Below are 185,917 nucleotides of genomic sequence, written 5' to 3' on the forward strand. Positions count from 1 at the left end.
TATGACGGTGTGCAATACGGATTATCTCTTCGACCAGATCCTCTGCCATCCTGCTTCCCTCCGTTCCCCAGACCAGTTCCTTATCGAGCTTCAGGGTCTGGAACGGGATCTGGGACAGCCGAAGCAGGTTGCTCTCCCCTTTGCCGAAGTCATCTAACGCCAGCCGGATCCCCTGGCTGCTCAGCTGTTCCACCATGCAGCTGAAATTCTCTGCATTCCTGACCTTGCACATCTCGGTGATCTCCATGCAGACCTCACTTCTTGATACTTCATACTTTCTGAGTATCTGCATGATGTTAGGTACGGTCTCCGGAACCTCACAGACCTCCGGGGATAAGTTGATGTTGATCCTCTTAAGTCCGTAGGCTCTCAGCTCCGGGATCCTTCTGCAGGCTTCCCGGAACACCCATCTGTCGATCTCAGCGATCCATCCTTCTTCTTCCGCTTTTGCTGCAAGCTGATCCATGTTGTAGTAATTGCCGTTTTCATCCTTCAGACGGAACAGGGCTTCCGCTCCCCAGATCCTCTTTTTCTCCACGTTGTAAAATGGCTGGAAAAAGCACTCCTTTTCCCCATGGAATGCCTTTTCGCCGATACAGCCATCCTCCTTCAACAGTTCCATGCCGTTCTCCTTATTTCTCATGTTGGTATTTTTCTTTTGTACGAAAGCTCCGGGCAGATTCCCGAATGGTCACTTTACCGATGACAGCCGGAACTGTGCGAGAACCTTCCCGGTAATCTCCCGCCTGCGGAATGCTCCAAGCTCTCTGCTGTCTTCTGACCTCGGGCGGTTATCCCCCAGACAGAAGTAGCATCCTTCCGGTACGGTATAGGGCAAGGTGATCCAGTCATCCCTGTCCTGTTCCCCGAACAGGATTTCCGTTTCCGCTGCCCGTTCCCCATTTCTGGTCAGGTGTCCCAGGTCATCCAGATCGATCACATCTCCCGGCTTGCCTGCAATGCGCTTTACAATGTCCCGTTCCAGATCCTGCCTGTGGATGACCACCACATCTCCATAATCCGGCTCCCGAAAGAGCCGTCTCTGGTACAGAAACAGATCTCCATCCCGGTAAGCGGGGCGCATGGATCTGCCGTGTACCATGCCGATGCCAAACATCCAGTAGAGCAGTACAAGTACCACGCCCAGGTGTGCACCGATGATCAGAAGCTCCATCCTGCGCTGTTTTCGTTTCTGCAGTTTCCGTTTCTTAAACTCCAGTTCAAATTCCAGCTCGGTCATGCGGTACTCCTGCACTTTCCATAGAGTCTGTCTGCACCCCGTTTTCCGGGTCAAAGTCCAGTATCACATTGATGATCTGCCGGAAGTCCTGTAACTCCCTCCGCAGCTGCTTTGCCCGATTGTTTACCCCTTCCGCTTCCTCTTCTGCCTGCGCAAGGATTTCTGCTTTCTCTGCCTCCAGCCCCTCCTGGAACTCTTTCTTTATCTGCTCCAGCTCCGCTTCTTTCTGCGACTCCATTTTTAACAGGACAGCTTCCCGTTCCTTCATCTGCTGTTCCCGCAGATGGTAAGCGGAAAGCTCGGTTTCCCGTTCAATGGCATTTTCCGAAATCCTGCTCAGCTTTTCTGCCAGCTCCTCATATTTCTTCTGCATGGTATTCTGCTGTTCCATCATCCGCTGGTTTTCCGATTCCAGGGAGTCCACCTTCATCAGAAGCTCTGCCATCTGCGTGGTCAGTGCTTCCTTTTCTTTCACCAGTCTCTGGTTCTTCTGGAGCAGGACACGGTGTTCTTCCCTCTTCTCTGTCTCCATCGACCGGATGAGCGTCTGCAGCAGTTCGCAGGTAGCTTCCTTGTCATAACCACGGAATGCTGTTTTCATCGAATCCAGCTGATCCATCAGGGTCTTTTCATTCACGGTCTCCACTGCTTCTTCCCCTGCCTGTACTCTGGCAGTCTTTTTGGTTTCCTCACTCATTCTGGTTTCCTTTCCGGTTTATCCTTAAGTATCTATTTTCATTCCTTACAGACAGCGTTCTGTCCTTTTGATAATGTTTCCATTCCTTGCATCCAGGATGATATCGTAAGAAGTCAGGTCGGCATACGCTTTCAGAAGGTACACCGGAATTCCTTCTTCATAGGAAAGAGCAGGAAAAACCCATAAATGGATCTTTTCTACCCGGGGTAACTCTCTGCCGGCAATCTGCATTGCCGTTTCTCTGCTGATCCTGTTCAGATGTTCCTTTCCTTCCATACGCATCATCACGTCTTTCGTTTTGTACTGAATTTCGTTACAAAATGTTTGCCCCCCCCCCCGAAAAAATCGGGAAGGGGAACATTTTAAAGGAGAATTCTGTTACACAATTCTTTTACACACATTATTCATAACGGAGAGCTGTTACTGTGGACTACCACTGAGCGAACGATCTGCTCCATGCAAAGACAAGCTGCCGAATATTGGGGACAAAATTGTATGTGGGCAATATTTCCGGGCAATACCACATAATCTGCATTATGTGGTAGAAGCAGACAGGGATTGCCTTATGCAAAACGTATTAAAAATATGTTTTATACGCTGATTGTATTGTGAAAATAGACCCTTTACGGATTCTGTATCAGATTCTGCACAATTTTTTGCGAAAAAAGTCGAATTGTATCATTGACATACAAATTTATTTTTGGTATATATGAATTGCGGAGAAAAATTATGGTACTTTTGGACAGTATTTCCAGGTAAGGAAACATACCATTATGTATAGACACCGCTTTTGGATACCATTTCTACCACATAATGCAGATTATGTGGTATTTTTGTTTTTCTGCCCCGATTTTTCTCACATCTGCTCTGATTCTTCTCTTATTCCGCTCTGATTCAGACCTGATCGGTAAGCTTATGTTACTAATCCCAGCACCTGCATCCGTCTTCCATGGTTCTTAACAGTGGTCATGGTATAGATCCTGGTCGTGTTGACATTGCTGTGTCCCAGTATATCCGCCAGGTAAAAAAGATCCTTCCATTTTTCCCAGAACACCCTGGCAAAAAGGTGGCGGAGGTTATGGGGGAATACCTTATCCGGACAGATTCCGGCTGCGGCACCGATGGCTTTCATCTGCGACCAGATATTACTGCGGTCCAGTGGATTCCCGAAGCGGCTGACGAACACACTTCCCTTACAGATCCCTTTTTTTCTGCAGTATTTGAGCAGCTTCTCCCTCAGCTCTTTCACCAGATACACCTGTCTTTTCTTTCCCTTGCAGGAAACCTCTGTTTTCCCGCTTTTCACAGCGGCTACGGTGATATATTTCAATTCACTGATCCGGATCCCGGTCGCTCCGATGGTCTCCATGATGAGTGCGGTCTGCTCCCGTCCCATCCGGTAAGCCTTTTCGATCAGCTTTTTGTATTCTGCCCTGCTTATTTCCTTTTCTGTGGAACGGAACATCTGCTTCTGTACCTTTACCGTCTTCACCCGGCTCTGCGTTTCTCCCATAAAGTCCAGAAATCCATTCAGGGCTACCAGCATGCTGTTTGCACTGCTCGTTTTGTAATGCTCCTGCAGCCATGCCTTGTAGGCGATCACTTTTTCCTTGGTAATGCTCCGGTTTTCTCCCATCCACTGCAGGAAGGTACGGATATCCCGCAGATATTTGTCAATGGTGGCGATGCTTTTTTCCCGATCCGCCAGATATCCCCTGTACTGCTTCAGTGTCTCTTCTCCGATTTCTGTCATTTTCACCAGTCTCCTTCCGTCCGGTTCTACCCGGGTCTTCCTGTCCACATTATGGTATACCGGATGGCGGATTCCTATCATTTTTCCGGCAATAAAGAGTTCGCCTGCGGACTCTTTGCGTGCGAGCGGTGTTGCTCCGGGCTGACCCCTGCCTCTCTGCTGAGACGCTTCATCATGCTTCAGATATTGCTGCGGTCCAGCGGATTTCCTTTTCCGGAACAGAACACCGGTCCGGTTTTGATGGATTTCTGTTTACAGTATTTCATCAGGCGCTTCCGCAGTTCCCTTGTCAGGTAGATCTGTCTCCATTTTCCCTTGCAGGCTGCCTCTGCCTTTCCCTGGGTGACTGCCTCTACGGTGATATACACAAGCTCACTGATCCGGATTCCTGTTCCGGCAATGGTCTCCATGATCAGGGCCAGCTGCTCTTTCTTTTTCTGCCGGGCGGTTGACACCAGCTTTTCGTATTCCTGCTGCTTTAATTCCCGGGACTCCGGAGAGAACATCTGCTGTTGGGATCTTAAACCTTTGACGCTGCACTCCGTCCAGCCCAGATACTGGAAATACCGGTTCAGTGCCACCAGCATACTGTTGGTGCTGGTGACCTTGTAATTCTCCTTCAGATAGTTTTTGTACGCAATCACCCGTTCCTTGGTTACCTCCAGGTTCTCCCCCAGCCAGGCGTGAAACGTCCGGATGTCACGGAGATACTTTTCTATGGTTGCCTTTCCCTTTTCCAGTTCCACCAGATATGTCTTATAATGTTCCAGTTCTTCTATATAAAAAAGCCTCATCGTATGGCCCCTCCCTTTCTCATCTCACAGAATTTCCATATTCCACCTATTGTACGCTTTCTACTTTCTGGGAAAAATATGAGATTGCTGGAAAAACTGGTAATATTTGTAAGAGAAAGGCTGGAATGGGCGTAAAAAAAGACAGCCTCTGGACATGATGTCCAAAGGCTGCCGTAGTAAACTCATCCGCTTTCTTTATGAATCTAAACCAGGTAAAACCTTTCATTAAAGCAGCCTTAACAGCTGCACAAGTTCATGTGGCTCCTGATTTTTTGAAATGGTTTGTCTGGTATCAAACTTTACAAATTTATTATCACTCAACATCCGGGTTCTTCTCACATGAAAACTCGGAGAGAACTTGAACTAAATCTTCCTCCCCGAGTCTCGGATCATGACTTTCAAGATACTTGCGAATGTTTATTACTAAATATTTATCTGATTGCAACATTCGCTTTTTTCCTTTTCTCCATTAATTTTATGATATCATTTGTATCTGTTAATTCTTTTGCTGCTACAGGAACACGTACCGGGCGGTTATTGGCAGATCTTTCTATCGCATCGACAAACACCTCCACCTGTTTCTTACCAGATATAACAAAATTTTTCGTGATACTTGAAGTTGCCATATAAACACCTCCTTTGCTAGTATGGCTATTCTCCTGCCGATTACCAATGTAATTTTTTCTTTTCTACTTTTATTCTATTATAAAAATGTCTGATTTGCAATCATAAAATTCTAATGAAATCTCTCTTACAAGTAAATGCCTTGTATAAACAATGCAACCTCTGGACATGATGTCCAAAGGCCGTTGCAGCGTGCGTTATCTTAATGGAACAGGATCTCAAGAACCAGATTCTTTTTCGTGATTATCCTCATATAGCTTATCCATCTGCTCCATAAATGTTCCCCAGTCCGGGTTGGTTTTTTTATCAGCCTGAGATAAATAGTACTGGTATTTGTATAGAATTCTCAGCCGTTTATTATCGTATTTCCCGGTTTTACACAGATAATATATTAGTTCATACATTTGCACAATTCCAAGATTATCCAGTCCTGTATCCAACTTATCTGCTTCCTTTATTAATCGAACTGGCAAAGCATCATTTGCAGCAAAAAACAGAAACTGCTTTACCGCCATAAACGACAATGATTTTACTTCTCCCCTATCTTTCGCATTATCTCGGGTAGGATCATATTGCGAATGAATGGCAAGCTTCGATATGTAGCAATTCATCAAAGCAACTTCCGTATCACTGAGTTCTTTATCACGATATATTTTTAATTTCGCAGGATCCGCATTTAACTGTTCTTCCGCATATGTCTTGACGTTTTCTGCAACTAATTCATCATACACAGATTCATGAACAGCTACTCCAGAAAATTCACTTAGAAGTGGAATCAACCAACAGTCTTTAAAGTCTCCGAAAGCATATGGTTTCACCTTCAGATACTCACTGCGATCTGGCGGAATAAAAAAATTAGCATCCAGAAAAACGGTTTGATCTGGATTCTGTATTATGCTTTTGAACGCAGGATTGATTTCTCTTGTATCTACCTTCATTCATCATCCCCGCTTTCAAAAAGTTCTTTGAGATCATCGTCATATTCCACATGCATATCAAAACCAAAATCATCTGGTCTCTTGCCAAAAAGGGCCAAGTTTTCAATAAATTCATTCTCATCAATCACCCCATCTTCGTAGTTGCTTATGATTGTCTCAATTACTTTATTTGAAATGCCGATATTTTTTGTTTTCTTATTCAACAATTCGGATATTTCACCATCGGTACTTTTTAATATCCTCCTATATACTCCATTCTCAGAGCGACAATCAAGGTCATACAAATCCTTATACTGTTCCGCACCAATCAGTCTTTCTTCGTATAGCCTGTTAATAATCGCCTGATAGGGAAGCCACCAGTCACATTGTATTCTTGCGACAAATCTCAGTATCTTATTTTCCTGTATATTATACAGATTCGTTGCGCCAAATATATACGATACTAACGCAAATAAGGCTTCTGCCGGAAGCAACAACTCTGCCGCAAATCTGTCTGCCATCTTCTCCGTAATTGGTTCCTCATACTCAAGATCTGGTGTGTAAGCTTTTCCTGTTTTGGTTGTGTAATGATAGATTTCATGTGCTATGGCAAATATCTGTTCATCGTAATAGCTTGAAGTATTCAAGCCAATAAAGGTAATAATATCATCCCCATTTTTTATCCATGTAATATTGCCATACGTATGGGTTCCCTGAGAATCCGGGTACGGATATTCACACAAGAGCACATCATTCTTTTCAAGTAACAAACGAATATCACTACCTATGGGAACATTGGGATAAACACCAAATAAACGCCTTGCATCAGATGCCAGGCGCTTCACTTCAAATATCTGTTGATCATTTAATACCAAAGAATTATCTCTGCTCATTCAGCATCGCCTTTCTTAAAAGAAGCTGTTGCTTTGATGCCATCATCATTTCAAACATATGGTCAACACCTTCCCTTTCTTCTTCTGACATACTTGAACTCCGGAATGCAGTGTAAATCATTGGCTCATTCTCCACATATAAATCCGGAATGTTAAAGCCCAGTACCTCTGCCAACTTTTCTAATTGCGGAATTGATGGCATATACTCACGATTCTCCAGCCTGCCGATCATCTGCCGATTCATTCCTGTTACACTGCTTAACTGTTCCTGCGTTAAATCCTTTGCTTTTCTCAGTTCCTTTACCATTTCAATCATTTTTTCCTGAGACAAACGTTTCATCCTAATCTCTCCTTCTAAACACATAACAGGTTTTATGATACTATAAATACCAAAAAATATCAAGTAGATAGAAATATTATACTACTATTTTAGCTATTTTAATATATATAATACCATAATTATTAAAAAATTTTTTGATTCGTATCGCAAAACTTCTGGTTCGCCCCCAGCCAGGCGTGAAACGCCCGGATATCCCGCATATCCATTTCTATGGTTTCCTTTCCCTTCTCCAGTTCCATCAGATACGTCTTATAGTTTTCCAGTTCTTCTATATGAATTTGCAAGATAAAAGCAGGTATAGATATAAAAAAAGACAGCCTCTGGACATAATGTCCAAAAGCTGCCTGCTCATTTATTATCGTTCTTCCACGTATTTACGGTTCTCCTTGGTTGTGATTACCGTTTCAATCCTACCGTCTTTCATATCCTTCTTTAGAATGTCTAATGCAGTTATTCCTTCCCGTTCCGTATATGCCGGTATTTCCTGCCCTGCACAAAATTCACAAACTTTCTCTTTCTGACCAGAAAGGCTCTCTTCAGCATTATCCTGCTTTGTCCGTACATAAATAGCTGTTTTCATGGTACACCTCCTCTGTTATCCAGTATACTACATTGTTACAGTTTTTACATGTTCTTTTCTCAAAAAAGTAATTCACATCTGTAAACACTCATCCTTTTTCACACTTAGCGGTCTAACCAGCTGCCGTTCCATGCCGCTGGAAACGGCGGTCTTTTCTTTCAAACTGTTTAACTTTTCACGGATCGAGGAATGAACTGCTTTGGATCTATCCTGTGACTCCTGCTTTTGTTCAACCTGCTCACCGTTCTCATCCATATTCAGAAGTGCATTAAGAGCGGTCAGACGATCCAGCTTTTCTTTCAGTTCCTGTTCCTGTGCAAATGGCTTTGTTACCTCCTGCTTTGCACTTTCCATCTGGCGCTTTGTCGTGTCCAGACTTGTCCGGATTTCTTCTAACTGTTTTGGCATAAGTTCCAGGGCGTGATTCATTCGTATGATATTTCCCAGAGGATCCGGGCCAAGTTCCAGTTTATGGGAAGAAGCTCCTCTTAAATTCATAATAAATCGCTGGCCAAATCCATCAAAGGAAATGGCCATATCAAATCCCAGATATGTTCCAACAACCACCGGATCCTGAAAGCTTTTTATCTGTCTACACATATTTATGATTGCTGTTCCGGCTTCTTTCTTATCCGTGTAAACACTTCCTCCCACCTCAACCCGAAATATTTCTTTATCTGCTGGTAAATTCTGCTGCAGCCGTATCATATCCTGCTGCGTTCCCTGAACACGTTCCGTTAAAACTGCGATTCGCTGAGGATAGTGTTTTGTGATGTTATCTTCCAATCGGTAAATCTGACTGGCATGGTTGGCTTTCAACAATTTCAGCTTGGAAACCTGAATATCCAGATCCATCTTTTCCTTAATATATGGGTTTCCGGTGGCAAGTGCTTTTACCTCCGCATAGGACAAGGCCGATTCATCAATATCCTCACAGGAGCGGACGGGAGATTTACTAGTCATGATCTGGCCGATGAACTTCTGCTTGTTTTCAATGACCTGCCAGGAGTAACTGTCAAAGGTTCCTTCTGTCACATACCGGAAGATCTTCACCCTCGGATTCTGGTTTCCCTGACGCAAAATTCTTCCTTCCTGCTGTTCAATATCCGATGGTCTCCAGAATACATCCAGATGGTGCAGGGCTATCAGCTTATCCTGGACATTGGTTCCGGCTCCCATCTTCGGGGTAGATCCCAAAAGAAACCGTACGTCTCCATTTCTTACCTTACTGAACAGTTCTGCCTTTCTCAGTTCCGTATTCGCTTCATGAATAAAAGCTATTTCATTCTTTGGAACACCCTTTTCTTCCAGCTTCCTGCGAATATCATCATAAACATTAAAGCTTTTATCTCCCTTAGGTGTGGAAAGATCACAAAAAATCAGTTGGGTAGACTTTTCTGCTTTTGTCTGTTCCCAGATTTCAAATGCTTTTTCCACGCAGCTATTGGTCTTGGATATGGCTTCATCCGGGAGCATTTCATCAATCAGACGTTGATCCAGAGCCAGCTTTCTTCCGTCATTGGTGATCCGAAGCATATTATCCTGTTCCGGTGATACCAGGCGGTTTCTGACATCTTCTGCCCGCTCTGCCAGAGAAGCTACCATATCTTTCTGATAGTCACTGGGTTTTAATACGATATTTTCATAGTCTGCTTCCGGAACCGGAAGTTTTAACATATCCGGTGTCTGAATGTCGGCACTCTCTTTAAAGAGAGCAATCAACTCCGGCAGATTAAAAAACTTTGCAAAACGGGTCTTGGCACGGTAGCCGGTTCCTTCCGGTGCCAGTTCCACTGCTGTCTGTGTTTCCCCAAAAGTAGAAGCCCAGCTGTCAAACTGCCCCAGTCCCAGTTTTTGAAGGGTACTGTACTGGAGATACCGCATATTGGTGTAAAGCTCGGTCATGCTGTTGGATATGGGGGTTCCTGTAGCAAATGTAACACCTTTTCCTCCCGTCAGTTCATCCATATACTGGCACTTTGCAAACATATCCGAAGATTTCTGTGCTTCTGTCTGGGCAATTCCGGCTACATTCCGCATTTTTGTATACAGGAACAAATTTTTATATGCGTGGCTCTCATCGACAAACAGGCGGTCTACACCGAGTTCTTCAAAGGTAACCACATTGTCTTTTCTGGAACTGTCATTTAGTTTCTGTAGGCGAACCAACAGCATTTTTTTCGATTTTTCCATCTGCTTGATGGTATACGATCAAATAAAAGGTCTTTTCGGAGGCCGTCTGAATGGTATAAAACTCTTTTCCCTGGCCATTGTTTTCGTATTCGGTCACTTTAGCCGTTGCAGAACCCGGATCCGTAGGCACCGCACTGACCGGAAGCTGTGTTCCAGAGTCACCGTTTCCATCCTCCTTCTGCTCCGGATCTTTATAATACGGGTTGGCCACCTTATAGGTTTCCGACCGGTTTCCATCCTGATCTGCGGCCTGGATCGTAAATTCCGGGTAGCTGGCATCAAACTGCTGGAGACGGATATTTAAGGTTCCATTCCAGACATCATCAAATTCATAACCATTTACCATAATCTTCTGAATCGCGGAATCACCAGACTGGGCCTGAATGGAAATCACACCATCGCTGACCGCTGCATTTAAGGTTGGCTTTTCCATTCCCTTTGCGTATGCTGTCAACATTCCAGCCAGAGTACACCAGGCCCCTCCTGCTCCCGTAAATAATGCTAACATCATCGCCATAACTCTGATCATTCTAACGAAGTACCGGTTCTTCTTCATGCTGCGTCTCCCTCCCTTTTAAAATTTTACGGTTTTCCGCTTCCCTGACCTCGATCATGGCAATAATGTCCGGAAGCGGGATCCGGCTGCGCTCAATGGTTTTCATGGTTCTTGCCATCTGGGCTGCCTCTTTCTGTTCCTGAAGGGATTTCTCTTTTTCCTGGAGCGTCTTAATCTGTGCCCGGACCCTCTCTAAGTCCCTGTCAATTCGGTTTTCTTTCATGTGTTCACGTATTCCTTTAATAATAAATCCTTATTTGGGGTATAAAAAAGGATGCATCCGCTTTCATGGCTTTTGCATCCTCTCTCCTTGTATAAATACAAGCAACTATTTAGTTTTAATTACCTTTTTGAATTACGTAACTTAATTTGGATGGAATATGATTGGATTTGTCTAAGAGCTGCTCTTCACCGATCAGTTTGATCGTGTTCGCAATCAACTCGCCTTCTGTTCCCCTGTCTCTGCAATACACAGTCACTGCCGTTGAATCATCACCGATAAAGCTTGACAATATATCTCTATCTGTGACATCAAGCGAGTGTCCAAAAACATAAACATGGGATACGCCATCTGGATGAACTTTCGAGGTGTTAACACCTCCTGTCCATACCTCTCCACTGGTCTTGAATATCCTTTTCATTTCTTTTAAATATTTGTAAGCATCATTTCCCGTATGTTTTTGAATACGCTGTGAAAATTTTTTGAATATGGTAAAGTTTGTCCTCTCGTTTTTCTCATCCCCAGTCCAATATTCATCAATACCCAATACCATATCGTTTTCTTCTGCGGAGCGTGTCACATCAGTTTTCCCGTGAATATGATATACTTCTCCCTTCTTATACAACGTTTCATATGTATTCGTATAATTGAACGTGATTACATAATCCGGGGTAAGATCTACCATTTCCGGTATCTTTTTATCAATCGGTATTTTTTCAACAAATGCAATCAAATACAATTCAAAAGCTCTCGTTAAGCGCTCAAGATCCTCAAAAGCCTTTTCACGAAAATCTCTAATTGTAGGCTTATGATCTGAATTCCATTTTTTCTTTTCGCTATATTTATCAAATTTAAGCTTCCCCTTAAATAGTTTTAATTTTTCATCTCCTGTTGTATTAACGACCGCACCGATAACATTCTGCCAAACATCGGTTAATAATGACGTATTTTCATCTACCGTTTTGATAATAAAGCGGATTTCAGATTCAAAATCAATCCAGTTTTCACCTTTCATACAATGTTTTTTATATAATTCTAGCAGATAATCATACCAAACATTATCCTTAAGGCAATCATGAATCTCTGATAACTCAGCATTATCCAAAACAATCTTCAATGCCCCATAACCATCAAATTCCTTTTTTCTACTAGCAAATGCCTCTATAATACTTTTCTTAATTGTATCATCTGCATTCCACCCCTCAATCCACATTGTTCCATACCTTGCTGCAACCATTTTATCAGTACTGGTTGTATCATATGCCCATATGGTTGTCACTCTTTGACAAAACTCTAAAAAATCAGAATACCTTGTAGGTAATCCGTGAGCTAAATCAAATCCATTTCCCAAAATCAATATGGTTTTCCCTTTTTCTGACATAATCGCTTGTACTCCCTTCTATATTTCAGATCACGTTGTATTTCTAAAACTTATCTATTTCACCTCTTTCTCTTATTGTATAATTTTTTCTTTTCTCTGTCATTCTTTATTTAAAACTCGACAAATACTTAACGTAATCTTCCAAAACTATAAAAGTGTTTCTGCCAGTAGGGCGTATTGATATTGGCATAGCGGATCGGGTCCCCGCAATGGATCATAACCCCCTCACCGCAGTAAATTCCCACATGACTGACCGGTCCTGCGGAATTGTAAGTGCCTGTGAAGAAAATAATGTCTCCGGCTTTTGCCTGGGATGGAGATACTGGAGTACACTGGTTATAAATTCCCTGTGCTGTTGTACGGGGAAGATTATGTACACCGCTGGCCGTAAAGGTCCAGCACACAAAACCAGAGCAGTCAAAACTGGTAGATGGCGTAGAACCGCCCCACACATAAGGATATCCCAGATATTTTTCTGCTTCCCGGATCAGCGCTTCCACAGAAGCATCGTCGTAAGATTCCGGCGGAGTAACATTTCCTGCAGCACCGCCTCCTGACCCTGTTGCTCCTTCTCCGTAAAGGGTTCCTTCTCCCACTTCAAAATAGAAAATCGGGTTATAATATTCTCCCTGATACAGACATTCCAGGTGGAGCCGGCTTCCCAGACTGCTTCCGCTGTTGCCGGTAACACCAATCTGATCCCCTTTCTTCACGGTCTGGCCTGCAGATACGTCCAGCCTGTTCATATGGGCGTATTTTGTCAAATATCCATTGTGTTCAAGAGCCACATAATTTCCATAGTGGCTGTCATAAGCCGCAGCCTGAACAATGCCGTCATGTGCTGCGTATACTTCTGTGCCTACCGGAACGGCAATATCAATTCCTCTGTGGTACTCCTGATGCCCTGATGATGGATTCTTGCGATATCCATAGTAACTGGATACATAACCATACCAGTCCAGATTTAACGGAGAAGAAAACTCCTGTAAAAGTCCGCCTGTAGTCCGGTACATCTCATACAGTTCCAGTTGTTCTGTGTTCATCCGGTTTTCTACAAGCTGCACCAGTGGTTTTGTGGTAAGGGTAACTCTTAATATGACCACTTCATATTCTTCCTCATCGTCTCCTCCACCGCCCCGGGTTTCCACCTCTTCGGTCAACGTCAGCGTATACATCTGCTGAAATAGTTCCTGTATTTCCTGTTCTACACCGGCAGCCGTAAACTCTGTATGGACGGCTGATAAATAGTTAATCAGCGTAAAGGGATTGTGACCGATTTCATCCAGATTGTATGTATACTCGTCATAACCTGGATACGCATTTTCGATGTGGTCGATCCGGTCCTGCAGTTCGCTCTCCAACTGGGTAAAGTGCAGTTCTGCCTCATCAATTTCTTTCGGATTACTAAGATAGCTTGCTGCCAGGACCATGGACTGGGTATCTGCAAACAGCGCACCGCAGGAAGAAACTGCCACCATAATGACCATGACCAACAAACCTGCCATGCCCATGCCTGCCACAAGAGACATATGCTTTTGAAGCATTTCCTGGCTTTTCTTCACCAGATCCATTAATGTGCTTCCAGCTTTCCCCACCGCTTCTTGCGCTTCCTTAGAAGCCGCTGCATGTTTTCTGGCTTTCTGGTATTCCCGCTTGATCTTCCATTTCTGAAACTGCTTCTGCAAATGATGCTGATTCATTTCCGGATGCTCTTTTAAGAACTTTTCATACTGAAACTGAACCTCTTTCTGCTCCAGTTTCTTTTCCTGCTTTGCCAGTTTCTTCTGCTTCCGGGCTTTTCTTCCTCCATAGCGGCGTTTTACAAAAGAATAGGCTTCTTCCACTCTCTGCTCTGTTTTGTGTGCCCCCTCAACAGCAGCATTCTCCTGTTCCGCCTCTGAAACTTTGCGGTGCAGAAACAGAATTCCTTCCTGCCGGATCCGGCGGATCGCCGCCTGCGGAACTTTATGCTCTGGGGTATCCTGCAGCTTCTGTTTCTGTCTGTAAATCCTTCGTCTGGCCTGTTCACGCTTTTTTTCCCGTTTTTCTGCAACAGGATCTGTTGTCTCTTTACTATTTCCGCTGCTTTCCTGCTGTGGCTTTGCTTCTTCTTTCCTTTGTAAGTCTCCATCTCTAGCCTGATAAGCCGCCATTTTTTCTTTCCGCTTTCGTTTCTGGAATGCCAGAAATATGTGGCGCTTTTTCTTTTTATCCATCTTCATGTTTCCTTAAAAATAAATTTTATATTTGAAACCCTTCTTTTTTAATAAGTTTTATACTAACTTTTTAACTCTCAACAGAACCACATCTCAAACATAAAAAAGATGCCATTACCCTTTACAGTAATCACATCTTTTTTACTTCAATGGTCATAAAAACCAATGATTGCTAATCTCAATCATATAAAATTATGTACAGGTCCCATTTTATAAAATATACTATCAAGCATCATTCAACAGTTAGCTATGCCCAATCCGCCGGTCGTACGTCTTGCCTGTACTGATTAAAATTTCCATTTTTAGATACACTTTCAATATCTGCCTCTCTACAATCAATCCAATGTTCATGCGGACACATACCATTATGTGAATGGCTTTCATGATGCTGCACAAAATAAATTGGACGTCCACTTGAATCTCTTACATAAAAGTCAAAATCTTTCATTGTATTTACCTCCTTGCCAAATCAATATCTGCCATTTAATAGTTTTCCATATACAATATACCTCTTTTCTGCTTATTTATCAAGCTTCTATTCCATCAATTTGCACTTCATTTAATAATCCCCCTTCTGCGTTTCTTCCGGTTTGGTGGTCATAATTGCATAGGTCTTTGTGTCTTTCGGATACTGGTCTACAAACGGGATCACCACATTATCAAAAAGGATCAGACCACTTCCCTGTTCGGAATTGGTCACATGGGCCAGCTGCTTCTCGGAAAGTCCCAGTTTATCTGCAAGAATTGCCTGGTCTTTTGCGTTCTGGTTCAGCAAATACACAAAATCAGAGTTTCCAAGGATTCCTTCAATTTCTTCGGAACGCAGGAAGTCCCCTACATTCTGGGTCAGGCCTGTGGGGATTCCTCCCCATTTCCGGAAACGCTTCCAGATCTCCACAGAGTACACTGCTGTCTGTTTTTCTTTCAGGAGCAGATGAAATTCGTCACAGTAATACCTGGTTGCTACCTTCCGCTCCCGGTTTCTGGATACCCGGTTCCATACAGCATCCTGGACGATCAGCATTCCCAGTTCTTTCAGCTGTTTCCCAAGATCACGGATATCAAAGCACAATACCCGGTTATGACTGTCCACATTGGTGCGATTATTAAAATAGTTCTGGGAACCATTCACATACAGCACCAGACTGTTGGCGATCCGCACGGCCTTGGCTTTCGCTTCTCTTGCCAGTTCTTTTTCAATATTCTTGGGATCATACCGCAGCAATGCCTCATACAAATCCCCCAGAATTGGCCAAAAGATCTTCATAGGAAGTCAGCTGAATCTCTTTATTTCTCTTTCGCATGGTTCAGTACCTCCTGTGCAAGTTTCTGATAGCTTTCTGCCCCTTTTCCATTCTTCTCATAGGTAAAGATACTGACACCTTCTGAAGCTGCCTCTGAAATTGGTTCTAACCGGGGAATGGAATCATTAAATATCCGCAGTTCATTTCCATAAGCTGCTTCGATTGCTTTTTTATTTCGCTTAGAATTATTATATCGGCTCACATCCATCGTGTACAGAATGCCCTCTATTTCCATTTTAGGGTTAAATCGTGTCTTCGTTGCCTTATAGACCTTTAAAAGCTCTGTAAGGCCGTCAGAGGCATAATATTGGGGTTGTGTTGGTATCAGTACACTATCTGCCGCCGTCATTTCGTTAATCGTCAGCATTCCGAGAGATGGCATACCATCAATGATAATATAATCATAATCTGCTTTCAGCAAATCCAGATATTCTTTAAGGACCTGTTCCCGGTCCTCCACCGCAATCAGGGACAAATCCATTCCCGTCAGCAATTTATTGGATGGAATGACATCTACGCCTTCTTTGTGATGTAAAATTGCTTCCCGTGGATCAAACTCAATTCCCATGACAATATTTTCCATCATATTTTTTAAAGTTACTCTAAGATTTTTCGGAAATCCTAATCCCAAAGTTAAATGCCCCTGGGGATCACCATCCACCAATAAAACTCTCTGTCCCAGTCTTGCCAGTCCAACTCCCAGATTGATGCTTGTGGTGGTCTTTCCAACACCACCCTTCTGATTTGCAATTACGATTACTTTACACATGATCAAATTCTCCTGTTCTTCTACTATTTTTCTTTTACGTTGCTCTTTTTAATTTCAGCATAGGCCCGGTAATACTGCTTAGTTCCTTTGTTGCTATAAAGCTCCGATAACTCCATTACTTCAATTTTCGGATGGCGCATGATAATTTTCTGGAACCATGCGATGTCATTCTTTGTTCCCATTACCCTTATCTTTAACATTTATCCATTCCTCCGCAGGGTCTCAAAGTCCCCTATTTTCTGCTGTGTACTCCGAATAGCGGATCTGGATTGCCTGCCAGAAATATGGTGCGTAAGAACAACAAAACAACTCTTCCACGTTATACTGGCTACATTCCTGCAGCTGGTCTTCTGTGTCCTGATAATCGTCTACGCTGGGCGCACCATCGCAGTATAGATTAAAAGCCATTCGGATCACCTTAACACTGCCACTGGTCTGCCAGCCTGCCAGCAGACATTCTGTTTTCACACATCCGGTTTTAAAATCATAAATCTGATCAATATGTTCTCTCGTATCCCGGTTCACTCCAAGGCAATATACCAATGCCTTGTGATACACATCCTGATACCGTACCTCTTTTAATTTTTCGTAGTAGAATTTTTCATGTGCATTGTTCATAAAGTTCATCTCTCTGTTTTCTGCTCCTAACGCTGTACCTTTCATCATCAATAACCTCCTTCGTGTATTGAAAAAGGCATCCCTTATGGAATGCCCTATAAAAAATAGGGACACTCATTTCTAAGTATCCCTACCATTTACCAGTTAATCTGATAACACTGTTCACTTTTATTTATTCAAAATTATTGTGTCTCACGTGTCGAGATTCAACGCTACAACCACACGAATCCGGTCCATAAGCACTTTTTCTTTATGATTTTCGCCCACAGTATTAAAAGTAAAAAACCTCACAAAGTAAGTAAATTCAAGGATTTCTACATATTTTTTCTGTGTAGCGCAATTACAGTCTCTACCTGCGTCGTCCCAGGGAACATGTCGACACAGCATACTCTTGTGACCTCATAACCTTTTGCCTGCAGCACAACGAGATCTCTCGCAAGGCTCGTTGGTTTGCAGGAAATATAGATCATTTTTTCGCATCCATAATGGTCGATGATCTTTGGAAGCGCCTTCGGATGGATTCCGTCTCTCGGCGGGTCCAAAACGATGAGATCCGGGCGTTCCTCTAAGGTATCCAATACTTTTAAGACATCCCCCGCGATGAAGTCGCAGTTTGTCAGTCCATTCTGCGCCGCGTTCACCTTCGCCGCCTCAACAGCTTCCTCAATGATCTCCACGCCGGTCACATGTTCTGCCGCCGGAGCCAGGATCTGGGCAATGGTACCGGTTCCGCTGTAAAGATCGAAGACCTTTCTTCCGTCTGTCTCACCGATGTATTCGCGGGCCGTCTCATAGAGCACCTCCGCACCGAGAGAGTTGGTCTGGAAAAAGGAGAATGGAGTGATCTTAAATTTTAATCCGAGAAGCTCTTCCATAAAGAAGTCCTGTCCATAAAGGATCACCGTGCGGTCATTCTGTACCACATCCGCAAGGCTGTCGTTTTCTGTGTGGAGGATTCCGGCAAAAGAGCCTTCCAGATCCAGTCCCAGAAGTTTTTCTTTCCAGCCCTCAAGCAGCGCTTCCTCATTCTGTTCACTCTTCCAGGTTCCCTCCGTCTGGGTGGAGGTCACAAGATCCACAAGGATCTCCCCGGTCTTCACACCGCGGCGGACAAGAAGATGTCTCAGATAACCGACATGCGCCATTTTTTTATAGAAGACTGCTCCGTGCTCCGTAAAATAATCCAATGTCGCTCTTAAGATCTTACAGCAATCCGGATGCACCAGCACACACTGGTCCACGGTCACGATATCATAAAAGCTGCCGCGTTTATGCATTCCCAGAGTCATGGGACCGTCCTTAAACTCATCTCCGAAGGAAAATTCCATTTTGTTGCGGTACGCCTTTGTCAACGGACTACCTTTGATCCCCTCAAAATTGTAGCCGGCCGGAAGAACCGGATCTAAAAGAGCCCGGACCTGCTGCTCCTTGATCTTTAACTGTTCCTCATAAGGAACCGTCTGGTACGTACATCCGCCGCAGTCCGCACGATGAGGACATGCACCCTCTGTGTTTTCGTATGCTGCGGGAGTCACGACCTTAAGGAGTCTTCCCTCGCATCTTCCTTTGCGCTGCTTGGAGATCGCGATCTCGACGGTCTGCCCCGGGAGCGCGTTCTTTACAACTACCTTTTCCTCTCCGATATGGAGGATTCCTTTATTTGGAAAATCCATCTTTTCCACTGTACCGGTGTAGATCTCACCTTTTTTCATATAATTTTTGTACTCCTTTTTCTGCCGGGAATCGGATTTTTCCGTTTCTGATCGCACAGCGCGTAAACGATGCCTCGTTCCCTGATATGTTTTTATGCACAGAAAAAGGCTGTGCAAGCGATCCCTGCCACAGCCTCGTTCTCATTGTGTTTGTAAGCATTTCGGCTTAAGCTTCTTTCTCGTCATCCTTCTCGACAGCTTTTTTCGGAGTTTCCTCCTCTTCCTCGAAAAAGTCATCGTCGAAATCATCGTCGAAATCGTCTTCAAAATCTTCCAGATAATCCGGTGTAAAGAAGCGATATACTGCGTATGCGATTCCGGCTACAGCAGCAACAGCGCCGATGATAGCAAGCACCCAGAGGATACAATTCTTTTTCTTATCCTCTTCTTCTTTTTTATGAAGCAGTTCATTCAGCTTGGACGCGTTTATAAGCTCTTCCATTTTGCTGAGTGCGTCTTTACTCATCGTATCGAATTTGTTCATCCTCACACATCCTTTCTGTTTCACAGCCGCCCCGGACAAGAATGATCCGCACGGACAGATACTTTGTAATAGTATATCATGATTTTATGGTTTTTACTATCCCTAAATTTTCATAGTTTTAGACACCATTTTTTTATACCGCAGTATATGGAGTTCTACAAATAAACATGATAAAATAAAACTGCTGTCGCACCTCCAGCAGAAAGGAGGCGGTATTTATAGATTACATAAACACTTTCCTTGTCTCTGTCGCGGCAAGCATAGTTGGCTACTATGTTTGCAAATGGCTGGATAGGGACAACCGACAGTAACAGCCTAAACGGTTCGGCTCACCGCAAAGAGCAAGAAACCCCCAGAGGTGCCACTCCGGGGGTTTTCGCGTACTCATAGACATATAAGCACTTTCCTTAGCTGTTTTTAATTATATGCGATTGCCCCCAAAAAATCAATACTAAATTTCTTTTGGCTAATTTATTTACAGCTTCTTCAGCTTCGCAAAGGAAGCAAACATCTTCCTTGTCCCGATCGCCGCATGATCAAAATCGACTGTGACCTCGAAATCTTTTCCGCCGTCCGCGATGGATTTCACGGTTCCGTCACCAAAACGCATGTGATGGACGCGGTCACCTTCGGAGTAATCCAAAGACTTCGGTTTTTCTACGGTGAACGCCTTTCCGAAGGTCAGCGTGTTCTTCGGCGCCGCAGAAGTCCCGGAGGCATATGGATTCTTATAGGCATCGGATTTCTGTCCAAAAAGACTCACACCCGCCGGACGGTTCTGGAATCTTCCGGTGTGACCGTCAGCCGCTTTTCCGTCCGCGCCGGAAGCCTTCGCCCACGGAAGTCCCGCTTCCTCCGGAAGATTCCTGTATGCGTCCGCCATTTTCTTCCATCCGGTCTTTGAATCATCCCGATCCGGACGTTCCAGGCACACATCCGGGATCTCGTCAATAAACCGGCTCGTTCTTTCAGGCTGTACCTGCCCTTTTATCATACGGCTCTTCGCCGCAGTCAGAGTCAGGCGCTTCTCCGCCCTCGTGATCCCCACATAGCAGAGACGGCGCTCCTCCTCCAATGCCTCCGGTCCTTCCATCAGAGACATCATACTCGGGAAAAGACCATCTTCCATTCCTGCAAGATACACATACGGGAACTCCAGACCCTTTGCGGAATGAAGCGTCATGAGGATGATCCGGTCCTCGGATTCGTCCATACTGTCAATGTCCGCAACCAGGGCAACCTCCTCTAAAAATGCAGACAGACTCGGTTCCTCGGCGCTCTCCCAGTAGGAGACTGCCTTGTTGATCAATTCCTCAATATTTTCCATTCTGGACTCGGCTTCCACCTCGCCCTCTTCCTTCAGCTCGTCACGATATCCTGTCTTATCAAGGATCGCCTCGATCACATCCTTGATCGGAGTCTCTTCCTTTAACATCTTCCGGAACTCGCTGATCTGGTCTGTAAATACTCCGATCTTTAACGCCGCTTTTCCGATTCCCGGAACAGCCTGCGCCCTCTCCAGCGCCTCATAGAAACTCATATCGTTTTCCATCGCGAACATGTTCACCCGGGCGACACTCATAGCTCCGATTCCGCGCTTCGGAACATTGATGATCCTCTGCACAGCCAGGTCATCCCGCCCATTGGCGATCGTCTTTAAATAGCAGAGAACATCCTTGATCTCTTTTCTCTGGTAGAAGTTTACGCCGCCCACGAGACGATACGGGAGATTGTACGCAACACATTTCTCCTCGAATATACGGGACTGGGCATTCGTGCGGTAGAGGATCGCGTAATCCTTCCATGGTCCGCCTCTCTTCACGATATCCCGCACAATCCACTCCGCTTCCTCAAAGGAAGAGCTGAACTCCCGGAACACCGGACGCTCGCCCACCTCATTCTCGGTCCAAAGTGTCTTATCCTTTCTTCCGGTGTTGTTCCTGATCACCTCATTCGCCGAATCCAGGATCATCTTTGTGGAACGGTAATTCTGCTCCAGCTTGATCACCTTCGCCCCCGGGAACGTCTCCTCAAAGCTTAAGATATTTCTGATATTCGCTCCGCGGAACCGGTAGATCGACTGGTCATCGTCGCCCACCACGCAGATATTCCGGTATTTTGCCGCTAAGAGGCTCACAAGCTTAAACTGTACCGTATTCGTATCCTGATACTCATCCACCATAATATAGCGGAAACGGTCCTGATAATACTCCAAGACCTCCTGCTTTGACTGGAACAACTCCACGGTCTTTACGAGAAGGTCATCGAAATCCAGGGCATTGTTCTTTTTTAAGCGTTTCTGGTACTCCATATAGAGCTCCGCAATCCGTTTCAGTCTCGAATCCCCCTCAGCCTTCGCGCTGAGCATAAATTCTTCCGGACTGATCATCTCGTTCTTTGCGGAGGAGATCACGCCGAGGACACCCCGTTCTTTTAATACCTTCGTATTCACCTCAAGATCCTTGAAGATCTGTTTCATCAGGGTTTTTGTATCATCGGAATCATAGATGGAAAAATCCGTCGTGTAGCCGATATTCTCAATAAATCTCCTTAAGATCCGCACACAGAGGGAGTGGAAGGTGCTGACCCAGACACTATCCGCGCCGTATTCCACAAGGCTGTTGACGCGGTCCCGCATCTCTCCCGCCGCCTTGTTTGTAAAGGTGATCGCCAGAATATTCCAGGGTTTCACACCCTTTTCCTCTATTAAATAAGCAACCCGGTGTGTCAGCGCCCGTGTCTTTCCGGATCCTGCACCCGCCAGCACTAAGAGCGGACCTTCCGTAGTGAAGACAGCTTCCCGCTGCATCGGATTTAATGTATCGTAATTGTTCATTCTGTTCCCCTTTCACGTTTCCGGATACCGCCAGTTCTGCTCGTATTTCCCACATACTGAAACCACCGGTATTCCGGCAACAGATACTACCATTCTACCACAGGAACACTCGTTCGTGCAATCTTTATTATATGAAAAGTATGTGGCTGTTCCTGTATGCGGATAGGAATTTTCTGAACTGATAATTCCGTAACAGTACAGTGGCAGCAGTAGATTTTGCCGATTTGGAACGCGAAATGGTAATGATATAAAAACGCCCCGGATCAGAGAGAACTGTCATCTCAGGATCCGGGACGTTTCTTTTGCAGGCCGGCAGCCAGCATTTACTGCCAGTCTCATTTTATTTTTTTAGAATTCCAGATATGCACCTTTCATCGGGCTTGCCGCATGCTCACTGAACATGCGGAGCACACCGCTCTTGTAGCGGAGCTCTCTCGGCTTCCAGTTTTTCTTTCTCTCAGCAAGGACTGCGTCGATCTCCTCCGGAGTCTTTCGCTCGCCCTTGATACCGATGATGTTTAACTTTCTCTCCATTACATCGATCTCGATGAGATCGCCTTCCTCAACGAGAGCGATCGGGCCGCCGTCTGCCGCCTCCGGGCTGCAGTGTCCGATAACCGGACCTGTGGATGCACCGGAGAATCTTCCGTCTGTGATCAGGGCGATGGAACGGCCAAGCTCCTTGTCGCTGCTGATGGCCTCGGAGGTGTAGAACATCTCCGGCATACCGCTTCCCTTCGGTCCCTCGTAACGGATGAAGACTGCGTCACCTTTCTGAACTCTATGTTTCAGGACAGCATCCAGACACTCTTCCTCGCTATCAAACGGTCTCGCCTTGAGAACTGCCTTGAACATCTCCTTCGGGCATGCGGTGTGCTTGATGACCGCACCTTCCGGAGCAAGGTTTCCGCGCAGAACTGCGATGCTGCCGTCGGTTCCAATGGCCTTGTCAGCCGGACGGATGATGTCCTGTCTTGTGATGGAGATTCCGTAGCGCTCGTTGAACTTCTGAAGCCATTTTTCACAGCGCTCATAGAATCCGTTCTCTTTTAATTCCTTTAAGTTCTCGCCGAGAGTCTTTCCGGTCACGGTCATGACATCAAGGTGAAGGTGGTCTTTGATCTCCTCCATGATCGCCGGAACGCCGCCTGCATAGTAGAAGCACTCTGCCGGCCACTTTCCTGCCGGGCGGATATCAAGAAGATACTTCGCGCCGCGGTGGAGTCTGTCGAAGGTGTCACCTGTGATCTCGAATCCAAGCTCATGAGCGATCGCCGGAAGGTGGAGTAAGCAGTTTGTACTTCCGGAGATGGCCGCATGTACAAGGATCGCGTTTTCGAAGCTGTCCATCGTCACGATATCACTCGGACGCATGTTGTCCATCTTCGCAAGCTTAACTGCCTGTTTTCCGGCCTCTCTCGCGTAGTTTAAGAGATCCGGGCTTGTCGCAGGCATCAACGCACTTCCCGGGAGGGCAAGACCAAGAGCCTCGGCCATGATCTGCATGGTGGATGCAGTTCCGATAAAGGAACAGGCGCCGCAGCTCGGACATGCGTTATGTTTTGCCCAGTTTAAGCGGTTCTCGTCGATCTCACCGCGCTCATACTGGGCGCTGTACATGCCAAGCTGTTCCAGGGTCAACATCTCCGGACCCGCATTCATGGTTCCGCCCGGAACAACAACAGCCGGAATATTCACGCGGAATAAGCCCATGAGGTTTGCCGGCATTCCCTTATCACAGCTTGCGAGATATACCCCTGCATCGAAGGGAGTCGCATTTGCGTGGATCTCGATCATGTTCGCGATCATCTCACGGCTTGCAAGGCTGTAGTTGATTCCATCGGTTCCCTGGCTCTCGCCGTCACAGATATCGGTGCAAAAATATTTCGCGCCATGGCCGCCTGCCTCAGCGATTCCTTTTTTTACTTCATCTACAAGGATATGGAGATGTCCGCTTCCCGGATGGCTGTCACCTGCCGTGCTTTCGATGATGACCTGCGGCATCGCAAGTTCTTCCGGTTTCCAGCCTGTTCCGATCCTTAACGGATCAAGCTCCGGTGCAAGTTTTCTCATTTCCTGACTCTTCAGACATTTCATGATATTTCCTTCTTTCTTTGTGGGGTGTTACTCGTTATTGAGCGAATGATATCTTTTATTGGAACCGCTTTCCAATAATTTTGTTCTTTCTCTGTGTTTCGAATGCACCGCGGCTTTAAGCTGCGTATCTGCATCTTTCTACTACGCAAAGAATGAAATTACAAGTGCTACAAGGAATCCGGTCACGCCGACTAAGGTCTCCATGATGGTCCAGGTTTTCAGAGTCGTCTTCTCGTCGATTCCCACGAGGGATCTTACCAGCCAGAAACCGGAATCATTGAAGTGGGAGCATACGGTGGAGCCGCCCGCTACTGCCGCTACGGTACATGCCAGATATAACGGGGACAGCTCGCTGATTCCCGGAAGCGCCGCAACGATACCTGCCGCCATGGTCATGGCAACCGTCGCGGAACCGACACTGATACGGACAAGGACTGCGATGATAAATGCAAGGACAACGATCGGAAGATTCATGGATGCAACCGCGTTTCCGATCACATTTCCGAGACCGGAGTATTGAAGCACATAGCGGAGCACGCCGCCGCAGGCGGTAACGAGAAGGATGAGGCCGGTCGGCTCTAAGGACTTTGTCATAACCTTCTCAAGCTCTTTCATCGTGTAGCCATGCTTTAAGCCAAGACCAAACATGGCCGCCAGAGTCGCGAGTAACAGTGCTACGAACGGCTCACCTAAGAACTCGAAGACCGGAGCAACACCGGCTAATGCCGGAACGACGCCGCAGATGGAGTCCAGAATGATGAGCACCAACGGGATCAGGATGATCCCAACGATCAGCCAGAAGCTCGGAAGCTTGGACTCATCGATCTCTTCCTGATTTGCCACACTCTCCGGTACCGGAACATAAAACTTCTTACCACAGATGGATCCCCATACCGGACCGGCTACGATCATCGCGAAGATTCCGCAGAAGATTCCGACTAAGATGACCCAGCCAAGATCTACATTTAACATCGTTGCTACGAGAACCGGACCCGGTGTCGGCGGAATGAACGCATGTCCAACCGCAAGTCCCGCAAGAAGCGGGATCACATAGTGAAGAGAGGAACGCTTTGTCTTCTTTGCAAGGGAGAATGCTAACGGGATCAGAATGATCAGTCCTGCATCGAAGAATACCGGCATCGCGATCACGAGACCTGTGATTCCAAGCGCCCACGCGGCCTTCTCGTCACCGAATTTCTTTACCATCGTGACGGCGATCGTCTGTGCGCCGCCCGAGACCTCCAGGATCGCGCCGAACATGGATCCTAAGCCTACAAGCAGGGCAATTCCTTTTAACGTGTTTCCAATTCCATCATTGACTGCCGCGATAATATCCTTCGTCGGCATTCCCGCAAGAAGTCCAATGCTGATCGCTCCGATCAGGATCGCGATCATTGCCTGCACATTGAATTTGATGATCAGGACGAGCAGGATCACAAGACCGATCATTGCTGCCAGGACAAGGCGGGTCGGGTTGAGTACAACTCCTTCAGACATAGTGGATTTACCTCCCAGTGTATTTGTTTTGGTTGTTCCGCGCAAAGATCCGTATCATACCCCTGAACCGGACTGCTCTGCGCTTCATGGTTTCATTCCGGAAAAACAGTTCATGTTTTGGCTTTCCTGTTTTTCGTTTTTCATCAGACATGTCAAGCCGTTTAGCAAGCTTTTTGATATATTTGTCTGATGTCTTATGTCTATGAGCATAATCTAACATTTTTCTGTGGTATTTGCAATACTTGTCTGATGTATTTTGTCTTTTCTCTTTTTCGCACAAAAAAAGCAGGGGAAAATTGTGCATTATTTTTCCCTGCTCGCTGCATTCTTATTCCATTTGAATGGCTTCTGACATTTTACTCTCCTACTGCTCTTTCTCCTCTTTTGTCTCGCCCTGCGCCTTATAAGCCGTCCGGCGTCTCAATAGCTCCTGCCTGTTATACGTCAGATGCATCACCATTGCACACCGCGCCCCGGTGGAATCATGATTTGCGATGGCTTCCGTGATGGCCCGGTGGGTCGTGATCGTCTCTGTCCGCAGTGAGCGCCTCGTCAAGTTTACAAAGGTATTGATTCCCGAATTGATGATCGGGATCAAGGACTCCATGACCTGATTCTTGCTGCACCGGGCGATCCAGGTGTGGAACTCGATGTCCTTCGGCATATGATCCTTGTCCGCCAGATATAGTTCCTCCGTCTCCTTACACAGCCTCTTTAAGGTCGCGATATCCTCGTCCGTCGCGTAAACTGCCGCCTTAGCGGCAATCTCCGGCTCTAAGATCAGACGGACGTCAAAGAGATCCAGCGCCAGCTTAAACCTGTCATGGAGCTTTGCATTAAGCCTTAACGGATCGTCCTCCGCAGGCGTCAGACTGCTGACATACGTTCCCGCGCCTCTCCGCACCTGCAGAACTCCTTTCGTCACCAGACCTTTCACCGCCTCGCGGATCGTGCTTCGTCCCACCTCAAACATCTCCGCAAGTTCAAACTCGTTCGGAAGCCGGTCTCCCACCTCCAACGGTTTCTCTTTTATATACTCTAAGATCCGGTCCTCGATCTGGCTGCCCAGAAGTTTCCGGTCATCTTTTTTCTTCGTCTCCATAGTTTCCCCCATGTTCTGTTACAAGTTGTCTGATGTCTTCATTATACGGAAGATCGCATATGCTGGCAAGCTGATTTTTCCAAATGACCGCAAATACTAAAAAATCCCGCACACAGTCCGGATATTATCCGGAATCTGTATGCGGGATCAAAATCATCAGATGAAATGCGCTTTACAGCTCATCCTTCACATATCCGGCCACATTATAGGCATGGTCGGAGATACGTTCCAGATTGCTCAGGATATCTAAGAACACAACGCCGGCAGACGGGTTGCACTCGTTCTTGGAAAGACGCTCGATGTGCTTGTCGCGCATCTCCTCCTCGAGAGTATCCACACGGTCTTCCAGCTTGCTGACCTGACGGATATCCTCCATTCCGCCATCCTGGCGGGCAGCGACTGCATGGTCCACAGCTCCGATGGCCGCGCTCGAAATCTCTTTGAGATCCTCGAGCCCGGTCTCTGAGAAAGTGAGTCCATGTTCCTTCAGGTACTGTGCCGCCTCTGCGAGGTTTTCCGCATGGTCGCCCACACGTTCTAAATCGCTGATGCTGTAGAAGAGGTTGCTGACCTGAACTTTCTGTTTCTCATTTAAGGACAGGTTGTTGACCTTAATGAGATATTCGGTAAGCTTCTTATTTAAAATATCGATCTCTGTCTCGTTCTTAAAAACCTCATCCAGACATTCATATTTGTTTTCCAGAAGGACGTTTGTTGCAAGCTTTAAGTTTGCGAGAGCCATCTTACCCATATGAACGACTTCCATCACACCGACTTCAAGGGCAAAGGTCGGGGATTTGAAGATACGTTCATCGAGAACCGGAAGCTCGTCCTCCTTTGTCTCCTTCTGCTCCTCTTCCTGACCTGTCTCGCGGACGATCAGACCGGAAAACGCAACGAGCTGTTTCGCGAACGGGAATAAGAGCAGGGTGTTCGTCACGTTAAAGAATGTATGGAACACCGAGATCTGGAAAGAATTGATACTGCTCTGGGCAATATCCGGGCGCATCATGGAAATGATATACATACCGATTCCAAATACGACCGCACCGAAGCTGTTGAAGGTCAGATGGATCACGGACGCGCGCTTTGCGTTTCGGCTTGTGCCTGCACTGGATAAAAGGGCAGTCAGGCAGGATCCGATATTCTGTCCAAGAGTAATATAAATCGCGGCATTTGTGGATACCACTCCGCTCATCGCCAGAGTCTGTAAGATACCAACAGAGGCGGTGGAGCTCTGGATGATCGCAGTTACAAGGGCACCGACAAGAATACCGAGGATCGGGTTCCTTCCAAGTACCGCAAACGCCTTCGCAAAGATCGGGGCATCCGTGTACGGTGCTACAGAACCTGACATGAAGGTCAGGCCCACAAACAGGAGGCCGACACCGATACAGATCTCACCTGCCAGACTCTCCTTTTTCTTCTTGGAAAACATCAAAAAGGCGGCGCCGATGGCAACTACGAGCGGCGCGAAAAACGACGGCTGCAGGATCTTCATCGCATCCCCCAGAGAGTTTAAGGAAACCATCCATGCGGTGATCGTTGTACCGATGTTTGCGCCCATGATGACTCCGACCGCCTGGGTCAGATTCAAAATTCCGGCGTTTACGAAACCAACGACCATGACGGTTGTGGCTCCGCTGCTGTGCAGGATCGCGGTGATCAGAGCGCCGAGACCGACTGCCAGAAGTCTGTTGTCCGTCACCATTCTCAGGAACTTGTTCAGCTTACTTCCCGCTGACTTCTGCATGCCGTCACCCATGATGCTCATACCGTAAAGGAACATGCCCAGACCACCGAGGAAACTGAAGATACTTTCCAGATATCCGATATTCATAATGCCTTCTCCATTCTCTTTTGTCGCTGCCTGTTGTCTTAACACGGCGGCGTGGCAAAAGCGCAGTTTCGATCCGATTCTGCAAAATTTGCCTTCGTGTTCCATCATATCATAGAGCACACGCTTTTTTCAATTATAAATATAATATTTGTAAATTTTAGGTAAAGAATACAAAATGAATTTCGAATTTTTAGTGAATGTCCCGTTACTTCTTCAGAATCTTTATCGCTTTCTTTACATCCTTATGGAAGTCCTCCCATTTCTCCGGATAATCCACAAAATATTTCGGGCAGATCTTTCCCGTCACGTCGTAGTGGCGGATCACATCATCCGGCTTCAGATCAAATTCCACACAGAGGTACGCGCATAAGTTTACAAGCGTCTGATATGTACTGTCATAAAATTTTCCGGTCTCATCCGGGTGGCAGCACTCGATGGAGATCGTGTCGCTGTTGCGGTTGTTGGATGCGTAGGCCACCTCATTTAATGGAACGCACTGGACGACCTCACCTTCCAGACCGATCACAAAATGGCTGCTGACAGAGGTGGTCTTCGAACCCGTCTGGTCCTTTAATCCCTCAAAATAATTCCGGTTTTCCAGAGCGGTGCTGCAGGGATTTGCGACATAGTGTACCACAATGCCGTTTACTTTCTCAAGTGGGATCTGCGGCCGTGAGTACTCATTCGGGGTCAGTAAATTCACATTCACATACTCCGGAACCGCCACATCCGCCGGATTTACCTGTTTCCTCCCCGTAAGCTTCTTTGTCACGAGCACAGCCGTGACGATCACGGCGATCCCGATCACGGCGGCCAGTCCGCCTACGATCATGCGGCGGGTCCGCTCCTGCTTTCTTCGTCTTCTCCGGTTTTCCTCCCGCCGGATCCTTCGCTCTTCGATCTCATCTCTGTATGGCATTGTTCTTTCCTTTCTTCTATATATAGAATTGTGATGTCTATTCCGCAGGTCTATGCACTTACTGGGCTGACCGTAAGAAAACCTATGCCGGAAGTCAAAAATCCCATCGGCACAGCCGATTTGGAATGGATTTTTGCGCGTAACCGCGAGGACACTGAACAGTTACATTATAAAAGCGTAAAAATATTCTTCTCAAATTCAATCAGCCCGTCTTTTTTCATCCTGGAGAGCTCCGCAGACAATGCGCTCCTGTCCACCGCGAGATAATCCGCGAGCTGCTGGCGGTTAAAGGGGATTCCGAAGGTCTTTTTCTTCTGTTTTTCAGACTCAAAGGATAGGTACGCCATCACCTTTTCCCGGATGGACCTCTGTCCCATGTGGTCGATCTTCCGCGTCAGCATGAGATTTTTCTTTGCCATAATATAAAGAAGGTTGTGGATCAGGCGGTTGTGGTGGGAGCATGCCGGGGTGCAGACGTTTAGGATCTTTCCGATGTCCAGAAACAGGATCCGGCACTTCTCCGCCGCCTCCACATTTACCATCAGAGACTCGCCAGGCATACAGGCATAGGCCTCTCCGAAGAGCTCGCCGCTCCCAGCATGTCCAAGGACCTGCCTGTTTCCCCAGAAATCGTCCCGGGAGATATCGACACTTCCGGAGAGGATGAATCCCATGGAGCGGATCGCAGTTCCTGCAAGAAAGACCGCGTCGCCTTTTTCGTATTTCTTTTCGACTGCGGAGAGACATTTCAAGATGCTCTCCTTTTCTTCCGGGTGGATTCCGGCGAAAAGCGGGGAATCCGGAATTTCTTCTTTGTGGATCATAGTTTTCCTTTCTTTCACCTAACACGGGCGGCCATTTGCACTTTCCTGTTTCCTTCTTCCATCACGTGCGGTCTACCTTTTTTCAGTTCTGAATGTACCACATTGCGGATTTTTCGTTGGAAATACAACATACTTTTTGTCATCATTGTAGTATATTGACGATACAAAAGTCAATACATGACACTTACAAAATCTGCCACGATCCGCTTTTTCCGGATACATGGCAGCAAATACACCGCAATAGAAATTGCTGAGACAATATTTACACATTTTGAAAGGGGAACTTAAATTGAAAAGAACGATCGTAAAAATTGATGAAGAAAAATGCAACGGCTGCGGAGCATGCGCAGCAGCCTGTCAGGAAGGCGCAATCGCGATGATCGACGGAAAGGCGAAGCTGATCCGCGACGATTACTGTGACGGCCTTGGAAACTGTCTTCCGGCCTGTCCGGCGGACGCCATCAGCTTTGAGGAGCGCGAGGCTGCCGCTTATGACCATGAGGCGGTTCTGGCACACATGGCGGCAAGAAAAGCTGCTTCCCTCATGCCGACAGAGGCACCGTCCCCGAAGCCGGAATTTACAGGATGCCCGGGAAGCATGAGCCGCACGATCACACATGCCTCCGCGCCTGCATCTAACAACGCAGCGATTCCGGGACACACTGCACCTGTCTCCATGGAGAGCCGACTCTCCCAATGGCCGGTTCAGATCAAGCTCGTCCCGGTCCGCGCCCCGTACTTTGACGGTGCAAAGCTTCTCGTTTCCGCGGATTGTACTGCTTACGCATACGGAAACTTCCACAACGATTTCATTGACGGACATGTGACACTGATCGGATGTCCGAAGCTGGATTCCGTAGACTATTCCGAGAAGCTCACGGAGATCATCCGCAATAATGATATCCAGAGCGTGACAGTTGTTCGCATGGAGGTTCCGTGCTGCGGAGGAATCGAGGCGGCTGTGAAGAACGCGCTGATGGCAAGCGGGAAGTTTATTCCGTGGCAGGTATATACAATCGGTACCGATGGACGGATCTTGAAATAAGATCTCGTCCCTGCCAGTTCTTCTGGAAAATCCCATCGGCATAGCCGATCTGGAATAGATTTTTCCTTGTAACTACGAAGGTACTGCATCGACATTTTTATATTTAAGAAGGGAACCTATATGTCTCTCTCAACTACTACAAACACCTCCGGCCGCACCCCGGAGCAGGACGCTGTCATCTGCGCCCTCATCGGACTCGCCCGCGCCGCGGAGGCAAAGGAAATCCCGGCTGGAACTGCTCCGGTCCTTTTTGCAGCCCTGGCATCCGTGGCCCCGGGCGGCTCGCTCTCCTCTTCTGCCGCCAATGACCTTGTGGAACAGATCCACAAGCAGAAATCCATTGTCTCCCCAGACTGCGCCGCTTGCCCATCCCCCTGCGGAAGGACTGCGGACTTTCTTCCGAAGGACTTAAACTGCACCGACAACGGCCTCTTCGAGGACCGGAACCGGCTGCTCGCAGAACTCAGCCAGCACGCGAAAGAGGAATGGAAGCGCATTCTCGCGGAGCAGGAAGATCCGGAGATCACACGACTCTTTATGGACTGCGTGTTCATGGCGGGATATGCATATGAAAAGGAGCTGTTTGCGCCGTATTTTGAAAAATTGGCGGCACTGAATGACTGAATGCAGGAGTCAAAGTCCTGTGCCAGGTCTCCCACGGATCATCCCGGGAACAGGCTCCGGCAGGCAGGCTTCAAACCTGTCTATCTCAGTCGGAGACCTGACTCCCATTGAGACAGATTTGTGATTACTCACCACCTGTTATGAAGTGACTTTTGTCAAGAGTTAATTTTTAGAAATTCTTCTTAACTCCAGTCACATTTTTTCTGACAGCATTAGAAAAGAGTTCTATTTTAACAGTCCCCGGCAGTTGGCCACTCTAAAAAAGTGGGAATCTTCTCGAATGAGAAAAAAATTGATACAGGGAGCCTATGTTCGCCCTCTGTATCAATCTTTTGCATTGATTTTTTATGCATTTTTTATACAATCATAGAATCATCAGATAAACCACTCTGCCTCAGCCCGTCTCTGGTAATTCTGTTTTAGCATTTCCACATGAGATAAAAATGCCTCGTCATCAAAATACTTTGCGCCTGCCGGACATGCCTTGATGCAGGCATGGCACTTGATGCAGATTCCGGTGCAGGTATCCGGCGCGTCCTTCGGGATGGATCCCATCGGACAGACTGTCGCACAGATTCCGCACTTCGTGCATTTTTCCGGGTCTGTCTTCGGTTTCGCCTTTAAGAACACTGCAGGTTTTCCATCCGTTCCAAGCGGTGTATAGTAGGCAGTCACCGGATCATCGCCGCGGACCTCGATCTTTGCCGGGATCTCCGTCATATCAGCAACTTTCTTCGCGACCTTCTCACCAAATTCCGCGATCTTCGCGAGATCATCCGCATCCGGACGTCCTGTCGCAAGCTTATTGCTGAACACATGCTCTGTCGGGATTCCAGCAGCTGCGATCGTATGGAAGCCGTGAAGCTCCAGCTCGTTGCGAAGCTCGATCAGACCGTTGTCAAAGTTTCTGTTTCCGAATACCGATACTGGTACTGCAAATGCGCCATTTCCCTCAAAAGCGCTCTGCACATACGGTAGCATCTTATTCGGAATTCTTCCCGCGTAGACCGGTGTGCTGAAAAATACAAGATCCTCACTTTCAAAGCTCGTAACACCTTCCCGGTTCTCCGGAAGTGTAAAATCAAATGTCTCCATCGGCACAGAAAGAACTTCCGCCGCCTTTTTCGCCATCGTTGTGATTACTTTTTTCGTGTTTCCTGTGGGGCTGAAATATACCGCCCATACTTTTGTGATCTTCATAATACCTCACCTTTTCCCTTGATATATGATTCTTTATTAGCAGATAAAATCTGCTTTATGAATTTCTTCCCATCAGTATAGCATATTGCAATGCAAAAAGAAACCTCCTTCCCACAAAAACAGAAGCCCCTGGAATTTTACTTCCGGGGACTTTTCCATTTTCTGTTTCGTGAAATTTACAGTTCCGGTGCCTCATCGAGTACGAACTCTACGCTGGCATCTTTCTTGATTTCTACGGTGTCTTCAGCTTCCTCGATTTCGGTGGAATCTTCTGCTTCTGTGTCCTCAATGAGTTTATCAATTTTTAATATTTTTTAATACCCAACTACATTGCCATCCCCACTCCTACATGCTAATATAATCCCAAGCAAGGTTTCTAACGAATTCTATGATCTATTTTCTATTCTGGCCATTACGGCATCTGAAGACTCTTTGCTGAAATCACCCAAACAACTGGCAGGGAGTCGGGGATGTTTCGTATCAATTCCTCTCCTGCCCAATTTTCCAGGAAAGGAAGGTAACTGAATGGAAAATCAAGTGATCCATGCTCTCATCTCCACTGAAGAGTATAGGGAATCGCCCGATTTTATGAATGTCAATCTCAGCGATTTCGCCCTGTTTCTCGCGGTAATGAAGCACAAGGAGGCGCAGGAATGCGTACTCAGTATTATCCTGGATGAGCCAGATCTCAGGCTTACACAGGTAAGGGTTGAGGACGTTATTCTCAACAAAAACGGAAGACGCGGAATCCGGCTCGACGCCTGGGCATTGGCGGAAGATTCCAGGCAATTTGCTACAGAGATGCAGAATGATGCGTCTGAGGACGATCTCAGGAAGCGCTCCCGGTATTATCAGGGACTTCTTGATACACCGGCGCTAAAGGCAGGAAAACACACAAAATACCGCCACTTGCCATCAACGATCGTGATATTCATCACCCAAACTGATCTCTTCGGAATGGATCGCGCAATGTACACATTCACAGAGCGCTGTCACCAGATTCCGGGGATGGAACTGGGGGATGAGACAATGAAGATATTTTTGAATATGAGCAGTAAGAACGAACGGGATGAACTCGTGAGTCTTCTTCAATATATGAAAAACTCTACGCTCTCCAATCCCGAGATTATTATCCTTGATGACAGGATCCGCAGGCTGGACGCAATTGTTACTGAAGTAAAGCAGAGTGAAGAATGGGAGGATGCACATATGAGTATTTTATCTACTGGTATTGACATCGGACGTAAGGTAGGCCATGAAGAGGGCCTTGAAGAAGGGCGCAAAGAAGGGCGCCTTGAGGGAATCCATGCGATCATAAATGTTCTAAAAGAACACAATCTTACCGATTCCGAAATCATTCAGCAGCTATGTAAATCTTTTCGCTTAGATACAGGCACTGCAGAAAAAATGTTTCATGATTTCTCACATCATGATTAATCTCTGATATTTCAGTTTAATCTTATGTCAAATATGGACTGAATAAACGCCCGGCTCCATACACTGATTGCATAAAGCCGGGCGTTTGATATTGTCTTAATTTTATATGTTTTTGAAATATTCTCTACGGTTTACAACTTTTACAAGCTTCATATCCCTCATCAATCAGCTTCTCCCGCTCCCCCGTATACTTTTTTCGGTTCTCAGACTTGATATTCTTCACAGAATCGCAGTCCGTGCGGTGGAATTTCATGGTCTTCGTGTTGAGGATATAGGTTCCGCTCTCTTTTCCAGAGGTTCCTGCATCGTTTTTTCCGGTACCTCCAGATGCCCCTGATGAATTGTTTCCAGTAGACGATGTACCTGACGTTTTTCCGGTACCTGACGTACTTCCACTTTGACTGCCTCCTGTACTTCCGCTCTTCGCCAGTTCACTCTTTCCCGTCGCGTAGTCGATCGTGACTCCCGGCTGAACATTGTAGACGTAAACACAGAACAGGACTCCGTCGCCTTCGTCCTCCACCGATTCCGCTTCCATCAGAACGCCGGATGCTACGAGATTGTCTCCCTCAAAAACCGGTGTCACGCGGTACATCACATGGTTTCCGGTTTCTTTTACATAGTCGGCTGTCAGGTTCTCAAACGGCAGCATTCCCTGAACATTAAGGTATCTCGTACCCGTGATCAGATTCTTTTCGTTCGCGTTCTCCGCAGTCAGCTGGTATCCGATCAGATGGCATCGGTTATACAGATATTTTCCATCCACAAAATCATATTTCGCATTGATCCACCCTGTTGGCTTTACCTCTCCGATGGAACCCCGCTTTTCCGTCGGCATCGTATCGGTACTGACGGAGGCATAAGCCACACCGCAGCGGCCTAATGAATCCAAATCACTGTAGCTTTCAAAGGAGACATCCGTCAGGTCGTCCTCCGTAAAATACGGAACATTTCCATTGACCGCCACATAGGGGGAGTCCGTATACTCCGGAATATCGGAGAGACGGAATTCCCCGGTTGCCGACGGGTTTCCTGCCATCCCCGATGACGTTTTATTTCCCTGTCCGCCGCTATTCCCAGCTCCGGAGTTCTCTGCCGCCTCAGCAAGACTTCCAAGGATATTTCCCGCCGCATGGGCAACATCTGCCGCCACACTGGCATTAGCGGCCGCATCGCCCTCACAGGCCGTTACCGTCAAAGAGACCGCTGCGATCACGCAAAGCAGCCATTTTCTTAAATTCTTCATATTCTGTCATTCCCCTCTGTTGCCATATTTTCTATCGCAGTCCGCCGTTCCGCCAAATGCTCTGTACATGCTCCCCCCGTCCCAATCTCCAATATCCCGCTATATTTTCTGAAATATCGGAATTGGAACTGTCTCCAGCGCCATTCTGCCTATCATACATTCATATTTTAACAGGTATACCGCTCTCTGGTAATTTTCTCATGGGAAGATCCCGCAAATTCTTTCGTCTCCACGCACTTCCACACGCTGAGATCCACTGGAAAATACACCTCCGCGGGATAATCCCTGTTCCAACGGTAGAGATAGATCTCCTCGATCCGTTCCACACAGCCGGAGACATCCGCATTCTCCACAAAGCAGAACTCCCCGTCCCCCGCAGCATCGAGAAACGTCTCATCCACCCGTATTTTCTCCGCATCACTCTCCGCAAACTGTTTTCTGCTGTAGGCATTCATCCAAAGTTTTTTTCCATCCGTAAGTTCCAGAATATCTGCCCGCAGGACTCGATCCTGGCTCTGGCGGCGATGGTTGAACATCATTCCATTATGGTCATCCACGCATACGATCAGTATCATTTGATCCCCTCTTTCCGTTTCTTTTCCATATGGGTATTATACACTATGTTTCCGTTTATGTAAACATATGTTCGGCATCTCTTTCCTGAAAATCTTACCGTTCAGCTCTAGTTAGTTAAAAGTTAAATCTGCGGTAACTGTTCAGTAGGTCTGCGCACTTGCTGCGCTGACCGTAAGAAAACATAGGCTGGAGGGCAAAAATCCCATCAGCGAAGCTGATCTGGAATGGATTTTTGCGTGTAACTATGAAGGTACTGAATAGTTACAATCTGCGTTAAAAATCCCTGAAAGCCCTTCGCTGGTCTGGATAATGTTGTGGCTGTGCGGTAACTTTTTTTTCATTTTTCCCATGGAAAATCTTGACATCTGTCCCCTGCGGTGCGATAATAATGAGGTCAAAAAAATATCGTTATGGGCTTGTAGCGCAGTTGGGAGCGCACCACATTCGCATTGTGGGGGTCGTCGGTTCGAATCCGATCAGGTCCACTGAAAAAACACCATTTCCATTGAGAGATGGTGTTTTTTATATAGAAAGAGTCCCCCCCCCCCCGTAGTTTTCAACATCCTCGCATTCATCTGCGTTAATCTACATCTTCGCGCAAATGCACATCTTCGTCATGTAATTTTTTTGATTACCAGGAAGTTCCGGTATAACCTCCCATTAATTCCAAAAACCGCCGCCAGGTATTTTCCCCAGCAGCGGCATTCCATTCATTCTGTCTTGAACTTACGAGCCCGGATCACTGTCCAAAATAACTGTTCACACCGACAACAAGTCCATCCGCCAGTTTTCCTAACGTCGCATCATCATGAGCAGATTTCCCATCCCCCAGTTCGATATCAATACTCGGAACCGTAGAATACGACGTCTGGGTCAGATCCATCTCCATGGATCCCGACGAGAAGATCTTCACACCGTTCTGCTTCAATCCGCCAACCAGTGCGCTTCCAAGCTTATTGTGGGACTCCCAGTGGGACGCCACCGGCTCCATGGCACGATAGGCGGCATTATTCGGCACACTCATGTAAAACGCTCCCTTGTCCGTCTTCGTGGAATCCCAGTGCAGGGCGATATGGCAGTCAGCCTTATTGTTTGCCATGACAGTTCTCGCCACATTGTCGAGCTGCACATCACTTCCATCGCGGATCATCAGCACATCATATCCCGCCGCCAGAAGCTTATTCCGGAAGATCTGCGCCATACGGAGCGTCACGGTACTCTCCGCCGTTCCATCCGCGAACGTCATTCCGCCGGATACCGCCACCGCCTTTGTCGCGCCTGCGCCCGTCGTTCCGCCTGTCACCTTCGCCGTCTGATCCGGGTGACAGAATGTCTTTACCTTCGATCCGCCGGATGTACCATGTCCAGCATTTACGGCAACCACCTTGTTTTTGCGGTTTGCAGTCCCATTGTGATAGAATACCGCACATCCGCTGTTGATTGCGGACATCCCCGCGTATTTCCAGTTGGGATCCATTCCGACCTGATAAGCCTTATCCACATACGCCTTTAAGGAGTCGGGTACTGTCACGGTTCCATCGGCAGCAACTGTGGATGTTCCGCCCGTAGTTGCCGCCCCCGTTTTCGCAGTGCTGCTCTGCGGCTTGCTGGTCGTCAGATAGCGGCTTGCCACATAGACGGTCGTCTTCGCCCCGCCGATCTGCACCTCGCTCCACTCCCCATTGTTTTTCACTCTGGAAAGTACTGTCCCGCGGGGCAGTGTTCCGAGAACCGCCCCGGATACAGTGGACGGCTGATTCCTGTAATTTAATTTCGACGCGTTCACATAAACCGTATCCGCAAACGCCGTCATCGGTACCGCTGCGGCGAACAGGATGCCAAGTCCTGCGCAGAGACCTGCCGCATGTCTCTTAATACCCTTCTTTTTCTCCATATTCTTTCCTTCCCATGCATTCCGGATCTGATCCACCCGGAAAAATTTTAATATGTCCCGGCTTCCCAGTCTGAGGAATTCATTTCTTCCAAATTTACTTTCCTTATCAAGACAGCCCGGCATCTCTACCGGGCTGTCCGAAATCTTCCAATTTTCAATTAATCACCAAGTACATTCACGATCTTCGCCGGAGTACGATAGTTCCATGTGGAGATCTTGATACCGGATCTCGCGTTGGACGCATGGCACACCTGACCATTACCGATATAGAGCGCAACATGGTTGATTCCGCCGCTGCCGGAGTAGAATACAAGGTCACCCGGACGCATCTGGCTCGAGGTGATCGACTTTCCGCTTCCCGACTGCGCGCCGGAGTTGTGCGGCAGGGATACACCGAATTTCGCCATGACAGACATCGTAAATCCGGAGCAGTCCGTTCCGTTTGTCAGGCTCGTTCCGCCGTAGACATATCTGTTTCCGACGAACTGAACTGCGTAGTTTGCGATCTGGGCACGTTTGGAGGAAACACTTCCGGACTTCGATCCGGCAGCCCCGTCGTTTGCGCTGTTCTTCTTACCGGAATTATTCTTTGAACTGTTCTTAGAATCATTCTTCGAAGAGGTATCTGCAACCTCAACCACCGGCGTATACTTGATCGCCTCTTCCAGACCGTACTTAACGTCAACATAATCGCTGGACAGGTATGCGTCCTGATCATCGATCTCGATCTTTACCCAGCCATCCTGCTGATCCGCTACAAGGAATCGCTCGCTGTTGGAGATCTGTGTGTAGATCGAAGAATTCGTGTTCGGCTCTGTGCGGACATTGACGCCGTCCGTGTTGGAGATCGCCATCAGCTTTGCAACCTGAAGCGCTTTGTCCTTCGCCTGCTGTCCTGTCAGGATATACTCAGATTTTACATAACCGGTAATGTTTCCGGAACGGATCTTGTACCAGCCCGACATGGAGGTGTCCAGGATATCACAGCCTGCGTTGCTCGGCAGCTTCGCGATGATCTTGCCCTTCTTCTCATCCGGATTGTCGCGGACATTCAGGTAATTGGACACATTGGATACACCGAGATTATCATAAAGGCTTAAGACCGTCTGTCTCATATCCTGCTTGATCGCCTCATCCAGAGCGTATTTTACGGTGACATAATCCGCAGAAATATATCCGGAAGAAATCTGGATCCAGCCGTCCTGCTGCCCCCTGATGTCATATCTTTCGTTTTTAAATACCTGCTCCACAACATTCGCATCCGCCTTCGGCTCTGACCGGACATTTAACTTATCCGCATCGATCACGGCACGCTCAGCCACATTTTCCGCAGCCAGTTTTTTCGCCTCATCCCCGGTATAGACATACTGGGAGCTTACATAACCGGTCACACCGCCGGATGAGATCTTATACCAGCCATCTGTGGAGGTATCCAGAATCTCGCAGGCACCGCCCTTCGGCAGCTTTCCTATGACCTCACCGAAGCTCTCCGGGGTCTTTCTGACGTTCAGATAGCCTGAGACCTCCGCAATCCCAAGATTTGCATAGCTGTCCACAATACTCTGGACCGTCTTTTCATATTCCTTAGACGCAATCTCCTCGGCAGAAAGCGTGGTCTCCAGAACAATATTTCTCTCCCCGGTGCTCTCAGATGCAGCCTCTGTTGTCTCTAAGGAAGCCGCTGCGGTCTCAACCTTCATCCCTCTGGAAAAAGCGTCCCTGTGATTTCCGATCACAGTTCCTGCAACCGCAACCACCGCGACCACTGCAACAGCCGCTCCTCCTGCCGCGAGGATCTTCATATACGGCATCGCCGCCTTTTTCTTTTTGATCTCACGCAGTCTTAAGATATTTTCACGCTGACTTGCCTGATGCTCTTTTTTCGGGCGCACGGGTTGCTGTTTTTCCCTTCGGTTTCCGGAACGTCTTCCCGCAGAACGGGATCTCTGTCCCTCCGTCTCCGATTCAGAGCTGTCGGCTTCTGCGGCCTTTGCCTCCGGCTCTGTGATGTCGGCTTCTGCGGCTTCGACCTCCGGCTCTGTGCTGGCGGCTTCTGCGGCTTCGACCTCCGGCTCTGTGCTGGCGGACTCTACGGCTTCGACCTCCGGTTCTGTGCTGGCGGACTCTGCGGCTTCGACCTCCGGTTCTGTGCTGGCGGACTCTGCGGCTTCGACCTCCGGTTCTTTCTCGGATTTCTCCGCCGGGATCTCCGGGATCACCGGCTCCATCTGATCCGGAACGTCTTTCTTAGTTTCTTCTATCATTTCTCTGTCTGACATGTATGTTCTCCATCACCCCGTCCCATAGACGGTTATCGCATATTGTTACAATTTTTGCTCTACCCGTAATTGTAACAATCCCGGCAGAACCTGTCAAATTTTTTCCGCCGGGATTTATGATAAATTTCTGTCAAATTTCTTAAAAAATTACATCTGCTGCCGGAATCCGGCTGAGACCCGGATCTTTTCCCGAAGCTTACGCCTCTTCACTCTTCTTTCCAAGCGTCTGGAAGTGTTCCATGTTGCCGTAAAGCTCCTTGATCCGTGCAAACTCCTCCTTGTCCAGAAAACTCAGTTTTCCTCTTCCGAATGCCTTCGCCGACTCGATCATAAACCGGGCTGCCTCATCCAGATCTTCCATATGGGTAGCTCCCGTTGCACATCCGGCAACGGTCGTCTCTGTCGTGATCGCAACGCCTACCACCGGGGCTTTTGTCGCCGTCGCAGGCTGCAGGATGCTGTTTAAATGGAAGATTCCATTTCCATAAGGCGTGATATCCTGCTGTGTCAGAGCAAATACATAAGGAAGTTTTCCTGTTGTCATCTGCATCACATCGAGAAGATCCTCGCTGACTCTCAAAATATATCCCTGACATACCGTCGGTGAGATTGCGAATCCACGGTGGTTGATGATCCTGTTTCCCTTTGTGGTATCCACAACCAGAACTGCGTCCAGATCGTCCGTCACTTCCTCCTTATTCACCTGCCAGGTCTCCACCGGGGAGTTCATAAACGGCACCGGTTCATGGGGAGCTGTCGGAGCGTCCGGGCAGACATGGGTAGATATGAATACGTCGCCCTCAAGGAAATCACCCTTTGCCTGCATTCTGAGAAGCTTTGCGGCAACCGCTAACGCTGTCAATGCGCCGTCACCGTCGGAGACAAACCCGATCTGTTCCGGTCTTGCCCCCAGACCGCCGAGGCGTCCGAGAATGCCGATCGTTCCAGCGTTTCCGCCCTTTGATTTTCCGTTTTTTCCCGGAATCAGGATTCTCACCATATCTGTATGACCTTTTGGTCCTTCAAGCGGATACGTTTCCACCTGACACATGGGATCGATGGATCTAAAATACTCCACCACCTCGCTGCCGGACGCTGATGCGCTGTCTAACATGTCAAATAATTCGATCAATTCTTTGTACAACATAGGACATCTCCTTTTCCCGGTCTCTTATAAGACCGCTTGTTATTTTGAGGGATATTGTAACTGTTCAGTACCCTCACAGTTACGCGCAAAAATCCATTCCAAATCGGCTGTGCCGATAGGATTTTTGCCTTCTATTCTAAGTTTTCTTACGGTCAGCGCAGTAAATGCGCAGACCTACTGAACAGTTACGGAATATATTACTATTTGAAATATCCCTGCTCCTCATAATACCGTTTTGCCCCGTCATGAAGCGGAATCGGGATCTTAGAAGCCCGGAACTCCCTGTCATCCATCGCCCGCATAAACGGTTCTCCGGCTGTATACACCGGTCCGTTGACCTCCAATGCCCAGGCGATCTCATGAACAAGGTCTTCATCCATATCCGCAGACACGCAGACAAGGACTTTTTCGCAGAAGGTCCCGACCTCATCGTCCTGATTTTCATAAGTTCCTGCCGGAACTTTGATCTTACTGTACTCCGGATGGCCGTCTAAGATCTCATCCAGTTCTTCGTCCGTGTAGGATAAGAACCGGATCCCATCCTCCGCCGCCAGCTCCTGGTAAGCCGGGACAGGGGACTCCGTGAACGCATGGATCCCGTCAGCCCACTGGTCCCGGACCCCGTCGGCTCCACCCTGGATCCCATAATACCAGATCTCCGTGTTCTCCTTGTCGATTCCAAGGACATCGAACACTTCTCCGGATACCTTTGCCGTCTCAGAACCTTCATTTCCCACGGCAAGCGGATGCCCCTTCAGTTCCTGTACCTTCGAAAGTCCCAGTTTCTTCGGGGATATCCACGTGGAGACGATCGGATAACATGCCGCTACTGCACGAAGTTTTTCCTTTTTTTCTCCCTCACAGGCACCGGTTCCCGTATACGCCTCGTAAGCTGCCCCAGCCGGAACGATCACGAGATCATATGTCCCGTCAAACAGATGCTCTATATTCATATAGGCGCCTTTTGACGGCCAGGTCTCCACATAGACTCCGGGAACTGTGTTGCTGATGGTCGCCGCCACGGCTTTTCCAGCCCGGTCAGTCACGCTGTCCTCAGTGAAGGTCCCCATAATGAGTTTTCTCGTCTCCCCCATACCGGGATCCGGCTTTGAGCATGCAGTCAATACACCGGAAGCGGCAGCTATAAGAATCAGGCTCCGTGCGTGTCTCCGATTCATGCGATATATCCATCCACGCATACCGCTCCGTACGGGCGGATGCTCATACGGTATGCGCTTCCCTCTCCCATTGCCTTTTCAATATAAGCGATGTACTCGTCTGTCACGGAATTCGGCAGCATCGCCATAATAACGCCCGCAAATCCGCCGCCGTGAACACGGCATGCGCCGCAGCCTTTTTCCTTAATAAATAACTCTGTGAGTGCTAACGCGGAAGTGATCCCCTGCTCCTCAGATCCCGGAACATAACAGTTCTGGAGCCATTTCCAGGAAGAATTTCCAGATTCAGTGATCAGGCTTAAGAATTCGTCAAAACGGTTCTCCTTTAATGCCTGAACCTGTTTTTCAACACGCTTGTTCTCCTCAAAGAAGTGAAGGGCACGTAAGAACGCGCGGTCACCCGCCTCTTTTCTCACTTTCGCCGCATTTTCGATCACTTCCTGTTCCGTGATCTCCGCGCAGACTTCCTTTCCAAACACGGCTGCCACCCTCTTCATCTCATTCGGGATGGAGGAATACTCAGCGCTTAAGTCCGCATGACCTTTTCCGGTTTGGACAATGATCAGGCTGTGATCCTGAGCACCGAAGTCATAGTCGATTTTCTCAACAACCGGTTCTAAAGGATTCTTGAAGTCGATGGTGATCATGCCGCCCACCGCGCATGCCATCTGGTCGAGAAGACCTGAACCTTTATTCCAGTATTTGTTCTCCGCGTATTTGCCGACATGGGCATATGTAACGACGTCCACTTTTCCGTCATTGAAGAACTCGTTGATCATGGAACAGATCAGCATTTCGTAGGAAGCGGAGGAGCTGACTCCGGCGGCGCTGATCACGTTGCTTGTAATGTAAGCGTCGAAACCGCCGATCTGATATCCCATCTCCTGAAATCCGGCCAGCATTCCCTTTGTCAGGTCGATGGTTCCGGCCATCTTGTCGCTCGGCTTTAAATTTTTGATATTGATCGTGAATTTCTGGCTGTATGTCTCACTGATAATGTGAATCTCATCGGTTCCGTTTGCCGCCGCGCAGGCAACACAGTCAAGGTTGATGCTTCCAGCCAGAACTTTTCCATTATTGTGGTCTGTGTGGTTTCCGCTGATCTCGGTACGTCCTGCGGAAGTGAAAAGACTCACCTGATCCCCCCCGAATGACTTTTCAAATCCCTCAAGAACATGCTCATAGCGCTTTTCATTCTCAGCGGCACCGTCCCCATACATTTCTGTAAAAAATCCGGTCGCTTTCGCGCTCTGTAATGCTTTCTTTGCAGCTTCTCTATCCATAACCCCAGTTCTCCTTTTCGATCCGCTTTGGCGGATATTTTAATTTTCTTCACAGCCGGCACCTTGTCCGGAAGCTTTGCTGTGATTTCCGGGTTACTGTACCCACAGTTACTGTACACGGGTAGGAATTTTCTGAACTGAAAATTCCGTACAATACAGTGGTGGTAGTGGATTTTGCCGATTCGGAATGCGAAGCATCGGCAAAATCAGTTACTGTTTGCGCAAGGCGTGAACAGTAACTACGCGCAAAGCAGGGGCAGTAACTTTTCCGGAAATCAGGTTGAAAAGAAACCTCTTATTATTATATAATACCTCGTATATGTGTTGCAAGGAAAACTTATTTTTTGAAAGGATCTGTTTTATGCTTCAGACAGACTGGAATGGCAAACCGTACCACTCTCTCGACTATGAATTAAAAAAGATATTTGGGAAAAAAGTCTATAAGCTCGCTCTGGACGGCGGCATGACATGTCCAAACCGGGATGGCACACTGGGAAGAGGCGGCTGTATCTTTTGCAGTGCCGGCGGATCCGGGGATTTTGCAGAAAAGCAGGCCGGATCCCTTAGAGAGCAGGCTGACCTTGCGAAGGCCCGCGTCAGCCGGAAGATCTCAGGAGATGACGCTGCCTATATCGCGTATTTCCAGTCATACACAAACACTTATGCCCCACTCTCCTATCTGAAACAACTCTTTTCTGAGGCAATCTCTCTCCCGGAGATCTGCGCACTCTCCATCGGTACACGGCCTGACTGCCTCCCGGATGAAACCGTAGAGCTTCTTTCCCGGTTAAATAAAGAAAAACCAGTCTGGATAGAACTCGGTCTGCAGACGATCCATGAGGATACGGCAAAACTCATCCGCCGGGGATATGCGCTCCCCGTTTTTGAGGATGCCTACCGCAGGTTAAAGGCTGCCGGACTCACGGTGATCGTCCATGTGATCCTCGGACTTCCCGGAGAGTCGAGGGAACAGATGCTGGAAACTGTAAATTACCTTGGAAAGCTCCATGTGGATGGGATCAAGCTGCAGCTCCTTCATGTGTTAAAGGGAACGGATCTTGCCGATCTTTATGCATCTGGCAAGTTTCAAACACTGGAACTGCCGGAATATCTGGAACTGATCGGTGACTGTTTAAAAATCCTCCCACAGGAAACCGTGATCCACCGGATCAGCGGCGACGGGCCAAAGTCGATCCTGATCGCACCGGAATGGAGCGGGAATAAAAGACTGGTTTTGAATTCCATTGCAAAATATTTAAAGGAACATCATATTTTTCAAGGGATGGGCCTGTAACTGCTTTCTCATTTCGATAAAATGAATGTGCCTTGGTACATTCCCGCGCCTCGCGCGGTCGCTTGCGACAGTCTGCATCTTCGCGCGAGTGCGCATCTTTGGCACGTCAGTACCTTTTTATGTAACAGGGAATTTCCTGCTACATAAAAAGGCGTTAAATCCATCATCCGGATTTTTCTCCGGGTGGATCGAACGCCTTTCTCATTTCTTTTCCGTTATTTATACTGCCACGTAACTATTCAGTACCTTCATAGTTACGTGCAAAAATCCATTCCCGATCAGCTTCGCTGATGGGATTTTTGCCTTCCAGCCTATGTTTTCTTACGGTCAGCGCAGCAAGTGCGCAGACCTACTGAACAGTTACACTGCCACAATGATTCCGCCGTCCCCTGCATAAACGGTAGCAAGTCCGGCTGTCTCGGTCACAATGATCTTTTTGAACTTTGCGGCCTGTTCAAATTTTTCTTTTACATACTGGGCACGTTCCGGCGCATTGCAGTGAGCGATCGTAAGACACTTATCTTCCACTGTTCCTGCATCTTTCACAACGATCTCCACCATTCTCTGAAGTGCCTTCTGGATTCCGCGGGCCTGATCCAGTTTGATGATCACGCCGTGATCCGCACCCATAACAGGCTTAATGTTTAATTTTGTCGCGAAGAACGCCTGAAGTCCGGTGAGTCGTCCGTTCTTTCTCAATGTATCCAGAGTTTCCAGAACGAAATACGTCTTCTGTCTATCACGGTACTCGAGAGTTTTCTTTACGATCTCTTCAAACGGAATATCCTGCTCACAGAGTTCCTGAACATAAAGCGCAAGATTTACTTCTCCGGTAGAAGCAGACTCAGAATCGATCACCACGATATTCTTCTTTCCGGTTCCAAACTCTTCCTCATAAAGATTCTTTGCGAGAACTGCACTGTTATAGCATCCGCTCAGGTGGGAAGAGATCGTAATAACAAATACATTCTCCTCCTCGCAGCAGTAAGCTTCCTTAAATGTCTCCGGAGACGGGCATGCAGTCTTCGGACACTCCGGGCTTTCCTTTACGATCTTTAAGAATTCCTTCTGGTTAAAATTCTTATCGTCGACAAACTGGTGGTCTTCCACCATAAGCGTAAACGGGATCAGGGTAAAATGCGGGTCCTTCCTCTGCTCCTCGGTAAGATCCATGCAGCTATCCCCAATAATTCTATAATTCATACTGCTTCCTCCAGCTCTATTCCCTATCACAGTTCTCATTTATTTTTCCCTGTGATGTAGTATTCAATACCATATATTATAGAGTGGCTTCTACAGAAAGTCAATAGAATGATAGAAAAACCTCGCTTGATATATCCTGGAAACGTTACTGTACACGGGTAGGAATTTTCTGAACTGAAAATTCCGTACAATACAGTGGTGGTAGTGGATTTTGCCGATTCGGAATGCGAAGCATCGGCAAAATCAGTTACTGTTTGCGCAAGGCGTGAACAGTAACCTGCAAACAGAAAATCTCTGCCGGATATTCCCGGCAGAGATTTTCCCAATTCGATCTCCATACAAGATCTGATTACACCACAATATTTATATTATGCGGATAATCTTTCCAACAGCTGCTTAGCACCCTCACAGCCGCATCTCAAATTATCGTCAAAAGTCAACTTCAGTTCCGTAATATGTGCAGGTAAGCAGCTTCGCCATATTCGCAGGATCGATCTCTCTCGGGTTCGATCCGGTACATGCATCGCCAACCGCGAGTTCCGCGATACGGTCCACCTTCTCCTTAAATTCGTCCTCATTGATACCGAATTCTTTCAGTGTCTTCGGAATATTCAGCTTCTCATTGAATTCATTGATCTTCGCGCAGAGACTGTTGATCAGGGCCTGTCTGGATCTTCCCTCTAATCCCATTCTTCTTGCGATCTCCGCGTAACGGTCAGCTGCGACGGTATCCTTCGCGTTATACTGGATGACATACGGAAGATAGATCGCGTTCGCGCATCCGTGCGGAATATGTCCGGTGGAGAACGCAGCTCCCGTCTTGTGGGCCATAGAGTGAACGATTCCAAGAAGCGCATTGGAGAATGCCATTCCCGCGAGACACTGCGCGTAATGCATCTCCTCTCTCGCATGGGTATTTCCATTGTAAGATGCCGGAAGGTATTCCAGAACCATCTCGATCGCCTGAAGTGCCAGCGGATCCGTAAACGGTCCGTTTAATGTGGAGACGTACGCCTCGATCGCATGGGTCAGGGCATCCATACCGGTATAGGCAACCTGTTTCACCGGAAGTCCCATCACGAGATCCGGATCTACGATCGCAACGTCCGGAGTAATATTAAAGTCAGCCAGCGGATATTTCACTCCGGTCTGATAGTTTGTGATAACAGAGAATGCCGTTACCTCTGTAGCTGTACCGGATGTGGACGGAATCGCCGCGAATCTTGCTTTCTGTCTCAGTTCCGGGAAGCTGAACGGAGTGATCAGGTCTTCAAATGTAGTCTCCGGGTACTCATAGAACGCCCACATCGCCTTCGCCGCATCGATCGGGGAACCGCCGCCCATGGATACGATCCAGTCCGGCTCAAACTTGCGCATCGCTTCCGCGCCTCTCATAACGGTCTCCACCGACGGATCCGGTTCTACGCCCTCAAAGACTTCAACTTCCATTCCACCGTCTTTTAAGTAATGAACAGCCTTGTCAAGGAATCCCTGGCGTTTCATAGAACCGCCGCCTACTACGAGAAATGCCTTCTTTCCCTTCAGATTCTTCAGTTCTTCCAGACATCCTTTTCCATGATAAATGTCTCTCGGTAATGTAAATCTTGCCATACGCTCTCTTCTCCTTTCACAATTCTGTCATTACAGACAGGGATCTCAAGTTTCCGACCTGTGTTTCACAGGTTTTATCAGGAACCAATCACGCTTCGCTTTTCTAAGTTCTATAAACATTATACTATTGTTAAATAATTAACGCAAGTATTTTGTTATTAATTTTATAACATTTTTATATCGTCTCTCTTTACTTTTCATGAGCAGTGAATGCGAGATCAAAAATATCTTCCAGCAGAATTCTTTCCCCTTCCTCTAAAATCAAACAATGACTCTCCTCGTCCACTCTCTTTATATGACCGGAGATCGTCCGATATGCTCCTCCGTCCTTCTTTTCATCGGGTACAAAAAAGGTTACTGTGATTTCCGGACGGGATTCCTGTTTTTCCAATAGAAGCCGCAGATTCTCATTCAGCTTTTCCTTCTCGTACTCATCCAGCTCGATCCGCTTTTCCGTAATACGTTCCGTCTCTTTTAACACTGCGCCAAATCCGGTGAGCGCAGCAAATGGAGCAAACTGGGCTGCCCTGTCCCTCACCGGCATCCGGGTATGCTTTGATTCTCCCGGATATGGAAGATCGATCATATCCCGATATTTCTCCCATGTACTCATGCCCTGTGACCTCCGATCTGGTTGTTCCGCTTTACCGCGGTCGCGCCCTCTTCCAGATTCATTCCCTTTAAGACCGCGTTCTTTCCGAACTTTTTCTTGATCTCCAGAACCGCCTGCTGCATTCGTTTTTCCCGCGCCAATTCTTCCTCTTCCTTCTTTTTCTGCTCCACCTGTGTGCCGTAATGGGTAAAGAGATTCAACTGTTCGTACTCCTGCACTTTCTGTTCCGTTCCCTCACAGACCACATGGTTTGCGGAAATCGCGATCCGGCGCACAAGAAGCTTTGGATTCATGATCTCATCGTAGAGCTCCATAACCGCCTCCGTGATCCGTTTCGTGGAGGAAGTTTGCCCGCCAAGATTTCTGGAGCCGTGGGCGTGTTTCGGGATCCGTCTTCCATAACGGTCCGTGGATATCTCCCCGCTGTAGTTCTTTCTGAGTTTTGAATCCGTCAGGTTTTCGATATCGTATCCCACCGTCAAGACCACCTGGTCCGCTGTCAGCTTTTTGTCCACAAGATCCAGAGCCAAAAGGTCCGCCATCTCCCGCACGACGAGCCTTGCCTTCTGGACGGTATATGGACAGGCAAGAACCTGCCCGGATCCGACGCTGTGGTTTTCCGGCTGGTACGCCTTGACATCCGTGATCGTACACGGCTCATACCCCCAGGCATGGTCGATCAGAAGTTCCGCGTTGACACCGAACATCCGGTACAGAAGATCTTCGTTATAATAATCGTTTTCCTTTCCGAGGGAGCATCTGGCGATATCCCCCATCGTGTAGATTCCCCGTTCTTCCAGTTTTTTCGCGTATCCCCGGCCCACACGCCAGAAATCCGTCAGCGGACGGTGTCCCCACAGATATCTCCGGTAACTCATCTCATCCAGTTTTGCGATACGCACTCCGTCCGCGTCCGGTTCGATGTGCTTTGCCATAATATCCATCGCGATCTTTGCAAGGTACAGATTCGTTCCGATCCCCGCAGTCGCCGTAATTCCGGTTTCTTTCTGCACATTCCGGATCATCCGTGTCGTCAGCTCATGCGCCGACATATGGTATGTCTCAAGATAGGAAGTCAGGTCGATAAAGACCTCATCGATCGAATAGGAATGGATATCTTCCGGTGCCACATATTTTAAATAGATCTGGTAAATTTGTGAACTTTTCTCCATATAGTGGGCCATCTGCGGCGGCGCAGCGATAAAATCCAGCGCAAGATCCGGTCTTTTCGTCAGTTCAACCGCATCACAGGAACTTCCCGTGAATTTTCCACCGGGGGCCCGCCGCCTTCTCTCCCGGTTCACCTCTTCCACCTTCTGCTCCACCTCAAAGAGGCGCGCGCGTCCGGGAATCCCATACGCCTTTAAAGAAGGCGATACCGCAAGGCAGATCGTTTTCGATGTCCGGCTCCGGTCCGTGACGACAAGGTGCGTCGTCATCGGATCCAGTTTTCGATCCACCACCTCAACAGAGGCGTAAAATGACTTCAGATCGATCGCTGCGTAAATTCTGTTTGATCTATCCATCTTGCTCATTCTATCCGCCATAGCCCGTCTCCCTTCCGACATCAATTTCCATTTCCCCCACATACCTTCACAAAATATATGCACTCACTGGCAAGATCAAATTTAAAAAATCCCTATGCGGCCGCGCCGGATCCGCTTCAAACACCTGGATCCGCCCATTATCCGGTCCCCGGTCCTTAAACGCCGGAAACATAAATCCGCAGACCGGCATCCCCGGCTCATAATCTCCGCTCACCGGGCACACCGCACAGATCAGGAACCGGTAAACTTCCTCCGATTCCCAGAGGCTTTCCTTATCCTTTGCCTTTCTCGGAACATCATAATTCCCGTGAAAGAAATAGACCGCATAATCCCCCGACGCCGGATATTTTTCCCCAAACACTTCATAAAAAATATCAAGCAGTGCATCGTTTTTCAGCTCACACTCCCGCAGTGCGCAGAGCAGCTGCCACACACTCCCGGGCTTTTTCTCCTCCCCCGAAAAGACATATTCCTTCAACGCCACATTCGTCTCCGAAAACGGGATCGTCTTCGCGATATCAAGATTCTTCTGCTGATCTGGCAGGGAGAGCTGACGGAAATTCTTATTAAATGTCCCGTCTACAAACCCGTCCCTATCCAGATAAGCCCCTGCAATCCGGTCAAAGCAGTTTCTCTTCAATGTCATTCTTCTCGTAAGCTCCAGCATATCCTCACGGTTGATCTGATTCATATATTTTCTCCGTTTTCTCTGTTATTTAGTCTTAGCTTTTATTCAGTCTTATCCGTCATCTTCCAGCACTCCAAAAAACCTACAGAAGCTGTCACCAACATCCCTTACTAATACATGGCCACTAAATGTCTCTGCGGCTTTCCTAATATGGTTTATCTCGATTCCAGACTCAATCCTCCCTGTAATTCTCCCTGAAATCTTATGTCTCCATTATACAATCAGAACATATGTTCGTCAAGTTTTTCTATCTTTTCCTTCTTACAAGACTTACAGGACCTGCTGCCGACAGCCTCTTCCAACTTCATCGCAACAAAAAAGACCCCGCAGAGCATTCACACGCCCCGCAGGATCTCCCCAATTTCTCTTTTCCAAATTTAAATGGAATGCTGTCTCACATACTCCCAGGTATAAGTGCCGCTTTTTCCCTCATCCTCAAGGATAAACGGTGTGATCTCCTTATATCCCTCATCCTCCATCATATTTGCCGCCTCAAGACATGACTCAAGGTTATTTTCAAAATCTACGGAAATATATGGATTCTTGTCGGAATCTCCGTTGCCGTCCTGATCTAAATGTGCAATCGCGTACTGCATATTGGTAACTTCCTTTCTCATAAATATTTTTGATCAACCTGATTATAGCATAGCGCGGATAGGATATCAAGTAAATATCAGTAATTATTCCTGTTTTTACCTTGTCTGTTATTTCCTGTCCTTTCCCTGTTTTCTGTTTCTTCCTAATAAGATGCAGCCTCTGTCCATACGAGTCATTTTTTATCAAAAGATACCGTGAAAATCCTCAAAAACAAAGCCTTTCGTCTTCTTGACAATCCCCAGTGTTCACGCTATAATACAGAGAATGTAAAGCTAAAAATTATAAAGGGTCATTCTGCCCCGAAACAATAAGAAAGGTAAGACGTCATGGCTGATAAGAAACATATTTTAACTTATGCAGGACTGAAAAAATACGAGGATGAGCTTCAGGATCTGAAAGTAAACCGCCGTCGTGAGATTGCCCAGAAGATCAAAGAGGCAAGAGAACAGGGAGACTTATCCGAGAACGCCGAGTACGATGCTGCGAAAGACGAGCAGAGAGATATTGAGTTAAGAATCGAAGAGCTCGAGAAGCTGTTAAAGAACGCGGAGGTCGTTGTTGAGGACGAGGTAAACCTTGACAAGATCAACGTCGGATGTATCGTAAAGGTTTACGATGTCGATTTCGACGAGGAGATGGAATTCAAGCTCGTTGGTTCCACAGAGGCAAACAGCCTTGAGAATAAGATCTCCAACGAGTCCCCGGTCGGACACGCGCTGATCGGAAAACGCGTTGGTGACGTTGTTGACGTTGAGACACAGTCCGGAGTTATCCAGTATAAGGTACTCGATATTAAAAGAGTCGATTGATCGCCGCCGTGTACAGACGGGAAGCTTCCGGACTGAAAATTCTGTACACGACCGTATCGATCATACACAAAGACTACAGTGAAGGAGAAATAGAAAAGTGGCTGAACAGCAGAATCAGAACAAGAATGCAAATGCAAAAGAGCAGGATATCCACCAGCTCTTAAAGGTGCGCCGCGAGAAGCTTTCTGAGTTACAGACAGAGGGCAGAGACCCGTTCCAGATCACAAAATATGATCAGACAGCTCACAGCGCAGATATCAAGGATCATTACGCAGAATATGACGGAAAGGAAGTTTCCATCGCAGGACGTATTATGTCCAAGCGTGTCATGGGTAAAGCTTCCTTCTGCAACGTCCAGGATCTCAAGGGCAACATCCAGTGCTATGTATGCCGCGATGACCTCGGTGAGGATTCCTACAAAGACTTCAAGAGAATGGATATCGGCGATATCGTCGGCATCAAGGGCTTTGTATTCACAACAAAGATGGGCGAGATCTCTGTTCATGCCCATTCCGTAACACTTCTCTCCAAGAGCTTACAGATCCTTCCGGAGAAGTACCACGGACTTACAAACACAGATACCCGTTACCGTCAGAGATACGTTGACCTGATCATGAACGAGGACGTTAAGAAGACATTCGTTATGCGTTCCAAGATCATCAGCTGCATCCGCAGATACTTAGATGACCTCGGATTCCTTGAGGTCGAGACTCCGATGCTCGTCGCAAACGCAGGCGGTGCTGCCGCGAGACCGTTCGAGACACACTATAACGCTCTCGACGAGGATGTAAAGCTTCGTATCTCCCTTGAGCTCTACTTAAAGAGACTCATCGTCGGCGGTATGGAGCGCGTTTACGAGATCGGCCGTGTATTCCGTAATGAAGGTCTTGATACAAGACACAACCCGGAATTTACTCTTATGGAGTTATATCAGGCATACACGGATTACCAGGGAATGATGGATCTCACAGAGGATATGTTCCGTCATATCGCAAAGCAGATCTGCGGATCCACAACGATTCCGTACGCAGATGTCGAGATCAACCTTGGAAAGCCGTTCGAGCGCCTTACCATGATCGACGCGATCAAAAAATATACCGGTATTGATTTCAATGAGATCACTACGACTGAGAAAGCAAAGAAATTAGCAGATGAGAAGGGCGTTCACTACGAGGATCGTCATGTCCGCGGCGACATCATCAACCTCTTCTTCGAGGAATTCGTTGAGGAGCACCTGATCCAGCCGACCTTCATCACAGACCATCCGATCGAGATCTCCCCGCTTACCAAGAAGAAACCGGGTCACCCGGAGCAGGTTGAGCGTTTCGAGCTCTATATCTATGCCCGTGAGATGTGCAACGCATACTCCGAGTTAAACGACCCGATCGACCAGAGAGAGCGTTTCAAAGCACAGGAAGCAGCACTTGCTGCCGGTGATGACGAGGCAAATACCACTGACGAGGACTTCTTAAATGCCCTTGAGATCGGTATGCCGCCGACCGGTGGTATCGGATACGGTATCGACCGTCTTGTTATGTTATTTACAAACTCCCCGGCGATCCGTGACGTACTGCTCTTCCCGACAATGAAGTCCTTAGATTCCGACAAAAAATCTTCCAAGTCTTCCGTAGCCGCTCCGGCAGCAAAGACTGTTGAGAAGATCGATTTCTCCAACGTTAAGATCGAGCCGATCTTCAAAGAAATGGTTGATTTCGAAACATTCGCAAAATCCGATTTCCGCGCAGTTAAGATTTTAGCCTGTGAAGCGGTACCGAAGTCCAAGAAACTCCTGAAGTTCACATTGGACGACGGAGAGCGCAAGGACCGCGTGATCTTAAGCGGTATTCACGAGTATTACGAGCCGGAAGAGCTAGTTGGAAAGACAGCAATCGCGATTGTGAACCTTCCGCCGAGAAAGATGATGGGAATCGATTCCGAAGGTATGCTGATCTCAGCAGTCCATGAGAAAGATGGCCATGAGGGACTGAACCTCCTGATGGTCGATGACAGAATCCCGGCCGGTGCAAAGTTGTACTAATAACGAAACAATCTACTGTGCCCGGGTGGTTCCTTACGGAGCCGCCTGGGCACATTCTTTTTACATTAAAATACGCATCACATCGCCATTGATCTGATAACGGGAATGTGATGCGTACTTTTTTCATATGAATGTCTCCTGATCGCGGGTTACAGGACCCGCGATTTTACCATTCAGCCGTTCTACTTCGTGATCTGGAAGGACCGGTTGATCGGGGAGGCCAGATAGTTACCGCCAAGGACAACGACTGTCATGGTATAACGTCCCGGTTCTGTCGGCGGAGTTGTGGTGCTGGAGTATGCTCTCCATTTGCTTGTAAATCCGGAGGGATGAAGCGTTTTCTTTTTCATATCTGTATCCTCATGTTTCTCTTTAATTTTTTATTTTTCTTTACTTCTCTTTTTCATCACAAGACCTGCCGCCAGAAGGACCGCGCCTGCGGAGAGCAGGATCCCTACCGGCCACCACAGCTGTCCTGTCTGGGGAAGCTTCTTTTCGTTCTCCACGGTTGTCTCCGTAGATGTCTCTGTTTCACTCTCTGCCGTACTCTCCTCCACTCTGGTTTCCGACTGTGTCTCCGCATCTGTGATCGTCACCGTCTCGTCAGCCGCTGTTGTGATCGTCGGCTTCTTATTCGGAGTCGGATCCCAGTCGTCATCATCGCTGTCATCATAATAACGGGTCGGAGAGGTCGGATTCGATGGATCCGTCGGGTTTGTGGGTTCCGTTGGGTTTGTCGGGTTTTCCGGTTCTTCAATATCACACTTGATATCTGCTTCCGCCGCGGCACCGCCCGCTTCCACGAGAACCGGTGCCGGAATGTAGGTCTTGCCGCCAACGGTCAGCGGATCCCCCGTCACAAGGTAGAGAGCCTCTCCATCCGGAAGATTCCGAAAAAACACATGTTTTCCGCTTCCCGTTCCGGTCCGGTAAGGCTGGGTCCCCTGCGCCTTCACAAAATTTGTCAGAGTGATCGCAGCCTCTCTGGAGCCTCCTCCGGAAACATCCGCGCCGGAAGCCTGAAAATTCTCATTCAGTACATAGACACCCGCCTGTTTTTCTGCAACCCGATAGAGATATACCGTCATTCCGGCCTGTTCTGTTTTTACATTCAGGCTGCACCGCTGTGCCGCGTAGGACGGATTTTGAAATATCACCATCCATACCGCAAGCACGGCAAAAATAAAGCCCAGGATCTTATTCTTTTTCCGAATTCCTGTCATCTTGGATTCCTTCCTTCTACATCGATTTCTGTATCTGATCTACATGCTTCTTTTTCTCTTCCCTGCTGCTGCCGCTGTGCCCATAAACAGGAGTCCAAGACCCGTGAACATTCCCCGTCCCATTCCGCCTGTGGACGGAACCTTCTTATCGAGGACCGCACCTTCCACGGAGTCATGTTCTCCATCGTTGACCCAGGCTTCGTTAAACAGCTCGTCCCCCTGGATCGCGTCGTCTGTCACGACCGCTTCATAGGTCACTGTAATCGGATTTTCACCCGTCAGATCTTCATAATCGATGATTCCGGTATTAAAGAGGTTTACAAGATCAACCTCAACCCGGAATGCGTTGGAACCACTGGCTGTTACCGTGTAATACCCGGAAGGAACTTCTTTTCCATCCCTGCCCGCAGTCACACGGAGCGTACCGTCGATAAACTTCAGATACCGGTTCATCTCATCGTGGAAGACCATGGTCTCCACAACAGAATCCGGGATCGCATATTTTTCATCTGCTAAAAGGAACTGTCTGGCAATCTCATTGTCGTAGTTGTCCCTGATTACGCTTCCCGCTCTTCCGGCACCGGATGCGCTGTACACGCGGACTGTCTCCGCACCGGACGCACTGTGTACGCGGACTATTCCCGCGCCGGACGCACTATGTACGCGGACTTTGCGAATCTCCCTTGCGGAGTTTGCCGGTGAGGCGTTGGATGCCGTTACAACATAGCGTGCAAGCAGCTTTGGAAGACTGGAGTTCAGTGTAAACTCGATCTTCTTTCCCTGACTTACGGTTCCGATCTCATCCTCGCCGTCTGCCTTTTTATCGATCGGATAACTTGTCGTCTCGTAGATGTCCGCGCCATGAGCCGCCTTGATCTGGAATCCCGTCTCATATCCGCCGGAAGCTACCGATACGATATGACGGTTTTCCGGAAGGTCATCATCTACCTTCGCCACAGCCGCCAACGAAGAAAATGCCATGGCAGCCGTCATCGCAGCAGCGGCTGCGGTGACGGTCATGAAACTTTTCCATGATTTTTTCATGTCTCTACCTCGTTCTCATAACTAGCAACAATCCGAAAAGTCTGAATTACTGTTCTTCTTTCTTTTTCTTACCTGTCACGATCACAGCACCTGCTGCAACTCCCATCAGGGCGATTCCTGCTGCTGTGAAGGCTTTTGTTCCAACTCCACCGGTGGACGGAACATCTGGATCGATGACCGGGCCGTCAACGATATCCTCTTCGCTGTCGTTGACCCATGCACGGTTCTCCACCTTGTCTCCATTGATAACACTGTCTTTTACCGTTGCGTCATAAGATACGACGATCTGTGCCGCATTCTTCAGCTGATCATACGAGATCTGACCATCATTAAACGCTGCCACAAGTCCTACTGTTACCCGGAAAGTCTCACCTTCAAGATCTGTACGCACCATGTAATATTTCTCCGGCAGTTCCACAAGCTTTCCATTATTCATGATTTCGACTTTCAATGTAGCCTGATTAAGAGAAAGATTACTGCTCATCTTATCATGGAATATCAGCTGATAAGACTTCTTTTCTATAATATATGGTCTGTCATCATCTGGTCTGTCGTCATTTGGAGTACGTCTTTTTACCTGCGCTGACAGTGACTGCGGCAGATTGGATTCCAGTGTAAAAGAAATAACATCTCCTGGCCTTGCTGCCTCGATACGGTCCTGACCATCCGCTTTTTTGTCCACCGACGGTTTACTTTCCTTATCGCTGTCCCAGTAAATTCCATCTTTAAAATAAGTGAACGTTTTGATCAGATTGTTTTCATCAATTCCCGTAATGCTCAACGTTCTGGATCCACTTTCATTCGCTGCATCCACCAACTCCTCGATCTTTGCTTTGGATCCATCCGGATTTAATCCGGCATCAATGCCAAAATCTTCAATTCCTGTCACTCTCCAGCAGCCTTCGCTGTTCTCCGGCGCATGATATGTCGCATAAAATTCAATGGTTCCCGGCTCCACCGCCTCAACATAAAAACTGTTTACGCCCATCTCATTGGAGGTCAATACTGGTGAGATCGTTTTCCCGTTTTCTCTCAGATTCACAAGTCCCACAAGTGCATTCACAAATGTGTTTCCAGAGATATCCGCGCGAACGGCCCCTGTATTACTCAGATCCTGAATCACTACTTTGGCGCGCAGATCATCCGTACCGGTTACCTTATTATTCTTAAAACTCAGCACTCCGCCATCCGAGCCGCCGCCAAAATATCCATGAATAGCAAAGCTACAGTCACGGACCGTATTCCCACTGACCATATTTCCAGATTCCGGAACTACAAAATTATCTCCAAAGAATTCAACTGCCTGCTTAAAACCTGAAATTTTACAATTTTTCACATCAAATCCCGGACTGTCAAATAAAATACCATCCGCAAATTGTGAATCTGTTCCCTTAATCGTACAGTTTTCAACATGAAGAGAAAAGCCAGTTCCACCTACTGCGCCATTGTGATTGGAAACCGCTGCTGTAAACTTTCCCTCTTCAGCCGGTACATTTCCAGCATCAATTGTAAGTCCTTTTAAAGTAATATTACTGCCAAACGCGTTAATTCCGCCAGCATCTGAAAGGTTGTCTGCCACTGACGCATTCATCACCTGAATAACGCTGTTTTTCTCTCCCTCAACCGTGATGTTCTTAAAATCTGCCGGAATTGTAAATCGGTCATATGTACCAGACTTTATTTTGATGGTCCACCCATCTTTATTTCCGTTCCCCGAGATCTGATTTATGGCCTCCTGGATATCCCCGGCTCCATCCTTCGCGTCAGCAACCGCTGTCTTTGACTCCAGATCGAGAGTTGCCCCAAAAGCGGTTCCTGAAAATGCTGTCATCGCTGCTGCCGCTGTGCAGACTACTAAAACCTTGTTCATTTTCTTTTTCATTTTCGATTCCCTCCATGTCAATTTACGTCGAAAAAAGCTCCGTTTTCACTTTTTTGTGAACCGGCGCATTTTTTCCATCATTCTTCCGGTTCTGTTACCCGGTGTCCGCGGACAAGGAGCCTGTGGGTATTTACCCCATACGGAGTACAGGTATAAAGCGTCACAAGGTCTTTTCCGTTCTGGACATAAAGTTCTTCCGTCTCTTCCGGAAGTGTTACGAGGATCTGATCCACCTCATACGTGAATGTCTCGTTTAAGACATCCAGAGTGAACCGATCTCCCACTTCCAGTTTGTCCAGGTCAGTGAACAGTTTCGCCTTCACAAGACCGTTATGGGCGGCCAGCACACAATGGGTATTTTCACCGCCCACCGGCAGGCTTGTCCCATACCAGAAACCGGCGCCCGACTGAAGCGCCCGCTCTTCCGTTCCGTGGTAAATGGGAATGTGGACCCCGATCTTCGGAATGTCCACATATCCCATCATCCCTGTTTCCCATGGATCCAGAAGGTGGTCAAGCTCCTCCCGTTCCTCTGCGGGAACCAGAAACTGTTCCTCTTTCTTTGCAAGTCTTTCATTGTACTCTCTGGCCGCCTGGATCATTCCTTCGCAGTCGATCCCCTGAAACCGGTCATACGCCGCGATCGCCTTGTTGAACTGATACTGATAGTACCAGTCACAGATATGCGGGTACAGAAAGATTCCCAGTCCCAAAAGAAACATGACTGCTATGAGGATCCCGCGCCCGGTGAGCCATGAAGGTTTCCTGCCGGAATTACCGGATCCATGCTCCATTTGCATCTACCTGATATCCATCCGGTGTTGTGGTGTTCGCAAGTATTGCGCCAAGTGTTCCCTTGTCGGATGCTGTGTTGAAGTAATACCACTTGCCGTCGATCTCATGCCAGCCGGTGTACATGTGTCCTCTTGTGTTGTCCCGTTATCCTCCGTGAACTCGCCGCCCTCTAAGATCCAACGTCCGGACTTACCAGCTACGTTTGTGGCTTTGCCTCTTGTGGAGGTGCTATAGTCATAATCACTGCCACTGCCGCTTGATCTCCACTTGTAGGTGATCGTGAAGGTCGTTCCATCTTTTCCTACAATATATCCAACCGGGAATTTATCCCAAGTCTGATCGCTGTAACTGCTGCTCTTACCCTTGGATGCAGGAATATCCGCAAGCGTGAGTTTCGTTCCAACCTCAAAGGTCTTTGTAAGTTCTGTCTGACCGTTCTCAGTAAATGTTCCGTTATATGCAGCTGTCTTGTTAAGCTCAATATCCGGATCTGTAGCTGTTGACGCTGTTCCATCAAAGTTATATTTCTTTGCAGCCGGTGTCAGCGTACCAGATGGTTCACCTGACACATCCGCCAACGACACCCCCGGCACAGACCCAACGACCATACAGGCCGTCATGAGTGCTGCCATAACACGTTTTTTCATTCCGCGCTTCTTCATCTCTCTTTTCCTCCTTCTTTGAATCGTGGATCGTAACTGTATCTCTGTCGAACAGTTACTGTGAGTCAATATTTCAATTGCTGCACACAGGATTCTTCTGCCTCTGTATGCTCACAAAGCTCCTCCTTTCCCCCTTGCTCCTTAAAAATTTATAAAAATCACTCCCTAAACTGCATTCTATGTAGCAAAGCTGCCCGGTATTCCTGCGGTTGGAAGTGTTTTTATCAGTATTGTGATCCCCCTGCGTCCTCAGGAATTTTCTTCGCGATATTTCGCTAAAAATGGATCATATAACCGCTTTTCCGCGTCCAGCCGCGCCTGAACTGCCTCCTCATAGGTTGCGAAGCTGCCAAGATTGTAGGACTTTCCCTGAAAGCCAATGGATGCTCTCCATCGGTTGTTTTCTCTTCTGTATACTCCGCGATGACCGGAAGTATTATTGGAAAATGTCTTTCTGCACGCGATCCGCTCCACACAGGTTCCGTCCATAAAATGGATGGTTTTCTTCATATTTACCTTTCTCTGTGCTTCCTGAAGACAGCCGCAGCTTCTTGTGACCCCGGAGCGGAGATTCTCTTTTTGGCAGATGCATTGTTTTCCACAGTCACACTGGCAAAGCCAGTAGTCACTCATCCTGCCCGGACGATCCGCGCGATCACCTTCGGACGATCCACTTTGCTCCATCGTACCTTCCTTTTTTCTGTCAGCTCCGCTGCAGGTCCCAGAACCACAAGCCTGCCGTACCGCTGTCCGGTGAGATCAAGGCGTTTTTCCTGGAGTCGGATCCGTCTCCTGCAGCCACAGTTCTTCGTATGTCCGTTTTTCAGGTGTGAATCTTCTACGGTGCATGTATTCCCGCAGTCCCACTGACACCGCCAATAGGTTTTCGGTTTCCCTGAAATCTTCACTTTTTCAATTACCACGAGACTTCCGTATCGTTTTCCGATCATACATTTTTTCATTCAAAAAAGCCGTCCATGACATAATGTGTATTATGTCATGGACGGCTTGTCTTAGACGATCCTTCATCGTTCTTATATGAAATTTTCATACTTTTTACGCTTTCTAAAGTTAATTTAAAAAAGTATCCGATCTGCGAGTCTGCTTCCAGGACCGCATGTTTTTTTGAAAATCACTCGTCTAATCTGCCTGCAAAAGCTGCTCGCAAGATTTTTTCAAGATTCATGCATTCCACGAATACATTTCTCAATTCCAAAATTCCAGAAATTCCTGTATTTCCGACGAAATTCGACTTTTTCTCCAGGCGAGAAGGACCTCTGTTGTAAAATCAGCATCACTGACCTCACATGCTTTCAGCTTATCAGAAAATTCCAGCATCGAAGTCGGCAGGATCGCGATCCCCATTCCCCGTTCCGCCATCGTAATCGCGGTCCTCGCATCCTCACAGGCAAGATAGATATCGCAGACAAGTCCCGCCTCCTCAAACTTCGAGGCGATATATTTCTGAAACCGGTGGGACAGAATCAGGGGCTGTTCCGAGAGCTCCTGCAGATGGAGCGATGTGCGTCCTTTTAAAAGAGGAAACTCCGGAACTGCCATGGCGAGAAGACGTTCCTCGGCCAGAGTTTTCGTCTCACAGCCCCTTAACGTAATTGGCGTGCGCAGGGTCGTGAGGTCAAGGATCCGGTTCTCAAGCTGATCCCTCATCGTGAATGTGGATCCCTCGTGGATATCAAAATGGATATTGGGATGGCTTTTTGCAAAACGCATCAGGTAATGGGACATCATGGACACGGTGGACGGAGTCATTCCGATATGGATCGTCGCCGCCTGACTTGATTTTATGACCTCCCGCTTCGTTACCTCCGAGAGCATCAGGATCTTTCCCGCCTGTTCGTAGAGCGTTTTTCCCGCCTCCGTCAGTGTGATATGCTTCATACCGCGGATAAAAAGCGGCACCTGAAGTTCCTCCTCCAGCATTTTCATCTGGTAGCTTAACGGCGGCTGTGTCATATGAAGCTCCCTCGCCGCCCCACTGATGGTTCCGGCGTCAACGATGGCCCGGAAATATTCTAACTGTCTGATCTCCATAATCTCTCCTTCTGACCGGTGATCTGCAGACCTCCACTCCCGCAACAGTACGAATTGCGGGATCCTGATCCCGGATCATAACAATCATGGTCTGAATGTAAAAATTCTCTTGTATTATATAATTTTTATTGTATTTCTATACAAAAACAATAATTTACATATATTATAGGGGATGCTATACTTGAACCGCAAGAAAAAATTTAGAAAGGATCAAATCGTTACAGGAAATCTGTTACAGTACACGGGCACTCCATGCCCGCGCACTGTAACAGGATTTTGCCGATGCTTCGCATTCCGAATCGGCAAAATCCGCGGTCATAACGGTATCATACGGAATTTTCAGTTCAGAAAATTCCTACCCATGAAAAGTAACGGAAAGCTACCATACATATGAAACGTATTGATTTTGAAAACGGAACCATAACGGGCAATATCCTCGGAGCCGCGCTCCCCATGCTGATTGCCCAGATCTTAAACCTTCTATATAATATCGTGGACCGCATCTACATCGCGCGGATCCCGGAGATCGGAACAGCCGCTCTCGGCGCGGTCGGCTTATGCTTTCCGATCATTGTCATCATCACAGCCTTCAGCAATCTCTTTGGAACCGGCGGTGCACCGCTCTTCTCGATCTTCCGCGGGAAAAAGGACCCTGACACAGCAAGGCGCATTATGAACACTTCTTTTACAATGCTCTGTGTCTGCGCGGTGATCCTGATGGCGGTCGGCTTCCTCTTTGCCCGCCCGATCCTGATCCTCTTCGGCGCTTCCGCTGATGCTATCGTTTACGCTTATCCGTATATGATGCTCTATCTGATCGGAACCCTGCCGTCAATGATCGCGGTCGGCATGAACCCGTTTATCAACGCCCAGGGCTACTCCAGCATCGGCATGTTATCCGTCGCGATCGGTGCCGGAACAAACCTGGTGCTTGATCCGCTCTTTATTTTTGCCCTCGGACTCGGTGTCCGCGGCGCGGCCATCGCCACCGTGATCTCCCAGTGCCTGTCCGCCGCCTTCGTCCTGTTTTTCCTCACGAAAAAATCCGAGTTAAAGCTGCGGTTCCTTCATAAAAATGAGATCCCGGAATGTACCGGACATGCGAAAAATATCCTCAGCCTCGGCGCGGCCGGATTTATCATGCAGCTAACAAACAGCCTCGTGACGATCTGCTGCAACAATATCCTTTCCGTCACCAGCGGCGATATCTATATCTCTGTCATGACCATCATCTCCAGTGTGCGCCAGCTTGTCGAGACACCGATTCACGCCATGGTAGAGGGAACTTCCCCGATCCTGAGCTACAACTATGGTGCCCGCAGACCGGGACGCGTGCGGAAATCCATTCTGATCATGAGTCTCCTCGTTTTCGGTTACACGGCCGTCATGTGGAGCATGATCATCCTCATCCCGGAAACGCTGATCCGTATTTTCAGCTCGGACGCGGCGCTGATCCAGGATGCGGTTCCTGCGCTGAACATGTATTTTGCAGCTTTTATCTTTATGGACCTCCAGTACATCGGTCAGGCGGTATTTAAATCCCTGAATAAGAAGGTCTTTGCGATCTTCTTCTCCCTGCTCCGCAAGGTATTCATCGTTGTACCGCTGACCTACTTTCTCCCCTACGTCATGCATATGGGAACCGACGGCGTATTCCTCGCTGAGCCGGTCTCCAATGTCATCGGCGGAACCGCCTGCATTCTCACGATGCTGATCACGATCATGCCTGAGCTGAAACGGATCGAGGTTGAGAACCGCAGGGCGGAATAAAAGCTTAAAGCGTTTTTTGCAAAAAAATAGAAGTTCCTCGCGGAGCTTCTATTTTTTTCTGATCTTCGCCACAAAAAATCCCTCAAACAATTCATCCGGTCCCACGAGAAGCGTCCCCGGCATCGCGTTCGGAAGTAACGGAAGTTCCTTCGTCCACTCTTCCCCGATCGGCACAAGTTCCCCACCCGCGCTCTTTAACACGCGCTTTAAGAGACCTTCATTCTCCTCTTTTAAGATCGAACACGTTGAGTATATCATCTCATGGCCGGATTTTAAAAGCTTCAGCGCTTTTTTTAACAGTTCTTCCTGCGTTCTTGCGGATCTTTCCACAAGTTCCTTTGAGATTTTTGTCCGGCAGACACCGTCCCGCACTTCTACGGTTCCGCTTCCGCTGCAGGGCGCGTCTAAGAGGATCCGGTCGAAGGAAAAGAAATCATCAAGCTTTCTTGCGTCCTCCACCATCACGTAGGTTCCGGATGCCCCCTGCTTTTCCAGATTGTATTTTAACTTTTCCGACCGCGCCTTATTCTTCTCGCAGGCCGTGATCTGCGCCTGATTTCCCGTCATCGCCGCCATCTGGGTCGTCTTTCCGCCCGGAGCGGCAGCCATATCGAGGACGGACTCTCCCGCCTTTGGACCGAGAAACAGCGGCGGCAGCATGGAGGAAAGGCTCTGGAGATAGATTCCGCCTTCCTTATAGATCGGAAGTTCCTGGATCTCCGGCTCCCTTGCACCCTCGATGATCATCGCGTCCTCATACCATGATACATTTTTAAACGCGATCCCGGCACCGGTAAGTGCCTGCTCCACCGAGTTCCGGTCCGCCTTTAGGGGATTGACCCGGAGTGTCACCGGGCGTCTCGCCTGATATCCCGCGAGGATCTTCGCGAAAGCTTCCTCTCCATACTGTTTTTTCAACATCTCTTCCAGAAATCCCGGAATCATCTGTTCCATAACCTGCTCCTTATCGATCTTTTCTTATCTCTTATCACAATTCACAAAAATATGTAACGATTCAGTACCTTCACAGTTACGCGCAGACCTGCTGAGCAGTTACCTTTCTGCACTTTAACACTTAAAGTTAAAGACATTGAGTCCTGTCTCCTCATCTTTTACACGATCCACAACTCCGTCAATCACCGTAATCACCATCTCGCAGGTCGCTCCGATAATGCCATGACTTAAATGCCCGCCGTACACATTGCCCTTCGCGTCGGCTGCCGCCGCGTGGATGTGGCTGTAATACTTGCCGTCCATCGTGTTGATGGTTCCTGTGAAAGAAACGATTTCAAACATTCCCTCGAAATCATTTCCCATAAACTGACGCCTTTCCAGATCATAAATTCCTACGGTCATGGAAGAAAATGTACCTAATGCGCTGACGCTCGCAAGCTTCACATCCTCAAGCATCGCGATGCGCTTCATCTTCTCAAGAACGTCCTCACCCTGATCGATCCTTGCTACGATCGTATTTCCAAATCTACGGTATTCCATCATTACCTCCTTCTATGCGCACCTACACCTCCCTGCCTGCAGACCTTCGCCCTACTGCAGGATTGTGTTTTCCGGTGTGCAAAACAACATTCATTTTTTATGGTCTGTCTTTTATTATAAGACAAATTTTGTATACACGCAACACTCACAGAGCTTACAACTTCTATCTGAAACTCACCTCTGAAACTCTTATCGAATTCCGCAATCAGCTTCTACCCGGCGCACATGCTGCAAAAGAACCATATCCCCGGCATTACACTCTCTTATAATCCGGTGCCACCGCGCACCCGATTCCCATTCCACCCGGTCCGATATGACAGGATACGCCGAGGGACAGATTATCGTAGAGAAGCGGAACGCCCGGAAATGCCTCCCTGATCTCCTCGACCCATGCCGCATTCTCCTCGTCCGTTCCGCTGGAGGCCGCCAGAAGGTGAAGGGCGCCGTCATTTAACGCGTCCTGAAAGTTATCCCGGATCTCTGCCTGCATGGCCTCGATGGCCGCCTTCTTTGCTTTTACGATCCCGTGACATTTCTTAAAGGAGTCCAGCTTTCCTGTCTGCAGCTTCAGGATCGGCTTGATATTAAACACAGATCCCAACGCCGCTGCCGCTGGTGTCACTCTTCCGCCTTTCTTTAAGCACTCCAGCGTCTGGAGCGCGATATAGATCATCATCCGGTCTCCCGCCCTTTCAAGAAGATCACGGATCTGTTCTGCCTCATATCCCTTTTCGATCATATCCAACGTATCTAATACCATCTGGTGGAGCGGAGCCGCAACCTGTCCGTCATCTACAACGAGAACACGCCCCTCATACGCTTCATCCTTCGCCAACATCATCGCCGTCTCGTAGGAACCGCTGAGACCGCTGCTGATCGGCATATAAAGAATCTTTTCAAACTGCTCCAGCGCCTTATCCCAGATTTCCATCACCGCAGTCGGGGATGGCTGGGACGTCGTAATATCCGCCCCGGCCGCCAGCTTCTCAAAAAAAAGTTCGCGGGACAGTGTAACGCTCTCATAAAAACACTCCCCATCGATGTAAAACGGCATCGGCAGGACAAAAATCCCAAGTTTTTCCGCCTCTTCCTGGCTGATGCTGCTGTGACTGTCTGTTACGATTCCAATCTTCTTCATATAGGTATTTCCTCTTTCATTCTCTGATCCGACGCAGCCGGATTCCTGTAAAATCAAATCATTTTTGTCTAAAATATTTTGAACATCTAAATATCGTAACATTTTCATTCTTTCCAGTCAATAGGGTGGACGCAAAAAAATGACAGATTGTCACTATTGTAAATTGTAAACAAGTGAAAACACGCTTCGCGAGTTTCCCCTTGTTATCGCGACAATCGCCAAGGTCTCGCGCAAGCGCGGACTTTGGCTCGTTGTTCGCGTAAATAAAAGGCGCTGTGTCACATCCTATTTTCCATGACACAGCGCTCAAAATTTTTTCTGTTATTTCCCTTGCAGTTTTATGTAAACTGCATATTCATACAGCCGGGAATCTCTTCCTGCATATATGATACTTATTTGGTAACTGTTCAGTAGGTCTGCGCACTTGCTGCGCTGACCGTAAGAAAACATAGGCTGGAAGACAAAAATCCCATCCGCGAAGCTGATCTGGAATGGATTTTTGCACGTAACTATGAAGGTACTGAATAGTTACCTTATTTGTAATTTACGATCTTTCCGAAATCAGCCTTTAAGGATGCGCCGCCGACAAGTCCTCCGTCGATATCCGGCTGTGCGAAGAGCTCTGCAGCATTTCCGGCGTTTACAGATCCACCGTACTGGATGCGGATCGCTTCCTTTGTTGCCTCGTCGTAGATCTCACCGATGCACGCACGGATCGCTCCGCAGACTTCCTCAGCCTGCTCTGTGGTAGCTGTCTTTCCGGTTCCGATCGCCCAGATCGGCTCGTAAGCGATCACAGCAGTCTTTGCCTGATCTGCTGTCACGTTCTGGAACGCGATCTTCACCTGTTTGCGGATCCAATCCAGAGTGATTCCCTGTTCTCTCTGAGTAAGAGTCTCACCGCAGCAGATGATCGGGGTCAGTCCATGCTCGAATGCCTTTAAGACTTTCTTATTGACAGTCTCATCTGTCTCAGCAAAGTACTCTCTTCTCTCGGAATGTCCGATGATCACATATTTTACGCCGGCATCTGTCAGCATGTTCGGGGAGATCTCGCCTGTGTATGCGCCCTTCTCCTCGAAATACATATTCTCAGCACCAACCTCAATGTTTGTTCCCTCGCATGCCTTTACGACAGGAATGATGTCGATAGCCGGTACGCAGAATACAACGTCCGCTTCCTCCGTCTTAACAAGCGGCTTTAATGTCTCAACGAGTGCCACTGCCTCGGACGGAGTCATGTTCATTTTCCAGTTTCCAGCGATAATTTTCTTTCTTGCCATGATTATCTACCCCCATATATACCAATTTTATATCACAAAATCCGGGACGGGATCGCCGTCCCGGATCTGGAATCTCGGACACTATAATATTTACAGCCAGGAAAGTAAATGCGTACATTTGCTCCCCACCGTGCATCTTCTTGTTTTTATTTCATAAAAACAAGAAGCCGGGGGCGCGCCCCCTATGCCTGAAAAGACCTGAAAAGGCTTATGCAAGCGAGCTTGCAGCGCCTTTTCATGCCTTTTCAGGCGCACTGTGTACTGGTTTCATTCATTATTTGTCATCCGCCGCAGCAACGCCCGGAAGCTCTTTTCCTTCCAGGAACTCTAAGGATGCGCCGCCGCCTGTGGAGATATGGCTCATCTTGTCACCGAAGCCGAGCTGGTTGACTGCTGCCGCGGAATCGCCGCCGCCGATGATCGTTGTAGCGTCTGTCTCAGCAAGTGCTTTCGCAACCGCAATAGTACCTGCAGCGAGAGTCGGGTTCTCGAATACACCCATCGGTCCGTTCCATACAACCGTCTTTGCGCTCTTTACAGCTTCTGTGTAGAGCTTGCAGGTCTCCGGTCCGATATCAACGCCCTCTTTGTCTGCCGGGATCGCATCTACGGAAACGTACTCAACCTCAACCGGTGCGTCGATCGGGTTCGGGAACTCAGCAACAACGGTTGTATCAACCGGAAGGAGAAGCTTCTTTCCAAGCTTTTCTGCCTTCTCCATCATCTCCTTGCAGTAGTCGATCTTTGTATCATCAACTAAGGACTTACCGATCTCCTTGCCCTGTGCCTTTAAGAAGGTATAAGCCATACCGCCGCCGATGATGAGGGTATCACACTTCTCAAGCAGGTTGGAGATCACATTTAACTTATCAGCAACCTTTGCACCGCCGAGGATCGCTACGAACGGACGAACCGGATTCTCAACCGCGTTTCCAAGGAACGCGATCTCTTTCTCCATCAGGTAGCCGACTACGTTGGAGCCGCCCTTTGCGGAGATGAATTTTGTAACACCTGCTACGGAAGCGTGTGCTCTGTGGGAGGAACCGAACGCGTCGCATACATAATCGTCTGCGAGATCCGCGAGCTCTTTGCTGAACTTCTCGCCGTTCTTTGTCTCCTCAGCGCCGCGGAAACGTGTATTCTGAAGAAGGACTACGTCCCCTTCTTTCATAGCATCCACTGCCTTTGTTGCAGCTTCGCCGGTTACATTGTAATCAGAAACGAATACAACTTCCTTGCCAAGCTTTGCGGAAAGGCTCTTTGCAACCGGTGCAAGGGATTCTCCCTCGTTCGGTCCGTTTTTAACTTTTCCGAGGTGGGAGCAAAGAATTACCTTGCCGCCATCGTTGATCAGCTTCTGGATCGTCGGGAGAGCCGCGTTGATACGTGTCTCATCTGTGATCTCGCCGTTCTTAAGCGGTACATTGAAATCGCAGCGGACTAAAACTCTTTTACCTTTTACGTTGATATCATCAACTGTTTTCTTATTTAAAGACATGTCGGAATTCCTCCTTGATATTTTCTGACAGACATCTGCCTGTCTTCCGCCCCACGGCAGCCGCCGGAGTCTTTCGCGGGAGGCGGGCTTTCGCGCGAGTGCGCATCTTTGGCACGTCAGTGCCTTTTTATGCAACAGGGAATTCCTCGTAATTTCCTGTTACATAAAAAAGGGATCCGGTCCTCAACAGACCGGACCCCTCAGTGAGTCTAATTTGTCACAATTTCTGTGGACCGATTAAGCATTTAACAGTTTTCCGAAGTGCTTAATTGTACGAACCATCTGGCTTGTGTAGGAGTTCTCGTTGTCGTACCAGGATACAACCTGAACCTCAGATGTGTTCTCGTCGATCGGGAGAACCATTGTCTGTGTTGCATCGAAGAGAGAACCGTATCTCATACCAACGATATCGCTGGAAACGATCTCATCTGTGTTGTAGCCGAAGGACTCGTTGGAAGCTGCTTTCATTGCTGCGTTGATGGATTCCTTTGTCGGCTGGCCCTTAACAACAGCTGTTAAGATCGTTGTGGAACCTGTCGGTGTAGGAACACGCTGAGCAGAACCGATGAGCTTGCCGTTTAATTCCGGAATTACAAGGCCGATTGCCTTTGCAGCGCCTGTGCTGTTCGGAACAATGTTGATCGCTGCTGCACGGCTTCTTCTCTTATCGCCCTTTCTCTGCGGTCCGTCAAGTGTCATCTGGTCGCCTGTGTAAGCGTGGATCGTGCACATGATACCGGACTGGATCGGGTAAGAGTCGTTTAATGCCTTTGCCATCGGAGCGAGGCAGTTTGTTGTACAGGAAGCAGCGGAGATGATGTGGTCATCTTTGCTTAATGTCTCGTGGTTTACGTTGTAAACGATCGTCGGAAGATCGTTTCCTGCCGGAGCGGAAATGATAACGTGCTTAGCGCCTGCATCGATATGAGCCTGTGCTTTTGCTTTGGATGTGTAGAAGCCTGTGCACTCAAGAACAACGTCTACACCGATCTCGCCCCACGGAAGCTCAGCTGCGTTTGCTTTCGCGTAGATCTTGATCTCTTTGCCATCAACAGTGATAGAATCCTCACCGTAGGATACTGTATCCGCAAGAGCATATCTGCCCTGTGTGGAATCATATTTTAAAAGGTGTGCGAGCATCTCCGGAGAAGTTAAGTCGTTGATCGCAACGATCTCGAATCCTTCTGCGCCAAACATCTGTCTGAATGCAAGACGGCCAATACGGCCAAAACCATTAATCGCAACTTTAACTGCCATTTTTCTTTTCCTCCTAGAAAATGATGTGTGGTCGTTTCATAACCATTCAGCATGTCCGCACGTTTCACGGAACATAAAGGATACTCTGAAACGCCAAACAGTTATGATTGTTAAATATTAATCAACCTTGGTTTTATTGTACATAATTCTGCCAGAAATAGCAAGTCCTTTTTACAAACTTTTCCCAATATGAATCGAAGATTTTCTCCTTTTTTCGGCAAAAGCCGGGAATCCCTCTTTTTTTCGTCATCTTTCCTCTTGAAACTCCTTCTTTTTTTTTTTATACTAAGGCATAAATATCAATACCCTGTATTCCACTATGGAGGACACGTTTCATGATGCAGAAATTTCGAAAACTATCCCTGGAGAGCCAGTTGTTTTTCAGCTTTATGGCAGTGTCCGTCTGCCTGCTGCTCCTCTCCTTAAGTATAACCCTTTTTTCGACGATTACACGTCAGCGTCAGGAGATCGATAAAAACATCAGCGCCCTCGCCGCCTATGTCGCCTCCATGGACAATGTTGTCTCCATGCTGGAAAACGGTTATCCGGACGGATCCGCCAATGAAGCTCTGGATTCCCTGTCTGAAAATTTTCCCGATCTCAATGTCATAGCCATTTATAATACGACCGGGCTGCGGTTCTACCACACAAACCGGAAGGAGACGGGGGAAACCTTCGTCGGCGGCGAGGAGGAGGCAATATTAAAGGGAAGCCAGCCCTATATCACCATCGGCTACGGTACAAACGGTTCCCAGCGGCGGGCTTTCCATTCGATCCGGAACAGCGACGGAGCGATCATCGGATTCGTTATAGCGTCGGTCTTCAACACCTATATCTCAGAGCAGATCCACGAAGTCTTTCCTACCTATTTATTAGCAGCAATGATCATGCTGCTCGTCAGCATTCTTCTGGCTCACGGACTCGTCTCCCTTCTCCGGGATTCCCTGATGGGACATCATCCGACGGAGCTTCTCGACCTGTATCTGCGTCAGGATACCGTGCTGAATGCACTGGAGGAGGGGCTTGTCGCCACGGATTCCACCGGTTCCGTGGTCTACGCAAATCAGGCGGCAGAAAATCTCTTTCATGTCCTGCCTGAAAAACCGGAGGATCCGCCTTCTGTCTCCCCGGACGATGGGACTTCCGGACAGGAACGGACTGAACCTCTTATGGAAGGACGCACTTTCAGGGATTTCTTCCCGGAATCCCAGGCAGACCGGGTCCTCGCGTCCGGCACACCGTCCTACCACCGTGCCTGCACCTGTGAGAACCGAAGACTTCTGGTCAGTGAGATTCCGGCAGACACCCAGACGGAGCATCCGGTGATCCTCACGATCATCAATGACCAGACGGAGATGGAGACGGTCATGGACGAGCTCACCGGAGCAAAGGCGATGCTTGACACACTGCGCGCCTTCAACCACGAATTTTTAAATAAGCTCCACGTGATCCTGGGCTACCTCCAGACCGGTCAGACGGAGGAGGCCATCAACTTCATTATCAACAGCAACCTTGTCTCCAGCCAGTCGATCCGCCAGACTGCGGACTGTCTGCGCGTATCAAAGATCTGCGCCCTTGTGATCGGAAAAATGATGCATGCCGCGGAGCTCGGCATCCTGCTCACCGTCTCCCCGGACAGCCGCTGTCTGGAAAAGGATCTCCTTCTTCCGGTCGAAAACTATATCACGATCGTCGGAAATCTTCTCGAAAATGCCATCGAGGAGCTTTCCGCAGGCAGTCCTGAGATCCGGGAGATCACACTCGGGATCTACTGTGACCCGGGCTGCAATATCATCACCTGTGAGGACACCGGGCGCGGGATCCATCCGGATCTGATCGACAGGATCTATGAAAAGGGCGTCTCGTCCAAGGGCACAAACCGCGGGACCGGACTTTTCCTGATCAAACAGCTTGTAGACAGCGGGAACGGCGAGATCTCCATCGAGACAGAACCGGGAGAGGGCACCTGCTTTACCATCACATTTACGGAAAGGAAGCATACACCATGTATCATGTAATCATCATCGAGGACGATCCGATGGTCGCCTCCATCAATAAACAGTATGTCGAGGTCACTCCGGAATTCCGGGTGGACCGGATCTTTAAAAACGGGTCGGAGGCGCTCCCCTACCTGAAGACGAATCCCACTGACCTGATCATTCTCGATTACTATACTCCTGTCATGAACGGCGGTGAATTTCTCGATGCCCTCCACAATGCCGGCCTCACACCATCCGTCATTATGGTCACCTCCGCGAACGATACGGATATCGTCCGCTCCCTGTTAAATCGCGGGATCACCGACTATCTCGTGAAACCCTTCGAATATACGCGTTTTAAGACAGCTCTTGACCGTTTTACCGAGACAAAGAAGTATCTGGAGCACAGCCACGGGGGACTCGGCCAGCACGATATCGACCGTCTCTTTTCCGTGAATGACCAGAGGGCAGACGCAAAGCCGTCACTCGCAAAGGGATTGAACGAGACAACCCTTGCCATGATCCGGGAATATCTGCAGAACAACCGGAATGGCTTCTTTACCAGCGAGCAGATCGCCGAGCAGATCCACCTCTCCCGCATCACGATCCGCAGATACATGAACTATATGGTAGACACAGGCGAGATCATCAGCACGATCGATTACAAGACCGGCGGCCGCCCTTCGATCAAATATGGATTCGGGCAAAAATGATTTGCCCTCCGGCGGCAGTTACGATATTTACAAAACCTGTTACTTACTTACTTAAATTGACACCATGCACAAAATCTTTTATTCTTTTTATAAAGTTTTTACACATTTTCATCAATGTAAACGGGGTATAAACAGATGGAGCGCTTTTCTTTTCATCTGTGAGCTGTTTCCGGATTCCCGGGACAGGAAAAGAAGAGCGGAATGTGTAAGGCAAAAAAAGGATAGGAGGATATTTTATGGAAAATATCATCAGCTATTTCGGCACCTACACACCAGCTGCCGATGGCGCAATCGCAAATTTTAAATTTGAGTATTTATGTACTCTCGGCTTTGCAGCAATCGTAATCTTCCTCGGACGCGCAATCGTCGCACATTCCGCGGCATTAAGAAAATATGCGATTCCTGCTCCGGTTGTTTCCGGTATCATCTTTTCACTCTTGATTTCCGCGATCAAGATGACCGGCACAGTCAGTATCAGTTTTGACGCAAAGGTCATGAAAGACCTCTGTCAGAACCTCTTCTTCCTCTGCGTAGGCTTCGGCTTCAGCGCAAAGATGTTAAGACATGCAGGCGGAAAGCTCTGCGTCATGATCGCATTTGCTGCCTGCCTCCTGATCACCTGTCAGGATGTTCTCGGTGTTGCGATCGCTCACCTGATCAACTTAAATCCGCTCCTCGCTCTTCAGTGTTCTTCCTCAGCGATGTCCGGTGGTGTTGGTACCGCATCTGCCTTTGGTCCGATCTTCGAGGGCTGGGGTGCACAGGATGCTACAACGATCGGTGTTGCGGCAGGTACTCTTGGTAACGTTATGGGCTCCCTCATCGGTGGTCCGGTTGCGGCTTTCCTGATCGCAAAGCACGGTTTAAAGGCTGACCCGAACGATAAGCCGGAAGCAAAGGCAACCGGCAAGGCACCGGAGCTTGACAACACAAAGATGATCATGATGTTCGCAATGTGCTTACTTCTCGCAGCTCTCGGCATGCCGATTTACTGCTTACTCGACAATATCCCGATGATTGAGATGCCGAAATTCATCGGCTGCCTCTTCGCAGGTGCCATCGCAAGAAACGTCATGGAAGCTGCAAACATCAAGTTCTATGTTCCGGAGGTTGACGCCATCGAGCATATGTTCCTGGAGCTTTACCTTGCACTTGTTCTTATGACAACAGACTTCACAAAGCTTGCCCCGGTTGCAGGCCAGATGGGTATCATCCTCGTAGCACAGGCGATCCTCATGGCTCTGTTCGGTATCTTCGTTTCCTTCAACCTCTTTGGCCGTGACTACGGCGCAGCCGTTATGACAGCCGGCAACATCGGTTGGGGCTGCGGTTCCGGTCCGAACGCAGTAGCGAACGAAAAGGCTGTTATGGATCAGTACGGATGGCATAACATCGCATGGGTTCTTTACCCGTCCTTCGCTGTTATCATCGATGATATCTATAACCCGATCTTCCTTTCCATCTTTGGTGGCTTATTCAAAGGCTGATCGCAAGTCGTATCCCATATACAGTTTTTGATCTTGAAACATACCCCTCTTATATCCGCCCGGAGAGATTCCCACTCTTCCGGGCGGATTTTTTGCGCAAAGATACCGGCTGCGCGGGACGCTCAAAGATGTCAAGTCCTTTCCCGCTAATTTTCCGTATAGCTTTATATTCTCTCTGTATCCGTTTTTGTAAGTTTTTTACTGTATTTTTGTTACTTAAGTTACAATTATTGGTTAATACTTATTAAAATTGCATTTTATTTGAAAATATTTTATTCTTTTTTCATAAAGATTTTACCTTCCCAAACACCTCCGGCAGATTCCTCTGTGGGGAAATAAAACAGTTCCATTCACTGTTTTATTTTCGGGAGTCTATCGGAACACACCTACTAAAAAAGGATTGGAGGAACTCTTATGGAAAGTATCATCAGTTATTTCGGCACCTACAAACCGGCAGCCGACGGAGCAGTCGCCTCTTTCAAGTTTGAGTACCTGTGTACTCTCGGTTTCGCGGCCATCGTGATCTTCCTTGGCAGGGCCATCGTTGCCCGTTCTGAGGCGCTCAGAAAATACGCGATCCCGGCGCCTGTTATTTCCGGTCTGATCTTCTCGATCATCGTATCCTGCATCAAGGGTGCCGGAATCGTCGGAATCTCCTTCGACGCGACGATCATGAAGGATCTCTGCCAGAACTTATTCTTCCTCTGCGTAGGCTTCGGCTTCAGCGCGAAGATGTTAAAGCACGCAGGCGGAAAGCTCTGTATCCTCATCGCATTTGCAGCATGTCTTCTGATCACCTGTCAGGACCTCTTAGGATACGCACTGAGCCAGCTCATCGGAATGCACCCGCTCTTAGCGCTCCAGTGTTCTTCCGCGGCGATGTCCGGCGGTGTCGGCACCGCGTCTGCGTTCGGCCCGATCTTTGAGGAATGGGGCGCGCCGGATGCCACCGTTGTTGGTGTCGCGGCAGGTACCATGGGAAATATCATGGGTTCCCTGATCGGCGGTCCGGTTGCAGCCTTCCTGATCGCAAAGCATGGCTTAAAGTCTGATCCGAACGACAAACCGGAAGCACACGCAACCGGCAAGGTTCCGGAGCTTAACAACACGAAAATGATCATGATGTTCGCGATGTGTCTTCTTCTCGCAGCGCTCGGAATGCCGATCTACTGTCTGCTTGACAACATCCCGATGATCGAGATGCCGAAATTCATCGGCTGCCTCTTCGCAGGTGCCATCGCGAGAAACGTCATGGAAGCAACCGGAATCAAGTTCTATGTGCCGGAGGTTGACGCTATTGAGCATATGTTCTTAGAGCTCTACCTTGCCCTCGTACTTATGACCACCGATTTCACGAAGCTTGCTCCTCTTGCAGGACAGATGGGCATTATCCTCGTAGCACAGGGCATTTTCATGGCACTCTTTGGAATCTTTGTATCCTTCAACCTCTTTGGACGCGATTACGGTGCAGCTGTCATGACAGCCGGAAACATCGGCTGGGGCTGCGGTTCCGGTTCCAACGCCGTCGCAAACGAGAAAGCGATCATGGACCAGTACGGCTGGCACACTATCGCCTGGGTTTTATATCCATCCTTTGCCGTTATCATCGACGATATCTACAACCCGATCTTCCTCTCCATCTTCGGAAGTCTGTTCCGGAGTTGACAGAGCCTTACAATATTTATTGGTTTCTCATTTGTATAACCCTCTTTTCCGGTCGGAGATCCCCCCTCTCCGACCGGTTTTTGTTTGTTTTTCTAAAATACATTGTATCTGCCACAGATTTTATGTTATACTCTAAAGATGTAAAGTTACAAAAGCTGTCCGGAGCTTTTTCCGGTTTTACAGCCTGAACACACAAGGAATAGGATATCTTCATGCATAAATTTTCACACATAATTTCTTTGTTCCTCCTCTGCACCGGTCTCGCGCTTGGCGGATGCGGAAAGGCTTCCGCGCCCCCGCAGGGCCAGACAGGGGCAGCATCAGATTCATTAAAAATCCTGACGATCGGAACTGCCGACAGCGGCGGGACCATGTACCCGGTCGGAAAAGCGATCTCCGGGGTCGTTGAGGATTCTGACTCCACCCTCAAACTGAATGTCAGCGCTTCCACGGGCTCCGCCGGGAATGTCCGTTCCCTCGAACAGGGAAGCATCGATCTCGGACTCGTCAGCGGTGATGTGGCCTTTGCCGCGGTAAACGGAAGCGGGGAATTCAAAGATGCCCCGTTTAAAGGACTCAAGGTCATCGCAGCCCTCTATCCAAGCATCTCGAACTGGATGGCCCGGGATGATTCCGGTATTTTTTACGTGCATGATCTGAAGGGGAATAAACTTGGGGTCGGTCCTCATGATTCCACCACGGAGCTCGCCGCAAAGGTTTCCCTGAGTGTTCTCGGTGTCACAGAACAGAATTCTACCCTTGTCAACTGCGGCCTCGGCTCGGGCGCTGAGGAGGTTAAAAACAGGACCCTCGACGCAATTCACGGGTTTACCGGTGTGCCAATTTCCGGACTCGCAAAGCTGGCGGACGCGGTTCCGTGCCATCTTTTAAAATACACGGATTCTGAGCTCCGCTCCATCATCCGCTCCAATCCATTCTATTATATGGAGGAGATCCCCGCCGGTACCTACAACGGTCAGGACGAGAATGTTGCGACCTTTGGGATCAAATGTCTCCTCTGCGTCAGCGAGAACATGAGCGACGATCTCGTCTATGAGATCACCTCGATCCTCTACGAGAACCGTGACCGCTTAAAGGATCTCCATCCCGCCCTCTCCTATGCCTCACAGACGGGATTCATGTACGAGGATCTTCCGATCGAGCTTCATCCGGGAGCTGAACGGTATTATGCGGAACAGGGACTGCTGCAGGAGCATAGCAGATAACTCTTTTCAGTATAAAAGTATAAACAGTCGAAAGCGCACCATCCGGGATATCGTCCCCGGATGATGCGCTTTTTGTTTAAAATCATCTTTGCCCCTTGTCATATAGTTTTTAATACTATATAATAGATGGATGAAAGGAGTTTCACCATGAGAACGAATGAAGAACGACTGAATGAGCTGCTTGCCCACCTGGACAGCCTCGACCACATTCATGTGGATGAGATCCCGCAGATCGACCTCTATATGGATCAGGTGACGACCTTTATGGAGAAGCACCTCGGTGAGTTAAAGCGCTACCCGGAAGACAAGGTTCTGACAAAGACTATGATCAACAACTATGCGAAAAACAACCTGCTTCCATCCCCGGTACGGAAAAAATATACCCAGGAACATATCCTGCTTCTGGTATTTATCTATTATTTTAAAAATCTGCTGAGCTTCACGGATATCGAGACAGTTCTTTCCTATATTACAGAGAACCATTTCGGCACATCGGAATCCTCCCTGGCGGAGATCTACACAAAGGTCTTCTCCATGGAACATGATCAGATGGACCGGCTGAAGGAAGATGTGAAGGAGAAATTCGAGAAAGCGAAGGAGACCTTCCCCACTGCCGCGGAGGGATCGGAGGATCCTGAGAATGCAGAATCGCTGCAGCTCTTCGCATTTATCTGCGAGCTGGCTTTCGACGTGTTCTTAAAGAAGCAGATGATCGAGCGTCTGGCCGACGAACTGCGGGATGCGAATCCGCCGAAGAAAAAGAAATAATTCAAAAAGACCTTCCTTCAGAAGCAATCCCCATTTTGCTTCTGTCAGAAGGCCTTTTTTTACATATTAAAAATACTTTCTCTTATTTCTCCGCGCCGTTCTCATCATCGAGTTTCTCGAATCCAAGGCGCTTGAATACCATATCGTATCCGTCACTTCCGTAATTTAAAGACCGGTTTACACGGCTGATCGTTGCGGTGGAAGCACCTGTGCTCTCCGCGATATCGAGATATGTCCGTTTCTCTCTCAGCATCTTCGCGACTTCATAGCGCTGGGACAGGGACAGGAGTTCATTTACCGTGCAGACATCCTCGAAGAATGCGTAGCACTCTTCCGGCGTCTTCAATGTCAGAATCGCCTCAAAAAGGTGATCAACTGCATCTGTCTTGATTTTCTTATTCATGTTTACTATTACCCCTTCTGCTTCATATTTGCAGCAAACTCAGAGCAATATTTTTGCTGCATCTTTATGGATCATTTCATTCAACGCACTAATCACAGTTTAGCACGTTAGATTCAAAAAGTCCAGTATTTCTGTGCAAAAAAGCAAAAAGAGTTATGGCTGCCATATCCCGTTGGAATATAAGCAGCCATTTTCTATGCCAACATAAATTTCTCCACAACCAGCCCAACACCGTCATCATTGTTGGACGCCGTGATATAATCCGCCGCACTCCGCACCGGCAGGACCGCATTTTCCATGGCAACACCGAGGCCCGCATACTTGATCATCGTGAGGTCATTGTAACCGTCCCCGCAGGCGATCATCTGCTCTTTCGTGAGTCCCAGGACTTCCAGCAGGCGCTCCAGACTCTGAGCCTTATCGATTCCCTTCGGCAGGACCTCAAGAAAGAACGGATCTGAGCGGTAAATGCTGAAATTTTTTCCCATGGCCGCCTTCACCTTCGGCTCCACCATCGCAAGGTAATCGCCGTCCTCCATCATAAGAAATTTCGGGACCTCAAAGTTTACATATTCCTTCATGTCCTCCGGTTTCCAGAGCTCCATCCCGTTGATCCGGCTCTCCAGCCTTCCGTACGGGGACTCCGGATTTGAGGAAATGATCCTGCTGCCCTCGTATGTGGCGATGTCCACCTGATGTTCCTCTGCAAGCCCGATGATCTTCTTATTGGCAGAAACCGGCAGAGATCTCGCAAACACGGTCTCCCCGGTCTTGCAGTTGATGATCCGTCCGCCGTTGAAGGAGAGAATATACCCGCTGTACTCGTCCAGGCGCAGCTCTTTCGCAAGCGGCATCACGCCCTGGGTCGGGCGTCCCGACGCGAGAACCACCTTTTTTCCGCGCTCCTGCGCCTTCATAAGTGCCGCCTTCGTCCGCGGTGTGACCACCTTGTCCCGGTTTGTCAGCGTACCGTCCAGGTCCAGTACGATGATCTCGTATGGACCTGCCATATTTTTTTCTGTCTGCATTTATGACTCCTCTATGCGCAGGATGCGCTCGATTTTATTTTGTAAGATCCGTCTGTCTGATCTTCTCCCGCACTTTTAACAGGAAGGACGGGGACACCGACAGTTCATCGATTCCCATCTTCAAAAAATCTTCCGTGAGATCCGTCTCCGCGCCAAGTTCACCGCAGATTCCAACCATACAGCCGTACTTATGGCCACTCTCCGCCACAAAGCGGATCAGCCGCAGCACCGCCGGATGTTTCGGATCGTAGAATTCATCCAATTTCTCGTTTTGTCTGTCGATGGCTAACGTGTACTGGACAAGGTCATTGGTTCCGATACTGAAGAAATCCACCTCTTTTGCCAGATCCTCGCTGATGATCGCCGCCGCCGGGGTCTCGATCATGATGCCGATGGCCACATTGCCGAATGGAACGCCCTGTTCCTTTAGTTCATCACGGACAGAGGCCGCGATCTCCTTCGCCTTCTGGACTTCCCAAAGGGATGCGATCATTGGGAACATGATGGAAATCTTTCCGAATGCGCTGGCGCGATAGATCGCCCGAAGCTGGGTTCGGAAGATTTCTGGTCTTGTGAGGCAGATCCGGATCGCGCGGTAGCCCATCGCCGGGTTTTCTTCCTTCTTCAATTTAAAGTAGTCCGCCTGCTTGTCGGCGCCGATGTCCAGAGTGCGGATAATGACCTCTTTTCCCGCCATCATCTCCGCCACCTGACGGTATGCTGCAAACTGCTCTTCCTCCGTCGGGTATGTCTTCTTCTCAAGATATAAAAACTCACTCCGGAACAGGCCGATGCCCGCCGCGTTGCTCTTTAAGACCTCCGCAACATCGGAAACATCCCCGATATTGGCGTAGAGCTTCACCTTCGTTCCGTCCAGGGTGACATCCTCTTTGTCCTTTAATTCCTGCAGCAGACGCTCTTTTTCTTCCTCCGCCTGCTTCTTCTTCTCCATGGCAGCCAGCATCTCCTCGTCCGGATCCACATAGAGCATTCCCGTCTCGCCGTCGATGACCGCCATCTTTCCGTCCCAAGCTTCCTTGACATCCACGGACACAAGAGCCGGGATGTTCATGCTGCGGGCCAGGATCGCCGTGTGGGAGTTCGGGGAACCCTGCTCGGTGATAAATCCAAGCAGCATGTTCTTTTCCAACTGTACTGTCTCACTGGGGGCCAGGTCCTCCGCCATCAGGATCACTGGCTGGGTTAGGAAGCCCGACTCCACCGCGTCACCGGAGAGTATCTTTACAAGGCGGTTCGTGATATCCTTCACATCCGCCGCCCGTGCGCGGAAATATTCATCCGACATATCCGCGAAGAGACGATAAAAGTTGTCACCGGTCACCGCCGCCGCGTACTCCGCATTCGTCTTCTGGTTTCTTATAATGTTCAGCACAGAATCACGGTAGTCCGCGTCCTCCAGCATCATCATATGGACCTCAAACACCGCCGCCCCCGTCTCTCCTACCTGTTCGCAGGCTTTCTCATGGAGTGTCTTTAATTCGTCCTCCGCGCACGCCACAGCCATCTCGTACCGTTTTACCTCCGCCTCGGTATCCTCCACCGTCCGGCGCTTTACCTGGCTTTCCGTCTTTCTGTGGTAGAGGATCGGCCCGATCGCTACCTTATTTAAGATTGATTTTCCTTTTATGATCTCCATACTCATATATCCGCCTTACAGTTTTGCCTGAAAAAAGTCCTGTACCGCCTCTGCCGCCTCTTTTTCGTCCGGACCGACGGTCTCCACGGTGATCGTCTGACCGTGACGGATCCCGAGGGCCATCACCGCCATGAGCCTTTCGGCATCTGCCTGTTTTGTCTCTGTCTTTATCGTGATCTTCGACTGGAATTCCTTTGCAAGCTTCGCAAGCTCTCCCGCCGGTCTCGCGTGAATTCCGATCTCGTCTGTAATTGTATACTGAAATGTCTCCATAATCAACCCACTTCCTATTTTTCTTTATTATGCAGCTCTAAAAAAGGTTCCCCGCTCCGGATCTTTCCGCGCTTTAAAATATGAACTTCCAGGCAGTCCGGAAGATCTGTGAAAAGAACCGGGGATGCCAAAGATGGAACTTTATCTTTAATTTCCTGAATATCTGCCTTCAAAAGCTTATCCCCGGTCCGTACATGATCCCCATCGTGCACAAAAGCCTCAAAGCTATCTCCTGATAACGATACTGTATCGATTCCAACATGGATCAACATCTCATGTCCACCATCAGTCTGGAATCCGATTGCATGCTTTGTCGGGAATACAAATGTTACTGTCCCATCCGCCGGTGCGTACACATATTCATCATCCGGAATTACCGCCGCACCGTCTCCCATCATTTTTCCGGCAAATGCTTCATCCGGGACTTCCGAAAGCGGGATTACGGTTCCTGTCATGGGACTTTTTATAAGTTCATGACTATCACCTTCATCACTTTCATCCCCGTACTTTTCCAGATACTCTTCCAGATCCGATTTGATGACCGACACCTGCGGACCATAGATGATCTGAACACCTTTTCCTTTTCTAATGACACCTGACGCCCCGGTCGCTTTTAATACGGACTCGTCTACTTTTTTCTCATCCTTTACGGTGCACCGAAGTCTCGTCGCACAGCAGTCCACATCCGTGATATTGTCCGGCCCGCCAAGCCCCTTAAGGATCTCCCCGGAACGTGTTCCCGTCTTCCCCGCAGATTTTTCCCTGCCGGCCTGTCCGGGACCAGTTCCTTTTCTCTCTTCCTTCCTCTGCTCCACATCGCTTCTCGTATAGAGCTTCGCCGCAGCCCCCACTTCCCGCCCCGGCGTCTTATAGTCAAGTTTCCGGATCAGAACCAGGAACACCGCACAGTACATGAGAAAATAGAAGACTCCGACCACAACGATCCAGAGCCACCCGGTCTTTTTGTTTCCTTGAAGGATTCCAAACAGAAACAGATCGATGAGCCCACCGGAGAATGTCATTCCGACTCCAACGTCGAGCATGTGCATCAGCATGTACGCCAGTCCTGCGAACACGCAGTGGATCCCGTAGAGAAGCGGCGCGGTAAAGAGGAATGTAAACTCCAGCGGCTCTGTGATCCCCGTGAGCATGGAGGTCAGTGCTGCAGAGAGGAGAAGTCCCGAGACCTCCTTTTTCTTTTCCGGCAGCGCCGCCTGGTACATGGCGAGGGCCGCTCCCGGAAGTCCGAAGATCATAAGCGGGAACTTCCCTGCCATAAACCTTGTTGCCTCCACAGAAAATCTCGTATTTCCGGGATCCGCAAGCTCCGCGAAGAAGATGTTCTGAGCACCTTCCACGATTTTTCCGCCGATCTCCATGGTGCCGCCCACTGCGGTCTGCCAGAACGGGATATAAAACACATGGTGCAGGCCGAAGGGGATCAGGGCACGCTCCATAAAGCCGTAAAACCATGTTCCAGGATACCCGGAGCGGAGCACGAAGCCGCCGACTCCTGAGATCGCCGCCTGGACCGGCGGCCAGATAAAGTACATGAGAATGCCCACGAGGACATAGAACAGAGCGCTCACGATGGGGACGAATCTTGTCCCGCCGAAGAAGGACAGCACCTGTGGGAGCTCGATCCTGTAATACCGGTTGTGGAGCCATGCGGTCCCAAGTCCCACCAGGATTCCGCCGAACACCCCCATCTGCAGGGACTGGATCCCCGCCACCATGGCACCGGCCCCCTCTTTTAAGGCATCCGTCCCACCGTTTACCGCGATCATCGCACCGATGGCCGCATGCATGACGAGAAAGGAGATGACCGCCGCCAGCGATGCCACTTCCTTCTCCTTTTTTGCCATGCCGATGGCGATGCCCATGGCAAACAGGATCGGAAGGTTCGCGAACACGATATCCCCCGCCTGACTCATCACCGTGAACAATGCGTTCCAGAAGGTTCCCGGTCCCATGATCCGCGTGAGCCCGTACGTTTCAAGCATCGTGGTATTCGAGAAGGAACCGCCGATGCCAAGCAATAGTCCCGCCACGGGCAGCAGTGCGATCGGCAGCATAAACGACCTCCCGATCCTCTGCAGGACGCCAAAGACCTGATCTTTCATGAATCTCACCCTTTCGTTTCTTTATTAAGAAAAAAGTTCCGGAAAGTGGTACCGGAACTTTCTTACCTGGGTTATTATGGGGAGATTTCTGAAATTCTATCCATGTTTCCCGCCTTTAGTCAGTCGTTGGACCTTCACTCTCCTCCGGCTGTTCTAAATTTTCTGTTCGTTCTGAGCTCTCTGGAATTCCGGGGTCCTTCATATTATAGACTCTCGTCCACTCTTTCGTTCCTTCCACCTTCACCGTCTCACTCTGGTTCATCCGCAGGAATTTCACAATCTCGTAGCAGTTGATCCAGATCTCGTTATTTCCTTCTTTCTGTGACTCATCAAAAATGAGCTGGATCCCGAAGTGAAGGTGCGGTGTCGTGATATTGTTTGTATTCTCCGTGGTGCTGTACCCGGTCCTGCCGAGATATCCGATCACATCGCCCGCCGTCACGATACTGCCCTCTTTTAAATTCGACTGATACGGGTAGTTCTGGCGCAGATGGGCGTAATAGTAATACCTCTTTTTATCAAAACTCCGTATTCCGATCCGCCAGCCGCCGTACTGGTTCCAGCCCAGAGCCTCCACATACCCGGATTCCACCGCGATCACCGGCGTCCCCACCTGTCCCATCATGTCATGGCCCAGGTGCTTCCTCTTAAATCCGTAGGACCGGGACGCGCCGAAATCGTCAAAATCGCTGTAGGGAAAGTTTTTCGCGATCGGTGAGAACACCTTCAGACCATATTTTCTGAGCCAGACCTTATTATTGCCGCTCTCCTGCTCAAAATACCCCACCATGCCATCCAGGACCGCCCCATATGCCTCCCGGTAATAAGCATAATACTTCATGTCCTTTGTGATTTCCTCCATTGCCGCCCCGGACTTCAGTTTCTCCACCACCGCGTCCAGATCCGCCTGCCGGAACCGCTCAAAATCTCCGCCATATTTCGCCCCGAGATATGCCAGCAGCTCCACCCAATTAAAATGCACCTCTTCCTGCACCGTCCCCATGTCCAGCCGGAACGCCTTCTCCATCACGTCCGCCGGAACATTAAATTCCACCCAGTGGATATATTTTTTCTTTTGGCTGTCCCCCGCTTCCCCGGCTTTTTCAGGCTCCCCAGCCCGACTGCCTTCACCGCTCTTCTCCATCACCGCATATGTATTCTCCGCCGCCGCTTTTCTGCTCTGAACGCACAGGGAAACCGTCAAAATAAAAAGGATCACCAGCTGTGCCCCGATCACTGCTGCCGATCCCGAATGCTCTTTTTTCCTCATGGCACACTCTCCTTCCCACATACATCCCAGTGTATGCGGACAGGCAGAGAATTATGCCATGAAACCTATATCTCCCCACGGCGGATCTTCAAAACTTCCTCCACCGCAAGCTTCACATACTCCCCCATAGAAATATCCCTGCAGCCTACAACAAAGTGCTGGCAGCGGTTTACGGGGATCAGAACTTTTTGGGCCAGGCTCTGGCCAATGGCGACGGCCATTTTTGGCGTGATCTCACCCATGAGGGAATCAGCGATGACGATTCCCATGGGACCGACAATGATGTCGGCGGTGCGGCTTGTGACTACCGCCGGGTTTTCCCCTGTGGCGCCGGCATCCGCCCCAGCCTTCAGCATTGCTGCTGTGGCAATGCTGTTCGTTCCGATCGCCAGGATCTCATCTTCCGGGCAAAGCTTCTTTAACTGTTCCACCAGGCCTTTGCCCATCTTTCCGCCCTGACCGTCTATTACCATGATCGTCATGTGTTTCTTGTTCTCCTTTGTCTGAATGATAGCATTGACTCACCGCGCTCAATCCGGAGCGCCTTCTAATTCCTTCAGCTTCTCATATAAAAACGTATTCACAGGAAGAGAAAATCCCTCTTTCTTTGCGATCTTAAGCATCGTTCCCGCGAACAGGTCCACCTCTGTCGGGCGTCCTGCCAGAACATCCTGGCACATGGAGGTATGTCCCTCCGGGTTTAAGGTCGCAAGAAGCTCCAGCCAGTAATCGATGTCCGCCTCCGTAAGATCAATGTCCTGGGTGTCCGCCACACGGAGAACCTCCCGCATGGCCTCGATCATCATGGTACGCGCCTCTCCCTCTTTCTGGATCAGGCTGTATGGCGCACCGTAGACCGCTGTCACCTGATTCACACCGGTGTTTAACATGAGCTTGTTCCACTGTTCCCGAAGAATATCATCCGGAACCTTGTAGGCCAGCCCCGTCCGGTCAAAAAGCTCCGTCACCGCCTTCAGCTTCTCATCATGGCTCCTGTCCTTATTTCCGATGGTGATATAACCCATATTTTTGTAGGTGACCTCATTTCCGTCCTTTCCTGCGTCCATGCCCTGCACGCAGGCGTAGAGCACATGATCCGCGCCGTAGGCTTTCTCGATCATCTCCTCGCTGGAAATTCCATTGAGTACCGACAAGAACAGGGTATGCTCCCCGACAAACGGCTTCACGGTCTCAAGCGCGCTCTCCATTCCCATGAACTTCACCGCAAAGATAATGAGATCCGCCGTCACCGCCTCCGCCGGAGACCGGTAGGAAAATCCACAGGCTTCCCCGTTGCAGACCATATCCGCGCTCCGGTAGCGGTTTACGCGCCCCTCATCCGCGATAAAAAAGACATTCTCATTTCCCATCCGTTTTTTCAGATAATTTCCGTACATGACGCCGAGAGCGCCCTGTCCGACAATTCCGATCTTTTTGATCTCCATAACTTAAAACTTCCTTCCTCCGCCGCCATGGCTGCTTCCTCCATAGCTGTGGGTGGATGATCTTCCGCCGCCGGAAAAGCTTCCTCCGCCTGACCCCGGTCTGTTATTCTTTTGTGTCTGGATCACCTGCTGGGTGATATAGGATGTCAGCAATGCATCTGCCAGGACATTCCCCATGGTGAACCGGCTGTCTCTCCGGTAAGAGAGTTTAAAGTTTGCGGCCATCCGCTTATCTTCCCCGTGAAGACCGTAGCTTCGAAGTACCGATGCCACCGCAGTCCCCCCGCAGACCGCCGCCACGCCGAGGGCGATCAGGATCTCATACCATTCGATATGGTGATAACGGCTGATCTTTCCCGTCTCCGTGTCATAGTTGTACTGATCTCTTGAAATCCCGTTGGAATAGCACTTTTCCGTATCCGTCAGAAACGCCGCCGCTGCCCCGTAGTAATCGGCATCTGCCGCGTAATTATAAACATCGTCCAGAACATCATTGATGCGGCTGTCCGTCATGTAACGGATCATCTGTCCGTTTGTAGATATGTAGAGTTCCCTGTTATCCATATCGATGAGAAACAGGATTCCCGAGTGGTCGGAACCGGTTCCGAAACCGCCTTCCATGTAAAATCCGTCCGCGAACACCTGGGCGGAGTCGGAATTTTCCTCGGTGGTGACGATGACTGCTTCCATCTTCATCGTATCTGAAAGGACCTGTGCCTGCTCAGAAAGCTGTTTTTCTTCCTCATCGGTAAACAGATCCGCCATGTCGTAGACATCCGCATAGCTCTCCGTTCCCTCTGCCATCTGATAGGCATCTTCTCCAGCTGCCGCAAAGGCGGTTCCTGCCAGAAGCACTCCAAGAGCACTCGCTGCAAAGACAGTTCTCGCCGCTGTCTTTACAGCATGAAAAACGTTTTCCACCGCACTTAACTTTCTTCCGTTCTCCAGGCTGTTCCCTGCTGTTTTTCCATTTATCTGCTTTGTTTTCATTACAGGAACCACCCCCCGATCATCAGAATCGCCGCAACCGGCACAAAGATCTCCAGGAACAGTTTCACAAGTTTTCCCTTCGCTACCGGAAGCTTTCCGCAGATCTTCCCTGTCTGTCCGTTCATGGCAAAGTAGTAGAGTTCGTCTTTTCCCGCCTTGTCCCGGTAGGTCAGGATCCACACCGGGAGCAGGGCGTAGTGCCATCTCGCGTCCCGGATATCTGTATCGCTCTGATCCACCTGCACCGAGGAATACTGTCCCATGATGTCAGCCTTCAGCTGCTCCACCGTATACTGTTTTACCTCGCTCTCCACCTCCGGGGTCAGGGACTCTTTCTCCATGTCCCGCTTCTCCGCCTGAAAGCCGGAGAGGTATCCCATATCAAAGGGCTGAAGTTTTTCCATGTCGAAGGGCAGGACTCCTTCCACGAGAGCGCTGTTGTTCTTCTTAAGCGCATTTCTCGTGACATTCTTTACATCAAGCTGTCCCGCACGTTCCATCCGATATTTTTTATGCTCCGTGTAGCGGATATTTCCCGTCACCCAGGTCCGGTTCTTCTCGCCTTCCGCCTGGATCCTTCCGTCGACCCTGCAGCTGTACATCAGGTACGGGAAGTACACACCAGAAAACTTCTCGATCTGGTCCTTCGAGAAGAAGTCGTCCGGGATATATTTTTTCTTCTTGATCCAGTCAAGGAATATCCCCGTTGCTTTCTTCTTGTCCATGGCAAAGGGGATCACATAGTCCGGCAGGAATTCGCCGGAAAGCTTTCCTGAAAGCACTACCGGGTTGTGACAGTAGTAACAGAATGTTGCCGCCGTCGTTGCGTCCGTCACGACCTCCGCGCCGCAGCTCGGGCAGATATAGACCAGGGCATCCTCGTTCTGATTCGTGCTGCCCGCGTTATTATTCTGTGCTGTATCTGCCGCACTGCTTTCCTCCTGCGTGCCGCTGGTCTCCGTAGATTTTAACGCCGCGGCTTCCATCTCTTCCTTCGTAAATTCCGACATGCAGAACTCACAGCAGAACTTCTGCTTCTTCGGATCAAAGACCACCGAGCCGCCGCAGTTGGGGCATTTATAACTTACAAGTGCCATTTTCTTTCCCCCTGTATCTGGCTTAAGCTTCCCATCTGCCCTAAAAGGCAGCCAGGAAGCTTACATTTTTTACTGTCTCGGTTTTCCGCAGTTCGCACAGAAGTTTCCTTTATTTTCCTGTCCGCAGGAGCAGGTCCAAACGGCATCCGGGCGTTTCTTTCCGCAGTTGGAGCAGAAATTGCCTGTATTCTCCTGTCCGCAGCTGCAGGTCCAGGATCCGCTCTCCTCCGGTTTCTTCTTTCCACAGTTGGAGCAAAAGTTTCCGGTATTTCCTTCCTGTCCGCAGGAACAGGTCCATCCGGATAACGGTGCCATCTTCGCCGGACCGCCGGATGCCTGCTGTGCCTGGTCTGCCATAGCAGGATTTCCCTGCTGTCCCTGTCCGGCTGCCATGTTAAACAACCCCTGGGTGTTGAATCCGCCGTTCTGGGCTGCCATATTCATTCCCGCAAATGCCATCATCGGTCCTGTGGAGGTATTCTTTGCCGCGCTCTGCATCGACTCAGCCTGTGCGCTGACTAAATGCGCCGCCGCCATTCCCGGGTTTCTGAATGTGGCATTTCTCTGAAGCTCCTTGATCATCGCCTCATCTTCCTCAGAGGCCTTCACGGAACTCACACCGATCTTGCTCACAGTAATTCCGTATACATCGTCCCAACTGTCGGAGAGGATCTCGCGGAGCGCGTTTGCAAGCTCCACCGTGTGTCCCGGAAGCGCACTGTAGCGGACTCCCATCCCGGAAATCTTCGCGAAGGCCGGCTGCAGAGCTGTCAGAAGCTCGCTGCGGAGCTGGGAATCGATCTTATCTCTCGTGTAATCTTCCTCGATATTTCCACAGATGTTCTTATAGAAGAGGATCGGATCCACCATTCTGTAGGAATATTCGCCGTGGCAGCGGATCGCGATGTCCACGTCGAGGCCGATATTCTGGTCTACAACACGGAACGGGACTGCGTTCGCTGTGCCGTACTTGTTTCCGACGATCTCCTTCGTGTTGAAGAAGTAGACTCTCTGGTCCCTCGCCGTGTCGCCGCCCATGGTGAAACGCTTTCCAAACTGCTTAAAGCTGTCCCCGATGCTCTTTCCAAGGTTTCCGTAGAAAATACTCGGCTCTGCGGAGGTATCATAAACGAACTCACCGGCCTCCGCACATACCTCGACGATAGCGCCCTGGTCAACGATCATCATGCACTGTCCCTCGTTGACTGCGATGATGGAGCCGTTAGAGATCAGGTTGTCGCTGCCCTTTGTGTTATAGCTTCTCTTTGATTTCCGGTTCTCACCTTTCTTTACAAGAACGTCCGCCTCCATGGACGGGCAGTAAAAATACTCGCGCCACTGGTCTTCCAGCACACTCTTTAACGCGCCGGCACCAACTTTTAAAATACCCATATCCCGTTTCCTCCTTTTATCACTCACCGGTCGGATTCCTGGACAGCGGTTTTCGCCGCCTATACCCGCCGGTCCGGATTTTTCTGAAAATTATCCGATCCTATGATCTTTCAAGAACCTGATCTCCGCTGCATACCCCGGAAGCTCATTCGGCGTCTCCAGGCAGAACGGCAGATTCCTCAGCGCCGGATGGTTGATCACCCGCACAATTGCCTCCGCGCCAATTTCACCTTCCCCGATCCGGGCGTGGCGGTCCTTCCCGGCTCCCCGGACATTCATGCTGTCATTTAAATGGACCGCTTTCAGGCGTTCAAGCCCCACAACACGGTCAAATTCCGCCAGCACTCCGTCGAGATCATTCACGATGTCATATCCGGCATCCCATACATGACAGGTATCCATACATACACCCATCTTATCAGAAAGTTCAACTCTGTCAAGAATTTCCCGAAGTTCCTCAAAACTTCTTCCGACCTCGCTGCCCTTTCCCGCCATGGTCTCCAGGAGCACCGTGGTGTGAAGCTCCGGCTTCAGGATCTCATTCAACATCTCCGCGATATAGGTGATTCCAACCTCCACACCCTGCTTCACATGGCTTCCCGGATGGAAATTGTAGAGGTTTCCGGGAACCGCCTCCATGCGCTCCAGGTCATCCGCCATGGTCTGCTTCGCGAAATCCCGGATTTTTTCATCCGCTGAGCAGCCGTTCAGTGTGTATGGCGCATGGGCCACCAGAGTCCCCAGCCCCAGCTCCTCTTTTAGTTTCAGGAACGCTGCGATGTCCTCATGGTCTAACGGCTTCGCGCTTCCGCCCCTGGGATTTCTTGTAAAAAACTGAAACGTCGTCGCGCCGATCTTTTCCGCGTCCTTTCCCATGGCAAGGAATCCCTTCGCCGAGGAAAGATGGCATCCAATATAAAACATTGTCTATGACCTCCGTCCTGTTCCTGTGGGCTTTCCAAAGGAACCTGTTTTTTTCGATCTCTCCGGCTTTAAGAAAAATACCGCTCCCCAGGTAAAAAGCACAGAGAGCACCGCCTGGATCACCAGACTGCAGAATACCCAGTGGTTTGTGATAAAATTTCCGCCGTTGTCACCGAGGAGATGTGTGATCGTAAAGTTTCCGCCGCCACCTGCCACCTGATTCTCCAAAAGCTCCGCGAACATGATTGCCGGATTCAGGAGAAGAAGGTATACCGACGCTCCGGAGCTCGCCTTCGGGATCGTCTCCCCGGAATTGAGCGCCATCGTGCTGATCTCTGTCTCGGAGATATTGAGGAGGAACACATTCAGCATGTATGTTCCAACGACAACAACTAACATGATCCCGTAAGTGATCACATTGGAGAATGTGGACCGCTTCATGAGGGAGGACGCGAAGATTCCGAGGCTTCCACAGTACAGCGCCCCCACCACATAGCTCACAAGAAGGATCATGAGATCCCCTGAGCTGATACTTCCATAGATAAAGGTCAGCATCAGGATCGGCAGACTCGATACCACTAAGATCATAAGCTGGGAGAATGCGGACATGAGCTTCCCGACAACGATCTCCACAGGACGGATCTTCGTGGTAAACATGAGTTCCAATGTGTGCCGCTCCCGCTCCCCGCTGATGCTGGCGGAGGTCAGAGCAGGCATGATAAACATCAGAAGCATAAATTCCAGCGCTGCCACAAAGGCGTAGAGCTGGAGAAAATTTTCATAGCGCACCGAGCCGCTGACCTTCACCTGGGCGATGCTCTGGTACATGTTTAAGAGTGCCACCACAGCCAGGATCCCGTTGAAGATCATGATGATGAGCGGAATCCGGAAGCTTCTCGAACGTACCAGCATTTCCCTCTTATAGACCGGATTATTCTTCACTCGTCATCACCACCTTTTCCATATCATGATCCGTGATCTGCATGAAGATGCTCTCAAGGTCACCAGGCTCTCTCCAGAATCCGCAGATTCCAATATTGTGGGCCACAAGTTTTGCAAGCAGCATCGCCTCAGCGTCTTTTCCGCCGTGGAATCCCACGACGATATCGTTTCCCTCCACCGTGATGGTCTGGACCTCCGGCTCCGTTCGGAGAAACTTCACCGCTTCCCAGACATTCTCCACAACCTGGATCCGGATCGGGTTAGAGTCATTCACCTTCTTTAAGATCTCCCCCATGTTTCCCGATAGGACGACCTTTCCGGCATCGATGATCCCGATATCCGTACACATCTGGGCCAGCTCTGAGAGGATGTGGGAGCTGACCACGATGGTTTTTCCCTCAGCGCAGAGTTCCTTTAAAAGCTCCTTAAACTCGATCCTGGCTCTCGGATCCATGCCGGACGTGGGCTCGTCTAAAACAAGGAGCTTCGGATCGTGGATCATGGCCCGCGCCAGGCAGAGTCTCTGTTTCATTCCCCTGGACAGGCTGTCCACAAAGAATTCCTCTTTTCCCGCGAGTTTTACCTGTTCCAGAAGCTTTGTGCACCGCTCTCTCGCCACAAGGCCGGAGAGTCCGTAGCAGGAGGCGAAAAAGTCCATGTATTCCCAGACTTTTAAGTTGTCGTAAAGTCCGAATTCATCCGGCACATAGCCGAACTCATTTTTCACCTGCCCGCTGTAGAGGAACGCGTCCTTTCCGCCGATCATGACGGTTCCCTCATCTGCTTTCAGGAGTCCCGTGATAATGCGGATCGCCGTGGTCTTTCCGGCTCCGTTCGGTCCGACAAAGCCATAGAGCGCCCCCTCCTCCACTTCCATATCAAGCCCGGAGAGAGCCTCAAAATTTCCGAATTTTTTTTTCAGTCCCTGTATCTTCAACATCAGCTTTCCCTCCCCGTCACCATCAGGAGTGGAAGTGTCTGGCTCACTCCGATTTCCGCATTGCTTCCGGCTGTGTAGCGGACCGTGATCTTTCCGTCGGCAGCGATATAATCTGCCAGCTCTTCCCTTGAGAAATCCTGTTTCCGGATATCCACCGGGTCATAGCTTCCTGTCTTTTCGTTGTAAAAACTCGTCTCCCCGGAGAATGGGCGGATATAGGAATACTGGTTGCCCTGGAAAAAGTCGTCGGACACCGGAAGAAATGAGAATTTCTCGATCACAATGTCCGTTCCCGGGTCATATTCCACCACCACCGGGTCTGTCCCGTAGAGGATCATGGAATTTCCATAATTTGCCCCTATACCGGAGGTCACGGATGGTTCCCGGATCTGACCGCAGCGGTAGACCTCGCCATCTGTTCCCATGGCGCAGTCGATCTTCTGGGTGTAGAAGGTCCTTCCGTCCCAGTTTTTTCCGAAGAGATCGTCGTTTCCCTCATAACCTTCCGGGAGGAACGCGCCGAAGCGCACCTCGCCATTGTAGGACGAGTAGTAACGATCCGTAAAGTATCCGCTGAGGTTGGATTTCTGGACATTTTTAATGTACTCCTCATCGGAGTCTTCCTGACGGTCCGGCGTTCCGGTCAGGGTGTCCGAAAGCATCCATGTCATGCCCAACGGCCATACCTTTAACGGCTCCCGGTTGAATTCCAGATACTGTCCCGGTTCCATGTTTCCAATGATCAGCACCTGGCCATAGAGATAGACTGCCGCGTTCTCAAGCGTCACAGGGAGCTTGTTCTCCACATGCCCCGTGATTGTCCCGTCCGACACAGCAAAGTCCGCCTCCACATTTCCAGCCCCCAGGTCTTTCTGCCGCTCCAGAAGGAAAAATCTGGAATCGAAGGCCTTGGACTTCCGACTCCAAAGCACGGTCTGGTCTGCCTCTTTCCGGATCCCGATGGATGCCTGGCGCTTTTTCGGGTAGTCTTCCAGCTGGTTCATGTCGTAGCGGGCGCTCCTCGTAAGGGGTGTGACCCTGTAATCCGTCGGAAGATCCACGGTAAATCCGCTGCTGTCCGGAGTCCGGACGTTTAAGAAGGTCATCTCCTCCGCGCTGTCCCCGGATGCGTCCAGGATCGTCGCTGTCGTGCAGAATTCACTGGTGAATCTCGTCTTAAAACCCATTCCCCAGATCACGACACAGGAGGCTGCGGAAAAAACAAGCACTGCAGTCCCGTAGTACCGGTTGATCCCACGCTTCTTTAAAAGAATATACAGCCCGGGTCCCACGATCACCAGATATCCCACAACGATGATCCCGTAGACCGCAAGATTGGGGATCCGTTCCCCGTTTCCCCCGCTGACAAGATTGTAGGCGTTCCAGTAATCAGCATCGCCGCCCTGGGAATAATAATAGATCGTATTCAGTTCATCCTCGTTAAAGATCTCACTGAGAAAATACGACGCGAAGGACGGGTTCTTTTTCGCAAAGCCGGAGAGATCCGACAGGCTTACCCCGTAGACACCGATGGTCCCCTTTCCGTACTTCATGGTCTTAAGAAGCGGCGTTCCATCCGTCACCATCCGCTCCTCCGCCCCGGAGATCACAGGTTCCGTGTAGGTCACGCGGACTTCCGAGTCCTCAGGACTGTTTTTCGTGTATTCCGTTCCCATGCCGACCAAGAGAACCTCCGGATCCCTTAAGCTGACCTTCGGCTCTGCCTCTCCCAGGATATCCAGGGTCTTATCCCTGTCTCTTCCCGTTCCGATAAGCAGTGTTCCGCCATTTTCCACCCATGTGAGGACGGCTTCTTTCTGGACATCATTCAGTGTCCGGCAGTCATATCCGTTTATGAGGAGCACATTAAACATGGAAAATCCCCGGGAATCTTCCGGGAAGTCTTCCCCTGGGATCTCAACGACCCGTGTGGTGAGCATTCCATAATTCAGCCCAATCCCGTCAATCCATGAGAGACTTCCTGACTTGTTCTCCAGGACACCTGCAAACAGACGGTTTTCGTCCTTAGAAACGTCAAATTCCATGGAGGTCTCCCCCATGGTCTTCTTCTTCCCGTCTTTTAATGTCAGGTGGATCGTCCCGCTCTTCTGTCCTAAGGGGACATAGAACTCCATCGTCTTCGTCTCCGCCGGTCCCACCTCTACTTGGTACGAATACTCGTATTCCTCCGTGCCTTCATCGTTATCACTCTCCAAAGTAGAGACAGTAAGTGTGCCGGAAAACGGTGCCTCCGTCTGGCCGTAGATGCTGACCTTTATGGGCACAAAGCTTCCGGGCTTCGCATTTCTTCCGTAAACTGCCGTGATGTCCACCGCCACCGGCACAGAATTCTGCGAGCTGGACTCCATGTTTGTGCTGAAGCTGTCCTGGTCCTGGGCAAAGGCCGGGAATGCCCCCGCGGACAGGACCAGGGCCGCAAGACAGCCAAACAGCAACTGTTTCTTTTTATTTCTCATACATTCTTCCTATCATTGATCAACGGGTATCCCTGTTCAGTATTTTCGTTACAGTTCAGCCATGCGCTGATTTGAATGAGAAAGTGTGTTGCAAGCTTGCTTGCATAAGCACTTTTTCATCCAAATCAGCATATGGTGGAACCACCAAGCTTCTTGTTTTCATGAATATGAAAACAAGAAGATGTAATGGCTGAACTGTAACGTATTTTCAGCTGTTTTTCTGCCGTCAGAGCAGGAACTATGCGTTTTTGCTGAACAGCTGTTATCTCTCTTTACTGGATCATACCAAAATTTTCTTTATTCACATCAAAATCCACCTTCAGCTTCACCGTGAACACCGTTCCGTTCAGGTCGCTGGCCACGGAGATCGTTCCGCCGTGCATGTCCACGATATTCTTTGCGATGGCAAGACCAAGACCCGTTCCGCCTGTCTTTGAGGACCTCGACTGCTCTACCCGGTAGAACTTGTTGAAGATCAACGGCAGTTCCTCCGCCGGGATCACATAGCCATAGTTCGTGACAGACACCGTGACGATATCGTCCTTCGCGAATACCTGGATCAGGACCTTCTTTCCCTCGGCACCGTACTTGATGGCGTTGTTGATCAGATTATCAAAAAGTCTCGCCAGAAGGTTTCCGTCCGCCGTGATGATCTGGGACGGGACATTGCTCTTGAGCTCATAAGTCAGGTCCTTGTCCGCGAAGCTCGGATAAAATTCCTCCAAAAGCTGCCCTAAGAGCTTTACGATATCCACCTTTCCAACATTCATGGATATCTTTCCGTAATTCATCTTCGTGAATCCGAACAGGTCCTCAATGAGTTTTTCCAGACGCTTTGCCTTCACATAGGCGATATCGATATACTTTTTCTGCATATCCAGGCTGATGGCCGGTCCGGAAGACAGGAGTTCCAGATAACCGATAATGGAAGTCAACGGTGTCCTTAAGTCGTGGGCCACGTTCGTGATCAGCTCATTCTTCGTCCGCTCCGACTCTCGTTCCTTATCCATGAGCTTCCGGATATCCGCTTCCATCCGGTTCAGGTTCGATGCCATGGCGGAGAACTCGTTGTCCCCCACCACCTCGATCTGGGTGTTTAAGTCGCCCTCGGAGATATTCTGGATCGCCACCGCGATCTTCCCTATATACTTCATATTTTTCTTCTCGATCATGAGAAACGCCAGCGCAAAGATCCCGATTCCAACGATCACATAGAGGATCGTGGTGATCGTACCCATCTTAAAGATCTGCAGGATCAACAGATTCGCGTATCTGGTCTGGTCCAGGTACGCCAGAAGGAAGTTCATATTCATGATGAGGAACGCGTCCACCAGACATGCGATCAGGGCACTGTAACAGATGTTCACCGCGATCTGCCTGTAAAAGCTTCTGCTCCAATCATTTTTCAATTTTGTATCCTACCCCCCAGACCGTTGTGATGATCTTATCCTGTCTCGTGTCCTCTTTCATCTTTCCGCGGAGTCTCCGGATATGTACCATGACGGTGTTGTTTGCCTCGTATACTTTCTCGTTCCATACCTTCTCAAAGATCTCGTCGGTGCTGAACACCCGGCCGGGATTCGATGCTAAAAGATACAGGATATCGAACTCGATGGGCGTCAGCTTGATCTCCTCGCCATAGACAACGACCTTGTGGTTGTCTTTATTGATGGAGAGGCCGCGGATCGAGATCTCGTTCTTTGCCGCTTTTCCGGTGCTGCTGTTAGGGTTTAACTGGGTGTAGCGGCGGAGCTGGGATTTCACGCGGGCCGTGAGTTCCAGCGGGTTGAACGGCTTTACCACATAATCGTCCGCGCCGGTTCCCAGACCCAGGATCTTATCAAGATCCGTGGATTTTGCGCTCAGCATGATGATCGGAATATTGTTGGTCTCGCGGATCTTCCTGCACATCTCAAGACCGTCCATTCCCGGCATCATGATGTCTAAGAGCACCAGATGGATCTCCTCCTGATCCAGGATCTCCAGCCCCTCTTTCGCGTTATTTGCCTTAAATACTTTATATCCATCGCTGACCAGATAGATCTCTATAAGGTCCGCGATCTCTTTTTCATCATCCACTACCAGGATATTGATCTGCTCCATGATTTTTCCTCCTTTTAGACTTATTCCTAATATCCCTATCGTATCATATTTCGACCTTTTTTTCCTTACTTTTTTCTGAAAACTAATGAGTAAATGTTACAATTTTTTCCGTTCTCTGGAAGGTTTCCAAAAAACAGCGCACTTTGCTGAATGAACGCCATGTCTTGTGTATACACGCTCATTATCTGTGTATAAAAGAGGCAGCAGAACTACTCTAAAAAGAATATGTCCCACTGCCTCATTTTAGATTTTAATTCTGTTTTCTCCGTACAGTACTTTTATAACCCTAACTCCTCGAACACACCTTTCAGGATGATCTTCACAGAACCATCCTCCAGCACCTTGTGAAGTCCGCTGTATTTCAGAAGGTCGAAGTATCCCATGGATCCGCCCGCTGCGCAGAGCTTATAATAATCTGCCCAGGCTGCCTTCCGGTCTTCCTTCATCTTTGTGTAGAACTCAAAGGCGCCCATCTGTGCCATCGCGTAATCTACATAGTAGAACGGATACAGGAAGATATGCTGCTGTTTGATCCAGAATGCTCCACTCTCGAGGAACTCATTTCCTGCATAATTTCTCCAGGGCATGTAGATCTTCTCCAGACCGCTCCAGACTGCTCTCCGCTCCATTGTGGTCATTTCCGGATTTTCAAATACCTTATGCTGATATTCGTCTACGCAGAGCATATACGGGATCTTCATAAGAGCGTCTGCCAGATGCTCTTTGCGGTATTCCTCCGCCTTATCTCCAAAGAAATTCTCCATCCACGGATAAGTCCAGAGTTCCATGCTCATGGAATGGATCTCATTGATCTCACTGGTGGAATGACATAATTCCGGGGTCTTCTGGTATTTTGCCGCTGTAAATCCTGCAAACGCGTGACCGGCCTCATGGGTCAGAACATTGACATCTGCGTCGGTTCCGTTAAAGTTTGAAAAAATAAACGGTGCATGATACTGCGGAAGTGTCGTACAGTATCCGCCGGCGCGTTTTCCGTGCTTGGAGTCCAGATCGAAAAGCTCATGCTCCATCATGAAATCAAAGAACTCTCCGCTCTCCCTGGAAAGCTCACGGTACATCTTCCGGGCTTCGCCGACAAGATATTCCTTATCTCCGATCGGAACCGGATTTCCCGACGGAGAAGCGATGGATTCGTCATAATAATAGAGTGTATCGATCCCAAGAGCTTCCTTCTGACGCTCGTACAGCTTTGCTGCTGCCGGGACCACGACCTCGCGGACCTGTTTCCGGAATACCTCCAGCTCCTTTTCCGTATAATCAAAACGGCGGCGGCGCAGGTATCCCATCGGAATAAAGCTCTTAAATCCGAGCTTCTTTGCCATACCGGCACGGACCTTTACAAGACCGTCATAAACCTCCTCTAACGTCGGTGCAATTCCCTCATAGAGCTTTGCCCATGCCTCAAACGCCTCTTTTCTCTCCGCACGGTCTGTGCTCTGCATGATCTTTAAGAGTCCGTAGTTTCCGATCTGCTCTCCCTTAAATTCCACGGTAGCAGCTGCCTGCGTTTTCATAAAGCGGCTGACAAGCTCCGCCTCTTTCACCTGATCATCCACAATGGATTCGTCAGAAAGCTGTTTCTGGGCCTCCATGTTCTGGATCAGGATCGCGCCGAATTCTTTTTCCATCTCAGCCTTAAACGGAGATGCCACGATCACCTCGCCCATCTCTTTTTTCAGGATTTCATATTTCGGCATCTGGCTGTTGAAATATACCATCTCCGCCTCATAGAATTCATCTAAAAGATTGATCGTATTCCGGATATGGGCGACAGTCTTTGATGTCTCAAGCTCCGTGTCGGCTTCCACATAATCCATATAGGCATTCCGAAATTCCTCGTAGTTCTTTGCTTCCTTCAACACTGCGATATCCCCCGATACGCGCGCGAAGATTTTTTCCATGTCCGGACGGACATACTGAAGCTCTGCAAATTTTTTCATGATAAGTAACCCCTTTCCCCAAGTTTCTCATCCCGTTCCCTGCTGCCCGCAGGGGCGGGTGCCTAACTAAAGACTACCCCGTTCTTTTTTAAGAACTTCTTTACATTCTCATCCCACTCGTTCTCTAACGTCCTGTCCAAGGTAAACTGCTTCATGGACGTCCCCGTAACGCAGATCATCTCGTGGTTCTCATACTGGATATTGATGTAAAGCCCGCCGACCTGATCCGGATAGATTCCCGGAACTTTCCCGGCCACGAACCGGTCCCTGGCGGATGGGGGCATTTGAAATACAATGCGGAAGCTCTCCGGAAGCCGTTTTCCCTTGATTAAGGAGTAGCAGACCGGCTTTAAGGTCTTCCACGAAGAGTACTCTTCGATCCTGTTTTCTTCCAGTTCCTCTTCGGAAAAATAGCCCTGACGGACCTTTCCGTCGATCGTGAACTGGTTGTAGGTCACGATCTCCGCTTCCCGCACCAGAAATTTATCAAAGATCTCCCCGATGAAAAGCCCTGCCGTAAACGCTTTCTGCTCTTCGATCTTTAATGCAACCATTATTTACCTCCGCATGTTATTTCCCTGATTATGTCTGGAACTTTTCACCTGTTCCATATCTGTCCTGCTTAAAATAGTTACTGTTCACGCTTTGCGCAAACAGTAACTGATTTTGCCGATGCTTCGCATTCCGAATCGGCAAAATCCACTACCACCACTGTATTGTACGGAATTTTCAGTTCAGAAAATTCCTACCCGTGTACAGTAACTTAAAATATACTCTTATGTCATTACAGCTGTGCGGACCTGGTGAATATTTTTAAGCTGTTAACTGTCTGTACCTTTACATATTGTTTCAAATATCTCGAAAAAGTCCGCCGATGTCCTCTCTCCATCTGTTATCGAGAGATTCTTCCACAGGCTGTCATCCTTCGCGAGATGGATCTTCGCCGCGTACTCCGAGTAGGTCTCGTAAAACACCTCATTCCTCTTCTCCCGGACCATCTCTTCCTTCCGGACCTTTGTGGCAGCTTCATCGTAGTCGTTGACGCAGCGCAGGATATAATATTTTCCATCCGCCTCGATCACATCGCTGATCTCCCCTGTGGCCAGGGCGTAAGCAGCCTTTTCGTAAGCCTCCGGTCTCAAGCCTCTGGAGATTTTCTTCTCGATCTCCTGATCCTCGGAGACCTCCTTTGCAACGGTCATAAAGTCGGTTCCTTCCATCTGGACTTTCTTTAACGCCTCATCCGCCTTGTCCTTATCGGAGAGCACGATCTCATCCACGGTGATGACCTTCGCCTCGCTGTCGCTGACTTCCAGGTTGACGCTGCCCGTCAGCGTCTCCACCAGTTTTTCGGTCTTCCAGTAGTCTTCATATAAAGATTCTACCACATCTTTGTCGATTTCGGAACTCTCCCCGGCGTTTTTCAGTTCTTTCATGTACTGAGCCGCTGCCTGTTTTGCCAGTTCCCGCTCTTTTCCGGAGAGCGTGACTTTTTCCTCGTCCGCCATGCGGCTCATGGTCTTTAATTCCTTTAAGAAATCATGGATCTGGGACAGCAATGTCTCCTCGAAGGTAGTTCCAGACTCGTCCACCACCGTATCCCAGATCTTGTCTGTATATAATTCTTCATAACGGAGCCGCTCCGTGGTGAAGATCACCATGGTCTCGGCTTTCCCGTACTCTCTTTCACTTTTTCTGCCAGAAAGCAGCGTTTCCTTCACGCCGCATCCGCAGACGACTGCTGCCGCGAGGACGACCGCCGCAAGCGTCCGTCCCCATCGGTTCCATTTTCCCATATTTCTGTCTCCACTTCTACACAGCGCCAAGTTCTTTCAATTTCTGGTACACTAAATGCACCGGAAGTCCCATCACATTCGCGTAGGATCCCTTTAATCCCTCAATATATCTCGCAAAAAATCCCTGGACCGCATAAGATCCCGCCTTGTCCATGGGCTCCTCGGAATCCGCGTACTCACGGATCTCCGCCTCTGTCATCGTGGACACGTTCACGTCCGTCTCATCGTAGAAAGAAACAACGGTATCTTCCTCTCCCGCAGTTCCTTTTTTCACGATGCACACGCCCGTATAGACCTGATGGCTGCGTCCCGCGAGTCTTTTTATCATCTCATATGCCTCTTCATGGCTCTTCGGTTTTCCGAGGATCTTTCCATCTGCCGCAACGACCGTATCAGATCCTAAGACTACCGCGCCTTCCGGCATATCTTCCGCAACATCAACGGCTTTCTGCTCCGCAAGGCTCATAACTACCACCGAGGGCTCATCCGATGTGATCTTCTCCTCCACGTGGCTCACGATGATCTCCGGGACGATTCCGATCTGCAGAAGCAGTTCTTTCCGTCTTGGGGAACCGGATGCCAGGATGATTCTCTTCTTTTCCATCTTGTTTTTCTTTCCTTTATGTCTTTCCTGCACGGACAGTTTCATACTCAAACTATCGCATTTTTCTATTTTATAGAAGAAAGAGGCGGTCTGACATAAGATCCAGCCGCCTCATCCTGTCCTAATCACTGATTTTTCCAGTAATTAGAAGCTTAATTTTTCCTCAAAATAGCTCTTTAACTCTGCGATCGGGATACGAACCTGCTCCATGGTATCTCTGTCACGAACGGTTACAGCTCCGTCTGTCTCAGAATCAAAGTCATAGGTTACGCAGAATGGCGTACCGATCTCATCCTGTCTTCTATAACGTTTACCGATATTTCCTCTGTCATCGAACTCACAGTTATAGTACTTGGAAAGCTCTGCATATACCTTCTCTGCACCCTCGTTTAACTTCTTGGATAACGGAAGGATACCAACCTTCACCGGTGCAATCGCCGGATGGAAGTGCATAACGGTACGCACATCTCCGCCCTCTAATTCTTCTTCGTCGTATGCGGAGCAGAGGAATGCAAGTGTCACACGGTCTGCACCAAGAGACGGCTCGATTACATACGGAATGTATTTCTCATTTACTTCATCATCAAAGTAAGACATATCCTGACCGGATACATTCTGATGCTGCGTCAGGTCATAATCGGTTCTGTCTGCGATTCCCCAAAGCTCTCCCCAGCCGAACGGGAATAAGAACTCAAGGTCTGTGGTTGCCTTACTGTAGAAGCAAAGCTCTTCCGGAGAATGGTCGCGGGCGCGCATCTCGTCCGGCTTGATGCCGAGATCCTGCAGCCACTTGATACAGTACTGTTTCCAGTATGCGAACCAGTCAAGGTCTGTACCCGGTTTGCAGAAGAACTCTAACTCCATCTGCTCGAACTCTCTGGTACGGAATGTGAAGTTACCCGGTGTAATCTCGTTACGGAAGGACTTACCGATCTGTCCGATACCGAACGGAACTTTCTTTCTGGATGTTCTCTGTACGTTCTTGAAGTTTACGAAGATACCCTGTGCTGTCTCCGGTCTCAAGTAAACCGTGTTCTTTGCATCCTCGGTAACGCCCTGGAATGTCTTGAACATTAAGTTGAACTGACGGATATCAGTAAAGTCATGCTTTCCGCAGCTTGGACACGGGATCTGGTTATCATCGATGTACTTCTTCATCTGCTCCTGGCTCCAGCCGTCGATCGGAGTCTCCGGCTCAACGCCTTTCTCTGCCATGTAGTCCTCGATGAGCTTATCGGCACGGAAACGCTCTTTACATGCCTTACAGTCCATTAACGGATCGGAGAAACCGCCGATATGTCCGGATGCCACCCATGTCTGGGAGTTCATTAAGATCGCGCAGTCAACACCTACGTTGTACGGGTTCTCCTGAATGAATTTCTTCCACCATGCGCGCTTTACGTTATTCTTAAGCTCTACACCCAGATTTCCGTAATCCCATGTGTTTGCAAGACCTCCGTAAATCTCGGAACCCGGATATACAAAGCCTCTGGATTTCGCAAGTGCTACAATTTTTTCCATTGTCTTTTCCATTGTGACTCTCCTCTTGATCTCTTTCTGTCCGTGCTGGTCTGCGCGGCAGAGTAATTCTTCTATTGTAACTGTCCAGCCCTTCAAACAGTGTTTTCTTACGGCCGGCGCAGGAAAACGCGCAGACCGGCTGAACAGTTTTTCACTATTTGAATATAATATAGGACGTTTCACCTTCCGGTGTCTCGGCCATACTTCCGTTAAGGGTCACACCCTCAGACACATACCGGACCTGTCCGTCTGTCTGGATCTTTGCGCTGCCCTTCACACATACCACATAGAGCTTTTTCTGTTTTGTTATATCCACAGCGGAGACCTCGGTATTCTCGTCTCCCGCCTTGTAGAACGTGGATCCGACGATATAGCCCTTTTCCACCCCATCCGGAACGGAAACGACATCCAGGCTCTCAATCCGGATCCCACTCTCAGTATCCGGATATTCCTCCGCGAAACGAAGATATTCCTCCGCATCCGGAAATGTGATGAGAAGCTTTGCGGTTCCGTCCTTCACGGTGCATTCCGCGATCTCAGCCTTTTTTTCGCTGCTTCCGGACTGATTTCCACTCTCAAACACGCCCAGCATTTCTTCTGCGTAAGCTTTTAATTCATCAGCACTGTAGTAATCATTCTCGTAAGTCTCCACATCTGCGCTGGTAACGGTTCCTTCCTTTGTGACATAAAGGCTGGTCTCCGTCGGGGCAAATGCGGTCGTTCCGTTTCCTCCGCCGCAGCCGTTTAAGGCAAGCGAAAGAAGGAGAATGGCTGCTGCCGTCTGTCCTTTTTTCATGAATTCCTCCTTATCCCTAAAAATCCGCAACGCTCCAGTACCTTCATCGTTACGCACGGATATTCCGGTATCTCCGACTGTACGAATAAGCCGCACAGATGTCCGCTATTTTTAAGGATTACCCTATTTATATACAAGAACATCCAAAATGTCAAGTGAATGGAAGGTTTTATCTACGAATCGCCGCTTATTTTCCGCTACGCACTTCGTAAATTCTTCCAGAACTTTCTCTGTGACCGTAAAGGTATAGAGCTTTTCCACCGGCGACGCAAGGACATACTCCCAGGTATAGATCGTGGAATCTTCCAGTCTTCCCAGAGGCTTTTCCATATACTCACCGTTGATCTCCATGAGTTTCAGTTCAAAGACTGCCCGCACAAGGCGATTGGGGATCGCGCTTTTCAAGAGCGCCCTGAGGGACTGATAGAGAAGCTTTAAGGTCTCCACTGCCTCCAGATTTTCTCTCCCGTAGTAGTCCGCAAACTCCAGAAAATAGGAGCCGTAACACGCCGCCTCCATATCCTCCGTGATCTCCCGGAAGTAGTTCTGTACATCCACAGAGACGAGAGAGTAGGCATCCCGGCCCTCATAGAGGGCAAACGTGCCGAATACAAAAGGCGCGGATGCCGCCATCAGCGTGCTTCCCGGTCTTCTTGCGCCTCTGGCGAAAGCCGTGATCTTTCCCCGTTCACAGGTCAGGATCACAAGTCTTCTGTCGTATTCGCCCGCCGGGGCGGATTTGATGACCATCCCGGTCAGAATCACCTGTTCTCTCATATCTTAAATGTCTTTCGAATTATAACCGTAGTTCTTCATGTAGAGCTCGGAATCTCTCCATTCCTTGCGGACCTTGACCCAGAGCTTTAAGTTGACCTTCGTGTCCATAAGGTTTTCGATCTCGATCCTGGCGGAGGTACCGATGCGTTTTAACATCTGGCCGCCTTTTCCGATGACGATTCCCTTATGGGACTCACGTTCGCAGATGATCGTGGCATCAATGTCAAAGATACCATTGTCACGCTCTGTCATGCGCTCGATGGTGACTGCGATTCCGTGGGGGATCTCGTCAGACATCATGCGGAGTGCCTTCTCGCGGATCAACTCCGCGGCGATCTGGCGCATCGGCTGGTCTGTGACAGTGTCCTCATCGTAATACTGCGGTCCCTCCGGCAGATACTGGAAGATCGTGTGAATCAGGGTATCCGTGTTTGTCTTCTTCATCGCGGATACCGGGATCACCTCTTTAAAGTGGTACGCGTCCTTATAGGTCTCGATAGTCTTTAAGATGTCCTCTTTCTTCACCGTATCGATTTTGTTGATGACGAGGATCACCGGCGTCTTTACCGTCTGCAGCACCTTTAAGATATGCTGCTCGCCGGAACCGATGTAGGTCCCCGGCTCCACGAGCCACAGGATCACATCCACCTCGCGGAGTGTGTGCTCCGCAACATTCACCATGTACTCGCCGAGTTTGTTTTTTGCCTTGTGGATGCCCGGTGTATCGAGGAAGATAATCTGCCCGTGTTCATCTGTATACACAGTCTGGATCCTATTTCTCGTGGTCTGCGGTTTTTCCGATGTGATCGCGATCTTCTGTCCGATCAGGTGGTTCATCAGCGTGGACTTACCAACGTTCGGGCGTCCGATCAATGTCACAAAACCAGATTTATATCCCTTTTTCATGAAATCTCCTTAATTCTTTTATATGTATCTCTCCCATACCGAATTGCTCCCGCATCTACGCTTCGCTCCGGTCGGTGCTGGACATGTGCCACCGGCACATAGCACCTTCAAAAGCATTCGTAATCCGCTCATTTTTCTTCGAAAAATGGCTACTTACTCATGCTTTTGGCGGGCCAAAAGGTCAAAACTTCTCCTGCAGGCAAGCCTGCGTCGAAGTTCCGGCCTTTTTTCCCTTGGTATTATGCAAACAGCGGCTTGATCTCCTTAAATATCTCGCTGTCTGCCTTGATCTTATCCTCATTTCCGACCACGCATACCGCGCCAGTCTCAAGGATCGCCTTCGTGATCGGTGCAAGGGCGCGGATGTCTTCCACAGTCGCGTTTAAGATCTCCTCGCGCTCCTTCTTCAGCATCTCGTCCGTCACTCCGGAATACCATGCGGAGAGTCCGCGGCTTCCCTGTAAGGACGGAGTCAGCGGTGTGTCGATATCGCTGATGGTTCCGATGACATATTTTGTCATGGTGCGCTCATCCGCCTCGAAGTTCTCCAGATAAGCCGGAATGCCGAGATAGATATCATCGCTCTTCTTCACTTCCGGATCGCGATAAGAGACAAAATATCCCTCGCCGGAACGTCCAATGCCGCTCATACAGCCGTAAGCGCCGCCCTTCACGCGGATGTTGATCCAGAGGTAATCGTAGCTCAGCATCACCTTCAGGATCCGAAGCGCGCCTGTGTAGGAATATCCGCTTCCCGCGAAGGTTCCACAGTGTGCCACATAGTTGACCTTTGAGGAAGAAGTAAATCCCTCGTTTAAATTCTCCTTCGGTGCCGTAAACGGATAGATTTTTCCGCTGCCCGCCGGAAGCTTCTCAGAGAGCTTCTTCATAGCATTCCCGAGGTAAGAGAATCCCTCGTCGTCCGCCGTGTAGCTGACGGTCATGTTCTCCCTTGTAAAAAGAGCTTCCATCACACGCTTCAGACCTGCGATGATCTCGCTCTTCTTCTCGTCAAAGTTCTTCGCACAGTCCTCCAGGAACTTAAAGTATCCAATCCCGCCTGTCATATCGTTATAGTAGGAGGTGTCAGAGAAGTAGGATGTGGCTCTCGCGACTGCCGCCGTGTGGCCGGATCCCATGAGTTTCATCTGGGACTTTGATTTTCCCTCGCTTAAGATCTCGTTTAACCGCTTCTCATCATCGAGAACAGAGCGGTTAATGATCTCCTCTAAGATCTCGAAGCCGAAGTCAAGCTTCTCGTAGAGCACTCTCGCGCTGCAGACAAAGACACCTGTGAAGCTTCCTGCCTTTGTGAGATCCGGGTAAGATGTCACGGAGAAGGAAATTCCACCGCTGTTTAAAAAGATCTCGCTGCTTAAATCGCTGTAGCTGTAATTTTTCGTATCCACATATCCAAGGACAGATTTTAAGAGTCCGAGATACGGCAGATCCTCCATCGGAATCCGGTCCGTGTTGAAGAGGACCTTCAGATAACCGATCCCTGATGTGAACATGTTGTGGCGGACCACTGTGATGCCGTCCAGCTTCGTCTCCTCGAAGATCAGTTTCGCCGGTTCCCTTCCGATCCCCTCTCTCGTGAGCATCGGGATCTTCTCGAGATCTTCCTTCGGTGACGGGGTATCCTGGTATTCCTTTAATTCCTTCGTCTGGCGTACCAGAGTCTCGATCTCCTCTTTGGAGAGACTGTCCTTATATTCTTTTAACTTTTTCGCCGTCTGCTCCTCGATCCGTGCGGTGAGGTTCTTCTTCGGGCTCGCGATCACAACAGCCTCGTACGGGTTGTCGAGAAGGTATGTCCTGATCAGTCCCTCAAAATATCCGCTGTCCGCGCCTTTCTTCAACGCCGCGAAGGTGTCCTCATACTCTAAGTGCATCATCGGATCGCCGCCGTAGAGCCAGCTGTCCAGGCACTGGAGACCGTACATGAGTCCCTTCGGCGTGGAGCCATAATCCGCCTCGCGGTACTGGAATTCATAGTTGTTGATTCCGGCTTTCAGGCACTTTTTGTCGATGCCGCCGTCCGCGAGCTTCTTTAACTCCGCCTTTACAATCTTTACGAACTCGTCCTTCTGCTCTCTCTCCGCGTTCTTCGCGATCACGGAGAAATACGGCTGTAAGATCCCATACTCGTAGCCGCCCATGATGTCATCGCCGATCCCGGCATCCAGAAGCGCTTTCTTAAGCGGCGCGCCCGGGGCATCTAAGAGCACATACTCCAGGATCTGGAATGCCACATACTCCTTCGGGGAGAGTTCATTTCCCGCCTGGGTATTGATGGAAAGGTAGGTCGCGTGGTCAAGGCTCTCGGACTCGGATACGGAGTAGAAGATCTCCCTCTCGATGGGTTCCTTGAATTTCTTCTGGATCTGGATCTCAGAATCGATCTCTTTTCTGTCGTACTTTCCGAGGTACTCCTCATCCAGCCATCTTAATTTCTCCGTCATGTCCATATCGCCGTAGAGGTAGATATAGCTGTTGGACGGATGATAATATTTATGATAGAACGCGAGGTAATCCTCGTAGGTCAGCTTTACAATGTCTTCCGGATCTCCGCCGGACTCCACGCCGTAGCAGGTATCCGGGAACATTGCCGTATGGATATAGCTGTCCAGGACGCTCTCCGGGGAGGAGAACACGCCCTTCATCTCGTTGTATACAACGCCGTTGTAGGTGAGCTCGCCTTCCGGATCTTCCAGCTCGTAGTGCCAGCCTTCCTGCATGAAGATTTTCTTCTCTTTTCCGATATTCGGGTGGAAGACCGCGTCCATGTAAACGTCCATGAGGTTCTGGAAATCAGTGTCGTTACAGCTTGCGATCGGATAAACGGTCTTATCCGGGTAAGTCATGGCGTTTAAAAAGGTGTTTAAGGATCCCTTGACGAGCTCCACAAATGGATCCTTCACCGGGAATTTATCAGATCCGCAGAGCACGGTATGCTCGATGATATGCGGAACGCCGGTGCTGTCTGACGGCGGCGTCCGGAAACCGATGCAGAATACTTTATTATTGTCCTCGTTGCTCATGAGGAAAATATTTGCGCCTGTTTTTTTATGCTCTAAGATCATACCGTCGGAATTCAGTTCCGGGATATGTTTTACCTGCCGAAGCCGGTACGCGTCAAGGGCTTTGACTGATTCAATCTGGCTCTCCATATCTGAATGTCCTTTCTGTTGTGCTTTAGGCTATAGTTGTAACCGGATCGCTCCGCACTTCGTGCTTCCACGTCTGCGCTCCGCTCCGGTCGGTGCTGATCATGTGCCACCGGCACATAGCACCCTCAAAAACATTCGTAATCCGCTCATTTTTTCTGCGAAAAAATGGCTGCTTACTCATGTTTTTGGCGGGTCTCAAGGTCATGCCCTCTCCTGCAGGCAAGCTTGCGTCGGATTCCTGACCTTGATGCCCTTATTTACATATTTCCCACAAATTTATCTTTTAATATCGCAAAACACTCTCTGACACAAAAATGTGCAAAAAGCACCGGATCCGACTTCGCGGAAATTCCGCTGACATTCGGGATTCCGACGTGTCTTGCGATTCCTTTTGCCCGGAGTTCGTGGAAATTGCTGGTGAGGATGCCCACGCGGATCGTGATTTCCTCATCCGGCGGAAGAAGGTAACCGTATTCCGCCATGGCCGCGCGCAGCGTTGCCCGGCGGAGACGTTCTCTTTCCGTAATCAGAATCTTACTGTATACCATATTTTCGTAAGTGCTGCGGGACGATTCCTCTAAGAGGAGCTGGTAATCCGGCACCCCACGGCTCTTCATATATCGGTACATAGCGGATGCCTCTGTCACATCCTCATCATCGCCCTGTCCGCCGGAAAGAACGAACACCGTGTTCGGATGATAGGCCGCGTACTCCACCGCCTTATCCAGGCGCCGCTCCAGGGTGCGGCTGATCTTGTTTCCGCGCACCTGGGCGCCGAGGACGATCACGTAGTTCACACTCTCCTTCTGGAAGGAGATAGCGCTGAAACCCATCATGAGTTCCACCACGACAAAAATAAAGGCGATGGCTGAAAAAAACGTGATCACCGCCACTTCCAGCTGCACCGGAATCTTGTCGCGGAATCTCGGGTAAAACTTCATCACCGCGGCCGCGGCAAAAAATCCCAGCGCCAGTATGATCCAGATCGCCGAGAACGAAGTTCCCGCGCCGGAGTAGATCACGATCACGCCGTAATAAATGAGGCATAATATTCCAAGGATGCCAAAAACTACCGCCACAATTATGCCTCCTTTCCAGTCTTTCACATTATTATCTGCAATTCTGTCAACTCTGAAAATGTTTCCCTCCAGCCCCGCAGGATCCCAGCCAGCTCTGTGTGCTGTGAACATTTCTACTCAGGGAATCGCCACCCGGTAATCTCTTACTCTGCCTCTTTCTTTCGCAGAATATCGTACTGCTCCACTTCCCCGTCCAGGTCGATGTAGAGGACCTGTTTCGGATGCGGTGCGCTCTCCTGGCTCTCGCCTTCCTCGGTGTAGATGCCGCGGACGAGGGCGGAAATATTTCTTCCGTCCGGTTTCATGATCTCGATGGTCTCACCGACGGAGAACTTATTCTTCTGCTCGATCTTCGCGAATCCTCTCGCATCGCGCTCTTCCGCAGTTCCGAGATAGATATAGTTCTTTACATACGTGTTGCTGTCGTAGATCTGGGTCTCGGACGTCGGTTTTCCAAAGTAAAAACCTGTGGTAAACTCACGGTAAGTGCACTTTCCGATCTCTTCCTTGTACCACTCCATGTTCGCTTTATATTTCTCCGGATTCTCCAGATAGTCATCGATGGCTTTGCGGTAGGTCCTGGCAACTGTTGCCACATAGAGCGCCGTCTTCATGCGGCCTTCGATCTTAAAACTGTCGATTCCGGCGTCGATCATCTCCGGCACATGCTCGATCATGCAGAGATCCTTGGAGTTGAAAATATAGGTTCCTCGCTCATTCTCGTATACCGGCATATACTCGCCCGGTCTCGTCTCCTCCACAACGGAGTATTTCCAGCGGCACGGATGGGTACAGGCACCCTGGTTCGCGTCGCGGCCCGTAAAGAAGTTGCTGAGCAGGCATCTTCCGGAGTAGGAAATGCACATCGCGCCGTGGATGAAGCTCTCGATCTCCATGTCCTCCGGGATATGCTCCCGGATCTCCTTGATCTCCTTTAAAGATAACTCTCTGGCGGAAACCACACGCTTTGCGCCGAGCTCATGCCAGAAGAGATATGTTCCATAGTTTGTATTGTTCGCCTGGGTGCTGATATGGATCTCTATATCCGGGAGTACCCGCTTTGCGATGGTGAAAACACCCGGGTCTGAGATAATGAGAGCGTCCGGACGGATCGTCTTTAACTCCTCAAAATACTCCTCAACACCTGCAAGGTCGTCGTTGTGCGCGAGAATATTCGCTGTGATATACACCTTTACGCCGTGGTCATGGGCAAATTTGATGCCCTCCATGATCTCTTCGTTCGTAAAGTTTTTCGCCTTGGCGCGGAGGCCGAATGCCTCACCGCCGAGATATACAGCATCAGCGCCGTAGATAACGGCTGTCTTTAAGACATCAAGGCTTCCTGCCGGAATCAGAAGTTCTGTTTTTCTCATAATTCATCCTTTCCAAATGTTCAACCGGTCTGCACACCCGCTGCGCTGACCGCATGAAACAAGTCCGCCTCTATTTTGCCGGACCGCTTCCTTTTTTCACACTGAGCGCGACCCCGTCGCCCACCGGCAGGATCGAAGTCTCGAATTCATCCATATGTTTTAACGTATATAAATACTCCCGCATCCGCTCGTGGATCGTCCGGTCACGGCGCTCCACCGCGTAACGCGATTCCATGATCGTTCCGTCCTGGAGGACATTGTCAGACATTAAAAGTCCGCCATCCCGCAGAAGGCGCAGGATATCCGGCAGCCAGTTGATGTACTGGCCCTTTGCCGCGTCCATGAAGATAAAATCAAAGGAGCCGGAAAGACCCGCAAGGATTTCCCCGGCATCGCCCTCCAGCAGCGTGATTTTTTCTTCCATCCCAGCAAGGCGGAAGTTTTCCTTCGCCTCCGGGATCCTCTTTTCATATTTTTCAATGGTCGTGATCCGGCACTCTTTTGGCATCACCGATGCCATCAAAAGTGCCGAGTATCCGACCGCAGTTCCAACTTCAAGGATCCTGTTCGGAGCCACCAGCGTCACCATCGTCTTTAAGAGCGATGCTGTCTCCCTGCGGATGATCGGAACCCTGTTCTTCACAGCATTCTCAGCGATCGTCTCAATAAGCGGTCCGTCTCCCTGGGCCAGGGAATTTATATAAGTCGTAAGTCTGTTCTCCGTGATCATGATTTTGTGTCTTCCTTCGCGGTATCGTCCGGATTTTCCTTTAAAATATTGATCAGCTCCTTGGAATCCTTCGAGGTGTTTAACTCGTAGGTTCCCGCGTTCACTTCATATCCATAGCATTTTGCCTGGATCGTAAATGTGCGGGCATCGCGGATCAGACCGGCTTTCTTTAAGATCTTTCCGACCTCTTCCACCGACTCATCCCCGTCCAGTTTGATACTCTTTTCTGTTCCAGGCTCTGCTTCCATTGCCGGCGCGTAGAAGATCCCATGTCCGAAGGAGTAGGCGCTTCTCGCCCCCGTAACAATGAGTACCGCAGCGAGACCGTACAGGATGATCCTTCCGGATGTGCTGATGACAAACAGGCTGATTTTGTTGATTTCTCTCGTTATCTTGCTCATATCATTTCCCTTGCAGGTAGCTCCGCCGTGTATCTTCTTGTTTTCATGTGCATGAAAACAAGAAGTCGGGGGCGTTCCCCCCTATACTGAGCTGTGCCAAAAATTGCTTATGCAAGCAAGCTTGCAACACAATTTTCAGCCCAGCTCGGTGCACGGCTAACTGGGTTCATTTAAACTTCCATGATGATCGGAAGGATCATCGGGTTTCTCTTGATTCGTTTCCATAAGAAGTCGCTTAAGCTGTCACGGATGATGTTCTTGATCTTGCCCCAATCAGACACGTGACGCTCTAAGCAGTCTGCCACAGCCTGATCCACGATTGCCTGAGCCTCTTCCATCAGATCCTCGGATTCACGCACATAGACAAATCCTCGGGATACGATATCCGGTCCGGAGAGCAGCATATTGGAATGCTTCTCCAGCGTCAGGACAACGATGATGATGCCGTTCTGGGCAAGATTCTGACGATCGCGGAGTACAATGTTTCCGACATCTCCGACGCCGAGTCCGTCAACGAGAACACCGCCGGACTGTACATGATCGATGACGTCCGCTCCGCTCTCACCGATCTCAAGCACGTCTCCTGTGTGGAGCATCACAACATTCTCCTTCGGGATTCCAAGAGAGATCGCAAGCTCCTTCTGTGCCATTCTGTGGCGGTATTCGCCGTGGATCGGGATCGCAAATTTCGGGCGTACTAACGCGTAGATCAGCTTGATCTCCTCCTGGCAGGCGTGTCCGGATACATGGGTATCCTGAGAGATGACCTTCGCGCCCTTCATAGAGAGCTCGTTGATCACTCTGGAAACAGCCTTCTCATTTCCCGGAATCGGTGTGGAGCTTAAAACGACCACATCGCGCGGAGTGATGGAGACCTTTCGGTGCATGGAGGATGCCATTCTGGAAAGGGCTGCCATGGACTCACCCTGGCTTCCTGTTGTAATGAGGACGGTATCCTCCTCCTTATAATTCTTTAACTGTTCAATATCCACGAGCGTTCCATCCGGGATATTGATATATCCGAGCTCCTGGGCAGTTCCGATGACGTTGACCATGCTGCGGCCTTCCACAACGACTTTTCTGCCGTACTTGCATGCGGAGTTGATGACCTGCTGGACACGGTCCACGTTGGAAGCGAATGTCGCAACAATGATACGGTTCTGCTGATGCTCCGCAAAGATCGCATCAAAGGTCTTTCCGACGGTTCTCTCGGACATGGTAAATCCAGGACGAATCGCGTTTGTGGAGTCGCAGAGAAGGGCAAGAACACCTTTCTTTCCGAGCTCTGCCAATCTCTGGAGGTCTGTCACATCGCCGAATACCGGAGTGTAGTCGATCTTGAAATCACCGGTATTTAAGATGATTCCCGCAGGTGTGAATACCGCAAGGGCAGCCGCGTCCTCAATGGAGTGGTTCATCTTGATAAATTCTACGCGGAAACAGCCGAGATTGATGGACTGTCCGTGCTTTACGACCTTGCGCTTTACGCTGCGCAGCATGTTGTTCTCTTCGAGTTTATGGTCAATTAAGCCCATGGTCAGCTTTGTCGCATAGACCGGCGCGTTCACCATTTTTAACACGTACGGAAGCGCTCCGATATGGTCCTCATGACCGTGGGTAATAACGAATCCTTTTACTTTCTCATAATTATCTTTTAGATAGGTCACATCCGGAATGACAAGATCGATTCCAAGCATGTCATCACTGGGGAATGCAAGTCCGCAGTCCATAATGATGATGCTGTCGCCGTACTCGATGGCTGTCATGTTCATTCCGATCTGTTCCAGTCCCCCGAGAGGGATAATTTTGACTTTGCAGTCTGCTGTATCATTCTTCACGTTCTTCACGATTCATAACCTCTTTCTTATTTTCATTCTTCGTCCTGCATTCACTGCAAAGTCCATAGAGCTTTACCTCGTGGTTTGTCACGAGAAAGCCCAGTTTCTCCATAACCTCCTCTTCCAGACTGTCCAAAAGGTCTGATTCCAGGGAATACACCTTTCCGCAGCCGGTACAGATGGCATGGTGGTGGCGGTGTCCCGACGCGCTTTCTTCACCGTTCAGCTCATACCGGGTAAAACCGTCATCAAATGTGACTTTGTCGATTACATGCAGGTCTAAAAGGACCTGTACGGTCCTGTATATCGTAGCCAGTCCGATCTCCGGGCTGTTTACTTTCGCTAAATCATAAATTTCTTCCGCAGTCAGATGTTCCGCTGGATGGGACGCAATAATATCAAGTACCATCATACGCTGATTTGTTACTTTGAGTCCTGCCTTGCGCAGCAGTCCTTTTACCGTTTCGTCGTTCATTTTCATTGTCCCCCAACATCTGTCCTCCGAAAACCTTCCTGCTGCCAGCGTTCTGCGCAGACAGCAACCGGTCCTGCATTCGATCAGCTTCTTTTCCAAGCACCAGGCCCGCCTTTTTCCCGTCATCCAGACGGGCAAGTTTCCTGACTGTCAATACGATTATTTGTCTGTATCTGTGTATTAAATGTTTGTTTTCTGCTTTTTGTACGTGCTCTACTGTTTCTCGAGATCCACGTCGTCAAGAAGCTCCGCGAAGATCTTCATGAGACCTTCCAGCTCGTCCTCATCTTCCACGAACTCATAGAGGGCATCAGACTCGTCTGCGCCGGACATATCCTTTAAGATATAGCAGTCGCCTTCCTCGTCGTCATCTTCCGCGTCTGTGACAAGAAGATAGTTTGCCCCGTTTAATTTTGTCTCCTCCACAACATAGAATTCCAGTGTCTGGTCATCGTCGACCAATGTGATTTTTCTCTCTTCCATACATATTCTCCTGTCTCTGAAAAATGTGTAACTTTTCAAGACCTTCACTTACAGAACCTTCCACCGGCAGCTTCTTCCGGATGCACGGCAGCGGTTACATGTACAGTAACGAAAAGTTCTCAGGTATCGTTTCGTATTATTCTTTTTCCTTCGTTTTCAGGCAGTCCAGATAACCCTGTAAGATCAGCCCCGCAGCGACTTTATCGATCACCGCTTTTCTGTTCTCGCGGCGCACTCCGCTCTCCATCAGGATCTGTTCCGCAGCAACGGTCGTGAGACGTTCATCCCAGTAATGCACCGGAAGTCCGGTACGGCGCTCCAGCATTTCTCCGAAAGCTTTCGTCTTTTCGACGCGCTCTCCTTCTGTATTGTTCATATTTTTCGGAAGTCCCAGCACGATCTCCGTGATCTCGTACTCCGCGATCAGCTCCTCGATCCGGGCGCATGTCTTGCGCAGTTTATTCTCGTCCTTGCGCTCGATGGTCTCGACACCCTGTGCCGTCAGAAGAAGTCCGTCGCTGACTGCGACTCCCACGGTCTTTGAACCGAAATCCAGTCCGAGTATTCTCATAACGTATATTATCCTATCTGTTTTTCCTCATAGCAAAACCAGCCGGTGATTCCCGGCTGTCTGCATATTCTTTCTTATCTTTCCCGGAAACTAGCGGAGTCTCGTATCGATATAATTCTCCATCAGTTCTTCCAGGATCTCATCACGTTCCACCTTCATGATCAGGCTTCTTGCGCTCTTGTAGCTTGTAATGTAGGTCGGATCACCAGACATGATATAGCCGACGATCTGGTTGATCGGGTTGTATCCCTTTTCCGTGAGCGCCTCGTAAACCTCACGGAGGACCTCACCAACCTCCAGTTTTTTATCTTCCTGTACCGCTTTAAAATATTGTGTATTACTGATATCGCCCATAAATATCCCCACGTCCTTCGACGGCTGTCCCGCGCTTTTCGCGCAAAGCCACCCCTTTTGTTGCTATCCTTATTCTACTCTACTTTCATATTTTGTGCAATATAAAACTTACTCGCCCAATTTAACGCTGTTTTTCATTTTCAGCCAGAAAATCGGGACTTTCAACACTGTTTCACGGCATTTTGGGTGCCAAAAATACTTATTTTTCCTTCAGAAGCAGAATCTCCTCTGTCAGGAAATCTCCAAGAATGCCCGAAACGAACGTATTTTTCAGTGTTTTCGGATCACGTCCGTCGAGACGGATCGCTGCCTTCACATATTCCTTTGTATATCCGGTCATGTAGACCTCGTCATTGATGGTCACCGGTTCCTCCAGAAGGATCTCCTGTCCTGTTCCGACAAAGGAGCTTCTGTACTCCCCGGACATCTTCTTCTCGAGTTTTAAGAGAACGGCGCTGCGCTCTTTCTTCACCGGCTCCGGCACCTGGTCAGGCATCCGGTCCGCGCGGGTTCCGGCACGTCTGGAATACGGGAACACATGCATCTCGTAGAAGTGAACTTTTTCGAGGAATCTCCTTGTTGTCTCAAAGTCCGCATCCGTCTCTGCCGGAAATCCGACGATAACATCCGTCGTGATCGCCGGATTCCTGAAGTGTTTTCTTAAGATCTCACAGCGGTCCGCATATTCCTCGCAGGTGTAATGGCGGTTCATGCGCTTCAGGGTATCGTCGCATCCGCTCTGCAGGGACAGGTGGAAATGCGGACAGATCTTCGGAAGCCTGGAAAGCTCCGACGCGAACTCTTCTGTGATGACACGGGGCTCTAAGGAACCAAAACGGATCCGCTCGATTCCGTCGATCTCATGAAGTCTCTTAATCAGTGTCAGAAAGTCGATTCCCTCATCCTTGAAATCGATGCCGTAGGAGGTCAGGTGGATTCCGGTGAGAACGATCTCCTTGTAACCTTCCTCTGCCAGGATCTTTACTTCCTCCTCCACATCCTCCGGCCGGCGGCTTCTGACGCGGCCTCTCGTATACGGAATGATGCAGTAGCTGCAGAACTGGTTGCAGCCGTCCTGAACCTTGATGAATGCACGGGTGTGCTCCGCCTGTTTGTTGATGTGAAGTTTCTCGTACTCGTTGGATCCCGCAAGGTCCGTGATGGACTCCCGGATCTCTTTTCCGGCAAACCATGCCTCCAGAAGCGGGACAAGGTCCGCCTTGCGGTTGTTTCCGATGATCAGATCAACAGCGGCATCCTCTCTCAGTTTGTCCGCCGCCGCCTGGACATAGCATCCTGCCGCAACTACCAACGCGTCCGGATTCTTCGCCTTCGCGCGGTGCAGCATCTGGCGGGATTTTTTATCTGCAACATTTGTCACGGAACAGGTGTTGATGACATAGACATCCGCTTTCTCCTCAAAGCTCACGATCTCATAGCCTGCAGCCTCCAGAAGCTGTTCCATGGCCTCCGTTTCGTATGCATTTACTTTGCAGCCAAGATTATGCAGCGCTGCTTTTCTCATATTCAATCTCCTTGTAATTACTGGGGTGATTTCTCTGCCATGCCATGTTTCCGTCCTCAAAATTTCAGAATCATATCATGTGCAAAGCTTGTTTTTTATTCAAGATACCTCTTGACTTTTCATGCATGTCCATTTAGTATGAAGATAGGTTTTTTTATTACCAGAATCAAAAAATATTCGAATATTGGGAGGAACACTGACATGAAAACCGTTAAAATTTCTTTAAACTCCATCGATAAAGTGAAATCTTTTGTAAATGACCTTACCAAGTTTGATACCGATTTCGACCTTGTTTCCGGCAGATACGTCATCGACGCAAAATCCATCATGGGTATCTTCAGTCTGGACCTTTCCAAGCCGATCGATTTAAATATCCACGATGGCGGAAATACAGAAGAGATCCTTACTGTACTTGCTCCGTATATCATTGAAGCATAAGAAAGTGTTTTTAAAAACTGCCGGAAACTAAATTCCGGCAGTTTTTTACGCGTGCAACGAGCCAAAGTCCATGCTTGCATGAGACCTTGGCGTTGCTAAGCGCCGGTGGCGCTTGTTTAGCAACGACCGAAACGGAGTGTAGATGCCGCGATAACTTGAGAAGCTCGCAAAGCGTGCTTCTCATAGTTTCCTTTTCCGCCAGTTTTTTCCGCACCGCATAACATCATTTTCCATGCTGCGGCACATTTCAGTCCAACTGGGAATCCCAAACCGCATTTTAGATGCAGCGGATCACTTCTCTCGTCTCCAGTGCTGTCTTCATCAGCTCGTCGATCTTCTCATCCAGCTTTTTCTCGGAATTTTTGATCTTCTTTAAGCTCGGCTTTGTGACCGGATGCTTTGCGACGAAGATCGTGCAGCAGTCCTCGTACGGAAGAACCGATGTCTCATAAGTACCGATTTTTAAAGAGATATCCACGATATCCTGCTTGTCGAAGGCAATGAGCGGTCTCATAACCGGGAGCTCGCATACTTCGTTTGTGACAGCTAAGGACTGCATCGTCTGAGATGCGACCTGACCGATGCTCTCGCCGGTGACAAGTGCCAGACAATCATTCTCCTTCGCGATCGTCTCTGCGATCTTCATCATATAGCGGCGCATGATGATCGTAAGCTCGTCATGCGGGCACTGATCGTAGATGTAGAGCTGGATATCGGTAAAGTTGATGATATTCAAGCGGATCGGTCCCGTGTATTTCGCAACAAGCTTCGCGAGATCAACGACCTTCTGTTTTGCGCGCTCGCTCGTATACGGCGGCGCATGGAAATAGGTCGCATCGATGGTCACGCCGCGCTTTGCGATCATCCAGCCTGCAACCGGGCTGTCGATTCCGCCGGATAATAACAACATGGCACGTCCCGCTGTTCCGATCGGCATTCCGCCCGGTCCCGGGATCGTCTCGGAGAAGATATTGATCTTGTGGCGTACTTCCACACGGAGCAGCACATCCGGTGTGTGGACATTGACCTTTGTCTCCGGGAATGCGTTTAAGATCACCTCGCCGAGGTCACGGTTGATCTGGTCGGAAACTACCGGATACTGCTTGTTGGCGCGTCTCGCAACGACCTTAAAGGTAAAGTTCTTATTCTCATAGGCATCGTCAATATATTTTACGACCTGTGCCTTCAGGTCCTCATAACCGTTGTCTTCGATCTGAACCATCGGGCAGATCCCGACGATACCGAATACATGCTGAAGAGCATCGATCACCTCATCGTAATCGAAGTCTTCTGCTGCCTCCGCGTAGATTCTTCCCGCCTCTTTTGTGACGGAGAAATTGCCTTCCAGATTCTTTAAACGGTGATGGATCTGTTTTACAAGGGCATCCTCAAAGAGGTAACGGTTTTTTCCCTTTACGCCGATCTCTGCGTATTTGATTAAAAATGATCTGTATTTCACGGAATATCCTCCATAGGATCCTGAACTTTTTGCGATCGGCATTTTCCCGCCGTCCGCCGCTGTTTCAGGATATTTTTCTTAGTGACTGACCGGGAATTCTTCGTTTTCCCGCCAAGTGTTGTATATGATCTTTATGCTCTCCGATATCTTCTGAGCATCGGCACAAGTTCATTCAGTACTTCCAGACAGTAATCCACTTCCTCCTCAGTATTAAATGCACCGAAGGAGAAGCGAAGCGTGGAATCCAGCAGGGAATCCTTCACGCCGATCCCTTTTAAGGTTCCTGACACACCCGGATGATTGGAGGAGCATGCGGAGCCGGAAGAAACATAGATTCCCTTATCTTCCAGCGCATGGAGCAGTACCTCTGCCCTCACGCCCTCAAATCCTGCCGCAACGATCTGCGGAGCGCTGTCCCGGCCGGTAAGACCATGGACTGTAACGCCGTCCATCGCCTGAAGACCTTTTACCATGCGGTCCTTGATCGCATAGAGCTTATCGATCTTTGCATCATGATCTGTATAAACCATCTTTGCTGCAAGTCCGAGACCTGCGCATCCCGGAACATTCTCGGTGCCGGAGCGCATGCCTTTCTGCTGTCCGCCGCCGTAGATGATCGGTTTGATCTTTACCTTCTCATCAATATACAGGAAGCCGGTTCCCTTCGGGCCGTGGATCTTATGTCCGCTGGCTGATAAGAGGTCGATGCCCTGTTTTTTCGGACGGATCACATATTTTCCGTAAGCCTGGATCGCGTCCACATGGAAGTAGGCGGACGGCTTTTTCTCCTTGATGATCTTCGCGATCTCCTCGATTGGTTCTACCGCTCCGATTTCATTGTTTACATACATGACGGACACAAGGATCGTATCGTCGCAGATTGCCTCCCGGAGCGCGTCTAAGGATACATGTCCGTTATGGTCCACCGGCAGGTAGGTCACGCGGAAGCCAAACTCCTCGAGGAACGCTGTCGTATTGTAGATCGATGCATGTTCCACGCAGGAGGTGATGATGTGGTTTCCGGCGCGCTTATTTGCAAGCGCCGTTCCGATCAGCGCCAGATTGTTGGACTCGGTTCCGCCGGAAGTGAAGAGGATCTCCTTATCCTTCACTTTTAAAGTCTTCGCGATCTCCTCACGGGCAGTCTTAATATAATTTTCCGCCTCCACGCCTTTCATGTGTCTGGAGGACGTATTGCCGTAGTCCACGGTCATTGTCTCCGCGACGATGTCGCGCACCTCGTCGAAGGCGCGGGTCGTCGCGGAGTTATCAAAATAAACTTCTCTCTTTTCCATGAGTTTTATTTACTCCCAGTCTGGACCGGCAAAACATTCTCCATATTCATATACCGGTCTTTTTACTTCTTAAAATTTACCCTTTATAGCATAATGCTATTTTCAACTTTTTTGTAATCGTTCAGTTATTCACAGTTATAATTAAAAACTCATCCTGAATTTTTCTTCGGTCTGCACTGAAATTTTTACTTCATGATTCCAGTAATAATCCCACAGCCGCCATCACAAACATTCCGGCCGTTTCCGTCCTGAGGATTCTCTTTCCGAGCGTCACCGGCTTCACCCCGGACTGCATCGCAAGCTCCACTTCCCCGTCCGAAAATCCGCCTTCCGGTCCGATAAAGATGGACAGGCTCTGTCCCGGTTTTAAGCTCCCGATGAGTTCTCTCGTAAGTGCCATTCCGCCCGCTCCCGGAAGACTCTCAGAATCTTCGTAGGGAATGATCGCCAGATCATCCAGCGCTGCCGCCTCAATGGCCGCCTTAAATTTCATCACATTTCCAATTTCCGGAACAATCATGCGCTTCGACTGTTTTGCCGCGCTCTCGGAGATCCCGTACCAGCGTTTTCTCTTCGCTTCCTCTTTTTTCGCATCAAGCTTCACCACCGCGCGGTCGGTGTCCACCGGAACAATCTTTGTGACACCCAGTTCTACACATTTCTGGATGATAAATTCCATTTTATCTGCTTTCGGAAGTCCCTGATACAAGGTTACTGTTACAGGAAGCTCCGTATCGTCCACTTCCTCCGGCAGGATTTTCGCAAGGACTTTATCCGGGAAAAGCTCTGTGATCTCACAGAGACAGTTTGTGCCCTTACCGTCGCTGAGCAGGAGCTTCTCCCCCGGCTTCATCCGCAGTACGTTCTTAATATGATTCACATCGGGACCGGTGATCACGGCCTCCGACTCTGTAAAAAATTCTGTTTCCGTAAAAAAATGGTACACTATTTCTTCCTCGCTGTGAAGGATACCCACTCGCCCTGTCTTGTCACTTCGATGATCTCGAAGGCATCGTTCGCCTCAAGTGCTTCGCGGACGGCCTGTTCCTTCATATCAATAATGCCAGAGCTGATGAAGATTCCGCCTTTCTTTAAGTGGAACGGAACCTGTTTCTGGATCATGATGATAATGTCGGCAAGAATATTTGCAACAACAATATCGTAGCACTCATATCCCGCCGCATCCTGTGTTGCCTTATCGTCGATGATATTTCCCTGGATCACACCGAACTTCTCCTCCGGGATATCGTTGGCTGCAAGATTTTCATGGACTGCGGTGATGGCGTTCTCATCGAGATCCGTTCCAAATACATACTCCGCACCAAGCTTTAACGCAGCGATTCCGAGGATTCCACTTCCTGTTCCGAGGTCAAGGACCTTTACGCCCGGCTTTACATACTTTTCGAGCTGGCGGATACAGAGCTGTGTCGTCTCATGTTTTCCAGTTCCAAACGCAGTTCCCGGATCGATCTGGATCAAAAGCTTGTCCTTATGCTCTTCCGGGATCTCCTCCCACGTCGGCTTGATCAGGATATGATCAACCGTAAACGGTTTGAAGTACTGTTTCCAGTTGTTGATCCAGTCCTTATCGTCCGTCTCGGACTCTGTGATCTTCGCGGTACCGATATTCACGAACTGGCGAATCTCCTCGAGTCCCTCACGGACTGCCTTTAACTTTTCTTCCGTATCCTCATCCTCATCTAAATAGAAGCTGACTCTCGCGGTACCGTCATCCGGCGGAAGCTCCGGGAGAATATCGATGAACATTCCCTTCGTCTCGCTTTCGGTAAGCGGTACGTTGTCCTCGATCTCCATTCCCTCGATTCCGATATCATCAAACATGCTTCCGAGATAATCCACCGCATCCGTGGTCGTCTCAAGCGTAAATTTTTTCCATTTCATATATCATTTCTCCTTCTATGTTCTTTTGCCTGTCCAGGATCAGAACTTCCCGCTGCTCTTTCACGTTCTTCGACCATCATTCCGATCTTTGGTTCCAGACTCACCGCACATATGCCCGCATCCAACATGGACGCAGACGAAATCACATGATATCATAACATAGTTTTCCGGGGTTTGCAAGGTGGGAAAATGCTGAAACAGACCAGGGACAGGTTGAGCTTCCTGTCCCTGGTCTGCTTTTCGCAAAATAAGGTTTGGGGTATAACAAACATAAAGTATAGAGGTCTTCATTATGAAATGAATTGCTGCTGAATTCTCCCCGGGCATTTGACCGTCCGGGAAGACAGCAGTTCTATTTCCATGCCTGATTTAGTCAAACGTCTCTGCAAATAAACCCACAGCGGCTTTTCGACCAACTCCGCGCATAGCGAACTGTCAGTATATGATCTGGATTACGGCTCGTAAACGTCGTCGATGATCTCGAACTCTTTTGCCGCGAGAGTCTTCTCAACCCATTCTCTCTTTGCTGTGCCGTTCTTTGCAGCTGCGAGCTTGCTCTCATCTGCTGCCTGGAACTTCTTTGCGTCCTCTAAGATCTGCGGAGCGTCTTTTCTCGGGATAACGATAACGCCATCCGGATCAGCCAGGATGATGTCTCCCGGGTTTACGCTGATTCCGCCGCAGGATACCGGTACGTTAACCTCACCTGGTCCCTCTTTGTACGGACCACCCGGTGTTGTGCCTGTGCAGTATACCGGGAAATCCCATTTTCCGATCTCATCGATGTCACGGATCGGTCCATCAAGAACAATACCTGCGATCTTTCTGTCATAACGAAGATAAGCCATCATGATCTCGCCCATAAGGGAACGTGTATCATCTTCCTCGTTGGACACTACGATAAAGTCGCCTTCCTGAGCAATGTTTAATGCTGCGTGAAGAGCAAGGTTGTCACCGCCTCTTGCCTTAACGGTGAGTGCCGGTCCGACTGCCATCTGCTCTTTCGGCTGGCTTACAAGGCGGATTCTCGGATTCATCGCCGCGTTTCTTCCCATTACATCACATGTGTTGGATGCCGGAATGTTCTTAAACTGCATCATAACCTCTTTGTCCGGCATGTGTCTCTTTAAATAGATTCTCTTACCTACTGCCATTTTGTAATCTCCTTTTCCTTGGATTTTTATGTGGTTGAGATCGCTTCTTTTGCTCTCTCATCTCTTTCTGATCATATTGTATCGCAGGTCTATAACAATTACAAACAATGTATTTATTTGCTTTTCACAATATTTTTTTGTTATTCACTTTACATCCCGATAAACAATATATATAATGAAAGTATTGGCGGAAAATCCGTCTTTTCGCAAAACGCTGTTTTACAGTAACTGTTCAGTAGGTCCTCGCAGGTGCTGTGGGCCAGTGGCACACAGCCAGCACGGACCGAAGCGCAGCGTAAAACGCTTTAAAATGGATTTTTGCTCGCAGCTATGAAGGCACTGAATCGTTACATCCTGCAAAAGATAGAAGGGGTCTTTTTATGAATTTACTTAGTTTGTACTATTTCGTTGAACTTGCCAAAGAGCTTCACGTCACCAACACAGCTCAGAAGCTCTATATTTCCCAACAGAACCTAAGCCAGCATATCCAGCGTCTGGAACAGTATTACGGTGTCCCTCTCTTCCACAGAAAGCCAAAGCTCGCCCTTACCTATGCAGGGGAACAGCTCTACGCTGTCGCCGTAAAAATTCTTGCCGAGGAACATGAATTCCAGAACCGTCTCGCCGACATCTCCGAAAAAAGCATCGGCAATCTGAAACTCGGGATCCCAGCCTACCGCGGACAGATCTGCCTCCCGGAGATCCTGCCGAGATTCTACGCGAAATGGCCGAATATCAAGATCGAGCTCTGCAATGAATCCTCCAACACAATGGAAGAACGTCTCTACAATGGGGAACTTGATATTTTTATCGGTGTCATGTATCAGGATAATCCCAAACTGGAATCTTCCACTCTTCTGACCGACCATATTTACCTGATCTGTTCCGACGAGCTTTTGCAGCGCCACTATCCCGATTCCTGGCAGACCTTAAAAGAAGGATCCTTAAGCGGCGTGGAACTGGCACATTTTTCAAAAATTCCGTTCCTGCTCCCAGCCTCCTCCATGAAGCTTCGAAAAACTCTGGACCAGTGTTTCCTCGACGCAAAGGTAAAGCCGAATATCTTTCTGGAGTCGCAGACCACAGAACTGTTCATGTCCCTGTATCCGCATAATTACGGGGCATTCTTCTGCACCCAGATGCGTCTTCCGATGCTCTTAGCTGCCCACCCAGATGCCAATGCGTTTCCGCTCGCGCTGAAAAAGTCACTGATCAACCACCGGCTGGTCCTTGCCTATCACAAAGAACGTTTTCTTCCAGAGTATGCCCATGATTTTATTGAGATCACGAAGGATGTGTTTGATGGGATCGCGGAGGTTCGGCCGCATTAGCAGCTACACCCAATCCCCTGTCATGTATCATATATTGATAGGGGATTCTTTTTTGCTATTTCGATAAAAGACCTCTAGAAGGTCACATTTCTATAAACCATCTCTCCCTTTTTAACAGTAAGTACTGGTTCGAACACCCTATTGCTTTCTCTAAATGAAGCTGTCTCATCTGTATACGGTCTGTCGCCGAATACATTTTTACCTTCATGTACTCGGAACACTGCAATATCAGCCTGTTTTCCTTCCTTAAGGCTACCTACACGATCCGAAATTCCCATATTTTCTGCATTATTCCAAGTCGCAGCCTTAATTACTTTCTCAAAAGGCATTCCCAGATACGTGTATTTTGATATCTGCATTGCCATATTAAATGCTGTCGGACGTAAATGCATGCTTAGGCGGGTAACATCAGTGCCTAACAGATCCGGGTAGAATTTTTCAGCGATTGCTTTTTCGGAAACCTCAAATGAGAAGTGCGCTCTTGCATCCGCTGCTTCAAAAATAATGCCTCGTTCTCTCGCTTTCCATACGCAGTCAGCAACATGACCATTTTTTAAAATTGTATAACCAACATTCTGATACATGTGTGTCACGATATCACCTGGTCTAAGAATCTCTAAAACCTTTTCCATCTCTGCCGGTGGATTTGTAATATGTACCATCAACGGTCTGTTAATTTTTTCTCCAATTTCAACTGCTGCTTTTAATGGTTCAAGTCCCAGCTCCCCTACAATATTTTTGCTTGTTCGAAGTTTTAAGCCAAGCAGTTCATCTCCGTACTTGTCAAATAATTCTTTGAGTTTTCCCACATCCATGTGCTCTGGTTTAACATCTTCCATCTGCTTTGGAAGTGTAGATAAACCCACACTGCAAACATTGATATACGGCATAATTGATAACTTTTCCATTCCGATCCAGCCACGATACTGTTCATAATTGTCACAGCCCGTGCTTCCTGCATCCACTGCAGTCGTAACTCCAGATCCAAAGCATACTGCTTCACCAGCTGTTCCAATTGCTGCCAATGGATAAATATGAGTATGATGGTCAATTAATCCTGGCGTTACATAGCATCCGTCTGCATCAATTTCACTTGTTGCATGTTCTTCTATATAAGAACAAACTTTTACAATTTTACCGTCTTTTACTGAGATATCGCCTTTCGCGATCTTTTCATTCTCGACATCAACAATCAGTCCATTTCGAATAATAATATCTTCCATTTGCACACCTCATAATAAAAAGGGACATTGAGCTTCTCAATGTCCCTACCAACAGTATCCATGTGAAAAGGGGCATTTACACAGCCTTCCTTTTATGACTGAGCTTTTTTCTTCTTTCGTGCACTCATTAAAGGCGAGAAGCAACTTGCCACACAAACAATCAGAAGAACAAGGCTGATTGGTCTTGTTATGAAGCTCATTAAAGTTGCACCTATAGCTTTATGGCATAAGTTAAATGCCTGCATAAATCCAGCCTCTGCAAGAGAACCAAGCATTAAGCCAAGAACGATTGCAGAAATATCAAATCCAGCTGTCTTTAAGAAATACCCGACAATACCAAAAATAAGCATAATATAAACATCTGTAATATTATTGCTTGCCGCATAAGAGCCTACTACACACAGAACACCAATACCTGCTAATAGAAATCCTTTCGGTACTTTAACCACCTGCGCAAACTGTTTTGCACCAATTAATCCTACAATTGTGAATGCAAACTGGGCAAGTACGAAACCTGCTAAGAACGGATATGTTACATGCGCATAGTTTGTAAATAAACTGAATCCCGGATTCAAACCCTGAATCATAAGTCCACCCATCAGCACTGCTGCTACGGAGTTTCCAGGAATGCCGAGCGTGAGCATTGGGATCAAAGATCCACCGCAAACCGCATTATTTGCTGACTCTGTCGCAGCTACACCTTCGCGACATCCTTTCCCGAAGTCATCCGGTGTTTTTGATGTTCTCTTTGCCTCATTATACGCCATATAACCAGCAATATTTCCGCCAGCTCCTGGTACGATTCCTACAAACGCGCCAATGATAGAAGACTTGATATAGGTAAGTGGATATCTCACGAAATCCTTCGGTGTGATCTTCGGTACGTGAAGTTTTTTAATATTATCGTCTGTTAACACACCTGTTTTTTCTCCTGATGAAGTCAACAATTGTGTCAAAGAATATAAACCAACAATTGCAGGGATAATTGCAATGCCGCCATATAAGGCCGTAATATTAAAGGTATATCTTGGATATGCTGTCGCAACATCCATTCCAACCATTGAAACAAGAAGACCTAATAATCCAGAAAGGAATCCTTTTAAAAGAGAACCGCTTGAAAGAGATACGATGATCGTCAGTCCGAATACGGCCATCATTGCGTTTTCCTGAGATCCAAATTTCAATGAGAAATTTGCGATTGGAGGTGCCAGAAAGAATAATGCAATCGCTCCTGCAATTCCTCCCCAGAAAGATGCGATGCACGCCTCCTGCAACGCCTCACCACCACGTCCTTTTCTTGTCATTGGAAAACCGTCCAGAGTTGTAGCTGCTGAAGCCGGTGTACCAGGTGTATTAAGCAGACATGCAGAAATACTGCCTCCATATGTTGAACCACAATAGATACCGGCCAGCATGATCAATCCACTCGCCGCATCCATTCCATAAGTAAGAGGAATCAGCACCGCCACACCCATTGTAGATGATACACCCGGAAGTGCTCCAAATAAAATTCCTAAAACAGTTCCCCCCATAAGGAGCAGTAAGTTCATTGGGTTAAACGCGGTACTAAAACCCATCAGAATATTGGATAACATATATTTTTCTCCTCCTTAGATCAAAAATCCTTTTGGCAACGGAACCTGTAAAAACATACTAAAGATACCATAAATAACCGCTAACACCCCAATTGCCACAACTGGATATGTCCATAACTTATGTTTTTCAGTATCAATTACATATGAAAACGCCATCATAAACACAAAAGAGATCGTGTAAAATCCCACTACTTTAATTAAACCAACATACACTACAAGCATCAGAATTGCGATTGCGATCTTCTTTGATCCTTCTTTTTGTTCTGCCAGTGCTGCAGCATCAAAATTCTCATCTTCCTTGTAGTGCATATAAAATGTACGCACAAACAGCATAACACTCAAAATACATCCAAGGACTGTGATTCCTGTCGGAATAATTTTCGGAATATCTGGGAACTTTCTGCTGTAAACAAACGCAAATCCAAACACAAGGAATAAGAACACAGCCGATATGCGTTCTTTTAATTTCATCGTCATACTAATCAACCCTTTCTGTATCTAAAACTATTGGGCGATACAGAATGTATCCGCATCGCCCACTTTTCTTCGCTTCTTACATTCCAAGAGATTCTTTTAAATCATACCAAATCGGGTTGTATTCGCTGAAGGTCTTTAATGCCTCATCCGTGTTCTGGAAGCGAATTACAAGTCCCATGTTATCTGCTTCTGCGATGAAATCCGGATCCTCACAAACCTTTTCCATGATTTTATCCCAGTACTCAACAATTGCAGGATCAACTTTTGAGGACATTGCTAAGCCACGGTATGTGGAAAGAGAAGTACAATCATATCCAAGCTCTTTTACTGTAGGAACATCGTCATAAATTCTTTCATCTGTCATTGTGAATAATACTTTACACTGTTTTTCATCTAACATTGTTCTTGCCTCGCTGACACCTGCCGACATTACATCACAATGTCCGCCAAGAAATGCTGCTTTTGCTTCAGAGGAGCCATTATATCCGATGATATTAAACTCTACACCAGCTGTATTTGCAATGTACTGTGTTGCAAGAGCTGCGATAGTACCTGTTCCAGATGCCGCAATGCTGATCTCGCCCGGATGATCCTTTGCATATGCAAACATTTCTTCTGCTGTAGTAAATCTTGTTTCATCCGGCTTCACAGCCCATACACGGTCATCTGCTACAAAGAAGCCGATATGTCCCATATCATTTACGACATCAAATGGGCAGCTGGAATTCGTGGTAGAAACATACTGTGCGCCCGGATCGATATGCCACATAACAGATCCGTCTGCAGCACGCCCTAAACCAGTCTGGATTCCTACAAGTCCGCTTCCGCCTGTAATATTTTCAACGATCAGTGTTGCATCTGTCCATTTCTGAGCATATTTAGCAAATAAACGATCACCAAGATCTACACCGCCACCAGCCGAGAATGGAGCAATAATCGTCACAGTACCAGACGGATATGTCTTTCCATCTGCAAGTGTGATCGTCTTAGACCATTCACCTGTATCTCCTGTCGATGTAGCCTGTGTATCAGAAGCTGTTGTTTCCTTTTCGGCCTGAGTCGTTGCTGTTGCCGTTGTCTCCGGCGCTGTACTGTTTGAAGCGCATCCAGACAAACTTGACATAACGAGTGTTGCTGCTGCCAGTAAAGCTATACGTTTTTTCATATTGATTCCTCCTAAGTTTTTCTTTTGTTGTTATTTGTGCTGTTTTTTTCTTGATTTTTGTCTGTCTTTTTATTGATTTTATATTATCATCATTAGACAAATATATCCAACAATGATTTTATATATTCTTAACAAGTTTTCTTTGTAGTTATTGGGATATTGATCTATTTTTTTGCTATTAAGCACTTTCTTTCCCACGCAGTATATATTGCTTATTCACTACATACTTCAGTGCCTTCTCTTCCTCCAGCAATTCAATATTCTCCGTGATCATCGGGAACATGACATCTGAGATATCCGCAGAACCGCCGCCTACATGTGGTGTCACGATAATGTTCGGATTTTCGAGAATCAAACTGCCCGGTTTTGCCGGTTCTTCCTCCACACAGTCGATTCCGGCACCTGAAAGTTTTCCGGAATTGACTGCGTTCACAACAGCCTCATCATCCATAAGTCCGCCTCTCGCAACGTTGATTAGGATCGCGCCGTCCTTCATTTTTTCGATTTCCTTCTCACCGATCATATGACGCGTGGAATCCATGAGCGGTACATGAAGGGTGATCACGTCGCTTGTACGGATCAGTTCCTCAAGTCCTACATATTTCATATGCAGTTTTTCTTCCATCTCCTCCGGCAAGCGGAACGGATCGTAATACTGGACTGTAGATCCGAAGGCCTGTACCCTGGATGCCACCTGACGACCGATATTTCCTCCGCCGATGATGCCGACTACCTTATTGTTTAAAGTTCTCGTCAGGTTTAAAAATGTGTTCTTACTCCACTCCCCCTGATGAATCGCACGGTCATGGCAGATCAGTTTTCTTCCGACTGCTAACATCAATGCCACCGTAAGCTCCGCCACAGCATACGCGTTTGCTCCCGGAGTATTGCAGACATAAATTCCATGTTTTCCTGCTTCTTCAATGTCAACAGAATCAAAACCGGCTCCCCAGCGCATGATCATCTTTAATCCTTTGATCCTTGCGACTACTTCCTTCGGCATTTTTAAAATTCGAAGAACGATGGCGTCTGCCTCTGTCAGTGCATCAAATTTCTCCTGTGTATCAACTTCAACCACTTCAATTTCCGGCTTTTCAGAAAAATAATTTTTAAACTTTTCAAATGTACCTGCCGGATATGTTCCTACGATTGCTACTTTCACGTTTTTTCCCTCTTTTTATTTGATTTTCTCTGCCACTTCTCTCATGAGATCTTCGCCCGGATTCTTTCTGTTGATCTTGCTGACCTCAACGATCAGTTTATAGAGATCAACGCCTGTATCTTTTGCGACCGCCTTGAAAGTCTTTCCGAAGCTGGAATGCGCTCCGGATACGCCGAGGATCAGGTCGTACGGCGGGATCGCGTCATGGTAGGAGTGCTTTTCCATTGCCGGAAGAAGTCTCTGGTCGATTCCGTTTAACATCGCGTAAAGGTCAATATCCTTGAACTCCCCGTATTTCTGCATAAATGCCACAGCTGCCTCTGTCGGAAGGTTTCCTGCGCTTCTCGCCATTCCCATAAGACCGCAGTCTAAAATATCTGCTCCGCTCTCATAGGCAGCGATGGCATTTGCTGCGGAAAGTCCAAGGTTATTGTGACAATGGAAAGCCACCGGGATCTTAACCGCGTTCTTGCAACACTCCGTTGCTCTCTTTACGTCATCCGGCATCATAGTTCCGGCGGAATCCATGATCGTAAATTCGTCAAGTCCGATGGACTCCAAGAACTTCGCTTCCTCCGCCAGTTCTTCCGGAGTGAGAAGATATGCTTTCATTGCGGAGTAGTACGCTTTCATTCCGCATTTCTTGATCGTTTTTACCGGAACTTCTGAGATCTTTCTCGCATCCCCGGCATCAGCACCACAGCGCAAGAACTTCATTCCCTTGGATGCCGCACGCTCAACATTCGGTTCGCGGAATCTCTTTGCGTTTAAGAACATGCCGATCTCTGATTTTCCCAGATACGGCTGTACCAGATCCAGATACTCCATGTCAGTCAGGGCGTTTGTGAATCCCGCAACCTCATAAGCTCCGATTCCGCCTGCGTTTCCGAATTCAATAATCGGAACATTGCTCTCTGTCAGGATATCCAGAACGATCTTTGTGATCTCCGCGTCAAACCCTTTTCCTACTACATTTGCACCGTCTCTCAAAGTACAGTCCATCAATCTAACCATCACAAATACTTCCTTTCGTTAATTTGCTGTAAAATATACTGGATTTCTTGTTGTTTTTATACTATCATACAGTTATGACAGTTTTCCAACAGTTATATTTTTAATTTTAAACAGCATTTTCCTGTGGAGGCATCTATGAACCTTAAAACATGTCAGTACTTTGTAGCACTTGCGGAAGAAATGAATTTTACAAAAGCATCCGAATCTCTTCATATCACACAGCAGTCCCTCTCCGGCTCGATCAAGCGCCTAGAAGAGGAATATGGAGTGGAGCTGTTTCAGCGAAAACCATATCTGAAGCTCACACCTGCCGGGGAGACTATGCTTTTTTACTCAAAACAGATGCTGCGAAATGAATCCCAGATGATGGCATCCCTGGCGGATCTCTCCGCCGAATGTTCCGGTCATCTTGTTCTTGGAATGTCAAGGCAGCGGATCCAGGTATTCTTTCCGGGAATCTGGGAGCGATACCACAACGCCTACCCAAATGTTTCTCTGGATCTTCGTCAGTCTTATACTCTGAAAATGGCTGACTCTCTTCAGGCTGGAAAGCTCGATCTTTTCATCGGTGTTGATGTTCCAACTGCATCTAATCTAAATATGATCCCTTTAGCGTCCGAATACCTTTTCTGTCTGATCCACGATAATATTCTGAAGGAATGCTGCCCGAATCACTGGCAGGAACTTTTAAATAAAAGTGCCATCGAAGGTCTTGATGTCTCTGATCTCAAAGACTTTCCAATCCTCCTCCTCGCTTCGGACAACCGAATCCGTTCTCTTTTAGAACGCGCCTATGATCGTTGTGGAATCATGCCTAAGACAATTCTCGAGGCATCTGACCAGAACATCATCTATCAACTCGCCTGTTCTGCCCAGGGAGCCGCTTTCCTGTCTCCGATGATCCTTTTTGATCATAAAAAAGGGGCGATCACTTGGCCAGAGAACTGCCATTGTCTGAGGATGAACCACTCTTTCTCAAAAATCGATATCTCCCTGGTCTACCGCAATGACCTGATCCTGCCCCACTATGCTGAAGGCATGAAAAAAGCCATCACACAGGAATTTTATTCCTACGCGATGGCGATGAAGTCGATTTCTTAAACAAAAGCTGCCTAAAAATATTTTCAGGTAGCACTCTTTATTATTTTAGTTGAATGGAACCTTATATTTCATACTGATTTCCTCAAGTTCTTTTACCACAACATCTGAAATTTCCATTCCCTCTCTCTGCGCTTGTTCTGCACGATTCAATTCAATCTCACCTGGTAGATAAATTTCATCACAGTCTTCTGCTCTTGGTGATTCTTTAATTGATGTAAGAATTACATCTGACTGTTCCTTAAATTTTTGTTCTTCAACAACTGCACCAACATTAATTGCACCAATAAAATAACCAACATCCTGCTTTTTTCCACTAAAATCATAAAATGATCCCATTGTTAATCCACTTTTAGCTCCTGCCAGTCCGCAGCACATCAGTTCGATCAACAAACCAATTCCATACCCCTTGGCTCCGCCAAACGGAAGCATGCACGATACTTTATTAGGATCAGTTGTCGAATGTCCATCTTTATCAATTGCCCATCCTTCTGGAATTTTTTTCCCATTTTTCTTTGCGAGTGTCACTTTTCCTCTTGCAACAACACTGGTCGCCATATCAAGCGAAACTGTCCTATATTTTTCAGAAGGCACAGACACTGCAAGCGGATTTGTCCCAAGAATTGCTTTCTTTCCCCCTATCGGAGCCAATGCTGCCGGTCCATTGGTCATTGCGATTCCTATCATTCCATTCTGTGCTGCATAATCAGTAAAAAATTCCCCCATTCCAAAATGATTTCCTCCTTTTACCGCCGCAAAACAACAACCTATCGTTTTTGCTTTCTCAACACATAGTTTCATTGCATCCATTGCTGCTGGAACTCCCAGTCCATTGTTTGCATCCATCAGGACCAATGCTGGAGTTTCTTTTATAATTGTTGTTTCTGCATGTGCATCGACAAGTCCCGCCTCCAAACGATACGCATATGTTTTTAATCTTGTGACACCATGAGAAGAAATTCCTCGCATGTCTGCCGCTATGAGACTTTCTGCAAATAAATCACTTTTCTGCTTTGATAAGCCATTTTTTTGCATAATTGCACTTGCAAATTCACGCATCTTATTACAATTATATTTCATGATGACCTCCACTCTGCTAATCGGCTTTTTCAGAATATTGTTTGTATTTTTGTATTCTGATTAACATTTTCCGCCAACCGCTCTTGTTTTTTTGTTAGCTTTATAGTAGTATATTTATACTACTAAATCCAACGGAGCTTTTTTTTATTCTCTACAAATAAATTTTGTAATTAAGCATATGGAGGGCTTTATGGATATTGAAAGTTTATATTATTTCTCGGAACTATCAAAAAGTTTAAATATGACACATACAGCCAATCGATTATATATATCTCAGCAAACACTCAGCAATCACATTCAGCGTCTTGAAAACTTTTATGGAACCCCACTCTTTTATCGAAAGCCAAAACTATCTCTCACTTCGGCAGGCACAGAGGTATTAAAATTCGCTGATATGGTCATTATTAATCATCAAAATTTAAAAGATACACTTTCTGATATGTCCAAAGAAGAACGTGGCACTATCCGTTTTTCTTCAAGTGCATTGCGCCTAAGTACATGTTTTTCAGCTGTTCTTCCTAAATTTCACGAACGATATCCTCTTGTGGATTTTCAAATTACAGAAGCTGTTACTTCTAAACTGGTGCCTCTTTTAACCAGTAACGATCTTGATTTGGGAATTATCGCCTATTCAGATAGTCATCCTGAAATTGAACAAAAGCTGCTCCTAAACGATAAATTATATTTATGTGTTTCCGAGAAACTTTTAGATCAATTCTACCCTCTTACAAAAGAGAGTTTAAAAGAGCAGGGAATTCAAGGAATTGAAATCACACATTTTTCTGAGCTTCCCTTCTGTGCTTTTAAAAATATTGTATGGAATAAAATCCGTTCTTGTTTTGATATTGCTGGGATTCAACCTAAAATTTATTCTTACAGCACCTACACGCCTCTTGGATTTCAACTATGTTCCCAAGGTTTTGCTGCATGTATCATGACACAAATGCATCTTGCTAACCATTTAAAAGAGATTCCATCAGATATGAATATATTTCCAATTTATTCAAATGGAGTTCATCTTCCTCACCAGCTTGCGATTGCCTACTCAAAAGGCCGCTATCTGCCGCTATATATGAAATATTTAATTGAACTTCTCCTTGAGTATGCATCTACAGTTGAAACCGTGCACCTTGCACATAAAGCTGACCCACTTGTATAATGACGTACCAGTGATTTTTTCAATTCAACAACATTACCTTTTCAATCTTACTAAAAACAGATTGTTTTATTTTGCGAACACTTCCCACTATAATAAAGACAGTGAAAAACAGCTTATCAAAGACGTTTCATTATAGGAACATGGGTTGGAAAATTTACTGTCACAGGAAATTATGTCCGAAAGCCGCACGCCTCTTGAAGATACAGGCCATAATATAATTATCTACGGTCGCGTTTTCAAGACCGCTGATGTTCTCACTGATTTCCATGAAAGTCAGCCGTATGCTATGATCGTTCGTATCACATCAACCACTCGCAAAGTGATTGAGCCAAACCCGAACTTAAAAGTTATCGTTCGTCACGATGCCGATTTCGACGTTCTTGACGTAAAAACATACCCTGACAACAACATTCAAGTTCTCCACGAACCGGCCGCAAACAGTACCTCCATTGCAGAGGCAGCAATATAGCTCACCTTAGAGTGCAGCCGTAACGTGACTATTCTCCATAAGACATGGGTATGTTGCGATAAATCAGACAATTTCTACAAGATAAAATTAAAAGTGCGCAAGAACACATTAAAGGCAGAACCATCAATCTGATCGGCAGCGACAACACCGGATGCTACGTTACAAAGCACTGTCTCACATTCAAGATAAATATTCTCGCATACGATCCGTAAAAGCCAACTTCTTTTCTCATATAGCGAAAATAGGCAGGACTTATCAAGATGATAGGTTCTGCCTGTTTTTTGCTGTATCTTCATAGAAGAAACCTGTTAGAAATTTTTCTGTAGCTTTTTATAGTCAGTTAACGGTTATTTATTTTCAACTCTCCCTTAATTCTCTCAAGATCATACTCCGGCGCTGCTTTCACTACCGCCTCGTATATTTCTTTCAGCTGATCTTCCGATGTTTCCAGAGCATCCGCAATCCGTTCCAGCGACTGACCTTTCCGTACTTTTTTTATTACTAATTCAATCTGGTTCTGCATGCGTCCCTGGTCCAAGCCACTGCCATATCCACTATCATATCCATTATCGTATCCTTCTTCATACCCACATTCCCTCACATTTTTCAGATGCAGCTCTTCGTTATATTCTGTCAATACCACGTTTCGCACCTCCGCTCTGTTTTTCTTTAAAAGATCCTTCAACACGCCCTCTTTCAAGGACTTACTGATTGCTTCATCTACAGCTTCCTCCAATGTCTTTCCGACACGGACTCCCTGTCTCACATTTTCCACAAAATAAGAATAATCGTGCAATGTCTGGCACTTCTCCATTAATTTCTGATTGTATCCATAATTAATATTTAACATGATCGCAGTACACTCCAGCGCTGCCTCCTCATCCTGCCCGCCTTCAAATGAATCTGACAGCCGGAGAATCCTTCTTTCCGGTTCCTTCTTTAAACCGTTATAAAAGACAAGAAACTTCGGCTTTGGGATCATGATCTGCTTTTCGGAATACATATCAAGATGGTTGCTTTCTATCCATCCCTTTAGCAGATCTCCAAAATATATGGTTCCCCTCAATGGCATGTTTGGATTACTGGTACTCTGGGCTTCATACAAATTCAGATAATGTGCAAACAAGAATGAGACATCATTTTTCATCCCCATATACACCACATCTTCCAGCGTATTAATCTCCAGATCGTCCGCATTCGTATACGAACTTCCGTTTACTGCGTTATACAGGCTCAGTAACTCCTCCTTCCCATGAAACACCAGTCGGAAAAGGCTGTCTTTAAAGTTTCTCTTTACTTTCGTCATAGTTTCTCCTTTCATTGTACACGATATAGAGTTTTTTTGCAATTTCGTGGGAACGATTTCAGAACTGAAGTCAGATACCACAGACGCCCGGAATCACGGGCAGGGATCTCCAGGAAAGAGATCTGTTTGATAATCTTATATTAGCATATTTGCCTTATAAAAGAAAGTGCTATAATATATAAGCGTCTCTTTTCGTACCAGCGATTTTCAACAACATTTCCTTTTCAACCTTACAAAAACAGATTGTTTTATTTTGTGAACAATCTCCGCTATAATAAAGACAGTGAAAAACAGTTTATCAAAAATGTTCCATTATAGGAGGTATTATCATGGGTTGGAAAATTTTACTCCCACAGGAAATTATGTCCGAAGGCCGTAAGCTTCTTGAGGATGCTGGTCATACCGTAATCGACGGCCGCGGATTTGAGACAGAGGACGTTCTCGCTGATTTCAAGGAATATCAGCCGGACGCTATGATCGTCCGTATCACACCGATCACACGTGAAGTGATCGAGTCAAACCCGAACTTAAAGGTTATTGTTCGTCACGGCGCCGGTTTCGACGCTCTTGACGTAAAGGCCTGCCACGACAACAATGTCCAGGCTCTCTACGCACCGGTCGCAAACAGCACCTCCGTTGCAGAGACAGCTATGTTACTCATCTTAGAGTGCAGCCGTAACGTGACTGTCCTTCATAAGACATGGGTAAATGACTTCTACAAGGCAAAATTAAAAGTCCGCAAGAACACATTAAACGGCAAGACCATCGGTCTGATCGGCTGCGGCAACATCGGAAGCCGCGTTGCAAAGCGCTGCCTCGCATTCGAGATGAATGTTCTCGCATACGACCCGTACAAACCAGCTTCTGAGTTCCCGGACGGCGTTGAGGTTGTCCGCGACCTTGACCGCATCTTCAAAGAGTGCGACTATGTTTCCCTTCACTGCCCGAACACTCCGGTTACCAAGAACATGGTAAATAAAGAGCGTCTCGCAATGATGAAACCGACAGCATTCTTAATCAACACCGCACGCGGCGGCTGTGTGGACGAGGATGCTCTCTACGAGGCATGCAAGAATGGCGTGATCGCAGGTGCCGGTCTTGACGCAATCAAGAAGGAACCGGTTGATCCGGCTAACCCACTCTTAACTCTCGACAATGTTATCATCTATCCGCATATCGGCGGCAACACATCTGAAGCTGCCCATCGTGCTTCCTACTTCGCAGCTATGGGCGTTCAGGAAGTCTACGAAGGCAAGAAGCCGACATGGCCGATCAACGATGTTGACTATAAGACAGCTAAGACCTACACAGACACAAAGAAACCGGATACAAAACCGGCTGGAATGTTTGATTTCTAAACAATCGTTTGCCAACTTCTTTTCTCATATAACGAAAGCAGGCAGGACTTATCGGAGTGATAGGTTCTGCCTGTTTTGTTATACGTTTATAATTTTCATTCCCATGTATACCACGTCTTCCAGTGTGTTGATTTCCAGATCATCTGCATTCGTATACGAGCTTCCATTTACCGCATTATACAGACTCAGTAACTCCTCCTTCCCATGAAATACCATTCGGAAAAGACTGTCCTTAAAGTTTCTCTTTACTTTCGTCATAGTTTCTCCTTTCATTGTACACGATATAGAGTTTTTTTGCAATTTCGTGGGAACGATTTCAGAACTGAAGTCAGATACCACAGACGCCCGGAATTACGGGCTGCGATCTCCAGGAAAGAGATCTGGTTGATAGTCTTATATTAGCATATTTATTTCACAAACGAAAAAACGCACGTCCTGCTACAGCTCATTTCTGCATGCAAAACGTGCGTTTCCCGCTTTATTTTCAATTATTCATTTTTGAAATCTTCTTTTAACTTATTGAAAAAACCTTTCTTCTTTCCCTCCGGCGATGCAACCCCCTTCATCGCATCATCAAACTTTCTGAGGGCTTCTTTCTGCTCCTCCGTAAGCTTCTCCGGAACTGTAACAACAAGCGTTACATAATGGTCACCACGGATGTTCTTATTTCTCAGTGACGGAACACCCTTGCCGCGGAGACGTACCTTTGTGTCGGTCTGGGTTCCCGGTTTTACCTCGTACTCAACCTCGCCGTCGACGGTCTTGATCTTGATCGGACCTCCAAGGGCTGCTGTTGCGAAGGAGATCGGTACTGTGGAGAAGATGGATGTCTCCTGGCGCATAAATACCGGGCTTCTGGATACGGTTACCTCAACGAGAAGGTCTCCTCTCTCGCCGCCGTTCGTTCCGGGCTCTCCTTTTCCTGCGATGCGGATGCTCTGTCCGTTGTCGATACCTGCCGGGATCTTGACCTGAATCTTCTTCTTGCTGGAGATATATCCGGTACCGTAGCAGTCCGGGCACTTCTCCTTGACGATCTTACCGGTACCTCGGCAGTCCGGACATGTCTGGACATTCTGTACCTGACCGAAGAAGGACTGCTGGGTGTAGACGATCTTACCTTTACCGTTACATTTCGGGCAGGTAACCGGAGATGTACCAGGCTTTGCGCCTGTTCCGTGACATTTCGGACACTCATCCTTCAATGTGAGCTCGATCTCTTTCTCGCAGCCAAAGATTGCCTCTTCAAATGTGATCCTTACGCCGGTTCTTAAATTTGCGCCGCGCATGGGACCGTTGCTGCTTCTTCCGTAAGCGGAACGTCCACCTCCGAAGAAATCTCCGAAAATATCTCCAAAGATATCTCCCATGTCGGCTCCGTTGAAATCGAATCCGCCGTAGCCACCGGCCCCGCCTGCGCCTCCCTCAAAGGCTGCATGACCGAACTGGTCATACTTTCTTCTCTTTTCCGGATCACTTAAAACGCTGTATGCCTCGGAAGCTTCCTTGAACTTTGCCTCCGCCTCTTTATCTCCCGGATTTGCGTCCGGATGGTATTTCTTTGCAAGAACTCGATATGCTTTCTTTAACGCCGCTTCGTCCGCATCTTTCGGCACGCCGAGGACTTCGTAATAATCTCGCTTGGTCTCTGCCATTTCTTTATTCTTACCTTTCCTGTTAGTGAGCGGTACCACGCTTCACGCGTACCTTTTTACGGAACCTGCCGACGGAAGCTTTCTTCAGACGTCACGGCTGAGTCCTGCCGCGGCAATATTTCCGGATCGTTATCGATCAAAGCCTTGATACAAGGCAACCGAAAGAACGCCCCATCTTGGGCGTTCTTTCGGATTTATTGTGCCTGACTTGCGCCAAATGGTAATTCCGGCTAAAAAGAACTTATGCAAGCTATCTTGCAACATCCTTTCCAGCCCTCATTGTCGCTCGATCAAACTGTTATTTAGACTTCTTTGTAGTCGCCATCAACGACATCATCGCCATATCCAGCCTGGCTTGCGCTCTGTCCAGCCTGCGGACCTGCCTGGCCCTGTGCGCCTGCTGCGCCCTGAGCTGCCTGAGCCTGCTCATAAACCTTTGCGAAGAGCTTCTGCGCGCTGTTCATGAGTTTCTCTTTCGCTGCCTTGATCTCCTCGACCTGGGCGTCTGTCATCTGCTCTGCCGGAGCTTTGTTGATCGCTTCCTTGAGGGCATTCAAGTCGGCCTCAACAGCGGTCTTATCGTTTGCATCGATCTTATCGCCAACTTCTTCCATTGCCTTCTCTGTCTGGAATACCATGGAATCAGCTTCATTTCTTGTATCGATCGCTTCTTTCTTCTTCTTATCCTCAGCCTCGTAAGCCGCAGCCTCCTTAACAGCCTTATCGATATCATCCTTGGACATGTTGGATCCGGATGTGATGGTGATGTGCTGCTCTTTGCCTGTGCCAAGGTCCTTAGCGGATACGTTTACGATACCATTTGCATCGATATCGAAGGTAACTTCGATCTGCGGAACACCTCTTCTTGCCGGAAGGATGCCGTCAAGACGGAACTGGCCAAGAGTCTTGTTGTCTCTTGCGAACTCACGCTCACCCTGTACAACGTGGATATCTACGGCTGTCTGGTTATCAGCAGCTGTGGAGAATACCTGGCTCTTCTTTGTCGGGATCGTTGTGTTTCTCTCGATCAGCTTTGTAGCAACGCCGCCCATTGTCTCGATGGAAAGGGAAAGCGGAGTTACATCGAGAAGAAGGATGTCACCTGCACCGGCATCGCCTGCTAACTTACCACCCTGGATCGCTGCACCGATGGCTACGCACTCATCCGGGTTTAAGCTCTTGCTCGGCTCTTTGCCTGTTAACTGTTTAACCTTTTCCTGTGCGGAAAGCATACGTGTGGAACCACCCACGAGGAGAACCTTGGAGAGCTCTGCTGCTGTTAAACCAGCGTCTCTTAACGCGTTCTGTACCGGAATTGCTGTTCTCTCAATGAGATCACTTGTCAGCTCATCGAATTTAGCTCTTGTGAGGTTCATATCTAAGTGCTTCGGTCCCTCAGCAGTTGCTGTGATGAACGGAAGGTTGATGTTTGTTGTTGTTGCGGAAGAAAGCTCTTTCTTTGCTTTCTCAGCAGCTTCTTTTAATCTCTGAAGTGCCATCTTATCGCCGGAAAGATCTACGCCCTCTGTCTTCTTGAACTCGTCGATCATCCACTGTGTGATACGGTTATCGAAATCATCACCGCCGAGGTGTGTATCACCGTTTGTTGCAAGAACTTCGATAACGCCGTCACCGATCTCGATGATGGAAACATCGAATGTACCGCCGCCGAGGTCATATACCATGATCTTCTGCTCTTTCTCGTTGTCAAGACCGTAAGCAAGGGCTGCCGCTGTCGGCTCGTTGATGATACGCTTTACATCAAGACCGGCAATCTTACCGGCATCCTTTGTTGCCTGACGCTGGGCATCGTTGAAGTAAGCCGGAACTGTGATAACTGCCTCTGTTACCTTCTCTCCAAGGTAGCTCTCAGCATCTGCTTTTAACTTCTGAAGGATCATCGCGGAGATCTCCTGCGGTGTGTACTTCTTGCCGTCGATATCTACCTTGTAGTCGGTACCCATATGTCTCTTGATGGAGGAGATGGTTCTGTCAGCGTTTGTTACTGCCTGACGCTTTGCCGGCTCGCCCACAAGTCTCTCACCTGTCTTTGTAAAAGCAACGATAGACGGTGTTGTTCTAACACCTTCTGTATTGGCGATAACTGTTGGTTTACCGCCTTCCATAACTGCTACGCAGCTGTTTGTTGTACCTAAGTCAATACCAATAATCTTACTCATAATGATTTTCCTCCTCTAAATTTGGAATATTAGGAATGAGTGGTCGTCCAGCAGTCTCTGCCGGATGATCACATTGTTTCAATGTTAGTTTGCAACCTGCACCATGCTGTGACGGACGATGGAATCCTTGTAGGTGTAGCCCTTCTGAAGTTCCACTGCCACAACATTCTCGCCGAGGTTCTCATCCTCCACATGCATCACTGCGTTGTGGAAGTTCGGGTCGAACGGTTTTCCGACTGCCTCGATCGGCTTAACGCCCATATCATCGAGTGTCTTTACAAATTGCTTATATATCTTTTCCATTCCGTCTGCAAACGCGGATCCTTTCGCGTCTTCCGGAATGGAATTAAGACCTCTTTCAAAGTTATCGACGATCGGAAGGATCTTTTCAATCACATCCTTTGCGCCGATCTCATACATTGCGGACTTTTCTTTGTCCGTTCTCTTGCGGTAGTTATCAAACTCCGCCATGGATCTCTTGAGCTTGTCATTTAACTCATCGATCTTCTCGTCCTTCGGATCTTTCTTCTTTTCAGAAGCTTTTTCCTCTTTTTCGGACGTCTCTTTATTTTCTTTTTCGGAAGCGGCTGCCTCTTTGGTTTCTTTTTCCTCAGAAACGGCTTTTTCCGTTTTCTCTTTTTCTAACTCTTTTTCTTTCACTGCTCTCTTCACCTTTCATTTTTAAACGTTTCGTTCAGCTGCGCAACTAACGATCTCAAGGTCGATACGACTTTTTCGTAGTCCATTCGTTTTGGTCCCACGATACCGATCGTTCCGCGCATCCCATCGCCGAGCGCATAATTTGCGGTTACGATGCTGCAGTCTTTCATGCTCTGGACCGGAGTTTCATCTCCGATATAGACCTGAATTTCATTGTCCGGATCATCCGTTTTATTCTGCTGCTGCCCGTCGATCAGTCCCCTGAGAAGTTCTTTATGTTCCAAAGTACCGATCAGCTGGCTCGCTTTTTCCGTATCGGAAAGCTCCGGGTATTTGAAAATATTGGTTGCCCCGCTGGTATAGATCTGGAGATCTTCGTCCTGGGAGCGGATCACTTCGCTGACTTCATTCAGCACCAGATCCACCACTCTTCTGTGGGATCCGGCCTGTTCTTTCATTTTTGCGATCACGCCAAGGTTGATCTCCTCGATCGTCAGACCGTTCAGGCTGCTGTTTAAAAGAATATTTAAATTCAGAAGCTCTTCGTCACTGAGTTCCTCATCGATCGTAACAAAGGAGTTTCTTATAATATTTCCTTCCACAACGACTACCACCAGAAGTTTGTGTTCCTCCACCTTCGAGAGCTGGATAAACTTTAACTTTGTCTGGTTGTAACTCGGTCCGCTGATCAGGGTCGCATAGTTCGTATTGTTGGCAAGAACCTTTGCAAGCTGCTTCAGAAGCAGTTCCACGCGGTCTACCCGCTGGATCATAAGTTCCTGCATATGCTCGACCTGACTGTCTTTTTCCTTGATGATCTGGTCAACATAGAAACGGTAACCTTTATCGGAAGGAATTCGTCCCGCCGAGGTATGCGGCTGAATGATGTAACCAAGTTCTTCCAGATCAGACATCTCATTTCGGATCGTCGCGGAGCTGAGCTTCAGATCCGAGTATTTGGAAATCGTTCTGGATCCCACCGGCTCACCGGTCTCCAGATACGTCTGGATAATCGCTTTTAAAATTTTTTCTTTTCTCTCATCCAGTTCCAAAACTCTCACCTCTTCTTTATTAGCACTCTTTATTGAGGAGTGCTAACATTTACAGTTGTTACTATATTACTTAGTGTGTTGTTTGTCAAGGGCTTTTGATAATTTTCACATTTTTTTCACTATTTTTTTCATCGCCTTTTTCTACCAGGATTTTACAGGATCCGCCCGGCTTTCCCCTGGATTTTCCTGTGAATCCCGGGGGCTTTGCGTCACATTAAGAACATTTCTGCCATATGGGGGGACTGTTTGCGTCCTGGCAGTAATACCCAAAAACTTGACAAATTTGGAAAATTATGTATAATACATACTTGTTTCCAAATTGTTACATTTCTATTACATATCTGCATATAATTTGTAATAGATATGAAACAAAAAAAGAAAGGATTGTTATATGAAGAAATTTAGATTGACCATCTGTGTTTTACTGACCGTCATTTCGATGCTCTTAAACACCGTATGTGCATTCGCAAGTACCCCGAAAAACTCTGGCCACCTGGACAGCATCGATGGAAATAAGGTTTCCGGATGGGCGTGGAACTCCGCTGCCCCGGATACCCCGGTCTCCGTCACCGTCACTGTGGCCAACTCCCATACAGGCGAGTCTCTTTTATCTGAGACCGCCGAAGCTGATATCGAGCGCAATGACTTAAAGGAAAGCGGCATCGGAAACGGTGCCCACGGCTTTGAGATCATGATCGACTGGTCCTCCATCCCGGATGATACCTACATGATCAAGCTCAGCGTGAACGGCACAGCACTTCCGTTAGCTTACCAGTACAATACTGCAACAAAGATCATCAAAAATGCCACCCTCGTTTCCTTAGGTACATTTAAGACCACAGCTTACTGCCCGTGCAGAAGCTGCTCCGAGGGCTACGGCCGTCTCACAAAGACCGGAACCCAGGCGACCGCAAGCCGCACCGTAGCCGTTGACCCGCGGGTCATTCCGCTTGGAAGCCACCTTTTGATCGATGGTGTCGAGTATATCGCTGAGGACGTCGGAGGCGGTGTCAAAGGAAAACATATCGATATTTTTTACAACACACATTCGGAAACAAGAGATCACGGCGTTGAGCGGTCTGAGGTCTATCTGATCCAGTCTTAAGTTCATCTGCCCCGTTATATGAGTTTCCACCCGATATATGACAGGACTGGAAGGACATCCACTAATAAATTCTTCCTGCTGCATGGCAAAAAAGGGAATCTCTCCAGAGCATGTGAAAATGCTCATGAAAGATTCCCTTTCTTAATTATACATATCTTATGTGAGTCAGGACCTCTCCTGAATTCACAGGCTTGCTCCTATCTTTAAACAGTATGCCCCTTCGCCACATAAAACGGCTGTGTATCCGTTCCCTTCAGCTCCTGGCCAACCTCAATCGTCACGTTCTTGTCTGTGACAACGTAATCCAGCCGTGCGCCTGCATTCACCACCGTATCCTGCATCAGGACACTGTTTCTGATCTTTGCGCCCTTCGCGATCTTAACGCCTCGGAAGAGAACACAGTTCTCCACATCGCCTTCGATCACGCAGCCATCAGCCACAAGGTTATTTTTTGTCTTACATCCGTTAATATATCTTGTCGGGTTGTCATCACGGATCTTTGTGTAGATCTGACCGCCGGTAAACAGTGCGTCCAGATTCTCATCATCGAGAAGTTTCATATTCTCATCGAAGTAGCTCTTTAAGCCGCAGATCCTCGCGTAATATCCATCATATTTATATCCGCGGATGTTGTACTTCTCAAGACGCGGCGCAAGGATATCGCGCTCGAAGCAGGAGGATCCACGTACAAATGCCGCATGGATCTTATCGATCAGTGCTTCTCTATCCATAATATAAATATTCATGGAGAGGTTCTGTTTTCCACACATTTCAGAATTCATAAAGATCCGTCTCACGCGTCCGTCATCAAGCTTTAACGTGTAATACATATCCCCGTGGGAACCTGCGCGGATCAGTTCCGCCGGAATCTCCTGCTCTGTGTAGGCAACCGTCACATCGGCACCGCTCTCGATATGTTCCGCTAACATTGCGTTGAAATCAAAATCCACCGCGATATTGGCGTCCATCATGATCACATACTTTTCTTTTTTGCTTTTCAGATACGGAAGGATGCTCTCAAGTGCCTCGACGCGTCCGCTGTAGACCTTCATATTTTTCTCCGCATAGGGCGGAAAAATACTGAGGCCTCCGTTTTTTCTGAGAAGATCCCACGCTCGTCCGGAGCCCAGATGGTCCATCAGGGAATGATAATTCTCCCGTACCACGATGGCAATATTGCTGATCCCGCAGTTTGCGAGACTGGAGAGCAGGAAGTCGATGATCCGGTAACGTCCCGCAAACGGGATTGATGCCATCAGGCGGTCACCCGCAAGCTCCGGCACCAGATTATCATAACTGTTTGGAAAAATAATACCGATCGCATTTGCATTGGAATTTACCATTGTTCTTCACCATCCTCCACATTTTTATTGACCATGGCGTTCGGGCCGATCTTTGCGCCCTTTCCGATGGTGATTCCGGAACCGATCGTCGCAACGCCGTGTTCTTCCCCCTTCGGCATGGATCCAACAACGGCATTTTCACCGATCACAACATTTTCCGCGACGATACAGTGTTCTACAACAGCTCCGGTCTTTATGACCGTTTTGCCCATGACAACGGCATCTTCGATCTTTGCTCCCTTTTCTACCCTGACACCGGAGAACAGGATCGAATGCTTAATACTTCCGTCGATCCGGCATCCGTCTGTGATCATGGAATTCTCAACGACTGCGTTGGAGCCGATCTTGTGACCGGTCATACCGCTGTTCCGGCTGTAGATCTTCCAGTTTTCATCAAAGATATCGATCCCGCTGTGTTCCGGATCAAGAACCTCCATATTTGCTTCCCAGAGGGATGAGATCGTTCCAACGTCCTTCCAGTATCCCGCAAAGTGGTACGCGTACATCTTCCGTCCGTCTTTTAAGAGGTTCGGAATGATGTTGTTTCCGAAATCATTCTCGGAATTCGGGTCTGCCTCATCCTCGATCAGGTACTTCTTTAAGATATCCCAGTTGAAGATATAGATTCCCATGGAAGCCAGATTCGACTTCGGGTTCTTCGGTTTCTCCTGAAACTCTGTGATCCGGTCGTCCCCATCCGCCACCATCAGACCAAAACGGGATGCCTCGTCCCACGGCACTTCCATAACCGCGACACTGAATTCTGCGCCTTTTTCCTTGTGGAAGCGCAGGAAATCACTGTAATCCTGCTTGCAGATCTGATCACCGGATAAGATGATCACATACTGCGGATCGTAGCGCTCGATGAACGGAATGTTCTGATAGATTGCGTTTGCGGTTCCCTTATACCAGTCGGAACCGGATGCCTTCTGATACGGCGGCAGCACATGTACTCCACCGTAAAGACGGTCGAGGTCCCACGGCTGGCCGTTTCCGATATACTCATTCAGTACCATCGGCTGGTACTGGGTCAGAATTCCCACGGTATCAATTCCGGAATTTACGCAGTTCGAGAGCGGAAAATCAATAATTCTGTATTTCCCGCCGAAAGGGACTGCCGGTTTTGCAAGCTTCTGTGTCAGTGCATAGAGTCTTGAACCCTGGCCGCCTGCAAGAAGCATTGCGATCATTTCCTTAGCCATAATAATATCCCCCTGTTTTTTGGATACAGTCTCTCCGTGCAAAATGTACAACCATGCATTTCATTGGATTGTACAAATCATATCACATTGTTGCCGTTTTTGATAGTGGTTTTATGCACTTTTACCATGTTTTTTACATAATCTATATATGTATTCTGCTTTTTTATCCTCTGTACCATTTAAGCTACGCTTATGATCTACTTGTTTTTTCTCAGCATGCATGCCCTTTTTCACTCCACGCAGGATCTCTGACATCGAAAACTACGGCTGAAAAAAGCGCGGTCTCCGCAGGATCTTTAGTCCTGCAGAAACTGCGCCATAATATAATTGCTTACATCAAGTCCATAATCCGTCAGAACGAACCGGTCGCCCTGAAATACTGCCGCTTTTTCCTCCACAAACATTTCCATGAGCCCCGGATAGACGTCCTTCGCGGACACCCCGAACCTCCGCTCAAACTCCGGGAGGGACACCCCCGCTGTCATCCGTAGTCCCACATAGAAGAATTCCTCCTCCATGTCTTTCTTCGTGAGCTTTTCCACATCCGTAAACATCCCCGGCTTTTCTTCCAGATACTGCTTCATATCGGAATTGACCGCAAACCTACAGCCGTCCATGTAGGAGGATGCCCCGAGTCCCAGTCCCAGGTAGGGCAAGCCTGTCCAATAACCGATATTGTGGCGGCACGCTCTCCCCGGCTTCGCATAGTTTGAGATCTCGTACCGCTCATACCCACAGTCCCGCAGGAACCGCTTCGTCTCGTGGTACATCTCCCTCTCGGAATCCTCGTCGGGAAGAAGTTTCCGTCCCTCTTCGCTCCCGTACTTCTCACCGAAAGGAGTTCCATCCTCAATGATCAGGCTGTACGCCGAGATATGTTCCGGATTCAGGTCCGTGACCCGCTTTAAGGTGTCCTTCCAGGACTCGCGGGTCTGTCCCGGCAACGCTGACATAAGGTCGATATTGATGTTCGTGAACCCGCACTCCCGGGCCAGATGGAAGCTCTCCAGGAATTCCGCCCAGGTATGGATCCGGCCGAGAAGCTTTAGCTCTCTGTCATTTGCTGATTGGAGTCCAAAGCTCAGGCGATTGATCCCGGCCCGCCTGTAATCTGTGAGTTTCTCCCTTGTCACGGTTCCAGGGTTCGCCTCCATGGAGATCTCCGCGCCTTCCGCCACATGAAACGCCTTCCGCACATGTTCCATGATCCCGACAATCAGCGCCGAATCCGGCACGGACGGGGTTCCGCCGCCGATAAAGATCGTATCTACCGGAATGTCCCCGTATTTTTTTCCCATGGCGTCAATATCTTCCCTGAGCCGCCTCGTGTACAGGTTCTGGGTCTCCTGGTCCGTCGGAAATGAAAGGAAGTCGCAGTAAGCGCATTTTCTCACACAGAACGGCATGTGCAGATATAATTCCATGCCCCCGTTCATGCGAGAACCTCACTGAGCATCTCGATCTCGTCCTCGAACAGGCAGTATCCCGGATCATGGGCTTTCACCGCCGCCAGGACATCCTCGATCCGCATCCACTTCACAGACTCCACTTCTTCTTTCTGAAGCTTGAGTTTTTCGATCTCTACCGGCTTTTCATAAGCAAAAACATGACTCTTCTCATGATTCTTAAAGATCCGTCCATGGAACTCGCCTTCATAGCGTCCGTCATGGACCCCGACAAGCCGCAGGTCTTCCGGCTCTGCCGCAATTCCCAGTTCTTCCTTCAACTCCCTGAGCGCCGACTCCAGATAGTCCTGTCCCGCCGGAATATGCCCGGCGCTGGAGATATCGTAGCAGCCCCCGAAGGAGTCCTTCCCTCGGCTCCGCTTCTGTAAAAGCAGGTCATGTCCGCCGTCCCCCCGTCTTCTTACGACCCAGACATGGCTCGTCCGGTGCCAGTCACCGTTGAGATGGACCAGTGTGCGCTCTCTCACCTCTCCCGACGGTTCTCCATTCTCATCGAGGAGATCAAGAAGCTCCAGCGGCTTTCCGTCCAGGACCGCTTCCTTTAATAGATCATCCTGGTAGCGGAGTTTTAAGGAGAAAAACGGCGCGTCCTCGTCGAGGAGCCGATGGAAGATCCGGTCGCCTTCCCAGAGGTTCAGACTGTCGATCTCAGTCTTAGGAACCCACTCCAGGGTTCCCTCATTGCAGTCCGCCAGCTCACCTGTAAAGCCATCCGCCGTGTAGAGGAAAATGTACTCCATTTCGTCATCATCCTCATTGTACATGAAAGTCAGAACGCCCCGGAGTCTATAGCTTGTGAGTGTCAGACCTGTCTCTTCCTTTGTCTCCCTCAAGATGCAGTCCTCCGGGCTCTCCCCCCGCTCAAACTTCCCGCCAATGCCGATCCACTTGTCCTTATTGATGTCATGTTTCTTCTTGATACGGTGGATCATCAGGTATTTGTCATCTTTTTCAATGTAGCATAATGTTGTAAGCTTCATAATAGTTCCTCATCTATGTGCAAAAAAGTCCATTTCTTCGAACGATCTGAAATGGACTTTTTATCTGAATCAATATTTTAATTTACTCCTCGTCCAGCTTCAGAACGCTCATAAACGCCTTCTGCGGAATCTCCACGTTTCCGACCTGGCGCATACGCTTCTTGCCTTCCTTCTGCTTCTCGAGAAGCTTCTTCTTACGGGAGATATCGCCGCCGTAGCACTTCGCGAGGACATCCTTTCTCATGGCTCTCACCGTCTCACGGGCAATGATCTTGCCACCCACAGCGGCCTGGATCGGAATCTCGAATAAATGCTTCGGGATCTCATCCTTCAGCTTTTCGCACATCTTTCTGCCGCGCTCGTAAGCGGATCCCTCAAACACGATGAAGGAAAGGGCATCCACAGTTTCCTTATTGATCAGGATATCGAGTTTTACAAGCTGTGACTGCTCGTATCCCTTCAACTCGTAGTCGAAGGACGCGTAACCGCGGGATCTTGATTTCAGCGCGTCAAAGAAGTCGTAGATGATCTCGTTTAACGGAAGCTCATACTTTAAGAGTGCACGCGTCTCTTCCATATATTCCATGCCGAGGTAAACGCCGCGGCGCTCCTGGCATAACTGCATGATCGCGCCCACAAATTCTGTGGTCACCATGATCTCTGCGGAGACGATCGGCTCCTCCATATATTCGATCTCCGACGGATCCGGCATGTTGGACGGGTTCGTGAGGTCGATCACCTCGCCGTTCGTCTTGTGGATCCGGTATACAACGCCCGGTGCCGTCGTCACGAGGTCAAGGTTGTACTCGCGCTCCAGGCGCTCCTGGATGATCTCCAGGTGTAAAAGCCCTAAGAATCCGCAGCGGAATCCGAAGCCCAGCGCGATGGATGTCTCCGGCTCAAAGAACAGAGACGCGTCGTTTAACTGCAGCTTCTCTAAGGCATCACGGAGCTCCGGATATTTCGCTCCATCCGCCGGATAGAGTCCGCAGTACACCATCGGTGTTACCTTCTTATATCCCGGAAGTGGGGCCGCGCACGGATTTAAGCGGTTCGTCACCGTATCACCCACGCGGGTATCTTTCACATTCTTGATGCTGGCTGTAATGTATCCAACCATGCCGGCCCGGAGCTCATCACAGGGGATAAACTGGCCTGCGCCGAAATATCCGACCTCAACGACATCGTAGGAAGCTCCCGTCGCCATCATCTGGATCGGGGTGCCTTTCTTCACGGTTCCCTCTTTCACACGGCAGAATACGATAACACCGCGGTAGGAATCGTAGAGTGAGTCAAAGATCAGCGCCTGAAGCGGTGCCTCCGGATCCCCCTTCGGAGCCGGGATCTTATGGACGATCGCTTCCAAAACATCCTCGATATTGAGTCCCATCTTTGCAGAGATCCTCGGTGCGTCGTGAGCCTCAAGTCCGATCACGTCCTCGATCTCCTCCGCCACACGATCCGGATCAGCGCTCGGAAGGTCGATCTTATTGATGACCGGGACAACATCAAGATCATGGTCAAGGGCAAGATACACATTTGCAAGCGTCTGGGCCTCGATACCCTGAGCTGCATCTACAACAAGGATCGCACCGTCACACGCCGCAAGACTTCGGGATACCTCATAGTTAAAGTCAACGTGACCTGGGGTATCGATCAGATTAAAGATATACTCCTCGCCGTCCTTTGCTTTGTAAACCGTGCGGACTGCCTGGGATTTGATCGTGATTCCGCGCTCTCTCTCAAGATCCATATTGTCAAGGATCTGGGCCTGCATCTCACGGCTGGTTAAAAGACCGGTCTTCTCGATAATGCGGTCCGCCAGCGTGGATTTACCGTGGTCGATATGGGCAATGATACAGAAATTTCTGATTTTATCCTGGGAATAATGAACCATTCATGTTCCTCTCTTCTATATGATTTCTTCTTTATATGATCCATTTCTCTGTCACTGCTTGTCGGACCACCAGATCTTTACTCCTGATCGTTCGGTCCATCAGAAAATACCTTTATACACAGGAATTTCTCCCTCGGGGACAGAAATGGCAATTTATCATGTTAAATATAGCATTTTTTAGGTTTCCGCGCAAGCAGTAGTATGAGGTTTGGATGTGATAAAAAATAGACAAAAAGCTGACAAATTACAATTCTTTTATGTGTTGTAAAATCAATTGACATTCCATCCATTCTGATTTAGACTTTAATTAACATTTTGTCACGTATATTCAGGACTTTTCTTCGTCCCGTCACCCGTCCACCTTTTCTATCATTTCAGCAGCTATCCTGCATGTTCGCAGATCCTGTATATTCCTTGACCAGTCTGCGTTTTCTGAATAGCTGCCCGGGAGATAACATATGAATCAAACTCAGAAAAAACAGCAGTCCATGGACATGACCTCAGGGTCCATCACAAAGCTCCTGATCATGTTCGCGGTTCCTCTCGTGATCGGAAACCTTTTTCAACAGCTATACAACACTGTGGACAGTCTCGTTGTTGGAAACTTTGTCGGCTCCCATGCTCTCGCCGCCGTAGGTTCCACCACCAGCATCATCAACATGATCGTCATGTTCTTTACCGGTACCTCTGTTGGTGCCGGCGTCGTCATCAGCCGGTACTACGGAGCCCACGATGATGAAAAGCTTCACATTGCCGTGGAGACCACGATGGCAGTGACTTTCATCTGTGGGATCATTTTTACAGGTCTTGGAATCTTTGTTGCCCCCTATATGTTAAAGTTTATGTCCACACCGGATGATGTCCTGCCGTCCGCCTCCGTATACTTAAAGATCTATTTTTCCGGCGTTTTCGGTCTGCTTGTATACAACATGGGAAGTGCTATCCTGCGTGCCGTTGGCGATACGAAGCGGCCGCTGTACTTCCTCTGTCTCTCCAGTGTCATGAATATCGGCCTTGACCTTCTTTTTGTAGTGGGCTTCGGTATGGCCATCGAGGGGGTTGCATACGCGACGATCATCTCCCAGTTTATTTCCGCAATTCTCGTGCTCATCGTTCTCACCAGAAGCACGGAGAATTACCGCCTGACCTGGAAGGACCTGCGGATCAACAAAAAAATCTTCCGGCAGATCCTCATGGTCGGACTTCCGACAGGATTTCAGCAGTCACTGACATCATTTTCCAACGTGTATGTCCAGTCCTACATCAACACCTTCGGATCCAGCTGTATGGCCGGATGGAGCAGCTACTCAAAGATCGACCAGTTTGTCTTTCTTCCGATGCAGAGTATCGGACAGGCATCCACGACCTTTATGAGCCAGAATCTTGGAGCCGGGAATCTGCCCCGCGCGAAAAAAGGAACCGGTGTGGCGCTCCGGCTGGCACTCCTCATTACATTCGCCAGCGCTGGGATTCTTTTCCTCTTTGCTCCGCGGCTCGTCGCAGTCTTCAACCAGGAGCCTGACGTTGTCCGGTACGGAACCATGTTTCTCCGGATGAACGTGTTCATGTTGGCATTCTGCTGCCCGAACCAGGTCGTTGCGGGCGCGATGCGCGGAGCCGGAGATTCCAGGACACCGATGCTGATCATGCTGTTCTCCTTTGTCCTGTTCCGCCAGATCTATCTCTATATCGCGACCTCGATCTGCAATACAGCCGCAGTTGTCGGATTCGGATACCCGGTGGGCTGGATCGTAGCTTCGGTTCTCGTAGAGCTCTACTATATGTCCGGAAAATGGGAGAAAAAGATCAATATGTAACCTCTTCCCATGTTCTGTTATTCTCCTGTCAGTACCTGATCCAGGAGATCGGATAACGGCATCATCGCCGCTTTCGCCTCCGCATACGTGTTTGTCTGGGCGCCCACCTCGATGAGGGCGGAACGCGCCCGGACATGCTCGTTATAGCGGAGGCCTTTTAAATAGATCTTTCGCGTAAGTCCCGGATATTTTCCAGCAGCCAGAAGCTGCATCTGGAAGCTGAACGCCAGGTTTTCCTTGAGATTTGGATTCGGAAGATACTCGATGGGGCCGTCCGGGCTCATGGATGTCCCGTTGAAGAACATGATCTTCGCGGTCTCCGTCCCGTCGATCTCCGTCACAAGTCTCGTCCCATCCGAGACGCCGTCCCGGTGGACATCCAAGACCACCTCGATAGACGGGTATTTCTGCAGGAGACCAGAGATCCCGTCGAGGGCGTAGGTATACGCCGCACTGCGGTCCAGCTTTCCGTTCCGGTAATCGTAGACGCTCTCATCATGGTACACGTTGTACCCCTTTTCCCTGAGAAGCTTCGCCAGGCACTCTCCGAGGTGGATCACGTCCGCCTCCGAATTTTCCGGGTAGTCGGCGTAGGTCTCCTGGGAGTGGGTATGGTAGATCAGGATCTGGGGGATGTCGGCGTTTTTTTCGATGGAAAGGTCCGCGGCGAGGAAATTCTCCGCCCGCATCAGGTCCCGGCCCGCCGTTGTTGTGGGGTGGACGTTGTAGAATTTTTTCATCAGGTAGTCGTAATCGTTGAGTTTTTCTAAAATGATGCCGGAATTTCCGGTGTTGAAGGTTCCTGCTGCGAGCAGACCTGCGAGTGTCGTCTTTTCATTCTGGGATGATCCGTTTTCTCCAGTTCCGCTTTTTCCCGAATTCCCCCATTCTTCTGAACTTTCTGTTTTTGTTCTGTCTTGTGCATTTTCATCCGCATTTCCGCTTCCCCATGCATTCTTCCTACGATCATCTCCGTAAACTCCCTGATTTTGTTCCCTGTCTGCGATCCATTCTGCCCGCAGCACCCCATTCTCATTCTCGATCCCAAATATCTCCTCATGCTCCTTTGTCCGCCTGCTGCCATTTTTTCTGCTCTCCAGATAAAAAGCCGTACCCTCATCCTCCTTCCACGCCGGAAGAAAACCCCGCACCACATCATCCGCGATCCGCACCGCGTAATTTTCATAGAAATCCTTCCATGCGCCCGCACACAACCCACGTCCGAAATACAGCGCCGCCACGCAGACCACCGCCAACACGATCCAACGCCCGGCATACTGGATCATCCTGATGATATTTCCGATCATCTGCACAACAAACAGGCGGTCCGCCTGAAGCATCCGCTTAAAATAGTACCATCTCCGCCTCATATCTGCCGCCTGATTCGCCGTTTCTTTACAGTTTATGTGAATGTGCGGTTATTCAGTACCTGCGCAACCATACTGCCGCCGCAAAATCCGAACCATATCAGCCAGGCACCAACAGCCATTTCCGAATAAAAAATGCAGAGTTTTTCACATATATCACGCAAATCTATGCAGTTCTGAACAACGCCTCATGGATCGCCTCCGAGATCGTAAAGCTCAGAAAATCCACCCGCTCATCAATATCATGGGGCGTCACATACATGGGACCGAGGTCCGGCTTTAAGAGTTCCTTAACAAGCTCATAAGATTCTTCTACCCGAAGAATTTCCAGCTTTTTCTCTCTGGATTTTCTTTTCTTTTCACCATTTCGATCCCTGTCCGAGTCCTCTGCTTCCATTACCTCATCATCTTTTTCCAAAACATCACACCCTATCTTCTCCCTCAACACCTCCGTCATCGCCCCAACCGTATCATACACGATCGCCGCCGCCCCGACGACCATCGGGATCCCGATCGCAAACACAGGAATCCCCAGTGTCTCTTCCGTCAGCCCGCTCCGGTGATTCCCGACCCCGGATCCCGGCTGGATCCCCGTATCGGATAGCTGCACCGTGACTCCCAGTCTCCCGGCACTTCTCGCCGCCAACGCATCCACAACGATCACTGCGTCCGGCTCCGTCTCCTGCACAATGCCTTTCACGATCTCCGCCGTCTCCATCCCCGTCTGCGCCATGACCCCCGGCGTGATCCCGCTTAAGACCGGATACCCGTGCTTCCTGCAAAAATCCGTCCCATACTCCAGCTCCAGATGCCTCGTCGCCTGAAGATGCTCCAAAACCTTCGGGCCCAAAGCATCCGGCGTCGCCTCCGGATTTCCCAGGCCAACGACCAGAGTTCTCACCGGCCGCCCCATCTTCTCCGTCTCAAGCCCATGCTCCTTTAGCATCCCCCGCAAAAGCCCCGCCAACTCCTCCGAGACCTCCCTGTGATAATCATCATCCTTCTTCGCCAGCGAAGCCGCCTCCACCGTCAAATACATCCCCACCGGCTTTCCCAGCGCCTTCTCTCCTCTCTCATCACACACCGCGACCTCCGTCACCCGGATCCCAGTCTCCTCCTTCTCCCACTCCCGCATCCGGATCCCCGGAATCTCACTCCCCTGCACCTTCTCCCTCTCCTCCAGCGCCAGATCCGTCCTCACCGTAAACTCCACATCCGCCTGTCTCATAAATACGCCTCCTATCTCAACTTTCTCCTTATTTTTCTCGCAAAAAAGCAATTTATGTATTGACATACCGGGAAATATTCGCTAAAATATAATAGTATGTTTACATTGAACTGTCCGTGTCCAGGCTTTGATGCAAAACAAACAGAGATAATTTTTTAAAATAATATGGAGGTGTACAGATTGGCTAACATCAAATCTGCAAAGAAAAGAATCGTAGTAGCAGAGACAAGAGCTGCTAGAAACAAAGCAATCAGATCCAAAGTGAAAACTTTCGTTAAGAAGGTAGAGGCTGCAATTACTGCTGGTGACAAGGCTGCTGCACAGGCTGCACTTCTTGCTGCTACAAGCGAAATCGATAAGGCTACTTCCAAGGGCGTATATCACAAGAATACCGCTTCCAGAAAAGTATCCCGTTTGGCTAAAGCTGTAAGCGCAATGGCTTAATTTATCATCGAACTGGATTATTACGCATAAATAAAAAGAACCGCTGTTTCCGAGGTGTGTCAGAAACAGCGGTTCTTTTTTATATCTCAGCACCGATCAATGTACCCAGCAGGTTCGGAGACTCCTGCTCGATCTTTCTTATCGGATCCAGCTCCAGCACCGGTCAATGTACCCAGCTCCATCCAACCCCCAGCGCAGGCCTGCCTTCGGACCCGGATGCCTGATTGCGGGGGCTCTGGCTTCCTCTTGGCTCGCAGGAAAATGCGTTGGAGGAAAGGTGACACTTGTCTGAGCGCAGCGAGTTGTGTCACCTTTTCTCCGCCCTTAGCATTTTTCTGCAAGCCTAGAGGAACCGCCCCTGAAATCCACCAGCATCCGAATCCGAAGCCAGGCCTGCGCGTCCTTTTGCCAAGTTGATCCAACCTTACTCATACTTCTTCGCAATCAGCAACTCCACTGCCAACCGATCCGAGAGTCGACCGGTTTTCACAGCCTCCTCCGATTCCACACAAAACTCCACATAAGAAAGAATCTGCTCCCTCGTAAACGCCCTCGCCTGCGCCATCAGCTTCCCCGCCACAAACGGCGGTACCTTCACCCTGGACGCGATCTCACTCTTCTGCGCCCCCTTCCCCGCCAATTCCTTCACCTGCAGAAGCTGGTTAAACTGCTTCGCGATCAAAAACAAGATCCTCATCGGCGGCTCCTTCAAGGTCAGAAGATCCTCATAGAGATCCATCGCCTTTCTCGTATTCCCCGCCACGATTGCCGTCACCATCTCAAAGATCCTGTTTGTCACATGAACCGTCCCAACTGCCTCAACATCGTCCTTCGTGATCACCTCGCGCCCCATGGTATAACAGATCAGCTTCTCCAGCTCCATCCTGATATTCTCCATATCATCCCCGGTCCGCTCCATAAAATACTCCATGACCTGGCGTGTGATCTTCTTCCCGTCCTTCGAAAGGATCCCCGCGGCCCAGCGCATCAGCTGGTCCGCGTCCTGCTTCTTTAATTCCGCTGCATACCCGTTGTCCTTCACCTTCTTGTAGAGCTTATTCCTCTTGTCGACCTCATTCTCCACAAACACCATACATGTAGACTCCGGGATCTCCGGGATATAATTCACAAGCTCCTCCGGCGCACTGCTCTTAAAAAATCCGCTGCCATCGATCAGCACAAGTCTCCGCTCAGCAAAAAAAGGCATGGTGTCCGCGAGACTAATGATCTCTTTCACATCCTGTCCCTTGCCCTCAAAATAATTATAATTCATCGTGTCATCCCCGGCGATCGCCTCCCGGAGACGCTTTTTATAACTATTCACAAGAAACGGCTCATCCCCAAACAATAAATAGACCCTCTTAAACGTCTTATCCTTAATATCCTGGTTTAATATCTGCATAGCCGCCTCCGTGAACTGTCGTATTGATCATCTAAAACTTTTCTTATTTTATCAAATATCCGAAATACGGTCAAGCCGCGCCATTCTTCGCTGCCGTCCTCATGAGCGTCTCTGCATCGGCGTCCCACATGAGCGTCGATGAAAAATAGAATCCTTTCATTTTGTTTCCTCCAGACAAAATGCATTATAGAAACGCGATGTAAAATGCAAAACGGACTTTTTGTAAAATCCTTGTAAGCGGAAATTAAAACTTTTCCTTCCGATGTAAAGCACGGTCAGTCTGTGTCAAGCGGAAGCATCGTTTTTATTTTGAGTTTCTTTCCATCTGTCCGGACCATGACAGCGCCGGAAAGGCCTGTTTCATAGATCTTTGATCCATGTTCTAAAAGCCGCTCCCGGACTTTCTCCGCAGGATGTCCGTACCGGTTCTTTCTTCCGTAGGAGAGGATCGTCACGGATGGGGACAGTTTTTCTATAAACTCTTCGCTGGATGAGGTGGCGGAACCGTGATGTCCGGCTTTTAAGATCGTCACCGGAGTCAGAACGCCGGAAGTCAAAAGTGTTTCCTCCCCGGATGTCTCCATATCTCCCGTGAGGAGCATGGAAAAACGTCCGTAGGTCAGGCGGAACACCAGGGATTCCTCATTCCGGTCCGTGAACTCTGTTCCGCCATCCGGCGACAGGCATTCCATGGACATTCCTTTTCCCGGAAAGTTATTCCATATATCTCCCTTTTTGGCATAAAAAACAGGAATATCCCGCTTTTTTGCAAGCTCCGCCATCTTTCCGTAGATCTCATCCTTTCCCGCCTCCGGCATCATGAGACCTCCCACCCGGATTCCCGATTCCGGGTGTTCCAGAAGATACCGGATCCCGTTCATATGATCCTGGTCCCCGTGGGTCATGACCGCAAGATCCAGACGCGTCACCCCCTGGCTCTTGAGATACGGCACCAGAACCTTCTCTCCGATGGATTTCTGCTGGCTGCTGCCGCAGTCCACCAGGATCGTATGGGATTCGGAGCGCAGAACGATTCCGTCGCCCTGGCCTACGTCGAGGAATGTGGCAGAGAGTCCGGTTTGGCGGGATGGGAGCAGGAAAAGAAATGCCGCAAGCCAGGCGGCGCATAATAACACCAGGCGATGTTTTTTATTTTCCGCAATCTCCATCCCCCTCTCATAAACAACTGCTCCGAATATCATCAATCCATAATAACACCCAATTTTCCATATTTCCGGCTGCCCCAGCACTAGCTCTGCCCCCGGAAGCTCCCCTGTCCAATTACATATCACCTCATAAAATTTCAAAATATAATGCGCGCCTCCAAGCATCGCACCCCCAACCGATTCTGATAAAAAAGACAGACCTAGTCCAAGAAATCCCGATATGACCACATACGCCATAAGCGGGATCACAATTAGATTTAAGAACACCCCGTAGACCGGTATCCCAAAAGAATGCCAGAGAATGACCGGCGCTGTCACCACCTGGATCGAAAGACTTGTAAAGAACGCGGACGCTACCGCAGATATTTTTTCATCCGTAAAAAGCTTTTCCCCCCGCGAAGAAAAAAGCCTGCCGGGATAGATCAGTGATGTCACCGCAAGAAAGGACAGCTGAAAGGACGCCTGGGACAGCAGATACGGATGAGCAAGCAGCAATCCTGCCGCCGGAATACACATTGCCGTCGGAAGATCGTATGTCCGCCCTACGGCCGCCGCGAGAAAGGAGAGCCCTGCCATTGACACCGCCCGGGCCACAGACGCGCCGCTGCCCACCATCATGCCGTAGACGCAGAGAAATCCCCCTGCGAAGATCCCGGAGATCCAGAACCCCGCCCCGCCTTTCCTGAAAATCTTCCAGATTCCCAGCCCCACAATGGAGACATGAAGCCCGCTGATGGCAAGGAGGTGGGATATCCCATTCTTCCGGTAAAGTTCATAAATTTCACTGTCCAGATCATCCTTCTCCCCAAAGAGAACCGCCGACAGAATTCCAGCGTCCTCCGGGAGAGCGATCGCCTTTAACTGCTCAGAAAAGCACCTCCGGATCCGGTACAGGCTGTCCGAAAATACATGTACCTTCCCGCCAGTCACCGTATATCCCTCCACATAGATGATCCCGGAAATTCCGCGGGACCTGCAATACAGACGGTAGTCAAACGCCCCAGGATTTCTCGCCGGATCTGTCGCTTTTCCCTCTCCGAAGACTCGGATTTTCTCACCGACAGCGGGTGATGGTTTTTGCTTCGAAACCGCCTCAGCTGCTTCCCCTGTTTTATTCACATCCAGATAACATAAAACTCTTCGAAGCTTCTCACCAGACTCCCCATCTTTACCTTCCATTGCGCAATCCCTAAGCACGACCTCCAGCGTCCCATCCTTCTCCTTCACCGACTGGACAGTTCCCTGAAGAACCACGCCATCCTCATGTTCCTCCCGGAAAAATCCCTCCTCCCGGGAGAAAACCGCCTGCTCCGCTCCCATCCGAAGACATCCGGCAGACATTCCCGCCACAAAAAGAAAGACCGGCAGCCCATATCTGCTCTTCCGGCGGGCAAACACGCACACCAAAAAGAGCAGCCAGACTGCCAGTCCAAAAATCATCTGCTCTGCCGGGATCCACAGGTTCAGTGCCTCTCCAAGTACCAATCCCCCTGTCACACACAGCAAAGGCCTTTTAATCGTTTTTTCCTCCTACGATATAATCGTAATTTCGTTCAAATACCGTGCTTAACGGAATCTGGTCCCGGAACACATCGTCCTGGGATCCGTTGATCCGGATCTGCACACGGCTCACCGTCGAGAGCTCCGCAAGGGAATCCACGATGGAATAGATCGGAATATATGCCGCCACATCCAGAGTGCTGTTTAAAAACGCCGCGTCAAGGTTGATTGAGCAGACCGAATCATTGACGGACACATTCAAAAGCTTCACATCTGACGGGATCGTCGCATAATGTCCAAGCTCCTGAGGACCTTCGATCAGCTGTTCCACGATGAGGCGCTCCAGGGATGTATTGCTGTTCTGCATAACTTCCCGCTTTTCCTCCACCAGCTGGTCTCCCGCCTCATTGGCAAAATACAGCGTCAGCTCCGTCCGCTCGAAGGAGTTGACATCGCGGATGCTGTCCACAAAATCAGAGGCGGAAAGCATTCCCACCGGGTTTCCCGCAGCGTCCGTGATCGGCTGCTCCGCGCAGTAGATGCTCAGATACTCGATATCCGGAATCTGGGTCAGTGTTTTCGTCAGCGCCGCCCGGCACAGGATCTCCTGCACCGAATTCATCAGCGCATAGTTGGCATCTGCATATAAATACAGAACATTCCCCTCGATCCGGTAGGTGATCTTTTCGATCCGCTCCGGTAGCGCTCTCTGACAGTCGAGATCCGCCGGCACATTTCCCATCTTATCGAGAAGTTCCCGGACCAGTGCATCCAGGTCCGTCGTCTCCGTCCGGTACTCGCTTCCAACGAGCTGGATCCCGGACGTGTTTAAATAGTAGATCGTATAGGCATTTCCGCTCTGCTCCACGGTCGTCTTTCCCGTACAGCCGCTTAAGGCGAACAGGACCGCGAAGAGGAGAAAAAACACCCGAAACATCCTAAATTTCTTCATTTTTCTCCCTCCTACGGAATATAGATCAACGGGATCCGCACCATAAAGGTACTTCCCTCGCCCTCGACACTGTCCACACGGATCGCGCCGTGATGCATCAGGACCACACTTTTCGTGATCGCAAGTCCAAGCCCTGTTCCGCCGGTCTCCCTGGATCTCGCCTTGTCCACGCGGTAGAAGCGTTCGAACACGCGCTCCTTAAACTCCGCAGGAATACCGATTCCGGAATCCGCAACCTTTAAATAGAAGAACTTGTGGTCGGCATCCAGTGTGACCCGGACCCATCCGTCTTCCTTATTATATTTGACCGCATTCTCCACCAGGTTATTCACCGCCAGGGAGAATTTCACCTCGTCAATATCCGCTGAGACATCGCGCTTACTCTCGAAGATCAGCTCGATATTCCGCTTTCTGGCGATGGGACGCAGGCGTTTTAAGACCATCTCGATCAGTCCGTTGATCTGGACCTGGCTGCAGGAAAGTCCCGAGGACGCCTTGTCCATGCGGACCAGAGTCAGAAGATCGTCGATGATCTTACTCTCACGGTCGATCTCATCGGAGATATCGTGCATGAATTCCTGGTAAAGTTCCTTCGGCGTGTCCTCCATTCCCATCAGGGAATCCGCAAGGACACGGATCGACGTGATCGGAGTCTTGAGCTCATGGGAGACATTGGAAACAAACTCCTGTCTCGACTGGTCCACGGCCTTCAGCTTCTCCAGGGTTTTATTGATGGTCTCGGAGATCTGCTTTGTCTCCCGGTACGCCTCCTCATTGACATCCTCATCCAGGTTTCCCTCACCTACACGCCGGATCGACGCGATCAGGCTTCCAAAGGGCTTCATGATAAAATGGACCGAGAGGACCGCAAGGATCAGCAGGATCACGAAGATCATCATCTCGTACAGGGATGCCTTATCATTCAGACTGTCCTCCAGACTGTACATGCTCTCCGTCGACGCTGTCACGATCATCACGCCCGCAGTCTTTCCCGTTGTGATGGTTCCCGTCTCCTGCTCAAACTCCGGAATTGGGATTGCCAGGACGAAATAGTGTTTCAGGCTGTCATACCGGCTCGTATTCTCACCCTGGAAGCACCTGATCACCTCATTGGAAATCAATGTCTTTCCCTTCGAGAGAGAAAACGTATCCTCTACGATCTTAAACCCGGAGTTTACGATCAGGATCCGTCCGCTGAAGATATCCGAGAGCAGGGAGAGCTCCGTATCGATGGCGGCGTTGTCCACCACCGAGTTTGTGAGATATCCAGTTCTTGACATCTTATTGCTCAGGATCTGACACTGGTTCTGGACATCAATGATCCGGCGCTCCACCTGGCTCTGTCTTGAGGAACTGGCAAGGATCCGGCTCTCCACGAGAAGCGGGATCATACAGAACATCACCATCAGGATGATCAGGGGAACCTTGACGCTCGGCGTATGCTTCCGGTAAATTTTCCGGATCCTTTCCCTAATTTTTCTCATGTTCCTCTTCCATCTTTCTCGTTGCCGTCACAGCAAGGCTGCCCGGTCCGATATGGCACGCGATGCTTAAGGAAAGCGGTGCCATGTATACATCAGCATTCGGGAAGCGCTCTTCGACCTCTTTCTTAAACTCCAGCGCTGCTTCCTCGTTGTCGGTGTGGGCGATTGCCAGATGGCAGTTTCTGCACTCACTGTCGTGAAGCCTCCCGTCCAGCTCTTTCTGGATCGCGTTCATCATCATGGTCTTTGCCTGCTTCATGGTACGGGCTTTCGCGAAGGAATCAAGCTTTTCACCTAAAATGATCAGCACTGGCTTGATTTTTAAAAGTGTGCCGAGAGCCGCTGCAGCCGGTGTGATCCGGCCGCCCTTTTTCAGGTATTTTAAGGTATCGACGGTGATGAAGATGACGGAATCAGCCGCAGTCTCCTCCAGGCGCTTCTTGATCTGCGTTCCGTCCATCCCCATAGCTGCCAGCATCTGCGCGTCCTTTACAGACTGATACTGGGTCACGGAGATCCGTCGATTGTCAACGACGAACACTTTTCCCTCGTACTCATCCTCTCCCGCCAGCATCATCGCTGTGGAGCAGGATCCGGAAAGTCCGGAGGACATCGGGATATGGATGATCTGGTCATACTCTTTTAAGAGCTTGTCCCACATCTTCAGGATGGAATCTGGTGTGGGCTGGGAGGTAGCGATATCAGCATTGTCCTTTAATCTCTGGTAGAACTGCTCCCGTGTCAGTGTGATATCTTCGTAATATGTTTCTCCATCTATCATAAACGGCATTGGCAGAACCGCAACTCCCATCTCTTTTGCCTGAGCCTGGGTGATTCCGCTGTTGCTGTCTGTTACAACTGCAATTTTCATACAAAACTGCCCCTTTCTGTTTCTCTTTCGTCCGCCCTCTTTCTCTCCATTCCATACGGACAGGACTCGCTCCTATTTTAACCGATTTCCTACCTAAATGGAAGTGCAAAACTGCCCAAACTGTGGACGAAATAGAAAATTTATGATATGCTGAGCAGTAAGTGAGTGAAAAACATGCTCGCATGTTTGGCACGAGCGGCGAAGCGGATTACGGCAGCCGCAAAGCAGCGCTTAGTGTGAAAGCGCAGACCGTAATATGCAATGTATTTTTAATATGGGGGTACAGATTATGCCTTATTGTCCGAAATGCGATATGGAATTTGTCGAGGGAATCAAAGTCTGCAGCGATTGCGGCGGTCCCCTCGTGGAATCAAAAGAAGTGGCGGAAGCCATGAAAAAGAAGGAACAGGAAGAACAGCTTGCCGCCATGGCGCAGGAGATGGATCCGTTTTCCGGTGAAGGGACTGATACGGAGTTCTCCGGGGATAATCCACCCGAGAAGTCTTCCCCGGCCTCTGAGCCGGTCCACGCCTACGTGGATAAGGACCAGCGCTACGATGACATGAGTTCCTCCGCATCCGCGTTCTTCTTAGTCGGTGGGGTACTTGCCATCGGCGCGGCACTCTGCCTTCTGGGAATTTTCCATCTCCCAATGGCAGGATTCCAGAAATATATGTTTGAGGGCGTTCTCGTTGTTCTCGCCATCGGCAGCTTTGTCGTTGCAGTCTCCTCAAGGAAGCGCGCTGCCGAGTTAAAGGTGGAAGCCGACGATGAAAAACGCCAGACCCAGGAGATCATCGATTGGTTCTTAAAGAATTACTCCGCAAAAGAGCTGGATGAGCAGCTTCTGATGGAAGACCCGGACCTCTCCGGCGAGGAACTGAGTCTCAAGCGCTTCGAGCTGATCCAGGATTTCCTCATCACCGGCCGCGACATCCCTGACCAGTCCTATGCGGATTCGCTCTGTGAGACGCTGTATACGAAGCTATACGATCAGGAATAATTTAAAAGACTGTCTGACCGATGAACCTGATTCATCAGCCGGGCAGTCTTTTTAATTTTCTTATTCAAATTTCACGATTTCCTTCTTCAGCCTCATCATGATCTTCTTCTCCAACCTCGAAATATATGACTGGGAGATCCCCATGAGATCCGCCACCTCTTTCTGCGTCATCTCCGCCCCATCCCGGCGCTTCAGACCATAGCGCAGCTCCACGATTTTTCTCTCCCTCGGGCTTAAGCGGCTCACCGCATTCTTAAGAAGGTCTTTTTCCACCTCATCCTCCATGTCTTTATAGATCACATCCTCCTCCGTCCCGAGAATATCCGACAGCAGAAGCTCATTCCCGTCCCAGTCCACGTTTAACGGCTCATCGATGGAAACCTCAAGCTTCATCTTGCTGGTCCTACGAAGATACATCAGGATCTCATTCTCAATGCATCTGGACGCATAGGTCGCCAGCTTGATATTTTTCGTCGGGTTAAAGGTGTTGATGGCCTTGATGAGTCCAATGGTCCCGATGGAGATCAGGTCCTCTACGCCAACGCTGGTATTGTCAAATTTCTTTGCTATGTAGACAACCAGGCGGAGATTGTGCTCGATCAGCTCTGCCTTTGCCTCTTTCTCCTCTTCGGTTCCAAACTTATTTAACGCCTCAGTCTCCTCCTTCAGTGACAGCGGAGCCGGAAGAATATCCGCACCTCCAATATAATGGATCTCCCCCCGCTCCGGACGAATCATCGTGCGGAACCCCATCACTTTTTTGAGGCGGAACCGGTTTGGCATAGAAATTCTCATAATCATACTCATTCTCTCCTTTTTCTAACTGTTAGTCACCTTCACAGTTATTTTTTCACACATCGTCGTTCAGACTTCATGTCAATCCCCTATTGCCACAGGCACATTTTCCCCTGACACCAGACACTCCGGCAGTATCATCGTAAAATCCTTCCCGAAAAACAGAGGTTCCTTCGAAATCGCCACGATCGGACGCTCGATCCGGATACTCCCGCACTCTTCGGACATGACCTCCATCCGGTCAAAGAGAACTCCCGGCAGCATTCCATTTTCCGTTCCGACAGCCCGGTATGGGATCATAAGGACTCCCGCCTTCTCGCCTAAGAACTCTTTCGCATCCGCCGCCGCGATAATGCTCACCGGCTTTCCCGTCACAGGCTCCACGAGCCGATTCCCTGAATCCGCCATCGCCGTGAACTCCTTCGACTTTTCATTTAAGAAAAGACGGACCTGATACCGTGTTTTCCCGATCATCGGCCGCCTCACAAGAGCTACCGCCAAGAAACGAACTCCCATACAGAAAAATCCCATAAACATCAGACTTTTCCAGCCTGTAAGAAAACACCGCTCCCGCAGAATCGCCAGCCCACTCTGCAAAATCCCTGCGGATAAGACCAGGACTCCCAGTTCCTTCCCGCGCCACTTCAAAACTTTCATCCAGGAATCTCCTCTATCTGCAGAAGCATTCCTTTTCTCCTGGCGCATGGTCTGTTTTCCCGGAAAAGCGATCCAGATCATCAAAAATCCTGTCACCAGCAGTTTCCAAACTTCCCATATCCCAGCGAATACCGGCTGTCCGCCTGCAGGACATCTTCCCATAAGTTCCAGATAAACGCTTCCAGTACTGCAGAGTCCCCCGGCGATCCCGGCGCCCAGAAGTCTCAAGGCCTCTGCCCGCCTTCTCATAAGCACCGCCGCCAGCCATAAGATCAAAACATCCCGGTACACCTCCTCCAGAAAAAAGAGATCGGCGTACCAATCATACTCCACCGGACTTCCTCCTTTCCCTGGCATCCCTTTCTGATGTTTTCCCATAGTATACCTGTCTTTCTCTCCAGAATTTGTCAAAGCAGGGACGAGAAATTTGAAAACCCATCGGGTCGTTTTAACAGAATCTCTCCTGTTTTTTCATGAAGATCAGAGATTTCCGCAGACATTTGCGGAATACACGAAAAAAGAAGAACAAAAAGAGAGCAGATCTGGACAATTTTTGTCGCGATCTGCGGTGAAATTTCAGAAATATTTCGCGCGAGTGCGCATCATTGGCACGTTAGTGCCTTTTGTGTAATAGGGAATTCCTCGGAATTTCCTATTACACAAAAAGACCTGGAAAAGATTTCTCTCTTCCAGGTCTCAATATGTTCATAAATTAAATTCCAATACGGCTTGTCCGTCCTCAGAATCTTATCTGCGGTTCTTTAAGAAATCCGGGATATTGATCTGGGTCTCGCCGCGCTGTGCCGGACGGTAAACCGGGGCATTTCCAGTCGGGATGTTGTACTTCGGTGCGGAAGTCTCTGTTGTAGCTGCTGCCTCAGACGGAGTCTTTACGGACGGAGCAGTTCTCTGAACCGGGGCCTGCTGAGCCGGTACCTTTGTCTTGTAGTTTGTGAAATCCTTCATTGCGCGCTCAACCGGTGTGTTTGCACCGTGTGCGTCAAGGCCTGTAGCGATAACTGTGATCGTTACCTCGTCCTCCGCATTCTCATCGTACATAGCGCCGAAGATGATGTTAGCGTCATCGCCTGCAAGCTCCTGAACATAGCCAGCAGCCTCGTTTGCCTCGATCAGGCTGATGTCGCCGGAAATGTTGATGATAACGTGGGAAGCACCCTCGATGGTTGTCTCAAGAAGCGGGCTGGATACAGCCTGCTTAACAGCCTCAAGTGCCTTCTCGTCGCCCTTCGCCTTACCAATACCGATATGAGCGATGCCCTTATCTGTCATAACAGTCTGAACATCAGCGAAGTCAAGGTTGATAAGACCCGGAACATTGATCAGGTCTGTGATTCCCTGTACTGCCTGGAGAAGAACCTCATCGGCTTTCTTTAATGCATCCGGCATGGTTGTCCGTCTGTCAACGATCTCAAGGAGACGGTCGTTTGGGATCACGATCAGAGTATCCACTGCGTTCTTTAAGTTCTCGATTCCCTTTAACGCGTTGTTCATTCTCTGTCTGGCTTCGAAGCGGAACGGCTTTGTTACAACGCCGACTGTAAGAATTCCCATGTCTTTTGCGATCTGAGCGATCACCGGAGCTGCACCGGTACCGGTTCCGCCTCCCATACCACAGGTAACGAATACCATATCTGCGCCCTTAAGTGCCTGGGAGATCTCCTCCTGGCTCTCCTCAGCTGCCTTCTCGCCGATCTCCGGCTTTGCGCCTGCGCCGAGTCCCTTTGTGAGCTTCTCACCGATCTGCATGGCAGTCGGAGCTTTACAGAACTGAAGCGCCTGTTTATCTGTGTTGATACCGATAAACTCAACGCCCATAATATTTTCTTCTACCATGCGGTTTACCGCGTTATTTCCGGCACCGCCGACACCGATCACAAGAATTCTTGCGGCATTCTCTGCCTCGTTTATCTTAATCTCTAACAAGAATGTCTCCTCCTTTAATATCTATCAATCTATTACATCTGTATTAGCATGGTCATAAAAATCCCAAGTTAATCTAACATATATCATATTTGATTTTTTGAAAAATATCAACCTTAAATTTATGGTTTTTTTGAAAAAAACACTGATTTTCCGCTGTCCCCGGCCTAAGCTTTCTTACGGTCAGCGCAGCAAGTGCGCAGACCTGATGAATCGTTACTCTAATTCTTCTTCACAAAACGGTACGTCGGGCTGGAATTCGTCTCGTCATAGGTATCCAGATACAGCGTACCCGAAAGTCCTGTGAGCTCCGTCATGATATCGTGAAGCTCCGCGATCTTTCCGTCAAGGCTATCCGAATTTCCAAGCTCCACCGTGATGTCCCCCATCACAAGCTCCGCCTCATTGTAGCTGTTATAGTTGATCTTGTCCACCTGGATATCGCTGACATTCAGCACCTGGGTCAGGTTTAAGATCTCGCCGAAAATATCCTGATCCGCCACCGGAAGCGGCTGGTGCAGGACGATATGTCCGAACTCGAGACCAGTGATCACCGGAACGCCCGGAAGCTGCTCGGAAGAGCTCTCCACAATGATTCCATCCTTATCGAAGTACATGTAGCTGCTCATGTAGGAGACGCAGCCCACAACGCTCTTCTCAAACACAACGACCTCCACCTTTGTGGGGCTCTTGAAATTGATCTTATATTCCTCGATAAACGGAATGGACTTGTGCTCCTTAAACCGGTTCTGATAATAGCAGAACGCGGAATTTCTGGACCACTTGCCGTCAAATAAGAGCGACTCGATCTGTTCCTTCGTATACTGCTTATTTCCGCTCACTTCCACATCCTTGATCCGTATCGAAAAGACAAGAACGAGAAGAATGACGAGAATCGCCATGATCACTCCAATGATGATCCCCGTCTTTCTTCCTCCTCTCCTGTTGTACATTCCAAATCCGTTGCTGCTTCTTCTCCCGAAATGGAAATTGAAGCCGCGTCTTCCAAATCCAAGACCTCTTCTTCTAAATAACATTTTCTCTTCACCTGTTATCTGATCACTTGTTCTCACGTAACATCATTGGGACCCGCGCACCCGACACACTGATCACCGGAAGACTCTGGTCTGGAGCAAAAAATCCATTGCCACGATCATCACAGCTCATCTTCCTCTATGTCTGCCCCAAGCTTTCTCAAATCTCTTCCGATATCCTCGTACCCGCGCTTTAAATGTCCACTGTCCGAGATCACACTGAGTCCGTCCGCCGCCAGGGCCGCCACTAGAAGCGCCGCCCCGCCGCGAAGATCCGGCGTCTCCGCAATCCCCGGAACAAGAGGATATCTTCCTCTTATTATGGCTGTATCTTTATGGAGCGATACGTCGGCCCCAAAGGCTGCAAGCCGCATCGCCGCCTCAAACCGTGCCTCATACACGGTCTCTTTAAACCGGCTCTCCCCGCTTCCCGCTGCCTCCACGGCGAGAAAGACAGACTGAAGATCCGTCGGAAATCCCGGGTATGGCCCGGTGTCGATCTCGACCCCGGCCGGACGCCGTTCCATCACCATACCGATCCTGGCTTTCGGTCCGGTCGCCCCGGATATCCGGATCCCGGCTCCCATTTTTCGGAGTGCCTTTAACGGTTCTACCAGAACCACCGGATCCACACCGGTGATCTCGATCTCCCCGCCGGCTGCCGCTGCCGCCGCCAGGTATGTCCCCGCACAGATTCTGTCTCCTGCCGTCACATGATCCGTCGGAAAGAGCTTTTCCACCCCATCCACCGTGATAGTCCCGGTGCGCTCCCCGGATATCTTTGCTCCCATAGAACGCAGGAAGCTGCAGAGTTCCACGATCTCCGGCTCCCTGGCACAGTTTAGGAGCTTTGTCGTGCCGGATGCCAGAGCGGCAGCCATCAACGCGTTCTCCGTCGCCCCGACACTGGGATATGGAAAACGGAATGTTGTTCCACAAAGCTTTTTCGCTTTTGCAATCAGCATTCCGCCATCATCAAGTATCTCTGCTCCCATTGCCCGGAGCACATCCAGGTGAAAATCGATCGGACGTTTTCCGATCACACAGCCGCCCGGATACCAGGTCGTCACCTCCCCGGCCCTGGATAACAGCGGTCCCAAAAGCAGGCTGGAAGACCGCATCTTCCCCACCGTCTTCTCGGAGATCACCGTTCCAGAAAGCCCGGAGGCATCGATCTCCAGGACATCGTCCTGAAACATCACCTGACACCCAAGGTCCCTTAAGATCTCCGCCATGAGGAACACGTCCGAAATTCTCGGAACATTCCGTATCTCGGTTCTTCCCTCTGTCAAAAGACTCACCGCCATCATGGGCAGCACCGCGTTTTTTGCACCCTGGACTTTTATTTTTCCATGCAGAGGCTTAAGCCCCTGAACTTTAAACACCTGCAAACCGATTCCCCCGCATATGCCGCTATAAAACAGTATATGCAAGAGTATCAATTATGTTACTGCTGTTCCAGCCTGATCTGGTTGGACACACTTAGTACCATTCCCATCTCAATCATCAAAAACAGCACCGACGTACCCCCGTAACTGATAAACGGAAGCGTGATTCCCGTGTTCGGAATCACATTCGTAACAACGGCAATGTTCAAGACGACCTGGATCGCGATATGTGCCAGAACACCTGTCACCAGCATTGCACCAAATAGATCCGGCGCATTTCCGGCGATGACTAAAAATCTGTACAGCATGAACAGGAACATGAATATCACGGCTACCGCGCCGAAAAGTCCCAGCTCCTCACAGATCACCGCGAAGATCATATCGTTCTGCGGCTCCGGAAGGAAGCTTAACTTCTGGATACTCTGTCCCAGTCCCTTTCCGAGAAGGCCGCCGGAACCGATGGCGTACAGTCCCTGAAGGACCTGATATCCACCGGACTTCGGATACGCCTCCGGGTTTTTCCACACCAGGATTCGGCTCAGCTGGTAGGAATGGAGGATTCCCGCCTTCTCGAGGGCGATGGCCACAGGCGGCGCGAAGACGATGACAGTGATTCCAAGCGCCACCGTCGCAATAAATGGCCATTTTCTCTTGCACGCGATAAACATCATGACGAAAGCGATTCCGCAGATGATGATACCGGAGCTTAAGTTGTTCATGGTGACGAGAAGTGCCAGAGGTCCGATGAGGACCGCGATCATTCCCCACACCCGCCATTCATTGATCTGCTTTCCAAGTCTCGTGATGAGCACGGCCAGAAGCAGGATCACCACGATCTTTACAAGCTCTGCAGGCTGGAAACGCAGGGATCTTGTTCCCAGCCATCTTTTCTTGCCGTTAACCGCGATTCCCAGTGGTGTAAATGTTACAAGGATCTCGCAGATATAGGATACCACTACTGCCGGAACAGTAAACTTCGCCAAGAAGTGATAGTCGATCTTTGAAATGATCAGCATCAGGATGAATCCAGCCACGGCGATCTGTCCCTGACGCACCATGTAGTAGTTGGACGGCTGCCTGCTCACCTGGGCATTGTAGGCGCTGGAACTGTAGATCATGATCAGTCCGAATACCGTAAGGAAGATAATGACCACTAAGAGGTCATAGTCGTAAAAACGGCGTGCTTTCTTTTTCCGTTTTCCCTCTTCCTGTACAGGAGCCCCGTACATCTGCTGCTGCCGCAGCATTTCCTGTCTCTGCTGCATCTCACGGCGCTGCTGCATCAGAAGCTGCTCTCTTCGCTGTCCCTCCTGCTGGCGTTTCGCCCGCTCTCTTTCAATCTGCTGACGCTCCAACTGTTCTCCGGACATCTGCTGTCTCTGCATCTGCTGTCTCTGCATCTGCTGACGATGTACCTGCTGTCTCTGCGCCTGTGCCCTGCCGCCGGCTTTTCGAACTTTCTTTCGAGCCACGCTAAGCCTCCATTACAGCGCGTTGACGCATTCCTTAAAGATTCGTCCGCGCTCCTCAAAGTTCTTGAACATTCCCCAGCTTGCGCATGCCGGAGAGAGCAGCACATAATCGCCTGCATTCGCGTAAGAAGCGCATACCTGAACGGCCTCCTGCATGTCTTCCGCGTACATGATATCCGTGATACCATGTTTCTTTGCGCACTCAGCGATCTTATCTCTTGTCTGGCCAATGAGGACGAGATAGCGGACTTTTCCGTCAAAGTTCTCGATCCACTCGTCATACTCGGAATGCTTGTCATATCCGCCTGCGATTAAAAGTGTCGGTCCCGGCATCGCCTTGATGGCCTGGATCGCCGCATCCGGGTTTGTTCCCTTGGAGTCATTATAATAAGTAACGCCGAAACGCTCTCTTACATACTCGATCCTGTGCTCTACAGCCTTGAACTCCCTGCATGCCTCGCGGATCATATCCATCGGGACGCCTAAATGGATCGCGATGGCAACGGCTGTCATCACGTTCTCGTGGTTATGTCTTCCGATGATGTTTAACTCGTTGACATCGAGGACCTTCTCGTTCTTTCCATCATGGCGGTAAACGATGAAATCTCCGTCCATGAAGATGCCCTCGTCGAGCTTCTCCTTGCTGCTGAAGTAGAGGACCTTGCACTTTAAGGTCTTTCCGAATTCTCTGAGGACCGGATCCTCGTAGTTTAATACGCAGGTATCTTCCTCTGTCTGGTTTCTTGTGATCCCCTCTTTGACCTGAATATAGCACTCCATGGTCTTATGGCGGTCCAGATGGTCCGGAGTGATGTTTGTGATCGCGGACACATTCGGATGGAAATCCATGATGGTCTCAAGCTGGAAGCTGGAAACCTCCGCGACGGTAACGGACTCGTCTGTGGTTTCAAGAGCGTGAGCGGTGTACGGATCACCGATGTTTCCTACTACGAATACGCTCTTATAGAACTTTCTCATGATCTCGCCTGTGAGGGCTGTCGTTGTTGTCTTTCCGTTTGTACCTGTGATAGCCGCAAGTTTTCCCTTTGAGCAGTGGTAAGCAAGCTCGATTTCACTCCAGATCGGGATCTTCGCCTCGTCGATCACCGCAACGAACGGTGACTCAAGCGGAATACCAGGGCTGATGACGCATAACTCCACACCCATAAGGTCTGTCTTCTTCAGTTCACCGAGAACGATCGTCACCTTCGCACCCTCATCAAATTTTGCTTTCAGCTTCTCTTCGGAAAGCTTCTCATTTCCATCATAAAGAACCACTTCGCCGCCCTGGGCAAGCAGAAGCTTTGCGGCAGAAATACCGCTGATTCCCGTTCCTGCAACTAATACTTTCTGTGACATGGTTTCTCCTCCTATATACTCGTAATGAATGACCGCTCAGCCTGCTATTTTCCTGCGCATGTCTGAACATTTACCCTAATTATAATCCCATGTAGGCAACCAGGCAAAGGATCGCCGTAACGATCGAAAATACTGCGACAACTCTCGTCTCGGACCATCCGCAAAGCTCGAAATGGTGGTGGATCGGAGCCATCTTGAAGATTCTCTTCCCGCCAGTCTTTTTAAAGTATGTGACCTGAATGATGACGGAGAGGACCTCCACCAGGTAGATCAGGCCAACGACGGCGATAAAGATCGGCATCTGCATCATGAACGCGCTGGATGCCACGAAACCGCCGAGGGCCAGGGAACCCGTGTCTCCCATGAACACCTTCGCCGGATATACGTTGAACAGTAAAAAGCCTAACAGACTTCCCACAACGGCACCTGTGATCGGGCTGATCCCGCTGTTTTCTCCGATGGCAACCACGGTGAAGAATGTCGCCACAAGGATCGTAACACTTGTGCAGAGACCGTCAAGACCGTCTGTAAAGTTTACACCGTTGTCGGTTCCGAGAACGATAAAGAATACCGCCGGAATAAACAGCCAGCCGAGATTCAGATAATATCCATTTTCAAATCCGCCAGTGAAAGGGATCAGCATTCCTGTTCCCACTTCTCCGGAAGTCATCAGATAGTAGGTGAAAATCCCCGTGATGATGAACTGACCGATGAGCTTCTGGATCGGGTTTAAACCTTCCGAACGCTTCATGACGATCTTGATGTAGTCATCCAGAAAACCGATGATTCCGAATCCCACCGTCACGAAGAGGATCGGGATGATCCGCGGATAGCTCTTAATGTAAAATAAGGATGTGATCACGATCGCCGTGAGGATGATGAGTCCTCCCATCGTCGGTGTTCCCTGTTTCTTTAAATGGCTCTGCGGACCGTCATCGCGGACCTGCTGTCCGAATTTCAGCCGGTGAAGAAATGGAATGATCACCGGGCAGAGCGCTGCGCTGATTGCGAAGGCGATAATGATCGCCAGAATTGTCTCATTTACCATGCTGAACCTCATATTTTCCTGCTGCACCTCATACTTCCTATGTAAATTGACATGCCGTCTTCCGACAGCACCATGAAATTCAGCTGTTCCGCGCCTTCGGCGCTCCCACAGCTGCCGCCTGACAACATTTCATAGCGTAAATAGTATACGTCCTTTTTTCCCAATAATCAATCAGAACATTTGATACAAAGGCCAAAAGACCTGAATTTCTCCTGCCATCTGTGCTCACATACGCACAAAGCGCAGAGCGGTTCAATATTAATCCGTCTCCGAAACCGACGTGATATCCAGATACGGAAGAATATTCGAAAAAATATCAGCCACCACCGGTGCCGCGATGGTTCCGCCGTAATAGATCCCCACCGGCTCGTCGATAGTGATCAGCGCGATGACCTGGGGATCATCGGCGGGCGCAAATCCTAAAAAAGAAGAAATATATTTCTTTAAGCTTCTCGGCAGCTTCTCCGATGTCGCCGTCTTTCCGCCGACCCGGTAACCTGGAAGCTTCGCCCGCTTTCCGCTTCCTTCCGCCACTACCTGCTCTAAAATATACCGCATGGTCTCGCTGGTAGCTTCCGACACGACTCCCATCCGCTCCGGATAGGAAAACTTCTGGTAATATGTCCCATCCGTGCTCTCCACATTCATCGCAAAGTGGGGCGTGATCCGCCTGCCCCCGTTTATGATGGAGGACGCCGTCGTGATGAGCTGGATCGGCGTGATCTGAAAGGACTGTCCAAAGGAGACGGTGGCGAGCTCCACAAGTCCCATATTTTCCTTCTTGTGCATGATCGTCGCTGCCTCGCCGGGCAGATCGATCCCGGTCTTTCCGAGAAGCCCAAACTGTTCGAAATAATGATAGAACGAATCCACGCCAAGTCGCGCGCCAACGTCGATAAACACCGGGTTACAGGAGTTCATGGCTCCCTGTAAAAATGTCTCTCCTCCATGTCCACCGATCTTATGGCAGCGGATCTTCCGGTCTTCCACGATCCGGAAGCCCGGGCAGGAGAACCTGTCATCCAGATGGACCACTCCCGCCTCCAGCCCTGCTGCGGCGGTGATGATCTTAAATGTGGAGCCGGGCTCGTAGGTATCGTTGATGCAGCGATTCCGCCACATCTTATTTCTCGCGTCCTGAAGCTCCGTCCCAGTGAGTCCGCCGCTTTCCACATTCAGCGTGAACGGGTCGTTCAGATCAAACTCCGGGACATTTACCATAGCGTAGATCTCCCCATTCCGGGGATTCATGACGATCACGGAGACCGCCTTCGCACCTTTTTTCTCCATGACCTGGTACGCCGCCTGCTCCGCGTACTTCTGGATGTTCACATCCAGGCTCACGGTCAGGGTATTTCCGGGCACCGGCTCCACCCGCTCCTCCGCGGCATTCTGGAGTTCCGTGCCCTTCGCGTCGGAGGTCGTCAGTATCAGACCATCCCTGCCCTTTAAGTACCTCTCGTACATGACCTCCAGGCCGATGATCCCCTGATTGTCCGCTCCGGTGAATCCCAGGACCTTTGATGCGAGACTTCCGTAAGGATAATATCTCTTATAATCCTCATCGACCTTCACACCGGAGAGTCCGAGATTCATGATCTGGTCCCCCACCGACTTCTCCACATTTGTCCGGATGATCTCCCTGGAAGACCACTTTTCTACCTTTTTCCGGACCTCCGGCTCCGGAAGCTCCAGGATCCGCACCAGCTCCCGGATCACCTTCTCCGGCTCCGTCACCTGATTGTGGATCACGGACACGGTGCAGACCGTCCGGTTCGCGGCGATCACAGTGCCATTCCGATCCACGATCTCGCCCCGGGCAGCCTTGATGGTCCGCTCCCTCTTGTGGAGCTCATCCGCCATCTTGCTGTAGTGGTCCGACCTCGCGATCATCAGGAATCCCAGCTGGGCGCACAGCCCCACCATCAGAAGCACCGAGATTAAAAAAACGATAAAAAGCTTCTTTCTGTGATGTGTCAGAAATTCCGCCATGTCAAAACCTTCATCTTAAAAGTCTTGGTAATTAATATACGGGACTTCCCGTTTCCTCATGCACGGATTTTATTACATTGCAAGAAATCCAGCCAGCGCCCTCTTCGCCCCGGCCATTCTCTCCTCAAACTGCGGATAGAATTCCTCTTCCTTATTATAAGGAATCAGATAAAACTGTTTCATAAGATAAAGACTCACGGTCTTCGCCGCCTGTCCGGAGGTGTCTTTTCCGATCACCCGCTCCAGATCCTTTAAAAAGTAATGCCAGGTACAGACAAACTCATCATACCGCTTCGGCTCCGGCATATCGATCCATTTTTTAACCTTTACCTTGGTCCTGGTCTCCTTCGCGCACTCGTAAACCTGCAAAAAATACTTAAAACCGCCGTCCCCATAAATTCTTCCAAGCGGAAACAGCCGGCAGATCCCTGGGCGGTACGCATGAATCCTGCAGCGTCCATTCTGGTCTAAAAAGGAACAGGCCTCCTCCTCCCCCGCCATCTTGAGGTTCGGGAGAATGATCCCATCCACCACATTAAGTTCCAGAGGTCCCGCGAGAAGCGTCTCAAAGGTCTTCCCTGTCCCCGCCGTCATGCGGTACGCGTCAAAAGGATCGAGAACCACGGAGGTTCCCATCCCGGTACAGCAGGCATGGCAGCCCTCACACCCTGCGCAGTCCGCCTTCACCATATCATCCAGGCCATAGAGTTTTCCGTCGGAAACCTCCGCCATATCCATCTCTCTCTTCATGATCTTCTCCTATTATTCCCCATATGTAATTGTTCAGTACTCACCGGCATCTTCTTCCAAATGTATGGCAACAGCCACCCTATATACTAATTTGTGCAGGAAAACGCTTATGCAAGCAAGCTTGCAGCACATTTTTCTGCACAAATATAAATCACTACATGGCTAAACTGTCAGCAGATCACTGCGCGGTCTGCGTTGTCTCCTCCGCTCCATTCTTCATGGTCTCAGTCTCCTGAACCGATTCCATACTCTGGGCTTCGCCCGCACTCTCCGCCGCGGATCCCGATCCGTCGGACGGCATATCATCCGGAAGTCCAAGACCGTCATCATACGGAATCACTTCTTCCTCCGGCGCAGGCTCTGTCTGAATCACATTTCCTTCCGCATCCGTCGGTGCCTCAGTCTCCGCCGCGGTCTCGCCGGTTCCAGGCTCCAGTCCACCCTCGTTGTTATTCGTGATCCCCTCATTCTGATCCGCAAGACTTGCGTCCTCCGTCGTCGTATCCGTATCCGGGAATACATTTAAGTATGGAAGCGCTTCCGCCATGATCTTCTGGAAAACCTCTGTGGCGAAAGTGCTGTGCGCCTGCTCTTTGCCCGGAAGATTCGGGGTATCGATGACCACGTACATAAGAAGCTGCGGGTCATCCGCCGGCGCAAATCCACAGAAGGATACGAGATAGTTGTGGGCGGAACGCGGAAGCTTCTCCGCCGTTCCCGTCTTTCCGCCGACCTTGTATCCGGCAACCCGTCCCGCCTTACCGGTTCCTTCCTCATCGTCAACGGTCATAAACAGCGCATGCCTGATAAAGTCGCTGGTGGACTGGGAAACCGTCTCCCGCACCAGATTCGGCTCTATTTTCTTCACAACAGAACCCTGATCATTTAAGATCTGCTTTACCACATGGGGCTCATAGTAGGAACCGCCGTTGATGACAGAGGCGAATGCCGCCGCCATCTGGATCATCGTGCTGTTATAGCTCTGTCCGAAGGAGTTTACCGCAAGGTCTGTCGGGCCCATATTGTCCGCATTGTAGATCAGTCCATATGCCTCTCCCGGAAGATCGATTCCGGTCTTCTGACCCATGCCGAATAATTTCTGATATTTTGCAAACCGCTGTACTCCGAGTTTCGCCGCGATCTGCATCATAGCATCGTTGCAGGATTTCATTAAGGACTGCTCCAACGTCAGGATTCCGTGTCCATAGATATTGGAACATTTGATCCTGTAGCCGCCAACATCCTGTCCGCCGTCGCAGAGAAATGTATCATTCTGACTGATGACGCCTTCCTCAAGCCCCGCCGCAACTGTCATCGGCTTCGCCGGGGAACCCGGCTCGTAAGTATCATTTACACAGAAATTTCTCCACATCTGGTTCCAGGCATCCATCCTGCCCTCATCCGTCATGGCCGTGATCTCTTCCTGAGAATAGGCATAGCTCAGATCTCTCGGATTATTCAGATCAAATCTGCGGTTGGAGGACATGGCAAGGATCTCACCGTTTCTCGGATCCATGGCGATAACAGCCGCCGTCTTGCTTCCGATCCCGCTCATCCATTCGTCGATATACTTTTCCACGATCCTCTGGATATTCACATCGATGGTGGAGACGATGGTATTTCCGTTCTCAGCGGATTTAATGACCTTCTCCATGTTGGACTCGTCATCCAGGTATCCATACTCTCTTCCGTTTGTTCCGGTGAGCTGGTCATTGTAATACTGCTCAATTCCGCCACTTCCCTGCTTTCCGTTATCGTAGGAGAATCCCACCACGTTGCAGGCCAGGGTATTATACGGATAAAATCTCCGGTACTCATCCTCAAACCAGACGCCCTTGATCTTCTTTCCACTGTCTTCCTTTGACTTCGCGTAGGCATCATTCAGCTCTTTCTTTTTTGTCTCAAATTCTTCCTTCTTGTCTGCGGAGATCTGTTTCTCATAAGGCACATAGTAGGAATTTTCATTGGCGGAGATCGTCGCCAGAATATCTGCCCTGTCGTATCCGAATACCTCACAGAGTGCGGACACCGTCGGTTCCAGGTAGTTCTCTTTATCCTGGTTGATCTGGTTCGGATCCAGGATCAGGTTGTAGACCTTCTCACTGGTAGCCAGATATGTTCCGTTCCTGTCCACGATATCGCCGCGGCGGTACGGGATCGTCCGGCTGTCGTAGGAGGAATGCTGGTTCAATACGATCTGGGTGTAGTCCTCGTTTTTATCCTTGATCATCCGGTATAAAACAACGACAAGACCAAACAAAGCCAGCGTCGTTACGAGAACCGTAACCGCCAGCTTTTCTTTCATACTCATGGTAAAAACTTTCTTATTATTACCGTTCCGGGATGTCTTCATACTGTCTTACATACTCGCTTTCCGTCTTATTGTATAAGCGGACCTGGTCCTTATTGGCATAAACCATTCCCAGTTCCTCAGTCGCTACCTTATACACATAATCCAGGTCCACCGACGTGTTGATCCTTGTGAGAAGAGCGTCGTTATCCCCTTTCAGTTTTTCAATACTCTCCTCCAGACTCTCAATATGATTGAGTCTCGCTGTGACGGAAGACTGAAGCTTTAAATAGCTCACACAGATATACAGTGTGCAGATCACCGCCACTGTCAGCAACAATACGGAAAAAAGATTCATCTGAAGCGCTTTTTCCTGATTTCTCCGAACTGTAACGGTATGGGATACATTCCGCTTCTGCTGATGTCCTCTTTCCTGCTCCTCGTACCGGGGAACACGCTCGACTTTACGGACAGTATTTCCCTCTACATATTCTTCGGTCTGCGGGGCTCTTTTCCGTCTCCTTGCTGCCATACCATCACTTCCTTTCTAATATATATGCAACAGTCCAGTGCCGTTCTGCTCATGTTCCCCTGTTGTCGATTTCAGGAACATGCAGATCTGCTGAACATTTACCATAAACTTTCTGCTTTTTCTGTACTTGGGGGCTCTCAGCTTCTCTCGAACACCCTCAGTTTCGAACTCTTTGATCTTCTGTTCTCTTCCAGTTCCTCATCTGATGGAACGATCGGTTTTCTCGTCACAACGCGGCCTTTGCTCTTTCTTCCGCATACGCATACCGGGAAATCCGGAGGGCAGATACACGGATTTTCATTTGTGCGGAATCTCGTCTTCACGATGCGGTCCTCCAGAGAGTGGAACGTAATGATCGATAAACGTCCACCCGGATTTAAGAGGTCGATCATTGTGTCGATGGAATCGTTTAACACATCCAGCTCGTGGTTTAATTCAATGCGGATCGCCTGAAATGTCCGTTTTGCCGGATGTCCGCCCTCAGCACGGATCTTTGCCGGGATCGCGCCGCGGATGATCTCTGCGAGCTGCAGTGTCGTCTCGATTGGGTGGATCTCCCTCTCTCTGACGATGTGCTTCGCGATATTCTTTGCGAAACGATCCTCGCCGTAATCGCGGATAATTCTATACAGCTCCATCTCGCTGTAGCCGTTTACGATATCCGCCGCGGTCTTGTCGTTTCTCTGATCCATTCTCATATCCAGCGGGGCATCCTCTCTGTAAGAGAATCCACGGTCCGCCGTATCCAGCTGGTATGAAGACACACCAAGATCCAGATAAATGCCATCCACCTTTTCAATTCCAAGGTTAAAGAGCACTTCCCGGATATTCTTGTAGTTGCTTCTCACGATCGTTACTTTATCTTTAAATGGGAGAAGACGTTCTGTCGCCGCCGCGATCGCGTCCGCGTCCTGATCGATTCCGATCAGGCGGCCCTTTTCGCCGAGTCGCCGGGATACTTCGTATGCATGTCCGCCTCCGCCTAAAGTCCCGTCCACGTAGATCCCATCCGGTTTTACATTCAGGCTGTCGACGGTTTCCATCAGCAGGACTGATTTATGTTCAAAAATCATATGCCAAGACCTTCCATATTTTCTGCAATTTCTTCCATGTCATCGTAGACATTCTTCTCGTTCCAGACCGCCTTGTTCCAGATCTCAATCCGGCTTCCGACGCCGACTAAGACGACGTCTTTTTCCAGCTTCGCGAATTCTCTTAAAACAGAAGGGATCAGGATCCTTCCCTGCCTGTCCACCTCACAGGCACAGGCACCAGCCAGGAAAAATCTCGAAAACTTTCTGGCATTAGCATTCGTAAGAGGAAGCGCGTGGAGCTTTTCCTCAAAAGATTTCCACTCAGAATTTTCGTACACGAAGAGACACCCATCCAATCCCTTTGTAACAACGAACTCATCGCCCAGCTGCTCACGGAATTTGGAAGGGACAATCAGACGGCCTTTTGCATCGATTGTATGACTGTACTCTCCAATGAACATTACTCACTCCTGTGATTATGTGGTCCATCGTAATCCACTGATCCACCATTTTAAACCACTTTTATCCACTTTCCACCACTTCTAATGTAATCTTAGTACATTTACTTTAAAATAGCAAGGAATTTTTCATTTTTTCATGTACAAAACAAGGGTCACTGTTCACGCCTTGCGCAAACAGTAACTGATTATGCCGATGCTTCGCATTCCGAATCGGCAAAATCCACTACCACCACTGTATTGTACGGAATTTTCAGTTCAGAAAATTCCTACCCGTGTACAGTAACAAACAAGGTGCCATTTTATGGAAATCTTCCTATAAAACGCGAAAAAGCCGCCTTTCAGGCAGCTTTTCCGCATTTTATCTGGAGTATATTCGATTTTTATGTACTGCGGCCCCCCTAGTATCCCGCGTCCATATACTGTTCGATCAGCCGGTCAAGTTCCACACTGTATCGGTAGATCAGATCGTAGGACTCCTTTCCATCAATACTTCCGTTCAATCGTTTTCTCGCCTCCTCGATCTGATTTACCAATTCTTCCCTGCTCTCCATATCAGTTTGCTTCCTTTCCCTGGACGAAAGCCTTTCTCCTGTTGTAAATAAGGATCACAAGAGAGACGGTCGCCAGCACAACAGACAATGCCTGGGATACCGCGATCTGGGTACCCGGTATCAGGAGAGAATCCGTTCTCAATCCTTCGATCCACGCTCTTCCGATTCCATACCCGGCCAGATAGATACAAAGCATTTCCCCTGTGAACATTTTCCGCTTGCGGAACCAGAGCATGAACATCAGGAGACCGAAGTTCCAGAGGGACTCGTAGAGGAACGTCGGATGGACCTGAATGTACTCGATTCCATTGTCCAGGATCAGATGGTCAAGGAGATTTTGTGAGATCATGCTCTCATTCACAATGCTACGTCTGATCCGCATGGCAAACAGGCAGTCTGTGTAGCGGCCGAAGGCCTCGCAGTTGATAAAGTTACCCCATCGTCCGATCATTTGTCCGGTTATAAGTCCAAGGCATGCGCTGTCTGCCATGGACAAAAAGGAAAGGTGGCGTTTCTTTGTAAAGACAAGCAGCGTCAGGATTCCGGCGATCACTCCGCCGTAGATCGCAAGTCCGCCTTTCCTCAAGTTCACGATCTCCATCAGGTGGTCCTTGTAGTAGGCCCACTGGAAGAAAACATAGTAGATCCGCGCTCCGATGATGGAAAAGATAATTCCGTAAAGTGCGAAATCAAGGTAAATATCTGGATTCTGTCCCCTGCGCTTCGCATCGGACTGGGCAACACAGAGTCCTAAGATCATGCCGATCCCGATGATCAGTCCGTAGTACGCAAAGGATATTCCTCCGATTGAAAAGCTCTTCACCATGTGGGGAATCGAGATCCCCAGGTGAACGAAGCTTACATCTGCTCCTGACATTGATTCTGTTCTCCTTTTTTCTTTGGTGAATTATATTTTACTCCGAAAAGCGGCAAAAAGCAAACAGATTCGCTTGACAGTCCTCGTGTTTATTCGACATGAACTGCCGTTCACGTCTTGCTCAAACAGGAACCGCCAGGAATCTGTCCTAAAACAAAAGAAAAGCCATGGAATGGTGTTTAACTGATACACTCCATGACTTTTATATTCCTTATTCTATCAGATCTTCAGGAGAAATTATACATTGAACCGGAAAAGAACGACATCTCCGTCCTTCATCACGTAGTCCTTACCTTCCATGCGGACAAGTCCTTTTTCCTTCGCTCCGATGTAGGAACCGCAGTCTAAGAGATCCTTGTAGTTTACAACCTCTGCCTTGATAAATCCGCGCTCGAAATCGGTGTGGATCTTTCCTGCTGCCTGCGGTGCTTTTGTGCCGACCTTGATGGTCCATGCACGTGTCTCCTTCTCTCCTGCTGTCAGGTAGCTGATAAGACCGAGGAGACGGTAGCTTGCCGCGATCAGCTTGTCAAGTCCGGACTCCTTTAAACCAAGGTCATCTAAGAACATCTTTTTCTCATCGTCATCTAACTCGGAGATCTCCTCCTCGATCTGCGCGCACACAACAAACACTTCGCTGTCGTTCTCAGAAGCGAACTTGCGGACAGCCTGTACATGCGGATTGGAAGCGCCGTCATCGGCAAGATCATCCTCACCGACGTTCGCAGCGAAGATCACCGGTTTCCAGGTAAGGAGATCTAAGGAAGCAACAAATGCCTGCTCCTCATCGTCCTCACACTCAAAGCTCTTTGCAAGCTTGCCGTTCTCGAGGTGTTCCTTCACAGCCTTTAAGATATTTAATTCCTTCGCAAGTGCCTTGTTGGAAGCTGCGCCCTTGCCCATCTTCGCGATCCGGCGGTCGATGACCTCGATATCGGAGAAGATCAGCTCTAAGTTGATAGTCTCGATGTCGCGGAGCGGATCAACGCTTCCGTCTACATGGATAACGTTCGGGTCCTCGAAGCAGCGGACAACGTGAACGATAGCGTCTACCTCACGGATATTCGCGAGGAACTGGTTTCCAAGTCCCTCACCTTTGGATGCACCCTTTACGAGACCTGCGATATCTACGAACTCGATCACAGCCGGTGTGATCTTCTCGGAGTTGTAAAGATCCGATAAGAGCTTCAAGCGGAAATCCGGTACCGGAACAACGCCCACGTTCGGGTCGATGGTACAGAACGGATAGTTTGCGGATTCAGCGCCCGCCTTTGTCAAAGAGTTGAATAATGTACTTTTACCTACGTTCGGCAGGCCGACAATGCCAAGTTTCATGGTAATTTTCCTTTCTAAACCTTTATACGCAAAAATATGGTTTTTACATAATTTAACCTGTTGTGCTAGATAAAATAATATAAAGAAACTTCAACAAAATGTGCTATCCTATTTGTAGGCAATACAACGAAAGGAGGCATCATTATGTTGAAGTTCCAAAATAATAATACCACTGTTATTGCAACTTTTGAAGACTTTATTTTAACCACTTACGTTATTATTGACGAATTGTATCATCAGTTTGCACTTCCTGAGGTTGCCAAGCGACGGCATGTTTTAGATGCAAAACTATCTGATTCGGAAATCATTACCATTAGTCTTTGTGGTGAGTTGCTTGGCGTTGATTCTGAAAATGCCTGGTTTTCTTTCGTGAAAAAGAATTACAGACATCTTTTTCCGAAGCTTTGCAGCAGAAGTCGTTTTAACAGAACGAGGCGTGCTCTGATGCAGACAACCGAATTATTAAGACAAAAGATGCTCTCTGTTTTTCCGGTTCCGGTCAGTTCTTATTGCATTATTGATAGTTTTCCGCTTGCAGTCTGCAAATTTGGACGTGCACGATACTGCAAAACATTTCGCAGCCAGGGTGCTGATTACGGAAAGTGCCCTTCTAAAAAGGAAACTTACTTCGGCTATAAAGTGCATGCCCTGGTCACATTAGAAGGTTACATTACTGCATTTGAGATTACGCCGGCATCCACAGATGACCGTGAAGGATTACGGGATCTGGTGGATAATTGTTCAAATATTACAATTTTAGCAGATAAAGGATATGTTGGCGAAAAACTCATGCAGGAAATGCAGGAACAAACGATCTGTCTTTTTGCACTCAAGCGTTCCAACAGTAAAGAAAACTGGCCAAAA

Annotated in this window: 164 protein-coding genes, 1 tRNA gene and 2 pseudogenes (1 of these 167 only partly in view); 25 read left to right on the plus strand and 142 right to left on the minus strand. The window is 48.8% G+C overall.

Translation table 11 applies throughout. The annotated features are described in order from the left end of the window. The 30 genes and pseudogenes from DXA87_RS00750 to DXA87_RS00895 all read right to left on the minus strand — a co-directional run. A protein-coding gene (locus DXA87_RS00750) for an EAL domain-containing protein (protein ID WP_158552985.1) crosses the window boundary here: on the minus strand, positions 1 to 622 show its 5' portion. It extends 167 nt beyond the left edge of the window; only the first 622 of its 789 coding nucleotides appear in the window; it begins with the start codon at positions 620 to 622; its stop codon lies beyond the left edge, outside the window. A gap of 69 nt (positions 623 to 691) precedes the next feature. Further along, positions 692 to 1,240, minus strand: a complete 549-nt coding sequence (gene lepB / locus DXA87_RS00755) for a signal peptidase I (RefSeq protein ID WP_117469893.1) — start codon at positions 1,238 to 1,240, stop codon at positions 692 to 694. After that, positions 1,221 to 1,937 (minus strand): hypothetical protein, encoded by a 717-nt coding sequence (locus DXA87_RS00760; RefSeq protein ID WP_117502987.1) that lies wholly within the window; start codon positions 1,935 to 1,937, stop codon positions 1,221 to 1,223. The genes lepB and DXA87_RS00760 overlap by 20 nt, the downstream gene beginning before the upstream one ends. Before the next feature lie 45 nt (positions 1,938 to 1,982). Further along, positions 1,983 to 2,213: a PepSY domain-containing protein gene (locus DXA87_RS00765; protein WP_147326504.1), complete on the minus strand. Its 231-nt coding sequence runs from the start codon at positions 2,211 to 2,213 to the stop codon at positions 1,983 to 1,985. Between the two features lie 637 nt (positions 2,214 to 2,850). Beyond that, positions 2,851 to 3,690, minus strand: a complete 840-nt coding sequence (locus DXA87_RS00770; RefSeq protein WP_181968490.1) for a tyrosine-type recombinase/integrase — start codon at positions 3,688 to 3,690, stop codon at positions 2,851 to 2,853. 179 nt (positions 3,691 to 3,869) lie between these two features. Beyond that, the gene (locus tag DXA87_RS00775) at positions 3,870 to 4,484 is read right to left on the minus strand and encodes a tyrosine-type recombinase/integrase (protein WP_117502989.1); all 615 of its coding nucleotides are present in this window, start codon (positions 4,482 to 4,484) and stop codon (positions 3,870 to 3,872) included. A gap of 431 nt (positions 4,485 to 4,915) precedes the next feature. After that, a complete protein-coding gene (locus DXA87_RS00780) occupies positions 4,916 to 5,110 on the minus strand; it encodes a hypothetical protein (RefSeq protein ID WP_117502990.1) in 195 nt (64 codons plus the stop codon). Between the two features lie 216 nt (positions 5,111 to 5,326). Beyond that, entirely contained in the window at positions 5,327 to 6,046 is a 720-nt protein-coding gene (locus DXA87_RS00785; RefSeq protein WP_117502991.1) for a hypothetical protein, read from the minus strand. Continuing rightward, entirely contained in the window at positions 6,043 to 6,918 is an 876-nt protein-coding gene (locus tag DXA87_RS00790; protein ID WP_117502992.1) for an ImmA/IrrE family metallo-endopeptidase, read from the minus strand. The genes DXA87_RS00785 and DXA87_RS00790 overlap by 4 nt, the downstream gene beginning before the upstream one ends. Then, positions 6,905 to 7,258, minus strand: coding sequence for a helix-turn-helix transcriptional regulator (locus DXA87_RS00795; RefSeq protein WP_117502993.1), 354 nt, complete (start codon positions 7,256 to 7,258; stop codon positions 6,905 to 6,907). The genes DXA87_RS00790 and DXA87_RS00795 overlap by 14 nt, the downstream gene beginning before the upstream one ends. Before the next feature lie 355 nt (positions 7,259 to 7,613). Then, positions 7,614 to 7,838: a hypothetical protein gene (locus DXA87_RS00800; protein WP_117502994.1), complete on the minus strand. Its 225-nt coding sequence runs from the start codon at positions 7,836 to 7,838 to the stop codon at positions 7,614 to 7,616. Between the two features lie 72 nt (positions 7,839 to 7,910). Next, positions 7,911 to 10,046: pseudogene (locus tag DXA87_RS00805) on the minus strand (helicase SNF2); the annotation flags it as partial. Next, positions 9,982 to 10,587 carry a hypothetical protein gene (locus DXA87_RS00810; protein ID WP_117502996.1) on the minus strand — a complete coding sequence of 202 codons (606 nt, stop codon included), beginning with the start codon at positions 10,585 to 10,587 and terminating at the stop codon, positions 9,982 to 9,984. The pseudogene DXA87_RS00805 and the gene DXA87_RS00810, both read right to left, overlap by 65 nt. Next, positions 10,562 to 10,810 (minus strand): hypothetical protein, encoded by a 249-nt coding sequence (locus tag DXA87_RS00815; protein ID WP_117502997.1) that lies wholly within the window; start codon positions 10,808 to 10,810, stop codon positions 10,562 to 10,564. Before DXA87_RS00815 ends, DXA87_RS00810 begins: the two co-directional genes overlap by 26 nt. Before the next feature lie 115 nt (positions 10,811 to 10,925). Continuing rightward, complete coding sequence (locus DXA87_RS00820; protein WP_117502998.1) at positions 10,926 to 12,188, minus strand: AbiH family protein; 1,263 nt, start codon at positions 12,186 to 12,188, stop codon at positions 10,926 to 10,928. 128 nt (positions 12,189 to 12,316) lie between these two features. Beyond that, positions 12,317 to 14,404, minus strand: coding sequence for a CD1108 family mobile element protein (locus DXA87_RS00825; RefSeq protein WP_242997997.1), 2,088 nt, complete (start codon positions 14,402 to 14,404; stop codon positions 12,317 to 12,319). A 247-nt stretch (positions 14,405 to 14,651) separates the two neighbouring features. Beyond that, a complete protein-coding gene (locus tag DXA87_RS00830; protein WP_117503000.1) occupies positions 14,652 to 14,852 on the minus strand; it encodes a hypothetical protein in 201 nt (66 codons plus the stop codon). Positions 14,853 to 14,963: 111 nt separating this feature from the next. Then, positions 14,964 to 15,596, minus strand: a pseudogene (locus DXA87_RS00835) (VirB4-like conjugal transfer ATPase); the annotation flags it as partial. A gap of 95 nt (positions 15,597 to 15,691) precedes the next feature. Continuing rightward, the gene (locus DXA87_RS00840; protein ID WP_117503001.1) at positions 15,692 to 16,477 is read right to left on the minus strand and encodes an AAA family ATPase; all 786 of its coding nucleotides are present in this window, start codon (positions 16,475 to 16,477) and stop codon (positions 15,692 to 15,694) included. Between the two features lie 23 nt (positions 16,478 to 16,500). Next, positions 16,501 to 16,677 (minus strand): hypothetical protein, encoded by a 177-nt coding sequence (locus tag DXA87_RS18085; RefSeq protein ID WP_199537892.1) that lies wholly within the window; start codon positions 16,675 to 16,677, stop codon positions 16,501 to 16,503. Between the two features lie 22 nt (positions 16,678 to 16,699). Beyond that, the gene (locus DXA87_RS00845) at positions 16,700 to 17,140 is read right to left on the minus strand and encodes a DUF6075 family protein (protein WP_117503073.1); all 441 of its coding nucleotides are present in this window, start codon (positions 17,138 to 17,140) and stop codon (positions 16,700 to 16,702) included. Positions 17,141 to 17,409: 269 nt separating this feature from the next. After that, positions 17,410 to 18,807, minus strand: coding sequence for a 23S rRNA (uracil(1939)-C(5))-methyltransferase RlmD (gene rlmD / locus DXA87_RS00850; protein WP_117503002.1), 1,398 nt, complete (start codon positions 18,805 to 18,807; stop codon positions 17,410 to 17,412). Positions 18,808 to 18,973: 166 nt separating this feature from the next. Further along, positions 18,974 to 19,291, minus strand: a complete 318-nt coding sequence (locus tag DXA87_RS00855; RefSeq protein WP_015554931.1) for a hypothetical protein — start codon at positions 19,289 to 19,291, stop codon at positions 18,974 to 18,976. A 475-nt stretch (positions 19,292 to 19,766) separates the two neighbouring features. After that, complete coding sequence (locus tag DXA87_RS00860) at positions 19,767 to 22,127, minus strand: UvrD-helicase domain-containing protein (RefSeq protein ID WP_117503003.1); 2,361 nt, start codon at positions 22,125 to 22,127, stop codon at positions 19,767 to 19,769. A gap of 348 nt (positions 22,128 to 22,475) precedes the next feature. Further along, complete coding sequence (gene ilvD, locus DXA87_RS00865) at positions 22,476 to 24,215, minus strand: dihydroxy-acid dehydratase (RefSeq protein WP_348982191.1); 1,740 nt, start codon at positions 24,213 to 24,215, stop codon at positions 22,476 to 22,478. 150 nt (positions 24,216 to 24,365) lie between these two features. Next, complete coding sequence (locus DXA87_RS00870) at positions 24,366 to 25,721, minus strand: gluconate:H+ symporter (RefSeq protein ID WP_117503005.1); 1,356 nt, start codon at positions 25,719 to 25,721, stop codon at positions 24,366 to 24,368. Between the two features lie 364 nt (positions 25,722 to 26,085). Beyond that, positions 26,086 to 26,823 (minus strand): FadR/GntR family transcriptional regulator, encoded by a 738-nt coding sequence (locus DXA87_RS00880; protein WP_117503007.1) that lies wholly within the window; start codon positions 26,821 to 26,823, stop codon positions 26,086 to 26,088. A 172-nt stretch (positions 26,824 to 26,995) separates the two neighbouring features. Then, positions 26,996 to 28,663, minus strand: coding sequence for a Na/Pi cotransporter family protein (locus tag DXA87_RS00885; protein WP_117484583.1), 1,668 nt, complete (start codon positions 28,661 to 28,663; stop codon positions 26,996 to 26,998). Positions 28,664 to 28,868: 205 nt separating this feature from the next. Then, positions 28,869 to 29,582: a peptidoglycan recognition family protein gene (locus DXA87_RS00890; RefSeq protein ID WP_117503008.1), complete on the minus strand. Its 714-nt coding sequence runs from the start codon at positions 29,580 to 29,582 to the stop codon at positions 28,869 to 28,871. 167 nt (positions 29,583 to 29,749) lie between these two features. After that, the gene (locus tag DXA87_RS00895) at positions 29,750 to 30,406 is read right to left on the minus strand and encodes a Crp/Fnr family transcriptional regulator (protein WP_117470646.1); all 657 of its coding nucleotides are present in this window, start codon (positions 30,404 to 30,406) and stop codon (positions 29,750 to 29,752) included. Positions 30,407 to 30,695: 289 nt separating this feature from the next. Between DXA87_RS00895 and DXA87_RS00900 the strand changes: the two genes are divergently transcribed. Continuing rightward, the gene (locus DXA87_RS00900; RefSeq protein WP_117503009.1) at positions 30,696 to 31,451 is read left to right on the plus strand and encodes a 4Fe-4S binding protein; all 756 of its coding nucleotides are present in this window, start codon (positions 30,696 to 30,698) and stop codon (positions 31,449 to 31,451) included. 120 nt (positions 31,452 to 31,571) lie between these two features. Next, positions 31,572 to 32,075, plus strand: coding sequence for a hypothetical protein (locus tag DXA87_RS00905; protein WP_117470644.1), 504 nt, complete (start codon positions 31,572 to 31,574; stop codon positions 32,073 to 32,075). 375 nt (positions 32,076 to 32,450) lie between these two features. Here DXA87_RS00905 and DXA87_RS00910 read toward each other — a convergent pair whose 3' ends face one another. Next, entirely contained in the window at positions 32,451 to 33,275 is an 825-nt protein-coding gene (locus DXA87_RS00910; RefSeq protein ID WP_015554939.1) for an EFR1 family ferrodoxin, read from the minus strand. A gap of 525 nt (positions 33,276 to 33,800) precedes the next feature. Here DXA87_RS00910 and DXA87_RS00915 point away from each other — a divergent pair. Further along, positions 33,801 to 34,712, plus strand: coding sequence for an Rpn family recombination-promoting nuclease/putative transposase (locus DXA87_RS00915; RefSeq protein WP_117470642.1), 912 nt, complete (start codon positions 33,801 to 33,803; stop codon positions 34,710 to 34,712). 124 nt (positions 34,713 to 34,836) lie between these two features. Here DXA87_RS00915 and DXA87_RS00920 read toward each other — a convergent pair whose 3' ends face one another. Together DXA87_RS00920 and DXA87_RS00925 are read right to left on the minus strand one after the other, a co-directional pair. Further along, positions 34,837 to 35,958, minus strand: coding sequence for a DNA/RNA non-specific endonuclease (locus DXA87_RS00920; protein ID WP_117503010.1), 1,122 nt, complete (start codon positions 35,956 to 35,958; stop codon positions 34,837 to 34,839). A 167-nt stretch (positions 35,959 to 36,125) separates the two neighbouring features. Next, on the minus strand, positions 36,126 to 36,533 hold the full coding sequence (locus tag DXA87_RS00925) for a ribonuclease Z (RefSeq protein WP_117470640.1): 408 nt from the start codon (positions 36,531 to 36,533) through the stop codon (positions 36,126 to 36,128). 413 nt (positions 36,534 to 36,946) lie between these two features. On the opposite strand from DXA87_RS00925, the gene DXA87_RS00930 reads away from it, so the two are divergent. Beyond that, positions 36,947 to 37,019: transfer RNA gene (locus tag DXA87_RS00930), tRNA-Ala, on the plus strand. Positions 37,020 to 37,273: 254 nt separating this feature from the next. On the opposite strand, the gene DXA87_RS00935 is transcribed toward DXA87_RS00930, so the two are convergent. From DXA87_RS00935 to DXA87_RS00955, 5 genes are all read right to left on the minus strand, one after another. Next, positions 37,274 to 38,428: an N-acetylmuramoyl-L-alanine amidase gene (locus DXA87_RS00935; protein WP_348982188.1), complete on the minus strand. Its 1,155-nt coding sequence runs from the start codon at positions 38,426 to 38,428 to the stop codon at positions 37,274 to 37,276. A 158-nt stretch (positions 38,429 to 38,586) separates the two neighbouring features. Continuing rightward, a complete protein-coding gene (locus tag DXA87_RS00940) occupies positions 38,587 to 40,707 on the minus strand; it encodes a C40 family peptidase (protein WP_242997998.1) in 2,121 nt (706 codons plus the stop codon). A 196-nt stretch (positions 40,708 to 40,903) separates the two neighbouring features. Then, positions 40,904 to 41,854 (minus strand): DUF1177 domain-containing protein, encoded by a 951-nt coding sequence (locus tag DXA87_RS00945; RefSeq protein WP_117503012.1) that lies wholly within the window; start codon positions 41,852 to 41,854, stop codon positions 40,904 to 40,906. Between the two features lie 200 nt (positions 41,855 to 42,054). Next, positions 42,055 to 43,032: a TAXI family TRAP transporter solute-binding subunit gene (locus DXA87_RS00950; protein ID WP_158552986.1), complete on the minus strand. Its 978-nt coding sequence runs from the start codon at positions 43,030 to 43,032 to the stop codon at positions 42,055 to 42,057. Then, on the minus strand, positions 43,029 to 44,315 hold the full coding sequence (locus tag DXA87_RS00955) for a galactokinase family protein (RefSeq protein ID WP_117484588.1): 1,287 nt from the start codon (positions 44,313 to 44,315) through the stop codon (positions 43,029 to 43,031). The genes DXA87_RS00950 and DXA87_RS00955 overlap by 4 nt, the downstream gene beginning before the upstream one ends. A gap of 361 nt (positions 44,316 to 44,676) precedes the next feature. Between DXA87_RS00955 and DXA87_RS00960 the strand changes: the two genes are divergently transcribed. Next, entirely contained in the window at positions 44,677 to 45,609 is a 933-nt protein-coding gene (locus DXA87_RS00960) for a TIGR01212 family radical SAM protein (protein ID WP_117503014.1), read from the plus strand. Positions 45,610 to 45,969: 360 nt separating this feature from the next. Here the strand turns inward: DXA87_RS00960 and DXA87_RS00965 are convergent, their stop codons facing one another. From DXA87_RS00965 to DXA87_RS00990, 6 genes are all read right to left on the minus strand, one after another. Then, positions 45,970 to 46,812 (minus strand): DegV family protein, encoded by an 843-nt coding sequence (locus tag DXA87_RS00965; RefSeq protein ID WP_117484590.1) that lies wholly within the window; start codon positions 46,810 to 46,812, stop codon positions 45,970 to 45,972. A 429-nt stretch (positions 46,813 to 47,241) separates the two neighbouring features. Further along, on the minus strand, positions 47,242 to 48,423 hold the full coding sequence (locus DXA87_RS00970) for an iron-containing alcohol dehydrogenase (RefSeq protein WP_117503015.1): 1,182 nt from the start codon (positions 48,421 to 48,423) through the stop codon (positions 47,242 to 47,244). A gap of 190 nt (positions 48,424 to 48,613) precedes the next feature. Then, positions 48,614 to 49,036: a hypothetical protein gene (locus DXA87_RS00975; protein WP_015554951.1), complete on the minus strand. Its 423-nt coding sequence runs from the start codon at positions 49,034 to 49,036 to the stop codon at positions 48,614 to 48,616. After that, on the minus strand, positions 49,033 to 50,583 hold the full coding sequence (locus DXA87_RS00980; RefSeq protein ID WP_348982189.1) for a DNA methylase: 1,551 nt from the start codon (positions 50,581 to 50,583) through the stop codon (positions 49,033 to 49,035). The genes DXA87_RS00975 and DXA87_RS00980 overlap by 4 nt, the downstream gene beginning before the upstream one ends. Before the next feature lie 46 nt (positions 50,584 to 50,629). Further along, on the minus strand, positions 50,630 to 51,274 hold the full coding sequence (locus DXA87_RS00985) for a DUF4317 family protein (protein WP_117470633.1): 645 nt from the start codon (positions 51,272 to 51,274) through the stop codon (positions 50,630 to 50,632). A gap of 374 nt (positions 51,275 to 51,648) precedes the next feature. Further along, a complete protein-coding gene (locus DXA87_RS00990; RefSeq protein ID WP_015554955.1) occupies positions 51,649 to 51,867 on the minus strand; it encodes a hypothetical protein in 219 nt (72 codons plus the stop codon). A 327-nt stretch (positions 51,868 to 52,194) separates the two neighbouring features. Here DXA87_RS00990 and greA point away from each other — a divergent pair, with 327 nt between their 5' ends. After that, on the plus strand, positions 52,195 to 52,677 hold the full coding sequence (gene greA, locus DXA87_RS00995; protein ID WP_015554956.1) for a transcription elongation factor GreA: 483 nt from the start codon (positions 52,195 to 52,197) through the stop codon (positions 52,675 to 52,677). Positions 52,678 to 52,774: 97 nt separating this feature from the next. Beyond that, on the plus strand, positions 52,775 to 54,715 hold the full coding sequence (gene lysS, locus DXA87_RS01000) for a lysine--tRNA ligase (protein WP_117503016.1): 1,941 nt from the start codon (positions 52,775 to 52,777) through the stop codon (positions 54,713 to 54,715). 182 nt (positions 54,716 to 54,897) lie between these two features. On the opposite strand, the gene DXA87_RS17860 is transcribed toward lysS, so the two are convergent. From DXA87_RS17860 to DXA87_RS01040, 9 genes are all read right to left on the minus strand, one after another. Beyond that, the gene (locus tag DXA87_RS17860) at positions 54,898 to 55,065 is read right to left on the minus strand and encodes a hypothetical protein (protein WP_015554957.1); all 168 of its coding nucleotides are present in this window, start codon (positions 55,063 to 55,065) and stop codon (positions 54,898 to 54,900) included. Between the two features lie 30 nt (positions 55,066 to 55,095). Then, a complete protein-coding gene (locus DXA87_RS01005; RefSeq protein ID WP_117503017.1) occupies positions 55,096 to 55,938 on the minus strand; it encodes an LPXTG cell wall anchor domain-containing protein in 843 nt (280 codons plus the stop codon). A 39-nt stretch (positions 55,939 to 55,977) separates the two neighbouring features. Next, complete coding sequence (locus DXA87_RS01010; RefSeq protein ID WP_117515815.1) at positions 55,978 to 56,982, minus strand: hypothetical protein; 1,005 nt, start codon at positions 56,980 to 56,982, stop codon at positions 55,978 to 55,980. A gap of 46 nt (positions 56,983 to 57,028) precedes the next feature. After that, positions 57,029 to 58,864, minus strand: coding sequence for an isopeptide-forming domain-containing fimbrial protein (locus tag DXA87_RS01015; protein WP_117503076.1), 1,836 nt, complete (start codon positions 58,862 to 58,864; stop codon positions 57,029 to 57,031). A 77-nt stretch (positions 58,865 to 58,941) separates the two neighbouring features. Next, a complete protein-coding gene (locus DXA87_RS01020; protein ID WP_158552987.1) occupies positions 58,942 to 59,658 on the minus strand; it encodes a class C sortase in 717 nt (238 codons plus the stop codon). Next, a complete protein-coding gene (locus tag DXA87_RS01025; protein ID WP_117470627.1) occupies positions 59,639 to 59,782 on the minus strand; it encodes a hypothetical protein in 144 nt (47 codons plus the stop codon). The genes DXA87_RS01020 and DXA87_RS01025 overlap by 20 nt, the downstream gene beginning before the upstream one ends. A 788-nt stretch (positions 59,783 to 60,570) precedes the next feature. After that, positions 60,571 to 61,005 carry an AP2 domain-containing protein gene (locus DXA87_RS01030; RefSeq protein ID WP_117503020.1) on the minus strand — a complete coding sequence of 145 codons (435 nt, stop codon included), beginning with the start codon at positions 61,003 to 61,005 and terminating at the stop codon, positions 60,571 to 60,573. Then, complete coding sequence (locus tag DXA87_RS01035) at positions 60,951 to 61,283, minus strand: hypothetical protein (RefSeq protein ID WP_015554964.1); 333 nt, start codon at positions 61,281 to 61,283, stop codon at positions 60,951 to 60,953. Before DXA87_RS01035 ends, DXA87_RS01030 begins: the two co-directional genes overlap by 55 nt. Before the next feature lie 244 nt (positions 61,284 to 61,527). Next, a complete protein-coding gene (locus DXA87_RS01040; protein WP_117503021.1) occupies positions 61,528 to 62,373 on the minus strand; it encodes a LysR family transcriptional regulator in 846 nt (281 codons plus the stop codon). Positions 62,374 to 62,763: 390 nt separating this feature from the next. On the opposite strand from DXA87_RS01040, the gene DXA87_RS01045 reads away from it, so the two are divergent. Next, on the plus strand, positions 62,764 to 64,143 hold the full coding sequence (locus DXA87_RS01045) for an MATE family efflux transporter (RefSeq protein ID WP_117503022.1): 1,380 nt from the start codon (positions 62,764 to 62,766) through the stop codon (positions 64,141 to 64,143). Positions 64,144 to 64,191: 48 nt separating this feature from the next. Here the strand turns inward: DXA87_RS01045 and DXA87_RS01050 are convergent, their stop codons facing one another. The 6 genes from DXA87_RS01050 to gap form a co-directional block, all read right to left on the minus strand. Then, on the minus strand, positions 64,192 to 65,097 hold the full coding sequence (locus DXA87_RS01050) for an RsmB/NOP family class I SAM-dependent RNA methyltransferase (protein WP_117503023.1): 906 nt from the start codon (positions 65,095 to 65,097) through the stop codon (positions 64,192 to 64,194). 114 nt (positions 65,098 to 65,211) lie between these two features. Next, positions 65,212 to 65,637, minus strand: coding sequence for a PPC domain-containing DNA-binding protein (locus DXA87_RS01055; protein WP_117470624.1), 426 nt, complete (start codon positions 65,635 to 65,637; stop codon positions 65,212 to 65,214). A gap of 253 nt (positions 65,638 to 65,890) precedes the next feature. Further along, positions 65,891 to 66,775 (minus strand): DegV family protein, encoded by an 885-nt coding sequence (locus tag DXA87_RS01060; RefSeq protein ID WP_117470660.1) that lies wholly within the window; start codon positions 66,773 to 66,775, stop codon positions 65,891 to 65,893. A 533-nt stretch (positions 66,776 to 67,308) separates the two neighbouring features. Further along, positions 67,309 to 68,058, minus strand: a complete 750-nt coding sequence (gene tpiA, locus DXA87_RS01065; RefSeq protein WP_015554970.1) for a triose-phosphate isomerase — start codon at positions 68,056 to 68,058, stop codon at positions 67,309 to 67,311. A gap of 274 nt (positions 68,059 to 68,332) precedes the next feature. Beyond that, positions 68,333 to 69,556, minus strand: a complete 1,224-nt coding sequence (locus DXA87_RS01070) for a phosphoglycerate kinase (protein ID WP_021905278.1) — start codon at positions 69,554 to 69,556, stop codon at positions 68,333 to 68,335. 237 nt (positions 69,557 to 69,793) lie between these two features. Further along, positions 69,794 to 70,813, minus strand: a complete 1,020-nt coding sequence (gap, locus tag DXA87_RS01075) for a type I glyceraldehyde-3-phosphate dehydrogenase (RefSeq protein WP_015554972.1) — start codon at positions 70,811 to 70,813, stop codon at positions 69,794 to 69,796. Positions 70,814 to 71,148: 335 nt separating this feature from the next. On the opposite strand from gap, the gene DXA87_RS01080 reads away from it, so the two are divergent. The 6 genes from DXA87_RS01080 (at position 71,149) to DXA87_RS01110 (ending at position 78,651) form a co-directional block, all read left to right on the plus strand. Further along, on the plus strand, positions 71,149 to 72,831 hold the full coding sequence (locus DXA87_RS01080; RefSeq protein ID WP_117503024.1) for an ATP-binding protein: 1,683 nt from the start codon (positions 71,149 to 71,151) through the stop codon (positions 72,829 to 72,831). Then, positions 72,819 to 73,505: a response regulator gene (locus tag DXA87_RS01085; RefSeq protein ID WP_015554974.1), complete on the plus strand. Its 687-nt coding sequence runs from the start codon at positions 72,819 to 72,821 to the stop codon at positions 73,503 to 73,505. The genes DXA87_RS01080 and DXA87_RS01085 overlap by 13 nt, the downstream gene beginning before the upstream one ends. 236 nt (positions 73,506 to 73,741) lie before the next feature. Beyond that, positions 73,742 to 74,992: a sodium/glutamate symporter gene (locus DXA87_RS01090; protein ID WP_015554975.1), complete on the plus strand. Its 1,251-nt coding sequence runs from the start codon at positions 73,742 to 73,744 to the stop codon at positions 74,990 to 74,992. 414 nt (positions 74,993 to 75,406) lie between these two features. Further along, on the plus strand, positions 75,407 to 76,657 hold the full coding sequence (locus DXA87_RS01095; protein ID WP_117470621.1) for a sodium/glutamate symporter: 1,251 nt from the start codon (positions 75,407 to 75,409) through the stop codon (positions 76,655 to 76,657). A 212-nt stretch (positions 76,658 to 76,869) separates the two neighbouring features. Continuing rightward, the gene (locus DXA87_RS01105; RefSeq protein ID WP_015554978.1) at positions 76,870 to 77,883 is read left to right on the plus strand and encodes a TAXI family TRAP transporter solute-binding subunit; all 1,014 of its coding nucleotides are present in this window, start codon (positions 76,870 to 76,872) and stop codon (positions 77,881 to 77,883) included. Positions 77,884 to 78,030: 147 nt separating this feature from the next. After that, positions 78,031 to 78,651, plus strand: coding sequence for a DUF1836 domain-containing protein (locus DXA87_RS01110; protein WP_117485051.1), 621 nt, complete (start codon positions 78,031 to 78,033; stop codon positions 78,649 to 78,651). An 82-nt stretch (positions 78,652 to 78,733) separates the two neighbouring features. On the opposite strand, the gene DXA87_RS01115 is transcribed toward DXA87_RS01110, so the two are convergent. The 36 genes from DXA87_RS01115 to mtaB all read right to left on the minus strand — a co-directional run bounded on the left by DXA87_RS01115 (position 78,734) and on the right by mtaB (position 118,078). Then, the gene (locus tag DXA87_RS01115; protein WP_021905286.1) at positions 78,734 to 79,054 is read right to left on the minus strand and encodes a YerC/YecD family TrpR-related protein; all 321 of its coding nucleotides are present in this window, start codon (positions 79,052 to 79,054) and stop codon (positions 78,734 to 78,736) included. A gap of 194 nt (positions 79,055 to 79,248) precedes the next feature. After that, positions 79,249 to 80,082: a Cof-type HAD-IIB family hydrolase gene (locus DXA87_RS01120; protein ID WP_117470617.1), complete on the minus strand. Its 834-nt coding sequence runs from the start codon at positions 80,080 to 80,082 to the stop codon at positions 79,249 to 79,251. A 34-nt stretch (positions 80,083 to 80,116) separates the two neighbouring features. Beyond that, entirely contained in the window at positions 80,117 to 81,739 is a 1,623-nt protein-coding gene (ptsP, locus tag DXA87_RS01125) for a phosphoenolpyruvate--protein phosphotransferase (RefSeq protein WP_117503025.1), read from the minus strand. A 15-nt stretch (positions 81,740 to 81,754) separates the two neighbouring features. Continuing rightward, the gene (locus tag DXA87_RS01130) at positions 81,755 to 82,012 is read right to left on the minus strand and encodes an HPr family phosphocarrier protein (protein WP_117503026.1); all 258 of its coding nucleotides are present in this window, start codon (positions 82,010 to 82,012) and stop codon (positions 81,755 to 81,757) included. A gap of 14 nt (positions 82,013 to 82,026) precedes the next feature. Continuing rightward, positions 82,027 to 84,135 carry a PTS transporter subunit IIABC gene (locus tag DXA87_RS01135; protein WP_181968270.1) on the minus strand — a complete coding sequence of 703 codons (2,109 nt, stop codon included), beginning with the start codon at positions 84,133 to 84,135 and terminating at the stop codon, positions 82,027 to 82,029. 115 nt (positions 84,136 to 84,250) lie between these two features. Next, positions 84,251 to 85,405 carry a M23 family metallopeptidase gene (locus DXA87_RS01140; protein WP_117503028.1) on the minus strand — a complete coding sequence of 385 codons (1,155 nt, stop codon included), beginning with the start codon at positions 85,403 to 85,405 and terminating at the stop codon, positions 84,251 to 84,253. Between the two features lie 65 nt (positions 85,406 to 85,470). Continuing rightward, a complete protein-coding gene (locus tag DXA87_RS01145) occupies positions 85,471 to 85,887 on the minus strand; it encodes a DUF3842 family protein (RefSeq protein ID WP_015554986.1) in 417 nt (138 codons plus the stop codon). Between the two features lie 48 nt (positions 85,888 to 85,935). After that, positions 85,936 to 86,850, minus strand: a complete 915-nt coding sequence (locus DXA87_RS01150; RefSeq protein ID WP_117503029.1) for a ketopantoate reductase family protein — start codon at positions 86,848 to 86,850, stop codon at positions 85,936 to 85,938. 3 nt (positions 86,851 to 86,853) lie between these two features. After that, the gene (locus DXA87_RS01155) at positions 86,854 to 87,840 is read right to left on the minus strand and encodes a TPM domain-containing protein (protein WP_015554988.1); all 987 of its coding nucleotides are present in this window, start codon (positions 87,838 to 87,840) and stop codon (positions 86,854 to 86,856) included. Further along, entirely contained in the window at positions 87,840 to 88,937 is a 1,098-nt protein-coding gene (locus tag DXA87_RS01160) for a TFIIB-type zinc ribbon-containing protein (RefSeq protein ID WP_117470611.1), read from the minus strand. Before DXA87_RS01160 ends, DXA87_RS01155 begins: the two co-directional genes overlap by 1 nt. Before the next feature lie 69 nt (positions 88,938 to 89,006). After that, a complete protein-coding gene (locus DXA87_RS01165) occupies positions 89,007 to 90,329 on the minus strand; it encodes an SPFH domain-containing protein (protein ID WP_117470610.1) in 1,323 nt (440 codons plus the stop codon). 90 nt (positions 90,330 to 90,419) lie between these two features. Beyond that, entirely contained in the window at positions 90,420 to 91,253 is an 834-nt protein-coding gene (locus tag DXA87_RS01170) for a deoxyribonuclease IV (RefSeq protein WP_117503030.1), read from the minus strand. Between the two features lie 3 nt (positions 91,254 to 91,256). Continuing rightward, positions 91,257 to 92,195 (minus strand): ABC transporter permease subunit, encoded by a 939-nt coding sequence (locus DXA87_RS01175; protein WP_117470609.1) that lies wholly within the window; start codon positions 92,193 to 92,195, stop codon positions 91,257 to 91,259. Next, positions 92,185 to 93,135: an ABC transporter ATP-binding protein gene (locus DXA87_RS01180; protein ID WP_015554992.1), complete on the minus strand. Its 951-nt coding sequence runs from the start codon at positions 93,133 to 93,135 to the stop codon at positions 92,185 to 92,187. Before DXA87_RS01180 ends, DXA87_RS01175 begins: the two co-directional genes overlap by 11 nt. Next, entirely contained in the window at positions 93,135 to 95,612 is a 2,478-nt protein-coding gene (locus tag DXA87_RS01185) for a hypothetical protein (RefSeq protein ID WP_117503031.1), read from the minus strand. The genes DXA87_RS01180 and DXA87_RS01185 overlap by 1 nt, the downstream gene beginning before the upstream one ends. A gap of 272 nt (positions 95,613 to 95,884) precedes the next feature. Continuing rightward, complete coding sequence (locus tag DXA87_RS01190) at positions 95,885 to 97,021, minus strand: HAMP domain-containing sensor histidine kinase (protein ID WP_117470607.1); 1,137 nt, start codon at positions 97,019 to 97,021, stop codon at positions 95,885 to 95,887. Continuing rightward, positions 97,011 to 97,715 (minus strand): response regulator transcription factor, encoded by a 705-nt coding sequence (locus DXA87_RS01195; protein WP_117470606.1) that lies wholly within the window; start codon positions 97,713 to 97,715, stop codon positions 97,011 to 97,013. Before DXA87_RS01195 ends, DXA87_RS01190 begins: the two co-directional genes overlap by 11 nt. A gap of 278 nt (positions 97,716 to 97,993) precedes the next feature. Next, the gene (locus tag DXA87_RS01200) at positions 97,994 to 99,676 is read right to left on the minus strand and encodes a M3 family oligoendopeptidase (RefSeq protein WP_117503032.1); all 1,683 of its coding nucleotides are present in this window, start codon (positions 99,674 to 99,676) and stop codon (positions 97,994 to 97,996) included. A gap of 62 nt (positions 99,677 to 99,738) precedes the next feature. Then, a complete protein-coding gene (locus tag DXA87_RS01205; RefSeq protein WP_021905303.1) occupies positions 99,739 to 100,230 on the minus strand; it encodes a DUF5721 family protein in 492 nt (163 codons plus the stop codon). Between the two features lie 267 nt (positions 100,231 to 100,497). Beyond that, positions 100,498 to 101,472: a peptidylprolyl isomerase gene (locus DXA87_RS01210; protein ID WP_117503033.1), complete on the minus strand. Its 975-nt coding sequence runs from the start codon at positions 101,470 to 101,472 to the stop codon at positions 100,498 to 100,500. A gap of 16 nt (positions 101,473 to 101,488) precedes the next feature. Beyond that, positions 101,489 to 102,076 (minus strand): Maf family protein, encoded by a 588-nt coding sequence (locus DXA87_RS01215; protein WP_165860005.1) that lies wholly within the window; start codon positions 102,074 to 102,076, stop codon positions 101,489 to 101,491. 144 nt (positions 102,077 to 102,220) lie between these two features. Further along, entirely contained in the window at positions 102,221 to 103,609 is a 1,389-nt protein-coding gene (locus DXA87_RS01220) for a glycine--tRNA ligase (RefSeq protein ID WP_117503034.1), read from the minus strand. A 142-nt stretch (positions 103,610 to 103,751) separates the two neighbouring features. Further along, positions 103,752 to 104,393, minus strand: a complete 642-nt coding sequence (locus DXA87_RS01225) for a hypothetical protein (RefSeq protein ID WP_117503035.1) — start codon at positions 104,391 to 104,393, stop codon at positions 103,752 to 103,754. A gap of 123 nt (positions 104,394 to 104,516) precedes the next feature. Continuing rightward, the gene (gene recO, locus DXA87_RS01230; RefSeq protein ID WP_015555001.1) at positions 104,517 to 105,170 is read right to left on the minus strand and encodes a DNA repair protein RecO; all 654 of its coding nucleotides are present in this window, start codon (positions 105,168 to 105,170) and stop codon (positions 104,517 to 104,519) included. A 3-nt stretch (positions 105,171 to 105,173) separates the two neighbouring features. Continuing rightward, positions 105,174 to 106,076 (minus strand): GTPase Era, encoded by a 903-nt coding sequence (gene era / locus DXA87_RS01235; protein ID WP_117503036.1) that lies wholly within the window; start codon positions 106,074 to 106,076, stop codon positions 105,174 to 105,176. Between the two features lie 239 nt (positions 106,077 to 106,315). Further along, entirely contained in the window at positions 106,316 to 109,249 is a 2,934-nt protein-coding gene (locus DXA87_RS01240) for an insulinase family protein (protein WP_199537893.1), read from the minus strand. 257 nt (positions 109,250 to 109,506) lie between these two features. Beyond that, positions 109,507 to 110,328 (minus strand): YdcF family protein, encoded by an 822-nt coding sequence (locus tag DXA87_RS01250; RefSeq protein ID WP_242994033.1) that lies wholly within the window; start codon positions 110,326 to 110,328, stop codon positions 109,507 to 109,509. A gap of 143 nt (positions 110,329 to 110,471) precedes the next feature. Then, positions 110,472 to 111,701: a U32 family peptidase gene (locus DXA87_RS01255; RefSeq protein ID WP_117484172.1), complete on the minus strand. Its 1,230-nt coding sequence runs from the start codon at positions 111,699 to 111,701 to the stop codon at positions 110,472 to 110,474. A 70-nt stretch (positions 111,702 to 111,771) separates the two neighbouring features. Next, complete coding sequence (locus DXA87_RS01260) at positions 111,772 to 112,431, minus strand: O-methyltransferase (RefSeq protein ID WP_117470599.1); 660 nt, start codon at positions 112,429 to 112,431, stop codon at positions 111,772 to 111,774. Beyond that, positions 112,428 to 112,832, minus strand: a complete 405-nt coding sequence (locus DXA87_RS01265) for an endolytic transglycosylase MltG (RefSeq protein ID WP_015555007.1) — start codon at positions 112,830 to 112,832, stop codon at positions 112,428 to 112,430. Before DXA87_RS01265 ends, DXA87_RS01260 begins: the two co-directional genes overlap by 4 nt. A 170-nt stretch (positions 112,833 to 113,002) precedes the next feature. Beyond that, positions 113,003 to 114,670 carry a ribonuclease J gene (locus tag DXA87_RS01270; RefSeq protein WP_117470657.1) on the minus strand — a complete coding sequence of 556 codons (1,668 nt, stop codon included), beginning with the start codon at positions 114,668 to 114,670 and terminating at the stop codon, positions 113,003 to 113,005. Then, positions 114,660 to 115,145 carry a Fur family transcriptional regulator gene (locus tag DXA87_RS01275; RefSeq protein WP_181968271.1) on the minus strand — a complete coding sequence of 162 codons (486 nt, stop codon included), beginning with the start codon at positions 115,143 to 115,145 and terminating at the stop codon, positions 114,660 to 114,662. Before DXA87_RS01275 ends, DXA87_RS01270 begins: the two co-directional genes overlap by 11 nt. A 213-nt stretch (positions 115,146 to 115,358) precedes the next feature. Then, a complete protein-coding gene (locus DXA87_RS01280) occupies positions 115,359 to 115,628 on the minus strand; it encodes a DUF1292 domain-containing protein (protein WP_015555009.1) in 270 nt (89 codons plus the stop codon). 136 nt (positions 115,629 to 115,764) lie between these two features. Then, the gene (gene ruvX, locus DXA87_RS01285) at positions 115,765 to 116,199 is read right to left on the minus strand and encodes a Holliday junction resolvase RuvX (protein ID WP_117484173.1); all 435 of its coding nucleotides are present in this window, start codon (positions 116,197 to 116,199) and stop codon (positions 115,765 to 115,767) included. Between the two features lie 90 nt (positions 116,200 to 116,289). Next, entirely contained in the window at positions 116,290 to 116,553 is a 264-nt protein-coding gene (locus DXA87_RS01290; protein WP_021905317.1) for an IreB family regulatory phosphoprotein, read from the minus strand. 199 nt (positions 116,554 to 116,752) lie between these two features. After that, a complete protein-coding gene (gene mtaB / locus DXA87_RS01295; protein ID WP_117503038.1) occupies positions 116,753 to 118,078 on the minus strand; it encodes a tRNA (N(6)-L-threonylcarbamoyladenosine(37)-C(2))-methylthiotransferase MtaB in 1,326 nt (441 codons plus the stop codon). Between the two features lie 201 nt (positions 118,079 to 118,279). Here mtaB and DXA87_RS01300 point away from each other — a divergent pair, with 201 nt between their 5' ends. Next, complete coding sequence (locus DXA87_RS01300) at positions 118,280 to 118,516, plus strand: PTS HPr component phosphorylation site (protein WP_015555013.1); 237 nt, start codon at positions 118,280 to 118,282, stop codon at positions 118,514 to 118,516. A 277-nt stretch (positions 118,517 to 118,793) separates the two neighbouring features. Here the strand turns inward: DXA87_RS01300 and thiI are convergent, their stop codons facing one another. The 5 genes from thiI to DXA87_RS01325 form a co-directional block, all read right to left on the minus strand. Next, positions 118,794 to 119,975 (minus strand): tRNA uracil 4-sulfurtransferase ThiI, encoded by a 1,182-nt coding sequence (thiI, locus tag DXA87_RS01305; RefSeq protein ID WP_117484213.1) that lies wholly within the window; start codon positions 119,973 to 119,975, stop codon positions 118,794 to 118,796. Between the two features lie 131 nt (positions 119,976 to 120,106). Next, on the minus strand, positions 120,107 to 121,270 hold the full coding sequence (locus DXA87_RS01310; RefSeq protein ID WP_015555015.1) for a cysteine desulfurase family protein: 1,164 nt from the start codon (positions 121,268 to 121,270) through the stop codon (positions 120,107 to 120,109). Positions 121,271 to 121,460: 190 nt separating this feature from the next. Next, entirely contained in the window at positions 121,461 to 122,216 is a 756-nt protein-coding gene (locus DXA87_RS01315; RefSeq protein WP_117503039.1) for a 16S rRNA (uracil(1498)-N(3))-methyltransferase, read from the minus strand. Continuing rightward, the gene (gene prmA, locus DXA87_RS01320) at positions 122,216 to 123,172 is read right to left on the minus strand and encodes a 50S ribosomal protein L11 methyltransferase (protein ID WP_021905322.1); all 957 of its coding nucleotides are present in this window, start codon (positions 123,170 to 123,172) and stop codon (positions 122,216 to 122,218) included. The genes DXA87_RS01315 and prmA overlap by 1 nt, the downstream gene beginning before the upstream one ends. A gap of 452 nt (positions 123,173 to 123,624) precedes the next feature. Further along, positions 123,625 to 124,326, minus strand: coding sequence for a demethylmenaquinone methyltransferase (locus DXA87_RS01325; RefSeq protein WP_021905324.1), 702 nt, complete (start codon positions 124,324 to 124,326; stop codon positions 123,625 to 123,627). 380 nt (positions 124,327 to 124,706) lie between these two features. Between DXA87_RS01325 and DXA87_RS01330 the strand changes: the two genes are divergently transcribed. After that, on the plus strand, positions 124,707 to 125,657 hold the full coding sequence (locus DXA87_RS01330) for a LysR family transcriptional regulator (protein WP_117503040.1): 951 nt from the start codon (positions 124,707 to 124,709) through the stop codon (positions 125,655 to 125,657). A 74-nt stretch (positions 125,658 to 125,731) separates the two neighbouring features. Here DXA87_RS01330 and DXA87_RS01335 read toward each other — a convergent pair whose 3' ends face one another. From DXA87_RS01335 to DXA87_RS01360, 6 genes are all read right to left on the minus strand, one after another. Then, positions 125,732 to 126,880: an amidohydrolase family protein gene (locus DXA87_RS01335; RefSeq protein WP_181968272.1), complete on the minus strand. Its 1,149-nt coding sequence runs from the start codon at positions 126,878 to 126,880 to the stop codon at positions 125,732 to 125,734. Positions 126,881 to 126,972: 92 nt separating this feature from the next. Next, positions 126,973 to 128,475, minus strand: a complete 1,503-nt coding sequence (locus DXA87_RS01340) for a tripartite tricarboxylate transporter permease (RefSeq protein WP_117503042.1) — start codon at positions 128,473 to 128,475, stop codon at positions 126,973 to 126,975. 15 nt (positions 128,476 to 128,490) lie between these two features. Next, a complete protein-coding gene (locus DXA87_RS01345) occupies positions 128,491 to 128,952 on the minus strand; it encodes a tripartite tricarboxylate transporter TctB family protein (protein ID WP_117503043.1) in 462 nt (153 codons plus the stop codon). Positions 128,953 to 129,028: 76 nt separating this feature from the next. Beyond that, positions 129,029 to 130,117, minus strand: a complete 1,089-nt coding sequence (locus tag DXA87_RS01350; RefSeq protein ID WP_117503044.1) for a tripartite tricarboxylate transporter substrate binding protein — start codon at positions 130,115 to 130,117, stop codon at positions 129,029 to 129,031. A gap of 178 nt (positions 130,118 to 130,295) precedes the next feature. Next, positions 130,296 to 131,279, minus strand: a complete 984-nt coding sequence (locus tag DXA87_RS01355; RefSeq protein ID WP_117484179.1) for a 2-hydroxyacid dehydrogenase — start codon at positions 131,277 to 131,279, stop codon at positions 130,296 to 130,298. Positions 131,280 to 131,294: 15 nt separating this feature from the next. Further along, positions 131,295 to 132,293 carry a 4-hydroxy-2-oxovalerate aldolase gene (locus DXA87_RS01360; RefSeq protein ID WP_181968273.1) on the minus strand — a complete coding sequence of 333 codons (999 nt, stop codon included), beginning with the start codon at positions 132,291 to 132,293 and terminating at the stop codon, positions 131,295 to 131,297. Between the two features lie 135 nt (positions 132,294 to 132,428). On the opposite strand from DXA87_RS01360, the gene DXA87_RS01365 reads away from it, so the two are divergent. Continuing rightward, complete coding sequence (locus DXA87_RS01365) at positions 132,429 to 133,394, plus strand: LysR family transcriptional regulator (protein ID WP_117470585.1); 966 nt, start codon at positions 132,429 to 132,431, stop codon at positions 133,392 to 133,394. Positions 133,395 to 133,439: 45 nt separating this feature from the next. Here the strand turns inward: DXA87_RS01365 and DXA87_RS01370 are convergent, their stop codons facing one another. Further along, positions 133,440 to 134,471: an Ldh family oxidoreductase gene (locus DXA87_RS01370; RefSeq protein ID WP_117503046.1), complete on the minus strand. Its 1,032-nt coding sequence runs from the start codon at positions 134,469 to 134,471 to the stop codon at positions 133,440 to 133,442. 190 nt (positions 134,472 to 134,661) lie between these two features. On the opposite strand from DXA87_RS01370, the gene DXA87_RS01375 reads away from it, so the two are divergent. Both DXA87_RS01375 and DXA87_RS18295 read left to right on the plus strand, forming a co-directional pair. Continuing rightward, positions 134,662 to 135,630: a LysR family transcriptional regulator gene (locus DXA87_RS01375; RefSeq protein ID WP_117512780.1), complete on the plus strand. Its 969-nt coding sequence runs from the start codon at positions 134,662 to 134,664 to the stop codon at positions 135,628 to 135,630. A gap of 145 nt (positions 135,631 to 135,775) precedes the next feature. Continuing rightward, positions 135,776 to 136,099, plus strand: coding sequence for a hypothetical protein (locus DXA87_RS18295; protein ID WP_242990594.1), 324 nt, complete (start codon positions 135,776 to 135,778; stop codon positions 136,097 to 136,099). A 340-nt stretch (positions 136,100 to 136,439) separates the two neighbouring features. Here DXA87_RS18295 and DXA87_RS01385 read toward each other — a convergent pair whose 3' ends face one another. Beyond that, the gene (locus DXA87_RS01385; RefSeq protein WP_117503047.1) at positions 136,440 to 137,405 is read right to left on the minus strand and encodes a hypothetical protein; all 966 of its coding nucleotides are present in this window, start codon (positions 137,403 to 137,405) and stop codon (positions 136,440 to 136,442) included. A gap of 329 nt (positions 137,406 to 137,734) precedes the next feature. Here DXA87_RS01385 and DXA87_RS01390 point away from each other — a divergent pair, with 329 nt between their 5' ends. After that, positions 137,735 to 138,763 carry a hydroxyacid dehydrogenase gene (locus DXA87_RS01390; RefSeq protein WP_015555029.1) on the plus strand — a complete coding sequence of 343 codons (1,029 nt, stop codon included), beginning with the start codon at positions 137,735 to 137,737 and terminating at the stop codon, positions 138,761 to 138,763. A gap of 78 nt (positions 138,764 to 138,841) precedes the next feature. Here the strand turns inward: DXA87_RS01390 and DXA87_RS01395 are convergent, their stop codons facing one another. The 5 genes from DXA87_RS01395 to hrcA all read right to left on the minus strand — a co-directional run bounded on the left by DXA87_RS01395 (position 138,842) and on the right by hrcA (position 144,319). Continuing rightward, positions 138,842 to 139,021, minus strand: a complete 180-nt coding sequence (locus DXA87_RS01395) for a hypothetical protein (RefSeq protein ID WP_117470914.1) — start codon at positions 139,019 to 139,021, stop codon at positions 138,842 to 138,844. Positions 139,022 to 139,251: 230 nt separating this feature from the next. Then, positions 139,252 to 140,418: a molecular chaperone DnaJ gene (gene dnaJ / locus DXA87_RS01400; RefSeq protein WP_117503048.1), complete on the minus strand. Its 1,167-nt coding sequence runs from the start codon at positions 140,416 to 140,418 to the stop codon at positions 139,252 to 139,254. A 302-nt stretch (positions 140,419 to 140,720) separates the two neighbouring features. Continuing rightward, positions 140,721 to 142,598: a molecular chaperone DnaK gene (gene dnaK / locus DXA87_RS01405; protein ID WP_117503049.1), complete on the minus strand. Its 1,878-nt coding sequence runs from the start codon at positions 142,596 to 142,598 to the stop codon at positions 140,721 to 140,723. Positions 142,599 to 142,682: 84 nt separating this feature from the next. Next, a complete protein-coding gene (gene grpE / locus DXA87_RS01410; protein WP_242997999.1) occupies positions 142,683 to 143,258 on the minus strand; it encodes a nucleotide exchange factor GrpE in 576 nt (191 codons plus the stop codon). An 8-nt stretch (positions 143,259 to 143,266) separates the two neighbouring features. Beyond that, positions 143,267 to 144,319 (minus strand): heat-inducible transcriptional repressor HrcA, encoded by a 1,053-nt coding sequence (hrcA, locus tag DXA87_RS01415; RefSeq protein ID WP_117470917.1) that lies wholly within the window; start codon positions 144,317 to 144,319, stop codon positions 143,267 to 143,269. A 382-nt stretch (positions 144,320 to 144,701) separates the two neighbouring features. Here hrcA and DXA87_RS18300 point away from each other — a divergent pair, with 382 nt between their 5' ends. Next, on the plus strand, positions 144,702 to 145,415 hold the full coding sequence (locus tag DXA87_RS18300) for a 3D domain-containing protein (protein ID WP_015555032.1): 714 nt from the start codon (positions 144,702 to 144,704) through the stop codon (positions 145,413 to 145,415). A 203-nt stretch (positions 145,416 to 145,618) separates the two neighbouring features. On the opposite strand, the gene glgD is transcribed toward DXA87_RS18300, so the two are convergent. From glgD to lepA, 5 genes are all read right to left on the minus strand, one after another. After that, the gene (gene glgD / locus DXA87_RS01425; protein ID WP_117503051.1) at positions 145,619 to 146,758 is read right to left on the minus strand and encodes a glucose-1-phosphate adenylyltransferase subunit GlgD; all 1,140 of its coding nucleotides are present in this window, start codon (positions 146,756 to 146,758) and stop codon (positions 145,619 to 145,621) included. Then, positions 146,752 to 147,960 carry a glucose-1-phosphate adenylyltransferase gene (locus DXA87_RS01430; protein WP_117503052.1) on the minus strand — a complete coding sequence of 403 codons (1,209 nt, stop codon included), beginning with the start codon at positions 147,958 to 147,960 and terminating at the stop codon, positions 146,752 to 146,754. Before DXA87_RS01430 ends, glgD begins: the two co-directional genes overlap by 7 nt. 296 nt (positions 147,961 to 148,256) lie before the next feature. Next, on the minus strand, positions 148,257 to 149,396 hold the full coding sequence (gene hemW / locus DXA87_RS01435) for a radical SAM family heme chaperone HemW (protein ID WP_117503053.1): 1,140 nt from the start codon (positions 149,394 to 149,396) through the stop codon (positions 148,257 to 148,259). After that, positions 149,393 to 150,406, minus strand: coding sequence for an NUDIX domain-containing protein (locus DXA87_RS01440; RefSeq protein ID WP_117503054.1), 1,014 nt, complete (start codon positions 150,404 to 150,406; stop codon positions 149,393 to 149,395). The genes hemW and DXA87_RS01440 overlap by 4 nt, the downstream gene beginning before the upstream one ends. A gap of 82 nt (positions 150,407 to 150,488) precedes the next feature. Beyond that, positions 150,489 to 152,303: a translation elongation factor 4 gene (gene lepA, locus DXA87_RS01445; protein ID WP_117472280.1), complete on the minus strand. Its 1,815-nt coding sequence runs from the start codon at positions 152,301 to 152,303 to the stop codon at positions 150,489 to 150,491. 458 nt (positions 152,304 to 152,761) lie between these two features. Between lepA and DXA87_RS01450 the strand changes: the two genes are divergently transcribed. Next, the gene (locus DXA87_RS01450) at positions 152,762 to 154,120 is read left to right on the plus strand and encodes an MATE family efflux transporter (RefSeq protein WP_117503055.1); all 1,359 of its coding nucleotides are present in this window, start codon (positions 152,762 to 152,764) and stop codon (positions 154,118 to 154,120) included. A gap of 17 nt (positions 154,121 to 154,137) precedes the next feature. On the opposite strand, the gene DXA87_RS01455 is transcribed toward DXA87_RS01450, so the two are convergent. Beyond that, entirely contained in the window at positions 154,138 to 155,490 is a 1,353-nt protein-coding gene (locus DXA87_RS01455) for a stage II sporulation protein P (protein ID WP_242998000.1), read from the minus strand. A 163-nt stretch (positions 155,491 to 155,653) separates the two neighbouring features. Continuing rightward, a complete protein-coding gene (gene gpr / locus DXA87_RS01460; protein ID WP_117503057.1) occupies positions 155,654 to 156,715 on the minus strand; it encodes a GPR endopeptidase in 1,062 nt (353 codons plus the stop codon). 180 nt (positions 156,716 to 156,895) lie between these two features. On the opposite strand from gpr, the gene rpsT reads away from it, so the two are divergent. Further along, entirely contained in the window at positions 156,896 to 157,159 is a 264-nt protein-coding gene (gene rpsT, locus DXA87_RS01465) for a 30S ribosomal protein S20 (protein WP_021905348.1), read from the plus strand. A gap of 424 nt (positions 157,160 to 157,583) precedes the next feature. Here the strand turns inward: rpsT and holA are convergent, their stop codons facing one another. From holA to DXA87_RS01495, 5 genes are all read right to left on the minus strand, one after another. Beyond that, entirely contained in the window at positions 157,584 to 158,561 is a 978-nt protein-coding gene (gene holA, locus DXA87_RS01475) for a DNA polymerase III subunit delta (protein WP_117503059.1), read from the minus strand. Between the two features lie 275 nt (positions 158,562 to 158,836). Then, the gene (locus tag DXA87_RS01480; protein WP_158552988.1) at positions 158,837 to 161,212 is read right to left on the minus strand and encodes a DNA internalization-related competence protein ComEC/Rec2; all 2,376 of its coding nucleotides are present in this window, start codon (positions 161,210 to 161,212) and stop codon (positions 158,837 to 158,839) included. Between the two features lie 28 nt (positions 161,213 to 161,240). Further along, entirely contained in the window at positions 161,241 to 162,179 is a 939-nt protein-coding gene (locus DXA87_RS01485) for a GerMN domain-containing protein (protein ID WP_015555043.1), read from the minus strand. A gap of 11 nt (positions 162,180 to 162,190) precedes the next feature. Continuing rightward, positions 162,191 to 163,663, minus strand: coding sequence for an ATP-binding protein (locus DXA87_RS01490; protein WP_015555044.1), 1,473 nt, complete (start codon positions 163,661 to 163,663; stop codon positions 162,191 to 162,193). Next, positions 163,650 to 164,534 carry a DegV family protein gene (locus tag DXA87_RS01495; protein ID WP_015555045.1) on the minus strand — a complete coding sequence of 295 codons (885 nt, stop codon included), beginning with the start codon at positions 164,532 to 164,534 and terminating at the stop codon, positions 163,650 to 163,652. The genes DXA87_RS01490 and DXA87_RS01495 overlap by 14 nt, the downstream gene beginning before the upstream one ends. A 289-nt stretch (positions 164,535 to 164,823) precedes the next feature. Here DXA87_RS01495 and DXA87_RS01500 point away from each other — a divergent pair, with 289 nt between their 5' ends. Further along, positions 164,824 to 165,537: a hypothetical protein gene (locus DXA87_RS01500; protein ID WP_117503061.1), complete on the plus strand. Its 714-nt coding sequence runs from the start codon at positions 164,824 to 164,826 to the stop codon at positions 165,535 to 165,537. Positions 165,538 to 165,597: 60 nt separating this feature from the next. Here DXA87_RS01500 and sigE read toward each other — a convergent pair whose 3' ends face one another. The 17 genes from sigE to ychF all read right to left on the minus strand — a co-directional run bounded on the left by sigE (position 165,598) and on the right by ychF (position 185,053). Then, on the minus strand, positions 165,598 to 166,338 hold the full coding sequence (gene sigE, locus DXA87_RS01505) for an RNA polymerase sporulation sigma factor SigE (protein ID WP_117470930.1): 741 nt from the start codon (positions 166,336 to 166,338) through the stop codon (positions 165,598 to 165,600). A 75-nt stretch (positions 166,339 to 166,413) separates the two neighbouring features. Beyond that, positions 166,414 to 167,322 (minus strand): sigma-E processing peptidase SpoIIGA, encoded by a 909-nt coding sequence (locus DXA87_RS01510; protein WP_158552989.1) that lies wholly within the window; start codon positions 167,320 to 167,322, stop codon positions 166,414 to 166,416. Positions 167,323 to 167,736: 414 nt separating this feature from the next. Beyond that, on the minus strand, positions 167,737 to 168,933 hold the full coding sequence (ftsZ, locus tag DXA87_RS01515; protein WP_117470932.1) for a cell division protein FtsZ: 1,197 nt from the start codon (positions 168,931 to 168,933) through the stop codon (positions 167,737 to 167,739). A gap of 218 nt (positions 168,934 to 169,151) precedes the next feature. Then, positions 169,152 to 169,967, minus strand: coding sequence for a cell division protein FtsQ (locus DXA87_RS01520; protein WP_347473007.1), 816 nt, complete (start codon positions 169,965 to 169,967; stop codon positions 169,152 to 169,154). A gap of 119 nt (positions 169,968 to 170,086) precedes the next feature. Continuing rightward, complete coding sequence (gene murA / locus DXA87_RS01525) at positions 170,087 to 171,349, minus strand: UDP-N-acetylglucosamine 1-carboxyvinyltransferase (RefSeq protein WP_242990596.1); 1,263 nt, start codon at positions 171,347 to 171,349, stop codon at positions 170,087 to 170,089. Between the two features lie 62 nt (positions 171,350 to 171,411). Further along, positions 171,412 to 172,824: a putative peptidoglycan glycosyltransferase FtsW gene (locus tag DXA87_RS01530; RefSeq protein ID WP_343220844.1), complete on the minus strand. Its 1,413-nt coding sequence runs from the start codon at positions 172,822 to 172,824 to the stop codon at positions 171,412 to 171,414. Between the two features lie 12 nt (positions 172,825 to 172,836). Beyond that, complete coding sequence (gene murD, locus DXA87_RS01535; protein ID WP_117484198.1) at positions 172,837 to 174,183, minus strand: UDP-N-acetylmuramoyl-L-alanine--D-glutamate ligase; 1,347 nt, start codon at positions 174,181 to 174,183, stop codon at positions 172,837 to 172,839. Between the two features lie 79 nt (positions 174,184 to 174,262). After that, the gene (mraY, locus tag DXA87_RS01540; RefSeq protein ID WP_117470952.1) at positions 174,263 to 175,231 is read right to left on the minus strand and encodes a phospho-N-acetylmuramoyl-pentapeptide-transferase; all 969 of its coding nucleotides are present in this window, start codon (positions 175,229 to 175,231) and stop codon (positions 174,263 to 174,265) included. 258 nt (positions 175,232 to 175,489) lie between these two features. After that, positions 175,490 to 177,223 (minus strand): penicillin-binding transpeptidase domain-containing protein, encoded by a 1,734-nt coding sequence (locus tag DXA87_RS01545; RefSeq protein WP_117484199.1) that lies wholly within the window; start codon positions 177,221 to 177,223, stop codon positions 175,490 to 175,492. A 72-nt stretch (positions 177,224 to 177,295) separates the two neighbouring features. Next, the gene (locus DXA87_RS01550; protein WP_117503063.1) at positions 177,296 to 177,973 is read right to left on the minus strand and encodes a YkgJ family cysteine cluster protein; all 678 of its coding nucleotides are present in this window, start codon (positions 177,971 to 177,973) and stop codon (positions 177,296 to 177,298) included. 178 nt (positions 177,974 to 178,151) lie between these two features. Further along, positions 178,152 to 180,326 carry a penicillin-binding transpeptidase domain-containing protein gene (locus DXA87_RS01555; protein WP_117470937.1) on the minus strand — a complete coding sequence of 725 codons (2,175 nt, stop codon included), beginning with the start codon at positions 180,324 to 180,326 and terminating at the stop codon, positions 178,152 to 178,154. Beyond that, entirely contained in the window at positions 180,304 to 180,795 is a 492-nt protein-coding gene (locus DXA87_RS01560; protein WP_117470938.1) for a septum formation initiator family protein, read from the minus strand. Before DXA87_RS01560 ends, DXA87_RS01555 begins: the two co-directional genes overlap by 23 nt. A 137-nt stretch (positions 180,796 to 180,932) precedes the next feature. Beyond that, entirely contained in the window at positions 180,933 to 181,868 is a 936-nt protein-coding gene (gene rsmH / locus DXA87_RS01565; RefSeq protein ID WP_015555056.1) for a 16S rRNA (cytosine(1402)-N(4))-methyltransferase RsmH, read from the minus strand. Beyond that, entirely contained in the window at positions 181,865 to 182,290 is a 426-nt protein-coding gene (gene mraZ / locus DXA87_RS01570) for a division/cell wall cluster transcriptional repressor MraZ (protein WP_015555057.1), read from the minus strand. Before mraZ ends, rsmH begins: the two co-directional genes overlap by 4 nt. 398 nt (positions 182,291 to 182,688) lie before the next feature. Next, a complete protein-coding gene (locus tag DXA87_RS01575) occupies positions 182,689 to 182,841 on the minus strand; it encodes an aspartyl-phosphate phosphatase Spo0E family protein (protein ID WP_015555058.1) in 153 nt (50 codons plus the stop codon). Position 182,842: 1 nt separating this feature from the next. Beyond that, positions 182,843 to 183,718, minus strand: coding sequence for a prolipoprotein diacylglyceryl transferase (gene lgt / locus DXA87_RS01580; protein ID WP_117503064.1), 876 nt, complete (start codon positions 183,716 to 183,718; stop codon positions 182,843 to 182,845). Between the two features lie 237 nt (positions 183,719 to 183,955). Next, entirely contained in the window at positions 183,956 to 185,053 is a 1,098-nt protein-coding gene (gene ychF / locus DXA87_RS01585; RefSeq protein WP_117503065.1) for a redox-regulated ATPase YchF, read from the minus strand. A gap of 144 nt (positions 185,054 to 185,197) precedes the next feature. Here ychF and DXA87_RS01590 point away from each other — a divergent pair. Further along, positions 185,198 to 185,917 (plus strand): IS982 family transposase (locus DXA87_RS01590; protein ID WP_242998001.1); only part of this gene is annotated, 720 nt, incomplete at its 3' end.

Source organism: Desulfotomaculum sp. OF05-3, assembly GCF_003435535.1.
Lineage (GTDB): Bacteria > Bacillota > Clostridia > Lachnospirales > Lachnospiraceae > Pilosibacter > Pilosibacter fragilis.

Bases quoted from the DNA above. Each gene is read 5' to 3' on its own strand.
- DXA87_RS01520 (WP_347473007.1), bottom strand. From the start codon at position 169,967: ATGTTATTTAGAAGAAGAGGTCTTGGATTTGGAAGACGCGGCTTCAAT.
- DXA87_RS00790 (WP_117502992.1), bottom strand. From the start codon at position 6,918: ATGAGCAGAGATAATTCTTTGGTATTAAATGATCAACAGATATTTGAA.
- DXA87_RS00765 (WP_147326504.1), bottom strand. From the start codon at position 2,213: ATGGAAGGAAAGGAACATCTGAACAGGATCAGCAGAGAAACGGCAATG.
- DXA87_RS01135 (WP_181968270.1), bottom strand. From the start codon at position 84,135: ATGAAAGATCAGGTCTTTGGCGTCCTGCAGAGGATCGGGAGGTCGTTT.
- DXA87_RS00830 (WP_117503000.1), bottom strand. From the start codon at position 14,852: ATGAAAGATTTTGACTTTTATGTAAGAGATTCAAGTGGACGTCCAATT.
- DXA87_RS01115 (WP_021905286.1), bottom strand. From the start codon at position 79,054: ATGAATAAGAAAATCAAGACAGATGCAGTTGATCACCTTTTTGAGGCG.
- DXA87_RS00910 (WP_015554939.1), bottom strand. From the start codon at position 33,275: ATGAAGATCACAAAAGTATGGGCGGTATATTTCAGCCCCACAGGAAAC.
- DXA87_RS00860 (WP_117503003.1), bottom strand. From the start codon at position 22,127: ATGAACAATTACGATACATTAAATCCGATGCAGCGGGAAGCTGTCTTC.
- DXA87_RS00970 (WP_117503015.1), bottom strand. From the start codon at position 48,423: ATGGCAAGATTTACATTACCGAGAGACATTTATCATGGAAAAGGATGT.
- DXA87_RS01035 (WP_015554964.1), bottom strand. From the start codon at position 61,283: ATGAAAAAATGTATGATCGGAAAACGATACGGAAGTCTCGTGGTAATT.
- DXA87_RS00800 (WP_117502994.1), bottom strand. From the start codon at position 7,838: ATGAAAACAGCTATTTATGTACGGACAAAGCAGGATAATGCTGAAGAG.
- DXA87_RS01450 (WP_117503055.1), top strand. From the start codon at position 152,762: ATGAATCAAACTCAGAAAAAACAGCAGTCCATGGACATGACCTCAGGG.
- DXA87_RS00915 (WP_117470642.1), top strand. From the start codon at position 33,801: ATGGAAAATCAAGTGATCCATGCTCTCATCTCCACTGAAGAGTATAGG.
- DXA87_RS01090 (WP_015554975.1), top strand. From the start codon at position 73,742: ATGGAAAATATCATCAGCTATTTCGGCACCTACACACCAGCTGCCGAT.
- gpr (WP_117503057.1), bottom strand. From the start codon at position 156,715: ATGAGACAGGCGGATGTGGAGTTTACGGTGAGGACGGATCTGGCGCTG.
- DXA87_RS01275 (WP_181968271.1), bottom strand. From the start codon at position 115,145: ATGAACGACGAAACGGTAAAAGGACTGCTGCGCAAGGCAGGACTCAAA.
- dnaJ (WP_117503048.1), bottom strand. From the start codon at position 140,418: ATGGCAGAGACCAAGCGAGATTATTACGAAGTCCTCGGCGTGCCGAAA.
- ychF (WP_117503065.1), bottom strand. From the start codon at position 185,053: ATGAAACTTGGCATTGTCGGCCTGCCGAACGTAGGTAAAAGTACATTA.
- DXA87_RS01160 (WP_117470611.1), bottom strand. From the start codon at position 88,937: ATGGCACTTGTAAGTTATAAATGCCCCAACTGCGGCGGCTCGGTGGTC.
- DXA87_RS01350 (WP_117503044.1), bottom strand. From the start codon at position 130,117: ATGAAAAAACGTATAGCTTTACTGGCAGCAGCAACACTCGTTATGTCA.
- DXA87_RS01005 (WP_117503017.1), bottom strand. From the start codon at position 55,938: ATGACAGGAATTCGGAAAAAGAATAAGATCCTGGGCTTTATTTTTGCC.
- sigE (WP_117470930.1), bottom strand. From the start codon at position 166,338: ATGATTATGAGAATTTCTATGCCAAACCGGTTCCGCCTCAAAAAAGTG.
- DXA87_RS00845 (WP_117503073.1), bottom strand. From the start codon at position 17,140: ATGAAAGGTACAGCGTTAGGAGCAGAAAACAGAGAGATGAACTTTATG.
- DXA87_RS00975 (WP_015554951.1), bottom strand. From the start codon at position 49,036: ATGAGTACATGGGAGAAATATCGGGATATGATCGATCTTCCATATCCG.
- lepB (WP_117469893.1), bottom strand. From the start codon at position 1,240: ATGACCGAGCTGGAATTTGAACTGGAGTTTAAGAAACGGAAACTGCAG.
- DXA87_RS01015 (WP_117503076.1), bottom strand. From the start codon at position 58,864: ATGAAAAAGAAAATGAACAAGGTTTTAGTAGTCTGCACAGCGGCAGCA.
- dnaK (WP_117503049.1), bottom strand. From the start codon at position 142,598: ATGAGTAAGATTATTGGTATTGACTTAGGTACAACAAACAGCTGCGTA.
- DXA87_RS01070 (WP_021905278.1), bottom strand. From the start codon at position 69,556: ATGTCTTTAAATAAGAAAACAGTTGATGATATCAACGTAAAAGGTAAA.
- greA (WP_015554956.1), top strand. From the start codon at position 52,195: ATGGCTGATAAGAAACATATTTTAACTTATGCAGGACTGAAAAAATAC.
- DXA87_RS01335 (WP_181968272.1), bottom strand. From the start codon at position 126,880: ATGGAAGATATTATTATTCGAAATGGACTGATTGTTGATGTCGAGAAT.
- DXA87_RS00775 (WP_117502989.1), bottom strand. From the start codon at position 4,484: ATGAGGCTTTTTTATATAGAAGAACTGGAACATTATAAGACATATCTG.
- DXA87_RS01205 (WP_021905303.1), bottom strand. From the start codon at position 100,230: ATGGTTGCATTAAAGATCGAAGAGCAGAAAGCGTTTACGGCAGGGCTT.
- recO (WP_015555001.1), bottom strand. From the start codon at position 105,170: ATGAGAGAACAGGTGATTCTGACCGGGATGGTCATCAAATCCGCCCCG.
- DXA87_RS00870 (WP_117503005.1), bottom strand. From the start codon at position 25,721: ATGTCTGAAGGAGTTGTACTCAACCCGACCCGCCTTGTCCTGGCAGCA.
- DXA87_RS01045 (WP_117503022.1), top strand. From the start codon at position 62,764: ATGAAACGTATTGATTTTGAAAACGGAACCATAACGGGCAATATCCTC.
- DXA87_RS01260 (WP_117470599.1), bottom strand. From the start codon at position 112,431: ATGATCACGGAGAACAGACTTACGACTTATATAAATTCCCTGGCCCAG.
- DXA87_RS00960 (WP_117503014.1), top strand. From the start codon at position 44,677: ATGCTTCAGACAGACTGGAATGGCAAACCGTACCACTCTCTCGACTAT.
- DXA87_RS01255 (WP_117484172.1), bottom strand. From the start codon at position 111,701: ATGAGAAAAACAGAACTTCTGATTCCGGCAGGAAGCCTTGATGTCTTA.
- DXA87_RS00820 (WP_117502998.1), bottom strand. From the start codon at position 12,188: ATGTCAGAAAAAGGGAAAACCATATTGATTTTGGGAAATGGATTTGAT.
- DXA87_RS01110 (WP_117485051.1), top strand. From the start codon at position 78,031: ATGAGAACGAATGAAGAACGACTGAATGAGCTGCTTGCCCACCTGGAC.
- DXA87_RS00925 (WP_117470640.1), bottom strand. From the start codon at position 36,533: ATGATACTGATCGTATGCGTGGATGACCATAATGGAATGATGTTCAAC.
- DXA87_RS01555 (WP_117470937.1), bottom strand. From the start codon at position 180,326: ATGAAGACATCCCGGAACGGTAATAATAAGAAAGTTTTTACCATGAGT.
- DXA87_RS01495 (WP_015555045.1), bottom strand. From the start codon at position 164,534: ATGAAAATTGCAGTTGTAACAGACAGCAACAGCGGAATCACCCAGGCT.
- DXA87_RS01290 (WP_021905317.1), bottom strand. From the start codon at position 116,553: ATGGGCGATATCAGTAATACACAATATTTTAAAGCGGTACAGGAAGAT.
- DXA87_RS01485 (WP_015555043.1), bottom strand. From the start codon at position 162,179: ATGAAGAAATTTAGGATGTTTCGGGTGTTTTTTCTCCTCTTCGCGGTC.
- glgD (WP_117503051.1), bottom strand. From the start codon at position 146,758: ATGGTAAATTCCAATGCAAATGCGATCGGTATTATTTTTCCAAACAGT.
- DXA87_RS01575 (WP_015555058.1), bottom strand. From the start codon at position 182,841: ATGGAGAGCAGGGAAGAATTGGTAAATCAGATCGAGGAGGCGAGAAAA.
- DXA87_RS01225 (WP_117503035.1), bottom strand. From the start codon at position 104,393: ATGAAAAAAGGACAGACGGCAGCAGCCATTCTCCTTCTTTCGCTTGCC.
- DXA87_RS01025 (WP_117470627.1), bottom strand. From the start codon at position 59,782: ATGTACACCGGCTGGCATGAGATCGACGGCAAGTGGTATTACTTCAAC.
- DXA87_RS00950 (WP_158552986.1), bottom strand. From the start codon at position 43,032: ATGAATCGGAGACACGCACGGAGCCTGATTCTTATAGCTGCCGCTTCC.
- DXA87_RS01430 (WP_117503052.1), bottom strand. From the start codon at position 147,960: ATGGCTAAGGAAATGATCGCAATGCTTCTTGCAGGCGGCCAGGGTTCA.
- DXA87_RS01385 (WP_117503047.1), bottom strand. From the start codon at position 137,405: ATGACGAAAGTAAAGAGAAACTTTAAAGACAGCCTTTTCCGACTGGTG.
- DXA87_RS00810 (WP_117502996.1), bottom strand. From the start codon at position 10,587: ATGAAGAAGAACCGGTACTTCGTTAGAATGATCAGAGTTATGGCGATG.
- DXA87_RS01200 (WP_117503032.1), bottom strand. From the start codon at position 99,676: ATGAAAAAATTTGCAGAGCTTCAGTATGTCCGTCCGGACATGGAAAAA.
- DXA87_RS01280 (WP_015555009.1), bottom strand. From the start codon at position 115,628: ATGGAAGAGAGAAAAATCACATTGGTCGACGATGACCAGACACTGGAA.
- DXA87_RS00760 (WP_117502987.1), bottom strand. From the start codon at position 1,937: ATGAGTGAGGAAACCAAAAAGACTGCCAGAGTACAGGCAGGGGAAGAA.
- DXA87_RS01330 (WP_117503040.1), top strand. From the start codon at position 124,707: ATGAATTTACTTAGTTTGTACTATTTCGTTGAACTTGCCAAAGAGCTT.
- hemW (WP_117503053.1), bottom strand. From the start codon at position 149,396: ATGAACGGGGGCATGGAATTATATCTGCACATGCCGTTCTGTGTGAGA.
- DXA87_RS01440 (WP_117503054.1), bottom strand. From the start codon at position 150,406: ATGAAGCTTACAACATTATGCTACATTGAAAAAGATGACAAATACCTG.
- DXA87_RS01395 (WP_117470914.1), bottom strand. From the start codon at position 139,021: ATGACGAAAGTAAAGAGAAACTTTAAGGACAGTCTTTTCCGAATGGTA.
- holA (WP_117503059.1), bottom strand. From the start codon at position 158,561: ATGCAGATATTAAACCAGGATATTAAGGATAAGACGTTTAAGAGGGTC.
- DXA87_RS00890 (WP_117503008.1), bottom strand. From the start codon at position 29,582: ATGCCATACAGAGATGAGATCGAAGAGCGAAGGATCCGGCGGGAGGAA.
- DXA87_RS01560 (WP_117470938.1), bottom strand. From the start codon at position 180,795: ATGGCAGCAAGGAGACGGAAAAGAGCCCCGCAGACCGAAGAATATGTA.
- ptsP (WP_117503025.1), bottom strand. From the start codon at position 81,739: ATGGAGATCATAAAAGGAAAATCAATCTTAAATAAGGTAGCGATCGGG.
- DXA87_RS01455 (WP_242998000.1), bottom strand. From the start codon at position 155,490: ATGAGGCGGAGATGGTACTATTTTAAGCGGATGCTTCAGGCGGACCGC.
- DXA87_RS01210 (WP_117503033.1), bottom strand. From the start codon at position 101,472: ATGGGAAAATGGAACCGATGGGGACGGACGCTTGCGGCGGTCGTCCTC.
- DXA87_RS01140 (WP_117503028.1), bottom strand. From the start codon at position 85,405: ATGAGGAAAAAAGAGCATTCGGGATCGGCAGCAGTGATCGGGGCACAG.
- DXA87_RS00905 (WP_117470644.1), top strand. From the start codon at position 31,572: ATGTCTCTCTCAACTACTACAAACACCTCCGGCCGCACCCCGGAGCAG.
- DXA87_RS00885 (WP_117484583.1), bottom strand. From the start codon at position 28,663: ATGAATATCGGATATCTGGAAAGTATCTTCAGTTTCCTCGGTGGTCTG.
- DXA87_RS01095 (WP_117470621.1), top strand. From the start codon at position 75,407: ATGGAAAGTATCATCAGTTATTTCGGCACCTACAAACCGGCAGCCGAC.
- DXA87_RS00940 (WP_242997998.1), bottom strand. From the start codon at position 40,707: ATGTCAGACAGAGAAATGATAGAAGAAACTAAGAAAGACGTTCCGGAT.
- DXA87_RS01490 (WP_015555044.1), bottom strand. From the start codon at position 163,663: ATGAGAAAAATTAGGGAAAGGATCCGGAAAATTTACCGGAAGCATACG.
- DXA87_RS00855 (WP_015554931.1), bottom strand. From the start codon at position 19,291: ATGAACAAATTCGATACGATGAGTAAAGACGCACTCAGCAAAATGGAA.
- DXA87_RS00980 (WP_348982189.1), bottom strand. From the start codon at position 50,583: ATGGCGGATAGAATGAGCAAGATGGATAGATCAAACAGAATTTACGCA.
- mtaB (WP_117503038.1), bottom strand. From the start codon at position 118,078: ATGAGAAAAGCAGCGCTGCATAATCTTGGCTGCAAAGTAAATGCATAC.
- DXA87_RS00985 (WP_117470633.1), bottom strand. From the start codon at position 51,274: ATGAATCAGATCAACCGTGAGGATATGCTGGAGCTTACGAGAAGAATG.
- DXA87_RS01375 (WP_117512780.1), top strand. From the start codon at position 134,662: ATGGATATTGAAAGTTTATATTATTTCTCGGAACTATCAAAAAGTTTA.
- DXA87_RS01180 (WP_015554992.1), bottom strand. From the start codon at position 93,135: ATGTTGAAGATACAGGGACTGAAAAAAAAATTCGGAAATTTTGAGGCT.
- DXA87_RS00990 (WP_015554955.1), bottom strand. From the start codon at position 51,867: ATGCAGTACGCGATTGCACATTTAGATCAGGACGGCAACGGAGATTCC.
- DXA87_RS17860 (WP_015554957.1), bottom strand. From the start codon at position 55,065: ATGAAAAAGAAAACGCTTCATCCCTCCGGATTTACAAGCAAATGGAGA.
- rlmD (WP_117503002.1), bottom strand. From the start codon at position 18,807: ATGAAAAAAGGTGAGATCTACACCGGTACAGTGGAAAAGATGGATTTT.
- DXA87_RS01165 (WP_117470610.1), bottom strand. From the start codon at position 90,329: ATGGGTATTTTAAAAGTTGGTGCCGGCGCGTTAAAGAGTGTGCTGGAA.
- DXA87_RS01240 (WP_199537893.1), bottom strand. From the start codon at position 109,249: ATGGAGAGCCAGATTGAATCAGTCAAAGCCCTTGACGCGTACCGGCTT.
- tpiA (WP_015554970.1), bottom strand. From the start codon at position 68,058: ATGGCAAGAAAGAAAATTATCGCTGGAAACTGGAAAATGAACATGACT.
- mraY (WP_117470952.1), bottom strand. From the start codon at position 175,231: ATGGTAAATGAGACAATTCTGGCGATCATTATCGCCTTCGCAATCAGC.
- DXA87_RS00945 (WP_117503012.1), bottom strand. From the start codon at position 41,854: ATGTTGTACAAAGAATTGATCGAATTATTTGACATGTTAGACAGCGCA.
- DXA87_RS01390 (WP_015555029.1), top strand. From the start codon at position 137,735: ATGGGTTGGAAAATTTTACTCCCACAGGAAATTATGTCCGAAGGCCGT.
- DXA87_RS01340 (WP_117503042.1), bottom strand. From the start codon at position 128,475: ATGTTATCCAATATTCTGATGGGTTTTAGTACCGCGTTTAACCCAATG.
- DXA87_RS01215 (WP_165860005.1), bottom strand. From the start codon at position 102,076: ATGGAAAAGAAGAGAATCATCCTGGCATCCGGTTCCCCAAGACGGAAA.
- DXA87_RS01195 (WP_117470606.1), bottom strand. From the start codon at position 97,715: ATGGAGCAGATCAATATCCTGGTAGTGGATGATGAAAAAGAGATCGCG.
- DXA87_RS01170 (WP_117503030.1), bottom strand. From the start codon at position 91,253: ATGTTTTATATTGGATGCCATCTTTCCTCGGCGAAGGGATTCCTTGCC.
- DXA87_RS01325 (WP_021905324.1), bottom strand. From the start codon at position 124,326: ATGGCAGTAGGTAAGAGAATCTATTTAAAGAGACACATGCCGGACAAA.
- DXA87_RS00880 (WP_117503007.1), bottom strand. From the start codon at position 26,823: ATGGAGACGAAGAAAAAAGATGACCGGAAACTTCTGGGCAGCCAGATC.
- DXA87_RS01360 (WP_181968273.1), bottom strand. From the start codon at position 132,293: ATGGTTAGATTGATGGACTGTACTTTGAGAGACGGTGCAAATGTAGTA.
- DXA87_RS01550 (WP_117503063.1), bottom strand. From the start codon at position 177,973: ATGAAGAGAGAGATGGATATGGCGGAGGTTTCCGACGGAAAACTCTAT.
- DXA87_RS01085 (WP_015554974.1), top strand. From the start codon at position 72,819: ATGTATCATGTAATCATCATCGAGGACGATCCGATGGTCGCCTCCATC.
- DXA87_RS00955 (WP_117484588.1), bottom strand. From the start codon at position 44,315: ATGGATAGAGAAGCTGCAAAGAAAGCATTACAGAGCGCGAAAGCGACC.
- DXA87_RS01365 (WP_117470585.1), top strand. From the start codon at position 132,429: ATGAACCTTAAAACATGTCAGTACTTTGTAGCACTTGCGGAAGAAATG.
- DXA87_RS01040 (WP_117503021.1), bottom strand. From the start codon at position 62,373: ATGGAGATCAGACAGTTAGAATATTTCCGGGCCATCGTTGACGCCGGA.
- mraZ (WP_015555057.1), bottom strand. From the start codon at position 182,290: ATGTTCATTGGAGAGTACAGTCATACAATCGATGCAAAAGGCCGTCTG.
- DXA87_RS00770 (WP_181968490.1), bottom strand. From the start codon at position 3,690: ATGACAGAAATCGGAGAAGAGACACTGAAGCAGTACAGGGGATATCTG.
- prmA (WP_021905322.1), bottom strand. From the start codon at position 123,172: ATGAAATGGAAAAAATTTACGCTTGAGACGACCACGGATGCGGTGGAT.
- DXA87_RS01300 (WP_015555013.1), top strand. From the start codon at position 118,280: ATGAAAACCGTTAAAATTTCTTTAAACTCCATCGATAAAGTGAAATCT.
- DXA87_RS01030 (WP_117503020.1), bottom strand. From the start codon at position 61,005: ATGGAGCAAAGTGGATCGTCCGAAGGTGATCGCGCGGATCGTCCGGGC.
- DXA87_RS00840 (WP_117503001.1), bottom strand. From the start codon at position 16,477: ATGTGTAAAGTAATCGTAATTGCAAATCAGAAGGGTGGTGTTGGAAAG.
- DXA87_RS01010 (WP_117515815.1), bottom strand. From the start codon at position 56,982: ATGAAAAAATCATGGAAAAGTTTCATGACCGTCACCGCAGCCGCTGCT.
- DXA87_RS01050 (WP_117503023.1), bottom strand. From the start codon at position 65,097: ATGGAACAGATGATTCCGGGATTTCTGGAAGAGATGTTGAAAAAACAG.
- DXA87_RS00795 (WP_117502993.1), bottom strand. From the start codon at position 7,258: ATGAAACGTTTGTCTCAGGAAAAAATGATTGAAATGGTAAAGGAACTG.
- DXA87_RS01060 (WP_117470660.1), bottom strand. From the start codon at position 66,775: ATGAAGAAGATTGGAATCGTAACAGACAGTCACAGCAGCATCAGCCAG.
- DXA87_RS01370 (WP_117503046.1), bottom strand. From the start codon at position 134,471: ATGAAATATAATTGTAATAAGATGCGTGAATTTGCAAGTGCAATTATG.
- era (WP_117503036.1), bottom strand. From the start codon at position 106,076: ATGAAAAAGGGATATAAATCTGGTTTTGTGACATTGATCGGACGCCCG.
- DXA87_RS01265 (WP_015555007.1), bottom strand. From the start codon at position 112,832: ATGAGCAAGATAACGAGAGAAATCAACAAAATCAGCCTGTTTGTCATC.
- DXA87_RS00785 (WP_117502991.1), bottom strand. From the start codon at position 6,046: ATGAAGGTAGATACAAGAGAAATCAATCCTGCGTTCAAAAGCATAATA.
- DXA87_RS01130 (WP_117503026.1), bottom strand. From the start codon at position 82,012: ATGGAGACATTTCAGTATACAATTACAGACGAGATCGGAATTCACGCG.
- DXA87_RS00935 (WP_348982188.1), bottom strand. From the start codon at position 38,428: ATGGAGAAAAAGAAGGGTATTAAGAGACATGCGGCAGGTCTCTGCGCA.
- DXA87_RS00780 (WP_117502990.1), bottom strand. From the start codon at position 5,110: ATGGCAACTTCAAGTATCACGAAAAATTTTGTTATATCTGGTAAGAAA.
- DXA87_RS00920 (WP_117503010.1), bottom strand. From the start codon at position 35,958: ATGAAGAATTTAAGAAAATGGCTGCTTTGCGTGATCGCAGCGGTCTCT.
- DXA87_RS01345 (WP_117503043.1), bottom strand. From the start codon at position 128,952: ATGACGATGAAATTAAAAGAACGCATATCGGCTGTGTTCTTATTCCTT.
- DXA87_RS01080 (WP_117503024.1), top strand. From the start codon at position 71,149: ATGATGCAGAAATTTCGAAAACTATCCCTGGAGAGCCAGTTGTTTTTC.
- DXA87_RS01055 (WP_117470624.1), bottom strand. From the start codon at position 65,637: ATGGAATACCGTAGATTTGGAAATACGATCGTAGCAAGGATCGATCAG.
- ruvX (WP_117484173.1), bottom strand. From the start codon at position 116,199: ATGAGAATACTCGGACTGGATTTCGGTTCAAAGACCGTGGGAGTCGCA.
- DXA87_RS01120 (WP_117470617.1), bottom strand. From the start codon at position 80,082: ATGCAGACAGAAAAAAATATGGCAGGTCCATACGAGATCATCGTACTG.
- DXA87_RS01310 (WP_015555015.1), bottom strand. From the start codon at position 121,270: ATGGAAAAGAGAGAAGTTTATTTTGATAACTCCGCGACGACCCGCGCC.
- DXA87_RS18300 (WP_015555032.1), top strand. From the start codon at position 144,702: ATGAAGAAATTTAGATTGACCATCTGTGTTTTACTGACCGTCATTTCG.
- DXA87_RS01185 (WP_117503031.1), bottom strand. From the start codon at position 95,612: ATGAGAAATAAAAAGAAACAGTTGCTGTTTGGCTGTCTTGCGGCCCTG.
- murD (WP_117484198.1), bottom strand. From the start codon at position 174,183: ATGTCACAGAAAGTATTAGTTGCAGGAACGGGAATCAGCGGTATTTCT.
- gap (WP_015554972.1), bottom strand. From the start codon at position 70,813: ATGGCAGTTAAAGTTGCGATTAATGGTTTTGGCCGTATTGGCCGTCTT.
- DXA87_RS01545 (WP_117484199.1), bottom strand. From the start codon at position 177,223: ATGGCGGAATTTCTGACACATCACAGAAAGAAGCTTTTTATCGTTTTT.
- DXA87_RS01105 (WP_015554978.1), top strand. From the start codon at position 76,870: ATGCATAAATTTTCACACATAATTTCTTTGTTCCTCCTCTGCACCGGT.
- lepA (WP_117472280.1), bottom strand. From the start codon at position 152,303: ATGGTTCATTATTCCCAGGATAAAATCAGAAATTTCTGTATCATTGCC.
- DXA87_RS00965 (WP_117484590.1), bottom strand. From the start codon at position 46,812: ATGAATTATAGAATTATTGGGGATAGCTGCATGGATCTTACCGAGGAG.
- rsmH (WP_015555056.1), bottom strand. From the start codon at position 181,868: ATGATTTTTGAACATAAATCAGTCCTGCTGATGGAAACCGTCGACAGC.
- DXA87_RS01155 (WP_015554988.1), bottom strand. From the start codon at position 87,840: ATGAAAACAAAGCAGATAAATGGAAAAACAGCAGGGAACAGCCTGGAG.
- DXA87_RS00815 (WP_117502997.1), bottom strand. From the start codon at position 10,810: ATGAAAGAAAACCGAATTGACAGGGACTTAGAGAGGGTCCGGGCACAG.
- DXA87_RS01145 (WP_015554986.1), bottom strand. From the start codon at position 85,887: ATGACGATCATGGTAATAGACGGTCAGGGCGGAAAGATGGGCAAAGGC.
- DXA87_RS18085 (WP_199537892.1), bottom strand. From the start codon at position 16,677: ATGTTAAAGATAAGGGTAATGGGAACAAAGAATGACATCGCATGGTTC.
- DXA87_RS01220 (WP_117503034.1), bottom strand. From the start codon at position 103,609: ATGGAAAAGACAATGGAAAAAATTGTAGCACTTGCGAAATCCAGAGGC.
- DXA87_RS01500 (WP_117503061.1), top strand. From the start codon at position 164,824: ATGCCTTATTGTCCGAAATGCGATATGGAATTTGTCGAGGGAATCAAA.
- DXA87_RS00895 (WP_117470646.1), bottom strand. From the start codon at position 30,406: ATGATCCACAAAGAAGAAATTCCGGATTCCCCGCTTTTCGCCGGAATC.
- DXA87_RS01020 (WP_158552987.1), bottom strand. From the start codon at position 59,658: ATGGAGCATGGATCCGGTAATTCCGGCAGGAAACCTTCATGGCTCACC.
- DXA87_RS00825 (WP_242997997.1), bottom strand. From the start codon at position 14,404: ATGGATAAAAAGAAAAAGCGCCACATATTTCTGGCATTCCAGAAACGA.
- lgt (WP_117503064.1), bottom strand. From the start codon at position 183,718: ATGTCAGGAGCAGATGTAAGCTTCGTTCACCTGGGGATCTCGATTCCC.
- DXA87_RS01150 (WP_117503029.1), bottom strand. From the start codon at position 86,850: ATGGAGATCAAAAAGATCGGAATTGTCGGACAGGGCGCTCTCGGCGTC.